Annotated in this window: 207 protein-coding genes, 5 tRNA genes, 1 other RNA gene, 1 pseudogene and 1 riboswitch (2 of these 215 only partly in view); of the genes and pseudogenes, 104 read left to right on the top strand and 110 right to left on the bottom strand. The window is 64.9% G+C overall.

All coding sequences use genetic code 11. The features are described 5' to 3' along the window. Positions 1-49 carry the 5' portion of an NAD(P)/FAD-dependent oxidoreductase gene (locus CHB73_RS06425; RefSeq protein ID WP_089273258.1) on the bottom strand. 1,616 nt of this gene lie to the left of the window's left edge, so only the first 49 of its 1,665 coding nucleotides appear in the window; the start codon lies at positions 47-49; its stop codon lies off the left edge, out of view. A gap of 188 nt (positions 50-237) precedes the next feature. Between CHB73_RS06425 and CHB73_RS06420 the strand changes: the two genes are divergently transcribed. Beyond that, entirely contained in the window at positions 238-873 is a 636-nt protein-coding gene (locus CHB73_RS06420; RefSeq protein ID WP_089273256.1) for a hypothetical protein, read from the top strand. Between the two features lie 37 nt (positions 874-910). On the opposite strand, the gene CHB73_RS06415 is transcribed toward CHB73_RS06420, so the two are convergent. From CHB73_RS06415 to CHB73_RS06405, 3 genes are all read right to left on the bottom strand, one after another. Continuing rightward, positions 911-1,834: a class I SAM-dependent methyltransferase gene (locus CHB73_RS06415; RefSeq protein WP_089273254.1), complete on the bottom strand. Its 924-nt coding sequence runs from the start codon at positions 1,832-1,834 to the stop codon at positions 911-913. Further along, on the bottom strand, positions 1,831-3,396 hold the full coding sequence (locus CHB73_RS06410; protein ID WP_089273252.1) for a sialidase family protein: 1,566 nt from the start codon (positions 3,394-3,396) through the stop codon (positions 1,831-1,833). The genes CHB73_RS06415 and CHB73_RS06410 overlap by 4 nt, the downstream gene beginning before the upstream one ends. Positions 3,397-3,539: 143 nt before the next feature. Then, positions 3,540-4,046, bottom strand: a complete 507-nt coding sequence (locus tag CHB73_RS06405) for a tetratricopeptide repeat protein (protein WP_143337325.1) — start codon at positions 4,044-4,046, stop codon at positions 3,540-3,542. A 172-nt stretch (positions 4,047-4,218) separates the two neighbouring features. On the opposite strand from CHB73_RS06405, the gene CHB73_RS06400 reads away from it, so the two are divergent. After that, positions 4,219-5,973, top strand: coding sequence for a hypothetical protein (locus CHB73_RS06400; RefSeq protein ID WP_143337324.1), 1,755 nt, complete (start codon positions 4,219-4,221; stop codon positions 5,971-5,973). 39 nt (positions 5,974-6,012) lie between these two features. Next, entirely contained in the window at positions 6,013-6,996 is a 984-nt protein-coding gene (locus CHB73_RS06395; protein ID WP_089273246.1) for an alpha/beta hydrolase, read from the top strand. A 74-nt stretch (positions 6,997-7,070) separates the two neighbouring features. Here CHB73_RS06395 and CHB73_RS06390 read toward each other — a convergent pair whose 3' ends face one another. Together CHB73_RS06390 and motA are read right to left on the bottom strand one after the other, a co-directional pair. Beyond that, the gene (locus CHB73_RS06390) at positions 7,071-7,844 is read right to left on the bottom strand and encodes an OmpA/MotB family protein (RefSeq protein ID WP_089273244.1); all 774 of its coding nucleotides are present in this window, start codon (positions 7,842-7,844) and stop codon (positions 7,071-7,073) included. Next, positions 7,831-8,688 carry a flagellar motor stator protein MotA gene (motA, locus tag CHB73_RS06385; protein ID WP_089273242.1) on the bottom strand — a complete coding sequence of 286 codons (858 nt, stop codon included), beginning with the start codon at positions 8,686-8,688 and terminating at the stop codon, positions 7,831-7,833. Before motA ends, CHB73_RS06390 begins: the two co-directional genes overlap by 14 nt. 274 nt (positions 8,689-8,962) lie before the next feature. Here motA and CHB73_RS06380 point away from each other — a divergent pair, with 274 nt between their 5' ends. From CHB73_RS06380 to CHB73_RS06370, 3 genes are all read left to right on the top strand, one after another. After that, the gene (locus CHB73_RS06380; RefSeq protein WP_143337323.1) at positions 8,963-10,360 is read left to right on the top strand and encodes a DUF4139 domain-containing protein; all 1,398 of its coding nucleotides are present in this window, start codon (positions 8,963-8,965) and stop codon (positions 10,358-10,360) included. 67 nt (positions 10,361-10,427) lie between these two features. Further along, positions 10,428-11,306: a DMT family transporter gene (locus tag CHB73_RS06375; protein WP_089273238.1), complete on the top strand. Its 879-nt coding sequence runs from the start codon at positions 10,428-10,430 to the stop codon at positions 11,304-11,306. 80 nt (positions 11,307-11,386) lie between these two features. Next, a complete protein-coding gene (locus tag CHB73_RS06370) occupies positions 11,387-11,743 on the top strand; it encodes a PilZ domain-containing protein (protein WP_089273236.1) in 357 nt (118 codons plus the stop codon). 121 nt (positions 11,744-11,864) lie between these two features. On the opposite strand, the gene CHB73_RS06365 is transcribed toward CHB73_RS06370, so the two are convergent. The 3 genes from CHB73_RS06365 to CHB73_RS06355 all read right to left on the bottom strand — a co-directional run bounded on the left by CHB73_RS06365 (position 11,865) and on the right by CHB73_RS06355 (position 20,258). Further along, positions 11,865-15,461 (bottom strand): PEP/pyruvate-binding domain-containing protein, encoded by a 3,597-nt coding sequence (locus CHB73_RS06365; protein ID WP_089273234.1) that lies wholly within the window; start codon positions 15,459-15,461, stop codon positions 11,865-11,867. A gap of 352 nt (positions 15,462-15,813) precedes the next feature. Further along, a complete protein-coding gene (locus tag CHB73_RS06360; RefSeq protein ID WP_089273232.1) occupies positions 15,814-19,518 on the bottom strand; it encodes a pyruvate carboxylase in 3,705 nt (1,234 codons plus the stop codon). Positions 19,519-19,577: 59 nt separating this feature from the next. Further along, complete coding sequence (locus CHB73_RS06355; RefSeq protein ID WP_179216927.1) at positions 19,578-20,258, bottom strand: biotin--[acetyl-CoA-carboxylase] ligase; 681 nt, start codon at positions 20,256-20,258, stop codon at positions 19,578-19,580. A gap of 254 nt (positions 20,259-20,512) precedes the next feature. On the opposite strand from CHB73_RS06355, the gene CHB73_RS06350 reads away from it, so the two are divergent. From CHB73_RS06350 to CHB73_RS06320, 7 genes are all read left to right on the top strand, one after another. Then, entirely contained in the window at positions 20,513-21,619 is a 1,107-nt protein-coding gene (locus tag CHB73_RS06350; RefSeq protein ID WP_089273228.1) for an HD domain-containing protein, read from the top strand. Between the two features lie 212 nt (positions 21,620-21,831). Further along, positions 21,832-22,608 carry a DUF4198 domain-containing protein gene (locus CHB73_RS06345; protein WP_089273226.1) on the top strand — a complete coding sequence of 259 codons (777 nt, stop codon included), beginning with the start codon at positions 21,832-21,834 and terminating at the stop codon, positions 22,606-22,608. 67 nt (positions 22,609-22,675) lie between these two features. After that, positions 22,676-23,317, top strand: a complete 642-nt coding sequence (gene cbiM, locus CHB73_RS06340) for a cobalt transporter CbiM (protein WP_089273224.1) — start codon at positions 22,676-22,678, stop codon at positions 23,315-23,317. Then, complete coding sequence (locus tag CHB73_RS06335) at positions 23,308-24,024, top strand: hypothetical protein (protein WP_089273222.1); 717 nt, start codon at positions 23,308-23,310, stop codon at positions 24,022-24,024. The genes cbiM and CHB73_RS06335 overlap by 10 nt, the downstream gene beginning before the upstream one ends. A gap of 10 nt (positions 24,025-24,034) precedes the next feature. Further along, positions 24,035-24,790, top strand: coding sequence for a cobalt ECF transporter T component CbiQ (cbiQ, locus tag CHB73_RS06330; protein ID WP_089273220.1), 756 nt, complete (start codon positions 24,035-24,037; stop codon positions 24,788-24,790). Next, entirely contained in the window at positions 24,783-25,502 is a 720-nt protein-coding gene (locus tag CHB73_RS06325; RefSeq protein WP_089273218.1) for an energy-coupling factor ABC transporter ATP-binding protein, read from the top strand. The genes cbiQ and CHB73_RS06325 overlap by 8 nt, the downstream gene beginning before the upstream one ends. A 91-nt stretch (positions 25,503-25,593) precedes the next feature. Continuing rightward, positions 25,594-26,511, top strand: a complete 918-nt coding sequence (locus tag CHB73_RS06320; RefSeq protein ID WP_089273216.1) for a DHH family phosphoesterase — start codon at positions 25,594-25,596, stop codon at positions 26,509-26,511. An 8-nt stretch (positions 26,512-26,519) separates the two neighbouring features. On the opposite strand, the gene CHB73_RS06315 is transcribed toward CHB73_RS06320, so the two are convergent. Continuing rightward, on the bottom strand, positions 26,520-27,437 hold the full coding sequence (locus CHB73_RS06315; RefSeq protein WP_143337322.1) for a hypothetical protein: 918 nt from the start codon (positions 27,435-27,437) through the stop codon (positions 26,520-26,522). A 45-nt stretch (positions 27,438-27,482) separates the two neighbouring features. On the opposite strand from CHB73_RS06315, the gene CHB73_RS06310 reads away from it, so the two are divergent. Then, positions 27,483-28,577 (top strand): glycosyltransferase, encoded by a 1,095-nt coding sequence (locus CHB73_RS06310; RefSeq protein ID WP_089273212.1) that lies wholly within the window; start codon positions 27,483-27,485, stop codon positions 28,575-28,577. Between the two features lie 108 nt (positions 28,578-28,685). Then, a tRNA-Pro gene (locus CHB73_RS06305) sits at positions 28,686-28,762 on the top strand. Between the two features lie 158 nt (positions 28,763-28,920). Here the strand turns inward: CHB73_RS06305 and CHB73_RS17330 are convergent. The 12 genes from CHB73_RS17330 to CHB73_RS06250 all read right to left on the bottom strand — a co-directional run bounded on the left by CHB73_RS17330 (position 28,921) and on the right by CHB73_RS06250 (position 41,688). After that, positions 28,921-29,229, bottom strand: a complete 309-nt coding sequence (locus tag CHB73_RS17330) for an HGGxSTG domain-containing protein (RefSeq protein WP_407656599.1) — start codon at positions 29,227-29,229, stop codon at positions 28,921-28,923. 113 nt (positions 29,230-29,342) lie between these two features. Continuing rightward, positions 29,343-29,858, bottom strand: coding sequence for a hypothetical protein (locus CHB73_RS06295; protein WP_089273210.1), 516 nt, complete (start codon positions 29,856-29,858; stop codon positions 29,343-29,345). Between the two features lie 11 nt (positions 29,859-29,869). Next, the gene (locus tag CHB73_RS06290) at positions 29,870-30,340 is read right to left on the bottom strand and encodes an ERCC4 domain-containing protein (RefSeq protein ID WP_089273208.1); all 471 of its coding nucleotides are present in this window, start codon (positions 30,338-30,340) and stop codon (positions 29,870-29,872) included. Further along, positions 30,337-30,516 carry a hypothetical protein gene (locus tag CHB73_RS06285; RefSeq protein ID WP_143337321.1) on the bottom strand — a complete coding sequence of 60 codons (180 nt, stop codon included), beginning with the start codon at positions 30,514-30,516 and terminating at the stop codon, positions 30,337-30,339. The genes CHB73_RS06290 and CHB73_RS06285 overlap by 4 nt, the downstream gene beginning before the upstream one ends. 221 nt (positions 30,517-30,737) lie before the next feature. Beyond that, positions 30,738-33,140: a DUF3987 domain-containing protein gene (locus tag CHB73_RS06280; RefSeq protein WP_089273204.1), complete on the bottom strand. Its 2,403-nt coding sequence runs from the start codon at positions 33,138-33,140 to the stop codon at positions 30,738-30,740. Next, positions 33,137-33,346, bottom strand: a complete 210-nt coding sequence (locus CHB73_RS06275) for a hypothetical protein (protein ID WP_089273202.1) — start codon at positions 33,344-33,346, stop codon at positions 33,137-33,139. Before CHB73_RS06275 ends, CHB73_RS06280 begins: the two co-directional genes overlap by 4 nt. Positions 33,347-33,350: 4 nt before the next feature. After that, positions 33,351-33,581 (bottom strand): hypothetical protein, encoded by a 231-nt coding sequence (locus CHB73_RS06270; protein WP_089273200.1) that lies wholly within the window; start codon positions 33,579-33,581, stop codon positions 33,351-33,353. Between the two features lie 160 nt (positions 33,582-33,741). Further along, entirely contained in the window at positions 33,742-35,037 is a 1,296-nt protein-coding gene (locus CHB73_RS16410) for a hypothetical protein (RefSeq protein ID WP_143337320.1), read from the bottom strand. A gap of 133 nt (positions 35,038-35,170) precedes the next feature. Then, complete coding sequence (locus CHB73_RS06265; RefSeq protein WP_089273198.1) at positions 35,171-36,388, bottom strand: tyrosine-type recombinase/integrase; 1,218 nt, start codon at positions 36,386-36,388, stop codon at positions 35,171-35,173. 321 nt (positions 36,389-36,709) lie between these two features. After that, positions 36,710-37,090: a response regulator gene (locus CHB73_RS06260; protein WP_089273196.1), complete on the bottom strand. Its 381-nt coding sequence runs from the start codon at positions 37,088-37,090 to the stop codon at positions 36,710-36,712. After that, positions 37,083-41,036, bottom strand: coding sequence for a PAS domain S-box protein (locus CHB73_RS06255; RefSeq protein ID WP_179216926.1), 3,954 nt, complete (start codon positions 41,034-41,036; stop codon positions 37,083-37,085). Before CHB73_RS06255 ends, CHB73_RS06260 begins: the two co-directional genes overlap by 8 nt. Before the next feature lie 199 nt (positions 41,037-41,235). Then, on the bottom strand, positions 41,236-41,688 hold the full coding sequence (locus CHB73_RS06250; protein ID WP_089273192.1) for a nucleoside deaminase: 453 nt from the start codon (positions 41,686-41,688) through the stop codon (positions 41,236-41,238). Positions 41,689-41,859: 171 nt separating this feature from the next. Between CHB73_RS06250 and CHB73_RS06245 the strand changes: the two genes are divergently transcribed. The 5 genes from CHB73_RS06245 to CHB73_RS06225 all read left to right on the top strand — a co-directional run bounded on the left by CHB73_RS06245 (position 41,860) and on the right by CHB73_RS06225 (position 46,898). Continuing rightward, positions 41,860-43,032, top strand: a complete 1,173-nt coding sequence (locus tag CHB73_RS06245) for an aminotransferase class I/II-fold pyridoxal phosphate-dependent enzyme (RefSeq protein WP_089273190.1) — start codon at positions 41,860-41,862, stop codon at positions 43,030-43,032. Positions 43,033-43,041: 9 nt separating this feature from the next. Further along, positions 43,042-44,337, top strand: coding sequence for a homoserine dehydrogenase (locus CHB73_RS06240; RefSeq protein ID WP_089273188.1), 1,296 nt, complete (start codon positions 43,042-43,044; stop codon positions 44,335-44,337). Positions 44,338-44,361: 24 nt separating this feature from the next. Beyond that, positions 44,362-45,561, top strand: coding sequence for a cofactor-independent phosphoglycerate mutase (locus tag CHB73_RS06235; RefSeq protein ID WP_089273186.1), 1,200 nt, complete (start codon positions 44,362-44,364; stop codon positions 45,559-45,561). 8 nt (positions 45,562-45,569) lie between these two features. Beyond that, positions 45,570-46,019 carry an acyl-CoA thioesterase gene (locus CHB73_RS06230; RefSeq protein ID WP_089273184.1) on the top strand — a complete coding sequence of 150 codons (450 nt, stop codon included), beginning with the start codon at positions 45,570-45,572 and terminating at the stop codon, positions 46,017-46,019. 81 nt (positions 46,020-46,100) lie between these two features. Beyond that, positions 46,101-46,898: an amidohydrolase family protein gene (locus tag CHB73_RS06225; RefSeq protein WP_089273182.1), complete on the top strand. Its 798-nt coding sequence runs from the start codon at positions 46,101-46,103 to the stop codon at positions 46,896-46,898. Between the two features lie 81 nt (positions 46,899-46,979). Here the strand turns inward: CHB73_RS06225 and CHB73_RS06220 are convergent, their stop codons facing one another. From CHB73_RS06220 to surE, 6 genes are all read right to left on the bottom strand, one after another. After that, entirely contained in the window at positions 46,980-48,179 is a 1,200-nt protein-coding gene (locus CHB73_RS06220; protein ID WP_089273180.1) for a phosphoglycerate kinase, read from the bottom strand. A 10-nt stretch (positions 48,180-48,189) separates the two neighbouring features. Beyond that, on the bottom strand, positions 48,190-49,203 hold the full coding sequence (gene gap / locus CHB73_RS06215) for a type I glyceraldehyde-3-phosphate dehydrogenase (protein WP_089273177.1): 1,014 nt from the start codon (positions 49,201-49,203) through the stop codon (positions 48,190-48,192). A gap of 12 nt (positions 49,204-49,215) precedes the next feature. Continuing rightward, the gene (locus tag CHB73_RS06210; protein ID WP_089273175.1) at positions 49,216-49,788 is read right to left on the bottom strand and encodes a GAF domain-containing protein; all 573 of its coding nucleotides are present in this window, start codon (positions 49,786-49,788) and stop codon (positions 49,216-49,218) included. Between the two features lie 162 nt (positions 49,789-49,950). After that, positions 49,951-50,934 (bottom strand): type I glyceraldehyde-3-phosphate dehydrogenase, encoded by a 984-nt coding sequence (gap, locus tag CHB73_RS06205; RefSeq protein WP_089273173.1) that lies wholly within the window; start codon positions 50,932-50,934, stop codon positions 49,951-49,953. A 32-nt stretch (positions 50,935-50,966) separates the two neighbouring features. Continuing rightward, positions 50,967-51,890, bottom strand: a complete 924-nt coding sequence (gene fba, locus CHB73_RS06200; RefSeq protein ID WP_089273422.1) for a class II fructose-1,6-bisphosphate aldolase — start codon at positions 51,888-51,890, stop codon at positions 50,967-50,969. Positions 51,891-51,974: 84 nt separating this feature from the next. After that, a complete protein-coding gene (surE, locus tag CHB73_RS06195) occupies positions 51,975-52,739 on the bottom strand; it encodes a 5'/3'-nucleotidase SurE (RefSeq protein WP_089273171.1) in 765 nt (254 codons plus the stop codon). 171 nt (positions 52,740-52,910) lie between these two features. Between surE and CHB73_RS06190 the strand changes: the two genes are divergently transcribed. The 7 genes from CHB73_RS06190 to CHB73_RS06160 all read left to right on the top strand — a co-directional run bounded on the left by CHB73_RS06190 (position 52,911) and on the right by CHB73_RS06160 (position 57,895). After that, positions 52,911-53,984: a 3'-5' exoribonuclease YhaM family protein gene (locus CHB73_RS06190; RefSeq protein WP_235641527.1), complete on the top strand. Its 1,074-nt coding sequence runs from the start codon at positions 52,911-52,913 to the stop codon at positions 53,982-53,984. Between the two features lie 3 nt (positions 53,985-53,987). After that, entirely contained in the window at positions 53,988-54,623 is a 636-nt protein-coding gene (tmk, locus tag CHB73_RS06185) for a dTMP kinase (RefSeq protein WP_089273167.1), read from the top strand. Beyond that, the gene (locus tag CHB73_RS06180) at positions 54,616-55,410 is read left to right on the top strand and encodes an amino acid ABC transporter permease (RefSeq protein WP_089273165.1); all 795 of its coding nucleotides are present in this window, start codon (positions 54,616-54,618) and stop codon (positions 55,408-55,410) included. Before tmk ends, CHB73_RS06180 begins: the two co-directional genes overlap by 8 nt. Positions 55,411-55,429: 19 nt before the next feature. Further along, positions 55,430-56,260, top strand: coding sequence for a transporter substrate-binding domain-containing protein (locus CHB73_RS06175; protein WP_089273163.1), 831 nt, complete (start codon positions 55,430-55,432; stop codon positions 56,258-56,260). Between the two features lie 6 nt (positions 56,261-56,266). Continuing rightward, on the top strand, positions 56,267-57,229 hold the full coding sequence (locus tag CHB73_RS06170; RefSeq protein ID WP_089273161.1) for an amino acid ABC transporter permease: 963 nt from the start codon (positions 56,267-56,269) through the stop codon (positions 57,227-57,229). A gap of 85 nt (positions 57,230-57,314) precedes the next feature. After that, complete coding sequence (locus CHB73_RS06165; protein ID WP_089273159.1) at positions 57,315-57,566, top strand: glutaredoxin family protein; 252 nt, start codon at positions 57,315-57,317, stop codon at positions 57,564-57,566. Then, positions 57,563-57,895 carry a ferredoxin-thioredoxin reductase catalytic domain-containing protein gene (locus CHB73_RS06160; protein ID WP_089273157.1) on the top strand — a complete coding sequence of 111 codons (333 nt, stop codon included), beginning with the start codon at positions 57,563-57,565 and terminating at the stop codon, positions 57,893-57,895. Before CHB73_RS06165 ends, CHB73_RS06160 begins: the two co-directional genes overlap by 4 nt. A gap of 141 nt (positions 57,896-58,036) precedes the next feature. Here CHB73_RS06160 and CHB73_RS06155 read toward each other — a convergent pair whose 3' ends face one another. The 3 genes from CHB73_RS06155 to trmFO form a co-directional block, all read right to left on the bottom strand. Then, positions 58,037-58,300 (bottom strand): RNA recognition motif domain-containing protein, encoded by a 264-nt coding sequence (locus tag CHB73_RS06155; protein WP_089273155.1) that lies wholly within the window; start codon positions 58,298-58,300, stop codon positions 58,037-58,039. Positions 58,301-58,727: 427 nt separating this feature from the next. Continuing rightward, the gene (locus CHB73_RS06150) at positions 58,728-58,997 is read right to left on the bottom strand and encodes an RNA recognition motif domain-containing protein (protein WP_089273153.1); all 270 of its coding nucleotides are present in this window, start codon (positions 58,995-58,997) and stop codon (positions 58,728-58,730) included. A 221-nt stretch (positions 58,998-59,218) separates the two neighbouring features. Continuing rightward, positions 59,219-60,586 (bottom strand): methylenetetrahydrofolate--tRNA-(uracil(54)-C(5))-methyltransferase (FADH(2)-oxidizing) TrmFO, encoded by a 1,368-nt coding sequence (gene trmFO, locus CHB73_RS06145; protein ID WP_089273151.1) that lies wholly within the window; start codon positions 60,584-60,586, stop codon positions 59,219-59,221. A 56-nt stretch (positions 60,587-60,642) separates the two neighbouring features. Between trmFO and CHB73_RS06140 the strand changes: the two genes are divergently transcribed. The 7 genes from CHB73_RS06140 (at position 60,643) to CHB73_RS06110 (ending at position 65,970) form a co-directional block, all read left to right on the top strand. Beyond that, positions 60,643-61,683, top strand: coding sequence for an ABC transporter ATP-binding protein (locus tag CHB73_RS06140; RefSeq protein WP_089273149.1), 1,041 nt, complete (start codon positions 60,643-60,645; stop codon positions 61,681-61,683). Continuing rightward, complete coding sequence (locus CHB73_RS06135; RefSeq protein ID WP_089273147.1) at positions 61,680-62,666, top strand: ABC transporter ATP-binding protein; 987 nt, start codon at positions 61,680-61,682, stop codon at positions 62,664-62,666. Before CHB73_RS06140 ends, CHB73_RS06135 begins: the two co-directional genes overlap by 4 nt. Before the next feature lie 9 nt (positions 62,667-62,675). Then, positions 62,676-63,281: an NAD(P)H-dependent oxidoreductase gene (locus tag CHB73_RS06130; RefSeq protein ID WP_089273145.1), complete on the top strand. Its 606-nt coding sequence runs from the start codon at positions 62,676-62,678 to the stop codon at positions 63,279-63,281. A 28-nt stretch (positions 63,282-63,309) separates the two neighbouring features. Then, on the top strand, positions 63,310-63,864 hold the full coding sequence (locus CHB73_RS06125; protein ID WP_089273143.1) for an HD domain-containing protein: 555 nt from the start codon (positions 63,310-63,312) through the stop codon (positions 63,862-63,864). A gap of 89 nt (positions 63,865-63,953) precedes the next feature. After that, entirely contained in the window at positions 63,954-64,472 is a 519-nt protein-coding gene (locus tag CHB73_RS06120; protein ID WP_089273141.1) for an SH3 domain-containing protein, read from the top strand. Between the two features lie 10 nt (positions 64,473-64,482). After that, on the top strand, positions 64,483-65,349 hold the full coding sequence (locus CHB73_RS06115) for a M48 family metalloprotease (RefSeq protein ID WP_089273139.1): 867 nt from the start codon (positions 64,483-64,485) through the stop codon (positions 65,347-65,349). Positions 65,350-65,529: 180 nt separating this feature from the next. Beyond that, complete coding sequence (locus CHB73_RS06110; RefSeq protein ID WP_089273137.1) at positions 65,530-65,970, top strand: hypothetical protein; 441 nt, start codon at positions 65,530-65,532, stop codon at positions 65,968-65,970. A gap of 80 nt (positions 65,971-66,050) precedes the next feature. Here the strand turns inward: CHB73_RS06110 and CHB73_RS06105 are convergent, their stop codons facing one another. The 9 genes from CHB73_RS06105 to ftsH are packed head-to-tail and all read right to left on the bottom strand — an operon-like array spanning position 66,051 to position 77,084. Continuing rightward, positions 66,051-67,259, bottom strand: a complete 1,209-nt coding sequence (locus CHB73_RS06105; protein ID WP_179216925.1) for a hypothetical protein — start codon at positions 67,257-67,259, stop codon at positions 66,051-66,053. Between the two features lie 2 nt (positions 67,260-67,261). Then, positions 67,262-67,777 carry an OmpH family outer membrane protein gene (locus CHB73_RS06100; protein WP_179216924.1) on the bottom strand — a complete coding sequence of 172 codons (516 nt, stop codon included), beginning with the start codon at positions 67,775-67,777 and terminating at the stop codon, positions 67,262-67,264. A 44-nt stretch (positions 67,778-67,821) separates the two neighbouring features. Next, the gene (gene priA / locus CHB73_RS06095; protein ID WP_179216923.1) at positions 67,822-70,185 is read right to left on the bottom strand and encodes a replication restart helicase PriA; all 2,364 of its coding nucleotides are present in this window, start codon (positions 70,183-70,185) and stop codon (positions 67,822-67,824) included. Positions 70,186-70,213: 28 nt separating this feature from the next. Then, positions 70,214-71,089, bottom strand: a complete 876-nt coding sequence (gene galU / locus CHB73_RS06090) for a UTP--glucose-1-phosphate uridylyltransferase GalU (RefSeq protein ID WP_089273130.1) — start codon at positions 71,087-71,089, stop codon at positions 70,214-70,216. Positions 71,090-71,117: 28 nt separating this feature from the next. Next, positions 71,118-72,473: a phosphoglucosamine mutase gene (gene glmM, locus CHB73_RS06085; RefSeq protein ID WP_089273128.1), complete on the bottom strand. Its 1,356-nt coding sequence runs from the start codon at positions 72,471-72,473 to the stop codon at positions 71,118-71,120. A 31-nt stretch (positions 72,474-72,504) separates the two neighbouring features. Beyond that, positions 72,505-73,413, bottom strand: coding sequence for a CdaR family protein (locus tag CHB73_RS06080; protein ID WP_089273126.1), 909 nt, complete (start codon positions 73,411-73,413; stop codon positions 72,505-72,507). Positions 73,414-73,415: 2 nt separating this feature from the next. Further along, the gene (gene cdaA, locus CHB73_RS06075; RefSeq protein WP_089273124.1) at positions 73,416-74,165 is read right to left on the bottom strand and encodes a diadenylate cyclase CdaA; all 750 of its coding nucleotides are present in this window, start codon (positions 74,163-74,165) and stop codon (positions 73,416-73,418) included. Positions 74,166-74,175: 10 nt separating this feature from the next. Beyond that, positions 74,176-75,048, bottom strand: a complete 873-nt coding sequence (folP, locus tag CHB73_RS06070) for a dihydropteroate synthase (protein WP_089273122.1) — start codon at positions 75,046-75,048, stop codon at positions 74,176-74,178. Further along, positions 75,045-77,084 (bottom strand): ATP-dependent zinc metalloprotease FtsH, encoded by a 2,040-nt coding sequence (gene ftsH / locus CHB73_RS06065; RefSeq protein WP_089273120.1) that lies wholly within the window; start codon positions 77,082-77,084, stop codon positions 75,045-75,047. The genes folP and ftsH overlap by 4 nt, the downstream gene beginning before the upstream one ends. Before the next feature lie 239 nt (positions 77,085-77,323). Between ftsH and CHB73_RS06060 the strand changes: the two genes are divergently transcribed. The 8 genes from CHB73_RS06060 to CHB73_RS06025 all read left to right on the top strand — a co-directional run bounded on the left by CHB73_RS06060 (position 77,324) and on the right by CHB73_RS06025 (position 82,579). Next, positions 77,324-77,417: transfer RNA gene (locus tag CHB73_RS06060), tRNA-Sec, on the top strand. Between the two features lie 79 nt (positions 77,418-77,496). Continuing rightward, positions 77,497-77,572 (top strand) — tRNA-Val (locus tag CHB73_RS06055). Positions 77,573-77,636: 64 nt separating this feature from the next. Continuing rightward, complete coding sequence (locus CHB73_RS06050; RefSeq protein WP_089273118.1) at positions 77,637-78,107, top strand: tRNA (cytidine(34)-2'-O)-methyltransferase; 471 nt, start codon at positions 77,637-77,639, stop codon at positions 78,105-78,107. A gap of 82 nt (positions 78,108-78,189) precedes the next feature. Then, a complete protein-coding gene (gene rfbB, locus CHB73_RS06045; protein ID WP_089273116.1) occupies positions 78,190-79,209 on the top strand; it encodes a dTDP-glucose 4,6-dehydratase in 1,020 nt (339 codons plus the stop codon). After that, positions 79,206-80,126 carry a dTDP-4-dehydrorhamnose reductase gene (rfbD, locus tag CHB73_RS06040; RefSeq protein ID WP_089273114.1) on the top strand — a complete coding sequence of 307 codons (921 nt, stop codon included), beginning with the start codon at positions 79,206-79,208 and terminating at the stop codon, positions 80,124-80,126. The genes rfbB and rfbD overlap by 4 nt, the downstream gene beginning before the upstream one ends. Positions 80,127-80,169: 43 nt before the next feature. Further along, a complete protein-coding gene (locus tag CHB73_RS06035) occupies positions 80,170-81,213 on the top strand; it encodes a glycosyltransferase family protein (RefSeq protein WP_089273112.1) in 1,044 nt (347 codons plus the stop codon). Between the two features lie 12 nt (positions 81,214-81,225). Next, positions 81,226-82,074 (top strand): TatD family hydrolase, encoded by an 849-nt coding sequence (locus CHB73_RS06030; protein ID WP_089273110.1) that lies wholly within the window; start codon positions 81,226-81,228, stop codon positions 82,072-82,074. A 19-nt stretch (positions 82,075-82,093) separates the two neighbouring features. Then, the gene (locus tag CHB73_RS06025) at positions 82,094-82,579 is read left to right on the top strand and encodes a PaaI family thioesterase (protein ID WP_089273108.1); all 486 of its coding nucleotides are present in this window, start codon (positions 82,094-82,096) and stop codon (positions 82,577-82,579) included. Here the strand turns inward: CHB73_RS06025 and CHB73_RS06020 are convergent. Both CHB73_RS06020 and CHB73_RS06015 read right to left on the bottom strand, forming a co-directional pair. Continuing rightward, positions 82,576-84,930, bottom strand: a complete 2,355-nt coding sequence (locus CHB73_RS06020; RefSeq protein WP_089273106.1) for a cyclic nucleotide-binding domain-containing protein — start codon at positions 84,928-84,930, stop codon at positions 82,576-82,578. The genes CHB73_RS06025 and CHB73_RS06020 overlap by 4 nt on opposite strands. 256 nt (positions 84,931-85,186) lie before the next feature. After that, complete coding sequence (locus tag CHB73_RS06015; RefSeq protein ID WP_089273104.1) at positions 85,187-86,926, bottom strand: CgeB family protein; 1,740 nt, start codon at positions 86,924-86,926, stop codon at positions 85,187-85,189. 218 nt (positions 86,927-87,144) lie between these two features. Here CHB73_RS06015 and CHB73_RS06010 point away from each other — a divergent pair, with 218 nt between their 5' ends. Further along, positions 87,145-87,996, top strand: a complete 852-nt coding sequence (locus CHB73_RS06010; protein WP_089273102.1) for a glycosyltransferase family 2 protein — start codon at positions 87,145-87,147, stop codon at positions 87,994-87,996. A 9-nt stretch (positions 87,997-88,005) separates the two neighbouring features. Here the strand turns inward: CHB73_RS06010 and CHB73_RS06005 are convergent, their stop codons facing one another. The 8 genes from CHB73_RS06005 to CHB73_RS05970 form a co-directional block, all read right to left on the bottom strand. After that, positions 88,006-88,581 (bottom strand): flavin reductase family protein, encoded by a 576-nt coding sequence (locus CHB73_RS06005; RefSeq protein ID WP_089273100.1) that lies wholly within the window; start codon positions 88,579-88,581, stop codon positions 88,006-88,008. A gap of 65 nt (positions 88,582-88,646) precedes the next feature. Further along, a complete protein-coding gene (locus tag CHB73_RS06000) occupies positions 88,647-89,084 on the bottom strand; it encodes a MarR family winged helix-turn-helix transcriptional regulator (RefSeq protein ID WP_089273098.1) in 438 nt (145 codons plus the stop codon). Between the two features lie 126 nt (positions 89,085-89,210). Next, entirely contained in the window at positions 89,211-90,914 is a 1,704-nt protein-coding gene (locus CHB73_RS05995; RefSeq protein ID WP_089273096.1) for a glutamine--tRNA ligase/YqeY domain fusion protein, read from the bottom strand. Positions 90,915-91,047: 133 nt separating this feature from the next. Beyond that, positions 91,048-91,485, bottom strand: coding sequence for a hypothetical protein (locus tag CHB73_RS05990; RefSeq protein WP_089273094.1), 438 nt, complete (start codon positions 91,483-91,485; stop codon positions 91,048-91,050). Between the two features lie 67 nt (positions 91,486-91,552). Next, positions 91,553-92,038 carry a hypothetical protein gene (locus CHB73_RS05985; protein WP_089273092.1) on the bottom strand — a complete coding sequence of 162 codons (486 nt, stop codon included), beginning with the start codon at positions 92,036-92,038 and terminating at the stop codon, positions 91,553-91,555. Positions 92,039-92,052: 14 nt separating this feature from the next. After that, entirely contained in the window at positions 92,053-92,361 is a 309-nt protein-coding gene (locus CHB73_RS05980; RefSeq protein WP_089273090.1) for a hypothetical protein, read from the bottom strand. 18 nt (positions 92,362-92,379) lie between these two features. Continuing rightward, positions 92,380-92,943 carry an RNA polymerase sigma factor gene (locus CHB73_RS05975; RefSeq protein ID WP_089273088.1) on the bottom strand — a complete coding sequence of 188 codons (564 nt, stop codon included), beginning with the start codon at positions 92,941-92,943 and terminating at the stop codon, positions 92,380-92,382. Positions 92,944-93,082: 139 nt separating this feature from the next. Beyond that, on the bottom strand, positions 93,083-93,970 hold the full coding sequence (locus CHB73_RS05970) for an EF-hand domain-containing protein (protein WP_179216922.1): 888 nt from the start codon (positions 93,968-93,970) through the stop codon (positions 93,083-93,085). 379 nt (positions 93,971-94,349) lie between these two features. On the opposite strand from CHB73_RS05970, the gene CHB73_RS05965 reads away from it, so the two are divergent. The 5 genes from CHB73_RS05965 (at position 94,350) to amrB (ending at position 103,147) form a co-directional block, all read left to right on the top strand. Then, the gene (locus tag CHB73_RS05965) at positions 94,350-95,753 is read left to right on the top strand and encodes an NAD(P)/FAD-dependent oxidoreductase (protein ID WP_089273084.1); all 1,404 of its coding nucleotides are present in this window, start codon (positions 94,350-94,352) and stop codon (positions 95,751-95,753) included. Between the two features lie 21 nt (positions 95,754-95,774). After that, complete coding sequence (locus CHB73_RS05960; protein WP_089273082.1) at positions 95,775-97,487, top strand: uracil-xanthine permease family protein; 1,713 nt, start codon at positions 95,775-95,777, stop codon at positions 97,485-97,487. Positions 97,488-97,694: 207 nt separating this feature from the next. Beyond that, complete coding sequence (locus tag CHB73_RS05955; RefSeq protein ID WP_089273080.1) at positions 97,695-98,711, top strand: sigma-54 interaction domain-containing protein; 1,017 nt, start codon at positions 97,695-97,697, stop codon at positions 98,709-98,711. A gap of 23 nt (positions 98,712-98,734) precedes the next feature. Next, positions 98,735-102,298 (top strand): tetratricopeptide repeat protein, encoded by a 3,564-nt coding sequence (locus CHB73_RS05950; protein ID WP_143337318.1) that lies wholly within the window; start codon positions 98,735-98,737, stop codon positions 102,296-102,298. Positions 102,299-102,319: 21 nt separating this feature from the next. Then, a complete protein-coding gene (gene amrB, locus CHB73_RS05945; protein ID WP_089273420.1) occupies positions 102,320-103,147 on the top strand; it encodes an AmmeMemoRadiSam system protein B in 828 nt (275 codons plus the stop codon). On the opposite strand, the gene CHB73_RS05940 is transcribed toward amrB, so the two are convergent. Continuing rightward, complete coding sequence (locus CHB73_RS05940; protein WP_089273076.1) at positions 103,148-104,449, bottom strand: phenylacetate--CoA ligase family protein; 1,302 nt, start codon at positions 104,447-104,449, stop codon at positions 103,148-103,150. 150 nt (positions 104,450-104,599) lie between these two features. On the opposite strand from CHB73_RS05940, the gene CHB73_RS05935 reads away from it, so the two are divergent. The 6 genes from CHB73_RS05935 (at position 104,600) to CHB73_RS05910 (ending at position 108,908) form a co-directional block, all read left to right on the top strand. Further along, positions 104,600-105,415 carry a prepilin peptidase gene (locus CHB73_RS05935; RefSeq protein WP_089273074.1) on the top strand — a complete coding sequence of 272 codons (816 nt, stop codon included), beginning with the start codon at positions 104,600-104,602 and terminating at the stop codon, positions 105,413-105,415. Positions 105,416-105,485: 70 nt separating this feature from the next. Further along, on the top strand, positions 105,486-106,013 hold the full coding sequence (locus tag CHB73_RS05930) for a FecR family protein (protein ID WP_089273072.1): 528 nt from the start codon (positions 105,486-105,488) through the stop codon (positions 106,011-106,013). Further along, on the top strand, positions 106,010-106,615 hold the full coding sequence (locus CHB73_RS05925; RefSeq protein ID WP_089273070.1) for an OmpA family protein: 606 nt from the start codon (positions 106,010-106,012) through the stop codon (positions 106,613-106,615). The genes CHB73_RS05930 and CHB73_RS05925 overlap by 4 nt, the downstream gene beginning before the upstream one ends. A 128-nt stretch (positions 106,616-106,743) precedes the next feature. Continuing rightward, a complete protein-coding gene (folD, locus tag CHB73_RS05920; protein ID WP_089273068.1) occupies positions 106,744-107,604 on the top strand; it encodes a bifunctional methylenetetrahydrofolate dehydrogenase/methenyltetrahydrofolate cyclohydrolase FolD in 861 nt (286 codons plus the stop codon). A gap of 88 nt (positions 107,605-107,692) precedes the next feature. Then, entirely contained in the window at positions 107,693-108,085 is a 393-nt protein-coding gene (locus CHB73_RS05915) for a cupin domain-containing protein (RefSeq protein WP_235641526.1), read from the top strand. Further along, a complete protein-coding gene (locus CHB73_RS05910; RefSeq protein ID WP_089273066.1) occupies positions 108,033-108,908 on the top strand; it encodes an AraC family transcriptional regulator in 876 nt (291 codons plus the stop codon). Before CHB73_RS05915 ends, CHB73_RS05910 begins: the two co-directional genes overlap by 53 nt. On the opposite strand, the gene CHB73_RS05905 is transcribed toward CHB73_RS05910, so the two are convergent. The 5 genes from CHB73_RS05905 to CHB73_RS05885 all read right to left on the bottom strand — a co-directional run bounded on the left by CHB73_RS05905 (position 108,903) and on the right by CHB73_RS05885 (position 115,825). Next, positions 108,903-109,496, bottom strand: a complete 594-nt coding sequence (locus tag CHB73_RS05905; RefSeq protein WP_089273064.1) for an O-methyltransferase — start codon at positions 109,494-109,496, stop codon at positions 108,903-108,905. The two genes, CHB73_RS05910 and CHB73_RS05905, sit on opposite strands and share 6 nt — an antisense overlap. Positions 109,497-109,559: 63 nt before the next feature. Next, positions 109,560-112,202: a PAS domain S-box protein gene (locus CHB73_RS05900; protein ID WP_179216920.1), complete on the bottom strand. Its 2,643-nt coding sequence runs from the start codon at positions 112,200-112,202 to the stop codon at positions 109,560-109,562. 143 nt (positions 112,203-112,345) lie between these two features. Continuing rightward, the gene (locus tag CHB73_RS05895) at positions 112,346-113,539 is read right to left on the bottom strand and encodes a type IV pilus twitching motility protein PilT (RefSeq protein ID WP_089273060.1); all 1,194 of its coding nucleotides are present in this window, start codon (positions 113,537-113,539) and stop codon (positions 112,346-112,348) included. 168 nt (positions 113,540-113,707) lie between these two features. Then, on the bottom strand, positions 113,708-114,136 hold the full coding sequence (locus tag CHB73_RS05890) for a universal stress protein (RefSeq protein ID WP_235641525.1): 429 nt from the start codon (positions 114,134-114,136) through the stop codon (positions 113,708-113,710). A gap of 165 nt (positions 114,137-114,301) precedes the next feature. Next, positions 114,302-115,825: an AlbA family DNA-binding domain-containing protein gene (locus CHB73_RS05885; protein ID WP_179216919.1), complete on the bottom strand. Its 1,524-nt coding sequence runs from the start codon at positions 115,823-115,825 to the stop codon at positions 114,302-114,304. Positions 115,826-116,079: 254 nt separating this feature from the next. On the opposite strand from CHB73_RS05885, the gene ssrA reads away from it, so the two are divergent. The 6 genes from ssrA (at position 116,080) to CHB73_RS05855 (ending at position 123,774) form a co-directional block, all read left to right on the top strand. Then, positions 116,080-116,433: a transfer-messenger RNA gene (gene ssrA / locus CHB73_RS05880) on the top strand. Between the two features lie 103 nt (positions 116,434-116,536). Then, on the top strand, positions 116,537-117,925 hold the full coding sequence (locus tag CHB73_RS05875) for a DUF6538 domain-containing protein (RefSeq protein WP_143337317.1): 1,389 nt from the start codon (positions 116,537-116,539) through the stop codon (positions 117,923-117,925). A gap of 132 nt (positions 117,926-118,057) precedes the next feature. After that, entirely contained in the window at positions 118,058-118,501 is a 444-nt protein-coding gene (locus tag CHB73_RS05870; protein ID WP_089273054.1) for a winged helix-turn-helix domain-containing protein, read from the top strand. Between the two features lie 459 nt (positions 118,502-118,960). After that, on the top strand, positions 118,961-122,047 hold the full coding sequence (gene fdnG, locus CHB73_RS05865; protein WP_089273052.1) for a formate dehydrogenase-N subunit alpha: 3,087 nt from the start codon (positions 118,961-118,963) through the stop codon (positions 122,045-122,047). 11 nt (positions 122,048-122,058) lie between these two features. Continuing rightward, positions 122,059-122,793, top strand: coding sequence for a 4Fe-4S dicluster domain-containing protein (locus tag CHB73_RS05860; RefSeq protein WP_089273050.1), 735 nt, complete (start codon positions 122,059-122,061; stop codon positions 122,791-122,793). Between the two features lie 111 nt (positions 122,794-122,904). Further along, entirely contained in the window at positions 122,905-123,774 is an 870-nt protein-coding gene (locus CHB73_RS05855; protein WP_179216918.1) for a formate dehydrogenase accessory protein FdhE, read from the top strand. Between the two features lie 47 nt (positions 123,775-123,821). Here the strand turns inward: CHB73_RS05855 and CHB73_RS17270 are convergent. The 4 genes and pseudogenes from CHB73_RS17270 to CHB73_RS05840 all read right to left on the bottom strand — a co-directional run. Then, positions 123,822-123,902: pseudogene (locus CHB73_RS17270) on the bottom strand (sulfurtransferase-like selenium metabolism protein YedF); the annotation flags it as partial. 396 nt (positions 123,903-124,298) lie between these two features. Next, positions 124,299-124,571, bottom strand: coding sequence for a hypothetical protein (locus CHB73_RS16735; RefSeq protein ID WP_089273046.1), 273 nt, complete (start codon positions 124,569-124,571; stop codon positions 124,299-124,301). A gap of 2 nt (positions 124,572-124,573) precedes the next feature. Beyond that, positions 124,574-125,821 (bottom strand): MFS transporter, encoded by a 1,248-nt coding sequence (locus tag CHB73_RS05845; RefSeq protein WP_089273044.1) that lies wholly within the window; start codon positions 125,819-125,821, stop codon positions 124,574-124,576. A 41-nt stretch (positions 125,822-125,862) separates the two neighbouring features. Continuing rightward, positions 125,863-125,924: riboswitch (Fluoride riboswitch) on the bottom strand. A gap of 436 nt (positions 125,925-126,360) precedes the next feature. After that, positions 126,361-127,962, bottom strand: coding sequence for a caspase family protein (locus CHB73_RS05840; protein WP_179216917.1), 1,602 nt, complete (start codon positions 127,960-127,962; stop codon positions 126,361-126,363). A gap of 301 nt (positions 127,963-128,263) precedes the next feature. Here CHB73_RS05840 and fdhD point away from each other — a divergent pair, with 301 nt between their 5' ends. After that, on the top strand, positions 128,264-129,052 hold the full coding sequence (fdhD, locus tag CHB73_RS05835; protein WP_089273040.1) for a formate dehydrogenase accessory sulfurtransferase FdhD: 789 nt from the start codon (positions 128,264-128,266) through the stop codon (positions 129,050-129,052). Positions 129,053-129,068: 16 nt separating this feature from the next. Here the strand turns inward: fdhD and CHB73_RS05830 are convergent, their stop codons facing one another. From CHB73_RS05830 to CHB73_RS05775, 12 genes are all read right to left on the bottom strand, one after another. Further along, on the bottom strand, positions 129,069-129,923 hold the full coding sequence (locus CHB73_RS05830) for an alpha/beta hydrolase (RefSeq protein ID WP_089273038.1): 855 nt from the start codon (positions 129,921-129,923) through the stop codon (positions 129,069-129,071). 60 nt (positions 129,924-129,983) lie between these two features. Further along, positions 129,984-130,637, bottom strand: coding sequence for a ribulose-phosphate 3-epimerase (rpe, locus tag CHB73_RS05825; protein ID WP_089273036.1), 654 nt, complete (start codon positions 130,635-130,637; stop codon positions 129,984-129,986). Positions 130,638-130,653: 16 nt separating this feature from the next. Continuing rightward, positions 130,654-131,112 carry a siroheme decarboxylase subunit alpha gene (gene ahbA / locus CHB73_RS05820; protein WP_089273034.1) on the bottom strand — a complete coding sequence of 153 codons (459 nt, stop codon included), beginning with the start codon at positions 131,110-131,112 and terminating at the stop codon, positions 130,654-130,656. Beyond that, positions 131,112-132,305 carry a heme b synthase gene (ahbD, locus tag CHB73_RS05815; RefSeq protein WP_089273032.1) on the bottom strand — a complete coding sequence of 398 codons (1,194 nt, stop codon included), beginning with the start codon at positions 132,303-132,305 and terminating at the stop codon, positions 131,112-131,114. Before ahbD ends, ahbA begins: the two co-directional genes overlap by 1 nt. Positions 132,306-132,311: 6 nt before the next feature. Next, positions 132,312-133,298: a porphobilinogen synthase gene (hemB, locus tag CHB73_RS05810; protein ID WP_089273030.1), complete on the bottom strand. Its 987-nt coding sequence runs from the start codon at positions 133,296-133,298 to the stop codon at positions 132,312-132,314. Positions 133,299-133,389: 91 nt separating this feature from the next. Further along, positions 133,390-134,574: a 12,18-didecarboxysiroheme deacetylase gene (ahbC, locus tag CHB73_RS05805; protein WP_089273028.1), complete on the bottom strand. Its 1,185-nt coding sequence runs from the start codon at positions 134,572-134,574 to the stop codon at positions 133,390-133,392. A gap of 136 nt (positions 134,575-134,710) precedes the next feature. Next, on the bottom strand, positions 134,711-135,856 hold the full coding sequence (locus CHB73_RS05800) for an OmpA family protein (protein WP_089273026.1): 1,146 nt from the start codon (positions 135,854-135,856) through the stop codon (positions 134,711-134,713). A 98-nt stretch (positions 135,857-135,954) separates the two neighbouring features. Then, positions 135,955-136,308 (bottom strand): hypothetical protein, encoded by a 354-nt coding sequence (locus CHB73_RS05795; RefSeq protein WP_089273024.1) that lies wholly within the window; start codon positions 136,306-136,308, stop codon positions 135,955-135,957. 4 nt (positions 136,309-136,312) lie between these two features. Further along, a complete protein-coding gene (locus CHB73_RS05790) occupies positions 136,313-137,431 on the bottom strand; it encodes a YIP1 family protein (protein ID WP_179216916.1) in 1,119 nt (372 codons plus the stop codon). A 119-nt stretch (positions 137,432-137,550) separates the two neighbouring features. Beyond that, a complete protein-coding gene (locus tag CHB73_RS05785) occupies positions 137,551-138,741 on the bottom strand; it encodes a glycosyltransferase family protein (RefSeq protein WP_089273022.1) in 1,191 nt (396 codons plus the stop codon). Then, positions 138,738-139,817 carry a glycosyltransferase family 4 protein gene (locus tag CHB73_RS05780; protein ID WP_089273020.1) on the bottom strand — a complete coding sequence of 360 codons (1,080 nt, stop codon included), beginning with the start codon at positions 139,815-139,817 and terminating at the stop codon, positions 138,738-138,740. Before CHB73_RS05780 ends, CHB73_RS05785 begins: the two co-directional genes overlap by 4 nt. After that, a complete protein-coding gene (locus tag CHB73_RS05775; RefSeq protein WP_179216915.1) occupies positions 139,814-142,381 on the bottom strand; it encodes a PEP/pyruvate-binding domain-containing protein in 2,568 nt (855 codons plus the stop codon). The genes CHB73_RS05780 and CHB73_RS05775 overlap by 4 nt, the downstream gene beginning before the upstream one ends. 295 nt (positions 142,382-142,676) lie before the next feature. Between CHB73_RS05775 and CHB73_RS05770 the strand changes: the two genes are divergently transcribed. Genes CHB73_RS05770 through lipA form a run of 7 tightly spaced genes read left to right on the top strand, consistent with a single transcriptional unit; the run spans position 142,677 to position 150,414 of the window. Further along, positions 142,677-144,338, top strand: a complete 1,662-nt coding sequence (locus CHB73_RS05770) for a sensor histidine kinase (protein WP_089273016.1) — start codon at positions 142,677-142,679, stop codon at positions 144,336-144,338. 29 nt (positions 144,339-144,367) lie between these two features. Further along, entirely contained in the window at positions 144,368-144,763 is a 396-nt protein-coding gene (locus CHB73_RS05765) for a response regulator (RefSeq protein WP_089273014.1), read from the top strand. Further along, positions 144,738-145,736 carry a sensor histidine kinase gene (locus tag CHB73_RS05760; protein ID WP_089273012.1) on the top strand — a complete coding sequence of 333 codons (999 nt, stop codon included), beginning with the start codon at positions 144,738-144,740 and terminating at the stop codon, positions 145,734-145,736. Before CHB73_RS05765 ends, CHB73_RS05760 begins: the two co-directional genes overlap by 26 nt. Further along, positions 145,733-147,316 carry an ASKHA domain-containing protein gene (locus CHB73_RS05755; RefSeq protein WP_089273010.1) on the top strand — a complete coding sequence of 528 codons (1,584 nt, stop codon included), beginning with the start codon at positions 145,733-145,735 and terminating at the stop codon, positions 147,314-147,316. The genes CHB73_RS05760 and CHB73_RS05755 overlap by 4 nt, the downstream gene beginning before the upstream one ends. Next, positions 147,306-148,862 (top strand): small ribosomal subunit Rsm22 family protein, encoded by a 1,557-nt coding sequence (locus CHB73_RS05750; RefSeq protein WP_089273008.1) that lies wholly within the window; start codon positions 147,306-147,308, stop codon positions 148,860-148,862. Before CHB73_RS05755 ends, CHB73_RS05750 begins: the two co-directional genes overlap by 11 nt. 3 nt (positions 148,863-148,865) lie before the next feature. Further along, a complete protein-coding gene (gene lipB / locus CHB73_RS05745; protein ID WP_089273006.1) occupies positions 148,866-149,543 on the top strand; it encodes a lipoyl(octanoyl) transferase LipB in 678 nt (225 codons plus the stop codon). Further along, on the top strand, positions 149,473-150,414 hold the full coding sequence (lipA, locus tag CHB73_RS05740) for a lipoyl synthase (protein WP_089273003.1): 942 nt from the start codon (positions 149,473-149,475) through the stop codon (positions 150,412-150,414). Before lipB ends, lipA begins: the two co-directional genes overlap by 71 nt. Here lipA and CHB73_RS05735 read toward each other — a convergent pair. The 9 genes from CHB73_RS05735 to CHB73_RS05695 are packed head-to-tail and all read right to left on the bottom strand — an operon-like array spanning position 150,374 to position 159,434. Continuing rightward, entirely contained in the window at positions 150,374-152,395 is a 2,022-nt protein-coding gene (locus CHB73_RS05735) for an acyltransferase family protein (protein ID WP_143337316.1), read from the bottom strand. The two genes, lipA and CHB73_RS05735, sit on opposite strands and share 41 nt — an antisense overlap. 10 nt (positions 152,396-152,405) lie before the next feature. Further along, a complete protein-coding gene (locus tag CHB73_RS05730; protein WP_089272999.1) occupies positions 152,406-153,152 on the bottom strand; it encodes a class I SAM-dependent methyltransferase in 747 nt (248 codons plus the stop codon). Then, positions 153,149-154,918, bottom strand: coding sequence for a single-stranded-DNA-specific exonuclease RecJ (gene recJ, locus CHB73_RS05725; RefSeq protein WP_089272997.1), 1,770 nt, complete (start codon positions 154,916-154,918; stop codon positions 153,149-153,151). Before recJ ends, CHB73_RS05730 begins: the two co-directional genes overlap by 4 nt. A gap of 4 nt (positions 154,919-154,922) precedes the next feature. Then, positions 154,923-155,699: an orotidine-5'-phosphate decarboxylase gene (gene pyrF, locus CHB73_RS05720; protein ID WP_089272995.1), complete on the bottom strand. Its 777-nt coding sequence runs from the start codon at positions 155,697-155,699 to the stop codon at positions 154,923-154,925. Then, positions 155,699-156,355: a guanylate kinase gene (gmk, locus tag CHB73_RS05715; RefSeq protein WP_089272993.1), complete on the bottom strand. Its 657-nt coding sequence runs from the start codon at positions 156,353-156,355 to the stop codon at positions 155,699-155,701. The genes pyrF and gmk overlap by 1 nt, the downstream gene beginning before the upstream one ends. Beyond that, positions 156,355-156,651 (bottom strand): DUF370 domain-containing protein, encoded by a 297-nt coding sequence (locus CHB73_RS05710; protein WP_089272991.1) that lies wholly within the window; start codon positions 156,649-156,651, stop codon positions 156,355-156,357. Before CHB73_RS05710 ends, gmk begins: the two co-directional genes overlap by 1 nt. Positions 156,652-156,655: 4 nt before the next feature. Continuing rightward, positions 156,656-157,537 carry a YicC/YloC family endoribonuclease gene (locus tag CHB73_RS05705; RefSeq protein ID WP_089272988.1) on the bottom strand — a complete coding sequence of 294 codons (882 nt, stop codon included), beginning with the start codon at positions 157,535-157,537 and terminating at the stop codon, positions 156,656-156,658. A gap of 2 nt (positions 157,538-157,539) precedes the next feature. Next, a complete protein-coding gene (locus CHB73_RS05700) occupies positions 157,540-158,109 on the bottom strand; it encodes a DUF4416 family protein (RefSeq protein WP_089272986.1) in 570 nt (189 codons plus the stop codon). Further along, positions 158,106-159,434 (bottom strand): MiaB/RimO family radical SAM methylthiotransferase, encoded by a 1,329-nt coding sequence (locus tag CHB73_RS05695; protein WP_235641524.1) that lies wholly within the window; start codon positions 159,432-159,434, stop codon positions 158,106-158,108. Before CHB73_RS05695 ends, CHB73_RS05700 begins: the two co-directional genes overlap by 4 nt. Before the next feature lie 68 nt (positions 159,435-159,502). On the opposite strand from CHB73_RS05695, the gene CHB73_RS05690 reads away from it, so the two are divergent. Beyond that, complete coding sequence (locus CHB73_RS05690; protein WP_089272982.1) at positions 159,503-160,024, top strand: tetratricopeptide repeat protein; 522 nt, start codon at positions 159,503-159,505, stop codon at positions 160,022-160,024. Here CHB73_RS05690 and CHB73_RS05685 read toward each other — a convergent pair. Next, positions 160,014-161,060: a tRNA-specific 2-thiouridylase gene (locus CHB73_RS05685; protein WP_179216914.1), complete on the bottom strand. Its 1,047-nt coding sequence runs from the start codon at positions 161,058-161,060 to the stop codon at positions 160,014-160,016. The genes CHB73_RS05690 and CHB73_RS05685 overlap by 11 nt on opposite strands. After that, entirely contained in the window at positions 161,057-161,554 is a 498-nt protein-coding gene (locus CHB73_RS05680) for a glycosyltransferase family protein (RefSeq protein ID WP_089272980.1), read from the bottom strand. The genes CHB73_RS05685 and CHB73_RS05680 overlap by 4 nt, the downstream gene beginning before the upstream one ends. A gap of 174 nt (positions 161,555-161,728) precedes the next feature. Here CHB73_RS05680 and CHB73_RS05675 point away from each other — a divergent pair, with 174 nt between their 5' ends. From CHB73_RS05675 to CHB73_RS05600, 16 genes are all read left to right on the top strand, one after another. Further along, positions 161,729-163,522, top strand: coding sequence for a dephospho-CoA kinase (locus CHB73_RS05675; RefSeq protein WP_179216913.1), 1,794 nt, complete (start codon positions 161,729-161,731; stop codon positions 163,520-163,522). Then, positions 163,519-164,247, top strand: coding sequence for a rhomboid family intramembrane serine protease (locus CHB73_RS05670; protein ID WP_089272976.1), 729 nt, complete (start codon positions 163,519-163,521; stop codon positions 164,245-164,247). Before CHB73_RS05675 ends, CHB73_RS05670 begins: the two co-directional genes overlap by 4 nt. A 117-nt stretch (positions 164,248-164,364) precedes the next feature. After that, positions 164,365-165,324, top strand: a complete 960-nt coding sequence (locus tag CHB73_RS05665; RefSeq protein WP_089272974.1) for a DnaJ C-terminal domain-containing protein — start codon at positions 164,365-164,367, stop codon at positions 165,322-165,324. Between the two features lie 34 nt (positions 165,325-165,358). After that, positions 165,359-165,676, top strand: a complete 318-nt coding sequence (locus CHB73_RS05660; RefSeq protein WP_089272972.1) for a chaperone modulator CbpM — start codon at positions 165,359-165,361, stop codon at positions 165,674-165,676. A 42-nt stretch (positions 165,677-165,718) separates the two neighbouring features. After that, positions 165,719-168,385 carry an ATP-dependent chaperone ClpB gene (clpB, locus tag CHB73_RS05655; protein WP_089272970.1) on the top strand — a complete coding sequence of 889 codons (2,667 nt, stop codon included), beginning with the start codon at positions 165,719-165,721 and terminating at the stop codon, positions 168,383-168,385. A 69-nt stretch (positions 168,386-168,454) separates the two neighbouring features. Next, positions 168,455-169,141 (top strand): SAM-dependent methyltransferase, encoded by a 687-nt coding sequence (locus CHB73_RS05650; RefSeq protein ID WP_089272968.1) that lies wholly within the window; start codon positions 168,455-168,457, stop codon positions 169,139-169,141. Between the two features lie 355 nt (positions 169,142-169,496). Next, complete coding sequence (locus CHB73_RS05645; protein ID WP_089272966.1) at positions 169,497-171,131, top strand: phytoene desaturase family protein; 1,635 nt, start codon at positions 169,497-169,499, stop codon at positions 171,129-171,131. A 166-nt stretch (positions 171,132-171,297) separates the two neighbouring features. Then, positions 171,298-172,320, top strand: a complete 1,023-nt coding sequence (locus CHB73_RS05640; RefSeq protein ID WP_089272964.1) for a GGDEF domain-containing protein — start codon at positions 171,298-171,300, stop codon at positions 172,318-172,320. 28 nt (positions 172,321-172,348) lie between these two features. After that, entirely contained in the window at positions 172,349-173,554 is a 1,206-nt protein-coding gene (locus CHB73_RS05635; protein WP_235641523.1) for an aminopeptidase, read from the top strand. Between the two features lie 45 nt (positions 173,555-173,599). Next, positions 173,600-174,070 carry a hypothetical protein gene (locus tag CHB73_RS05630; RefSeq protein ID WP_089272962.1) on the top strand — a complete coding sequence of 157 codons (471 nt, stop codon included), beginning with the start codon at positions 173,600-173,602 and terminating at the stop codon, positions 174,068-174,070. Between the two features lie 171 nt (positions 174,071-174,241). Continuing rightward, the gene (gene grpE, locus CHB73_RS05625) at positions 174,242-174,802 is read left to right on the top strand and encodes a nucleotide exchange factor GrpE (protein ID WP_089272959.1); all 561 of its coding nucleotides are present in this window, start codon (positions 174,242-174,244) and stop codon (positions 174,800-174,802) included. An 82-nt stretch (positions 174,803-174,884) separates the two neighbouring features. Beyond that, entirely contained in the window at positions 174,885-176,786 is a 1,902-nt protein-coding gene (dnaK, locus tag CHB73_RS05620) for a molecular chaperone DnaK (protein WP_089272956.1), read from the top strand. Between the two features lie 114 nt (positions 176,787-176,900). Further along, a complete protein-coding gene (locus CHB73_RS05615; RefSeq protein ID WP_179216912.1) occupies positions 176,901-178,970 on the top strand; it encodes a penicillin-binding protein activator in 2,070 nt (689 codons plus the stop codon). Between the two features lie 5 nt (positions 178,971-178,975). Beyond that, positions 178,976-179,260, top strand: coding sequence for an Asp-tRNA(Asn)/Glu-tRNA(Gln) amidotransferase subunit GatC (gatC, locus tag CHB73_RS05610; protein WP_089272952.1), 285 nt, complete (start codon positions 178,976-178,978; stop codon positions 179,258-179,260). 35 nt (positions 179,261-179,295) lie between these two features. After that, positions 179,296-180,759 carry an Asp-tRNA(Asn)/Glu-tRNA(Gln) amidotransferase subunit GatA gene (gatA, locus tag CHB73_RS05605; RefSeq protein WP_089272950.1) on the top strand — a complete coding sequence of 488 codons (1,464 nt, stop codon included), beginning with the start codon at positions 179,296-179,298 and terminating at the stop codon, positions 180,757-180,759. A gap of 15 nt (positions 180,760-180,774) precedes the next feature. Further along, entirely contained in the window at positions 180,775-181,164 is a 390-nt protein-coding gene (locus CHB73_RS05600; protein ID WP_089272948.1) for a tautomerase family protein, read from the top strand. A gap of 89 nt (positions 181,165-181,253) precedes the next feature. Here CHB73_RS05600 and CHB73_RS05595 read toward each other — a convergent pair whose 3' ends face one another. The 3 genes from CHB73_RS05595 to CHB73_RS05585 all read right to left on the bottom strand — a co-directional run bounded on the left by CHB73_RS05595 (position 181,254) and on the right by CHB73_RS05585 (position 182,984). Then, positions 181,254-181,499 (bottom strand): hypothetical protein, encoded by a 246-nt coding sequence (locus CHB73_RS05595; RefSeq protein WP_089272946.1) that lies wholly within the window; start codon positions 181,497-181,499, stop codon positions 181,254-181,256. Between the two features lie 177 nt (positions 181,500-181,676). Continuing rightward, positions 181,677-182,084, bottom strand: a complete 408-nt coding sequence (locus CHB73_RS05590; RefSeq protein WP_089272944.1) for a Fur family transcriptional regulator — start codon at positions 182,082-182,084, stop codon at positions 181,677-181,679. Between the two features lie 15 nt (positions 182,085-182,099). Further along, positions 182,100-182,984 (bottom strand): metal ABC transporter solute-binding protein, Zn/Mn family, encoded by an 885-nt coding sequence (locus CHB73_RS05585; protein WP_089272942.1) that lies wholly within the window; start codon positions 182,982-182,984, stop codon positions 182,100-182,102. Between the two features lie 106 nt (positions 182,985-183,090). Between CHB73_RS05585 and CHB73_RS05580 the strand changes: the two genes are divergently transcribed. Together CHB73_RS05580 and CHB73_RS05575 are read left to right on the top strand one after the other, a co-directional pair. Beyond that, positions 183,091-184,017 (top strand): permease, encoded by a 927-nt coding sequence (locus tag CHB73_RS05580; RefSeq protein WP_089272940.1) that lies wholly within the window; start codon positions 183,091-183,093, stop codon positions 184,015-184,017. Next, positions 184,014-184,880: a hypothetical protein gene (locus CHB73_RS05575; protein WP_089272938.1), complete on the top strand. Its 867-nt coding sequence runs from the start codon at positions 184,014-184,016 to the stop codon at positions 184,878-184,880. The genes CHB73_RS05580 and CHB73_RS05575 overlap by 4 nt, the downstream gene beginning before the upstream one ends. A gap of 67 nt (positions 184,881-184,947) precedes the next feature. Here CHB73_RS05575 and leuB read toward each other — a convergent pair whose 3' ends face one another. The 6 genes from leuB to CHB73_RS05545 all read right to left on the bottom strand — a co-directional run bounded on the left by leuB (position 184,948) and on the right by CHB73_RS05545 (position 191,184). After that, positions 184,948-186,030 (bottom strand): 3-isopropylmalate dehydrogenase, encoded by a 1,083-nt coding sequence (gene leuB / locus CHB73_RS05570; RefSeq protein ID WP_089272936.1) that lies wholly within the window; start codon positions 186,028-186,030, stop codon positions 184,948-184,950. A gap of 13 nt (positions 186,031-186,043) precedes the next feature. After that, a complete protein-coding gene (locus tag CHB73_RS05565) occupies positions 186,044-186,544 on the bottom strand; it encodes a 3-isopropylmalate dehydratase small subunit (protein ID WP_089272934.1) in 501 nt (166 codons plus the stop codon). A 27-nt stretch (positions 186,545-186,571) separates the two neighbouring features. Then, positions 186,572-187,831, bottom strand: coding sequence for a 3-isopropylmalate dehydratase large subunit (gene leuC, locus CHB73_RS05560; RefSeq protein ID WP_089272932.1), 1,260 nt, complete (start codon positions 187,829-187,831; stop codon positions 186,572-186,574). Beyond that, positions 187,816-189,369: a 2-isopropylmalate synthase gene (locus tag CHB73_RS05555; RefSeq protein WP_089272930.1), complete on the bottom strand. Its 1,554-nt coding sequence runs from the start codon at positions 189,367-189,369 to the stop codon at positions 187,816-187,818. Before CHB73_RS05555 ends, leuC begins: the two co-directional genes overlap by 16 nt. A 387-nt stretch (positions 189,370-189,756) precedes the next feature. Then, entirely contained in the window at positions 189,757-190,524 is a 768-nt protein-coding gene (pssA, locus tag CHB73_RS05550; RefSeq protein WP_089272928.1) for a CDP-diacylglycerol--serine O-phosphatidyltransferase, read from the bottom strand. 21 nt (positions 190,525-190,545) lie between these two features. After that, positions 190,546-191,184, bottom strand: coding sequence for a phosphatidylserine decarboxylase family protein (locus tag CHB73_RS05545; protein WP_089272926.1), 639 nt, complete (start codon positions 191,182-191,184; stop codon positions 190,546-190,548). Between the two features lie 165 nt (positions 191,185-191,349). On the opposite strand from CHB73_RS05545, the gene CHB73_RS05540 reads away from it, so the two are divergent. Beyond that, positions 191,350-191,865, top strand: a complete 516-nt coding sequence (locus CHB73_RS05540; RefSeq protein WP_089272924.1) for a nitroreductase family protein — start codon at positions 191,350-191,352, stop codon at positions 191,863-191,865. A 10-nt stretch (positions 191,866-191,875) separates the two neighbouring features. Here CHB73_RS05540 and nhaA read toward each other — a convergent pair whose 3' ends face one another. Together nhaA and CHB73_RS05530 are read right to left on the bottom strand one after the other, a co-directional pair. Further along, the gene (nhaA, locus tag CHB73_RS05535; RefSeq protein ID WP_218819349.1) at positions 191,876-193,210 is read right to left on the bottom strand and encodes a Na+/H+ antiporter NhaA; all 1,335 of its coding nucleotides are present in this window, start codon (positions 193,208-193,210) and stop codon (positions 191,876-191,878) included. Between the two features lie 58 nt (positions 193,211-193,268). Then, the gene (locus tag CHB73_RS05530) at positions 193,269-194,606 is read right to left on the bottom strand and encodes a UDP-glucose dehydrogenase family protein (protein ID WP_089272922.1); all 1,338 of its coding nucleotides are present in this window, start codon (positions 194,604-194,606) and stop codon (positions 193,269-193,271) included. A gap of 211 nt (positions 194,607-194,817) precedes the next feature. On the opposite strand from CHB73_RS05530, the gene CHB73_RS05525 reads away from it, so the two are divergent. The 10 genes from CHB73_RS05525 to CHB73_RS05480 all read left to right on the top strand — a co-directional run bounded on the left by CHB73_RS05525 (position 194,818) and on the right by CHB73_RS05480 (position 206,099). Further along, positions 194,818-195,543, top strand: coding sequence for a pyridoxine 5'-phosphate synthase (locus CHB73_RS05525; protein WP_089272920.1), 726 nt, complete (start codon positions 194,818-194,820; stop codon positions 195,541-195,543). Between the two features lie 10 nt (positions 195,544-195,553). Beyond that, the gene (gene acpS, locus CHB73_RS05520; protein ID WP_089272918.1) at positions 195,554-195,958 is read left to right on the top strand and encodes a holo-ACP synthase; all 405 of its coding nucleotides are present in this window, start codon (positions 195,554-195,556) and stop codon (positions 195,956-195,958) included. 16 nt (positions 195,959-195,974) lie between these two features. Further along, the gene (locus CHB73_RS05515) at positions 195,975-197,567 is read left to right on the top strand and encodes an NAD(P)H-hydrate dehydratase (RefSeq protein WP_089273405.1); all 1,593 of its coding nucleotides are present in this window, start codon (positions 195,975-195,977) and stop codon (positions 197,565-197,567) included. After that, positions 197,561-198,028, top strand: coding sequence for a CBS domain-containing protein (locus tag CHB73_RS05510; RefSeq protein WP_089272916.1), 468 nt, complete (start codon positions 197,561-197,563; stop codon positions 198,026-198,028). The genes CHB73_RS05515 and CHB73_RS05510 overlap by 7 nt, the downstream gene beginning before the upstream one ends. Then, positions 198,028-198,537, top strand: coding sequence for a tRNA (adenosine(37)-N6)-threonylcarbamoyltransferase complex ATPase subunit type 1 TsaE (gene tsaE, locus CHB73_RS05505; RefSeq protein WP_089272914.1), 510 nt, complete (start codon positions 198,028-198,030; stop codon positions 198,535-198,537). The genes CHB73_RS05510 and tsaE overlap by 1 nt, the downstream gene beginning before the upstream one ends. Then, positions 198,534-199,745, top strand: a complete 1,212-nt coding sequence (locus CHB73_RS05500) for an aspartate kinase (RefSeq protein ID WP_089272912.1) — start codon at positions 198,534-198,536, stop codon at positions 199,743-199,745. The genes tsaE and CHB73_RS05500 overlap by 4 nt, the downstream gene beginning before the upstream one ends. 22 nt (positions 199,746-199,767) lie before the next feature. After that, on the top strand, positions 199,768-201,408 hold the full coding sequence (gene cimA / locus CHB73_RS05495) for a citramalate synthase (RefSeq protein WP_089272910.1): 1,641 nt from the start codon (positions 199,768-199,770) through the stop codon (positions 201,406-201,408). Then, complete coding sequence (locus CHB73_RS05490) at positions 201,408-202,229, top strand: MBL fold metallo-hydrolase (RefSeq protein WP_089272908.1); 822 nt, start codon at positions 201,408-201,410, stop codon at positions 202,227-202,229. Before cimA ends, CHB73_RS05490 begins: the two co-directional genes overlap by 1 nt. Before the next feature lie 110 nt (positions 202,230-202,339). After that, positions 202,340-203,509, top strand: coding sequence for an alcohol dehydrogenase-like regulatory protein ErcA (gene ercA / locus CHB73_RS05485; RefSeq protein WP_089272906.1), 1,170 nt, complete (start codon positions 202,340-202,342; stop codon positions 203,507-203,509). Continuing rightward, positions 203,499-206,099, top strand: a complete 2,601-nt coding sequence (locus CHB73_RS05480; protein ID WP_089272904.1) for a sensor domain-containing protein — start codon at positions 203,499-203,501, stop codon at positions 206,097-206,099. The genes ercA and CHB73_RS05480 overlap by 11 nt, the downstream gene beginning before the upstream one ends. On the opposite strand, the gene CHB73_RS05475 is transcribed toward CHB73_RS05480, so the two are convergent. Then, on the bottom strand, positions 206,080-208,557 hold the full coding sequence (locus CHB73_RS05475) for a DNA internalization-related competence protein ComEC/Rec2 (protein ID WP_143337315.1): 2,478 nt from the start codon (positions 208,555-208,557) through the stop codon (positions 206,080-206,082). The two genes, CHB73_RS05480 and CHB73_RS05475, sit on opposite strands and share 20 nt — an antisense overlap. Positions 208,558-208,606: 49 nt before the next feature. Further along, the gene (murA, locus tag CHB73_RS05470; RefSeq protein ID WP_089272900.1) at positions 208,607-209,860 is read right to left on the bottom strand and encodes a UDP-N-acetylglucosamine 1-carboxyvinyltransferase; all 1,254 of its coding nucleotides are present in this window, start codon (positions 209,858-209,860) and stop codon (positions 208,607-208,609) included. 105 nt (positions 209,861-209,965) lie between these two features. On the opposite strand from murA, the gene CHB73_RS05465 reads away from it, so the two are divergent. Further along, a tRNA-His gene (locus CHB73_RS05465) sits at positions 209,966-210,041 on the top strand. A gap of 133 nt (positions 210,042-210,174) precedes the next feature. On the opposite strand, the gene selB is transcribed toward CHB73_RS05465, so the two are convergent. The 4 genes from selB to CHB73_RS05445 are packed head-to-tail and all read right to left on the bottom strand — an operon-like array spanning position 210,175 to position 216,270. Then, positions 210,175-212,100, bottom strand: a complete 1,926-nt coding sequence (gene selB / locus CHB73_RS05460; protein ID WP_089272898.1) for a selenocysteine-specific translation elongation factor — start codon at positions 212,098-212,100, stop codon at positions 210,175-210,177. Positions 212,101-212,111: 11 nt separating this feature from the next. Next, positions 212,112-213,506, bottom strand: coding sequence for an aminopeptidase (locus CHB73_RS05455; RefSeq protein ID WP_089272896.1), 1,395 nt, complete (start codon positions 213,504-213,506; stop codon positions 212,112-212,114). Positions 213,507-213,538: 32 nt separating this feature from the next. Next, positions 213,539-214,954 (bottom strand): L-seryl-tRNA(Sec) selenium transferase, encoded by a 1,416-nt coding sequence (gene selA / locus CHB73_RS05450; protein ID WP_089272894.1) that lies wholly within the window; start codon positions 214,952-214,954, stop codon positions 213,539-213,541. Next, complete coding sequence (locus tag CHB73_RS05445) at positions 214,951-216,270, bottom strand: bifunctional folylpolyglutamate synthase/dihydrofolate synthase (RefSeq protein WP_235641522.1); 1,320 nt, start codon at positions 216,268-216,270, stop codon at positions 214,951-214,953. Before CHB73_RS05445 ends, selA begins: the two co-directional genes overlap by 4 nt. A gap of 65 nt (positions 216,271-216,335) precedes the next feature. On the opposite strand from CHB73_RS05445, the gene CHB73_RS05440 reads away from it, so the two are divergent. Next, a tRNA-Arg gene (locus CHB73_RS05440) sits at positions 216,336-216,412 on the top strand. 312 nt (positions 216,413-216,724) lie between these two features. Here the strand turns inward: CHB73_RS05440 and CHB73_RS05435 are convergent. The 7 genes from CHB73_RS05435 to CHB73_RS05405 all read right to left on the bottom strand — a co-directional run bounded on the left by CHB73_RS05435 (position 216,725) and on the right by CHB73_RS05405 (position 221,071). Beyond that, complete coding sequence (locus CHB73_RS05435) at positions 216,725-217,429, bottom strand: hypothetical protein (RefSeq protein WP_143337314.1); 705 nt, start codon at positions 217,427-217,429, stop codon at positions 216,725-216,727. A 56-nt stretch (positions 217,430-217,485) separates the two neighbouring features. Beyond that, entirely contained in the window at positions 217,486-218,448 is a 963-nt protein-coding gene (locus CHB73_RS05430) for a peptidoglycan-binding protein (protein ID WP_089272890.1), read from the bottom strand. 31 nt (positions 218,449-218,479) lie between these two features. Further along, entirely contained in the window at positions 218,480-218,992 is a 513-nt protein-coding gene (locus CHB73_RS05425) for a DUF2589 domain-containing protein (RefSeq protein WP_179216911.1), read from the bottom strand. A gap of 67 nt (positions 218,993-219,059) precedes the next feature. Further along, entirely contained in the window at positions 219,060-219,485 is a 426-nt protein-coding gene (locus CHB73_RS05420; RefSeq protein ID WP_089272887.1) for a hypothetical protein, read from the bottom strand. Between the two features lie 22 nt (positions 219,486-219,507). Continuing rightward, on the bottom strand, positions 219,508-220,062 hold the full coding sequence (locus CHB73_RS05415; protein ID WP_089272885.1) for a hypothetical protein: 555 nt from the start codon (positions 220,060-220,062) through the stop codon (positions 219,508-219,510). 10 nt (positions 220,063-220,072) lie between these two features. Continuing rightward, positions 220,073-220,330 carry a hypothetical protein gene (locus tag CHB73_RS05410; protein WP_089272883.1) on the bottom strand — a complete coding sequence of 86 codons (258 nt, stop codon included), beginning with the start codon at positions 220,328-220,330 and terminating at the stop codon, positions 220,073-220,075. 96 nt (positions 220,331-220,426) lie between these two features. After that, on the bottom strand, positions 220,427-221,071 hold the full coding sequence (locus CHB73_RS05405; protein ID WP_089272881.1) for a DUF2589 domain-containing protein: 645 nt from the start codon (positions 221,069-221,071) through the stop codon (positions 220,427-220,429). A gap of 369 nt (positions 221,072-221,440) precedes the next feature. Here CHB73_RS05405 and CHB73_RS05400 point away from each other — a divergent pair, with 369 nt between their 5' ends. Genes CHB73_RS05400 through CHB73_RS05390 form a run of 3 tightly spaced genes read left to right on the top strand, consistent with a single transcriptional unit; the run spans position 221,441 to position 223,568 of the window. Next, a complete protein-coding gene (locus CHB73_RS05400; RefSeq protein WP_089272879.1) occupies positions 221,441-222,415 on the top strand; it encodes a chemotaxis protein in 975 nt (324 codons plus the stop codon). After that, a complete protein-coding gene (locus CHB73_RS05395; protein WP_179216910.1) occupies positions 222,408-222,791 on the top strand; it encodes an Hpt domain-containing protein in 384 nt (127 codons plus the stop codon). Before CHB73_RS05400 ends, CHB73_RS05395 begins: the two co-directional genes overlap by 8 nt. Before the next feature lie 3 nt (positions 222,792-222,794). Next, positions 222,795-223,568, top strand: a complete 774-nt coding sequence (locus tag CHB73_RS05390) for a lipid-binding SYLF domain-containing protein (protein ID WP_089272875.1) — start codon at positions 222,795-222,797, stop codon at positions 223,566-223,568. A 3-nt stretch (positions 223,569-223,571) separates the two neighbouring features. Here CHB73_RS05390 and CHB73_RS05385 read toward each other — a convergent pair whose 3' ends face one another. From CHB73_RS05385 to CHB73_RS05375, 3 genes are all read right to left on the bottom strand, one after another. Then, the gene (locus CHB73_RS05385) at positions 223,572-224,132 is read right to left on the bottom strand and encodes a DedA family protein (protein WP_089272873.1); all 561 of its coding nucleotides are present in this window, start codon (positions 224,130-224,132) and stop codon (positions 223,572-223,574) included. Positions 224,133-224,256: 124 nt separating this feature from the next. Further along, on the bottom strand, positions 224,257-224,526 hold the full coding sequence (locus CHB73_RS05380; RefSeq protein WP_089272871.1) for a twin-arginine translocase TatA/TatE family subunit: 270 nt from the start codon (positions 224,524-224,526) through the stop codon (positions 224,257-224,259). A gap of 270 nt (positions 224,527-224,796) precedes the next feature. Continuing rightward, positions 224,797-225,435: a TetR/AcrR family transcriptional regulator gene (locus CHB73_RS05375; protein WP_179216909.1), complete on the bottom strand. Its 639-nt coding sequence runs from the start codon at positions 225,433-225,435 to the stop codon at positions 224,797-224,799. Positions 225,436-225,568: 133 nt separating this feature from the next. On the opposite strand from CHB73_RS05375, the gene CHB73_RS05370 reads away from it, so the two are divergent. Beyond that, positions 225,569-226,374, top strand: partial view of a menaquinone biosynthesis decarboxylase gene (locus tag CHB73_RS05370; RefSeq protein WP_235641521.1) — the 5' portion only. The gene runs 670 nt beyond the window's last position; 806 of the gene's 1,476 nt are visible here — the first part of the coding sequence; the start codon lies at positions 225,569-225,571; its stop codon lies beyond the right edge, outside the window.

The raw sequence follows: 226,374 nt of genomic DNA, 5'->3' as shown, positions 1-226,374 counted from the left end.
GGGCCGGGCCATCAGGCAAGGGAAGGCGCAAATCAGTAAGGCGGAGCATGGTGATCCTTGAATATGCCGTGCGCGGGCTGAACAGGTTCCGGGGCGGCTCGACGCTCGTTTGACTCTGAAAACAAAACCTTTTAGGGAGTGCGGCGCAGCCTGTGACGGGTTTTGGTATACCGGCATCCGGCGCGTTTGTCCAAAGAACAGCGGCCCATATGGCCGATACCAGCAGGAGGAAATGCCATGAGTCCGGCAGCCCAGCATCACCTGGACACGCTGCTTGAACGCAGCGCGCGCCTTGCAAGGCAGGCCGAAGACATCATGGCCACATTGCGCGTACGGGAACTCTGGGGGCGGCTGGGCCACGTGGTTCTCGTGGGCTCGGCGCGCTATGGGCTGCTGAACACGCCGAACATCGACTTTGAAATCTATGTGGAGCAGCCCAACGCTGCCGCCGGTGCCGCCATCATGACCGAAATCGCCGCCGCCCCGGGAGTTACCGGTTTGGTCCACCACGACTTCCTGGACACTTCGGATCCGGGTCTGTACTGGCGGCTGGACTATCTGGCCCAGGACGGCGAACGCTGGGACTTCGACATCTGGCTGGTGCCCTTCTCCCATCCCTTCGCTGGGATGGCCGAAGCCTTTTCCCAGGCCATGGAGCAGACGCTGACGCCGGAAACGCGCGCAACGATTCTGCTCCTCAAGGCCGAGCTTGCGGCGCGTGCGGCCAACAGCGGAACGTCCAGACCGCGCGGCATCGACATCTGCAAGGCCGTGTTGCAAGGCTGCGTCCACAATGCCGAGGGCTTCGACGCCTGGCTGCGGCTCAACCCGCCGCCGGAGATGGAGACTTGGCGTCCAGGCTGCACGGGCTGACCGCAAAACCCCGAAAGACGAAAGCCCGCCAGCCGGGTCACCGCTCCCAGCGGGCGAACAGGGAACGCGGCAAAAACCGCGCCTGTGCGCCCGGCGCGGTATGCGGCACGGCCAGTTCGCCCACGCTGACGGTTCCCTGCATCCCCCGCAACACATCGTCCATGAGATTCCCAAGCATGAGGGCCGAGGCCTCTATGTTGTACATGGTGAGCAGCACAAGCCGCGCCCTGTCCGAAAGCAGTTCCCGGCAGTCGTGCAACAGCTCCCGGATCATGCCTTCCACCTTCCACACCTCTCGGTTCGGTCCCCTGCCAAAAGACGGTGGATCAAGCAGAATGGCCTCGTAGCGGTTGCCGCGGCGTTTTTCGCGCTGCACGAACTTCACCACGTCATCCAGCAAAAAACGCACAGGATCGTCGGCAAGCCCGCTAAGCTCCTGGTTGCGCTTGGCCCAGGCGATGGCCGGACGCGAGGCATCCACATGCGTGGTGGAGAATCCCCCGGCCTGCGCGGCAAGGCTGGCAGCCCCGGTGTAGCCGAAAAGGTTCAGCAGCCGGGGCCTGGGCGCGTCGCTCCCTGCGGTCTCCCGCAGTTCCCGTCCCAGCCGGGCCACAAGCCGCCAATGCGGAGCCTGTTCGGGGAACAGGCCGATATGCCGCGAGGTCTGACTGACACGGGCCTCCAGAGTGATGCCCAAGGCTGGTTCCTCGTTCCCTGTCGACAAATCAAGGCGCACGGACCAGGCATCGGGCAGTTTCTGCGAAACGGTGAGCCTGCCTTCCTCGTCCTGGGCGGCGTGGGCCTTGGCCCACTCCCGTTCAGGCAATGCGGGTCGCCACCAGGCTTTTGGCTCGTGGCGCACGATGCGGTACTTCCCGAAACGCTCCAGCTTGCGGCTGTCGCCGGAATCGATCAGTTCGTATTCCGGCCAGCCCGGAGTCAGAATGGAGATACTCGTCACAAATGCGCTCCGAAATCGTTTTCAAAAAAACGCGTGCCCAGGACATGGGCGCTGCGTCCCGGCACATAATCCGGCTCGCGGCTGCCGCCGTGATGGTGGACGCAAAAGAACTCACCGTCCGCACATTCCGCCCAGCCGGAATAGCCGAAATCGCCAAAGGAGGCGTCACGGTCATTCTTGAGCTCCAGCACGCGCCTATCGATCCAGGCATCGGGCAGGCCCTGCGCATGGTCCCAGCGCCAGCAATACTCGCGCCCGAGCGAGGGCTCGCGGATGTCGAGGCTGGCGGAGAGCCAGAACGCCTCGCAGCCGTTCTCCCCCTTGCGGGAGGCCGCGCCGAAGAGGATAGGCCGCGAGTCGCCGTCCAGCGGGTCAACGGGATACGCGCCGCAATCCTCGCCGTCAACAAAGAGGCGGCACGCGCCTGCCTCGTACACCATCCGCACCCTATGCGTCCGGCCAGGCTCCCAGGAAATGGCCCCCGCCCCTTCGGCGTCGGGCACGATGCAGTCTGGATACAGACGCCACCACACCCCCAGGCGGATGCCGCAGCCGTGCTCATCCGCATGACGCACCAACACTTCGGCCTCGAAATCGGCATGGGCGTCCTCGGCGTCGGTGATGGGCCGCAGCAGGAAGCGCACCGGTTCCTCAGGGCCTGCGGCGCTCTGCACAAGCAGGCCCTGGGGGGTGGAGGCCACGCTGCTCCTGGTCGGGTGCAGGCCATGCACGGCGAAGTCGGAGCAAAGCTCATCCACTCCGCCGATCCAGGCCTTGGCGCCGGGGTCCGGTCCCACATCGCGGTAGGTGACAAGCAGCCTGCCGGAACGGGTCCACCCCAAGGTGGGTCGGTGGCCCACCAGCGCAGTGGGCGCATGGGCACTCCAGGTGCGCCCGCCGTCCTCACTGATGGAGTAGTACATGGGCTCGCCAACGAAGGAATTTTCCCGCATAAGGGCCAGCAGCCTCGGCTCCCCCCCAAGGCCCGCTCCGGGCAGGGCGATGACCGAAGCCTCGCAGAGCACCAGGCAGGGCTCACGCGCAATCAGGGCTGAAGGCGTCCATTCGCAGCCGCCGTCTTGGGAAACGTAAGCCACCTGCTCGGTGGGCGCCTGGCGGATCTTGGGCCAGGGCTCCGTGCCACGGTGTCCATGGCCGACAGTAAACAGCCTGCCGCCGGGCAATTCGCGAACGCGGTCCAGCAATCCATGTTCCAGGCCCCGGGCCTGCTCCCTGCGCCAGCTTCGGCCATTGTCCTGGCTGACGAGGATGCTGGGGCCGGCATCGTCAATGATGCACAGAAGGCCGCGGGAAAGTTTGGAGATGCGCGGGCAGTGGGATTGCTCGTCCATGGGAGCCAGGGCTTCACTCCAGGTCCGCCCCTGGTCGACGCTGCGGCGAATGAGCATCTTGCGCCGCGTGCCCACATGCTGGTCAAATTCGTTGTAGACGCAGACAAGCGCCCCATCCTCCGCAAGGCACACATCGGGGAAGCAGAGGTATTCGCCCGCCCTGCGGTCGATGACCACATGGCGTTCCCATGCGGCGTCAAGGCTCGGCATCGGCTTCCTCCATGGCTTTGCGGCGGGCTGCACGGGGCGGTTTATCAGCTGCGCCCCACCTGGACTTCCCCAGGCCTGACTGATCGTCCACCCTGTCCGGTCTGGATCCACGACGGGCTGGCTCGGTCAGGAATGCGGCGGGCCTAGAACCCCGGCACCCTGACACTGGAATCGAGTTCCTGAGCCCGGCGGGCATCTGCCTTGGCCTGGCTCTCCTTGCCTGTGGCCTTGAGCGAAAACGCCCGATTGGCGTAGGCGGCTGCGAATTTGGAGTCCAGATTGATGGCTCGGGTGCTGTCCTCTATGGACTGCCTGTGCTGGCCAAGGGCCCTGTAGGCCATGCCGCGCAGGTAATAGTTGTCCGGATCGTCCGACCGGATCCTGATGGCCTCGTTCACATCGTCGATGGCGCGCTGGTGCCTGCCAAGGTGCATGTAGGCCACGGCGCGCTGCTTAAGGGTGGTGGCCTTGTCCGCCCCGGAAAGCCGACCGGTGTCGAGACAGCGGCTGAAAAGCTCCACTTGCGCCTGCGGGCTGCGGACGGCCATGGCTTCCTGGCATTCCCTGGGAAGTTTCTGCGCCTGCGCCCCGCCAGCGGCGCCCAAGACGACCATGCCCGAAAGCAGGAAAACGGCGATGTGTTCACGCATTGCGGCATCCTCCGTTGTTCGCATCGTTACCGGACATTGGGGCTGTAGCACCCTGCGGCGCGGCGCGGCAAGTCCCGATGCAGCGCTTGTCAGCCGCTGCACCGCAGGCTACAGAATGCAGGACAACGCCACAGCCTCCGGCGCTTGCGCCCCCCACCTCCTGGAGACGCCCATGCCATCCTCAACCAACCAGATTCTAATCGGATGTCCGCTGCGCTTATGGAGGCATTCTGGTCCGTTTGCGCGGCTTGTGGTCGTCATCTGCCTGCTCTTGACGGTCCATGCCTACCTGCCCACGCTGCGGGCAGACTTCGTGGCCCAGGACCAGTGGCGCGCCTTCCGCTACTCGACCCTGCCCGGCAGCGGCCCGGCACGCGCAGCCCAATGCATGGACTCCGTGGCCGGCTTTTACCTGTTCACCGGCCGGCCCCTGGTGTGGCTCGGCGAATGCGCCGAACACGCGGCCGTGGCGCGCATTGACGACTTCGCCCCCCTGCGGCCCCTGGCCCTGGCGCTGGTCCTGATCTCGGTGCTGGTGGTGGGGGCCGCCCTGTCCATGCTGCCTGGCGGCTTCCCCACAGGAGTTGCTGCGGCCGCGGCGCTGGCCACGGCGCCGGGCTTCAGCTTCATGTACATGCAGTCCTTGACGGCGGCCATGGTCCTCGTCTCCCTGGCCCTTGCGGCCGCGTCCCAAGCCAGCCTCTGCCGCGCCATGCCGGAGGCCAACGCCCCGGGCCAGCTGCGCCAGGTCCGCGTGGGCACGGCGCTTGCGCTGTTCTTGGCTAGCTGCCTCATGTACCCGGCCTGGGCCTTCTGCGTGCTGCCCCTGTGCTTTGCCGAATTCTGCTTGGTGCCAGCGCGCCCCCTGCGGCGGCGGCTGCTGCGCCTGGCCGTCCAGCTGGCCTTCTTCTTCATCGCCGCAATGCTCTACTACGTGCTTGGCACGCTCGCAGCCTGGGCCACCACCGCCGTGCTCGGGTCCATGCCCGCCGGGGAGGCCTATCAGCTGTCCATGCGGCTGGACGCCGCAACGCTGGCGCAGCGCGCGACCGACGCGGCGCGTCAGCTCGTCATGGCCCCTCCTCTGAGCTTCGACCTGCCCGCCGGGGCGCTGCCCGCATTCCTCATCCCGCCCGCGCTCATACTGGCCAGGACCACGCGCCGACAAACAGGCCTTGGCGCGCCGGGCACCGCCGCTCTGGGCGCTGGTACATGGCTGCTGGGCTGCATCCTGCTCCTTGGCTCGCTTTCCCCGTGGCTCTTCAGCCGCATGGAGCCGCTGTACACCCGCCACACCCTGGCGGCCGCGCTCTTCTTCTGCGTGGGGGCGGCCAGCCTGCCGGGCCTGCTGCTCCCCCCCCGGCTGGCCCATGCGGACAAGCTGGCCCCGCTCCTGACGCTTCTGGCCCTCACTTTGCCCGCGGCCCTGTCGCAGCACGCCCTCTCCCGTCTGGAGACCCAGGTGTCCGGCGCGGAAATCGCCTTTTTGCGCAAAGAACTGGGCCAATGGCTGGACGCCAAGGGCTGGGAGACCACGCGACGCGTGCTTGTGGTTCTGCCCAGCGCCCAGCGCCCCCGTGAGGCCGAGGCCTGGCTGGAGGGCTCGCCCAGGGCCGGGGAGAACGCCGTGCTCGCCAGTTCGCAGAACCCGGTGTCCATCCCCTGGATGCTGAAGGCGGTGCTGCGCGAACGCACGGATCATCCGCTGGGCGCGGATGTTCTGATGATTCCCTGCGACGACAGCGCCCTGTGCGCGGACATGGTGGCCACGCGCACGCGGCATGTGGCGCTCAGCATCGTCGGTCCCGACGCCCCCATGGCGCGTTGCCCCGTCTCCAATGCCTTCGTCATCGACTTCAGGCTGCTGACCCAGCGTCCAGGCACCCGCACTGGACAAGGGCAAGAGCTTGAGGATATGCACAAATAGTAAGTTGGCCCCCCGCCACCGGAGAGAAAGGAGCCTGGAATGTTCTTCATCACCAACAGGGCCTTTGTTGAGGGTAACGCCAGCGCCGAAATGCGCAAGGTCGCCTTCGAGCTCAACAACAACGAGGCCGGTCAATCCGTTTATTTCTGCTGGCGCGACGATGCCAAAAAAGCCTACGTGGAGCTTGGCAGCGACAACTTCATGAAGGCCATGCGCAAGGCCGCCACGCGCCAGGTGCTCTTCTACCTGCACGACTCCGCGCAGTTTCCCGAGGAGCAGGTGTTCCCCACGGCGGAGAAACTCCAGGCCCTGTTCGACGAGCAGGACAAAAACCTTGTGGACGTGGTCCCGGTCATCTGGCCCTGCGACAACGGCCAAAGTCCCATGCGCGATTTCCATGAGGACCAGATCGCGGCCGAGGCCAGCGGCGTGGCCTTCGCCCGGGCCCTCGAAAAATTCCTCGTCTGGCGGGAGTCCGTGAAAGGCGGCGAAGCCCCTTGTCTCAAACGCCTGAACGTGCTCGCACACTCCATGGGCAACCGGGTGTTGCGGCAAACCCTCTCCTGTTGGGCCAACTACCACCGCAAGGGCCAGGTTCCCCTCCTTTTCCGCAACGTGTTCATGCTTGCGGCCGACGTGTTCAACGAAAGCCTGGAGCCCACCCGCGATGGCCGCTACATTTGCCACAGCGCACGCAATGTCGTGGTCTACCATGCCGCGGACGACCGCATCCTTGGAGCTGGCAGCGTAGGACACCTCGGGGCCAATTCGGCGTCCAGGAGGCTGGGGCACACCGGGCCGGAACATCAGGCCATGACGCCCCAAAACGTCTACACTGTGGACTGCGACGACGTGAACAACAAGTACGACCGCCCCAATGGGCACACCTATTTCCTTGCGGACGAAAAGGGCGAGCCCGGAAAAGTGTTTCTGCACATGTACGATGCAGTGAAAAAAGGCCGCATTCAGGGGCACGACGAACGCCGCGGGCTCATCGTGGACCTGAACTTCCGTTCCTGCTGACCAATGCCGACGCACTGCCCCCAATGAAAAAGGCGCCTTACGGCGCCTTTTTTTCTCCCCCTGGCCGCAGTCGGCTACCAAGTCTGCACTTCCGGACTGTGGTAGTAGAACTCGACCCTGCGGTTTACCGCACGGCTGTCCTCGTCAATGATGGGAACCAGCGGACGGCTGTCGGCATACCCTGCCGCACGCAGGCGGGTAGCCGCGATGGCGCCATCGCCCTTGGCGAGGATGTAGCGCAGGGCGGCAGCCGCGCGCGCGGCGGAGAGCTCCCATTTGGACGGGTACAGGCCGCTGCCGTTCTCGGTGTCGTCGGTATGCCCGCGTATGACCAGATCCACCTTCTGGTTGAGGAGGATGTTGGTGACGCCGTCGAGAATTTTTGCGGCCTCTGGCTTGAGCACTGCGGAGTTCGGCGCGAACATGACGGAGTTGTTGACCTGCATGAGCACGCCGGCGTTGTCCGAGCTGATGCCGGAGTTGCTTTGCAGCTCCTGGTTCTGCGTCAAAAGCTCCTTCACCATCAGCGCCACCTCGTATTTGAGCTGGTCCTGCTGGGAGAGGTTCATCTCCGGAATGCCCATCTTGGCGTCCTTGGGGATGAAGGTGGTGGCCGAAACCGACTGCACGACGACGTTTTCCCCCTTGGCGTCCTTGAACACCAACGCGAGGGATTCCTTCTGTTGCGGCTTAAGCGAGGCGATAAGCCATAAAAGGAGAAAAAAGGCCATCATGGCAGTGACGAAGTCGGCGTAGGCGACCTTCCAGGAGCCGCCATGGTGGCCGCCGCCATGTCCATCCACCACCTTTTTGATGATGATGGTATTGCCGCCCTTATTTTTGGCCACCCTTCAACGCTCCTTCCAGTTCTTCAAAAGTCGGGCGGGCTGGGCCGGAAACGGCGCGCCGGGCCGCCTCCACCGCGAGCATGGGAGGAAAGCCGCTGGCGAAACCGACCAGCCCGGCCTTCACCACCTCCAGCATGGAGTGGGTCTCCTTCACCTGATACTCCAGGTTTTGCGCCATGGGCCCGGCAAAACCATAACATAAAAGGATGCCGAGAAAGGTACCCACCAGGGCCGCGCCAATGGAATGGCCAAGCACCTCGGGGGGCTCGTTGATCTTGCCCATGGTGAGCACGATGCCCAGCACCGCGGCCACGATGCCCAGACCGGGCAGGGAATCGGCCACCTTGTTGATGGCGGCAGGGGTGGTGGCCTCGTGCTTGTGCGATGCGGCAAGATCGATATCCATGACGGACTCGAACTGGTGCGGTTCGATGTTGCCCGCCAGCAACACCTTGAAGTTGTCGCAGATGAAGTCGCGGACTTCGTGATTTTTCAGGATGGCCGGATAACGGGTGAACACGGCGCTGCCATCGGGCTTGCTCACATGTTGCTCAATGGATACGATGCCATCGCGACGGGCCATGTTCATCAAGGTGTACAAAACGGAGAGGATGTCGAGATAGGTCTGCTTGCTGGCCTCTGAAGCGGTGAAAACCTTGAACGCCTTCTTGAGGGTGCCGAAGAGCACGCTCTTGGGCGAGGCGATCATGAAGGATCCGACCGCGGCGCCGCCAATGATGAGCACTTCGATGGGCTGGATGAGCACGGCAAGCGGTCCGCCTTCCAGGACAAAGCCCCCGACAACGCAGCCGAGCACAACGAAAACACCGATGATCGCGAACATAAAATGCACAACTCCTGGTGAATCAGACTGGGAGCCGGAACTGTTCCGCAAGCACTCCCCTGGTCTCGGGCACAGGCCCAGGCAGTATTATTGAATCAAGAACTACCTACTTGTAAAGAAAACATTTGTGACAAAACATTATTCTTTTTATATCAACAAATTAGAAAGTCAAATACAGGGTTGGATTACGCAGACACATGGCTCGACAAATGAGCGGAACCGGTAGAAAATTGCCCACACCTGTTGAAAACTCGTCTTTGCACAGGAGCCACCCATGAAACGATTGGTCACCGCGATGATCTTGCTCATGACGCCCTTGGTTCCGGCCCTTGCCCAGGCCGACAACGCCCTGCGCTTGGTGGTGCAGCAAAACGGACAAAGCTTGGTGAGTGAAGAACGCGAGCTGCCCCTGCCCAAAGGAAGGGGGCAGGTGGTGCTGCCGGACCTCCCTGAGACAATTGAGGCGCAGACCATGCAGGTGCGGTCCCAAAGCGCTCCCAACGCCCTCAAGGTGCTGGACTTGGCGCTGGACGCCGAACCCCTCACACAGGCGGCCCTGCTGCGCAGGCACGTGGGAAAGAGTGTGGACCTTGTGCTGCCCGATGGCAAGACCCGCGATGGCCGTACGCAAAAACAGGCCACAGTGCTCTCCGCCAAAGAGCCGCCCGTGTTCCTGGTGGACGGCCGTGTCTACGCCGGCCCTGTGGAGGCTGTCATTTATCCGGAATTGCCCACGGGGCTTTCCGCACGGCCCGGCCTTGTCATGAACGTCGAAAACACCGGAGCTGCCCGGCAAACCATAGAGCTCTGCTACCTCGCCCGCGAACTCTCCTGGACAATGGACTACATGCTGGTCATGGACGGCGACGGCGACCGCGCGCAGCTCTCTGGCTGGGTGACGCTGAACAACCGTTCCGGCCGCGACTTCAAGAACGCCAAGGTTGAACTCCTTGCCGGGGAAACCCGCGACAACTCCCGCCCCGTGCTTGCTCGCGCATACGCTTCCGCTGCCAAGCTCGATGGCGCCGAAGCTTACGACGACGCAGACGGAGGAGAAGTCTTTGAACATCACCTCTACCGCCTCAAAAGGCCTGTGACCCTGTTCAACCAGCAGTCTCGGCAAACCAAGCTTTTTGAATCCGCAAACATCCCCCTGACCCGCAAACTCATCGGCCGCGCCAGTGCCATGCCTTCGGGCCGCGAAACCGACCCGATCAAGCAGAAACTGGACGTGGTTCTCTCTTTTCGAAACACCGAGGCCCTCGGTTTGGGGCTCCCGTTGCCCTCGGGCACGTTACGGGCATTCCAGGAAGACGGCCGTGCGCGCCGCATGGTGGGAGAGACGCGCCTGGATCGCGTTGCCGTTGGCTCCATGGCGGAGCTCCGGCTGGGACGGGCCTTCGATCTCAACGTGGAGCGCATTGCCAACGCATATGAAAAAACTGGCAAGAACAGCTACCGGGGCGCCTGGGAACTGCGCATATTCAATGCCAAGAAGCATTCTCAGCGCATCGTGCTGCAGGAACAACTGCCAGGAAAGTGGAAAATCGAGAGCGCCAGTTCCAAATGGACAAAACCCTCGGCCGGTGTGGCCGAATTTGTCCTGGACGTTCCCCCCACCCGCGACGGCAAACCAGTGGTGGTGACATACGCATTCAGCACGGAGCTGTAACCATCCTTGCCCTCGGGAGATTCTTCGGGTAGCCACAAGCACGCGAAATCTCCGGAGGTGGCCGTAAATGGCATCACTTGCAGGCATGGTCTGCGCAGCGTCATCGGCAGCGTGCTTCGGGATGCTGGCCATTTTGGGCAAGCTGGCCTACGCTCGCGGTTTTGCCCCGGCGGAGATACTCCAATACCGCTTCGGGCTGGGCGCACTTTTGCTGCTGGTTTGGTTCGCGGCAACGAACCGTTCTGTGCTGCGCGCCAGGCCCAGAACCATCCTCAAAGCCGCGTTCCTCGGCGTGGTTCTGTACCCGGTGCAGAGCCTGTCCTTCATGACAGCGCTCAAGTACATCCCCGCCTCCACCACCTCGCTCATCCTGTATTTTTATCCTGTCGCAGTCACGCTGGCCTCGTCCCTGCTGTTCAAGACCCGGCTGGACAGCGTGGTGGCCATGTCCCTGCTGCTCCTGATCGCAGGGTGCGGCTTGGTCTTCTACGATGCCTTTCTCCGGGACATCAACGGCACGGGGCTGGCGCTGGCCACAGCCTCCATGCTCATCTTTTCGGCGTACCTCATCGTGCTCGAATGGCTGCTCAAAGGCGAAAATCCGCAAAGCATCTCCTTCTATTGCGTGCTCTTCGCCGCAGTGGTCTACACCATCTTAAGCCCCCCGATACGGTTCCCGGAACTGGACATGGAGTCAAAGCTCCTGACCTTGGCCTTGGGCATCGTGCCCACGGCGTTGGCCGTCACCTTGCTGTACCGGGCCGTGGAACTCATCGGCAGCGCCAGCGCCTCCATCTGCTCCACTCTTGAGCCCATCACCACCGTGCTGGCCTCCGCGCTACTGCTCGGCGAAGCAGTCGTCCCTGTGCAGCTGGCAGGCATGGCGCTCATCCTCGTCGGCATTGTGCTGCCCAACGCCCAAGCCCTGCGTCTGCGCCGACCTTGACGCGGCCAGGCATCACAGTCATATGTGATGGAAAGCGCATAAACGCACCCTCGCAGCCCCCGCTTGGCCGAAGGAGACGCATGGACGCCAACCGCCGCCGCCGCAGCCGCGTCGACACCAACATCTCCGCAGAACTCGTGTTGCCCTCCGGCGAGGGCATCCCCCTGCTGACGCACAACATCAGCCTCAAGGGCCTGCTTGCCATGGCCGATGCGCACGTCGAATCCGGCACGCTGGGAATTGTGCGCATCACCCTCAGTCCCGAGGCAATCATTGAAATCGACTGCCGCGTCATCCGCAGCGATGCGACGGGGGTGGCCATTGACTTCATAGGCATGGAGCCGGACAGCTTCCTGCATTTGCGCAATCTGGTGCGCTTCAACGCACCCGACGCCGACCAGATAGATGCCGAGCTCAAACACCCGGCCTTCGACTAGCCCCTCCCCTGCTACGCGCCCCACAAGCCACCCCCAAGCGGTTCACGACGTCCTGAACATAAAAAAAGCGGCGACCCGTTGTTTCGGGCCGCCGCAGTAACGGAATCGCGTCAGGTGCTGGCTACCACTTCATGGAACGCTTGACGGCAAGCGCCGCCTCCTGCTCCTCGTAGGTGGCGAAACCGGCGTGGTGCATTGCGTCTTCAACAGTGAAGGTCCAATCCCAACTGGAGTAGATCACCGGCTTGTGGAAAATGGCGCGGAAGCGCTCCATCTCCTGACGATAGAAGGCCTCCTTGGGATTCTCGATGTTGTCGCGCAGCTGTTCGCTGAAGCGGTCCAGCTCGCCCTCGTACCACTCCATCAGGTCCTCGGCGGTCTTGTACCGCTTGAGGATATGGCCATAGCCATTTTCCTCAAGCAGGATCTCCAGGCGGCTGAAGTGCTGTTCGCGCAGCCAGTCGCCCAGTTTGGAGACCGGAATGTTGAGCGCTTCCACTTCGGCCATCTGGATCTTGGTCTTGCGGTAGGTATCGGGAACCACGGAGGCGGAATCGATGCCGGCGATGGCGACCAGACCCCGCAGGATCTCGGAATTGGACACGCCCTGGCCGCAGAAGCCCACTTTCTTGCAGTACTTCTGCCCGGCGAAGATGGTCACCAGGATGGCCCAGACCACCGCAGGATCCTCCTCGTCGTAGATGTGCTGCAAGCGGGCATTGTCGCGGTCGGTGGCCAGCACCATCTGGGTCATGTCGTTGGAACCGATGGAGAATCCATCAACCTCCTTGATGAATTCCTTGCAGAGGATGGCGTTGGCCGGAATCTCGGACATGAGGATGACCTTCATGCCGTCCTTGCCGGACTCGATGTTGTGCACGCTCTTCAGGTAGCGCTTCATGCTGCGGGCTTCTTCCAGGGTGCGGACAAAGGGCAGCATGATCTGCAGGTTCTTGCCGCCGAAGATGCCGCGCGCCAGCTTGAAGGCCTCAAGCTCCCAGTCATGGATGTTGCGGGAGACGCCGCGGTAGCCGAGCATGGGGTTGTCCTCATGGGTCTCGAACAAAAGACCGCCGATGAGGTTCCGGTACTCGTTGGACTTGAAGTCCGTGGTGCGGTAGACGATGGTCTTGCCGTAGAAAGCCATGGCGAAGAGGGCCAAGCCCTGGGCCAGGGTCTGGATGTAGTGCTCCTTGCCGGTGCGGAAGCCGCGGGATTCAAGCAGCTTGCGGATGCGATCGGGCAGGGTGCGCACCTCGTCCATCTCGCTCTTGAGCCCCATTTTGAGAGCCACTTCCTCGCGCAGGGCGGCGATGCGGGAAAGCGCGTCGAGAACCTCGGGCTCGTCCTTCACGCGGGCGGCGATCTTCTCGATCTCGCGCTCGTGGTCCTCCTTGATCTTCTTGGCTTCGGCGTAATTCTCGGTGATGCCGTCCAGCACGTCGGTGTAACCCATGATGACGGCGATGTGTTTCTTGAGGGAGACCGAGGTTTTGAGGGTCTCCAAACGCTCGGTGGCGTAGCCGATGTGCTCGTCAAGCTTCTTGTCCAACTCGCGCAGGCGGCGATGGATGGCCAGCACCTCGTCGGTGCCCTTGGTGCCCTCGCGCTCGGACAGGGAAGCCAGCTCCTTTCCAAGCCCGGTAATGACCCCAACGTAGTCCCGCAGCTTGAGGCGCAGGTTGATAAGGCCCGTGGCGAGTTGCTCCTTCATGGCCTTGGAGAGCTGTGACTCCATCTCGCGCAGTTTGGCCTCCACCAGCGCGCCCAACACGCCCCGGTCGAACGCCTCCAGCGCCAGCGGATGCACGCTGATGTTGCCCAGCATGAACTCGGCGCGCAGCAGACCGACTTCGAAATCGGGCACGCGGCGCAAACGAGAGAGGAACAGCGACTGGCCGATGTCGGCCAGAATGAGGCCGACCTTGGTCTTGGTGGCGGGCAGTTCGGCCACGTTGATCTCGCCGCCAACGTCCACAAGGGGCAGGCGGCCACGGTACACGTGCCCGCGCGAGCCATCCACGGTGACCTCCTGGCCGTCCAGGGAGCGGATGACCTCAAGCCGCTGCAGACCGATGACCGCCGGAATGCCGAGTTCGCGGCTGGTGATGGCCGCGTGGCTGGTGTCGCCGCCCACATCGGCCAGAATGGCGCTGGCGATCCTCATGCCGGGGACCATGTCCGGATCGGTGCGCTCGGCGGCCAGGATGTCGCCCTTGTTGACCTTGTTCAACTCAAGGGCGCTGCGCAGGAACTTCACCGTGCCCGCGCCCGCGCCGCGGCTGGCGCCGTTGCCCTCAAGAATGAGTTCGGCATCGACCAAGGCCTTGGGGTCCACCTCCTTGCGGCGCATGAAGATGGTGTCCGGATGGATCTGGAAATCCTCGTTCCAGCGGGTCTCCGGCCGGGCCTGCACGAACCATAGGCGGTCGGCGGAATCGATGCAGAACTCGGTGTCCATGATCATGCCGCCGTACGCGCGGGAGATGTTGCGCACGCCGCGCGCCACATCCTCGGCCTGGGCGAGGGAAAGCGCCCAGCGGTACACCTCGTTTTCCTCGACCTCCACATCCTTGGTGCCGCCCATGTCCTCGTCATAGACGATCTTCTTGTCCTTGCAGCCCATGAAGCGCACCACGACCTCGGAATGGTCGTCGCGCTGGAAGACGTAGAACTTGTCCGGGGTGACCATGCCGCCCACGACCGCTTCGCCGAGGCCGTAGCTCGCGTCGATGGACACGAGGTCGTTGCGGTCGGTGCCGCGGCAGCCGGTGGAGGTGTCGGCGCTGAAGGCGGTGCCGGAGATCAGCGGGTTGATCATGCGCATGATGCACACCGAGAGCGAGGTGTTCTCGATGGCCCATTCCTTCTTGGCGGTCTCGGCGATCATGTCGTCGCCGGTCTCTTCGGCCTGGCGCACGGCGTCGAGAATGGCCTCGCGACGGTACGTCATGCTGCGCAGGTTGTAGGCGCTGGCGCAATCCCAGTGGTAGGCCTCCACACAGCGCTCGTCGCCCACAATGTTGAGATAGGTGTCCTGCAGGCCGGCAAAGGCCTTCTTGCGGCTGTCCTCACCGGCTGCGGAGGAGCGCACGGCCACGGGCTCGTTCTCCAGGCCGGCCTCTCCGCAAATGGCGAGGTAGGCGCCGCGCACGGCCTCCTTCACTTCGGCGGGGAGCTCCACGGACAAGATGGCCGCCTGCACCAGCACGGAACGCTTGCGCAACTGGTCAATGCCTTCCGGGCTGGTGGCGAAGCCTTCCACCACGTTGTTGACGAAGGTGCGCAGCTTGATGGGCGTGCCGGAGGTCTTGACGGACTCCGCGGCGATGCGCCGGGCGATCTTGCGGGTGAACTTGCGCAGAAACTCGGGATCGCGGTTGATCTCGTCGTCGGTCCAGTCAGTGGCGTTGTATTCCTTGTCCACTATGCTGCGCACAAGGGACGCGTTGACCTTGGTCTCGTCAAGCAGCTTGTGGAAGGCGATGGAGGAGATGGCTCGAAACTGCGGGGCGCGGATGCCCTCGACCTGGCTGATGATTGCGGTGTTGTAGTTCTTCCCGCCCACCAGCAGCTCCGCATCCGGGCCAATGGCCACGATGTCCGCGCCGGTGAGCACGATCAACCTGGGCAAGTCGGCCTTGTTTTCGGCTTTGGGCTTGGCTTCGGCGGCAACGCCGACGGACTTGGAAGTCTGATCCTTCTGGACTTTGGCCATGCTCTCCTCCTGGGCGCGCCGCCTGCGGTCGGCCCGTTGCGTCGATTCAGGGATCGTAAAAGGACACGACATGGCAATGCCCCCCTGGTCAGCGCCTGTGCGCCTGGAGAAGGAACACACCGTGTCAACAGCCGTCGTTGCGCAGATACCCCTTTTGCCTCGCCGAAGTCAATTGCATATGCAATAATCGCCAAGAAAAACCGCCAAGGCAGACGGGAGAAGGACTTTTCCACGATGCCGCCACCGGGCACAAGGGAAAAAAGTCCTATCCATTTCCCGCCTGCCTTGAAAAAAGGCACAGTCCGAGTCGTAATTGCATATACAACAACTACAACCAGGCGCTTTCAACAGGCTAAACCTTTTGCCCGCAGGACGGGCAAAAATGATAGTCCTCGCTGGCGATGGAGGCCTTGCAGGTGGGGCAGCACGCCTGCGCGGGACCAAGCTCCACAAGCAGCTCCCCTTCCTTGACAGGGACCATGACCTTGTCTTCCTGATAGTTGGCGTTTTTGAGCACGCGCTTGACCACGCCGGAGACTGGCGCAAGCACGCTCTTCTCCTGCTTCATGATGGAGATGTTGAAGATCTCCTCACCCTTTTTGACCGTGTCGCCCACGCGGACGTGCATGATCCACAAGTCGCCGTTGGATGGCGAACCAATGTGGTACACGTTCTTGGGGTCGGCCAGCTCCAGGCTGTCGCGGTCGCCTCCCAGGGCCTCGCGGACCTTGACGCGGTGGGTCATGGTTTCGGAATCCACAGAATAGCGCACGGTGATGCAGCCTTGCTCATCCGGTTCGGAGATGTCCGAGATGCGCATGACATGGGGCTTGCCGCAACGGCTCTGGAACAGCAGGGTCTCGCCCTTCTCCATACCTTCGAACCACACGTCAAGCGGCAGATTGTTGGCATCGCCGTAGGTTTCCACAAATTCAATGGTCTTGAGCGCATCGCCAGGGTGGTTCAGGTAGAGCACGACCTCCTCCGGCGTGGCCTTGCGGCCCAGGCGCGCGTCCAGTGTGGATTCTTCGGCCGCGAGGTCCATGTCCGGCAGGGTCTCAAGCGGGGAAGCCTCGGTGCGGCACTCGACTGCGGTCTTCCATTCGGCCCCGAAGGCGCTCTGGTAGACCCAATCAGGCGGGAAGCCCAGGGGCAGCTTGCCATACTTGCCCAGCAGCAGATTGCGGAAAGCGTCGTTGCTGTCGCGATAGAGATCAAGCCGGGCTTCGCGTTCGTGTTCGGTAAGCTCGGACTCGGGCGCAAGATTCACGATGTCGAGAATGTTCAGCAACCGGCGCACTTCGCGCTCGCCTCCACGCTTGTACGCTCCGGTGATGGCCAAGAAGCTGGTATTCCAGGTGATCTGCGACCCCGGAGTCACATCGTGGTAGCGGACGATCTTGCGGATGCCGGCCAGGAATTTGAGCATGTAGGGCAGCAAGTGGATGTAGCCCTGCTTCATGGCGCCTTCCTGGGAGGACGAGGTCGCCCCGCCCGGCATTCCGTGGCGGACCACATCGTGGTCGATACCCTGGAAGTACGGGGAGCAGTACTTGTCGTAGTAGGGCATGATCTGCTTGAGCGTGAAGTTTGTGGCCCGGATCATGTCCTTGTCGAGCAGGGTGCTCAGGCCCATCTCGTCCTCGATGTAGGCGGCGGTGGAGAGCACCTCGCCCTGGCCGTACCACCGCACGCTGGAGCCGATGGCCGTATCCACGATGTGCGCGCCCGCCTTGGCCGCCGCGCCCATGGTGGGCACGAAAAGCCCATCGGTGTAATGCCGATGGCTGTGGATGACCAGTTCGGGATACCGGGCGGTCAAAGCCTCGATGAGTTCGCGCATGAAGCGCGGCGGGCACACGCCGGCCATGTCCTTGAGGCCAAGGATGATGGATTGCGCGGCCTTCTTCTTGCCTACGCCCATGACGCTGGCGCACATGTTCAGAATGTCCTCGGTGACTTCAAGATAATGGGGCACATCGAAGCCCTTTGCCCAGGACAAGGACAGGGCGGGCTCGAAAATGTGCTTCTTGGAGCCCAGCACCACCTCGGCGAAGGGACGCATGTTCTCCACGTGGTTCAGGAAGTCGAAGCAGCGGATGACATCATAATGCTCGCAGATCATCTCTCCGGTCAGCCGCATGAGATTCTTGGGCTGCGGCTTGTAGCCCAACACGTTGGTGGAACGGATGAGGATCTGCTTCAGGGTGTTCGGAGCGAACTGGTTCCACTCCTTGGCCTCGCTGAACGGATAGGTCATGTTGGCCAGCATGGCCACGTGGAAGTGCGCGCCGCCGCCGTTCTCCAGGCTGAAGAAGCCGCAGCGGTCCAGATACGGGCCGATGATGCGGTCTTCGGCCAGACGGAAACGATTGCCGCTGTTCGACTGGGTGATGTCGCGCGTGGTGGTGTCGCAGAAATGGACGATGCCTTTGGAGCGGTCCTCGCGCAGGGCACCCAGGATGTCGTCGCGCTTCATGGCCCGCGTGATGCGGGGCTCGAAGGACGAATCCGCGGTGTCCGGGGCCTTGACCAGCTGAAAACGCCCCAGACGCTTGTCCGCGCGTCCGCGGTACTCGCCCAGCGAGACGTAGGGGTTGTAGCCCTTGGCGCTGACCTCGGCCACCAGGCGCGCAAGCCGGACCGGTTCCGGCTCCTGATCCGTGTAGGCCATCAACTCGTCCTTTTTCAGGCGGACGAAGTTGGTGTCGTATTCCCCGGAAACGAAGTCCGGGTGTTTCATCACCTCGCGGTGGAAGTTGATGGTGGTTTTGACGCCGCTGATCTTGTACTCGCGCAGGCAGCGGCGCATGAGCATCACGGTCTTGTCCCAGGAATTGCCGTAGGTGATCAAGAGCGCGGCGGCGGAATCGTAGCGTGAGGGAAAGCGGTAGCCCGCGCAGATGCAGGAGTCGATGCGCACGCCCTGCCCGCCTGGCGAAACATAGCTGGTGATGAGTCCAGCGTTAGGAGAGAAGTTGTCCTGCGGGTCCTCGCAGTTCACGCGGACCTGCATGGCGTGCAGGTAAGGCTTGGTGGTCTGCTCGTTGAAACGCAGCTTGGAGCCGAAGGAGATGGCGATCTGCTCCTCGACCAGGTCGATGCCGTAACGGCATTCGGTGATGCCGTGCTCCACCTGCAGCCGGGTGTTGACCTCGATGAGGTACGGCCTGCCGTCCTTGTCCACCAGGAACTCCACAGTGGCCAGGGAGTGGTAGCCAACGGCCTTGATGAGCTTCTCGGCATAGCCCTTGAGCTCGCGGCGCAGCTCCGGCGTAAACTTGGGCCAGGGCGAAGGCGTGATTTCCACGAGCTTCTGGTGATTGCGCTGCACAGTGCAGTCGCGCTCGTCAAAGACGAACACATTGCCGTACATGTCGGAGATGGCCTGAAATTCGATATGACGGACGGAAGTCAGCAGCTTCTCCACATACAGGCGCGGGTTGCCGAAGCTGGCCTTGGCCAGGGCCGAGGCCTTGGCGAAGGCGCTCTCAAGCTGCGAGTCCTCGTACACCTCATAAATGCCGCGACCGCCGCCGCCGCCCTCGGCCTTGAGCATGATGGGGAAGCCGATCTCCTTGGCGATGCGCCTCGCCTCGGGGATGCTCACGGCTTCCGGTGATCCGGGCACGACCGGAACGCCGATCTCCTCGGCCAGTTTGCGCACGGCCACCTTGTTGCCGAGCAAACGCATGGGGCCCTGGTTGGGCCCGATGAAGATGATGCCGGCCTCTTCGCATTTCTTGGGGAAAGAGTCGTCCTCGCTGCCGAAGCCCCAGCCGGGGTGAATGGCGACGATGCCACGATCCTTGGCCATTTTGATGATGCGATCGAGGTCGAGATAGGCGCGAGGATCTTCGCCCAGGAGCAACAGCTCGTGGGCGCCGGTAGTTGCGGGCGAGGTCTTGTCCACATCCGTGGCGGTCATCACGGCCACAGCCTGGAACATCTCGGTTATGGAGCGGCAGATGCGGCGTGCGGGAATGCCGCGATTGGCCACCAGAATGGGCTTGCCCTTGACTTCCTCAAGAACCTTCTCGAACGACTTCGGTCTCATGGCCTAAAAAGTCCCCCTTGCAGTTGCTGTACGCTTCGGGTCACACAGACCAGCCCCGCTTAAACCGGGGTCACATCGCCCGCCAGAAGCACGACCTCCTGCCCGGCGCGGTCCAAAACAAGGCCCCCTTCCTCAGAAATGCCCTTGACTATAGCCTCATACCGAACGCTTGCGCCTTCGCTGACGAGAACACGTCCCCCCAGCCAGGACATCCTGGTGCGGAAAATCGTCAAGAATTCTTTGGGTGAAAAAGCCTCAAGAAGCAACATGTATCCCGTTTCCACGCGGTTTACAAGGGCGCGCCACAGCTGCGTCGGGCCAACTCCCTCTTTGGACGGGTGATATTGTCCGGCGTCCATGGCACGGCCAGCACGCAGATCCTCCGGCGGCGGCGCCCAGGCCAAGTTGACCCCGACGCCGACAAGAATGCAGCCGGGTCGCTCTTCCACAAGCATTCCAGCCACCTTTTTGCCGTTGCACAAAATATCGTTCGGCCACTTGACCTGAGCCGACTCGCCAAGTTCGCTCAACGCCTCAGCGAAGAGGTGCCCAAAGACGAGCGGCCGCAGATCGCTCCACGGCTTCGGCGCGGGCGGGCAAACCAGGGTGGCCAGCAGATTGCCAGGGCGGGAAACCCACGAACGCCGAAGTTGTCCGCGTCCGGCCGCCTGCATCGGCGCAAGCACGCTGCCCCAGGGGCCAAGGGCGCCCCGCTCCACCAGCTCGCGCGCCACGTCCATGGTGCTTGTGCAGGGGCCGCACAGCAGCAGTGCATCCGCTGGGCAAGGGGCCTTGCGATGATTCTGCGGCGCGAGGGACGCCAGATCAGTCGCCCAAAGAGGATGCATCTTTTCAAGCTGTCGTGCGGAAACAGGCTCCGCCAATCCTGGCAATCCAGTATCGATGATACAGACCGAACGCGCCATGATGATCCTGAACGCCGGGACAGATCCGGCGGCTTTCCTTTCGGGAGGGAATCGACTACATAAGCCGGATGCGCATTCTGCTTGTCGGCGGGGCAGTCCGCAACGTGCTCATGGGCCTGCCCGCCAGGGACAGGGATTACCTTGTGCTGGACGCCTCTGTCGAGGACTTCCTGGCCGCCCATCCAACGGCCAAACCCGTGGGCAAAACCTTCCCCGTGTTCATTCTGGACCACGAGGAATACAGCTTCCTTCGTGGCGACAGTCTTGAACAGGACCTGCTCCTGCGCGACTTCACCATCAACGCCATGGCCCTTGACGAAGACGGTGGCCTCTACTGCCACCCATCGGCGCTCGAAGATCTTCACGCCCGGGTACTCCGTCCGGCCTCGGCGCGCTCCCTGCCTGAAGATCCCCTGCGGGCCGTGCGCGCCGCGCGTTTCTGCGCCCAGCTTCCGGGCTTTTCGCCCCACACGGAGCTGTTGCGGGACATGCGGGCCGTAGCGGACTCCGGTGCGCTAAAAAACCTGTTCCCCGAACGCTTGGCCCAGGAAGTCCAAAAGGCCATGGCCGGGGACCGTCCAGGGGAATTCCTGCGCGTGCTTGAGGCGGGCGGCTGCCTGTCGCCCTGGCTGGCGGAGCTGGAAGGCGCGACGGACATCCCGGCCGGACCGGCACAGCACCACGATGCAAGCGTGCTGGAGCATACGGCCCGTGTCATGGACCGGCTTGCGGGCGATGCGCTTGCCGCGTGGATGGGCCTGTGCCACGACCTGGGCAAGGCGGCCACTCCAAAGGAAATGCTCCCCCGGCACTTTGGTCATGATCTTCGCGGCGAGGCCATGGCGCAAGCCCTGGGCCAGCGCCTGCGCCTGCCCACGCGCTTCATCCGCGCCGGGGCCGATGCCGCGCGCTGGCACATGGTCATCGGCAACTATCCCGACCTCAAGCCAGCCACCCGCGTGGACCTGCTCATCCGGCTCACCAGTCGAGGCGTGCTGCGGGAGATGCTGCGCCTGGAACTTGCGGACAAGGGGCGCGACCACTCCGCCCTGGCCCTGCGGGAGCTTGAGGCCATCCAGTCGGCGCACCTCCCCCCCGAGGACTGCGGACTCGGCGAACTTTCGGCCCAAAAGCTCCGCGCCCTGCGCATCCAAGCGCTGCGAAGCAAGGGCTAGGCCTGCCCCTTCAACCGGGCGCTGGGTATTGCAAGCGAAAAGGCAACGCGTCTCGTGTTATTATTTCTCAAATCGTCCTTGCGTAAGGCTGCGGATACGGCTAATCGTTAGGGACAGTCGCACACTCTTCAGCAATCGGACGCAAAGCCGAAACGCCATTCGACCAATACGGTCGTTTGGCCTCACCAAAACGCAGCAGCCAGGAGGTTTTCATGAAACGCATCGCCTTGTGCCTCGCCCTTGTGCTTGGCATGGCACACTCCGCACAGGCCCACTTCGGGATGATCATCCCCTCGCAAGGGACTGTCGACGACAAGGCCAAAGCCAATGTGGCCATCACCCTCGCCTTCGCCCATCCCATGGAGTTGGAAGGCATGAATATGGTCCGCCCCCTCGAATTCGGCGTCGTAAACGCAGGTGAGGAGAAGTCCAGCCTGCTTCCGGCCCTCAAGGAGGTCAAGCTCCTGGGACACCAGGCCTGGCAGGCGAGCTATGCCGTCAAGAAGCCCGGCGTGTACACCTTCTATACTGTTCCCGCGCCCTACTGGGAGCCTGCGGAGGACAAGTTCATCCAGCACATCACCAAAGTCATCGTGCCCGCCTTCGGCGACGATGAGGGCTGGGATGAGCCTCTTGGCCTCAAGACCGAAATCGTGCCGCTCACCCGGCCTTTCGGCAACTACGCGGGGAACATCTTCACCGGGCGTGTGCTGCTGGACGGCAAACCCGCCGCCAACTGCGAGGTTGAGGTCGAATACTACAACAAGGACAAGAAGTACGCTGCGCCCAACGACTATGCCGTCACCCAGGTAGTGAAGACCAACGCCCAGGGCGAATTCAGCTTTGTCGCCCCGTGGGCGGGCTGGTGGGGCTTCGCCGCGCTGAACGACGCCAAGGAGACCATCAAACAGGACGGCAAAGACAAGACCATCGAACTTGGCGCAGTCTTGTGGGTCGAGTTCCTTGCACCCAAGACTGGAAAGAAGTAATTCAAGCCGCGCACATTCCACCGGGCGGGGTTCGCCCCGCCCGGAAATTCCAGCGCAAGGTCCGCCCATGCACATCTCCGAAGGGGTTTTATCCGTCCCCATCCTGATCTCCGGCGCGGCGCTCACGGCCGCTGGGGTGACCATCGGTCTGCGCAAGATGCGCAACGACACCCTCGTCACCGTGGCGATCCTCTCCGCCGCGTTCTTCGTGGGCTCCCTCGTCCACATTCCCATCGGCCCCAGCAGCGCGCACCTCATCCTCAATGGACTTCTCGGGGCGATTCTTGGTTGGGCGAGCTTCCCGGCCATCCTGGTGGGGCTGCTGCTCCAGGCCGTATTGTTCCAATACGGGGGGCTCACCGCACTCGGGGTCAACTGTTTCAACATGGCCGCTCCAGCCGTGGCCTGTGGCGTGTTCTGCGCCCCGCTTTTGCGGCGAAGCGGCCGCGCCCGCGCCATCGGGGCTTTTTTGTGCGGGTCGCTCTCGGTCCTGTTGTCCTCGCTGCTTACCGCAACGGCCTTGAGCCTCACCGACGAAGGATTCTTTCAGGCCGCCGTGACTCTTGTGGCGGCGCACATTCCGGTGATGCTTGTTGAAGGCGGGTTCACGGTGCTGGTAGTGGGCTATGTGGCCAAGGCCATGCCCGAAATTTTTCAGACCAGCACGCAGAAGAAACACACTCCCCGTCCGGAGGAGACATGCGCTTGACCGGCTTTTCACGCCTCGTTCTCCAGACCTCGACGGCGACCCTCGTTCTCTTGCTGCTCCACACCGGCGCGTTCGCGCACAAGGTCAGCGTGTTCGCCTATGTGGACGGCCCGAACATCGTCATCGACGCGTTCTACTCAAAGTCGAACAAGGTTGTTAACGGCAAAATCCGCATCTGCGATGCCGCAACGGGAGAAGAATTCCTGCACACCGCCACGGACGAAAAAGGGGCGCTCACGGTTCCGGTTCCGGCCAAGGCCATGGCCGATGCTGCAGACTTGCGCATCCGCCTTGACGCAGGCGAGGGACACCAGGCGGAAACCATCGTCAAAGCAGACGAATACGCTTCGCTTCGGCGCTCCCGTGCCTCCAAGCCCCAGACGGCCGCTGCCCCTGCCCCGGCTGCAACCGCGCCCAAAGGGGAGTCCAAGGCTTCCGCAGCATCGCCCCAGCAGCGGTCTGCAGATCCTCCCCCCACCGGACCGATGCCCTCAAGCCTGGACGAAGCCGCTCTGTCACGCATCGTCGAGCAGGCCGTGGACAAGGCCATGGAAGCGCGACTGGCCCCGATCAAGCGCTTGCTGCTTGAATCTGCGGAACACGGCCCTGGCCTGACGGAAGTCGTCGGCGGCATCGGCTACATCCTGGGCCTTTTCGGCGTTGCGGCCTTTGTGGCCTCGCGCCGGGGCGGACGCGCCGGGAAATGACGACGCCAGCATGATCGATGAACCCTTCGCCGAAGGCAGCAGCTTTCTGCACCGCGCCGATCCGCGCGCCAAGCTGGCGCTGGCGGTCGCCCTGGCCTGCACCCTGGCCGTATGCACCGGCTGGCGAGGGCCAGTGCTCGGACTCTGCGCCGGGATGGTCCTCGTCGTGTGGGCCAGGTTGCGCTGGCGGCCGTTCTGGCGCAGAATGCTTACCATCAACGGCTTCGTGGCCTTCCTCTGGGTCTTTCTTCCCTTCACCACTCCGGGCGAACCCTTGGCCCGTTTCGGCCCGCTGGACATAACGGCCCAAGGGATTGCCGCCAGCCTCCTCATCAGCCTCAAGACAAACGCCATCTCGCTCTGCTTCCTTTCCCTTGTCGCCACCTCGGACGCGGCGTCCCTGGGGCAGGCCATGCACAGGCTGCACGTGCCGGACAAGCTTGTTTTTCTCTTCCTCTTCACCTACCGCTTCATCCACGTCATCAACGACGAGCGCTTGCGCCTGTCAACGGCCGCGCGCCTGCGGGGCTTTCGCCCCCGAAGCGACGCCCACACCTACCGCACCTTGGCCTCGCTTTTGGCCATGGTGCTGGTGGGGGCCATGCGTCGGGCGGAAGTGACACGCCGAGCCATGCTGCTGCGCGGTTTTTCAGGCGTGTTCGCCACCATGCGGACCTTTCGCATGGGCAATAAGGAGCGCTGTTTCCTGGCGGGCGGCGCCGCGCTCACGGCGTTCATTGCATTTCTGGAGGTGCTCGGTGTTTGATGTTCCGCTTTTGGGCCTGCGCGGAATAGGCTTCGGGTATGCCGCAGGCGGCGCCAGCGTGCTGCAAGAGGTCGATTTTGCGCTATTGTCCGGCCAACGCGTCGGGCTCTTCGGCCCCAACGGATGCGGCAAGACCACGCTCCTCTCCATTTTGACCGGCCTTCTTCCCGCCGCAACGGGAGAAGTGCTCTACATGGGCCGCCCGATGCGCACCGAGGCGGACTTCATGGAACTGAGGCGCGGGGTGGGGCTTCTGCTGCAAAACGCGGATGACCAACTGCTCTTCCCCACCGTGCTGGACGATGTGGCCTTCGGCCCGCTCAACCTGGGCCTTTCGCCCGCCGAAGCCGCCAGCGAGGCCAATTGGGCCTTGGATTTCGTCGGGCTCTCCGGCTTCGGCGACAGGCTCACGCACAGACTCTCCGGGGGGGAGAAAAAGCTGGTGACGCTGGCTGGAGTTCTGGCCATGCGACCCAAGGCCCTGTTGCTGGACGAACCCACCAACAGCCTTGATCCGGCAACCCGGCTCCGCCTTGTGGACATTCTGGCGAACCTCGATGCGGCGGTGCTGACGGTATCCCACGACTGGGACTTCCTGAACCTCGTGTCGGACACGTTTTACACCATCGAGTCCAACCGTCTCGTCAGGGAGGGAGCGGCCAAGCTGCACTGGCACGCCCACGCACACCCGCACCCGGAACAGCCGCACTGATCCGCCTTCGTGTTGACAGCGCCTTTGCCCGCGCGCTATTTTAAATAATGCCGGTTATGCGCCGTTGACACCACAAGCCAAAGGACTTCCCATGCGCCTGGTGACCCGATCGGATTTCGATGGCCTGGTCTGTTCCGTGCTGCTCAAGGAGCTCGGGCTCATCGACGACTTTCTCTTCGCGCATCCCAAAGACCTGCAGGACGGGCTCATCTCGGTCACCGCAAACGACATTCTGGCCAACGTGCCCTACGTGCCTGGCTGCGGAATGTGGTTCGACCACCACACCAGCGAGCTGGCCCGCGTGGGCAAGGCCGTTCCGGTGAAGGGCGCCAGCCGCCCCCACAAGAGCTGTGCGCATGTCATCTGGGAGCATTTCGACGGCGACAACACGCTGTCCCGGCACCTGCACACCCTGCTTGAGGCCGTGGACAAGGTGGACAGCGCCACCCTCACCCCCCAGGAAATCGCCGCCCCCAAAGGCTGGATTCTGCTTGGCTTCATCATGGATCCCAGAACCGGTCTGGGCCGCTTCAAAAACTTCCGAGTCAGCAACTACCAGCTCATGCTCGACATGATCGAATACTGCCGCACGATGAAGGCCGAGGACATCCTCCGGATTCCTGATGTGGAGGAGCGCGTGCGGGTGTACGAGGAGCAATCGCGTCTGTTTCTGGAAATGCTCCGGCGCACGTCCACGCAACGGGAGAACCTCATCCTCACCGATCTGCGCGGGGAAGACATCATTTTCGCGGGCAACCGTTTTCTCGTCTACACCCTTTTCCTCCGGTGCAACATCAGTATGCAGATCATGTGGGGAGTGCGCAGGCAGAACGTGGTCATCACCGTCGGGCACAGCGTGCTCAAGCGCAATTGCAAGACAAATGTCGGCAGGCTCATGCTGGAGTACGGCGGGGGCGGCCACGACAAGGTCGGCACCTGCCAGATACCGTTGGAACGCGCCGAGCAGGTCATCGAGGAGCTCAGCGGACGCATCATCGCGGCGGGCTGACAACCGGCTTACAGCGCCGCAAGCACACGGCGTAGCTCATCCGAATGGGCGGAGTAATATTCGGCGGCGAACTTCCGAAGCCGGGGTGCGCATTCCTCAGGCTCAGGAAGCGTCGGCGCGCGCCAGACGTCAAGCGCGGCAAAGTCAACGGGTTCAAACTGCAAGCCCTTGTCCAGGCTCTCCGCCCCCAAAGCGTTGGTGATGGCCCCCTGGCCCGGCGCCTCCACGGTGCTTATGCCGCGCGCGTACAGCAAAGTGGCCGAAGGGGGCATGTCGGCATTCAGCTTCTCGACGCCTTGATTGAGACGCGCGGCCATCTGCTCGACCATGGCGTAATGAAGGCCCATGCGTTTGCGCCCCTTGTGCGCGGGATCGTCCTCGTATTCGCCCCGCATGTACACCTCGCACGCGTGGCGCACCTCGGCATAGGCCATAACCACCAGCTTGACGTAGCGGCCGGAAGACGACAAGGCCCACGGCAGCCGTTCGGGCCGCCATGGCGCCAAGCCTGGCCCCGGGCGCAGCCCGGAAAACTGCGGAGGAAGGCCGAGCGAGGCGAACAAGGCGGCCTCGCCCTCCGCCCCAAGCAGAAGCGAACGCAAGAAGAACACCCGCGAATGAACCTTCGCCGCGGCGGAGCGGAGTTCCTCGACCCGAAACATGAAGTCGTCCTTGAAATCTTCCAAAGCCTTGCGCGCACCGAAAAACGTGCCCGCCATCTCGGAGAGCACTTCGGATTCCAGGGCCACTGCAAGGGATTGGTATCGGTCCACGTACGCCTCTTTGTACTTTGCGTGCGCTGATTCCCTTTCGCTACGCCATTCGACGGCCGTGCGCAACGGTGTCATCCGGACCGGCAAAACCGGGTTCTTGCCCGGAGCGATGCAAAGCTGTAGGAAATCGCAGACCGGGCCAACCACCGACACGCAGCCATGCGGCAGCAGCCGCAGGCAACCAGAAGGATCCCCCCCATGCAGCCGCTGACAACCGTGTGCTTCTTCAATACCAACATGCCCTGGGGCGGCGGGGAGCACTGGCATCTTCAAAACGCACTTTTGGCGCGGGATGCGGGCCTTCGGGTCTGCGTGGTGGCGGGCAGTGGCAGCGAATTGGCCAGACGCGCGGCAGGACAGCCCGGCATCCAACTCTACACGCCGACCCTTGGCCCTCTAAGCTTTTTGAACCCCATCGCCATGGCCGGACTTGTGCGCTTCTTCCGGCGAGAACAGGTTGACGCGGTGCTCCTGTGCCTGCCCCGAGACGTGAAAGCCGGAGGGGTCGCCGCACGGCTGGCAGGCGTGCGGGACATCATCTACCGCCGGGGAATCGCCGTGCCCGTGCGCGACAGACTCCTGAACCGCTTGCTGTACCGCCATGTGCTCACCAAACTCATCGTCAATTCCGAGGAAACCAGACGCTGCGTCTTGCAGCACAACCCGACGCTCATTCCGGCCGCGCGCATCCACCTCATCCATAACGGATTCGACGTCGCGGAATTCGACGCACGTCACAGCACGCCACTCATCCCGCGCCGCCCCGGCGAACTGGTTATCGGGACGGCAGGGCGGCTGACCCCCCAAAAGGGCCAGCACCTGCTCCTTGAAGCGGCGGCGCTGCTGCAAGGCAAGGCCCCGCCATTCCGGGTGCTGGTGGCCGGATGCGGGGACTTGGAGCAGGAGCTCAAGTCGCAAGCCCGCGCGCTGGGGCTGGAAGACTGCGTCCAGTTCCTGGGTTTCGTAAAGGACATGAAGAGCTTCCATGCCAGCCTGGACATCTTTGCCCTGCCCTCGCTGTGGGAAGGATTCGGCTTCGTTCTGACCGAAGCCATGACCATGCGCCTGCCGGTTGCTGCGTTCTCGGTCAGCAGCGTGCCGGAAGTGGTGGAGCACGAAAAAACCGGACTGCTCTGCCCCCCTAATGCGCAGTCTCTGGCCGAAAACCTGCTGCGCCTGCTTCAGGACGAGAACTTGCGGAAACGTCTTGGTGAACACGGACGCGAACGGGTGCAGGAGCGCTTCGACCTGCACCACACCTTTGCAGCCTTGCTGGCGTGCCTGCGCTCGTAACCATGGGAATTTCCGCCAGTCGACCCAATTGTTGCAACTCGGCATTTTTTTTTGAGTCTTTTTGTTGACAAGCTTCCCCCTGCGGAGGTACAAGCCCTCCTCGCACGTCGGGATGTAGCGCAGCCTGGTAGCGCACCTGAATGGGGTTCAGGGGGCCGGAGGTTCAACTCCTCTCATCCCGACCAGAAATCCCAAGGGCTTACAGAGAAAATCTGTAAGCCCTTTTTCTTTGTCCTCAGAGTTTGTGCCACCTTTGTGCCACTTTCTAGAATGAAGGGGCAAAAGAAAAGCCGCCCTCCATTCCAGAGAGCGGCCCTCAATCGTTGTTTCAACTCTGGCCTGCTTACCCTACCAGCCTAGCCGCCTCTTTCATCTCTCGCAGCAAGGCCCGCAACTCTCGCCTGTGCGCTATCGCCTCTGCCGAATAGCGCCCATGCTTCCAGGCGTTGCGGTTGCCCTTGGGCGGGCCGGGAGATTTGCCGCCATGCAGCTTACAGCGCCCGTTCGGCATGGCTGGTTGCTGGCACGGCTTCCCCGTCCCCTTGCAGCGCGCCCCACATTTCCGCACCGTCCGCAGATCGAAGCGTGATTGATTCTCCGGCGGCCTCAATTGCACCTTGGTTTGAGGTTGTCCCGTAATTTCCTGTTCCATGCCCCCCTCCCCCGGTTGTCACGTTGCCGACAATGGCCTGGCCGCCCTGGTGGACGTGGACGTGCTCCACCGTAACCTTTTGCTGCCCCTTGCCCCGATACTTCGCCAGGGCCTCAATCTGGGCCGTGAAGGTGCGCAGAAAACGGTCCGCAAAAAGTGAGATTGAGCTTGCGGCCCTCAGGGGTCTGCCCACCTACGTGAGCCCGGCGCATACACTCCATTGCAGCGTTGTGGCATGTCACCATTTGGGCGGCTAGCATCCCTTCCAGGCCGTCACTAGGGGCTATGTCTGTCATTCTGGCAATGATATCGTTCCCGTGGTTCACCGGGTCGCTATACGTGGGCACGGCATTGCCTGCCTGATTAATCAGGCCCGTACCCGCCCCAAGGTCCACGGTGCCAGTTGCCGCCATCATGGCAGACACCTCAAAGCCAACAGGATAGTCTTGGCGGTTGACCAACTGCCGCACCCCGTCCCGTGTTTCTCCCTCCTCATACTTCAAGGGCTCAGGTGTTGCAGCCTTCCGCACCTTGTACGCCTCATATCGGGCCTGTTCCGCCGGGGTCATTTCCCGCATCTTCACCGGGGCCTTGTCCGTGGGCTTTTCTTTTGCCTTACGTTTCGCCATGTCAGTAGCTCCTATGCTGCCTGCGGCCCGTGGGCCTCAAGGATGCTTTTGTATCTGGTGGACGCCTCCCGCAGGTAATGCCGCAGGAAGTGATAGGTTGCGTACTCTGCCCCGGTCCGATTGCCGCACCAGAGAAACGGGCAGCCGTGGCGTACTTGGAAGGCCAGCACCGATTGAAGCGCCGCGTGGGGCTTCATGCGCGAACGGTAGCGGCCCTCTGCCATGTCCTGCATGGACGCTTCCACCACCACGGCGAAGCATTCCAGGCCAGCGGCGCGGGCAAGCTCACGCTCGAAACGCTCCCTGCCTTCGCCAATTAGGCAGCCTAGCAGATCGTCCAGGCTCTTGCGCTCCACCGCGCAGCGGTCCTCAAGCCCGGCAAGGGAGTAGTCGCCCGTGGTGAGCGTCCCGGCCTGCACCTCGCAGCCATAGCCGCCAAAGGTGAAGGCCAGTTGTTCGCGGCTGTCGCAGATGATCTTCATTGCAGCCGCCCCCCGATGTACCCGGCCAACTCCGCAAGGCCGTCTCTTGCCGCCTGTGCGGCTTCCTGGGGCATCGTGGCCGGACAGGTAAGGGTAAGTCCGCCCCCGGCATCTCTGGTGAGCGCAGCGCCGAAGTGGGAGACGATTGCCCAAAGGCAGGCGTACTTCCACGGCACGGACCGCACCACCAAAGGGAAGGCTTCCGGCTTCGGCCAGGGGAGGCCCCAAGGCCCCCCGGCTATGCTCAAGCCTGGGGTTGGATTCTTATGCTCAATATTCCCACAATCCTCAGAATTAGGCTTGAGGGGGTATTTTGAGGATATTGGGAATATTGAGCTTACAACTTCATCCCCACAAGTGCCTCCGCTGGCTCTGTTCTTCCACTTGGCGGCCAAGCTCATTGGGCACCCCCGAAGGCCAGGGGGTTGACGCTGTAGCCAGGTGAAGGGGAGCGGCCAGCCTTGCCCGGTTCACGCGCTGGCACCTGGGCCGGGAAGATGTACGCCCGTTCCTCCAAGATGGAGAGCCCAGCCTTGACCAACTCCATTTTGGAGTAGCGGCCCTTCACCGCCTGGAAGGCTTCCCGTGCCTGGAATGCGTCAACGTGTCGGTCCACAATCCAGGCCAGGATATGCTTTGCGCATTCAATGTCCGGGTCCGCCCCCATGAGGGCAAAAGCAGCCTTGGCGTGTTCCGTGAGGACCGCCGCGAGGCCAAGCGCCTGTTGCATGGTGCCCAGGCCGATAGGGTGCAGGTGCGGGGCGTCATGCTCCACAAGATGCAGAAGCCCAACAAGCCGGGCAGCGGCCCCGTGCAACTTGCCGCCCCAATCGGCAATCAGCTCAAGCTCTCCACCGGGGCGCAGTTCCGCTTCAACGTCACGATGGAAGTCCGCCCACTCCCGGTAGGCATCCGGCGCAATCTGCAAGAGGTAGGGCACGGGCTTGCCGTCAGAGCCCAGCGCCCACGGCAGGGCCAGAAGCCCGCGCACCTTGGCCGCGTATCGGGCTTGCACGGCCTGGGAAATGGGCTGGGGCTCCACCTCTCGGCTACCTACGCGGCTTTTGGGCAACAGGAACAGGAAGCGCCCCAAGAGGCCACGGCCCCGGAATCCCGGCTTGTCCGCCAGGCCCCGCACAATGTCCGGCTGAGGGGAAAGGCAGATGGTCAACGCTGGGTCATGGAGCACGATGTTTTGCCCGCTCCGGCGGTCAACGTGAACCGCTTCGCCGGACCAGAGTTTCAGCACGGCGTCCAGGTTCGGCACTCCCTTGGAATAGCGCCCAGCCAGAATGTCGAACAGACCGCCCTCGGCTTCGATGATGCCCGCCCGCTCTTGCTGGCGTTCCATGAATGCCGGGATTGCTTCCGGCGTCACGTCATCAATCAGCAGTCGGGGCGCGGCTGGCACTTCGGGCAACTCCGCTTCAAGCGCCCTGATTTCATCTATAAGGGCGCGGCGGTCCTCTGCCGTCTTGGCGTTGCCTGCTTTGGCCCGCTTGGCTTCAATGGCCTTTTCCAGCGTCTTGCGTTCGCTCAGGGTGTTTCGGATGCTCTCCCGCGCCTCTTCCTGGGCTTCTGTCTCCCAATCAATGAGCGGGCGCTTGCAGGCTTCCGCCGTGGCGCTCTTGCGTTCGCCAGGGGGCAATGCCGCCAGGGCATAAATGTTGACGGGCTCCGTGTAGTCCGGGCGCACCTGCACCTTGAACTTGCGCTGCCCAGCCACGGCCACACAGGACAAGGCATTGATAAGCACCAACTCAAAGGGCACTTGCAGGCCCTCGGCAACAGCTCCGCAGAACTCCCCCAAGATCGGGGGCAGCAAGGCAGGGTCAACGTCCGGCACATTCAGCGCATCGAAGCTCACAGGCTCTATGGGGGCCTCTGCCACGGCCACAGGCTTGGATGCTCCGGCCAGTTGAGCCCGCACCACGTCCAGGCCCTCGGCTTGGTGCAGATCGTTGAAGTCGGTACGCCCGGCAGGTTCCTTGAAACTCGGCACGGCCAGAAATGCCCCCACGTCCAGGGCCGCCGCAGTCGCCTTGCTCAAGCCGGGGTTGCCGGGCGTGGCGTGATCATCGTCTGCGCAAAGCACTAGTTCCCGGTCCGGGTACTTCTGGCGGGCATGAGTCGCCACAGCTTCAAGGTTCCCGGCGTTAAAGGCGCAGAGGACCGTTTGCTTCGTGGCTTCATGGATGCTCAAGCCCGTTGCCAATCCCTCGGCAATGTAGAGCGGTCCTGCGTTGCCCTTAATAGCGAAGTAGCCGCCCTTGGTGCATCCACCAGAGAGGAACAACTTGCCGCCGTCCGCCGCGATGGTTTGCAGGCTCATGGCCTTGCCGTCCGCAGGCGAAAGCACGGGCACAAGCAAGCGGCCATCCTCGCCCACCTTGAGGCCGTGGCAGGCACGTGCGCCTTTGCGCTCAAGATAGGGGTGCGCCGTGCAATCCTGGGCCTTGGCGAGCACGTACAGGGCCTTTTTGCGGGCCTCGGCATGGCGCGTGACAGTCTCGGCTTCACGGGCGCGGCGGTCCTCCTCGATACGCGCCTGGAGTGCTTGCCGCTCCGCAGGGCTCAATCTCCGCTCTTCCTTGGCGGTCCAGGTGTCCGCATCGCCTGTGCGGTAGTTCTGCCACCAGCCGGAGGCCGGGGCGTCCACATGGAGCACATAGGCCCCGTCTTTGGCGTTGGGCTTGCCGTCCACCGGGCAGCGGTGCAATGTCCCGTCCGCCATGATCTCGCCGGGGCGCAGGCCCGCCGCCTCGATGACGGCGCGGAAGGTGGAAATGGCATATGTCATTTGCCCACCTCTTCAAGCGCAATGGTGAGCCTGTCCGTCCAGCGGCTACAGGCCATGCCCATTTCAGAGGTGAAGGTGCGCAGCCAGCGCAGGGTCCACAGTTTGACGGCGAGGCCCGCCCGGTATAGAAGGGATTCAACGCAAACGAATCCTTTCAGCACCAGCACAGAGCCCCGCCCGCCAGCGGGGTTTTCTGTTTTCTGCATGGCGCTACCCTTCCGCCTCGGACTGTCCGCCACGTGAGCGCATCCACGCAATGAAATCGGCGCGGGTGTAGCCCACCTTGCGGCCCAAGGTAATGCGGCGCGGGCCTTTGCCCTCACAGTCAAGATTAGCAAGGCGTCCAGCGGAGATTAGCCCGCCTGTGAGCTTTGGAACTTCGGTACGGGAGAGAATCGGGGGCAGGGTCTTTTCAAGATCGGCGTAGGCGTCAACGTGCATCTTGCTCCTTCATAAGCCCTGTGGTCGCGCTCGCACGGACAATCCGCACTCGGCTTCACCTGTGGGCTTATGGGAACATTTTCAGCTAGACTGGCAGGCGTTGAGACAGCATTCTACAGGCGTCTTTCCATCATATTGCAGAAAAACAGGCGTTTCGCCGTCAGCTTATGACGATCTTATTACCTGCGGCAGTTTCCAAGAGACCATTTGTGTGACGCAGACAGGTAGAGTCGGCGGGAGTCAGTCCATCTTTTGACTTGCCAGCCATTAGCAAACGGCCCACCTCGGTTTTATTCTTTTTTAAAATCTTATGTAGCACGTACGCAATGATATGCTCATCGAAACCTCCTTCCTTGAGTGAATTGCGTACTGCCTGTGGCGTTTTTCCTGCAAATAGTGATTGAGGCACCATCACTTCGATCTTACCTTGTACATCTTCGGCTTCCCCGCCCCCCATCGGCGCAACCTGTTCGGGCTCTAGGCCGCTGGCGTTTGAGGCAACAGGCTTCAAGGACGCGTTATACTCTTCTGCTTCAATGGCCTCGACTTCCACCATGTCAACGCTGAGAGCAGAGAGAGTTTCAACCTCTGCAAGTCCAGAAGCCCACCCGCCAAGCGAAGCTACGGCACAATCAATCTCGATTTTTGCCGCGCCTATTGTTGAAGGGGCATACAGAACACGCGCCCCCGCTTCATGGGGCTCAAACAGATGCAGAGTGCCATGCTTGAGGAATCGCACAAGCCTTTCAGAGAGTGCGCCCATGCTTTCGCCAGATGCACCCGCCCACCTGGAAAGCAGTTCAAAGACAGAGATGGTTCGGGCTATCTGCTTTCGGTTCAGAAGAGGGTCCAGGTTCCCAAGCCAGTCTTGGCCCGGCGTAAGCGGCACATGGCGTATATCCAATGTTTTTCCCGTAGTTGTGCTTCCGAATCGAGCCTCCACAAATGCCACAGGGAAACGCATTGCTCCAATGAGCTTTTGATACAACCCTTGGACGCTCTCGCCTTCACCGTGAAATCCGAGCATTACAGGCTCCGAATACTCCCGGTGAAACGTGTCATAGCGCAACGGGAAAACTCCCCACGGTTCCTGTGGGCTCTCCTGTCCTGCTGGAAATTCATAGACTTTCGTATCCTTCATGAGAAGCTGTGTTTTGTTGCGGCGCACAATCTCATCAATCCCTGATGCTCCCCCCGGTGCATAGGTGCGAAATGGCTTCTCCCCGCGCCTTGTCTGCCTTACGGCATTGCTCAAGTCGATCAGGTCAACAACTTTTGCCGCTTGTTCCTCTGTCTGGTACTTTGGGCGGGCAACCAAAGAGTCCTGGTCAATGACTCGCTTACCAGTAACCGCGTCATATGCCGGGAGCCCGCCGAGAATGGCCTTCACGAGTTCGCCTATAGAAATGGAGTACTTTTCAAGAACAGCTTTACCGTCCATTGTCGCAGCATCCATGCTCAAGCCCCCTTCGCTTGCCCCTGGTAGAGTCCAGGGCCAGGCCGCCAGGGTAGCGGCTTTTCGGGGCGGGTAATTAGGCCGCCCCTAGGCCCTGGAAAATTTGCCTAGCCACACAGGCCGGGGTTCGTGGCTACTCCGCCCCCCGCAGATGCACCACCTTGGCAGACTCAACGGGCGTGGCATGTTGCTCAAGCACCCCGATTGCAGCCCGCAGACCTTCCGGCGAAAGATGCGAGTAGCGTTGCGTCATATCAAAGTCTGCATGGCCCATGAGTTCCTTGACGGCGTACAGGCTTGTCCCGGCTTCCACCAGCCAACTTGCAAAAGTATGGCGCAGCGTGTGGAAGCACACGCGCTGCCTAGGGTCATTCACGCCTTGGTTGAAAAGCTCATCCGCCACGTGCCGGAACACATGGGAAATGCGGTCCATAAGGACGCCGCCTCGGCCAGGGAACACAAGTTGCCCTGTGGCATCCGCCTTGCGCTTCTTCAACATGCGCAGGGTGCGGGCAGTCAGAAAGGCTACGCGGTTGGTCCGGGCCTTGGGGTCGCGGATAAGGATTTGCTTGCGCTCAAGGTCAACGTCCTGCCATGTGAGCCCAGCGATCTCTCCGAAGCGTAGGCCCATATCCAGGGCGCACAGGGCCATATCGTGAGAAGTCGGAGTGCGTTTCTTGAGTTCCGCCAACAGCAAGTGCGATTCCTCGGCAGACAGGTAGCGTTGGCGGCGGTTGTCTTTCTTGGGCAGCGTCACAAGCTTGGCCGGGCAAGGGCCGGATGCGAAGCCGTCTCGCACGGCCAGGGTCCAGATTTGGCCCACCACGGCCAGGGCATACTTGACGGAGGCAGCGGCCCTTCCCGCCTTGAGCATGGCGGACTTCACGCGCTCAACGTCAAAGGCGCTCAACTGCGCCAGCGGCTTGTCCTGCATGGCCGGAGCAATCCACAAGCGCCAAAGCCCCTGTTCCGTCACGCGGCTGCCCTTGGCCTTGTAATCCTGTGCGGGCCAGTAGCGTTCCTGCCAGAACTGACCCACGGTCATAGCGGTGCGCTCGGCTTCCAGTTTGGCAGCCTCTTTCGCCTGACGCTCGGCTTCATGCTTGGCCCGGCGCTCGGACAAGGTGCGCTCTCCCGCGCCTGTCCGCTTTGCTTCGCGTAGCTTTGAAAGCTCTATACGGGCCTTGTCCAAGGTAATGCCCTCGGATGCCCAGCCCAATGGCTCTTGCCTCTTCTGGCCGTCAACGGTGAAACGCAGCACGAAATACTTGTCTGGGGCAACGCCATGCTTCCGCGTGGGGTGCTCCCGGTAGCGGATGCCCTTTTCAACGCGGGTCCATTTCTCGGCCATTTCACTTCCCCCAGGAAGTTTGTGCCACTTTTGTGCCACTTTTTCAGGTGAAATTGAACGTTTTGCCGTGACCTCCTGTGAAGTACACTAGCTATCAGATCATTGCCTGTCAATACTTTATGTATGCTTGGTGATTTTGCGTGAAGGCTATCATAACTGAATGGGGTTCAGGGGGCCGGAGGTTCAACTCCTCTCATCCCGACCACTCGACGAGCCAAGGGGTCATCGGAAACGATGACCCCTTTTTCGTTGCGCCGCAAACGCGCCGCTGTATCCGGTTCACTGCCTACGCGCTTGCTCGGGCTGCTGCCGATGCAGTGGTCAGCTTCTGAGCAACTGGCGCATCCTGTCGGCCAGTTCGCTCGCGTTCACCGGCTTATAAAAGACGTCCGCCGGGACCAGACCGAGATCCAGCAGGCTTTGGGGAAGGTTGAAGTCCACAGAGCCCGTATGTACGAGAAAACGGCGGCACAGCCCACGCGCAGCGGCAAGCTCGATGAAACGCGCACCGTCAATGCCCGGCAACCGCATATCCACAACACAGACGTCCGCGCATCGCTCGGACAAGACCTCAAGGGCCTCTTCGCCAGAGGACGCCCCAACCAAATCAAACTCGTCGTATTCATCGAAAAATTCGATGAGCAACTCGCGCACGCGGTCTTCATCATCCAAAACCAACACACAGGGGCGCTCGTCAGCCATGCGCGCCTCCGTCCTGCTTGGCAGGCAATTCCAGAACAAAGCACGCCCCCTCGCCTGGAGCGGACTCCACCCACATGCGGCCGCCATGCCCCCTGGTTACGATGAAATACGACACGGACAGGCCCAGGCCCGTGCCCACCCCCGGCGGCTTGGTGGTGAAAAACGGTTCAAAGACCTTGTGCTGCACCTCAGCGCTCATGCCCGGACCATTGTCGGCCACCTCAATGCGTACCGCTCCCTCCACGGATCGCAAGCGGATGGTGATGCGCGGGTCGGGCGAACCTGCCGTCGCCATGGCTTGAGCCGAATTGCGCAACAGATTCAACAGGACTTGCTCAAGCTCGGTTTCCGTACACATGCAGGCGGGCACGTCCTTAGCCAGATCCAAGACAATCTCGATCCGCTTGAAGTCATAGGACTTCTTCAGGTCGTAATCGGACGAAGCCAGGAATACGGCCTGCTCCACAATGTTGTGCAGATCGCAGACGCCCCGCTTGGACTCGCTGCGGCGGCTGAAATTGAGCATGTTCCGGATAATCCCAGAAGCTCGCATGGCCGCAGCCTGAATATCCTGCAAAAACAAATCGAGCTTGCGGGCCTTCAGGTATTGCTGCAGCAAATCCATATCCAGCCCGATGGCCTGCGCCGCCTCGATATTCCGTTTCAATTCCGGATTGGTGCGCTGCATAAGGTTTTGCACGGCCTGGTGCACGATGCCCAACGGATTGTTGATTTCGTGTGCGATGCCTGCGGCGAGGCTGCCCACGGACATCATTTTTTCGGATTGGATCAGCAGTTCCTGCATACGGCGTTCGTCAGTAATGTCGTGAATAATGCTTATGTAGCAGGCCTGCCCCGCGATGGTGACGGTGCGGGACGAATTAAGCGCACGGCGCAAACTGCCGTCCTTGCGGCGCAACATGAACTCGAAATTCTTCACTTCGCCATCAGCGTCAAGATGAAGGTAGAACTCGGTGCGCTCCGCCAAATCGTCCCACAGGCCCAGCGAAGGCATGTCCCTGCCCACAGCCTCTTCGCGCCGGTATCCGGATATGACCTCGAAGGCGGCGTTGGTGTCGAGGAGGACCAAATCCGCTGTGCGCACGAAAAAAATGCACTCTGGAGCCATTTCAAAGATGAGGGAGAAACGCTCCTCGGCCATCTTGCGGTCGGTGATGTCCACGATGACGCCGATGAGGCCGCCTGGGGAGCCGTCGGTCTGCCGGAAACCGCTCACGGAATACAAGGTCTGGTGCAACGTGCCGTCCTGGAAGGGAATGGGCTTCTCCCTCCGTACAAGCCCGATGCTGGCGATGGTGGCCTCATCCTCGGCCTGGAAAGCCAAACGGTCCTCCAGGGGCAGATATTCCAGATCAAGCACGCGCTTGCCGATGAAATGCTCCCGCTGCACGCCGAAGGCCTGCTCGTAGGCACGGTTGCAGCCCACAAAGCGCGTATCCGGACCTTTGTAAAACACAGCATAGGGCAGCGTGTCCAAAAGCGCCTGCTGGAAACCAAGCTGATCGGCCAACCGACGCTCAAGACGCACACGTTCGGTTATGTCGCGAAACGTCCAGATACGCCCATAACGACTGCCGTCATCCCCTGAAACTGGACCGGAAAAGCGGTCCACAAGCCTCCCATCGGCCATTTCAATCTCATCTCGGACCACGGCTTCCGGGGTTGCGTGCAATTCGCCCACGCGGGCCAAGAACCCTTCAGGGTTCTTGGCCAACTTCGCCAAGCCAGTCAGAAGCGAGCCCCCGTCTGGATCATCCAAAATCCGTTGCGGCATGTGGAACATTTCCATGAAGCGGCTGTTGGTCAGCAGTCTGCGCCCCGCCTCGTCCAACACCAAAATGCCGTCGAGGCTCGCGTTGAGTTGGGCCTCCAGCAAGGCCGATTTTTCACGCAAGGCTCCCTCGGCTCGCTTGCGGTCGGTGATGTCCTCCACAACACCATCGATGAATGAGGGCACGCCCTCTGCGTCATGCTGCAGCGAGGCGTTGATGATGGCCGGGAAGGCCTCTCCGTTTCGCCGCCGGAGGCGCAGCTCCATGCGCAAGCCGTTAGGCGCTGCCGCAAGCACCGCAAGGAACGCTTCCCTCTCCTTGTGGTTGGCGTAAATTTCTGCCCGCACGTCCTTGCATTCGGCCAGCATTTCAGACTGGCTGGCGTAGCCATGGATCTTCGCCAGACGCAGATTCGCCTCCAAAAGCCTTCCGGAATACGTGGTGCGGAAGATACCCACGGGAGCATTATTGAAAATCGCCTTGAACTTGGCTTCGCTGGCCTTGAGCGCGGCCTCTGCGCGCCGTATGTCGGACACGTCGCGTCCTTCGACAATAAAGAAGCGCACATTGCCGTCATCGCCCAGCAGCGGGGAAAGGGAGAAGTCAATCAGGGCCACACGCCCGTGGCGGTCGTAATTGCTGACCTCGTGCCGAGCCACCCCGCCTGCGCGGGCCACATCCATGGCCCGGCGCAACATGTTTTCGGCCTCGGTGGCATCCGGCCAGAAACGAGCGGCCCAAAACGGCCGCCCGGCCACTTCTTCGAAGCTGACTCCCGTGAACGCCGTGGCGCTGCGGTTGAGCTGCACCACGGCCCCCTGGGCGTCCAAGAGAGCGCATAGCTGAAAAGTCTGATCGAAGGCGCCCTTGACCAGCGCCTCGCTGCGGCGAAGATCCTCCTGCACGCCCTTGAGCTTCTGGATGTCCATGTTCAGTCCGATGATGCGGCTGGGGCGGCCATCGGCGTCCCAGGCCACAGCGCGGCCCTTGCCCAACACCCAACGCCAGTCGCCGTCGCCACACCTCAAGCGGAATTCGGCTTCGTACAAGCCGTGCCCATCAGAGGCGCAATAGCCTTCAAAGGCCCTCACAGCCGCGTCGCAGTCCTCGGGATGCAGAAGGCTCTTCCAGCCTTCGAGGGAGGTTCCCAGCGTACCGGCCTTGCGGCCAAGCATGGAATACCACTGTTCGGAATAGTAATGCTCCCCTGTAAGCGGGTGGTACTCCCACACTCCGGACCCGGTCGCGTCAATGGCGAGGTTCAGGCGCTCCGTCTGTGTCGCAAGCTCCAGTTGGGCCGCATTCAGAACACGCATCTTTTCCTTCAAGCTTCGCTTGAGGAAAAAGCTCACACCAACCAAGCCTACAAGCAAAAGACCGACGAACAGCCCGCCCAGCCCCAACATCCGTACGGCTTCTCTGCTCAACGCGCCCCGGTCCGCTATGGGAATCCAGCGCTTGCGGGACGCCTCTACGGCCTCCGGCGGAACCCGGGCGAGGGCTTTTTCCAACGCGCTCAACAGCAACGGATATTTGCGACTGACGCAGATGCTCATGGGGAAGACGGCGTCGAGGTCGCCTGCCACGCGGAGGTTGGTCAGGGCGTCACGCTCGATGTAAAATGACGCCGTAGCCAGATTGTCCACAAAGGCGTCCACAACGCCGAAGGACACGTCGCGCAGCCCATCGGCCACGCTGCCCACCGCGATCACATCGAACTGCCCTGCGGAGTTGCGGCGCACATAGCTCTCGGTCATGTAGCCGGATACCACGGCCACCCGGCGGCCCTTGAGCCCCCGCCAATCAACCGGTCCGCCGCCAAATCCTTTTGCCGAGGTGATGATGGCCAGCGGCAACTTGATATAGGGCGCGGTGCAGGCGGCGTAGACATCGCGTTCAGGCGTGCTGGCCATGCCCGCGTTCAGGTGCACGCGGCCGCTTTCCAGATCTTTGAGAAAAGCGTTCCAGTCCTCAGTGGGCTTCTTTACAAAAGTGACGCCCAGAAGGGCTTCGATATGGGAAACGATATCCGCCCCCATGCCCGCAAAACGGCCTTTCTCGTCACGAAATTCGATGGGCGGGAAAGCCGCATCGTAGCAAAGCACTATGGAATTGCGGTTGTCGTCGAGCCACTGCCGCTCCTCAGGGCTCAAATCGAGTGCAGAGGATATCCCCTGCCCGGCCAAGGACAGGCCCGCCAGACTGGAAACGACGAGGGTCGCGAAGACGAGGACCGCAAATCCAGCTTTCCTCAACGGAGCCTCCAAAACGTTCGCGCGGGGGAGAGGAACATACGTATACTGCCCAAGGTCATGACGCCGGACAAGGGAAAAGACGGGAAGCGCGCCCCTTCTATTCCACGCCGATGTCCTCGTTCCAAACCTCCGGCCTGGCCTTGATGAACGATTCAAGCAGCTCACGGCACTCGGCGCTCTTCATGTCCACTACCTTGATTCCGTTGCGCCTGAGCCAGGCGATGCCCCCCTGGAACGTGGCGCTTTCGCCCACCACCACCGTCCCGATGCCGAACTGCCGGATGAGTCCGGAGCAATACCAGCAAGGAGCCAACGTGGTGACCATGACCGTGTCGCGATAGCTTCTCCTCCTGCCCGCGGCGCGAAAGGCCGCGGTTTCCGCGTGCAGGGACGGATCGCCGTCCTGCACCCGACGGTTGTGCCCGCGTCCCCACAGCTCGCCACCAGGGCCGAACAGCGCCGCTCCGATGGGCACGCCCCCTTCGGCTCGCCCCGCGCGCGCCTCTTCCAAAGCCACGGAGAGCATCCGTTCGCATTCGCGTCCGTCCATCGCAATCCTCCGACAGGTTCTGCTCCAGCTATAGCATCAGGTCCCAAAACAGGCAACATCATGGCCGAATTCCAGCATCATTGCTTTTGACAGACATGGCCTGTGGCATATATGCTTCTGGACTACAGAATAAAATCCTCCGGCAACTCATGGGGGAGCAAGGAGCGCATCATGGAGCAGTTTCCCAGAGTCCACAGACTACCGCCGTATGTGTTCGCCCAGGTCAACGAACTCAAAATGAAAATGCGCCACCAGGGCGCGGACATCGTCGATCTTGGCATGGGCAACCCCGACCTGCCCACCCCCCAGCACATCGTGGAGAAGCTGCTTGAGGCGGCGCAAAAGCCCGCCAACCACCGCTACAGCGCGTCCAAAGGCATCAAGGGCCTCAGGCTCGCCATCGCCAACTGGTATCTGCGCCGTTTCGGCGTGGAGCTTGACCACGACCAGGAAGTGGTGGTCACCATGGGCGCCAAGGAAGGCTTGGCCCATTTGGCGCTGGTCATGCTTTCCCCCGGCGACGTGGTGTTTGCTCCGGACCCCTCCTACCCCATCCACCCCTATGCGGCCATCATCGCAGGCGCCGACGTGCGCCGCATCCCCATGGGTAAGGGCCGTGATTTTCTTGAGGATCTCCAAATCGCCGTAAAGCAGACCTGGCCCAAGCCCAAGCTCCTTGTGGTCAACTATCCGCACAACCCCACCACAATTTGCGCGGATGTGCCCTATTTCCAGAAGATCGTGGACTTCGCCAAGGAAAACGGCATGTACGTCATAAACGACCTGGCGTACGCAGACTTCACCTTCGACGGCTACGTGGCTCCCAGCTTCATGCAGGCCAAAGGCGCCAAGGACGTTGCCGTCGAGTTCTTCTCGCTCACCAAAAGCTATTCCATGGCAGGCTGGCGCGTGGGCTTCTGCGTGGGCAACCGCGACATGGTCCAGGCCCTTACCCGCATCAAGAGTTACCTGGACTACGGCATCTTCCAGCCCATCCAAATCGCCGCGTGCACCGCGCTGAACGGCCCGCAGGAATGCGTGCGCGAGATCATGGACGTGCACCAGGACCGCCGCGACGCCCTCATCGAGGGATTGCACCGCGCCGGCTGGGAGGTGGAACCGCCCAAGGCCACCATGTTCGTATGGGCGGAAATTCCAGATGAATTCAAGCATCTCGGCAGTGTGGAATTCTCCAAGCTGCTCCTGCGCGAGGCGGAGGTGGCCGTGAGCCCAGGCCTTGGCTTCGGCAACTACGGCGACGACCATGTGCGCTTCGCCCTGGTGGAAAACCGCCACCGCATCAACCAGGCCACGAGAAACCTCAAGAAATTCTTCGGGAAATAGGACGACAGCATGGAAACACTGCGCCTCGGTCTCGCCGGGTTCGGCACGGTCGGCTCAGGGCTTGCCCAGATTCTGCACGAGAACCGCGAGATCATTCTCGCCCGCACGGGGCGCGACATCGCCATCACCACCGTGCTCGTGCGCGATCTGTCCAAGAAGCGCGCCGTTCAGACCGGCCCCGAGACGCGGTTCACCGCCAACGCCGACGATCTGCTCGGTCCTGATGTCGATGTCGTGGTCGAACTCATGGGCGGGGTGGACGCGGCCAGAAGCCTCATCACGCGCGCGCTGGACGCAGGCAAACACGTGGTGACGGCGAACAAGCACCTGCTGGCCCTGCACGGACCGGAGCTTTCGGCCCTGGCCGCGCGCAAAGGCCTCGGCCTCTTTTATGAGGCCAGCGTGGCCGGGGGCATCCCCATCGTGCAGACCCTGCGCGAGGGCCTGGGCGCCAACCGCATCGAGCGGCTCACAGGCATCCTGAACGGCACGGCCAACTACATCCTCTCCGAGATGACCACCAGCCACCTGGACTTCGCCACGGCCCTCAAGCAGGCGCAAGACCTGGGCTACGCGGAGGCAGATCCCACGCTGGACATCGAGGGCTTCGACACCGCGCACAAACTTGTCGTGCTCATCCGCCTGGCCTACGGGAGGGACTTTCCGCTCGCCAAGCTGCCCGTGCGCGGCATCACTCAGGTCACCGGTCAGGACATCGAGTTCGCCCGCGAGTTCGGCTACCGCATCAAGCTGCTGGCGCAAGCCCGTGAAGTGGACGGCCGCATCGAGGCCAAGGTGGAGCCCACGCTGGTCAAGCACACCTTCCTGCTGGCGCGCGTGGGCGGCAACTACAACGCCGTGCGCGTGGAGGGCAACGCCGTGGGCCCCATCATGCTCCACGGCCAGGGTGCGGGGTCGCTGCCCACGGGAAGCGCCGTCATGGCCGACATCATGGCCCTGTGCCGGGGCCTTGCCGCCCCCTGCGCCAGCTTCGACAACACCGGCTTTGGCAACAGGCCCCTCCCAGAGGCGGACATCCTGCCCGCAAGCGAAGGCGTGGCCATGCACTACTTCCGCTTCACCGTCTCCGACCGCCCCGGCGTGCTCGCCGCCATCGCCAAGACCATGGCCGAGCACGAGATATCCATCGCCCAGGCCGTGCAGAAGGGCGACCAGCAAGCCGCCGACGTGCCCATCGTGTTCCTTACGCACTGCGCGCGCGCCAGCGCCGTGGCCAAGACCATCCGCGCCATCGACGCCATGCCCTTCGCCCTCAGGCCCACGGTGCATTTCCCCATCCTGTAGCCACGCACAAGGCGGACACGACGCATGAAGCTTCTCTTCCTCATCGCCGACGGCATGGGCGGCTGGGCCGACGAACACCCCGGCGGCAAAACCTGCCTTGAGGCCGCGCACACGCCAGTCATGGACGAAATGGCCAGCACCGGCGTGGTGGGCGTCTGCCGCACTGTCCCCGAAGGAATGCCCCCCGGCTCCGACGTGGCCAACATGTCGCTTTTGGGCTTCGACCCGGCCAGACACCACACCGGACGCGGCCCCATTGAGGCCGCAGCACAGGGTATCGCCCTTGACCCTGATGATCTGGTGTGGCGCATGAACCTGGTGAACCTGACCGAGCTTTCGCCCTCCGGCACCATGCTCGACTACTCCTCCGGACACATCGCCACCGAGGTCTCCGCCCCGCTTGTGGAAGATCTTCAGGCCCATCTGGGCGACGAGACCTTCCGCTTCATCCCCGGCGTACAGTATCGGCACCTGCTGGTGCACAAGGGCGGCGCGAGCGAACCCGAGGCGTCCCTGCACATCAACCCGCCCCACGACATCACGGACAAGCCCATCCGCGCCGACATGCGCGAGTTTTCCCGCTGCCCGCGCATGTGGGATCTGCTTTTCTTGGCCGAGGAGCGCCTGCGGGAGACCGCCGGTCACACCAAAGCGCGCTCCATATGGCCCTGGGGCCAGGGACGGCCGCTTCTCCTGCCGGGATTCGCCCAAAGCTACGCCCTCAAGGGCGCGGTGATCTCCGCCGTGGACCTGGTGCGTGGCCTTGGCCGCGCGGCGGGCATGGAGGTCGTCCAGGTTCCTGGCGCCACCGGCCTCATCGACACCAACTACGAGGGCAAGGTGGAGGCGGCGCTTGCATTCCTGGAGCATGGCGACTTCGCCTTCGTGCATCTGGAAGGCCCGGATGAATGCGGCCACGCGGGCGACGCCGCCCAGAAGGCCGAGGCCATCTCTCGCTTTGACGCGCGGGTGGTGGCTCCCTTAAGACGGGCGCTGGCCGACCAGGACGTGGCTTTCCTCGTCACCTGCGACCACTTCACGCCCATCGTCGAAAAAACCCACACCCCGGACCCGGTCCCTTTCCTGCTGTGGCGCAAGAACGGCGAGCCCAACGGGCTGTCCGCCTTTTCCGAGGTTCAGGCGCGCGGGACCGGACTCGTCATCGAAAGCGGGCACGAACTGCTACCCTGGATCCTGCGCCAGTTGCGCGCGGAGAAAGCCTAGGAGCCGCCATGGATTTTCCCAAGGTCTTCCCTGCCTTCGACTGTTGGTACGGGCACCGCGTGTCCTACGGCGAGACCGACGCCATGGGCGTGCTGTACTATGGGGAATACCTGCACATTTTCGAACGTGCCCGCGGCCAGTTCCTGCGCGAACGCGGCATGAGCTACAACGTGGTGGAGGAGCGCGGCATCATCCTGCCCGTGCGCGAGGCCTGGTGCAGGTACCGCGTCCCCGCCCGCTACGACGACCTCTTGTGGGTGCATAGCGGCGTGGCGCAATGGGGCCGCGCCAGCATCACCATCGTCTACGAGTGCCGCACCGAAGACAAGTCCACCCTCACGGCCCAGGGCTACACCGTGCACCCCACCGTGAACCGGGAAGGCAAGCCCGTACCCGTGCCCGACTGGTTCAAGGAACTGTGCGAGAGCAGGCCCACCCCCTCCTCCCTGCAAGCGTAAGCACTCGCACGCCTTGTTTTTCTTGCCCCCCCTTGGTGCCGGGCGTATGTGAACACCGCCACCCAAGCAGGAGTTCTTGCCGTGTTCACAGACGCCCATACCCACGTTTTCCATCCTAAAATCGCTGAAAAGGCCATCAACCAGCTGCACAGCCATTACGGCATCCACCCACAGGGCACAGGCGTGCTTGACGACCTGCTTGCCCGCGCCGACCGCGCTGGCATCGACCATGTTGTGGTGCACACCGCCGCCACCGACCCCGCGCAGGTGATCCCGGCCAACAACTGGGCCATGGACATGGAGCGCCAGTCGGAGCGCGTCACGGCCTTCGGCACCCTGCACCCCGATTACGCCGAACCGGAAAAGGAGCTCGCGCGGCTGCGCGCGGCGGGCATTACCGGCCTCAAGTTCCACCCGGACTTTCAGGGATTTTTCCTTAATGACCCCAAGTTCTATGCGCTCATGGAAATGATCGGCAGCGAATGGACCCTCATGGTCCACGTGGGCGACACCCTGCCACCGGACAAGAACCCTTCCTGTCCGCGCAAAATGGCCGCCCTGCGTCGCGCCTTTCCTGGCCCGCGCCTCATCGCCGCCCACCTTGGCGGATTCAGCCACTGGAAATACAGCGTGGAGCACTTGGCCGGGATGGATGTCTTTTTCGACACGTCGAGTTCGCTGTCCTTCATCGACGACGACACCTTGCGTGAACTCATCGCCAGGCATCCGGCCGACCACCTGCTCTTCGGCAGCGACTATCCCCTTTTCGACCCGGCCGACGAGATCGCCCTGGTGGAGCGCCGCATCGCGCCGCTGGGCGTCAAGGCCCGGACCATCCTGGAGGCCGGGACAGCCCTGTTCCCAGCGCGCAAACCCTGACCGCCCCGCATCGTCCCATGCAAAAGCCCCTGCCAGGCAATCCCGGCAGGGGCTTTTGTTCTGCGATTCGCGTTCGATGCGTCAGCGCGCGGCCGCGTCTTCCAGGGCCTTGAAGCCGGGAAGCTGCTTGCCCTCCAGGAATTCCAGGAAGGAACCGCCACCGGTGGAGATGAAGCTGAACTTCTCGCCCAGGTGCGCGGCGTGGACCACGGCGTCGGTGTCGCCGCCGCCCACGATGGACAGCGCGCCCGAGTCGACTATGGCCTTGGCCACGCCAATGGACCCGCCCGCAAAGGCCGGATTCTCGAAGGCGCCCATGGGGCCGTTCCACACGATGGTGCCCGCCCCCTTCATGATGTCGGCGAACGCGAGCACGCTCTTGGGGCCGATATCCAGGGCCATGAGCCCGGCGGGCACGGGGCCGGTATGCGAGCCCACCTCGGCTGCGCCGTCCTTGAAGCTTTTGGCCAGCACGAAATCCACGGGCAGATGGATGTGGGTGCGCATGTCCGCAGCGGTGTTGAGGATGGTCTTGGCCTCTTCGACGAGATCGCGCTCCACCAACGAGTCGCCCATGTCGATGCCCTGGGCGAGCCGGAAGGTGTTGGCCATGGCTCCGCCGATGATCAGGTGGTCCACCTTGCCCAGCAGATTCTTCAAGATGCCGAGCTTGCTGGAGACCTTGCTGCCTCCGGACACGGCGATGAACGGCCGCCTGGGGCTGGAGAGCGCACCGTTCAGGTATTGCCACTCCTTTTCCATAAGGAAGCCCGCACAAGCCTTGGGAGCGGCAAGCGGGGCCTCGGTCACCGAGGCGTTGGGCCGATGCGACACGCCAAAGGCGTCGCTCACGTAGAGGTCGAGCCCGGCCACCAGCTCCCTGGCGAAGGCCATGCGCTCGGCGGCGTCCTTGCTGGTTTCGGCCTTGTGGAAGCGCAGGTTCTCCAGCATCAGCACCTCGCCGGGCCGCAACGCCTCCACCTTGGCGCGCACCTCCGCACCGATGCAATCTCCAGCCAGCGGCACGCTGACCCCCAGGAGCCCGGCAAGATGCGCGGCCACGGGCGCCAGGCCGAACTCCGGCTTCACCTCGCCCTTGGGCTGGCCCAGGTGGCAGCAGATGACCGCCGCCCCGCCCTTTTCCAAAATGTGCCGCAGGGTGGGCAGGCTTTCGCGGATGCGCGTGTCGTCGGTGACGCGCGTGCCATCCAGCGGCACGTTGTAGTCCACGCGGATGAGCGCCTTTTTTCCTGTAACGTCGATGTCCTTGAGGTACAACATGATCGTAATCCTAGAGGCCCTTGTCGGCCATGAGCTTGATGAGGTCCGCCACGCGGCAGGAGTAGCCCCATTCGTTGTCGTACCAGGTGACGATCTTTGCCAGCCCGGAGCCGGAAACAACGGTGTACTCGGCGTCGACAATGCTTGAGCGGGAATCGCCGCGGAAGTCCGTGGAGACCAGCGGCCGTTCGGAGAAGCCGAGAATGCCTTTGAGCGGGCCTTCGCTGGCCGCCTTGATGGTGGCGCGCAAGGTCGCGGTATCCGTGGGCTTGGCCAGGGTGCACGCAAAATCCACAATGGATACAGTGGGCGTGGGAACACGAAGGCTGTAGCCGTCCACCTTGCCCTTGAGCTCCGGAATGACCAGGGCCACGGCCTTGGCCGCGCCGGTGGACGTAGGAACGATGTTCAGCGCGGCCGCGCGGGCGCGCCTAAGGTCGCGGTGGGGCAGGTCCAGGATGCGCTGGTCGTTGGTGTAGCTGTGAATGGTGCACATGAGGCCGTTGACCACGCCGAAGGCCTCGTGCACGACCTTGACCGCCGGAGCCAGGCAGTTGGTGGTGCAACTGGCGTTGGAAACGATATGGTGCTTTTCGGGGTCGTACAGGTGCTCATTGACGCCAAGGACCACGGTGATGTCCTCTTCCTTGGCCGGGGCGCTGATGATGACCTTTTTGGCCCCGGCGTCGCGGTGCGCCTGGGCCTTGGGCCCAGTGGTGAAGAGGCCTGTGGACTCGATGACCACGTCCACGCCCAGCTCGCCCCAGGGCAGGTTTCGGGGATCACGCTCCGCGTGGCAGGCGATTTCCCAGTCCCCGTATTTGATGTTTCCGCCCTCGGTGACGGCCACAGCGTGGGGCGAGCGGCCATAGGTGGAGTCGAACTCCAACAGGTGGGCGCTGGTGCCCACATCGTAGAGGTCGTTCAGGGCCACCACGGTGGCCACGTCCTTGTGGTTGTCATACAGGGCCTTCAGAACCTGCCTGCCGATGCGGCCAAAGCCGTTGATCCCGACGCGCAACATGGTGTCGACCTCCTAGTCTTCAAAGATGCGGTGCTCGTAGGAGGCCAGCATCTCGTAGTCGGTTTTGAGGGCCTGGTGCAGGCGGGCGTTTTCAATGGCCATGGCGGAGAGGTCGGCAACGGCTTGCAAAAACTCCATGGAGGCCTCGTCGAAGCTGCGCTCGGTGGTCGTGTAGATGCGCATGACGCCGATGGCCTTGCCGTCAACCATCAGCGGCGCCACCAGAACGGTGACGATGCCTTCCTTCTTGGCGGCCTCGCCGTACTGGAAGCGAGGGTCGCTCTGCGCGTTGGGAATAAGGATGGTCTTGCCGGAAATGACCTCGCGGTCCACCTCGCTGTGCGCCAGCTCCACGGAGCCCTTGCGGAAGTAGTCCTTGGACAGGCCGAAGGCGGCGCTGGGCAGCAGCCGCGTACGAGAGCGGTCCAACAGGCGCAGGGTGCAGCCCTTGGCGCGCACGGCCTTGGTGGTCTGCTCGGTGACGGCGGCCAGCACGTTGGCGCTCTCAAGGCTGGAGTTCACCACGCGGGCAACATCGGCCAGGGTGCGGAAATATCTTTCAAAACGATCAGGAGTTTTCGTCATGACAACCTCCTAGGTTATCGGGATGCTTACCTTCAGGCGTTCTGAAAGTCATCAAAAATATGCACCAGCACATGAAATACGCTCTTCCCGTGACACTGTCGGCAACTCTGGCAAAAAAAGAGGGGGCCAAAGCCCCCCCTGGTGATCGAAGTCGCCGTACATCTAGCCCAGCTGGGCCACCTTGCGGATGAGGCGCACCAACTGGTTGGTGAAGCCGGCCTCGTTGTCGTACCACACGATGAGCTTCACCTGGGTGCCGTCCATGACGGTGGTGAGGCCGGCGTCGAGCACGCCGCCGAACGTGCTGCCCACGAAATCAGAGCTCACGAGCGGCTCCTCGCAGTAGCCGAAGCTTTCATTGGCCGCGGCCTTCATCACGGCGTTGACCTCTTCCTTGCTGGTGGCGCGGTCAAGCTCGCAGGTCAGGTCCACTATGGACACGTCCGGAGTGGGCACGCGGATGGCGAAGCCGTCGAGCCTGCCCTTGAGGGCGGGGATGACCAGCGACAGGGCGCGGGCCGCGCCCGTGGTGGTGGGCACCATGTTCAGGGCTGCGGCGCGGGCGCGGCGAATGTCCTTGTGGGAGCCGTCGTGCAGGCGCTGGTCCATGGTATAGGAATGTATGGTGGTCATGAGCCCGTGCTTGATGCCAAAAGCATCGTTCAGCGCCTTAGCGGCCGGGGCCAGACAATTGGTGGTGCAGGAGGCGCTGGAAATGATCTTGTGCTCAGGCTTCAGGTCGGCATCGTTCACGCCCACCACGATGGAACAGTCCATCTCCTTGCCGGGAGCGGAAAGCACCACCCGCTTGGCCCCGCAGGACAAATGCGTGGTACACCCGGCCCGGTCATTGAGCTTGCCGGTGGACTCCACAACGATGTCGCAGCCCATGTCCTTCCAGCTCCACTCGCCGGTGGCGAAGCGGGTCACAAGCACTTGCCTGCCGTCAAGGAGGAAGCCTTGCTCGTTGCCCTCGACACGGGGGAAGACCCCATGCACCGAGTCGTATTTCAGCAAATGCGCCAGGTCCCTGTTCGTGGCCCGTGCGTTGATGGCCGCAAGCTCAAGGTCAGGCTGGTCGGCCAGAAGCCTGGTCAGGTAGCGGCCAATGCGCCCAAACCCGTTGATGCCGATTCTCGTCGCCATGTTCTCCAACTCCTTCGCGGGGATTCTTGCACCTAGGCCTTGCCGGAGCAGCCCAGGACGTTCTTGATCTTGCGCTGAACCATTTCCTTGACCGCCGTACGGGCCGGGGTAAGGTACTGGCGGGGGTCAAAATCCGCAGGATTCTCGGCCATGTGCTTGCGGATGGTGGCGGTCATGGCCAGGCGGATGTCGGTGTCGATGTTGATCTTGCACACGGCCTTGCTGGCGGCACGGCGCAGCAGATCTTCGGGCACGCCGCGCGCGCCGGGCACATGCCCGCCGTATGTGTTGCACATCTCCACGAATTCCTGCGGCACGCTGGAGGCCCCGTGCAGCACGATGGGCACTCCGGGCAGAAGCTGGGCGACCTTGTCCAGACGGTCGAAATCGAGTTTGGGCTCGCCCTTGAACTTGTAGGCCCCGTGGCTGGTGCCGATGGCGATGGCCAGCGAATCGCAACCGGTGCGGGTCACGAAGTCCTTGGCCTGGTCCGGGTCGGTGTAGATGTGCTCGTCGCTCTTGACATCCTCCTCCACGCCGGCCAGGCGGCCAAGCTCGGCCTCGACCCACACGCCGCGCGCGTGGGCGTACTCCACCACGCGCTTGGTCTGCTCGATGTTCTCCTCATAGGGCAAGTGCGAACCATCGTACATGACGGAAGTAAAGCCGCCGTCAATGACGTCCTTGCAGAGCTCGAAATTCGGGCCATGGTCCAGGTGCAGCACCACGGGGAGGTCCGTGTCCTGGAGGGCGGCCTCCATGAGCTTGATGATGTAGTTCTGTCCGGCGTACTTGCGCGCCCCGGCGGACACCTGCAGGATGAGCGGCGCGTTCTCCGCCTTGCCCGCCTCCATGATGCCCTGGACGATCTCCATGTTGTTGACGTTGAACGCGCCGATGGCATAGCCCCCGGCGTAGGCTTTAGCGAACATGTCCTTGGGTGATACGAGGGGCATGGAATCCTCCTTGGCGGTCATGAAATGGGGCCCTGCGGCTCCTGACTCAAACCGAATATGTCATGTCACGCAACAGGGGGCCTGTCAACACGGTGTGCCGGAAAGCATGGGTTCCAGCACTCCAAGCATCTCGTGGTCGGTGAAGTCGAACTTGAGTGGGGTGAGGGTGGCCCACCCCTCTGTGAGCAGCCTGCGGTCGCGCCCCTGGCTGATGCGGTCGGCCTTGAGCTCCCCGCACATCCAGTAGTAGGGCCGCCCGCGCGGATCAAGCCGCTCCTCGAACCAGTCCTCGTAAGCCACGCGGGTATGCGGGCACAGCCTGAGGCCCAGCATCTCCTCCACCGGACGGACGGGAAAGTTCAAATTCAGCACGCACTTTTCCGGCAGGCGGTCCAGGGGCAGGCGCGGCAGCAGCGCAACGGCGTAGGCTGCCTGGCTTGAAAGATCGCGGGGGTTGAAGTCATCCATGGACACGGCCATGGCCGCGCAGCCCATGAGCGCACCCTCCGTTGCGGCGGAAACCGTGCCGGAATACAGGATGTCCACGCCCACGTTGGCCCCGGCGTTGATGCCGGAGATGACCATGTCCGGCTTTTCCTTCACCAACGTGGAAAGGGCCAGTTTCACGCAGTCGGCCGGGGTGCCGGTGACGCCCAGGCCGAAAAAGCCCTCGTCGCGGAACTCTTTCACCCGCAGAGGAGCGGCCAGAGTGATGGCGTGTCCCACTGCGGACTGTTCCGTCACCGGGGCCACCACGTGAACCTCGTGCCCGGCGGCAACCAAGGCCGCGTGCATGGCGCGCAGGCCCACGGCCTGGATGCCGTCGTCGTTGGTAAGCAGGATGCGCATGGCACACTCCAGCCCGAACGCGCGCCTTATGGCGGCCCTAGGCTTGCTTCTGGAACGGTTTGACAAGGCGCGTCGCTTGAGGGCAAATACTGGGTCACAAGGGACGCCCTGCCCGCCGCACGGCGCGGTACAGGCGCAGTACCCCAACATGAGGGAGTTGGCAAGGCCGTGATGACGAAAGCCGTGTACATACGGGATATTAGCCCAGGGCAAACCATACAGGATTCCTTTCTTTTGGCCGAGGCCCGCACGGGCCAGTCGCGCAATGGGCCGTACTGGAGCCTTGTGCTGCAGGACTTGAGCGGACAGATGGAGGCCAAGGTCTGGAGTCCGCTCTCCCAGGCGCACCCGGATCTGGCCGCCGGACAAATCGTTCTGGTGCGCGCCCAGGCCGCCACCTATCGCGACAAGTGCCAGCTCACCATCGACCAGATCGAGCTAGTCGACGCTTCGCAGGTCCAGCTTTCAGACTATCTTCCGCCAAGCCCGGTGGACCCCGCGGCCTTGCTGGCGGAAATTGAGGAGCTGTGCCGCCGTGAACTTCCCCACAAGCCGTGGCGCGCGCTCATGAAGAAGATCTTCACCGATCCCGAAGTGCGGGATCGGCTCCTGCCCGCCACAGGAGCCAAGGCCGTGCACCACGCCTACGCCGGGGGGCTGCTCGAACACACCCTGGCCGTGGCCCGCACCTGCATGGCGCTCAGCGACCTCTACCCCGCCCTGGACCGTCAAATCCTGCTGGTGGCGGCCCTGCTGCACGACCTGGGCAAAGCCTGGGAGCTCACCAGCGGGCTGGCCTGCGAATACACCGACGAAGGCCGCCTGCTGGGGCACATCCAGCTCGGACTCTCCAAGCTGGAGCCCTTTCTGGCCAAGGCCAAGGACCTGGACCAGGGGCTCATCCTGCACCTGAAACACCTCATCATCAGCCACCACGGCGAATACGAGTTCGGCGCTCCCAAGCGTCCCAAGACGCCGGAGGCCTTCATCCTGCACTTCGCCGACAACATCGACGCCAAGATGAACACCATGGCCGGGGCCTACGCCGAGCTTGAGGGCGCCAACCAGTCCTGGACGCCGTTCCAACGCTATCTGGACCGCTATTTGTACCGCGCTCCGCACACCCCGGAACCGGAGCCCTTCGGCCGACTAGAGGGCCGTAAGGACAACCGGCCGGAGGCACGGAAATCCGACACGGAAAAGGTCGACGACCGCTTCCTGCTGCTGCCCCTGGGGTCGGACTAGCCCATGTTCATCACCTTCGAAGGCATCGAGGGCACGGGCAAGTCCACGCAGATCACCTTGCTCAAGGCGCATTTGGAAACGCTGGGCCGAAGCGTTCTTGTCACCTGCGAACCTGGCGGCAGCCGCATCGGGCGGGAGCTCCGGCGCGTGCTGCTCTCCCTGGAGAACAGCGACCTCTGCGCCAGGGCTGAGCTCTTTCTGTATCTGGCCGACCGCGCCCAGCATGTGGCGCAGGTGGTGCGCCCGGCCTTGCAAGCGGGCCAGGTGGTGCTCTGCGACCGTTTCGCCGATTCCACAGTGGCCTACCAGGCCTTTGGCCGCGGACTGGACGCCGATCTGCTGCACTCGCTCAATGAGTTGGCCGTGGCCGGAACCTGGCCGGATCTCACCATCCTGCTGGACATTGACCCGCGCACGGGTTTGGAGCGCGCCATGGCCCGCAACGCAGCCGAAGGCAAAACCGTGGCCGAAGGACGTTTCGAGGCCGAGAGCCTGGCCTTCCACCAGCGCGTACGTGAAGGCTACGCAGCCTGGGCCGCGCGCTTCCCGCAGCGCATACGGCTTGTGGAGGCCAAAGGAACCCCGGAAGACATCGCCCTGCACATTCGGGAACTGGTGGAGGCGCGTCTGAATGTCTGACCCCGCCCCCGCAGCAGGACCGCCCTGGGCAGCCGTCAAGGACTGGCTCGGCTTCCTGCTTGCGGCGGCGGCGGCGCTGTGGCTTCTCGCACGCGGCGCGGAAAGCCTCGGCTACAACTGGCAATGGTATCGCGTCCCACCCTTTCTCATCACTCCGGCGGGCTCGCCCGGGCCTCTGCTCCAGGGGCTCGCCGTCACCGTCACACTGGCAGTGTTCTCAGCCCTGGGCGCCCTGGGCCTGGGCGCACTCGCCGCCACGCTGGCGCTGTCCGGATCCCTGGCCGGACGCTGGCTCTCCAGGGCCTACGTGGAGGCCATCCGCAACACGCCGCTCATCATCCAGCTGATTTTCCTCTACTTCGTCATCGGCCCGGTGCTGGGCCTTGACGCCCTGGCCTGCGCGGTGTTGGGCCTCGCGCTTTTTGAGGGGGCCTATGTGGCGGAAATCCTCCGCGCGGGCGTCCAAGCCATCGAGCATGGCCAGTGGGATGCCGCCCGCAGCCTGGGCATGACGTGCGCACAAGCCTACCGCCTCGTCATTCTGCCCCAGGCCGTGCGCCGCGTGCTGCCCCCGCTGGCCAGCCAAGGCGTTTCCCTCGTCAAGGACAGCTCCCTGGCCAGCGTCATCGCCATAGCGGAGCTCACCCTGCGTGGCGGGGAAATTGTGGCCGAGACCTTCCTCAGTTTCGAAATTTGGTTTACGGTTGCGGCGCTGTACTGGATCGTCACCACCGGCTTCTCCGCCCTGGCCTCCGGGCTGGAGCGCAGGCTGGCGCATCCCACCTGATCGCCCAAGGAGGTTGCACATGCTCGCCAACCGGCTGAACGCACTGCTTCTGGTCCTGCTGCTCATGACCGCCCCCGGCTGCTCCAAGACGGAACAAACCGCCGACGCCATCCCCGCCAAAGACGGAACGGTGGAGCAGATCCTCAAGCGCGGAGTGCTGCGCGTGGGCTTCTCCACCTTCGTGCCATGGGCCATGCAGGACAAGCAGGGCGAATTCATCGGCTTCGAGATAGACGTTGCGCGCCGCCTGGCCAAGGACATGGGCGTCCAGGTCCAGTTCGAGCCCACCCAATGGTCGGGCATCATTCCGGCGCTCTTGTCCAGCAAGTTCGACATCATCATCGGGGGCATGGGCATACAGCCCCAGCGAGGCCTCAAGGTGAACTTCACCATTCCCTACGAGTATTCCGGCATGTCCCTTGTTGCGGACAAGGCCAAGGCTGGCGGTCACAAGACCCTGGCCGACTTCGACCGGCCCGACGTGGTTCTCGCCATCCGGCAGGGCACCACGGCCGTGGATGCCGCGAAGAAGCACATGCCCAAGGCCCAGGTGCGGCTCTTCGAGCAGGAGGCGCAAACCATTCAGGAAGTGCTGAGCGGCCGCGCGCACGCCGTGGTGGCCTCGGACCCCTTCCCGGCTTTCCAGGCTCTCAAGTACCCGGACAAACTCGTTTTACCTCTCGCCGAGCCCTTTACAAAAGAACCCATCGCCTTTGCCGTGCGCAAGGGCGACCCGGACTTCGTGAACTTCCTGGACGGCTGGATTCGCATGGTCAACGACGAGGGCTGGCTGGCGGAGCGGCATCGCTACTGGTTCCGCACAGACCAATGGAAGTCACGGGTGGAGTAGCGGCCCGTGGCCGGCCCACGCACCAGTCCGCCCAGGAGCGGCAGGCGAACGGCCAGCGCCTGGCTGCTTGATCTGGCCGTGCTGGCTTGCGTGGGGGGCGCAATCTACTGGCTGGCCCAGGGCGCGGCGGACCGCCTGCACTATCGCTGGAACTGGGCGGCCTTGCCGCAGTTCCTCGTCTACGCCGACACGGCCACGGGCGAGTTGCGCGCCGGGCGGCTCCTTTCCGGCCTTCTGGCCACCATCCGCTTAAGCGTGCTCTCCGGCGGGCTGGCCCTTGTCCTCGGCACCCTGGCCGGGCTCATGCGGGTAAGCCCCCGGCTGTTCTGGCGGCTGTGCGGCGGGGCCTACGTGCTGTCCATCCGCAACACGCCACCGCTGGTGCTCATCTTCCTGTTCACCTACTTCCTGTCCGGGCAGCTCATCGCCGCCACCGGGCTGGACAGCGCCATTGCATCGCTGCCGCCCGCCCTGCTTCCCGTGGCGGAATTCCTCTGCGGCCCGGCCAGACAGATCCCAAGCTTTCTCACAGCGGTAATCACCCTGGGCGTCATCGAGGGGGCCTATGTGGCGGAAATCGTGCGCGCCGGGGTGCAAAGCGTGGAAAGCGGGCAATGGGACGCAGCAAAGGCCCTGGGCTTCCCGCGCTGGCGCACGCTGGCGCATGTCATCCTGCCCCAGGCTTTTCGCCGCATGGTGCCGCCGCTCACCGGGCAGTTCGTGTCCACGGTCAAGGACTCCGCCATCGTGTCCGTCATCTCCATACCAGAGCTCACCTTTCAGGCCCAGGAGCTGGTGAACGCCACCTCCCTCGCCTTTGAGGTCTGGACGCTGGTGTTTCTGCTGTATCTGGCGCTCGGGCTGCCCTGCTCCCTTGTGGCGCGGCGGCTGGAGGCGCGGCTCGCGCGCTCGGACCGCGGCGGCGGACAGCGCCAGGGCGCGGCATCGGCCTGTACTGCCGGGCTTTGACAGGCTGGCGCATTTTGCGCATAGTACAGGCACCATTCAATGGCCCCGCGCGCGTGCATACGGGCCGCAACCACAAGGAGCGCCCATGGCCCCGCAAGTGAAAGTCTACGCGCTGTCCACCTGCATCCATTGCAAAAAGGCCAAAGAATACCTGGACCAGTGCGGCGTGAAATATGACTGCGTGCATGTGGACCTGCTCACCGGACAGGAGCGCAAGGACATGGTGGAAGAGGTCAAGAAGGTCAATCCTTCCGTCTCGTTCCCCACCATCATCATCAACGGACAGACCATCGTGGGCTTCAGCCAGGACAAGATCGACGAGGCGCTCAAGGGATGAACGCGGAGCAACTCTACGCGCAGTTGAAGAAGTTGCAGGAGCCCAAAGGCTATTTCTTCAACCCGGACATGAGCATGACCATGCCGCTTATGGAAAGCCTGCTGGTGAACAAGGACCGGCTGGGCTACATGGCTTGCCCCTGCCGTTTGGCAAACGGCACCCTCGAGGCCGACCGGGATATCGTATGCCCCTGCGAGTACCGCGAGGCGGACGTGGCTGAATTCGGCGCGTGCTTCTGCGGGCTGTATGTCAGCAAAGGCTGGATCGAGGGGACGATTGAAAAGGTCGTGGTGCCTGAGAGAAGGCCGGTGGAGAAGATAGTGTGGTAGCAACCACAATCGGGGCAACCACAGCTTGCTGAATGGAAACGCTCACACTCACTTCTCGCCACAACAAAATCACTCTCCAACGAAAAAAAGGCCCCGGCCTGCTTGCGCAGACCGGGGCTAATCATATCGTCGAAATCGGGCCTAGTAGCGGGGGCGCTGCTCGCGCTCCTGGGCCTCGTTCACCTTCAGCGAACGGCCGCCCACTTCCCGACCGTTCAGAGACTGCACAGCCTCACGAGCGGCCATGTCGTCCATCTCCACGAAGCCGAAGCCGCGGAAGCGGCCGGTCTCGCGGTCCATGATGAACTTCACGGAATTGACTTCGCCAAACTGGGCGAACAGGTTGCGGATCTCGTCCTCGGAGGTGCTGAAGGAAATGTTACCGACGTAGATGGACTTGGACATGCGATGAAACTCCTGAATAAACTGCTAGACATTGTCACCCAGTACGCTTGAGCAAAAAGCTTCCGCACACGGCGGCGGATGCAAAAACCCTAGGCTCCGGCATCAGGCATGTAAAGCAAAATTATCCAGAATACCCAATATACTTTTGCTTCAAGTCGTCCATCCACACCTCTGGCCACTCCATCGCCCTGACATTATGGCGCAATATGGTCTATGCATGGCGCGGCTGTTTCTTCCAGGACGAGATTATTTTTCACTACCCCCCCACCCCGATCATATTCAAGGACGCCTCCACCCCACTGACAGCGCCAGTTCGACACCGCAGCCCATATTGCTGCCGTCCGTACAGACACGGCGAGACATGAAAAAGATCAGCCCCGCCCTGCTGATGCGGGACGGGGCTGACCGAAAGGTGCTTGGGTATGGTCTAGTAGCGACGGGGAGGACGGGTCTCGCGGGCCTGAGCCTCGTTGACCTTCAGGGCACGGCCGCCAACGTCCTTGCCATTCAGGGCCTGGATGGCCTCCAAGGCATCGGCGTCGTTCATCTCCACGAAGCCGAAGCCACGGAAGCGGCCGGTCTCGCGGTCATTGATGAACTTCACGGACAGGACTTCGCCGTACTGACCAAACACATTGCGCAGCTCGTCTTCGGAGGTGCTGAAGGCGATGTTGCCGACATAGATAGACTTGGACATAAACGTAAGCTCCTGAAATTCTGTAAAAATTGTCGCCCATCACGCTTGAGCAAATAGCCTCCGGCCCATGTCCAGATAGGTCTGCCTACATGCACCCAGGCAAAATGTAAAGCAATTCCACTGAAAAACCACAAAGAAACGCAAATTTTCTCACTGCGCAGTTCAAACGTCGTTTTCCCCCTGCGAAGCGTCACACCACCACGCCAGCCGGGGGAACGGCATCACGCCCGGCCGTGCTCCGCCAGCCAGGCGGCGAAGCTTTCCCGCGCGCGCTGGCCATAGAGTTCCTTGCGGATCTTCTTTCCTGCGCGGCGACCCAGTTCCGGCATGAGGCCGAAGTGCGCGTTGGAAGGCTGAAAACGTTTGGGCGGCGTTGCGCGCAGGTGGTTCAAAAGCGCGCCAAGGGCGCTGGTGACCGGCGGCGACGCAGGCCAAGCCCCGCGCTTCAGTTTTTCACCCAGGGCGATGCCTACCCATAGCCCGCAGGCGGCGGACTCCAGGTATCCCTCCACCCCGGTGATCTGCCCGGCCAAGTGCACGCCCGGCCGCGACTTGAGGGCGAGTTCGGCATCGAGCACGGCGGGCGCATCGACGTAGGTGTTGCGGTGGATGCTGCCCAAGCGCAAAAACTCGGCATTCTCCAGGCCGGGGATCAGGCGGAACACGCGGCTCTGCTCCGGATACTTGAGCTTTGTCTGAAAACCCACGAGGTTGAAAGCGGTCTTGTCCGCGTTCTCCGCGCGCAACTGAACCACGGCGAAGGCTTCCTCACCGGTGCGCGGGTTGGGCAGGCCAACGGGCTTGAGCGGCCCGAAGCAGAGGGTGAGGCGTCCTCGCTCGGCCATTTCTTCAACGGGCAAGCAGCCCTCGAAGTGGATATGCTCCTCGAAGCCGTGGGGCGCGACCTTTTCCGCCGCGAGCAGGGCGGCAAGGAAGGCGTCGTACTGCTCCTCGGTCATGGGGCAGTTGAGGTAGTCGTCCTCCTCTGGCCGATAGCGGCTGCCCCAGAAGGCGATGTCCAGATTGACACTCTCGCGGCTCACGATGGGTGCTATGGCATCGTAGAAATACAGGCGCTGCCCGCCTTCGGCATCGGTTTCGCGGGCCAGGCTCCGGGCCAAGGCATCGCTGGTCAGCGGCCCGGCCGCCAGCACAACGGCGTCGAATCCGACAAGTTCCGGGGCGTCCAGGCTTTGCACCTCGGCGCGCACAAGCTCGATGCCGGGTTCGGCCTCGATGGCGCTGGTGACGAAGCGGGCAAAGGCGTCCCGGTCCACGGCCAGCGCCTTGCCCGCCGGAATGCGCGTGGCGTCCGCGGCCCGCATGACCAGGCTGTCCAGCTCGCGCATCTCAAGTTTCAGACAGCCGATGGCCGTGGTGAGTTCGTCGGAGCGCAAGGAATTGGAGCACACCAGCTCGGCCAGATCGCCGCCGGTATGAGCCGGAGTGTTCTTGTCCGGCCGCATCTCGAACAGGCGCACAAAAACGCCTGCCCGGGCCAGAGCCAGCGCGCACTCGCACCCGGCCAATCCGCCGCCAATGACGGCGACCCTCTTTTCCCCAGTCCGCGAATCGTTGTTATCCGGCATGATTTCCGCTATCCTCGCAAAAGTTTGTCCAGGCACCCCAACCCACGGCGCGGCGCATGAACCAGCAGTCCGGCGACACATCCTCCGTCCCCCTCCTCGATATCCGGGGGCTGACCACGGCCTTCGCCCGCCAGTCGGGCGGCAGTGGGGCCGCAGCCGTCGCCAGGGCGGTTGATACCGTGAGCCTGACCGTTCGGCAAGGCGAAACCCTGGCCGTGGTGGGCGAGAGCGGCTGCGGCAAGACCGTGCTGGCCCTCTCGGTGCTGGGGCTCATCCCCGATCCGCCGGGCCGCGTCATCGGAGGCGAGGCGCTCTTTCACGGCCAAGACCTGCTGGCCATGGACGAGGCCCAGTTGCAAGGCGTGCGCGGCGAGCACATGGCCATGATCTTTCAGGAGCCCATGACCTCGCTCAATCCGGTGTTCCGCGTGGGCGAGCAGGTGGCCGAGGGCTACCGTCTGCACAAACGCGCCACCCGCGCCGAGGCCCACGAACGCGCCGTGGAGATGCTCGGCCTGGTGGGCATTCCCAATCCGCGAGAGCGCGCAAACAGCTATCCACACGAGCTTTCCGGCGGAATGCGCCAGCGGGTGATGATCGCCATGGCCCTCGTCAACGACCCGGAACTGCTTTTCGCCGACGAACCCACAACGGCGCTTGATGTCACCATCCAGGCGCAGATCCTCGACCTCATGCGCCGCCTGCAGGCCGAGAAAGGCTCCGGCGTCATGCTCATCACCCACGATCTGGGCGTGGTTGCGGAAACAGCGCACCGCGTGGCCGTGATGTACGCCGGACAGGTGGTGGAGGAAGCCCCGGCGGCCGACCTCTTCGCACATCCGGCGCACCCGTATACCCAGGGGCTCATGGCCTCCGTGCCGCGCCTTGGCGTACGGCGCACGCTGGCCCCCATTCCCGGCATGGTGCCAGGCATCTTCGACCTGCCCGCAGGCTGCCGCTTTCGCCCGCGCTGCGCCCACGCCCATGCGCGCTGCCAGGAAATCCCGCCGCTCTTCCCCACCGGGACGGGAAGCGCCGCCCGTTGCTGGCTCTGCGAGTCCTCCGGCGCAGCAGCCGGTGCCCGAGGCCCGGCATGAGCGCCCTGCTGGAGCTTTTCGAGGTCTCGCGGACCTATGTCGCCAGCCGGGGCCTGCTTGGCCTGCATCACGGCCAGGTGCGCGCAGTGGACGGAGTGAGCCTGGCCGTGCGCCAAGGAGAAAGCCTGGGCTTGGTGGGCGAAAGCGGGTGCGGCAAGTCCACCCTGGCCCGCTGCGCCATGGGTCTGGAGCCGCTTTCAGGCGGCCGCGTCGCATTCCAGGACCGCGACATCCGCGCCTGGCCGGAAAAGGATCTGCGCAGACAAATGCAAATGATCTTCCAGGATCCGTATTCGTCCCTGAATCCGCGTATGCGCATCGGCGCCATTGTGGCCGAACCGCTGGACATCCACAACATCGGGAACAAAGCGGAGCGGAAGTCACGGGTGCTGGAACTGCTGCGCCTCGTGGGCCTGCCGGATTCCATGGCCGGGCGCTACCCGCATCAGCTCTCCGGCGGACAGCGGCAACGCGTGGCCGTGGCGCGCGCACTGGCGCTGAACCCGGCCCTGGTGGTCTGCGACGAACCCGTGAGCGCCCTGGACGTGTCCATCCAGGCCCAGGTGCTGCTCCTGCTCCAGGACCTGCGCGAAAAGTTGGGCCTCACTTACCTGTTCATCTCCCACGATCTGGCCGTGGTGGGCCAGGTGTGCGACCGCATCGCCGTCATGTACCTGGGCCGCGTGGTGGAGGCCGCCCCGGCCCTGGCCCTGATCAATGGGCCCAGGCACCCGTACACGGCCGCCCTGCTCTCCGCCGTGCCCGTGCCCGACCCCGGCCGCAGGCCCGAACGGCAGCATCTCGCGGGCGAACCGCCCAGTCCGCTCGACCCGCCGACAGGCTGCCCGTTCCACCCTCGCTGTCCCAAGGCCATGAAACGCTGCGCCAAAGAATTCCCCCCGGCCTTCGACACCGCAGACCCCGCACAGCCCGGCGACGGCCCGCGTTTCGCCCACTGCTGGCTGCACGCGCCACAAACCTGAAGGAAGCCTATGATCGTCTCCATCATCCTCGGCCACCCTGACCCGCAAAGCTTCAACCACGCCATCGCCGCCATCGCCCAGCGGACGCTGCTCGATATGGGCTGCGAGGCGCGGCTGCACGACCTCTGCGCCGAAGGCTTCGACCCCGTGCTGCCTGCGACGGAGACAGCCCGCGACGCCGTTCTTTCCCCGCTGGTGGAGCAGCATTGTCGCGAGATCCGCGAGGCGGACGGGCTCATCATCGTGCATCCCAATTGGTGGGGTATGCCCCCGGCCGTCATGAAGGGCTGGATAGACCGGGTGCTGCGGCCGGGAGTGGCCTACGCCTTCCTTCCAGGCGATGGAGGCGAGGGCGTGCCCGTGGGCCTGCTCAAGCCCATGCGCGCCATGGTGTTCAACACCTCCAACACGCCCACCCAGCGCGAGCAGGATGTGTTCGGCGACCCGCTGGAACGCCTCTGGCGCGACTGCGTGCTCTGCTTTTGCGGTGTGCGGGCGGTTACGCGACGCATGTTCAGCGTCATCTGCACCAGCACCCCGGAACAGCGCGCCGCTTGGCTTTCCGAAGTATCAGAAAACGTGCGCCGGGAGTTTTCTCCCACGGCCGCAGCCTGACACACAGCCACACAAGGAGGCTTTCCCCATGCTTTCCCGCGACGATGCGTTCACCCTGCTTGCCACGCATGTGCCGGACCCGGCCCTGCGCGCCCACTGCCTGGAATCCGAGGCCGTACTGCGCGCCCTGGCTATGCGTCTGGGCCAGGATGCCGAGCTTTGGGGCATCACCGGCCTGCTGCACGACCTGGACTACGCCACCACCAAGGACGCCCCGGCGCGTCATGGGCTCGATTCCGCCGAACTGCTGGCCGGACTGCTGTCCGAGGACGCCCTTGCGGCAATCCGCGCCCACAACGCCGAGCACACGGGCTTCGCGCCCGCCACGCCCCTGGACTTCGCCCTGCGCTGCGGCGAGACCGTCACCGGACTCATCCACACCAACGCCCTTGTGCGCCCCGCGCGCATGGAGGGCATGGACGCCAAAAGCCTCAAGAAAAAGATGAAGGACAAGGCCTTCGCAGCCAGCGTCAACCGCGAGACCATTGGCGAGTGCCAGAAGCTGGGTCTGGAGCAGGCGGAGTTCTTCACCCTGGCCATCGCGGCCGTGGCAGGGGTGGCCAAGGACGTGGGACTGGCCTGACCGGCCCGACGCAGACGGCCTTGCCTTCGCCCGGCGGATGTCGCACTATGCGCAGCATGGCATGAACCCGAAACACTGGGGGGCACAGCATGAACAAAGGAACACCTCTGCTGGCGGCATTGGGCGGAGCGCTGCTCCTGGCGGCGCCCGCGCTGGCCCAGGACAGGCTCTTCGTGGCCTCCGAAGGGGCCAAGCTCAAGGCGGACAAAAGCGCCTCCTCGGATACCGTGGCCGAACTACCCGTGGGCACGCCCCTCACGGTCCAAGGCCAGGAGGACAGCTGGTACAAGGTCTCCACCGGCGGCCACAGCGGCTGGATCTACCGTGGCAAGGTTGCTGCCAGCCCACCGGAAGCATCCAAGCAGGGCGGCGACAACCTTTTCGGCTCCGCCGGAGCCAGCACCATCATGGTCAGCGAGGCCGACAGCGCGCGCAGTATGCGCGGGCTGAACGCCAGCGAACAGCAGGCCGCCAAGGAGGCCGGACGCGCGCCCAGGCCCTTGTCCGACTACCAGCACGCTCTGGATGCCGTGCTGGCCCAGAAGGTGGACAAGAAGGAGTTGGAAAGCTTTCTCAAGGCCGGGCGCATCGGCGAATACGCCAAGTAGGGAGGGGGACATGAACAGACGCGCATTCATCCTGGGACTTGCCGCCACGGCGCTGCCTGCGGCCCTGCCCGGCTCGGCCATGGCCGGCTTCCTCGACTCCATAATGGACCCTGCCTCCAAGGAGAGCAAACTCCTTTCCGGCGCAGTGAGCGTGCTTTCCAGCACACAGCAGATGGACTACAAGAACGAGCGGCTCATCGGCGAACGCCTGGCCGTGGAGGGCTTGCGCCGCTACGGAATGCCCGTGCAGAACAAGGGCCTTCAGCACTACGTCAACCTCGTTGGCATGGCCGTCGCCGTCAACTCGCCCCGCCCCAACATCCCCTACCGCTTCGTGGTGGTGGACAGCGAGGTCCAGAACGCCTTCGCCTGCCCCGGCGGCATCATCTTCGTCACCCAGGCGCTAGTGGGGACCATGACCACAGAAGCCCAGTTGGCGGGCATACTTGCACACGAGGTGGGCCATGTGTCCCTGCGGCACGCCTTGAAAAGCATCCAACGGGCCCAGTTCTTCAGCGGGGTCGGAAAAATCACCGCGGCGACCATGAAGGGCGACAAGGGCGCACAGTTCGAAAACATGATCAACGACCTGCAGAACGTGCTCTTCGACAAGGGCCTGGATCAGAACATGGAATACGAGGCGGACGCCAGCGCCATGCAGACCGCCTACCGCACGGGCTACACCCCTGCAGGCATAACCGAGACCCTGCAGGCGCTCCAGAAGCTGGAGGCCAAGTCCACGAAAAAGGGCTCCTGGTTCTCCACCCACCCGCCCCTGCCCTCGCGCATCGCCAAGAACCAGGCGGCAATGCGCCAGTACCCGGACGCCGCCACCCTGGCCGTCCTGCCGGACAGGTTCGCGGCGCAGACGAAATAGCCTCACGACCCGCACGCCCAAAAGAGGCGCCCGCCACCACAGGCGGACGCCTCTTCCGCATTTCGCCGTCCGAACCAATCCCTAAAGTCCTTGTGGGCCCTCGCCGATAAGAGGGGCGTCAACGCCGGTACGCCAACACGCCGGAACGCTAAACTCTGGAACGACACAAGGAAGTGCGTCATGTCCAAGAAGCTTCTGCACGCCACGGGATTCGGACGAATCCATCAGCTCATCCTCGAAAACAGGCAGGAAGAGGCCCGAGCCCTGCTCAAGGCCCTCCAACACGAATACATCGCGCTGGTCGAGGAGAACGACGCCTTGAAGGACCAGATCATAGAGGTGGCGCAGGTGCTGGACATGGCCGAATGCATGGAGTTCGACGGACAGAAGTACTGGCTGACGGACGACCTGCGCAACAAGGGGCCGTACTGCCAGCTGTGCTACGACCGCGATGGGCTGCTCATGCGCCTGCAAAAGCAGCAGCGCCACTGGAAATGCCATTGCTGCGGCAACATCTTTGTGGACGCCAAGGCCGTCAAGGAGACGGTCGCCCGCAGGGGCCTCGCGACCCATGTTTCGACAGCAGCGCCCCGCCCGCCCATTCCCCTGTTCGGCAAATAGGCCGCGAATTTCCCCGCACGCCAGAGGGGCCGGAAGTCTGACCAGCTTCCGGCCCCTTGCCGTTTCCAACAGTGCGCAGCCTATTTGCGCGGCGCGCCCAACACCACGTCCCGCCACCAGAACTCCCGCAAACGCCCATTGGCGTGAAAGCGGGCGCTGGCGTACGAAAGCCCCTTGGGATCCATGCCGTTCAAAAACAGTTCAAGCTCCAGGTTCTCGTCTCCGCGGCGCTCGGCCCGCCAGACAGCCTGGGCGATGCTTCGCAACGTTTCGACAGAAGGCGGCCTGACCATGTCCAGGCGGACACGCAAAACGGTCACCGGGGATTTGCGGCGCTCGCTCGCACGGCCCAGAACAGTATAGGCCACCTGGGCCTCATCGTCGGCCTTGCTCCGGGCCGAAGACGCCTCGCCTGGCGCGTCCGGGGGCGGTCCGGCGTAGGCGGATTCGAGAACCAGATACTTGTCGCGGCTGAAGCCCCAGGCCCGACCAGGATCCAGCTTCTTCTCGGCCGGGTCGAACACGGCGAACCAGCCGTCCTCCCAGAGCCCGACCCGGACACGCTGGCCTGGGTGCAGCAGCCTGCGGAACTCGGACTCCGCGCTGCGCTCGGCGCGCACGGCGAGGTTGCGGTCCGGGACGCGTACTTCACCGAAATCTTTTGCTTTCGTTGCCGAGTCAAGCTTTGCTGGCTGCAGTTTTGACGATACGGCCGTGGCAGGTTGCGGCGCGACGGACTCGGCCTTTGCGGACACGGCCTCGACAACCGAAGTGGCTGGCCGACCGTTCGCAGGCGTCCTGGCCTGCTCGGCCTTTACCGGCTGAAGCTTGGCGGGGGAAGCGGCGCGGGTTTCTGCGGGCTCAGCCGCGCCCGGCTTCGCCTGAGGCATCCCTGCCTGGGCGCCTGCGGCCGCCTTGGGCTGATGGGCCGCCGCGTCCTTGGCCAATCCCGGCAAGGGCGAGGGCAGAGGCAAATCAAGCGCGGCGTTGGCCTTGAGCACATCAAGCCGCACATACCCCCAGGCCTTGGGCTCCTGGCGGTCCTGCGCCCCAAGTCCGAAAACCGCGACCCACCCGGCGGACAGGGACCCCACTCGCACCCGCTGGCCGGCCTTGAGCAGCCGCGCACGAGGCGACGAATCGGAGGGAGATTCGTGCAGCGGCACGCCGCCGGTCACAAGATAGGTGCTTCCACCGCCCGGTTCTGCTGCCTGGGGCAACGAGGCCACGCTCAACAAAAGGAGCAGACACAAGCAGCCCGAGCGGAAAACGCGCAGCAGTCCGCGCACGGTCATTTGCTCCTTGCGTCCAGTTCGCGCGCCACGCGCTCGGTAAGGTCCGCAGTGGACGTGTCCACGTAGCCCACGGCGGAGGGATCGGTGATGATGATGGCGTAGCCGCCCTTTTTGCCGATTTCTTCCAGCACGGCATCGGCGCGGCGCATGACGTACTGCAGCAGCTTGGCCTCCTCGGCCTTGATGTCCCGGGCATTCTCCTGCAGCAGCAACTCGTGCTGTCGGCTCTTGCGGTGATAGGCCTCGTCGCGCCGGACCCGCTCTGCGGCGGAAAGCGCAACAGCCTCGGCCTCCTTGCGCAATGCGGCCACCTGGGCCGCACTCTCGCTGGCGCGGCGCTTCTTCTCCGCCACATAGCGGGCGAGGTCGGCCTTTGCTGTCTGCCCCAACCGGGTTCCGTTCACCACGCGCTGCGGGTCCACGAAACCGATCTTCTGCTGCGCCCAGGCGGTCCTTGGGGCAAGCGCTACAAGAATCAGGAACAGCAGGGGAAGCAATGCGCAATACTTCATGGCAGTGAGATACATGGGGCAGGACCGCTTGTCGAGGCTGGCGCTCACAGCATGTTCACTGGGTCCTGATCCAGCTCCAGCCGGAACCCCTCCGGAGCGTTGCCGACCTGAGCCGCCGCTGCGAACAGGGAACGGATGGGCTGCCAGCCCCCGCATTTGAGCAGGCAGTTGAACCGTCTGCGCCCCCTGAGCTGCGTCAGCGGAGCCGGAGCGGGGCCGAGCACGTCCACCCCGAGGGGCCGGGCCAGATCCCGCAGGGTCTTGGCGAAGGCAGACATGATTTCCTGGCTGTGGGGCGCATCGGCAGGGCAGGATAGACGCAAAAGCGCCAGCCGAGAAAACGGCGGATACCGAAACCGCTTCCGCTGGGCGATCTCCCGTTCGTAGAAGCCGACATAATCGGCAGTGAGCACGAACCGCCAGAACGGATGCGCCGGGTTGCGCGTCTGGATGAGCACATGGCCAGGCTTGTCGCCCCTGCCCGCCCGGCCGGAAACCTGCACCAACAGCTGGAAGGTGCGTTCGGCGGCGCGGTAGTCCGGCAGGTTGAGACCCATGTCCGCGTTGGCGACGACCACCAGCGTGACTCCGGGAAAGTGGTGCCCCTTGGACAGCATCTGGGTCCCCACCAGCACCTGCGCCTCGCCTGCGGAAAAGCGGCGCAGAATCTCGTCCAGCCGTTCCTGCCTCCGTGCGCTGTCGCGGTCCATGCGCAACACGCGCACGTCATGTCCCAAAGTCCGGTGGAGGTATTCCTCAAGACGCTCGGTGCCGTCGCCCATGGGGACAAACACTGTCCCGCCGCACTTGGAGCAGGGCATGGGGTACGGATGGGTGAACCCGCAATAGTGACACACCAGGCGCTCGCGCAACTTGTGGTAGGTGAGGCCGACCTGGCAGTCCGGACACTTGGGCACCTCTTCGCAAACCGTGCAGTACATCACCGGTGCGTAGCCCCTGCGGTTCAGCATGACGATGACCTGTTCGCCCCCGGCCAGGGCCCCGCGCACGGCGTTCAGGGTCTCCGGGGCAAAGGGCTCGTCGGCCTTGAGACCGGAGATGTCGGCAAGGCGCACCTCCGGCATGGGCCGACAGCCGACCCGCCGGGCCATGCTCTCGCAGGGCAGCTGCCCACACTGCGCGGCGTGGAAGGTTTTCACATCCGGAGTGGCGCTGCCCAGCACTAGAAGCGCGCCGGAGCGGCGTGTGCGGGTGAAGGCCAGTTCCTTGGCGTGGTAGGGCAGACGCTCCTCCTGCTTGTAGGACTCGTCGTGTTCCTCATCAAGCACCACAAGCCCCAGATCGCGCAGGGGCAAAAACAGCGAGGAACGAGTCCCCACCACAAGCACCGGCCCCCTTGCCGCCGCAACGCGGGAAAACGTCTCCTCGCGCCGCGCGGGCGTTTGGTACCCGTGGGAGAAATAGGCCTCTGCGTCCGGCAGGGCCGCGCGCGCCTGCCGCCACAATTGGCTGGCGAGGGCCACCTCCGGCGCCAGCAGAAGCGCACTGCGGCCACGTTCCAGGCAGCGCCGCGCAAGCTCCAGAAACACATGGGTCTTGCCGCTGCCTGTGACGCCATGCACCAGCGACATGTGCGCCTCACCGCTTTCAAGCGCGGGCAAAAGCCGCTCCAAAGCCGCGCGCTGCTCCTCGGTGGCGACGAGTCCCTGGGCCGGGACGCAGTCCGGCGGGTCTGGCGTCACAAGCGGGGCATCGTCGTCGCCGGAAAGTTGGGGGTCAGGATCGCCCAGGCGCACCAGCCCGGCCTGGGCAAGACGCTTGAGGGCCTGCTGGCCGGAATCACCAAAGGCGGCCTTGAGCACGCCCAGACTCATGGGGCCGGACTCGAAGAGCCGCTCCAGCAGGCGGAGCTGGTTCACCGCGTTGGGCCGAACTGGCCAAGGAGGATCGGCGCACAGACAGGCGTAGACTTCCTCGGCTTGGCGTTTCTGACTCAGGCGTACGCGCATCCGCCCCTGGGCCCAAACTTCGGCCAGGGCGGACAGGCGCTCCGGTGGCATGGCCGCAAGGGCCTTGGTGGACAGACTGCGGGCGAAATCCCTGTGCTCGACATCGAAGCGCAATTGCGCGGTGCGCAGTCCCTTGGGCAGCACAAGCTCCAGCACCCGGCCGGGATGGGCCATGTGACGCGAAGCGAGATCCCGCACAAGCTCAAGGGTCACAGGGTCGAGGACGGGCGTGCGTTCCAGAGGCCACAGCAGAGCTTTGAGCTCCACGCCCTCCGGAGCGGCCTCGGACGGCTGTTCCAGTAGGCCGACGCGAAATCCCCGGCCGAGGGGAACCAGCACGCGCAAGCCCGGTACAGGGTCCGAAAGCCAGTCCGGCCACAGGTAGGAAAGCGTGGCATAGGGCGGGCTGGCCAGCCAGACCTGCCAGATGCGGCTCACAACGTCTCCAGCAAAGGCCCGATGGGCCTTATTTGCCCTTGCAGGGCACAAGTTCCTGGATGCGGCGCACGAGGTCGTCGTGCAGGTCCTCATCGTGCAGGGCGAAATAGATGTTGGCGGTAAGGTACTCCACCCAGTCCCCGGCGTCGAAACGCTGGCCGCGCAGCTTCACCGCCAGCAGTCGATTCTTTGCTGCAAGGCCCTGCAAGGCGTCGGTAAGCTGCAACTCGCCCCCCACGCCGGGCTCCAGCTTCTCCAGATAGTCGAAGATGTCCGGGGTGAGCACATAGCGGCCCACGATGGCCAGGCGGGACGGCGCCGCGCCCACGGCGGGTTTCTCCACCAGGCTACGCACGCGGTACACGCCTGGCCGAAACTCCTCGCCTTCGATGATGCCGTAGCGGTCCACCTTGCTTTCGGGCACCTCGATGACGCCGACCACGGCCATGTTCTCGCTCTTGGCCACGTCAAGCAGTTGCTTGATGCCGGGCACCATGCCGAACATGAGGTCGTCGCCCACCATGACGGCAAAAGGTTCGTTCTTGCAGACCTCGCGCGCGCAGAGAACGGCGTGCCCCAGGCCCAGCTGGATCTTCTGGCGCACGGAGATGATGTCCACCATGTTGGCCACATCGCGTATCTCGGCCAACTGCCCGGCCTTGCCCTTGCGCTCCAGCAGGTTCTCAAGGGTCAGGTTGTGGTCGAAGTGGTCTTCGATGATGGTCTTGTTCTGACTGGTGATGAGCACCACGGTATCGATGCCCGAGGCCTGCGCCTCCTCCACCACGTACTGCACCACAGGCTTCTTGAAGATGGGCAGCATCTCCTTGGGGATGTTCTTGGTTGCGGGAAGCGAGCGGGTTCCCCAGCCAGCGACCGGAATGACGACCTTTCGAACATCCATGGGCTCCCTCCTGTCCACGCGGCGATACTCAGGAACGCAGGCAGCGTTCAAGCAGCATGGCGATATCGTTGGCGTAGGTCTCCACGCGGGTCTTGTCCTCGCCCTCCACCATGACGCGGGCCTTGGGCTCCGTGCCGGAATAGCGCAAAAGCACTCTGCCCCGTCCGCATAGGTCGGCCTCAACGCAGGCGATGGCCCGGCCCACCTCTGGCAAGTCGGCGAAGGGAACCTTCTTCTGCACCCGCACATTGACCATGACCTGGGGGAAGGGCTCCAGCAAATGTGCCAAAAGCGAAAGCGGCAGGTTCTTCTTGCACATGATGCGCAGCAGCTGCAGCGCGGCCAAGGTGCCATCGCCGGTGGTGGAATACTCCATGAAGATGAGGTGGCCGGACTGCTCTCCGCCCAGGGTGGCGCCCTCGCGCCGCATGGCCTCCACCACGTAGCGGTCGCCAACGGGGGTGCGCAAAAGCCTGCCGCCCCGCTCGCGCATGAACATTTCAAGGGCCATGTTGCTCATGACCGTTGCCACCAGCGTGCCCCCGGCCAGGGTGCCCTGCTCCAGCATGTCCTGGGCGCACAAGGCCATGATCTGATCGCCGTCGAGCACGCGGCCCTGTTCATCCACCACGATGAGCCTGTCGGCGTCCCCATCAAGCGCCAGGCCGATGTCGGCTCCTACCTCCCGCACCTTGGCGGCAAGCTGGTCCGGGTACAGGGAGCCGCAGCCATCATTGATGTTCACGCCATTTGGCGAAACGCCCATGGTCACGACCTCCGCGCCCAATTCCTCGAAAACCTGCGGCGCGCCGCCGTATGCCGCGCCATGCGCGCAGTCCAGCACGATCTTCATGCCGGAAAGCGTCATCTCGCGCGGGAAGGTGTGCTGCAAATACACGATGTAGCGGCCCCAGGAATCCACGATGCGCTTGGCGCGGCCAACGCGCTCCGGCGCGGGGAAATCCCAGGCGGGATCCTCGGCCAGCACAAGCGCGGCGATCTCGCTCTCCACCTCGTCGGGCAGCTTGAACCCTTCGTGGTCGAAGAACTTTATGCCGTTGTCGTGGAACGGATTGTGCGAAGCGGAGATGACCACGCCCAGGTCCGCGCGCAGGTTGCGCGTGAGGAAGCTGATGGCGGGTGTGGGCATGGGACCCACCAGGAAAACGTCCATGCCCACAGCACAAAAGCCGCTGGTCAGCGCGGTCTCGAACACGTAGCCGGACAGGCGCGTGTCCTTGCCGATGATGACCTTGTGGCGACGCTTGCCGTTTCTGAACTTCTGCCCAGCGGCCAAGCCCAGGCGCAGGGCGATCTCCGGGGTCATGGGATACTGGTTGACGCGGCCGCGCAGACCGTCTGTGCCGAAAAGCTTCTCTCGCATGAAGGGAAAATGCTCCTTGCGCCCTGGGCGCCTACTTGCGGATGGTCACGTCAATGGTGTCCGACTGCCGGGAAAGCACGCGCAGGCCCTCCGGGGTCTTCAACTCATAGCGCACGGGATGCCGCCCCGGCTTGAGGCCGTCCGGCAGCACCACCTGTGCGAAAAGATCCTCTATCTCGCGTCCCATTTCAGCCTCGCGCAGCATTGCCACCGGGGCCTCCACCTGCACACGGACGTGTTTCTGCGCACTTTGGGCCTTCACCTCGCCCGAAGTCTCGAGCCGCACGGGAACCCGCACCCAGGCGGTCTTCACTTCCGGGCCAAAGCGCAAGGTCACCTTGACCTGGCCGGGGTTGGCCTCGACGCCTTCGGCCAGCTTGATGGGCACATCCTCCGACCATTGGGAGGGCGGGTCGTCGAAATCCATGTTCAAGGCCATGCGCACCTGGGTCATCTGCTTCACCTGTCGTTCGGCCCCGCGCACCTCAACGGTCTCCGGCTGCACGGCTATCTCCACAAGGCGGTAGTCGTGCGGAAGGTTTCCGCGCCATTCCGCGATGACGGGGACTTCCTTCTTGGCGATGCGGTCCACGGTGAGAATAAGCCGCGAGGGCTTGACCTCCACCACCTCGTAGGCCATGGAAAGCGGAATGCGTTCGCGGTCGATGTCCACAAGGTTCTCGCCCACCTTGAGGCGGGAAACATCCAGCGAATAGGTCCACTTGCGACGATCAAGAGAGCGCACCAGCCCTTTTGGCCCGCGCACCCGCACCTCGATCTTGCTCACCAGCCCCTTGCGGATGGTAAGCCCTTCGGGCGCGTTGCTCATCTCCACGCTCATGTCCACCCAGGCTTCGACCTTTTCACGCCCGGTAAGCAGGTACCAGGTGAGGATGGCTAAAGCCAGGGCGATGGCGATGTCCTTCCAGTTCTTCAGCACGGCTATCGCTCCAAGGCGTTCTTGATGACCCGGCGCAGGCGCTGGTCGGTGAGGGAGGTGGTGAGCCGTCCGCTCAGGGCCACGGACACCGTGCCGCGCTCCTCGGAAACGACGATGGCCAGGGAGTCGGACTCCTCGCTGATGCCCAGCGCCGCGCGGTGGCGCGTGCCGAAAAGGCTCTGGGCCTTGAGCTTGGAGGACAGGGGCAGGATGCAGCCTGCGGCGGCGATGCGCCCTCTGCGGATGATCACCGCGCCATCGTGCAGGGGGGTGCCCACCTGAAAGATTGTGGACAAGAGCGATGCGGTGATGATGGCATCCAGCGGCACGCCGCGTTCGGCCACATCGCCCAGGGGCTCGTAGCGCTCAATGACGATGAGCGCGCCCACCTTGGCCTTGGCCAAGCTCATCACCGCCTGGGCCAGCTCGTCCACAATGGCGTCGGAGAGCTGCGCCTTCTTCCAGAACCGACCGGCCCCCATCTGGGCCAGGGCGCGGCGCAGGTCGCCTTGGAACAGGATGATGACGATGAGCACGATCGAGCCGAGGAAATTGGTCAAAAGCCAGTTGAGGGAGTAAAGTCCGAGTTCGTTGGAGAGCCAGTAGACCAGCAGCACCAGCACCAGCCCGTAGATCACCGCCACGGCGCGCGTGCCGCGCACCAAATGGATGATGTAGGCGTAGATGCCTGTCACCAGAAGGATGTCCAAGGCCTCGCGCCAGGCCACATTGAACCCGATGAGATACTCCATGCGCCTCGCCTTATGCCGTCATCGCCATTGCCACACGGGCCGCCTGCAATGCTGGAGCCACCTCATGCACACGGTGCACAAGAACCCCGCGCGCCACCAGAAGCGCCGTGGCCACAGCCGTAGCCTGCAGCCGTTCCTGTGGCCCCAGGCCCAGCAGTGTGCCCCAGAGCGACTTGTTCGACAAGCCCATATATAGGGGGCGGCCAAATTTCCCGAACCGTTCAATAGATTGCAGCACCGCAAGATTATGCTCCAGCACCTTGCCGAACCCGATGCCGGGGTCAAGCACAATGCGGTCCTCAGGCAATCCGGCCCGGACAAGGACAGCCAGGCGCTCATCAAAAAACGCGCAGATGTCGTCCACCACGTCGCCATAACGAGGATCATTCTGCATGGTGCGCGGTTCGCCCTGGCTGTGCATGAGCACATACCCCGGCTTCAGCTGCGCAACAACGTCAAGCAGGGCCGGGTCGAAGCGGCAGGCGGACACGTCGTTGACGATCAGCGCCCCTGCCTCAAGAGCGGCTGCGGCCACGCCTGCCTTGTACGTGTCCACGGCGACGACCGGAAACGTTCCGGCAAGGCCATCCACCTGGCGGCCAGAGATGGCGGCCAGTTCGCGCACCACGGGGACCACGCGTTGCAGTTCCCCTTCAAGGGGAACCTCGGCCGCGCCGGGACGGGTGCTTTCACCGCCCACATCCAGAATGTGCGCGCCGTCGCCCGCCAGCCTGACGCCCTGCGAAACAGCGGCGGCGGGAGCAAGATGCCGCCCGCCGTCGTAGAAGGAATCCGGCGTGGCATTGATGATGCCCGCCAGCAGAAAGGGGGCAGGGCCAAGCACCCTGCCCCCCGCTATGGTCCATTGCGCTCCGCCGATCACTCTTCGTCCCGCTCCGGCTTGTAGGGCTTGCGCACTGGGGCTGCGGGAGCTTCCTCAAGCGTGAACTCGGCGTCCGGTTCCTTGGCGCCGGGCTGGGCTGTCGCCCCCCCTGCGGGAGTGCCGGCAGCGGGCTCGCCAGATGCGCCTCCCGGAGGCGGGGTATCGCCGAACTTGCGGCTCATTTCCTCATACGCCCTTGCGGCGCTGCGAGCGCCCCCCTCTTCGACGACCGGGGGCAGCGGTTCCCCCTTCATGATCAGGTCGATGTCGTCGCCGCTGATGGTCTCGCGCTCAAGCAGGGCCTCGGCGATCTTGTGCAGGGCGTCCATGTTCTCGGTTAAGAGCCTCCTGGCGCGCTGGTAGCCCTCGTCCACAAAGCGGCGAATCTCGGCGTCGATAAGCCGGGCCGTCTCGTCGGAGTAGTCCTTGTGCTGCATGAAGTCGCGGCCCAGGAACACCTGCTGCCCGTCGTCGCCGTAGCTCATGGGGCCGAACTTGTCGCTCATGCCCCACTGGCAGACCATGTTGCGGGCCATCTTGGTGGCGCGCTGGATGTCGTTGCTGGCCCCGGTGGTGAGCTGGTTCAACACCAGTTCCTCAGCCACGCGGCCGCCGAAGAACATGGCCAGCGTGTTCTCAAGGTAAGTGCGCGAGTAGTTGTGGCGGTCGTCCACGGGCAACTGCTGGGTAAGGCCCAGGGCCATGCCGCGGGGGATGATGGTCACCTTGTGCACAGGGTCGGTGCCGGGGATGAGCTTGGCAACCAGCGCGTGTCCGGCCTCGTGGTAGGCGGTGGTCTTCTTTTCCTCATCGGAAAGGATGATGCTGCGGCGTTCCTTGCCCATGAGCACCTTGTCCTTGGCTTCCTCGAAGTCGCTCATGTTCACGCGGTCCTTGCCGAGCTTGGCGGCGTGGAGCGCGGCCTCGTTGACGAGGTTCTCCAGGTCCGCGCCGGAAAAACCCGGAGTGCCGCGCGCCAGCACCTCAAGGTCCACTTCCTCGGCCAGCGGACTTTTCCTGGTGTGCACGGCCAGAATGCGCTTGCGGCCGCGCACATCGGGGGTGGGCACCACGACCTGACGGTCGAAGCGGCCGGGCCGAAGCAGCGCCGGGTCCAGCACGTCCGGACGGTTGGTGGCGGCGATGAGGATGACGCCGTCGTTGGACTCGAAGCCGTCCATTTCCACAAGCAGCTGGTTCAGGGTCTGCTCGCGCTCGTCGTGGCCGCCGCCCATGCCGGTGCCGCGCTGCCTGCCAACGGCGTCGATCTCGTCGATGAAGATGAGGCAAGGCGCGTTCTTCTTGCCCTGCACAAAAAGGTCGCGCACGCGAGCCGCGCCCACGCCCACGAACATCTCCACAAAGTCCGAGCCGGAGATGGAGAAGAAGGGCACGCCAGCCTCGCCAGCAACGGCGCGGGCGAGAAGCGTCTTGCCCGTGCCCGGAGGGCCGACAAGCAGCACGCCCTTGGGAATGCGGCCGCCAAGCCGCGTGAACTTCTTGGGTTCACGCAGAAAATCGACGATCTCGGAGAGTTCCTCCTTGGCCTCGTCCACGCCGGCGACATCCTGGAAGGTGACCTTCTGGGTGTCCTCGCTGATGAGCCGGGCCTTGGAACGGCCGAAACTCATGGCGCCCTTGCCTCCGGCCCCGCCGCCCTGCATCTGGCGCATGAAGAAGATCCATACGCCGATCAAGAGCAGCATGGGGAACCAGGACACCAAAAGCGTCATGTACCAGGGGGAATCTTCGGGCGGCTCGGCTGCGACCTGGATCTTGCTGGCCACCAACGAGGGCACGAGGTTGGGGTCATCCGGGGCGTAGGTGACGAATTTCTTGTCCCCAGCCATGACGCCGGTGATCTTCTGGCCCTGGATCTTGACCGAGACGATCTCGCCATCCTTCACGCGCGTCACAAAGTCGCTGTAGGACAACTTCTGCTGCGGCGCGGCAGGCTGGCTGAAAAGATTGAACAGGACGACCATGACCAGGGAAATGGTCGCCCATATGAGCAGGTTCTTGGTGAAGCTATTCAAGAGGTGGACCTCCGGTGGCGGACTCGCGCATGTGGGTCGGTGTCGGCCCGGAAACCGTTGCGGTCTGTCCGCCACCGGTCCATGGGCCTGCCAATGGACTGCAAGATAAGCCATACGTGCGAAAATGCAAGGGGCCAACAACCGCCCCTCCCCGCCGGTTCATCTGGAAAAAGGCCCACCCCGCCCTTGCGCGGCACTGGCAAAGCGGGTATGGATGCCATCCCGGCTGTGGGAGACGCGGAAGCGTATCGTCACCGGTGTGGCGCCCAGACTTCAAATCTGGTGTGACGTCGAGAGGCGTCAGGTAGGTTCGACTCCTATACGCTTCCGCCATCCGCTCATTTTTTTTCAAGGCCCCACAAAAAAATGCTTGCCAAGCGACTGGGGCTTGCCGTAAAGAGTCCTTCCCAACGGGCGATTAACTCAGCGGTTAGAGTGCCACCTTCACACGGTGGAAGTCCCGAGTTCAAATCCCGGATCGCCCACCATCGAGAAATCGGCCCCGCCACGTCGGGGCCTTTTTCGTTTCCGCAACAACCACAGGACCTCCCCATGCGCATCGTGCTCTTCCAGCCGGAGATTCCGCCCAACACCGGCAACATCGCCCGGCTGTGCGCGGCCACCCGAACCCCGCTGCACCTCATCGAACCCCTTGGCTTCACAATCGACGACAAGCACCTCAAGCGCGCGGGACTGGACTACTGGAAGAACGTCACCCTCTCGGTCCATCCGCACTGGGCCGCCTTCGAGGCCGCCCTGGCCTGCTCGGGCGAGTGCTCACGCATCGTGCTCACCAGCGCACGCGGCGGCGTTGCGCACCACCAATTCCACTTCGAGCCAGGCGATGCAATAGTGCTTGGCCCGGAGACGCGCGGCCTGCCGGAAAACGTTTTCGACCTCTGCCCCTTGCGCGTGCGCATCCCCACCTTCGACACCGTGCGGAGCCTGAACCTTTCCACCGCCGCCGGAATTCTGCTCTACGAGGCCTTGCGACAGACCGGCGGCCTTGCCCCCATGGCTTGAACCGGAGCCGCCGGCCGCCCTTGCGCCCATGACGGTCAGCGGGTACTACTGCCTCGAACGCCAATCGCACCAAGGAGCCACCATGCGCCTGCTCGTCACCGGCGGCTGCGGATTCATCGGAGCCAATTTCCTCTATGCCATGCGCCAGCGCCACCCGGACTGGCTGCTGGTGAACCTGGACAAGCTGACCTACGCGGGCAACCCCGGCAGCCTGCGCGCCCTGGAGAACGAGGCGGGCGACCGCTACGTCTTCGCCCACGGCGACATCTGCGACCGAAAGTGTGTCACCGCGATCCTGAACGACCACAAGATCAATGCGGTGGTGAACTTCGCGGCCGAAAGCCACGTGGACCGCTCCATCGACGACCCGTCCCCCTTTGTGGTGACGAACGTGCTGGGTGCGCAGAACATCCTGGACTGCGCCCGACGCGCCAAGGTCGGCCGCGTAGTGCATGTGTCCACCGACGAGGTGTACGGCAGCCTCGGCCCCACGGGCCAGTTCCACGAATCGACCCCCCTTGCGCCCAACAGTCCCTATTCGGCCTCCAAGGCCGGGGCGGACCTGCTCGCCCGCGCCTGCCACGAGACCTATGGACAGGACATTGTGGTCACCCGCTGCTCCAACAACTACGGGCCGTTCCAGTTTCCGGAAAAGCTCATCCCCCTCATGTACGCCAAGGCGACCAAGGGTGAGTCCCTGCCCGTGTACGGCGACGGCCAGAACGTGCGCGACTGGATCTTTGTGGATGACCACTGCCGGGGCGTTGAGCTTGCACTTTTGAAGGGCCGCGCGGGGGCTGTGTACAACTTCGGCGGCGCATCTGAGATGAAGAACATCGATGTCGTGCGCACCATCTTGCGGCTCACCGGGCAGGACGAGAACCTCATCCGCTTCGTGGCGGACAGGCCCGGACACGACAAGCGCTACGCCATGAACTTCGACCTTGCGGCCAAGGAACTCGGCTTCGCCCCCTCGGTCAGCTTCGCCCAGGGCATGGAGCGCACCATCGCCTGGTATCAGGCCAACTCCGTGTGGCTGGACGAAGTGCAGAGCGGGGCCTACCTCACGTTCATGGACCGCTGGTACAAGGAGCGCACATGAGCCTGCCGCGCATCGCCATTGTCTTCGGCGGCAAAAACGGCCTGTTGGGACGTGCGCTGGTCGCAGCCCTCACGGCGGCTGGCGTGGAGACCATCCCCGTGGCCGCCAGCGATGTCGACTACTTCGACGCCGACGCCCTGGACGAATTCCTGGACCGTTACGACACCGTCGAGGACGGCCAGGAAGACGACGACGGCTCCGGCCTCTGCCTGGTGAACGCCGTGGCCTACACGCAAGTGGACCAGGCCGAGGACCAGGCTGAAGAGGCGTACAGACTGAACGCAGCCTTCCCGGCCCTGCTTGGCGTCCTGGCCGAGGAACGCGGCCACCGGCTGCTGCACTTCTCCACGGATTTCGTTTTTGACGGGGCAAAGGGCGCGCCCTACCTGCCCAACGACGCCACGAATCCGCTTTCGGTTTACGGAGCGTCCAAGCTGGCCGGGGAAGAGGCCCTCCTCGCCCTGGACATTGCAGGACTGCTCATCCTGCGCACGGCATGGCTCTTCGGGCCTGGAAAAAACAACTTCGTCAAGCGGATGCTGGAGCTTGGCTCGCAGCGTGGGGAGTTATCCGTGGTGGACGACCAGTTCGGTTCGCCCAGCTACACCCCGGACCTTGCCGCCCTCAGCGTGGCGCTGGTGCGGGCCGGGGCGGCGGGCGTGCTGCACGCGGCGAACTCCGGCCGGGCCAGTTGGCACGAACTGGCCTCCGCCGCCGTGACGCTTGCCGAACGGCCCTGCGTGGTGAAGCCCATCCCCACCAGCGGCTACCCCACCAAGGCCAAGCGCCCTCCCTGCTCCGTGCTGGACCTTTCGGATACGGTCCGGCTGGCGGGCTATTCCCCACGGCCCTGGCAAGAGGCCCTGGCCGAATACGTCCCCCTGGCCCTGGCGGAACTGGCCGCCCAGGCGGGCTGATCCCGGCTTGCCAAAGCCCGGCGATTGTGCTTTGCCAGTGCCCATGCGGAGCTACTTCTTCCTTCCGCCAGTGCGCCAAGCCGCAGGGGGCGTCACTGTCATCCGGCGCATGGCCGCCTTCCTCGCCGCCGCAGGGCGCGAGGCCTTTCTTGTCCCGCGCGAACTGCCCGACCAGGGTCCGGGCTGGGCTCCCTCGGAGGCCTGGGTGGACGCGCCAGTGGTTCCCTGGGAGTCGCTGGATCTGACCAGCAACGACCTCTGGATCGTGCCCGAAGGCTGGGTCAACGCGCTGGCGCCGGGCCTCAGCTCCGGGGCGCGCTGCCTGGTGTATGTGCAGAACTGGGCCTATCTGCTCTCCGCCCTGCCCGAGGGCGTGACCTGGCGCAAACTGCCCGCGGAATTTCTGGCCGTGTCCGACCCGGTGGCGCAATTCGTGGCCGCCACAACGGGACGGGACGCCCCGGTGCTGCGGCCCGGCATCGACCTCTCGCTCTTCCGCGCGCCTGCGGCCAAGCCCGAGCCGACCGACGGCGTGCGCATCGCCTGGATGCCTCGCAAAAACAAGGCCCTTGGAAGGCAGATCCAGGAGACCTTCCACAGTCTGGACGAAGCCCTCGCCGCACGCTGCCAATGGATCGAGATCGCGGGGCTTCCGGCCACCGGCGTGGCCCAGACACTAGGGTCCGCGCACATATTCCTGGCCACGGGTTTTCCCGAGGGCTGCCCCCTGCCGCCGCTTGAAGCCATGGCCTGCGGCTGCCTGCCGGTGGGGTACATGGGCTTTGGCGGGGCCGACTACATGCGCCAGGCCCTGCCCCCGCACAACGATCCCGCGCCCTTCGCCCCCTGGTGGCCGCTTCGTCACGTTCCCTGGAGCGGCAACGGGTTGTGGAGCGCCGACGCCGACATCCTTGGCGCGGCCCTGCACCTTGCGCACGCGGCGCGATGGTTCCTTTCCGCCACCACGGCAGATGCCGAACACCTGAGCGCAACCCTGGCCAATTGCCACGCCACCGCAACCGCCTATTCCCTTGAGTCCCAGCGCCAGAACGTGCTGGAGCTCTGGACCCGGCTCGAAACGGCCTGAGACAGCCCCGACATGTCAAAAAAACACAAGCATCCCCGGCAAGAGCCGGAAACCCTGGCCTTGCCGCTGGTCGGCGCGGACTCCCACGCGCATCTGGACCTGCCCGAATTCGACGCCGACCGCGACGAAATCCTGGACCGCGCGCGGGCCTGCGGCGTTGCCTGCATAGGCAACGTATTCCTCGGCCCAGACGCATACTTGCGCAACCGCCTGCTCTTCGAGGCCCGGCCCGAGGTGTTCTTCATCCTGGGCATCCACCCCGGAAACGCCGACACCTGCACCCCGGCGGCCCTTGCGGCCATGCGCAACGCCTTCGCCACGGACCCGCGCCTGAAGGCCGTGGGCGAGATCGGCCTGGACTACTACTGGGACAACCACCCGCGCGAGATGCAGCAACACGCCTTCCGCGCACAACTGGACCTCGCGCTGGACCTCGGCCTGCCGCCCGTCATCCACTGCCGCGACAAGGCCGACAGCCAAGACGCCTTCGAGGACAGCCTGCGCATTCTGGATGAGGCGGGATGCTCTGGACGTCCGCTCCTGTGGCACTGCTTCGGCGGCGACGCCGCCCAGGCCGAGCGGTTGCTCAAGCGGGGTTGGCATCTCAGCGTCCCCGGGCCGGTAAGCTACGCCCGCAACGACGCCCTGCGCGAAGCGGTGGCCGCCATTCCCCTGGAGCGCCTGCTCATAGAAACCGACTGCCCGTACCTTGCTGCAGAGCCGTGGCGCGGCAAACGCAACCATCCGGCGCTGGTCGGCTTCACCGCGGCCTGCATCGCCGGACTGAAGGGCGTAAGCGTTGCGGACATCTGGCGCGCCACCGGCGAGAATGCAAGACATTTCTTCAATCTCAAGCGATAGTTGTGAACACGGAGGACGCATGACCGCCCCGAACATCACCGATGCCGAACGCGCCGATCGTTTCGCCCGCCTCAAGCGCTTCTTCAACAGCCGCGACAGGCTCTGCGCCTGCCTGGGCGTCCGGGTGACGGCCATCGGCCTGGGCTGGGCGGAAACCGCCATGACCGTCGAGGAACTGCACTTGAACGGGGCCGACGTGGCCCAGGGCGGGGCCATCTTCACCCTCGCCGATCTGGCCTTCGGGGCTGCCGCGAATTCCCACGGAACCTTGGCGCTCGGCGTCAACACCTCGATCGCCTACACCAAATCCGCCCCACTGGGAGCAACGCTCGTCGCGCAGGCGCGGGAGACCGCCGTGGCCGGACCGCTGGCGACATATGTAGTGGAAGTGAAAAACGGCGAGGGCGAGACCATCGCCACCTTCCAGGGAACGGCCTACCGCAAGCGCGAACACCTGGACCTTTCGGCCTGGGGCGAGGACAAACAGGCTCCGCCGCGCCGCTAAAGCTGGGCAGCGCGGTTCTTGGCGTTCTCCTCGGCCACCCGCTCCGCCAGCAGTCCCACCACGAAGCGGTTCACCGCAGCGGCAAGCTGCGGCACCTTGCGCTGGACCAAGGCGAAACGCTCCGCGGAAAGCCTGAACGCCACGCAGGGTTCGGAAGCGATGACCGAGGCCGAACGGGGGGCGTTGGTATACAGTCCCATCTCCCCGAACACGGTGCCCGGCCCCATCTTCTTCAGGCGCAGAAGCCGACCGCCCGGCAAGGCGAGCTCGACGCGCACCCTTCCTGACTCCAGGAAGTACATGCAGTCCGAAGCATCGCCCTGGCGAATCATCACGGCATTTCGTGGAGCCTCCACCCGTTCCAGGCACTTGAGCAACAGCGGCACCAGGTCCGGCTCTGGAAACCCGGCCAGGAGCAGCCCTTCCAGGCTCTCCGTATGCCGCTCCAAAAGCCCGGCCTCGGAAAGCAGCGCATCCTCACAAAACTCCATGGCGTAATCCAGGTTGAGCGCCACCCGGCACACGCCAGCCTGGTCGTCCATGTGGTACCCAAGTCCTTCCAGGTGCTGCTCCAATTCCAAGGGCACGCTGGTGAAGTAGATGTGCATCCCCTGCGCCGCGGCCAAGGATTCCAGCCTTCGAAAACCGATGGCGGCCGAGGACCCCAGACCGGTCACCGCGCCGAAATCAAGGAGCACGAAGCGCAGCGGCTGTGTCCGCAAGCTGTTCTGCACCATGCGCAGCACGCCGTAGAGCGTCCCAAGGAACAGGTACCCGTGCAGTCGCAGCACGAGAATGCGTCCGCCCTGCTCGCGCAGCACGCGCTTTTCCATCGGCGAACGGTCCACATTGCTGTGGAACACATCTCCCGACTGGGCCAAGCGCACGCCTCCGCCGGAGACAGCGCGGGACAGGCTCAGCATTGCGCCAAGGCCCAAGGTGACGAACACCCCAAGCACGGGGCCGAACAGGGCCACCAACAAGCAGGACGCCCAGGCTGCGCGAAGATCCTCCTTGCGTGAAAGCGGGTTGCGGGCATCGCCCAACAGCCAGGAGACCGGCATGGCCAGCGCCGTGGCCAGCAGCGCACCCAACGGAATGAACAGCGGGACATGGCGCAGCAGCGGCCCGCCATACATCCAGGCCGCAAAACAGGTCAGCGCCGCCGCCAGCCCCGCAAGCGGTCCGTTGGCGCCCAGCAAACGCAGGCTCAGGCTGCCGGAAAGGGACAGGGAGCAAGGCAAGCCGCCGGTCGCCCCAGACAGTATGGTCGCCGCGCCAAGGGTGCGCATCTGCGCATCAGGCTGCGCGTCGCAGGCCGAAACGGATTCCAGGATGGGCGTGCGGACAAGGGACGGAAGGATGACGACGGCAGCCACGGCTGCGAAATAATCCGTCCGAGAAACCAGCGCAGTCCAGTCCACGGACTGGAACAAGCCGGGTTCCAAAAGCCTTAAGGCGGAATCAAGGTCGAGCATGGCGGGCAGGGACCTCTGGGAGGCCGCCAGGGCCGCTGCTGGCGCGGTCCAGTCCGGGACCAAGCCGGAATGCAGGGCCAGCAGGTTCCAGAGCCCTAAGGCAAATACGGCGAGCAGGAGCGGCCACAAGAGGCTCCGAGTGGCGAGCCTGATGGCGAAAAGCGCCAGTCCGAACCCCACTGTCGGCCCCCAGGCGGAAACGGTGCGCCCCAGCCCCGGAAGGAATTCGTCCAGCGGCAAGGCGTGCAACGCTGCCAACGCGGGGTCGGTTGCGGCCAGGACCGGAACCCAGGCCTTGACCAGCAGCAGACCGAACCCTGCGATCATACCGCCCAGCACCTCTCCGGGCAAAAATCGCACACGGTCAGCGAACCGCAGACGCGAAAGCAGCCCCCCCAGCGCACCGGAAACAAATGCGGCGGCAGGCAGGGCGGCAAAACATGTGGCGGCCAAAACTGCGGGGGGAACCCGGCCCGAAAGATCGGACGACACGGCGGCCAAAAGGAGAAAGACGCACAGCGTGGCAGAGGGATCCGGCCCGGCGAGAGCCACGGGAAAGCGTCCGCGCAGGGCAAGAAGCAAGGAGCCGAACACGGCCGGGGCAAGGGTCAACGCAAGGGCATGACCGACGAAAAGCCCGCCCGGCCCAGGAGACAGCGTGAGCATCGCCAACGCGAGGCAGGAGAGCAGCAGATGCCCCCCGCCGACGACGCCAGCCAGCAGATTCACACCAGGATTCCTCAAAAACATGCGCCTGGCATCCGAAACATCGGCCATGCTGGCGGACGGTTCGGACTCAATGGCCACAGGTTCTGCCAGAGCAGGAGCGGGCTCTGCGATCGACTCCTCGGCGACCAGATCGTCGAGCTTCACATCATCGACGCCAGGCTCGGCAACAGGCAAAGCGCCGACAACGCCGGGCGTTTTGCACTTGGGACAGCGGGCCTTGCGGCCGCCAAACCTCGCTGGGAGCGGCTGGACATGCCCGCAAGAGGCGCACGTGAACACGACTCCCGCAGGGGGGGCCGCCTGACCGGTATGGTTGGACTGCTCGTCGGACACCGCGCCCTCCGCGCTTGATGGACGGCGCAAACCGCCGGTTCAACTATGGCAGACTCCCGCAGAATTCTCAAGACCGCGGGGCAAAACGCTCCGCACGATGCTCGCCGAAGGACGCGCGCATGATCTCCAGCAGCCGCGACAGGCGGTGCTCATAGGTGTGCTCCGCCAGTATGCGCGCGTGCGCAGCCTGCACCACCCTGCGGCGCAAATCCTCATCGGCAAGGCAACGCGAGGCGACCTCGGGCAACTCCTCCGGCGAGTCGTACGCCACGCTCTCCCGTCCGGGCTCGAACAAACGGTCCAGCTGCTCCCGCCTGTCCGTCAGCACAAAGCCGCCGCAGGCCGGGATGTCGAACACCCGCTGGTTCACCGCGCCCTTCATCTGTCTGCTCGTGCAGTTCAGATTCACCTGGCTCATGGGGTAGAAGCGCGGCAGATCGTCGTAGTAGTCCAACCGGGGCATGACACGCGCGGACGTTCCCGCCCCCAGGGCCGCGCGCCAGCCATCGGCGTCCCCGGCAACCAGGGGGGCCAAGGGCTCCACCGCGCGCACGCAGGCTTGGCGATACTGCCGGGTGGCCTCCCAGGTGAGCAGCGCCTCGCAGGACAGGCGCAGGGCGAGGTCGACCTCGGACTGCAGCCGCTTGGCGATGTGCGGATGCGCGAGGGAGAGGTATGCCTCCACCCCGCGTTCCTGGGCGGCGCCGTATCCGGCGGCGATATCGCGGTATGCCGCGCACAGCTCGGGAACGCACGCGCAGGCGGCGAGGCTCTCGGCGACGGCGCGCGTCATGGAATCTCCCACGAAGGAGATTCGGGAACGCCAGCTCTCTGGGCCTTGGGGAAGTCCGGGGCGAAAACGGTGAACATCGGTGGCCAGCGGCAAATAATGCACATGGGCATATCCGGCATCGCGCAGCGCGGCGACATTGTCCTCGTCCCAGGTGAACAACGCAGTGCCCGGCCGCGCCAAGCCCGCATAGCGGGAGAGAATGAGCAGCGGATTATCCACAAACCAGGAGGCCAGCGGCAGTCCGAGGCGTTCCAGCAGTTCGGCCAACCGCCCCTCGCGGTCCAGCCCAAAATGGTTCACCGTAAGAAGCAGGTCGGGCTTGAACTCCAGGATCCGGCGCAACAAGCCCTCGACAAAAGCCGTGCTGCCCCGGTCCTCCATGGGCACAGGCAACGGGGACCAGGCGACGCCCATGCGCGTCAGAGCGTCCTTTATCTCCCTGTTCAGGAAATAGGGCCGGTCAAGAAACAGCACGCGCGGCGTCGTGGATTGAAATTTCGGGTATGCGGCGCGGTCCCAGAAATTCGCCTTGGCGCTGGCGGCAAGGGTGTCGAATAGCGCGCCGTAGAGTTCAGGAGAAATCCTCCGCGCGCCCGGCGCGGCCAAAGGCGCAAAAGGCATCCCCCCCCACTCGGCCTGCCAGCGGGTCAGGGCGTCGAGCACAGCGCGCGCATCGCCCGCATCAAGCCACAGCAACCCGGCCGATCCGCCAAAACGTCGACGCAAGCCAGTGAGTTCCCACGCGGCCGCTTCGCGGTCCACAACCGCAACCGGACCGCCGCGCGCAAGCAGCGCCTCCAGGCAAGGCCCCAGACTCGGCCCAAGAAGCACGGGCAGCGATCGTTGCGGGACACCGGCGGCCAAAGCCGACTCGCGCACGCGGCCACCGCGCCCCCAAAGCCGCCAGGCCTTGCCGTCTGCCGTCAGCAGCAAATCGTCGATGGCGTCGCCATCCATGACGGCTTCAGCCCGGCTCACCGCCTGGGCGACCAGCGGCGTGGCGTCTTGATCCATCCCAACCCCTCCCGAAATCCGGACCGGCGCGGCCGGCTTGCCGTGCACCAACGCACTGGCGTATGCAAGGACTATGACAGGAAAAGCCGACGCCAACCAGTCCCAACGCGCGGCCCGGCCTAAAGTTTCCCATGCTGTAAGCCGATGAAGCACGCGATAGAGCTTGAATTTGGCACACGGACCGTGCCCGACCGCCAACCCATGGAAGGGAGCGCGCAATGACCGCCAACGAACGCATTCGGCTGCTCATCCACCATCGCTTGAGCGCACGCGCCGCCCTCATGCGCACCCTGGCTTCGCTCGCAGCACAAGACATAGGCCCTGGCCGAATCGATGTGGTTCTGGCCAGCGCCGTCCCCCACGCGCCGAGTGCGCAGGATCCCGAGTTCCTCTGCAACGCCCTCGGTCTGAACAGCATACGGGTGCTCAACGCCACGGGAATGACGCCTGGCATGGCCATGAACGCGGCCGCCCGCGATGCCGACCAGGGCGTCTTGGCCCTTGTGCCGGAAGGCGCGCTGCTCAGTCCGAAGTTCCTGGGCAGCTGCCTTGCGGCCCTTGAACAGGATCACGCTCAGGCGGCCTATGCAGCGCATACGGCAGGAAGCCCCTGCGGTTCCCCTCTGGTCCGTCTGCGCCCGTTCCATCCGGAGCAGCTGTCCCGCACAAACCCCGTCGGCCCGGCCGCGCTGGTGCGCCGTGAAGCGTGGGAACGCCTGGGAGGCCTGCGCTCCGGACTGCGCCTGGCCCAGTGGGACTTTTGGCTGCGACTGGTCCTTTCCGGCGGCGGCATCGCCCATGTGCAGAGATTGCAGGCCTTCTGCCCGCCATCGCGCAGAATGCCCGCCGACCTGGACGGCCATTCCAAGGCCCTGCTGGTGGCGGAGACTCCCGGAGCTTTCGGGCCGGACGTGTGCCGCTGGGCTCTCGCCCTGCTCCGCGGCGACCCCTGGGCGTCTCCCTTCCGCCCGGGAATCATTCCCACGTCCAGCGAAGTCCGGGCCATGTTCACCGAAACAGCAAGGCAAGCGCCCTCTCCCTGGAACGCTTTGGGGCTATGCGGCGCCTAGCTGTGCAGCCTACGCGGGCCGTCCCTTGAGCGTTTTGCCGACGCTCCAGCATTCCGCCACCTCGTCTCCGAGGCCCCAGTACGTAACGCTGGAGAAATCAAAGAGCAGCGGACGCACACGGGCGATGTCGATCTTTCCATCCTGGCGCAGCACGTCCTCGTCTACGTGGGTCGCGACGATCTCGCCGACAAACACCTCATGCTTTCCGAAGTCAAGCACGCGGTCCAGACGACACTCCATGCACACAGGGCAACGCCTGATCAGGGGAGCATGTGCAAGTTCTCCACGAAACAGCTCGAACAAGCTGGATTTGTCGGTGTTTTTCCCGCTCACAAGCCCCACATAATCCGTCTCCCTCACCATGTCCTCGCTGGGAATGCACACGCTGAACTCACGATGCTTGTGGATGCCCTGGCCGGAATAGTGCGCAGTGTTGATGCCAAACGACAGATACTGCGGCTGCCCATGGTTCATGATGCCCACATGGGCCACGGCCAGGAAATTCGCCCGGCCGTCCACCACGGTTCCGATTATGGTGGTCAAGGAGGGGTACAGGGCGTTGACGGGCCCAAGGTTCCGCTTCATGTTCGCTCCTTCTTTGTGTGTACAAACAAAAATAACAATTTTTCGCAGCGGCCCGCCTGGGACGCCTATGCCTCTGCCCTGCCCTCCAACTTGCGACAGGCCTCGTCAAGCTCTCGCGCCAAACGGTCTGATTCCGGGCCAAGCACGTCAAGATAGGCGGCGTGCAGCCGTTTCCAGGCCTGCTCCACGCCCTTGAGCAGGGCCAAGCCCGCCGGAGTCGCCGCAAGCCGCGCCGCGCGGCCCTCTGCCGTGCGCGACAGCAGCCCTTTGAGCACCAGCGCGTCCACGAAACGCGTTACCGTTGACGGAGCCAGCGCCAGCCGCTCCGCAAGTTCGCCGGGACCTATGCCAGGTTCCTCCGCCGCAAGCATGAGTACGAAGGCGTGCGAAGGCGAAAGCCCCGTCGGACGAAAGGCCTCCTCCGCCAGGCGCGTCATGGCGCGGCCCAGGGAGTTGGCTGTGAAATACAGACAATGGTGCACCATTTCATGGGACTTCTTCATTCACTCTTCCCTAGCTCACGCCTTTGACTTGTATGCACAACTAACAAGATGAAGCTTCGCCGTCAAGAAATAAAAAAGGCCGCCCCGGATCATCCGAAACGGCCCCAAAGGACAATGGTCAGCGGACTATCTTCCGCCCTGCCGCTTCTCGATCTTGCCCCAGGTGTCCTTGAGGGTGGCGGCGCGATTGAACACTGGCGCACCAGGCTTCGAGTCCTTCTCGTCGGCGCAGAAGTAGCCCAGGCGCTCGAACTGGCAGCGCCAACCGGGTTCAACTGCCGAAAGCGAGGGCTCCAGCTTGGCCCGCACCACTTCCAGCGAATCGGGGTTGACACAGGCGGTAAAGTCCTCCTCCGCGCCGGGGTTGGCCTTGGTGAACAGCAGATCGTACAGCCGCACCTCCGCGTCCACGGCGTGGGCCGCGCTCACCCAGTGCAGGGTGCCCTTGACCTTGCGGCCGTCCGGCGTTCCGCCGCCGCGGCTCTCGGGATCGTAGGTGCAGCGCAGTTCCACGATGTTTCCGGCCTCGTCCTTCACCACCTCGCGGCAGGTGATGTAATAGGCATAGCGCAGGCGCACCTCCTTGCCAGGGGACAGCCTGTGGAAGCCCTTGGGTGGATCCTCGCGAAAGTCGTCCTGCTCGATATACACGACCCTGGAAAACGGCACGGCGCGCGACCCCATGTCCTTTTCCGGGTGCCAGGGGAAGTCGAACTCATCCGTCTGCCCCTCCGGGTAGTTCTCAATGACGACCTTGAGCGGCCGGAGCACCGCCATGACGCGGGGCGCTCGCTCGTTCAGGTCCTCGCGCAGGCAGTGCTCCAGCAGGCTGTACTCCACCATGTTGTCGCACCTGGCCACGCCGATGCGCTCGCAGAAGTCGCGCAGGGCTTCGGGTGTGAACCCGCGCCTGCGGATGCCGGAAAGGGTCGGCATACGGGGATCGTCCCAACCCGTGGTGATCCCCTCCTTCACGAGGTGGATGAGCTTGCGCTTGGAAAGCACGGTGTACGTGAGGTTCAGGCGCGCAAATTCGATCTGCTGCGGGTGGAACACGCCCAGCGCGTCCAAAATCCAATCATAGAGGGGGCGGTTGTTCTCGAACTCCAGGGTGCAGATGGAGTGCGTGACGCCCTCGATGGAGTCCGACAGGCAGTGGGCGAAATCGTACATGGGGTAGATGCGCCACGCGTCGCCGGTGCGATGATGATGCACATGCTTGATGCGGTAGAGGGCGGGATCGCGCAGGACGACATTGGGGGAAGCCATGTCGATCTTGGCGCGCAAAACGCGGGAGCCGTCCGGGAACTCGCCCGCGCGCATACGGGCGAAGAGGTCCAGATTCTCCTCCACGCCGCGCTCGCGCCAGGGGCTGTTCGTGCCGGGCTCCTTGAGAGTGCCGCGAGACTGGCGGATCTCCTCGGCGCTCTGGTCATCCACATAGGCCTTGCCCCTCTTTATGAGCTCCACGGCATACCCGTAGAGCCGCTCGAAATAGTCAGAGGCGTAGTACAGCCGGTCTTCCCAGTCGAACCCCAGCCATTTCACATCGCGCATGATGCTTTCGACGTACTCCACTTCCTCCTTGGCCGGATTCGTGTCGTCGAAGCGCAGGTTCGTCACACCGCCGAACTCCCTGGACAGGCCGAAATTGAGGCAGATGCTTTTGGCGTGGCCGATGTGCAGGTAGCCGTTGGGCTCGGGCGGAAAACGGGTCATGACGCGGCCGCCGTTCTTGCCGGAGGAAACGTCCTCGGCCACGCGGGCGCGTATGAAGTTCACCGGGGCGGCAGGACAGGCCTCGCCGGAAGCATTCTCTGACGTCGTCATGCGGGGTATCCTTTCTCTGAGGATTCAGCGTTCGGGGCCGGGAGAAGCCGGGCTGCCCGACTCCCCCGAACCTGGAAACATAGGCCAAAGCGCCCCGCTGGTCAAACGCAGAAAGAAGAACCGCGGCGCTCGGCTATACCGGCGCCAGCGCGTGCGACATCTCGACCGCACGGGCGCAATCGGAAAGGATGCGGGCAAGGCAGCCGGGAACGATGAGGTTCGGCGAAGCCAGTGTGGAGAGGTCATGGCGCGAGGCCAGCACGGATGTTTCGGGTGTCAGCGCCCAAACCTGGGTGGGATGGTAGTAGCTCACCCCCTGTGCGCTGCGCTTCTTGGGGTTGTTCACCCAGTTGGGGTGGCCGCGCTTCTCCTCGCGAAAGATGGGCAGGCGTCCCGGGCTGGCGCCGGAGTTCACCGGAAGCCAGCATATGCGCCGGGGGCCAAGCTCCAGGCAGGCGCAATAGTGCGAGCGAATGGACGGGCTGCCGGTGGCGCACGCAACAACATCGAAGAGGTTGGCGTCAAGCATCACCACCCTGCCGGGGAAAATCTCCCCGAACGAAGTCAACACGAATCCTCCCGGACCCGCGCGTGGCGGGTCCGTTCCGTTGCAGGCACGGCCATGTTCGTCCTCCTGTCTACTGGTGCGGCTGCATTTCCTTCGTTGCCGGAAAGCCACGGGGATCCCCCTCCGGGGGAGGGCCGGGCGGAGGTGAAAATCCTGGAGGCGGCGGGCCTCCGGGTCGCGGCCCTTGACGGGCCAGCTTCTCCATGCGGACGCGGAACTCGTCGAACTTCACGCGCTGGTCCGCATCCAACTCATTGGCGATGCGCTCGTCAGCCTCCTTGCGCACGGCGTCCATCTGCTCGCGAACCGAAGCGTGGATGCGGTCGCCCTTGAGCACGGACTCCCGCAAGATAGGCAAAATGCGTTCCTTCTGTTCAGGGCGCAATCCCACTTCCCTGTCGATAACGTCGAGAAAATGCTCCTCCAAACGCTGGCGCGTATGTTCAAGGAGCTCCGGCAGATTCCGGACCATGTAGACGCGCATGGCGTAGGCTCCCGCCATCGCGCCGGTGAGAAAAATGACGGCCACCAGGAGCCAGGCCTTCCAGGACTTCATATGCCGCGCTCCGTCTAAGGCATCAGCCCGGCCAGGCTGAGGGCGCTGGAGCCGCCATGCAGGGACAGGGACACAAGGGCCTGGTTGAACACACGCTCCATTATCTGGGCATACCCGAAGGTCGCGGTCGCGGCGATCGCTCCCACCGGCGCAAAACGCCGGGCCGCCAATCCAAAGAGGTCCCCAAACGCGAGACGGCGCGACGGAAGGTTGCGCACAGCACGCATGACCCCTGCCGTGAAATCATCCGCGACCACGCCCCGGCGGGCGCGTCCGGCGCGCATGAGCGCCTGCTCCAGTCTGTCGAGTCTGCCATCGTCCATGATCGCACCCCCTGCGGTTCAGTCGAGCATACGTCCCAGCACATCGCGCAGCTTCCGCCGCGCCCTGTGCGAGCGCACCTTGACCTTGGAAAGACTCCATCCCATCAACTCCGCCACATCGTTCAAGGCCTGTCCATCCATATGGGTCATCACGAGCACCTGCCTGTCGTCCGGCGTAAGCTGCGCGAGCGCCCAGTCAAGAATGACCCCGGCCTCGTTTCGCTCGGCGTGCGCATCCACGTCCTCGGCGGCGGAGTCGGGAATGCTTTCAATCCACTCGCGCGCCCCTGTGCCCAACGCGCTGAAGGGCGTCTCACGGCTCCTGGCACGACCGCGCCAAAAATCCGCGCACCGGCGCAACGCTATGCGCGTCAGCCAATGCACGAAAGGGCTCTCGCCCTTGTACGTGGCAAGACGCTCAAAGGCGCGCACAAACGTGTCGTGAGCAACCTCTGCGGCGCGGTCCGGCGGCACATGCCTGGCGGCGATGCCCATGATCTGCGCGGAATGCGCATCGACAAGCAACGCGTAGGCGTTCACATCGCCATCAAGCACCCGGCGCACAATTTCGGCGTCGTTCATTCCTTCATCTCTGCGGCGTTACCCGCACGCCAACCGCCCCACACCATTTTGCATGTAGCCCCTTGTCGCCGCCCCTGTCAAAAGTGGGGGGCCGGTTGACCAGACCGACCCCCGGGAGGGCCACGATCGGCCGAGACGCTTACGCGTCCAGGGAAACCGACCGGGAATCCGCACCGCCGGAGAAAAGCCCGGCGATGAGGTTGTCAACGCTCTGATACGCACTGCTGGCCTTCTGCCGCAGCAGGAATTCCTGCAGCGTGGCCGTGGTGGTGCTGGAGTCTCCGCTCCCGCTCACCCCCGTTCCCGTGCTGAACATGCTCTGCATCATGGCGTCCATCGCGGTGCTGTCCATACTCGAAGCCGCGCCGCTCACGCCCTGCTCGCCAGCAGGCGGCGGGGGCGGCATGACCCCACCATTTTCGGCCATCATGGTCTCGCGCTCCGCGGCAAGCCCCGTGGCCAGCTCTGCCTGGCTCAGCACACCGTCGCCGTCGGTGTCCAACTCGGCGATCTGCTCGGAGGTGGCTCCGAGTTCCTCGGCGCTGAGCACGCCGTCGCCATCGGTGTCCTTCATGTTCAGAATGGTCGCGGCCATTTCCGTGTCCATCTGCTCAAGGAACTCGGACAGCGAAGAGCCCGCGTTGCTCGCCGTCTCCGAAGAGTCGGCCGCGCTCACCGCCATCGTGCCTTCGGAACCATCGGACCCGGAATCGCCGAACAGACCCGAGATCAGCTGATCAATGCTCGGAGCCTCTTCCTCGCCCTGCGCCCCGGAGAGCGTGCTCTGCAGCATTCCAAGCTGGCTGCTCTGCTGCATCTGCGAGTCCATCTGCGCCTGCATCTTCTCTCGCTTGGCCTTGAGCGCCGCGGCAAGCTCCGCGCTGCTTAAGACCCCGTCGCCGTCGGTATCGAATTCGGCAACATCGGAATCGCTCACCCCAAGCTCCGAGGCGGAAAGCGAGCCGCTGGAATCCGAATCCTTCGCGCTCACCATGTCGGTGGCGAGCCGTGTGTCCATCTCGTCCATGGAAAAGATCGAACTTGTCCCGCTTGTCGAGGAGTTGATCTGCATACAACATCTCCAAATCAGCCCCCCGCACGCCAATGACAGGGGGCGCAAAACACCAGAACGCATTGCCTGAAACGGTTACGCGTCGTGGCGCGGCCCTTGGCCGCGATCAAAGTCTTGTCATCGGCGTCCTCTCTTCGTCTCCCCTCCCCAAGGGCGACGAAGGAGTCCTTCATGGCACTATGACGCGAGCTCTTGCGGGACGGTTACAGGAAAATGCACGACGGAAATACCTGCTCCCAAGCCCTTGCGGTTGCGCCCAGCCCGGTGCTACATCCAACAGGCTCCAGACGCGCGCGCACGCGCTGCGCAAATCATGGCACCATGAGGACAAAACATGACCCCAGGCAAAAACGCACGCACGGACTTCGATGTCATCATCGTGGGCGGAGGTCCGGCCGGACTCTTCGCCGCGGCATGGCTGGGCGAGAACACCAGCCTTTCCGTGCTGGTGTTGGAAAAAGGCAAGCAGGCAAACCGGCGCGATTGCCCCGTGGGACGCACGGGCTGCATCCACTGCAAGCCCTGCAACATCCTGTCGGGAATCGGCGGGGCCGGGCTTTTCTCCGATGGCAAGCTGAACTTCATCCACAAGCTGGGCAAGACCGACCTCACCCAGTTCATGGCGGAATCCGAAGCCAGGGCCCTCATCGACGAAACCGAAGCCATGTTCAACCGCTTCGGCATGGACGGACCTGTGTACCCGACGGACATGGAGCAGGCGAGAAAGGTCCGCGCCCAGGCCCGCAAATGCGGCATCGACCTCTTGATCATCCGCCAAAAGCACCTGGGCAGCGACAACCTGCCCCGGCTCATCAGCGACATGACCGAACACGTCAAAGCCAAGGGCGTCACCTTCCACACTTCCGAGGAAGTCAAGAAGGTCGTCGCCGACAACGGCGCGGTGCGCGGGGTGGTGACCAACAAGGGTGAATACTCTGCACGCGCCGTCATCCTTGCGCCAGGGCGCGTGGGCGCGGAGTGGGTGGGCGGCCAGGCGCGCGAGCTCGGCCTTTCGCTTTCCCAGCGCGGCATCGAGGTAGGCGTGCGCGTTGAGGTTCCCCGCGAGGTCATGCAGGACCTTTGCGAGGTCATTTATGACCCCACCTTCTTCATCCGCACCAGCAAGTACGATGACCAGACCCGCACCTTCTGCACCAACGACGGCGGCTTCGTGGCCCTGGAGAACTACCAGGATTTCGTCTGCGTCAACGGCCACGCCTACATGGACAAGAAAAGCGCCAACACCAACTTCGCCTTCCTCTCCAAGGTGGTGCTGAACGACCCCGTCACCAACAACCAGGCCTACGGCGAGCACATCGGCCGTCTGGCCTCGCTCATCGGCGACGGCAAGCCCATCCTCCAACGCTTCGGCGACCTCAAGCGCGGACGACGCAGCACCTGGCAGCGCATCAAGAACAGCTCCATCGAGCCGACCTTGAAGAACGTCGTCTGTGGCGACATCGCCATGGCCCTGCCCGAACGCATCTTGACCAACATCGTCGAGGGACTGGAAAAACTGGGGCAGGTGGTGCCCGGCGTGGCCAACGACGAAACCCTGCTCTACGCCCCGGAAATCAAGTTCTTCGCCACCCAGATAGAAACCACCTCCAACCTGGAAACCGCCGTGGCCGGCCTCTTCGTCGCGGGCGACGGCCCCGGCGTGGCCGGCAACATCGTCTCCGCTGCGGCCACGGGGCTGATTCCGAGCAAGGAGATCGCCCGGCGGTTTTCACGCTAACCGCCCGGCCAAGGGCAGATCATGCTGCGCGACTCGCTGAAATACGACGCGGACCAGGCCCCGCCGCCGCATCTGGCCATCAGCCTGGCCTTCATGCATGTGCTGCTCGTGTTCGACGCCGTCATCTTCATCCCCAACGTGCTGGGCAAGACCGTAGGGGTGGAGCCCAGAACGCTGGCCTTCATCACCTTCGCCACCATCCTCACCTCGGCCCTGTTCACCTTCCTGCAGAGCCGGACCCGCCTGGGGATCGGCTCGGGATTTTTGCTGTTCACGGGTTCGTACAGCGCCTTCCTGCTTTGCTCCGTGGACGCGGTGAAGATGGGCGGTCTGCCGCTCTTGGCCAGCATGTCGCTGCTGACGGTGCCGGTGGTGTTCCTGTACACTTACTTCATCCGCCACTTCCGGCACATCATCACCCCTGCGGTAGGCGGGGTGGTGGTGCTGCTCATCGCCATGTCCATGGTGCCCATCGGCCTGGGGCTGTGGGCCGGAGACCTGGAGCCGGGCGCCGCGCCCTCCCTGGCCCGCGTGGGCACCGGGGCGGCCACGGTGCTCTGCCTCACCCTGCTCATGCTCTTCGGGCGGCCTTCCATCCGGCTCTGGAGCCCGCTTCTCGCCATGGCCGCTGGCTACGCCACGGCCCTGTTCACCGGAGGGCTGGACTTCAAGCACTCCCGCGACGCCGCCTGGTTCGGCCTGCCGGACTTTTCGGCCTGGCCGGGCGTGGCCACAAGCCTGGACACCTCGCACCTGCCCCTGTTTTTGGCCTTCGGCATGGGTATGCTGGCCAGCGTCATCGAGAGCACGGGCAACATCATGCTGGTGCAGCAAATCTCCACCCGCGACTTCCGCCGCGTGTCTTACGACCAGGTGCAAAGCGGCCTTTACTGCGACGGCCTCTCCAAGGTCATGGCCGGCCTCTTCGGCACCGCCGTGCCCAGCATCTACTGCGACAACCTGCCGCTCATCGAAATGACCGGCGTGGCCTCGCGGCGCATCGGAGCCATTGGCGCGGGCATCCTGCTCGTGCTGGCCTTCATGCCCAAGGTCGGCGGCGTCATCCTGGACATGCCCGGCCCGGTCATCGGCGGATTCCTGGTGGTTATCGCCGCCTTGCTGTTCCATGCGGGCTTCGGCCTGGTGGCCATGACCAAGCTGAGCAACCAGCACGGGCTCATCCTGGGTCTGTCGCTGGTGGTGGGGCTGGTGGCCGGGGGCAAGTCGTTCTTTCCCGGGGTGGTTCCGACAAGCTTGAGCCCACTGCTGCAAAACAGCGTGGCCGTGGGCGGGTTCACGGCCTTTGTGCTGAGCACCCTGGCCTACCTTTCGCCCAAGCGCGGGGTCTCCGGGGTGTTCCGGCCTGATCCGGCCGAGATTCCCCGCATGCACAAGCTGCTCCGCTCCGGGCGCGACCGGCTGAAGCTCTCCCAGGAGCGGCTGGACGCCCTGTCGCTGTGCTGCGAGGAGGTGTTCTGCCACATGACCCAGGCCCACTCCTCCGCCGACAACAGCCTGTCCCTGCGCGTGGCCCTGACAGAAGACGGCTGCTTCACGGAGATGGTCTGCGGCCACAAAATGGACGACATCAACAACTTCGCCCTCCCGGAGTCCCTGCTCCAGGCCAGCCAGGACGAACTGGGCAACCTGGGGCTTGTGCTCTTTGCCCGCTATGCCCGCAGCGTGAAGCACCTGGAAATCTCCGGCTACTCCTACATCTCCTTCGTGCTCTAGGCCCGCGCCCCAAAAGGCCAAGCCCTAAATTTTTTCTAGAAAACCATTGACTTCGTGTCATTTCCTTGACAGTGAGGGAGACACGGTTTGTGGACGCCATGGCTCCAGGCCAGCGTTCCGGCCGGTTTTCCAGCTCCGGCCCCTTCAGCCGCCGGGCCCATCCAGGCCCGATCCGGGCCGTCCGCCAGGCCCATCCAGGGAGGACCAATGGCGCTGAACATCGACGGCATCATCGGCAACAGCCCCGCCCTGCGCGAGGTGTACAAGGTTCTGGAGAAGGTGGCCCCCACCGACAGCACCGTATTGGTGACTGGCGAATCGGGCACAGGCAAGGAACTGCTTGTGCGGGCGCTGCACAAGAACAGCAAGCGCGCGGACAAACCCTTCGTGCCCATCAACTGCGGCGCAATCCCCAAGGAACTGCTGGAAAGCGAACTCTTCGGCCACGAGAAGGGCGCGTTCACGCACGCCATCCGTTCCCGGCCGGGCCGCTTCGAACTGGCCGATGGCGGCACCATCTTCCTTGACGAAATCGGCGAAATGGACTTGAGCCTGCAAGTCAAGATCCTTCGCGCGCTGCAGGAAAAGGAAATCGAAAGGGTGGGCGGCACGGGGACGAAAAAGGTGGACGTCCGCGTTGTCGCGGCCACCAACCGCGACCTGGAAGGCGAAGTCGCGGCCGGGCGCTTCCGCGAAGACCTGTTCTACCGCCTGAACGTCATCCCCATGCACCTGCCCCCCCTGCGCGAACGCGGGGAGGACATCATGGCGCTCGCCGAGCATTTCCTGAAAGGTTTTTGCCAGGACAAGGACCGCAAGCAGCTCTCCTTGGGCGCGCAGGCGCGGGCCATGCTCATCGGCTACGACTGGCCCGGCAACGTGCGCGAGCTTGAAAATTTCATGGAGCGGCTGTCCATTCTCTGCGAAGGCCCGCACGTGATGCCCGAAGACCTTCCGGAAAAAATCCAGCGCGCCGCAGGTGTGGAGCCAACGCCCGTGGCCGCGGCCGAGAGCCCGCAACAGGGCTTCCGCTGGCCGGAGCTCAAAGACATGCGGGACAAGGGCCAGGGGCTCAAGGAATTCCTGGACGAAATCGAGGAGCGGCTTTTGCAAGAAGCCCTGGCCGAGGCCTCTGGCGTCAAAAACCAGGCCGCGGAGCTTTTGGGCATCAAGCGCACCACGCTCATCGAGAAACTGAAGAAGCGCAACCTCCTGGACAGCTGAGGTTGCAGGGGATCGGCCTGCCCGTGTCCTTGAAACAATTCACCGCGACCCTGGGCCTGATGGCGCTCCTCGCCGCGACGGACGCCGCGCGGCCTGCTTTTGTGCGCGCCGCAACCGATGCCGACACCCTCACCCTCTCCTCCGCAGGGGGGACGCTGCCCAAGTACACCGTGCGGCGCACCGGCCCACAGGAGCTCACCGTCACCTTTGCGCCCAAGCCGGGAGAAACCGCTCCGGACGCTCCAGGCGTAGGCGGGACCAAGCTTGTGTCGGGCGTCAGCCAAATTCCCGGCGGCTTCAAGATCCAGCTCAAGACCAGCGCCTTCGGCTACGTGAACTACCCGGTCAAAGGCAAGCCGCAGCTGCAAATCCAGATTTTTCCCGATGCCGTGGGCGCCACCTGGGGGCAAAGCGCGAAGGCCGCAGCCCCGGTCAAGACGGACCTGGCGCAAGCCGAAAAAAGCAAGGCCGACAAGGCCAAGGCCGAGCAGGCAAAACACGCCAGGGACGCCGAGGCCAAAGCGGCAAAGGCCAAGGTCGACCAGGCGGAAAAGGCCGAGCAGGCCCGCCGCGCGGCCGAGGCCAAGGCCCAGTCCGAAGCAGAGGCCCACAGGAAACAGGAGGCCAAGGCCGCTGCGCAGCCCCCCACGCAGGCAGCACCGACGCAATCGGCTGCCCCTGCACATCCTCCCGTGGCCAAAGATGCAGCGCCACAACCGTCTCCTCCGGCCCCACAAGCGCTCAACCGTCCGGCCCCACCGGCCGCGGGCACCGATGGCAAGCCGTTTTTTTCCGTGCCCTATTCCATGCGAATGCCGGTCAACAAGACCGTGCTCGGCAACAGTGCGGCCAACATCGCCACCCTGCCCCAGGTGGAAGGCTCCCCACCTGCTGCGCCAGAGCAAAAACAGCCGTTCCCGCAACCTGCGCAGCCGCAGAAAACCCAGCAAGGCGGCCGGGTACCCCCCGGCGTTGTGGAACGCCCGCTCCTGCAGGAGCAGACCACAGCAATGCCCGCTTCCCGACCGGCCGAGGGCTCGGCCCCGCCAGTGGTTTCGCTTTCCCCGCCGCCGCCACCAGCGCCCCAGGCCAAGCCTGCGGATCTAACCCCGGCCAAGGGGCAGAACGGGCTGCGCTTCCGCGCCGAACACAAAGGCCCTGGCGACTCGCGACCGGCCGAACTGCTTTCCGCCGCGGATCCTTCTCGTCCTGCGGCGCTGGCCCCGGCGCAGGGGCTGCCGCAAGGCCAGCCAGCCCAAGCCCATTCGCAACCTGGCAAGCAGTGGGAGCTGCGCCAGCCGGTGCAGAAGGTGCTCGCGCCCAGCGGCTCCACCGGCGCGACCCTGCCGCAGGTCGGGACAACGCCGCCATCGGAACTCCACGCCGAAAACGCTACCGGTCCGCAGCCCGAGACGCACACGGCCAACGCCACGGCAGCCTCTGCGGCCAACGCCACGACTCCCGCGCCGTCGTCTCCGCCTCCTGGAGCCCATAACGGCCACAACGCCACCGCTCCGGCGGACGCACAGCACAACGCATCGGCCCCGGCTGGCGGAGACGCCCACGCAGCCCCGGCCAAGGGCGGCAAGGACAAGGAGCAGCAAGGTCCGCTCACCGAGCAACAACTCAAGGACGGCCTGCTCCAGGCACAGTCCGACATGATGGGCGGCAAATGGCAGGAGTCCGTGAAGGCGCTGGAGGCGCTCCTGCGCGAGCCCCTCATGAAGGGCGAGCTGCGGGAAGAAACCCTGTACGCCCTGGCCGACGCCACCATGCAGGCCTACAAGGACAATCTCGCCGCGAATTATGACCGCATCGCCGCCGCGCAGCAGGCGGCCATGAACGCCAACCAGAAGTCCAACCGCGTGCCGCGGGCCCTCATCAACCTGGGCCTGCTGAACCTCAAGGTGAACAACCTGCCCGAGGCCAAGGCCTACTTCAACATCATCCGCAAGAAATACCCACAGGACCAGAACGCCGCCATCGTTCCCTTTTCCCTCGGCGAATACTACCGTGAAAAGGGCGACCTCAAGAAGGCCGCGGAACATTACCAGGACCTCATCCAGCAGTATCCCGACGCGCGCATGGCCAAGGAGACCGCCTACATTCTGGCGCAGGTGCTGCGCAAGCTGGGGCAGTTCGAAAAGGCCTTCCAGATCGTGGACTACCTGGACAAGCGCTGGCCGCTCTTCTACATGGAAAACCCTGCGTTCCTCAAACTAGCTGCCGAGGTTGAGGAAAAAGTCGGCAAGCTCGACCTGGCCAAGGACCACTACTGGACCTTCTACAACCTGAACCCGGAAAACGAATACGCCGATGTCATCCTGGTGCGCATCGGGGACGTCTACCTTCGCCAGAACAAACGCGACCCGGCCAAAGAGGTCTACCAGAAGGCCCTGCACGACTTCCCGGACCGCGAGGGCGGTCTGGTGGCGCGGATGCGCCTGGCCGAGGAAGGCATCTACGACGACCCCACCATGGGCGAGATGGTGTCCGTGTTCGGTCGCACAGGCGCCCCCCGGCCGGACGAGACCTACACCTACATCATCACCCGCCACCCGCAGAGCCCGCTGGCGCCTCTGGCGCAGATCAAGCTCGGCATGTGGCAGTTCCACAACAAGTCGTACCTTGACTCCCTGAACACAGCAGCCACGTTTCTGCAAAAGTATCCCAAAAGCAACCTTGTGGTGAAGGCCGAGGAGTTGGGCTTCCAGTCCTTCCTCCACGCCCTGCCCGCACTGGTGCAGGAAGGCAACTACGCCCGCGTGATGCAGCTTTACGACAACGCGCCCTTCGTGAAGGAGAACCAGGGACTGGTGGGCGACGAGGCGCAGATGGCCATAGCCGTCAGCGCCTGGAAACGCGGCCAGCCCGACCGCGCCTTGAAGCTGGCAGGCCGCTTCCTGGGAAAGAAGCAGGTGCCCAAGTACTCGGAAATGGCGCTGGATCTGGCCATGAACATTTTCATGGAACGCAAGGAATGGAAGCGCATCTCTGACCTTGCCGCACGGGCCGGCAAGGCCTGGAAGCTCTCGCCCCGGCAGAAGGCCCAATTCGAAAACGCCCGGGCCATGGCCCTGGAGAATCAGGGCGAGATCGAGAAAAGCCTGCCGCTCTGGACGCGCATCGCCGGGGATCCGGCCACGGACCCCGCCACCCGCGCCCACGCCACCTACGTGCTGGCCAAGGACGCCGCCCGCAAGCAGGACATGCACCGACTCTTCGCCCTTTCCCAAGAGGCCCTGACCCAGCTGCTGGCCGCAGGGGGCGACAAGGACAAGGTCAAGGACTGTCTGCTCATGGCCATAACGGCCACGGAGCGCTCCGGTCGGTTCGGGGAGACGGTCAAATGGGCCAGGGAATTCGACCGCATCATCCCGCCCAGCGATCCGGATTGGGCACCGGTGCGCCTGCGCTTGGCGGAAGTGTACCGCAGGGGCAACATGCTGGACGAATGGAAGGCGCTGTTGACCGACATCGCCAAGAAGAAACCCGGCACGGTATACGCGCGCATGGCCACCCAGGCGTTGGAGAACAGCGCACTGGACCAGCGCCTGCAGAATTATCTGGTGAAGCCGCCCATGTAGCCGAAGGAGGGCCCTATGCCCATGCCCCACGCACGCAGCCACGACCGCCAGCCCGTTGTGGCAGGACAGTTCTACCCCGCCGGAGCCGATGCCCTGATGCGCGAGGTGCGGGGCTACCTGGCCCAGGCCAAGCCCAAAGGGCAGGCCCCCACCATCCTGGCCATGGCCCCGCACGCCGGGTACTGCTACTCCGGCGCGGTGGCCGGGGCCACCCTCGGCCAGGCCAATCTGGCGCGCACCGTGCTGCTGCTCGGCCCCAACCATACCGGCCTGGGCAAACCCTTCGCCATCTGGCCGGACGGCCGCTGGACTTTTCCAGGCGGCGCGCTTGCGGTGGATGCGCCACTTGCTGCGCACCTGTGCGAGAAAGAGCCGCGCCTGATCCCGGACACCCTGGCCCACCAGCGCGAGCACTCCCTGGAAGTCCTGCTGCCCTTTCTGGCAGCTCTGGATCCAGAAACCAGCATTGTCCCGCTGTGCGTGTCAAACCCATCCCTGGACACGCTCATGGCCGTGGGCGCGGCCATAGGCCAAGCGTTGCGCCAATGGCAGGCCCCGGTGAGCATCGTGGTCAGCTCGGACATGAGCCACTACGTGCCGCATCAGGTGGCGCAAGCCCAGGACGCCGAGGCCTTGGAACCCGCTCTGCGTCTCGACGCCACCGCCTTCTACGAGACGGTGCGCGGCCGGGGCATCAGCATGTGCGGGGTGCTCCCCATGACGGTAGGCATCTGCGCGGCGCGCGAACTGGGGGCCACGCGGGCCGAAGTGGCCGCCTACGCCACCTCCGGCCAAGTGAACGGTGACGCCGACCGGGTGGTGGGCTACGCCGGGCTCCTTGCCGACTAGCTAGTCCTTGTCGCGCGTATCGATGACGCGCTTGGTCTTGGCGAAACTGCGCGGCAGGGCTCCAGGCTCCAGCACCTCGACACGGCTGCGGACCAGTATCTGGCTGCGTATGTCATCGGCAACCGCCGCGGCGAGGCCCGCATCCCGGTCGGCGTCGGCCGCGGCTCCGGGCCGCTTCTCCACACGCACCACCATGTGGTCCAGCCCGTCCACGCGGGAGAGCTCAATCTGGTACTCGCTGTTGAGCTCGGCGTGCTTTTCCAGCACGCTGGCCACCTGGCCGGGGTAGATGTTCACCCCGCGGAAGATGATCATGTCGTCGCTGCGGCCCTGGATGCGCTCGTGCCGAGGCATGGCGCAGCCGCAAGGACACGCGCCGGGAATGAGGCGCGTCATGTCGCGGGTGCGGTAGCGGATGAGCGGACTGGCCTCCTTCCTGAGGCTGGTGATGACCATCTCGCCCAACTCGCCGGGGGCCACGGGCAAAAGCGTCTCCGGATCAACAACCTCCAGGATGTACATGTCGGCCCAATAATGGATGCCCTGGTGCGCCTCGCACTCGATGCCGGCGCCCGGGCCGTAGATCTCGGTCATGCCGGAGATGTCGAAACTGTGCTCCAGGCCCAGGGCCTCCTCGAAACGCTGCCGCATTTTCTTCGTGTGGGCTTCGGCCCCGAAGATGGAGCGTTTGAGCTTGAGCCGACCACGCAGGTTCTGCTTCTCCACTTCCTCGCCCAGCAGGAGCGCCATGCTTGCCGTGCTGCACAGACAGGTGCTGCCCAAGTCGGTGAGCATCTGCAGCTGGATGTCCAGCATCCCCGGCCCCACGGGCAGGGCCATGGCCCCGAAGCGCTCGCAGCCGAGCTGAAAACCGGCCCCGGCGGTCCACAGGCCGTAGCCCACGCAGATCTGCACGCGGTCAAGGGTGGTGAGCCCGGCCATTTCGTAGCAGCGGGCGAACATATTGGCCCAGTCGTCGATGTCCTTCCGGGTATAGGAGAGGATTTTGCGCTTGCCCGTGGTTCCGCTGGAGCCATGGATGCGCACCACCTGCTCCTCCGGCACGGAGAGAAGCGGAAGGGGATACCCGGCCTGGAGATCGTAGGCCGTGGTGAAGGGCAGCCGGGTGATGTCCGACAGGCTCTTGATGTCGCCTGGGGCCACGCCCTTCTCGTCCAGGCGGGCACGGTAGAAGGGATTGCCCGCATAGGCGTGGGCCACGGTCCACTTGAGTCCTTCAAGCTGGATGTGCGCCAGTTCGTCTGCGGAAAGCGTGGGAATGAAGCGGGCGGTCTCAGGCATGGCTCCCCCTCGAATACACTGGATTGGCGGGCTTGTGGACAGGGCGGAAATGCGCTAGCGCCTTCACTGGCGCTCGGGTCCACAGGCCCGGCGCATCATGCAGCAGAACGCGCCGTTCGGCAAGAGCGCGCCCGACGCGAAAGGAGCACCATGACCGCAGTTTCCGCGCTGCCCAACGCCCTTGCCCTGCCGCTGGCGGCGCTCTTGGGCCTCGCCCTGGGCAGCTTCGCCGCCTGCGCGGGACACAGGCTTGCGCGCGGCGGCAGCGTGCTCTCCCCTGCGCGCTCCCACTGCCCGGCTTGCGGCCATACTCTTTCCTGGCGCGAGAACCTGCCGTTGCTGGGCTGGCTGCTCCTGGGCGGGAAATGCCGTTCCTGCAAAACGCCCATCCCGGCCCGGTATCCCCTCGCCGAGTTGGCGAGCGCCCTGTTCGCCCTTGCCGCGGCCGCCGTGTTCGGCACCACGCCGCACCTTGCGGCGGCGCTCCTGTTCGGCACGCTCTTCCTCGTGCTCTCCCTCATCGACCTGGAGATCCGTCTGCTGCCCGACCGGCTCACCCTGCCCGGCGCGGCGGTTGCGCTGGCCTGTTCCGCCCTGCTGCCGCCCCTGTGGACGCTGGGCATCGGATGGGAGCGGGCGTTCCTGGGCGCCCTGCTCGGCGGGGGCGGTCTCTGGGGCGTTTCGGAACTCTACCGCCGACTGCGCGGGGTGGACGGCCTTGGCCTGGGCGACGCCAAGCTCATGCTGCTGATTGGCGCGCTCCTTGGCCCAGCCGCCGTGGGCATCACCCTCTTCGCCGGGGCGCTGCTGGCCCTTCCTGGCGGAATCGCCGCCATGCGAACCTCCAATGGCCGGGGGATGCAGACCAGCCTCCCCTTTGGCCCCTTCCTGTGCGCCGGGGCCGCAGGATATCTGCTGGCAGGGCCATGGCTGCTGCACTGGTGGCTGGGACTGCCCCTGCCCTAGTCCATTCCGTCCGCGAAGCTGTTGACGAAATTTTTGACCCGGCATAGCATAGACAAAAGGAGTACTCTCCATGTCACCGCATCCACCAAGCCGATACGCCACAAAAGCGGTGCTGTCCGCCCTGGCCCTGTTCTGTCTGTGTTCCCTTTCCTCGAACTCCGTCCTTGCGGCCGATGCTCCTGCCGGAAGCGTCAAGTCCGTTGCGGGCGAGGCGCTGGTCACGCGCGCCGGGGCCGCCGCCCCCCTCAAAATCGGGGACCGGGTCTATGAAAGGGATGTGCTCACCACGGGCAAGGGCGCCACTCTGGGGCTTGTGCTGCGCGACAACTCCACCCTGTCGCTCGGCCCAGGCAGCCGCCTGGTGGTGGAACGCTTCCTTTTCGAACCGGAGAAGGGGGCGCTGGCCCAGGTGCTCAAGCTCTCACGCGGATCCATGGCCGCGGTGAGCGGAGAAATCGTGAAGCTCAACCCGGAGGTGGCCAAGATCGAAACGCCGGTCTATTCCGTCGGCATACGCGGCACGCACGTTCTGCTGAACGTCGAACCCGGCCTGGAGACCGCCGAGGACAAGGCCCAGGTGACGGGGGCAGCCAAATGAACGCGCGCAAGCTGCTGCTCTTGGCCGTGCTTGTGGCGCTGCCGCTGCTGGCGGCGTGCGGCAAGCCGCGCAACGTGGTGCTGCTCCTGCCTGATCCCGATGGCCACGTGGGCCAGGTGAGCATAACCAACACGGCTGGCGCGACCCGGCTGACCCAGGCGGGGACAGCCGTGCGCGTGGCCGATGCCCAATCCGCTCCATCCGCGCCGGAAACGCTTTCCGAGGCCGAAACCGAAGCCCTTTTCGGTCCGGCCCGCCGGGCTTTGCCGGAAAAGCCGGTGCGCTTCGTCCTGTATTTCGATAGCGAGACCACCCGGCTCACCAGGGAGTCCCAGGCCCTGCTGCCGCAGGTACTGGCGACCGCCAAGGACCGGGACTCCCGCGACATCGCCGTTGTGGGCCACGCCAGCGCCGCCGGAGACGAAAACTACAATATCGACATCTCGCGCAGGCGTGCGGAATCCGTGCGCAAACTGCTGATCAAGGCAGGGCTGCCGTCGGAGGGCATCGAAGTGGCGTCGCACGGTTCGGCCAATCCTCTCGTGGTAAGCGCCAACCCGCACGAACCAAGAAACCGCCGGGTGGAAGTCACCGTCCGCTGACGCACGCTCCCCGCGTTCCAAACCAACGCATCCACGGCCCGCGCCCTCGACAAGCGCGGGCCTTTTCCGTAGATTGCCCCTTCCGCAACACACACGCACCGCATGGCAACCCCTTTCAGGAGGTCCAGATGATCCTGCTCGACGGCAAAGCCACCGCCCAGTCCATCCGCACAGAACTCAAGGCCGAAGTGGCCGGGCTGACGCCCAGGCATGGTCGCGCGCCAGGGCTGGCCGTCATCCTTGTGGGCGAGGATCCGGCCTCCCAGGTGTATGTGCGCAACAAGGAACGCGCCTGCGCCGAGGTGGGCATCGCCTCCTTCCCGCACAGGCTCCCGGACGACACCACGCAGCAGGACCTGGAGGCCCTCATCGCCAGGCTCAACGCCGACGAGGCCGTGGACGGCATCCTGCTCCAGCTTCCCGTGCCCAAGGGCCTGGACAGCCGCCGCTGCCTGGAGCGCATCCGTCCGGACAAGGACGTGGACGGCTTCCACCCGGAGAACATGGGCCGACTGGCCCAGGGGCTGCCCGGCTTCGCACCCTGCACCCCGGCCGGGGTCATGGAGCTGCTGCGGCGCTACGGGCTCTCCCCGCGCGGCAAGCGCGCCGTGGTGGTGGGCCGCAGCAACATCGTGGGCCGTCCGTTGTCCATCATGCTTTCCCAGCCTGGCGAGTACGGCGACGCCACCGTGACCCTGTGCCACTCCCGCACGCCCGACTTGGCCGAGCAGTGCAGGCAGGCCGACTTCCTCTTCGCCGCCATAGGCAGGCCCAAGTTCATCACCTGCGACATGGTCAAGCCCGGCGCCGTGGTGGTGGACGTGGGCATCAACCGCGTGGACGACTGCCTCATGGGCGACTGCGACTTCGAGTGCATCTGCTCCAGCGCCGGGGCCATGACTCCGGTGCCCGGCGGCATCGGCCCCATGACCATCGCCATGCTGATGCAAAACGCCGTGCTGGCGTACAAGGCCCATGTGGGCGCGTAGGCGCCGCTGCAAGAACGTCCAAGACCGCAAGCGCAGCCTTTGGCAAAAGGAGGGACAAACGTCCCCCATTCAACCAAAGGAGTCTGCGATGCCCAACGATCTTTCCCTTCTGCCCGGGACCATGCGTCTGGCCGCACCGGGCCGCGAAAAGGATCTTGCCGCCCTGCCTTGGAACCCGCACGCGAGCTTTCCTGGCGTTGCCCTCAAGCACCTGCTCACCGCTGCGGATACGGACGGAGCCATGAGTGCGCACCTGGTACGGGTGGAGGCTGGCTGCGTCCTTGAGGAACACACGCACCCCGCCAACATGGAACTGCACGAGGTTGTGGCCGGGGCGGGAACCTGCCTATTGGCGGGCGACAGCGTACGCTACGAGCCCGGCGTCTGCGGGCTGATGCCAGCGGGCGTGCGCCATGCAGTGAGGGCCGATGCCGGACACGACCTCTACATCCTCGCCAAATTCGTGCCGCCCCTGCTCTAGCGGCGGACGAACTCCGCGCGCCGGGCGGCCAAGGCTGGTCTGCCCGGCGCATTTGCCTGGGGTGTGTCTGGTCATGGCCGACCGGCACCCGCCAGAGCAGCCGCGCCATGCCCACGATTCCCTCACCGTGGGCCTCGTCACCAACGGAACGCGCAGCATCAGCACGGCGGAGGGCCATACGCAAGTCGCTCTAGGCGAGGTGTTCTCCCTGCCGCAAGGTCTGGCCCATTCTTGCACGGCGTGCGGCCCCTGCGCCTACCTCGCCTTCAGCTTCACGGAGGCCTCGCTGCCGTTGGGCTTCCCCACCCGCCTTCCCCTGCGCATTGCGGACGCTGGCCTGGCCGCCTGCCTTGCGGAGCTGGCGGCGTGCTGCGAACGCGCCGCTGGCGCGCTGGAAATCCAATCCATGCTGGCGGAAGTGCTGGAACGCCTGGCCGACCACGGCGTCGAAACGCCATGCGCCACAAGACCGGATCGGGAAGAAATGACGCGCGCGGTGGCAACAGCGCGAGAAATCATCGAGAAAGAGGACGGCCAGGGTGTGGGACTGGAAGAACTGGCACAGAGCTGCGGCGTGGACGCCTATGCCCTGCACCGGGCCTTCACGCGTCTGGTCGGCCTGCCTCCGCACGCCTTTCAGACCCATGCGCGTTTGCGGCGCGCCAAGCGCCAGTTGCGCGAAGGAATGGCCCCGGCGGAAGCGGCCATCGAAGCGGGATTCTGCGACCAGAGCCACCTGAACCGGCACTTTGCGCGGGTGGTTGGCCTTACCCCGGCGCAGTATGCCAGGGCTTACGCGCGGCGGAAATGCCCCCCCCTATGACACCTTGCGGCAGATGAGCAGCCCTGCTCCAAGAGGCAAGGTCACCGCATCCACGCGCGGGTCCACCTCCACATCCAGGAGAAACTGCGGAAAGCGCTCCGCCCCGCTCACGGCCTCGCCCACAATGACGAGCCCGCCACGGGGCAGGGCCGCCAGGGCCGTTTCAAAGGCCTCCCGCGCGCACTCCGGCCCGGCGTCGATGAAGCAGAAGGACAATCCGGACAGGGAGTCCAGGCCGGCCACGCCGTCCTCCTGCCGCAGCTCCACCACGTCGAACACCCCCGCGGTGTCCAGGCAGTGCCGGGCAAGCTCGACCTTTGCCGGGTCCGGCTCGAAGGTGACCAGTTTGCGGCCTGTGGCGCGGCAGGCCAGGGCCAGCCACAGGGCGGAATAGCCAGCGCCCGTGCCCAGTTCTGCCGCATCGCCCGGCGGACAATTGGCCAGCAGCAAGGCCAGCAGCTTGCCCGCTTCCGGCTCCACCTGCGGCAAAAGCCGCTGGGGCTCCACGCCCTGCGCCTTGCGCCAGGCTTCCAGGGCCTTCATGTGTCCCTGGGTGACCTCGACGGACTGGGGAATATCTCTGAACATGCGGCGGACCTCCGGGTTGTCCGGGGGGTGTACCCAAAATCGCGCCGCAGGTGAAGGGAAAAGTCAGCCGCGCACGGGCAGCGAGGACAGTATCGAGGCAAGTTCGCCCTCTTGAACTGGTTTGCTCAAATACCCGTCCATGCCGGCCGCCAGAAAACGCTCGCGGTCCCCGGCCATGGCATACGCAGTCAGCGCAATGACCGGGGTCCAAGGCTTGGTGCCAGTGTTCTGAATGGCACGAATGCGCTGGGTCGCCTCCACGCCGTCCAACTCTGGCATCTGGATGTCCATGAGCACACAGTCGAAATTCCCCTCGGCAAAGGCCCGCACCGCCTCCAGGCCGTTTTCGGCGGTCACGGCCATGTGCCCCATGCGGGTGAGCATGGTGCGGATGGCCAGGCGTCCCACCTCCTCGTCCTCAACCAGCAACAGTCGCAACGGCCCCGCAACAGCTTTGGATGCTGTCCGCGCCTCAGGCGATGTCGACGCGAATTCTTCTGGGAGCTCCAGCACAAGCCGCAGATGGATGCTCGTCCCCCGACCGACCTCGGTGTCCACAACGATCTCGCCGCCCATGAGATCGGCCAGACGTTTGACTATGGCCAAACCAAGCCCCGCGCCCTCGTACTTGCGCGCAAAACTTGCATCAGACTGGGTGAAGCGCCGGAACACATGGTCCACCTGCCCGTCCGGTATGCCGATGCCCGTGTCGCAGACGCTGAGATAGAGCATCACCGACCGGGGCTCGCGGGGATGGGGGGCGCTCCAGGCCTCCACCCGGACCTCGCCGCTCGGGGTGAACTTCACCGCGTTGCCCACGAGATTGAACAGTATCTGGCGAATCCTCGCCTCGTCGCCCAGAAGAACCTCCGGCGTGCCGGGCCAAACCCGAAAGGACAGCCCAAGCCCCTTGGGCGCACAGGCCAGGCGGAAGATGTTCTCCACGGTCTCGAACACCACATCCAGGCGCAAGGGGGCGAGGTGCAGCGCAAGCCTTCCAGCCTCCATGCTCGAAAAGTCCAGGATGTCGTTCAGCAGCCCAAGCAGCCTGCGCCCGGCGCCAAGGGCCATGTCGACATACTCCTGGCGATCCTCGCTCGCGGGGTCGCCCTGCAGCAGTTGGAGCATCCCCAGCATACCGTTCAACGGGGTTCGTATCTCATGGCTCATGTTGGCCAAGAACTCGCCCTTGGCGCGGTTCGAGGCCTCGGCCACGTCACGGGCGTCTGCCAGGGCCAGCTCCATGCGCTTGCGATCGGTTATGTCCGTGTTGCATACCCGGCGTCCAAGAGGCTCGCCGTCCTCCCGGACGATGCTGACGCATTTGTGGTTCACCCAGATGGTCTCGCCAGACCTGGTGATGATGCGCAGGTCCATGGTGCACAACTCCCTGCCGGGATATGCGTGGTCCTCAAGGTGGCAATGATAACGAGCCTTGTCGTCCGGGTGGATGATGCGGAAAACGAGATCGCTGTCAGACATGAACTCGGCCGCGGTATAGCCGCATACGCGTTCGCAGGAGGGAGAGGCCCAGATCATGCGGCCATCGACGCCGCGCCAGTACTCCCAGTCATACGTGAAGTCCGCCACCGTGCGGAAGGTCAGCTCGCTGCGCCGCAGGGCTTCTTCGGCGCGCAAACGCTCGCTGATATCGCTGAAGGTGGCGACGAAGCCGTCTCCGGTGGCGATTGCAGTGACAAGGTACTCGCGCGGCTTCCGGTCGCGCCCGGCCAACAGGTACATGCGCGGAGCGGCCACTCCCGCTGGGGCGCTCCCGCGCATGTCGTCCAGCAAGGCCTGGCTGGCCTCCTGGCGGCGCTCCTCGTCCGGACAAACGAAGCCCCACCATTGTTCCAGGGTGGGGATGTCCTCCAGGGAACAGCCGAACGCCAGTACAAAGCGCTGGTTCACATTGAGCACACGCCCCTGGGCATCCACGGAACAGAGCGGGATCGGCGCGCGATCGAACAATTCTCGATAACGGCGCTCGCTTGCGTACAGGGCGACTTCGGAGAGCCGACGCTGGGTCACGTCCTGAAAGACCACGCCGAACACTTCGTCCCGCATGGGGAAGGCGGAAACACGGAAATGCTTATCTAAACCGGGAACATGGGTATCGAAAGAGACTGGCCGCCCTCGCTGGAGCATGGCGACGAAGGCGTGAAGATTCGGCGGCTCGGCCAGACCGAACGCCTCCACCACCCGCCGCCCCAGAACCTCCGTCCGCTTCACCCCAAGAATCCGTTCATAGGCGGGGTTCACGTCCAGAATGCGATAATCAACTGGCGTGCCGGAGGCATCGCGCACCAGCTCCAGCACGCACAGGCCCTCGTTCATGGACTCGAACAGGATCCTATAGCTCGACTCGCTCTCGGCCAACACCCGTCGCGCCCGCAGATGCCGCTCGCTCAAGACGCTGACGAGCAGGCCGGTGAAAATGAGCGCCAGCCATTGGAGCAGGTCGTGCCCGGCCACGATGGCGAGACTGCCTTCCGGGGGGATGGCCTGCAGGTTGATGCCCAACGCGCAAAGCGCCGTGGCCAGCACGCCGGGCCAAAGGCCGCCGAGCAGCGCGACCACGCCGATGGGCGCCATGAACAGGATGAGCAGGGGCCGCTCGCCGAAATCGACGGAAAGAGCGGAACGAAGGCCAAGCGTGAGCAGGGGCGCGCAAACAGCCAAGGCGTATACAGCCCAGATCGGCATTCTGCCGTGCCAAAGCCCCCCGGCCATCTCCCCCCCCGCATGGCCCCGCTTCGAGCCGGGGCCAAATCCAGTTCTCGTTCGTCTCTACAGAAACAGACGACTTCTGGCAACGGGCTGGGAAAAAATGGCTGCTCGAAGCCAGGTCACGATGAGCGGCGTTCCAGTTCCGAAATGTAGTCGTCGATGTCCCCGCCGTCGAACACGGTCTGCGGCTCGTCCGGCTCCTGGCGCCGCGATGGCTGAGGCGCTGCGCCAGGACAGGGGCGATAATCGTAGTCGAACAAGCGCGAGGAATGCTCGCGCGGGGCGTTGCCGGGGGCGGTGGCGTGGAGCACCTGCGGCTGCCGGAAGTCCGTGCGCGCGGCGAGGTAGTCGTCGCGGTAGGCGGCGAAGGTGAACATGCCCTTCGCCTTGCACGTCTCCAGCGTGCTGTCCAACTGGGAAAGCTTGTTCTCGCGGATGAGGGTCGCGATGGCCCTGGTGTTGCGCAGGATGGACAGCAGCGGCACCGAATGCTTGAGCCGCGGCATGTACAGCAGTTGCTGGTTCACAATGCCCGCCAGACTTTGCGCCAACTGAAGGCGGATATGCTCCCCGGCGAGGGTGCTCAGGCTGCACATGCGGTTCACCGCTTCCTCGTGGGTGCCGGCGTGCATGGTGGCGATGACCAGATGCCCGGACTCGGCGGCGTCCAGGGAAAGCTGTATGGTTTCCGGGGCGCGCATCTCGCCCACCACGATGACGTCCGGAGCCTGGCGCAGCACGTCGAGCAGCCCCTGCTGATAGGAATGGAAATGCTTGCCCAGCTCACGCTGCTCGATGAAGGCCATGCGCGAGGTGAACAGGTACTCGATAGGGTCCTCCAGGGTCATGACGTGACACGCCCTGGTGTTGTTGATCTCGTTGATGAGCGCGGCGATGGTGGTGGTCTTGCCGCTGCCCGTGCTGCCGCAAATGAGCAGCAATCCCGAACGAGCGGCGCAAAAATCCTTGAGGGAAGGGTGCAGGTTCAGGCTGTCCAGGTCGGGAATCACGGACGGCAGGAAGCGTATGGCCAGGCTCACCCCCCTGTGGGAGCTGAAGGCGTTGATGCGCAGGCGCTTATCCTCGACCGAAAGGGCGAGGTCCGTGGACCAGTGTTCCTTGAGCTGACGTTTTTGCCTCTGGTTGAGAATGCGATCCACCAGAGCATCCACATACTGGTGCGACAGCACATGCTGTTTCTGAAAGAAAACCTCGCCGTCGCGTCGGCACACAAGCGGATGGCCGCCAGTGATATGCAGGTCCGAATAGCCTTTTTCATAACAGGCGGTGATGATCTTGGTGAACGTTTCCATGGGGGACGTCCTGGGCGGTTGCAGCCGCAAGTGGTGTCGGCCGTGGGGGCCGGTGCGGGCAATACGTACACCTGCGCAATGCGTCTGCCAAGCCCCTGGAAGCGAGAAAAAAAGCCCGGTCAAAAACCGGGCTCAACTCAACGCAGTGGATGATTTAAAAGAAAGAAATCAGCGTATCAGAAGAACGGGGCAATGGGACGATGACAGCACGCGGTGGGCGTCGCTGCCCATGAGCATCCCCTGCAGATCGGAGAGCCCGCGCGACCCCATGACGATGAGGTCATAATCACCGCTTTGGGCCTCGCGGACTATGCAGTCGCCCGGACGCCCCTCCTTGATGAACAGGGCCGGTTCGATGCCCGCCTCGCGCAGGCGCTTGGCGTAGGGAGCCAGCAGTTTTCTCGCCTCTCGCTCCATCTCCCGCAGCAGTTCTTCACGGGGCTCGCCGCCAATAAGCATGGGGATGCGCCCCAGGCAGTGCAGCAGGGCGACGTGAGTCTCCTGGCAGCGGGCCACGGCGATGGCGTGCTGCAGCGCCCGGCGGGAATGTTCTGAGCTGTCGACGGGAACAAGAATCTTCCTGTACATCACATCCATTTGGCCTCCTGGCGCCGAGCCCGGCGCAGCGTGAAAATGCCCTACGCGCGACAAGGAGTCAACAACGGAACGGTTCGCAGAAAACCCTGGCGGTTGCGGCCAGGTCCCATGCGCCTCGCCGTTTCTCCCGCCGCGATGCCCTGCAATGCCCCCAGCCAACGGCTTCTACTTGCGCAGCAAGGCGACAACCTGGCTCAGGCTGAGTTCGTTTGTGGCCGGTCCAACGCGCACGAAATAGTGCTCGTCCTCCCCGCTCTTGACGATGACCGGCGTTTCGGCCTTGCGGCACGTGACGGCCAGCACGACCCGATCCTCAACGTTCACGGCCTGTGCCGAAACAAAGCGTGCGTGCTCTGCGCCGATATGCTGGTTGAACAGATTCACAAAATGTAGCAGCAGGCGGTCGCGGCTGGGAAACCCGTCGGCCTCGGTGCCGAGCACCGCTCCGGTGTCCTCCACGCCCACCAGCAGCACCCCGCCCTTGGAATTCAAAAAGGCGGCGATGGTCTTGAGACAGGCCAGCTCAATGCGCTTGTCGGCCTTGCCGGAGTACAGGTTCACGCGCAGGGTGGATTTGAATTCCACGTCCTCGCGCTCCCCGGCGCGGATGACAGCCAGGACATCGGCCTCGGCAAGCGGCCGGTCCAGGCCAACGGTAAGCAGGCCCGCGCGCATACGCCGCCGCACCAGAGCAAGGGCAAGCAGCGCGAACACGCCGATGACGACGCTCACGCCCGACAGCGCCCAAAGCAGGTCCGGCCCCCAGCCGAGGGAGCCCTGGGCCTTGCCGCGCGGCACGGCGTAGCCCACGAAGGATGTACGGTCGATGAGGGCCAGCTTGTCGAACACTCCGCGCCAGCTCTTGCCTTCCCACGCAAACTCCACCACTTCCAGATAATCGCGCCCGGAAGCGGCGAAGGCTTCGGCCGCGGCCCCTGCAACGCCTTGCAGAAGCCCGTCCCGCGGTGCGGTGAACCCGCCCGGTCCAAGGGCGCCCACAAGCGTGTCGCCGTATCCGAAAATAATGACCCCGGACTCCTCGCCGCTTGTGGTCCGCAGCGGATCGTCCAGCCCGGACAGGTCCACCCCGAAGGTGGCGACAACGGGGCGTCCATTGTCATCGGGCAGGCGCAGACTGGCGAACACGCGTTTGGCCTGCCCCCCAGCGGGCCCCGGCGACCAGAGAAGGTCGCCATCGCCCTTGTGCACCGACCCCAAGCCTTGTGGAACTGCGAGGGCGTCTGGACCGTCCGGGACATCGGGCCGGGTGGGCGGACGCAAGGCAAGCCGGGAGGCGATCTCCACGGCAAAGGGAACGGTCTCCTGCGGCAACGACACCACACGCCCGCCATCGCGCCGCAGGTGCAGCAGGGTCTCGCTCCCGCGCGTCACCAGCACGGAATCGATGAAGCGCAGGCGCGACACCACGGGCCGGTACAGACGGTCCAGGCCTCGCGTGGTGAGGGGCTCGCCCTCCGCAGCAGCCACATGACGCGAAAGAAACACGGTCTCGGCCATGGAACTGGAAATAAGCGCCAGTCTGGCCTCAAGGCCATCAAGGGTCAGCAAAAGCCCGCTGCGCTCCGCGTTGCGCCCAAGCTCACGCGCGCACAACCCAAGGGCCACGGCCAGCAGCAGGGTCCCCAGTGCGATGGTCCATTGCACCAGGCGGTATCGTCCCGGCGTCATTAAGAGCGCTGGCGAAATTCTCATGCGGGGAAATCCTCCGGAACGCTAGAGGGACACAGGCCCCCAAACCACCCGCCGCACTCTCCGGGCGCAGCGGACCAAGCCTAGCCGAGGTCGAACGCGCGCGCAACCTAAACGCCTCAACGGCTGCTTGACATGCCCAACCGCAGCGGGCAATGTGCCTTTCCTGCCGTAGGGGCCTTGCCACTGCCCAACGCGGTATTATCTGTCCAGACAAGACATGTTCTTTGAAAGGGGGCGCACCGGTTTCGACGGGGACAGTCGATGCCGTGGCTGCAGGTCGAGGCGCCGCTGGCCTCGTAAAAAGCGGCAAGCACTCAAGTGCCAACGACTACGATTACGCTCTGGCTGCCTAATACCCAGCCACGATCCTTCTGACCGACGTCCGATACGTCTTAAGGATCGACAAAACCCATCGGGACGGCGTGCAGATGGCGTCCGCCGTATGCACGCGGCACAAGGCGGACATGTCGTTTCATGCCTGGGCAGGGGCTAGTGAAACGACGAGAATCATACCTGCCCTAAACCTGTAGACGCCACGCGCAAAGCGTTCTCGGACGAGGGTTCGATTCCCTCCGCCTCCACCAAGTCCCTCGCAAGATACTGACTTCTCAAGGACTCCTTGGCATTACTGGTCTTGCAGGCTTCCAACTGCTCCACAAAGCTGCTACACAGCGGAGCATGAAGGATATGCCAAAATGCCAAGGAGTCTTCCGCCGGAAGGCATCCACCCAGTTCCACTACCGTCGCCGCATCCCACTCGATCTTGTTGACCACTACGATGGCCGCAAGGAGCTGTCTTACAGCCTGGGAACCGCCGACTACAAGACAGCCTGCGCCAAGGCCCGCCTTGAGGCCGTCCGGCTTGACCAGGAATTCGAGGAACGCCGCGCCAAGGCGCAGGCGACGGCCCGCCCAAAGGTCAAAGCCCAGCCGCGTTCAAGCATTACTGAGCTTGAGATGGATCGCTTGGTCCTCCTGCTGGAACACAGCATGCTCAGGGCCGACGATGAGATGCGCCAGAACGGTCTTGATGACTTCATGTTCGACAGGATGGACCAAGAGCACGAAGAACGCCTTGCCCTTTTTCGCCGCGCCCTGGCGCGTGGTGACATCAGCGTAGCTGCTGAAGTCGTCGAAGATTGGCTTTGGGGCCATGGTTTTGACTTGGATCGAAACAGCGAGGCCTTCAAGACCCTGGGCTACCGCTTTCTGAAAACCATCGTCTCGGCCACCGACCGACAGGCCAAGCGCCATCTTGGCGACGTGGTGGACACACCGCCTCTGCCAGCCCCCTTTGGCGCTCTCTCAGAACGCCCTACCATCCCACCTCTTGCCCAATGGACCACTTCGCCGATCCAGGCCACCATCTCCTTGGGCAAGGCCGTGGACCTTTACACCCAGGAAAAGCGGGAGTCCGGGGAGTGGCAGAACGGCACAGAGTACAAGGAGGGCGCGAAGGTCCGCCTGTTCGCGGAGATCATGGGGCTGGACCGCGACCTCGCCAGCCTGACCATCGAGGACATGCGCGACCTGAAGGCTGCCCTACTCCGCTTCCCCGCCAACAGGAGCAAGCTCGCCCCTTACCGGGACATGACCATGGAGGAGGTGCTGAAGGCCGAGGTGCCGGAAGCACAGCGCCTCCAGCCGACCACCTTGAAGAACTACTTCAACAAGATCGGGGCGTTCCTCAAGTGGGCCAAGAAGCACCGCTACCACAACGACCCGACCATCGCCTCGGACATCCTCACCATCAAGACCACGAAACAGGACCACGAGCATCGCAGCCCCCTCACCCCCGAGGACATCCGGCTGTACTTCTCGCCGGAGACCTTCGTTTGTTTGATGTCAAGAGGTGGAGGGTACGTCCTACGAAGCCGCCAGGGGACGACGGAGCCGACCATCCGCACCCCAAGCCCAGCCCATCCGCGCCAGACCCGACGCCCCGCACGGGGGGAGAATCGGGATCGGACCAAGTACGATGCGGCGCTCAAATTTTTGCGTCAAAAACTCGGGGGAGGGCCAGCGTCCGATCCCGCCCAGGTGTCATCCTTGTTCACTGCCCCAGAGCTGTGCTAAGCAGCCGTAACCGCCGTTGGACTGTCCACGGCGCACACCACCGGAGGCAAACATGACCCAGTTCATCACCACAATGCCGAAGGCCCCCGCCGTATTTGCGGGCTGGCCAAAGGCGGGGAGGGCGCGCTCCCTATGACCACCCGCGCACTCCCGTCCGGTCCGGACGGGTCCACCACAGGCCCTGAGAAGTCGCCCCTGCACCCCACCGGTTTTCCCAGCCCCACCATTCGCCTGCACCTCTGGCTTGAGAGCCAAGGCGAAGTCTTCTTCGGCATAGGCCGCGCCCAGCTCCTCTTCTGCATCAAACAGCACGGCTCCCTGCGCCAGGCAGCCAAGGCTCTCGGCATGGGGTATCGCGCCGCCTGGGGCAAGCTCCAGCGAACAGAGCAGGCCCTTGGCCTCAAGCTCGTGGAGAGCCGTGGGCAGCGCCGCGATGGTGTGCGCCTGACACCTGAAGGTGAGGAGTTGGCCGACACCTTCCAAGTCTGGTTCGAGGCGGTGGAGCGCTGCGCTGAAGCCTCCGCCAACTCCCTGTTCCCATTCAAAGTGGCCCGGTTCTCCAACCCGACCACTTGAACGAACCGCAGCCCGCCTTCTGATCCCGACCACCCTGGCCGGGCGCTTTCTTGCGTCCGGACCTCCTCACACCGGATATGTGCCAATGTCGGCATATATGCCAAATAATTGCCATTTTGTGTCAACACTTGAACGGTTGGCATTTGCTTGTGCTCTAGCACGTATTGGTGAATGACACTAAAGTATCCGTGGAGGAGACCATGAACACACCGTCCAACGCCCACAGCTCCACACCCGGCAGGCCTTGCCGTCCGTGCTTATCCGCACGACCACAGCGCTTGCCGCTGGCCATTGGTCGCGCACCCGCCGCGCACCCGAGGACCACGGCATGAGCCGTGACCACTCGGGCGCAGGTCGCGCCCGCAGCACCTCGAACTCCCGCAGGCCTTGGCCTGCTGCTCCGGTTTTGCCGGGAGACGCGGGGGGGCTGAGACTTTCACCCAAACCCCAGGAGGCATCATGACGCTCACACGCCGAGGGTTCATCAAACTCTCCGCAACCGCCGCCCTCACCACCGCGTTCAGCGGCATTGGCTTTGCGGCCAAACCGGCAAAGGGCAAGCCCGCTGCAGGCACCCCAAAAGTCGATCGAATCGCCCAGCTCAAGCCCGAATGGAGCAAGCAGACCACGACAATCTGCTGCTACTGCGCTGTCGGCTGCGGCCTCATCGTCAACACCGCCCTTGAGGGCACCAAGCGCGCCATCAACATCGAAGGCGACCCGGACCATCCCATCAACGAGGGTGCGCTGTGCCCCAAGGGCGGCAGCATCTACCAGCTGACCGAAGGCACGCCTGGCCAGCCGAATCCGCGCCTGCAAAAGGTCATGTACCGCAAGCCCTACGGCACCAAGTGGGAGGAAAAATCCTGGGACTGGGCGCTGGAGCGCATCGCCAAGAACATCAAGCGCGACCGCGACGCAACCTTTGCTCTGAAAAACGCCAAGGGCCAGACCGTCAACCGCTGCGAAGGGCTGGCCTCGGTCGGCTCCGCAGCCTTTGACAGCGAGGAGTGCTGGGCCTACCAGGCCTTCCTGCGCTCCCTCGGCCTGACTTTCATCGAGCATCAGGCACGTATCTGCCACAGCGCCTCGGTAGCGGCCTTGGCCGAAACATTTGGCCGTGGGGCCATGACCAACCATTGGATCGACATCAAGAACAGCGATTGCATCCTGATCATGGGCAGCAACGCGGCCGAGACCCATCCCATCTCCTTCAAGTGGATCACCCGCGCCCAGGAGAAGGGAGCCACCGTCATCCACGTGGACCCGCGCTTCACCCGCACCAGCTCAAAGGCGGACATTTACGCCCCTCTGCGCTCCGGCACGGACATCGCCTTCCTGGGCGGCATGATCAACTACATCCTTGAGAACGACTTGATCTTTAAGGAGTACGTGGTCAACTACACCAACGCATCCTTCGTCGTGGGCAAGGCCTTCGACTTCAAGGACGGCATGTTCAGCGGCTTCGACGAGGCCACCGGCAAGTACGACAAGAGCAAATGGGCCTTTGAGCTGGACGCCAGCGGCGCGCCCAAGCGCGACAACACCCTGGCCAACCCGCGCTGCGTGTACCAGTTGATGAAGAAGCACTACAGCCGCTACACCATCAAGAACGTGACCAGCATCACCGGCACCCCGGAAGACAAGCTGCTCGCGGTCTACAAGGCCTACTCGGCCACGGGCAAGCCGGACAAGGCGGGCACGGAGCTGTACGCCATGGGCTGGACCCAGCACACAGTGGGCGTGCAGAACATCCGCACCATGAGCATCATACAGTCTCTGCTGGGCAATATGGGCGTGGCTGGCGGCGGCGTGAACGCGCTGCGCGGCGAAGGCAACGTTCAGGGGTCCACGGACCAGGCCCTCTTGTACCACATCATCCCCGGCTACATGCCTACCCCAAGTACAGCCCAGCCCACGCTGGACGACTACCTGAAGCTGATCAAGCCCGTGTCCAAAGATCCCAAAAGCATGAACTGGAAAAAGAACTACGGCAAGTACGCCGTGAGCCTGCTCAAGAGTTTCTACAAAGACGCCGAACCCGCCACGGCCTACAACTGGATGCCCAAGCTCGACGCCGGACAGAACGCCTCCTGGCTGGTGCTCTTCGATGAGATGTTCAAGGGCAAGTTCAAGGGCTTCTTCGCCTGGGGCATGAACCCTGCCGTCTCTGGCGCGGACTCCAACAAGACCCGCCAGGCCCTGGCCAAGCTCGACTGGATGGTCAACGTCAACATCTTCGACAACGAGACCGGCAGCTTCTGGCACGGTCCGGGCATGGACCCGGCCAAGGTCAAGACCGAGGTCTTCATGCTGCCCTGCGCAGTGTCCACCGAGAAGGAAGGCTCCATCACCAACTCGGGCCGCTGGATGCAGTGGCGCTACCAAGGCCCCAAGCCCTTGGGCGACGCCCGTCCCGATGGCGAGATCATCTACGAGTTGGCCCAGAAAGTGCGCGAGCTGTACAAAAAGGAAGGCGGCGCGTTCCCCGAGCCTGTGCTGAACATGAACTGGGAAGACATGGGCAACGGGCACGAGTTCGATGTCCACAAGACCGCCAAGCTCATCAACGGTTACTATCTGAAGGACGTTGAGGAGAAGCAGCCCGACGGCTCGGTGAAGGTCTACAAGAAGGGCAGCCAGGTGCAGAGCTTCCTGTTCCTCAAGGACGACGGCAGCACCGCCTGCGGCAACTGGATATACTCCGGCTCCTACGTCGGCCCGGACCCCAAGGACAACCGCGCGGCCAAGCGCTCCAAGGAGCAGACCCCGGCCCAGGCCAACGTCGGCCTGTATCCCAACTGGTCGTGGTCCTGGCCGGTCAATCGCCGCATCATCTACAACCGCGCCAGCGTTGACCAGACCGGCAAGCCCTACAATCCGCAAAAGGCCGTGCTGGCCTGGAACGCGGATGGCAAAAAATGGGACATCGACGTGGTGGACGGCGGCGGTGCGCCGGGCACCGTGCACCCGTTCATCATGCAGCAGCATGGCATGGCCGCGCTCTTCGGCCCCGGCCTGAACGACGGTCCCTTCCCCGAACATTACGAGCCCATGAACTGCCCCGTGACTTCGCACCCGTTCTCCAAGGTGCTGAACAACCCTGCGGCACTCCAGTTCAAGGGAGACAAGTACGCCGTGTGCGACCCGCGCTATCCCTTCGTGTGCAGCACGATCCGCGTGGCGGAGCACTGGCAGACCGGCCTCATGACCCGTTGGCAGCCTTGGTTGCTCGAGGCTCAGCCGCAGATGTTCTGTGAGATGAGCGAGGAACTGGCCGAGCTGCGCGGCATCAAGAACGGCGAGAAGGTCATTCTGGAGAACGGACGCGGCAGCAACTGGGCCATCGCCATCGTGACCAAGCGTTTGAAGCCGATGACAATCCAGGGGGACACGGTGCATCAGGTGTGCATCCCCTGGCACTTTGGCTGGCGCTTCCCCAAAGACGGCGGCGATGCCGCCAACCTGCTGACCTCTGCCGTGGGCGACGCCAACACCAGCATACCCGAATCGAAGGCCTTCATGGTCAACGTGCGGAAAGCCTAAGGAGGCATGTCATGAGTGGTAAGAGCTTCCTCGTCGATCTCACAAAATGCACAGCCTGCCGCGGCTGCCAGATCGCCTGCAAGCAATGGAAAAAACTGCCTGGCGAAAAAACAAAGAACACCGGCAGCTATCAGAATCCGCCGGACTTCGCCTTCAACACCCTGCGCGTGGTGCGCTTCAGCGAAAAGGAAGTGGACGGCCAGATGAAGTGGTTCTTCACGCCGGACCAGTGCCGCCACTGCCTGGAGGCCCCGTGCAAATCCGGCGCGGAATTGCCGGACTCCATCGTCATTGACGAGGCCACCGGCGCGGTCGTCTACACCGACAAGACCGCAAAGGAGAGCTTCGACGCGATTCAGGGCAGTTGCCCCTACAACGTGCCGAGGATGGACAAGAAGAGCAAGGTCATCGCCAAATGCGACATGTGCATCGACCGCGTGAAGGCGGGCAAGCTGCCTGCCTGCGTTCAGGCCTGCCCCACGGGAACTATGAACTTCGGCGACCGCGACGACATGCTGAAGCTGGCCGAAAAGCGTCTTGCCGAGGCCAAGAAGAAGCATCCCAAGGCCCAGCTGGTGGACGCCGACAGCGTTCGCGTCATCTTCCTCACGGCGGATGAACCGAACCTGTACGCCAAAAACCTGATGGCCGACGCGTCGAATGCACCCGCGCGTGCCCCGCGCGAGTACACCCGGCAGGAGCTCTTCGCCGGACTGATGAAGCCGGTTCGGAACATCCTGGGGTAGACCAGACGTAAATCACAGCATCCACCTCCACAGGCAGCCGCTGGCACGGACGTTCCGTGTCGGCGGCTGCCGCCCAACATGCCGCCCGCGTGCAAAGCAAAGGATTCGCAAATGCCAGCCGACCCCCAGGCCGTACCGCCCATTGACAATGATGCCGTGGCGGCGGCGTTGTCCACTATCCGCGCCCAGCAGATCATTCCGGCCGAACTCATCACCCTGGTCGAAGGTGTGATTCTGCTGTCGGAGAGCGCCCGGAAGCAGGCCAAAGTAACGCTGCCAGCGCGGGAGGCCATGGCTTCCGACGAAGAGCTGTTTGCCGGACGCCCGCTGTTGCCGAGCCGGGACTTTCCCTGCGACATGAATCAGGCGCTGGAGCTGTTCCCCCGCCTGCTCGCCCTTATGGCCGACAGTGGCGGAGAGGCCGCCCTGGCGGCGAGGGCGCTTCAAGATGCCGTGGATGCCGGGGAGATTAGCCCTTCCGTGGCCTTGAACGCACGCCTTCATGAAGCGGTTCCCAGGCCGCCAAGGGCGTTGGACTTCGTCACCACCTCGGCCCTTGCTCCGAGTCTCGCGCTCGCGGCGGAGCAATTGGCCAAGCTGGTCCCGGAGAACATGCCCTACGAGCATGGACACTGCCCGCTTTGCGGCAGCCAGCCCCTCATCTCCTTTCTGCGCGGCGCAGAAGGCCAACGCCACGCGGTATGCTCCTTGTGCGCGCATGAGTACCGCATTCGCCGCATCGCCTGTGCCTATTGCGATGAGGCTGACCAGGATAAGCTCAAGCTGTTCCGCGTGCAGGATTATCCGGGCGTACGGGTCGATGTGTGCGACACCTGCAAGGCGTATATCAAGACGCTTGATTACCGCGAGCAGGACGGGAACCCCATTCCATCTTTGGACGACCTGGCGACGGTCGCGCTGGACATCATGGCCCAGCAGCAGGGGTACAGCCGACCCGTGCTCTACGCCTGGGGTTTTTGATGGCCTGACAGTCGAGAAAGAGAGCACGCATTAGCGCTACCTCCATATCAGACCTGGATCACCTTCCCCGCCAGGCCCAGGCTCGTCACCACGTCGAGCATGTTGGTGGTCTCGCCCACGCGCTTCTCCTTTCTGGTTTAAGGGCCGGTTCTGCCGAAGTGTTCCCTGTTCGGCTTCACCGCCAGCTCAGTGTCCTGCACTGCTCGCCTTTGCAGCCTTGGGGCTTGGAGCCGGGACCTTCGCCGTGGCATCTCATGGCGTTGGTGAACGAGGCCAGCCCGAACCATCGCAAGAACAGGGCGTCCGACCTGTACTCCCTGGCCTGGGGTGCGGCTACTTCGCCGGGCGCTCCTTGAACGCCTTCGTCCTCGTGGCATCGCCACGGTTTTCGGTGAGGCTGCTGTGCTGCCTGGCTGCCTCCAAGCCTGAAGCGCCATGTCAGGCCTCAGGCTGGAGATCAGAGGGCCGTAATCCACGGAGTGCAAGTTTTTCCCTTTTCGGTGTGATCACGCGCAGGATCAGATTCAGCGCATCATATGGCAGGCGACCCGCGAGGCCGTTGTGGGCAGCAGGAGCTTCACGCCCGACCTCGCATGGACCTGTTCCCAAATGTCCAGAACCACGTCCCGCAGCGCAGCGACCTCTTCAAGGCTGCACCGCACCTGGCAGCGGCCTGTATCCAGGGCCTGGACGTCGAATCCCGGCAGGAGCTGAGCGACCCGCAAGGCGCTGGCATCGCGCTCCGGGTCAACGGACAGAGCGAATTCTAGGACAAGGGCATGCGTCGGTTCCGGCATGGTCATCCCTCCCTGCCCGCCTTCCCGGCCTTGGCGATGCGCGGGGCCAGGATCAGGCCTGCCACCACGGCGGCCAGGGCCACAGTTCCGCCCAAACGGAACGGCGCGGACGGGCTGACATGGTCCCACAAGAGGCCAGCCACCACGCTGCTTGCCAGGGCGGTGAAGCCCAGGCTCATGTGGAACATGCCCAGCGCAGTTCCCTTGCGCAGCACCGGCACATGGCCGCTGATGAGCGCCTTGCCCACGCCTTCCGTCAGACCCATGGACAGCCCGTACAGCGGGAACAGCCACCAGATGCTGCCCCCATCCGAGACGGAAAAGCCGAAGTACACGGCGGCGTACAGCACCCACCCGCTGATGAGCATGCGCCAACGTCCCATGCGGTCGCTCAAGATGCCCAGCGGATAGGCGGACAGGGCGTAGGTGAGGTTGAAGAGCAGGTAGCCCACTATGACCTGCGTGTCGTCCCAGCCGAGGTTCCTGGCCCGCAACAGGAGCAGCGTGTCGCTGGAGTTGGCGAAGGCGAAGAGCATGAGCAGGCCCAGGGTGAGCCAGTAGGCAGACGAGAACCCAAGCGTGCCTACCGATTTGGCCTGGGCCGTAGCCTCCACGCTGGGCTGTGTGGCCTGCTCCGGCCCAGAATCCACTGTGGAGCAGCCATCGCCAGGATCGTCCGCCCAGCGCAGCTCTCGCAGCCGGAATGAGAGCCAGATGGCGGCCAACCCCGGCAAGCCCGCGATGAGGAAGATGAGCCGGTACTCGCCCGGCAGGAGCTTGAGCAGGAGAAGGGCCACCAGGACGCCCACGATGGCCCCGCCGGTGTCCATCATGCGGTGGAAGCCGAAGGCCCGCCCCGCAATCTTGCAGTCCACGGCGTCCGCGATCATGGCGTCGCGGGCCGTTGTGCGCAGGCCCTTGCCCAGTCGGTCCAGGGCGCGGGAGAGGAACACCATGGGCCACGCATAGGCCAGGGCCATGAGGGGCTTGGACAGGGCCGCCAGCCCGTACCCGGCCCGGATGTAGGGGACGCGCTTGCCCGCCTTGTCGCTGTGCCAACCCGAGAGGCCCTTCATGACGCTGACGATGGCCTCGGCCACGCCCTCGATGAGGCCGAGGACGGCCACAGGCGCGCCCAGGGCCGACACCAGGAACAGCGGGACCACAGGGTAGACCATCTCGGAGGCGAAGTCGGTGAAGAAGCTGATCCAGCCCAGGTTGCGGACCGGCTTGGGAAGCTGTTGTGGCATGGCGTGCCTCCTGCTGTTGCGCGTGGTTCTCCCACGTGGTTCGTACAGCAGGAGTCATCAGCGGCATTCGCGGTTCAAGGGGGACTCCATCCCCTGCGCCCTGTGGGCAAGATCACACTGGCTAAAAACAGGGTGGCTGTCCACAGAAGGACAGCACGAAGCTGGCATTGACCCTCTGCTCGGTTTCAGTCAAAAGACATACGAGGAATCGAACCGTGGTCCATAGAGGGGAACCGCATCCAGGCCTTCCGCTGAAGGCTTTGAGACTGCGGACAGGCCAGCCAACCTGCCCCACAGGGCTGCTACACACGGAGCCTGCTGGAGGCCATTGCGAGCAAGTAATTCCAAGCGCTTAGACAGTCAGCGGGCGTTTCCCTCCGCCTCCACCAAGTCCCTCATTCCGACATGCTGCACAGCCCCCTTCCCGGCGAGGGGGCTTTTGCTTTCTTGGCCCGTCACGTCTGGGAGGCTCCTGGTCGGTCTCTACTCCGCCACGACCAGGCTCATATGCCGCCCAGGGATGATTTCAACAGAATATTCTAACGCACTCCGGCGACCCGCACCATGCGGCCGGGAATGCGTCGCCCAGGCTCACGCGCGCCTTTCTCCGCACATTCGCAAAACAACGGAATCCCATCTTTTCCTGCCACACGCAGGTAACCGACGCACTCCACCACGCGCTCTGCCGGAACGCCGCCAAACCGCTTGCCGATAAAACGCAAGACATCCTCAGCCCGCTGGACCCGGACTTCCTCGCTCAGGCGCACATGCAGATTGCCGTCCTGCATGGCCAGACCCGTCAACCGCATGTCCGAGGCGGGAGATGCGCCTCCGGCCTTCACATCGCCATAGAGGGTATCACCTCCGGGACGAAGCACCAGCAATGGCAAGGAAAGGCCGTCCTCGGTCTCCAGCCGCCACGTCCCGGCCAGCCGGGCAAGTATGGCGGCGCGGTCCTCCACCACAGGCCGTGAATCCGATACGGCGGACGGCGAAACAGCAATTCCGGATTTCCCAGGCCGGGAGGCTACCGCCGCAAGAGGCGGGCTATCCGGAACAGCGCCATGCGCCGTGCTTGCGGAAAGCGCGCCCTTCTCCACCTTGGCCCGCGCCTCGGTCAACGCTTGGCGTTCCTGCTCCAACTTGCGGCGTTCGGCTTCCAGAATGGCGAGTTGCTCACGCAGACGCGCCTCCTGCGGGGCCTGAGCCTGCTTGAGCCGCTGTGCGGCCTCCGCGTCCAGTTGCTGCCTGCGGCGCAAAAGCTCCGCCTTCTCCTGCTCAACCTTGCGCTTTTCGGCCTCAAGCCCGGCGATGTACTCCTTGAGCCTGGCGTCCTGCGCCTGGCGTTGCCGCTCCGCCTGGGCCGCGGCAAGCTGACTTGCCGCCACGGCCGCCTGTCCCTGGGGCTGCCCACCTGCAAGGTAAAAGTACCCCGCCAATGACGAGGACTCCCAGGGCACCTGCTTCTTCCCCGTTTCCCCCATGACGCCGATGCGCACGCGCTTGAACACTTCCTCGATCGGCACTCCGGGCGTGTTGAGATTCTTGAGCAGGTGCTTGGTGTACAGGCCGTTTCTGCCGCCCCCGTCCGAGGCCACCGAGTTCGGAGCCGTGGCGTAGGCCACAAGCGACCCCGTGGGCGCGTCCATGCGGGCCAAGCCCTGGTCCGCCGACCGGAAGCTGCTGGCGAAGGGATTGTTGCGGCAGGCGTCCAGGATGACGATGTTCAGTTCGTTGCCCGCGTCCTCCATCTTGCCCAGCACGCGTCCCGCGTCCACGCACTCGTAACGCGCATCGGATTCGCTGGCCAGGCGCGCCCCGATGGGCACGAGATAGTTGGCGCCATTCACCTGGATGCCGTGGCCGGCATAATAGAATATGCCGACCCCGCCCCCTTTGAGCTTGACGCCGAAGTCTCGGATGGCCTCCTCCATGTTCCGTTGGCCAACGTCCGTTCTGAGCAACACGTCAAAGCCCAGGCGTTCCAACGCGGCGGCCATGTCGCGGGCATCGTTGACGGGATTTTTGAGGGGCTTGCGGTCATAGGCGGAGTTGCCGATGACCAGGGCATGGCGGCCCTCGGCCGCATGTGCGGGCGCACTGAGCAAAAACATGGCGCAAAGCGCAAAAATAAGTCGCATCACTGGACGCATCCGGTCCCCCTTGTCACGATTCGCATCGGCAAAGCCCATGCATCCAGCTATAAATCAGCGCAACGGGCATGGCAATGGCGCGCATTTCCGGCGTGTTGCAGCTGGCAGTTCCACCGGCGAGGCGTCCCGCCGCCCTCACCTGCGAAGCAATGATCGGACCACTCACATGCCTGCAAAAAAAGAATGTGCGCAGCAGCCGCCCCCCCTGGCGCGGCTGTCCGTTTGCATGTACCAATCTGCATGGCCCACCAGGCTGAAACGCCCCCACTTTCCTCAGGCAGGACCGACCATGACCGACGGACTCATGTACGAAATTACGGAATGCAGGGCCAGCGGAGACAGGCGCATGACCATTGAGGCCATCCGCGAGGTGCCCCTCACCATCTATCTGAACGACCGCGAAGTCGTGACGCTTTTGTGTACAGGGAAATACCCGCGACATCTGGCGGTGGGGTTCCTCAAAAGCGATGCGCTCATTTCCGATCCCTCTCAATTGCTTGCTGTGGACGTTCAGGACGAGGGAGCGCGCATCACGGCCAGGGTGTCCGTACGCCACGACCCGTGGGCAGACGGCCGCACCATCCAGCGCTCCATCACCAGCGGCTGCGGCAAGGGAACCAACTTCGACCGCAACGTGGCCACCATCTCCAGGCGAAGGGTCACCTCGGACCTCAAGGTGACTCCGGCGCAGATCCTGGCCCTTGCAACGGAGCTCAAGCGGCGCAGCACCCTGTACGCCCGCACGCGCGGCTGCCACAATTCGTCGTTGTGCATGGCCGAACGCATGTTGCTCTTCCGCGAGGACATCGGGCGGCACAACGCCATCGACATGATCGTTGGCGAATGCTTTTTGGAGGGGATTCCCACGGCGGACAAGATGATCGTCTCCACAGGACGGGTGGCTTCGGAAATTCTGCTCAAGACCGTGCGCATTGGGACGCCGCTCCTGGCGTCCACCGCCGTGGCCACCAGTTTTTCGGTGGAGTTGGCGCGCTCCATCGGCATAACGCTCATCGGCAACATCAAGGAAGACAGCTTCTGGATCTACAGCGACCCCGCCCATATCATCCAGTCGTGACAGCCACGGATTGCGGCTAGGGACACGCCGGAGCGCAAACCATGTCGCGCAGCCACTCGGCGGTCAGGCGCGAGGCTTTTTTCGGCACACCGGCATGGTCGGCCTCCACCTCCTCATACCGGCTCATGCGGTGCGCAGGAGCCTTGGAGAAAGCATAGGCACGGCCCAGGTGGCGCAGGGGATCCCCCAATCCCACCACCCACAACAACGGCAGCGGACTTTTCAAGGCGGCGCAGGAACGCGGCATCACCGCCGCGCCATCGGGGTCGTTGAAGCTTAGATACACTTCCGCGGTAGTGGAAAGGTCGTAGTCCTTGTCCTGGGCGATGTCCGTAAAGAGCGAACGGGCCGTGCGGCCGTTGGTGCTCAACAAATTCCGTGCCTTGCGCACATCGGGCAAGAACACTTCGCGGTGTCGCTCCGGATCGTGCGACGGAGCCAGGGCCACGAGGCCGCACACCCCGCCGCGGCTGGCCGCATAGCCCAGGGCGGCGTTGGCTCCCAGGCCATGGCCGACCAGGGCCACTTGGGTGGCCCCGCCAAGGCGCAGTTCCTCCACCGCCAAGCCGATCTCCAGCAGCGCCTGCTGATAGGTGGCGTCAAAGCCACGACGTCTGGACCAGGGCATCTCCGGAACCAGCACGCTGAACCCGGTGTTGCGCAACTGCCGTTCCAGCTCATCCAGCTGCTTTTCCGGGTGTTCGTTCTTGTCGTGCAGGAGCACCACCCCCAGGCGCTCCTGACAAAACGCCCCATGCGGCGCGGCCGCCACGGCCAGGCCGACAAAAACGAGACAGGCGAAGAAGCGTGCGAGAGGTCGCAGCATGGGGGCTCCGGTGCGTTCCACGTGCCGGAAGAATTCCGACAACATGATAACACCATAGCCACAGCCAATATTTTTGGCAACCAAAAGCAAGGGATGTGAGCAGGTTCAGCCGCCGCAGCGCTCCATGAACTGGCGCAGCCGCCGGTCGTAGGGCGGGTGCCCGAAGAAGGCCGAACCGGACACCAGCACATCGGCTCCGGCGGCGACAAGCTCCGCGCAGTTGTCCAGGGTCACGCCGCCATCCACCTGGATGAGCGTGGAGGCTCCGGCCTGGATGATCATATTCTTGAGTTCGCGCACCTTGTCCAGGCAAAAGGGAATGAACGCCTGTCCGCCGAAGCCCGGGTTCACGCTCATGACAAGGACCATGTGCAGCTGCGGCAACAGGTAGCGCACGGCCTCAAGGGGCGTGGCCGGGTTGAGGGCCACGGCGGGCTTGCACCCGGCCTGCGCGATGGCCGCGCAGGTGCGCTCAAGGTGGTTGGTGGCCTCGACATGCACGCAGATGAGGTCCGCACCGGCCTTGGCGAAGTCATCGACATAGCGGCCGGGCTCGTCGATCATGAGGTGGCAGTCGAAGAACAGGTCGCTGGTCTTGCGCATGGCGGCGATGACCGGCGGACCATAGGTGATGTTGGGCACGAACGAGCCATCCATGACATCCAGGTGCGCCCACTGGACCCCGGCGGCCTTGAGCGCGGCCAGTTCGTCGGCCAGGCGGGCGAAGTCTGCGGAAAGCAGCGAGGGCGAAAGAATCATGGCGTCTCCTTGGCGTCTATTCGGCGGCCTCGCCCATGGCGAAGTCCACCTTGATCTTGAAAAGCTTGCTGGCGGGCAGGTTCATGATCGCCACCCCGGTCTTGTCCGTTATATCGGCCAGGGTATCCTCCACGGCCTCGCTGGAAGGGGCGATGAGGGCGAACCAGACGTTGAACCGGTGATCGCGCAAATAATTGTGCGTCACGCCGGGGTGGCGGTTCACTTCGGCCACGAAGGCGTCAAGCTTGTCCTGGGGCACCTCGGCCCCGCAGAGGGTGCTTTTCCAGCCCAGCTGGCGCGAGCCGAAATTGGCCCCCATGCGGCGGATCACCCCCTCCCCTTTCAGCCTGCGCACCCGGGCGAGAACCTCGGCCTCGGTGAGGCCGACGGCTTCGCCCACCACGGCGTAGGGCCTTGGGTCCAGGGGGAAGTTCGACTGGATGATGTCCAGGATCTCCTTGTCGTAGGCGTCCATCAGCCCTCCTGGCCCTTCTTGGCCAGCCTCGCAGGGGTGTAGGAACACAGCGGTTCCTCGCGCAGATAGCCGCCGCGCATGGTGGCCGCGCGCGCGCGGCAGCCGCCGCAGACCTTCTCGTACTCGCACACGCCGCACTTGCCCTCATACATCTTGGGGTTGCGCAGGTTCAGGAATTCCGGGCTGGAGCGCCATATCTCCGGAAAGGGCGTCTTGCGCACGTCGCCGCAGGGCAGATCCAGATAGCCGCAGGGCTGCACGATGCCCGAGTGCGAGATGAAGCAGAACCCCACCCCGCCCAGGCACCCGCGCGAAACCGCGTCCAGCCCGAAGGTCTCGAAATTGACCGGAACGCCCTCCGCCTTGGCCCGCTGCCGCAAAATGCGGTGGTAATGCGGCGCGCAGGTAGCCTTGAGCTGCATGTTCGTGGTCTTGCGGAAGTCGTAGAACCAGTTGAGCACTTCCTCGTATTCGGCGGCGTTGATGACCTGCGCGCCAAGTTCCGCCGCGCGGCCCGTGGGCACGAGCAGGAAGATATGCCAGGCCGAGGCCCCGAGCCGCTCCGCCAGATGAAAGATATCCTTGAACTGGTGCAGATTGTCCTTGGTCACGGTGGTGTTGATCTGGAATTCCAGGCCAACGGCCTTCAGATGCTCGATGCCCTTCATGGAGGACGCGAAGGCGCCTTTGACGCCACGGAACTCGTCGTGCCCGGCGGCGTCCGGGGCATCGATGGAGATGGAACAGCGCTCGATGCCGAGTTTCTTGATTTTTGCGGCATTCTCCGCCGTGAGCAACGTGCCGTTGGGCGCCATGACGCACCGGAGGCCCTTGCTCTTGGCGTAGGGGATGAGCTCGAAGATGTCGTGCCGCATGAAGGGCTCGCCACCGGTGAAAATGATGATGGGGCTGCCTGCGTCAGGGAAGGTGTCGATGAGGGCCTTGGCCTCCGCGGTGGACAACTCGCCCTCGTAGGGCTCGGGGTGGGCCTCGGCGCGGCAGTGCTTGCAGGCCAAATTGCAGGAGCGGGTCACCTCCCAGGCGATGAGGCGCAAGGGAGGGGTTCCGTCCACGGCGGGGCCTATGGGCTGCTCGCCGGGATGCTTGCCCACGCTGCCGGGGTGCCCTGTGGGATGACCGGGGCGCATGGAGGAAGGGTGGCCGCCGGGATGTCCGTTCATCTGCTCGCTCATGAAACCCTACCTGTTCAGCCAGCGCAGAACGTCTTCCGCGTGGTAGGTGATGATGATGTCTGTCCCGGCGCGCTTGAAGGAAGTCATGATCTCCATGACCATGCGCTCCTCGTCCACCCAGCCGTTCTGCGCCGCGGCCTTGACCATGCTGTACTCGCCGGACACGTTGTACGCGGCGATGGGCGCCTCGAAACTGTCGCGCAACTGGCGGATGACGTCGAGATACGGCAAGCCGGGTTTGACCATGAGGATGTCCGCCCCCTCGTCCAGGTCGGCGGCGGCCTCGCGCAGGGCCTCGCGGCTGTTGGCCGGATCCATCTGATGGGTCTTGCGGTCGCCGAACGTGGGCGTGCTCTCCGCCGCCTCGCGGAAAGGCCCGTAGAAGGCCGAGGCGTACTTCACCGCGTAGCTCATGATGGGCGCGGAGACGAAGCCGCCATCGTCCAGGGCCTCGCGGATGGCGAGAACCCGGCCGTCCATCATGTCGCTGGGGGCCACCATGTCGGCCCCGGCGCGCACGTGGGAGAGCGCGCTCTTGGCCAAAAGCTCCAGGGTGGGGTCGTTCAGGATCTCGCCGCCCTTCTGGACGATGCCGCAATGCCCGTGGGACGTGTACTCGCACAGGCAGACGTCGGTGATGACCACAAGCTCGGGGAAACGGTCCTTCAAACGGCGCACGGCCTCCTGCACGATGCCCTCGTCGGCGTAGGCCTGTGAGCCAAGCTCGTCCTTCACCTTGGGGATGCCGAAGAGCAGGACGCTGTTCAATCCGTTCGCGACAGCGCCCGCAACCTGCTGCTCCAACTGGTCCAGGGAGAGCTGGAACTGGCCCGGCATGGAGCCGATGGGCTTGCGGAAGCCGGGATCGTCGGTCTCGGCCACAAAATAGGGCATCACCAGGTCCGCGGGGCGGATCTCGTTCTCGCGCACCAGCGTGCGCACGCCGGGGCTCATGCGGAGCCTGCGGCCGCGGTGGAAGTCGGATTCGAGCATGGCGGAAGTCTCCTGATAAGACGGCGGCGGGAGTCCGGGCCGGTAAGAAGACTGCGGAGGCCCCCGGCGCCGGAGGCCTCCGCTAGGGTGGCTAGTCTTTCCTGATTTCGTCGTCGGTGAGGTAGCAGGCCGGATCCTGGGCCCACACGTCCCCGTAGTAGGCCTCGGCCCTGGCGCGGAAATTGCCGCCGCAGATGTTCAGGAAACGGCATTCGGCGCAGCGGCCCTTCACGTATGGCTTCTTGTCCTTCAGCTTAGCCAGCAGTTCTATGTTCGGGTCGTCCCAAATTTCGCTGAAGGGGCGCTCCAGGACGTTGCCGAACACGTGCTGCCGCCAGAACTGGTCGGCATGGACCTTGCCGTCCCAGGAAATGCAGCCGATGCCGCGGCCGGTGCTGTTGCCCTCGTTCATCTGCAAAAGCTCCATGACCTCGGCCGCGCGCTTGGGGTCCTCCTTGAGCAGACGGTAGTAGACCAGGGGGCCGTCGGCGTGGTTGTCCACGGTCAGCACCTCCTTGGGGCGTCCCTCGTCAAAGAGCTTGCGCGTTTCATCCATGATGAGGTTCACGACGGCCCGGGTCTCGGCGTGGTCCAGGTCCTCCTTGATGAGTTCCGAACCGCGACCGGAGTAGACCAAGTGGTAGAAGCAGATGCGTGGCACATCAAGTTCGCGAACAATCTCGAAGACCTTGGGCACTTCGACCTGATTGCGCTTGTTGATGGTGAAGCGCAGGCCCACCTTGAGCCCTTCGGCCATGCAGTTTTCCACGCCCTGCAACGCCTTTTTGAAGGCGCCGGGAACGGCGCGGAACTTGTCGTGGATCTCCTCGCCGCCATCGATGGAGATGCCCACGTAGGACAGGCCGACCTGCTTGAGCTCGCGCGCCTTCTCCTTGGTGATGAGCGTGCCGTTGGTGCTGATGACCGCGCGCATCCCCTTGCTGGTCGCGTAGCTGGCAAGCTCGACCAGATCCTTGCGCACCAGGGGTTCGCCGCCGGAAAACAGCATGACCGGGGCCCCGTAGGCGGCCAGATCGTCGATGATGACCTTGGCCTGGTCCGTCGAGATGTCGTCGGTCCCTTCCGGGTTCACGGCTTGGGCGTAGCAATGCACGCATTTCAGGTTGCAGCGCTTGGTCATGTTCCAAACGACGACGGGTTTTTTGTCCGCCGAAAATTGCAGCAGGTGCGACGGCAGTTTTCCGGACTGCCGATTGTAGCGCAGGGCGTCGGAAGCCTCGACGGCTCCGCAATAGAGCTTCGATATGCCGATCATGTGAACCTCGTTCGTGAAAACGTTTGGTGTCGCGAAGGGCGATTGCTACCACAATCGAGCCCGCGCGCAAAGCCGAAAAAAGGGCGGCCTGCGCCGCCCTTGATAGGAATCCTTGCCGGAAAGGTAAAGAAGAAATCTAGCCATCCCCGTCCAGACGGACCTCAACCCTTCGATTCCTCTGCCTGTTTTGTGGCGTTGTATTGGGCACAAGGGGCTTGCTTTTCCCAAAGCCGACCGTGCGCATGACCGCTTGGTCTACGCCGCCCTTTTGCGCCAAATACGCTTTCACGGATGCGGCACGGCGCTCGCTGAGCTTCTGGTTGTACTCCTCGGTGCCCACGATGTCGCAATGCCCGGAGATGACGACCTTGCGCCCGCGCAGGGCCTTGGACTTGAGCGCCGTGGCCAACTCATTCAGCAAACCGTACGATTCCGGGCGGATGCGCGCGGAGTCGAAATCGAACTCGATTTTGAGGCGCAAACCATCCGTACCGCCGCCGGAAATGCCGTCGCCCATGGCCGCCGAACTGCCGCCACCGGAACCTCCGCCGCCACCGGAACCTCCGCCGCTGCCGGAGCCTGCGCCGCTGCCGAGTATAGCGCGCGTCATGGCCTGGGAGGTGACCACGAAGCCGAGATCCTCGTCCGTGGGCGGGGCCCACGACTTGAGCGGTACGGCCATGTCCTGGGCGATGGAAGCGAGGGCCTCAGCCAGGGGCGAATCCGAAAGCCTGGTCTCGATGGTGAACAGAATCCAGTCCTGGGTGCGCTTGGCGTTCACGCGCGCGCTCTGGTCCATGGAGAACAGCAGCGCCCCGCCCTTGGTCTCGTAGATGCGAATTTGCAGGGTGATGGCGCTGGAATCCACCGAGCCGCCGGTGATGAGGTAGGGCACGATGCCCACGACCACGAGATCGGCCCCGGCGGCACGGGCCACGTTGATGGCCTGCTCGGGTCCACGGTACACTAGCTGCGAATCGTAGGCCAGGGTGGGAAACACCTCCAGCCCGGTCCAGGTCTGATGGACGATGCGCGCCATTTCGCGCCCCACCAAAAGGTGGTTGTCCATTTTCTGGGCGATCCAGAAGGGATACATGAGCACACGCGGCGAATCCGTCAATCGTGCCTTGGGCCGCACGTTGACGGCCAGACGCGACTTCTCAACCGGTGCGTCGCGGTAGACCTTGGTCTGCTGCGTGACGCCCGGCTCCACGTGGGCGCAGGCCGCAAGGGCAAGCGCGGCCAGCGCGGCCAGGCAAAAAGCGCGGACGATCTGCTTCATGGCGGCTCCAGATACTGACAATGTTTGCGGCCGAGCGCGCCGGATTCCCGACGCTCGCACCGGCCCCGCCAGACAGAAAGCAAGATGCGTACCGAAGCTTATTGCAGGGTCCGGGTGGGCACGGGCACCTGGCCCATGACGCGCAGCAACTGCTCACGCGAGCGCACAAGGCCTTTGCGCAACTGCTGGCGCTGGCCAGGATCCAAACGGCGGAACTCAGGCGTGGCGGCTATGGCCGTCAGGCGGTCCATCTCCTCAAGCACTGCGCGTATGCGCGCTTGCAGCTTGCGCTCCGGCGGACACACGCGGCAGGCGGCCTCGGCCAGGGTGCGCACCTCGACGGCAAGGCGCAGAAGCCCGCCGGGGTTCTGCTCACGCATGGCCCTGCGCGCCGTGCACAGCGCGCGCCACGTGCGCACCAGCCAATGCAGCACCCGGCGCTCGCCGCCCATGGCCTCACCCCGCCTGAACCAGGCCCTGCATCAGGCCGACGAGCGCGGCCAGCAGCAGCAGGATGGGCACGAACACGGCGAACATGGAGGCGGCCATGCTGGTGCGGTGGACAACCTTGAGGCCGAGGATCGTGAGGACGATGCTCCAGATGCCGCCCACCAGCGGCCCCAAGACGGGGAAGATGCCCAAAGCCAGAGGCGCCGCGGAATAGCACAGCACGCGGAAGGTGGCCTCGGCCCCGGCGCCGCCGGAACGCAGCAGGCGCAGCAACAAATGGACCACGCCGGTCATGAGCATGAGCCGCAGCACCAGCAACAGCGGGTAGACGACGAGGAGCAGCACGGGCGCGGCTCCCGATGCTCCAAGCCCCATTTGCATAAGCTCTGGGCTGCCAATATACTGGGCCGTGGCTCCGATGCCCGCCAAGCTCCAGACATACTGGCAGGCCACCATGAACTCGGCCAGCAGCACGTGAAAGATGAGCGGTTTGGCCATGCCGTCGGCCACGGGCATGGCGCGGAAGAACTCTCCGGGCTTGGTCAGCAATGTCCGTATGGTTGCCCACAGGCCGGAAAAAAAGCCATGGCGGGGGAGATCCTCGAAGGGCACGGGCGAACCCGTTGATTTTGGCGCTCCGGGTTCGGGCCAAGACTGGCCGCCTGCGCCGCTTGGACCAAAGGACGGGCTGGACGGAGCTTCCGATGCCGGGCCAGGGGCCGGGCCGGATGAAGGGCCAAAGCTTCCGGTGGTGTCGACGCCGCCCTCCCGTTTCGGCGAAGCCGGGAATTCCGGCCCTGGCGTCGCCTGGGCCTGGTCATCCTGGTCCGGCCGAAGCGCATCGGCTCCGGGGGCATCCAAAGATTTGCCCGGACGGCTGTCCTGCAACCGCTTCCAGGCTGCGGCAGCGGCTGCGCGCTGGGCGGCCATGGGGTCGGCGGGAGCATCGACAGGCGTCCCCAGGCCCTGCTCTCCCTGCCTCGCGGCGGCAGCTTGGCCAGCGTGCGGGGCGCCGGGCGCGCCCGCCTCCGGCTCCAGATCATCCACCACACGAAAGCGAAACTTGTGCGCGCACTTGGGGCAGGTGGCCATCTGGGCGCGCGGGGGTATCTTGCTCTCGTCCACTTCCCGTGCAAACCCGCACAAGGGGCAAAGAATCCGCATCCGTGGTCCTTCCGGTGTTGACGTTGCTGTAGAAAAAACAGTCTAGACGCTTCGCGCAAGGGAAGCAAGCTTCGGCGCACTCACGCCATCGCGTCTGGAAGCAAGAGCCCCCTGGGCAGCATCGTCCGATGCGACGTCAGCAGCGAACGGGGCACGCTCGGATACTCCGCGCTCAGCGTATGGCGCACGCTTCCCGCAGCGGCCTCGTCGAATCCCTCCAGCTTGCGGCGAATTTCCGCCTCCCCCTTGCGCAGGCGGCTCAAGTGCTCAATCTCCAGGTCCAGCGACACGGCCTGACGCCCGGCAAGCCCGGTAAGCCGCTCATGCACCGAGCCGACGTAAGACAGGCCAGGCGCGCGGCGGAACAAGCGCAGCTGCACGTCCGGCCAAAGGCCATACCCAGCAAGGGCGCGGCCCGGGGTCGGGTAGACCGTCACGCGGGGCAGATGCCAAGCGCAAATGTCTGGGTAGGCACACAAAAGCGGCAAAGCCGCCCAATCAATATCCGACAGCCGCTCGTCAGCATCCAGGCTGAACACCCAGTCTCCCGTGCAGGCGGCAAGCATGGCGTTGCGCTGGGCCGCGAAGTCGCGGGCCAAGGGCCGGGCCGTCTGCCAAACGGGAAACGCGCGCGGGAGATTCATGGAAGGCAGGTGCTCCGCATCCCAGACCAGAACCAGCTCATGCAGCCAGGGCGGCAACTGGGCGAAAAAGCACTGGAGTTCCGGCTCGGCTGGCGAAACGATTGCGGCCACCGAAAGACGCGGCGCAGGGACTTGCGGCGGCGGCCCCAAAAGCCGTGACCGGCAGAGCAGGGTCTCCAGCGTCCGCAGCCGGACCTTGCGGGCCGGGTCCAGTTCAGGATTGGGCAGCACAAAAAGGTCATCGAGCCGGATTGCGGCACGGTCGAACAAAAACAGCAGCGCCCAGGGGGAGGCGTCCAGGGCGAGCCGCGCCCCGCCTTCGCGCCGCCACCAGCCAAGCCGACCTGCCCGGGACAGGCTTCTGGCCAATTCCACGTCCTGTTCGCACACCACCAGCGCCCCGTGGGGCAGCGATGAGGCCAGGGCTTTGGCCACGAAGCCCGACCCCAGTCCAAGCAACGCCATGTGCTTCCTGCCCGAACGGGCAAAAGCCGCCAGGCAACGGGCGATGATGCGCTCCATGGCGTCCGGCGCGCCCTGATCGGGCGGAACGGCCTCCGCAGCATCCTTAAACCCGAAGGAGAGCACCTCGGCCGCATACTCGAAAAGCGGATCGTCCACGCTCATGCTCCCTCCCTCTTGCGCGCCAGTAACTCCTCGTACAGGTCGCCAAGCCTGCCCGCGATGTCCTGAGCGCGGTACAGCCGCCGGGCTTTATCCCGCCCGGCGAGACCCATGGCGCGCGCCTCGGCGGAATTCTCAAGCAGACGTCGCACGCAGGCCGCGTACTCCTCGGCGGTTTCCGCCACAAGTCCGGTGACACCGTGCTCCACAAGCTCCACCTGCGCGTTGTCGCGCTCCTCGCGGCTTGGATGCGTCACCACGGGCAGGCCGCAGGCCATGGCTTCGGCGATGACCAGTCCGAAGCTCTCACCCGCGTCGTTGGCGTGGGCCAGCACGGCAAGTCCTCCATAGAATCCGGCGAGCTCGGCGTCCGTGGACAGCGGCGGCAGAAACTCCACATGGGGCGAAAGACCGTGCGCACGCACAAAGGACATGGCCTCGGGGACGCCGCCCACCACACGGTAGCGGAACCCCGGCGTTGCGCGCGCCAGGATGGGCAGAATCTCAAGGGCCAGACGCGACCACTTGCCGGGATCGGCCCGGGAAATGCGGCCGACGACCGGCTCGGAAGGCTGCGGTCCATCGGGCAGGGCGGCGGCGAAAAAATCCGTGTCCACTGGGTTGTAGAGCACCCCGTAGCGGGGCCAGGAAACAGCAACGCCCGTATGCCTGGCGTAGCGCTCGGCGCAGAAATGCGAAACGAACAGGTGCGTGTCGATGACGCTCCCCGAAGGCGAGGGGTCGTGTCGGCCGAAAACATTGGTCTCCACCACCAGGACAGGGTTCCTGGCTGCGTAGTCCCGCACTGGGCGGAGGAACTCCGGTTCCGGCCAGCCCGCCCGGTGCAGATGCACCACCTGCGGGCGAAAGACGGACAATGCACGGCCAAGATCCATGCCCACGAAGGTGGCGCTGCCGCCCTGGCGGATCTGCGCGGCGCGGGGGCCGTCCTCCGGGCTGTGGACGGCGGTTTCGAAGCGGTCCCTGTCCAAATGCGCAAGAAACGACTGGGCGACCTTCTCCGTGCCGCCAAGCCCCAGGGACTTGAGCACATGGAGCACCCGCACCCGTCCGCTCATGCCTTGCCCCCGGCTTTTGCCCAGCCCTGGCACGCCTGCGGAAGGGGAAAGGGAACCGCCAATATGGCCGTGATGTCGGACAGCAACTTGTCGCGCATGGCATCGGCCGCTCCCCTGTCGGCCATGGCCATGTCCAACTGTCTCGTGTGCACCAGCAGGTAGCCAAGGATGCGCAGCCTGTCGAGGATGAAGCCATGGTCGCGGCTCTCCGCCTTGGCGAAAAGGTTGTCGCCGCGCACCTTGGCGTGAAAGCCGTGCCGCTCCAGCACATCGGCGATAAGCTCGGCGCGCAGCACCCGGCGGCCCGCGTCCGCCGCGCCGCCGCTGAACTTGAATCCGGCGTAGGAATCAAAGTCGCCATCGGTGAGCATGGATTCAATGGTCGTGAAATGGAAACCGAAACGCGAGCTCAGGCAGGCGTAGCGGCTGGAGATCATGAACACGTTGCGGTCGCTGAATCCCCCCGGTCCGCCTTCGGCCAGCTCGGGGTTCATGGTGGCTTCAAGGAAGACGTTCATCATGCCGCGCGCGCTTGCCGGCGGGGGCCCGGCCCAAGGCACCGCGCAAATGCCCGCCCAGATGGCCAGCATGGGCGCGCTGGAGATGTCGGCAAGGTGGACGAACCGTTCCGGCACCGGGCCGGTGAAACCGTCGTCCAGGTTGACCACCCACCACTGCATGGGCACTTCGCACGCCAGCTGCTTGCTGGCCTGGCTGGCCAGACCGCTGCGCGCGCCGAAGTCGAACATGTCGCGCACGCTCATCTCGTGGGCATAGCGGGTGATGTCGTGGTAGGTGGAGCAGTTTTCCGGCCGGAACTCCGGCGACTCAGGATCCGTAAGGTTCAAGGGCAGCACAAGCCGTGAAACCTCGCGCAGGCATTCAAACACGGGGCTGCCCGCCATGACCGTCGCCCGCGGCGCCTGCTTGGACAACAACGCATCCACGCGGCCCGCATAGATGCGTCGCCCCAACGCGTCCACCGTCACCTCGACGCCCTCGGACAGCGCATCCGCCGCGCCAGGAACATCAAAAAGCGCAGGCACCCCGAACTCGCGCGCGACATTGGCCAGATGCCCGGTGATGCCCCCCTGCTCCGCCACAAGAGCTGCGGCGCGCGGCAACAACGCCGCCCAGCGCGGCAAGGCCATGGGAACCACAAGCACGGCCCCGTCGGGAAAGCGCAGGGCGTCGATCTCTTTTCTCGCCACGAATACCGGCCCGGCCCCGGCTCCGGCGCAGGCGGCCGCTCCACCGGCGAGAAGCTCCGTGGCGCCAGGAACGGCGCGTCCCGTTGGAATGCCGGTCGCGTCCGGGGCGGCCAAGGCAAGCGGACGGCACTGCAACAACTGCACGCGCCCGGCCGGGTCCACAGCCCACTCGATGTCCTGCGGCCCCCCGTAGGCGCGCTCCAATCCATCAGCAAAGCGAGCCAGCTCCAGGGCTTGCGCATCGGTGAGCGAAGGCTCCGCCGCCAATTCGGCAGGCAGGACCTCGCGCCGAAGGCCCTCGCCTTGGTCCGGCACGGTCCGCTCGGCCTTGGTCTTGATCTCGCGCTCGCGCAGGGCGAAACCGTCCCCGGACACGCGCTCGACCACGAACAGATCGGTTGGCGTGGTGCCGTCCACCACGGCGGTGGGCAGCCCCCATACGGAGTTGATGACCACGGCAGGATCGCGGGGGGCCAGCGGGTTGCGCGAATACATGACCCCTCCTGCGCGGGCGTCCACCAGCTCCATGCAGCCCACGCACATGGCCACATCCTCGTCGCGGATGCCCCGGTTCAGCCGGTAGGTGATGGCGTGCAGAGTGTGCTTGCTGGCGACGATCTCCTTGTAGGCGTCGAGCAGGCCTTCTTCGGGCACATTCAGGATGCTCTTGAATTGCCCGGCAAAGGTCGTTCCGGCCGCATCCTCGCCCAGGGCGCTGCTGCGCAGCGAAACCCTCACCGTTGCGCCGCCCAGTTCCTCGCGCAGGCAGGCATAGGCCCCGCGAATGGCGTCGGCCAGGGGTGGCGGCACCTGGGCGGCCATTATGCTCTGGCGGATTTCCGAGGAAACGCGAAACCGCGCGGCCACAGCCTCGGCATCGCCCGGTGCGGCGTCTTCGGGCAGGGATTGCAGACGGGCGTTGATTTCGGCCTGCAGGTCGCCTGCGGCCATGAAGGCCTCGTACCCTGCGGCCGTGACCACGAACCCCGCGGGAACCGGCAGGCCAAGGGAGGTGCGCATGTCGGCGAGATTGGCCATCTTGCCGCCCACAAGGTCGGCGGCATGGCGGTCGATGCGGGACACATCAAGGACCAGGGGCGCGGCTTGCCGCCCGGCCTTGCGGGAAAGGATGGCGTCAATCTCGGCTTGAATGGACGCGAGTCGGTCGAAAAGCGGCTCGTAGCGGCCGGGCTCCAACTCGGTGAGGGACCGCACGAGCTTGAACACGTTGACGCCAACGGCGGTAGTGTTTGCCCGAATGAAGCTCATGCCGAATATGCGCGATCCTCCGAGCGCCTCCTCAAGATCGCTCATGATCTCAAGCGCCTTGTTGTTGGCCGACAGAAGGCGCATGAAGGCCTGTGAACGGGCGGCGAACAGGGTTCGCAGCTCCTCCTCGCCAGGGGGGGGAGCGCACGCGTCACCGCAAAGGGTCCGCAGAATCCGGCGAAAGAATCCGGGTCGGTCGGCCATGGTTCAGCAATCGCAGATTTGTCTTATCAAGACAAGGGCTCGCGCGCCATGCTTTGGCGTTTCCCCCTTGCATATCGCGCACCCAGAGGGTAATCATGCACCCTGGAAGCGGGTTTCGACGGGCCGTGCGGACGCGACCGCCAGCCCACGCACAGCGCAAAGCGGGGTGGAAGGCATGATCGAAGGTTCGGGCTACACGAAACTGCGCATCAAGATGGTCCTGACCACACTGGGGTTCTCGCTCATTCCGCTGCTCATCCTGGGCTACGCCATCTTCCGCCAGTTCGAATCCGCGCACATTGGCAAGGTGGTGCAACACTTAAGCCACCTTACCGAAAACAAGCGCCGCACCATCGACCTGTTCCTGAACGAGCGCCTCTCGCAGCTCATGGCCATCGCCTATACGCACAAGCTGCAATACTTTCTGGAAGAAGGCACGCTTGAGCGGGTGTTCACCCTCATGCAGGCGCGCAGCAAGTACTACATCGACCTGGGCGTCATCGACCAGGACGGCGACCATGTGGTCTACACAGGCCCGTACCGGGCCATACGCACCGCCAATTACAAGGACGAGGACTGGTTCAACCAGGTCTCGGCCAAAGGCTTCTACATCAGCGACGTGTTTCTGGGCCGCCGCAATTATCCGCACTTCATCATCGCCGTCAGCCGCCGCGAGGGCGACCGCACCTGGATTCTGCGCGCCACCATCGACTCGGACATCTTCGACTCGCTTGTGCAGAGCGACCAACTGGGCACCAACGGCGACGCCTTTTTGCTCAATGCCGACAATGTGCTCCAGTCAAAGCCTCGCTTTGGCCCAAAGCTGCTGCAACGCGTAGACTTCGGATCCTTCCCCAAGTTTTCCGGCGTGCGCACGGAGTCCATCAACGTGGACGGCAAGCCGTTTCTCGTCGGCTTGGCCTGGCTTGAAAACAAGAACTGGCTGCTCGCCATTCGCGACGACCCCTCAGAGGAGCTGATGCCGCTGGCGCGTACGCGCTCCATGGTCTGGCTGCTGCTGGCCGGGGGCTTCTTGCTCATCGCCGGAGGCACCATCCTCACCAGCAACACCATCCTGGGGCAGTTGATGCAAGCGGAACGGGAAAAGGCCGCGCTGAACGCCAGCCTCACCCAGTCGAGCAAGCTCGCGTCCCTCGGCAAAATGGCCGCCGGCGTGGCCCACGAAATCAACAACCCCTTGGCCATCATCAAGGAAGAAGCGGGGTGGATGCGCGACCTGCTGGCCGAGGAGGACATCAAGGCCAGTCCGAATTTCAAGGAATACGAAGGGGCGCTCGCCAAAATCGAACAGCACGTCACCCGCGCCAAGGATGTGACCCATCGACTTTTGGGCTTCGCCCGGCGCATGGACCCCATCCACGAGGATGTGAACATCAACGAGGTCATCAACCAGACCATAACCTTCCTGCAGAACGAGGCGCGGTACCGCGGCATCGAGATCCACACCGGCTTCCAAAAGAACCTGCCGTTCGTGGCCAGCGACTCGTCCCAACTCCAGCAAGTGTTCTTGAACATCATCGACAACGCCATCGACGCCATCGGCAAGGACGGGCATATCCACATCCGCACAATGGCCGTGCACGATCCCGAAGAGGTCATCATCACCATCAAGGACTCCGGCCCCGGCATCCCCAAGGAAAAGCTCGACAAGATATTCGACCCCTTCTTCACCACCAAAAAGGTGGGCGAGGGCACGGGCCTTGGGCTCACCATCAGTTTCAGCATCGTCCAGAAGCTGGGCGGACGCATCACGGTGGAAAGCGAGGAAGGCCACGGGGCCACCTTCATCATCGGTCTGCCGCTGAACAAAGACTAGCCTTTGCGCAAAGGCTTCAAGGAGCGCGAATGGACATGAACATCCTGCTTGTGGACGACGAGGCCGACTTCGTCGAAACCATGACAAAACGCTTCCGCATCCGCAAAATTCCGGTGGCCACGGCCGGGAGTGGTGCGGAGGCCTTGCGCCTTGTTGACGAGCAGGATTTCGACGTGGTGATTCTGGACGTGCGGATGCCCGGCATGGACGGGCTTGAAGTGCTGCGGCAGATACGCGCCAAGCGCCCCATGACCGAAGTCATCATGCTTACCGGGCACGCCTCGCTTGACGCCGGGATGCAGGGCATGAGCCTTGGCGCGTACGACTACGTGCTCAAGCCCGCGGATTTCGACGATCTGCTGGACAAGGTGCGCCGGGCGGCCGAGCGCAAGGCCCTCAATGTCAGCGCGCAGGCCAGGGGATAACCCTCCGGGCGGCGTGCGCGCCCTGCTCGCCAGGGCCACGGGCACGCGCGTGGGCGGGGAGCGCCGCGCGGTGCTTTGGCTACACTTTCTGCTGCCCCCAGCCCTGGGCGCCCTGGTCGTTGCGGCGGCCTTCGCAAGTCTGCCGCTGGCCGCGCTTTTGGCCATGGCCGCCCTGGTCATGGCCGCAATCCACGCCCGAACGCTGATGGAGCGCCTTACCCAGGCCGAAGAGGCCAAAACCTCCCTCAACGCCCAACTCATCCAGTCGCAAAAGCTGGCCGCCGTGGGCGAACTCTCGGCGGGCATCGCGCACGAAATCAACAACCCCATCGCCATTATCGCCCAGGAAACCGAATGGGCCGGGCACCTGGTGGGCGAGGTCGAGAAAAACAGCTCCGCCGACTTCACCGAAATCAAGGACTCGCTGCGGGAGATCCGCGCGCAGGTGGACCGCTGCAAGAACATCACCCACAAGCTGCTGGACTTCGCGCGCAAGCGCGAGCCCATTTTGCAGGAGGTGGATGTGGCGCGGCTCATCGACGACATGGCCAGGCTGGTGGACAAGGAAGCCGCGTACAAAAACGTCTCGCTCGCGCGCAATATGCAGCAGGACCTGCCGATGCTGCGCACGGACTCGCCGCTGTTGCGCCAGGTGGTGCTGAACCTCATGACCAACGCCCTGCAGGCCGTTGATCGCGGCGGCGTCATCGAGGTGGCGGCCGAGGCCGACCAGAACGAGATCCGCATACGCGTTTCGGACAACGGGCCAGGCATTGCGCCGGAAAACATGGACAAGATATTCAACCCCTTCTTCACCACCAAGCCGCCGGGCCAGGGCACGGGCCTGGGCCTCTCCCTGTGCCACAACCTGGTCAGCGGCATGGGGGGGCGCATCCGCGTGGACAGCCAGCCGGGCAAGGGGGCGGCCTTTACCGTACATCTGCCGCGCATTCCCACCAGAGGCCGCAAATGATCCGCATCGCCACCAGCGACGGCAGAGTCCTTGAACGTGTGCCTGACCCGCAGCTCACCCTTGCCCAGGCCATCTTTCTGGCCGGGCTTTGGGATGGGGTGCCCCTGTGCGCGGGCCTGGGCAAGTGCGGCCTGTGCCGCGTGCGCTTCGTCCAGTCCGCCCCGCCGCCACGCGACGAAGAACTGCGCAGGCTCGGGGCCGAAGCTCTGGCCCAGGGCTGGCGGCTCTCCTGCCTGCATCCGGCGCAGGCCTGCGACATCGAGCTTCCAGAGCCAAAACGCTCCGGCCAGGCGCGCCAGCAGTCCGGTTCGGCCGGGACCGCGCACGCGCGCGACGCAGCCGCCCTCGCCGTGGACCTGGGCACCACCAGCATCCACTGGACCGCGCTTTCCGGCCACGAGGCCATTGCCTCCGGCCAGGAGCTGAACCCACAGATGGGCCTGGGCAGCGAGGTCATGTCACGCCTGGGCTTCGCGGCGCGGCCCGGCGGAGCGGACATCCTGCGCGGCCTTGTGCTGGACCGTCTGCGCCAGCTCGTCGCGGCGGCCGAACACAAGGCGAAAGCACCCGTGTCGCGGCTGTGCGTGGCGGGCAACAGCGCCATGACCTGTCTGCTGCTCGGCCTGCCCCTTGAGGGGCTTTCACGCGCTCCCTACCATCTTGAGTATACCGGGGGCGACGAGCGCGAGCTTGCGTCAGACCTGCCGCCCGCGCGCATCCCGCCCCTGCTCGCGCCCTTCGTGGGCGCGGACATCAGCGCCGGACTGGCCGCCGTGAGCCTGGAAACGACGAACCCGGAGTCCGGGTCGCCACGCTTTCCCTTCCTCCTGGCCGACCTCGGCACCAATGGCGAGTTCGTGCTGGCCCTCTCCCCGGACGAGTATCTGCTGGCCAGCGTGCCCATGGGCCCGGCCCTGGAAGGCGTGGGCCTGCGCCACGGCCGCACCGCCGCTCCGGGCGCTGTGCGCGCCTTCGCCCTGACCCCGGCTGGCCTGCGGCCCGAATACGTGGAGCGCCCGCCACAGCCCGGCGAGGACGGCGGCATCACGGGCGTGGGCTACCTGTCGCTTGCGGCCGCGCTGCTGCGCGCCGGGGCGCTGGACGAGTCCGGCCGCTTCGTGGTACCCGCCACGCCTCTTGGCCGTAAAATCGCCGGGAACACATCCGAACAGGGCGGCGAGACCGTTCTCGACCTTGGCGGCGGCCTTGGCCTGCCCGCCTCGGACGTGGAAGAGCTGGTGAAGGTCAAGGCGGCCTTCAATCTGGCGCTCTCGCGCCTGCTGGCGGAGTCCGGCCTGCGCGCCGGGGCGCTTACGGCGGTCTTTCTCGCCGGGGCCATGGGCGAGCATGTGGACGCCCGCGACCTGGCCGCCCTGGGCTTTTTGCCCGAGGCGCTCGCCGGGCGGCTGGTGCGCGCGGGCAACACCTCGCTCGCCGGGGCGCGGCTGCTGCTCAACTCCCCCCAGGCCTGGGACTGGGTGCGCGCCCTGCCCGGAAAGTGCCGCGCGCTGGATCTGGCCTCGGACTCCGGCTTCGGCTCCCTGTACGTTGAAAGGATGGTGCTGCGACATGTTCCCTGAGCAACTCTTCCCGCGTCCCGGCGGCGACTTCCTCGCCCTGCTGGCCGCCCTGCCCCGGCACCTGGACGCGGCCATGCCCATGCGCAAACAGCACCGCCGCGAACTGCCCGGCGACATCCGGCGCCTGTCGCACCTGCTCACCGATGAGCGCGGCGACCTCCGTCGCGACTATCTCTCCGACCCGGCAGCGCTCTCGGCCTACATGCGCTATTTCCTGCCCTGGAACATCTACCGCCTGGGCGTGCTCTTCAACGGCCTGGCCCTTGATCCCGGCGGCGATGCGCCGGAAGCCGGGGCCACGGTCATCGATCTTGGCACGGGCCCGCTCACCGCGCCCCTGGCCCTGTGGATGAGCCGCCCGCATCTGCGCAAACGCCAACTGACTTTCGTATGCGTGGACCGCGCGCCCAAGCCCATGCGCCTGGGGCTCGACGCGCTTTCCAGCCTGGCGGAAGGGCACGGCGGCCTGGCCCCCTGGAAGGTCACCCTGGTCAAAGGCCCGCTGGACGCCCGCCTGCGCGAAAAGGCCGACCTCCTCATCATGGCCAACGCGTTGAACGAGGTGCTGCACAGAGGCGAGGACCAGGACCTGCCAGAGAACGCCGATGCGCTTGCCCAGCACCTGCGCTCCATGCTCACCCCCACGGGCGCGCTGTGCGTGGTTGAGCCCGGCGTGCGGCCCTCGGCGCACCTCATCGCCGCGCTTCGGCGCGGATTGCTGCACCATGGCCTGAAGCCGCTGGCCCCGTGCCCGCATACCGGTCCCTGCCCCATGAGCGGGCGCGGCTACACGGCCTGGTGCCACTTCAACTTCGAAGCCGAGGCGGCCCCGGCCTGGCTCAAGAAGCTCTCCGACGAGGCGCGGCTGCCCAAGGACAACGTCAGCCTCTCCTTCCTACAGTTCTCGGCCAAGGGCAGAAAGCTCGACGCGGCAGAGGGAAAAAGCCTTGTGCGCGCAGTGTCCGGGCCTTTCGAGCTGCCCGCGCCCGAGGGCGTGGACGCCCCGCGCCGCTTCGGACAGTATGCCTGCTCCGAGCGCGGCCTCACCCTGCTGAGCCTGCCCAGGAAACATCTTGTGCCACAGCCCGGCGCGCTGCTGGAAGCCGCTTGGCCCGAGGAACCCGCGACCGACGCCAAGAGCGGGGCGCTGGTGTTGCCCATGAGCGGCGATGCGTCGCCGCGGCCATCGGGACAACGCCCGATGGGCCAAGCCCAACCATCGCCCAAGCCCACGCCCAAAGCCGGGGCTAAGGCCGGTCCCAAGGCCGCGCCCAGGTCCGCAAACGGCCCACGCCGCCCGACAGCGCCCGGCAAAACGCCCCAAGGCAAGGCCCCTGCCCGGCAAAAGGGCCAGGCGCTTACCGTGGAATCCATGCTGGCCGAAGGCTTGGCCGACGAACTGGCCCAGGATCTGGGCGCAGCCGCAACGCCCGCGCCGCGCCCGTCCAAACGCCTGCCCAGCCAGCGCCCTGCAAAGCCAACAGGCAAGCCTGCGGGCAAGCCCGGCCCCAAGGGCGCAGCAGGCAAACGCAAGGGGAAAGCCTAGGCCATGCGCATCGTGGACCTGGGGCTCATCCCCTACCGCGAGGCCGAGGCCCAGCAACTGCGCACCCTGGCCGAGGTCCAGGGAGGCGGCGAGGAAACGCTGTACCTGCTGGAGCACCCCAAGGTCATCACCCTGGGGCGGCAGGGCGGCGGCGAAAACCTGCACGTGGGCGAGGCGCATCTGCGCGCCCAGGGCATAGAGCTGGCCCAGACCCTGCGCGGCGGCAACATCACCTGCCACTTTCCCGGCCAGCTGGTGGCCTACCCCATCTTCCGCGTGGAGAAACGGCCCGGCGGCATCCGGCAGTTCTTTTTCGACATGGAAGAGGCCGTTATCCGCACCTGCGCGGCCTTCGGCCTTGATGTCGCCCGACGCACAGGCTTCCCCGGCGTGTGGACCGGGCCGGACGCAAGCGCACGCAAAATCTGCTCCATGGGCATCGGCGTCAAGCGCTTCGTCACCTACCACGGGCTGGCGCTCAACGTCGGGCACGATGTCAGCCTCTTCGACCTCATCACGCTCTGCGGCATCGGCGGGGCAAAGGCCACCTCCATGAGCGCCGAGGCCGGACGGCCGCTTGAATCCCCCATTGCAATCAAGGAAGTGAAGGATGTCCTCGCCAGAGAATTCCGCGCCCGCTTTGCGCATTCCACCCTGGCTGCGGGTGAAGCTGCCCAGTAGCCGCGACTACGGCAACACCGGCGCGCTGTTGCGCGACCTGGACCTGAACACCGTGTGCCAGAGCGCGCGCTGCCCCAACAAGTGGGAGTGCTTCTCGCGCAGCGTGGCCACGTTCCTGGTGCTTGGCCGCGAGTGCACGCGCAACTGCGCCTTCTGCAACATCAGCCCCGGCCGACAACTTCCGCCGGATCCGGACGAGCCCCGGCGCGTGGCCGAGGGCGCGGCGCGCCTTGGCCTCAAGCACGTGGTCATCACCTCCGTCACGCGCGACGACCTGCCCGACGGCGGCGCGGAGCACTTCGCCCTGTGCATCCGCCTGGTGAAGGGACGCATGCCCGACTGCACCGTGGAGGTGCTCATCCCGGACTTCCAGGGCGACGCGGCGGCGCTGGAGACCGTGCTGGCCGCGCGGCCGGACGTGCTGAACCACAACGTGGAGACCGTGCCGCGCCTGTATGCGTCGGTCCGCCCGCAGGCGAACTATGCGCAGAGCCTGGACGTGCTGCGGCGCACGGCAGCCTATAAAGGGGAAGACAGCCGGGGCATACCGGCCAAGAGCGGGCTGATGGTGGGACTGGGGGAAACGGACGAGGAGCTTCGCGCGGTCATCCGCGACCTGCGCGACGCGGGCTGCACGATGATAACGGTGGGGCAGTACATGCGGCCCTCGCGCCTGCACCCGCCCGTGCAGCGCTACATGCCGCCGGAGGACTTCGACGCGCTGGCCGAGTACGGCCGCTCAATGGGCGTGCCCAAAATGTTCTGCGCGCCGCTGGTGCGCAGCAGCTACCACGCGGCGGAGCTGGTGGGGGGGAACAAAAATGTGGACCTTATTCAAACAGCGGATCCAAATAGCGCACATGCTCACTAGAGGCTCGCGGAGAAATATGATCATAATCCCTATACATTAGCACACCATCCTCTGATACGACTGGACAGAACACACCGTTGCATAGCGTCTTCATTGGGTCGATAATTGTTGCCCCAGCCTTGCCCGCGATGGAAATGATCCTTGAACGTATGGGCTCCGTCCGTTCTATGGCAATAGTCCGAGCAAGTGGATTCGGGATATTGAGACTGTACCCCATCCAGGACCTCTTAAAAAAAGTAAATGGATCGAACTCTACGCCAAACGGATTATCAAGGATGAAAACAACCTCTTTTCCGTTGCGCTGAGCAGACTTTGCGGCAGAAAGAATCCTTTCGTCCAACTGCGCCATGTCATCTGCAGGCATTTGTTTCATGAAAGGGACATTTCTGTTTGGCCCCAAGCCCGCCCCCCGGGCAGCATAGTCCACCTTATCGCTCCCATATCTATATGCCCAAAAATATGAAAACACGATCCTATGGATTGATTTATCCGCCAGAAACTTGGCAGGAACAGGCTCGCCTATCGGCAAATCTATGTAGGCCGCAGAATATGGTTTAAGACTCTTATTACGCACACGTTCCCGTGCCCCTTGCATGGCGTGCCAATAGTGGGTTGCATGGGAATCACCAACAAAAAGTACAGTTCCTGCAAAATCACCATCGGAACGCAATACGAAAGCGCCTTGAACGAAAGAAAAGGCTTCTGGTTTCTTTATCTTGCCGATGACAAGTTGCTCAGCAACTTTTTCAGCCAAGACGGCATCGTGGCTAAAAAACATTTCCTTATTGCTAAAAAAAATAGCACATGATATAAAAAAAACAAACAGCATTGAAGCAATAAGAAATTGTGTACTTTTTATTTTATTAATTTTGAATCGTAAAGGATATTCGACAAGATAATAAATCACAACCGCGCAGACGATAGAAACAGAGACTAAAAGAAGAGCCTGCTGCGACGTCAGGTCTCCGTGATTAATTATATGTTGAAAAGAAAGCAGAGGCCAGTGAATAAGATACAATGGATAACTGAATACCCCAATTCTTACCAGAACCTTATTGGAAAGCATTACTCTATTGACCAAAGGGGTAGGACCTGCGGCAATAATAAGCACAGTACCAATCACAGGCAGCAAAGTTAGCCATCCAGGAAACGCAGACTGAGGGGTAATCAGGAATAGTGAATAGCCGATTAGCGTCAAGCCAGTGACCGAAAGCCAAGGTAAGCACAACCGCCCCCAATTTATAAAACGAGATCGCAATATGTGGACGAAAGAATAAAAAATAAACCCTGAATTTGTTTGGCAGGATTTGTTCTTTATGAGCGCGAGCGCAGCTCCTGCACCAAGCTCCCAAAATCTAGAAAATGGTGAAAAAAATACTGTAGCTTTGTCAGCCTGAATAGCAATTAGATTGTATCCAAGAGAGAATACAACCAATACAAAAGAAGCAAAAAATAAGCTTACCCTATTCTTCCAAAAAAACCACAAAAATAATGGCCAAAGAAGATAAAACTGTTCTTCAATCCCAAGAGACCAAAGATGCAGCAACGGCTTAACTGTCGCTCCAGTGTCGAAATATCCTGACTCTGACCAAAAAACATAGTTTGATAAAAAGAATGAGCTGAACAATGCGTGCTTGCCCAGTTGCTTGAGCTCGACAGGCAAAAGCACCAGCCAACCTATAATCACGACACAGACAAGCGTCACGACCAAAGACGGAAAAATGCGCCGGATTCGTTTTCCGTAAAACGAAAAAAAACTAAATGAACCGTGTTGCAACTCCTCAGCAATCTTGGACGATATCAAATACCCTGAAATCACAAAAAAAATATCGACTCCAACAAAACCGGCAGGCACCATCGTCGGGTATGCATGAAACCCGATGACAAGGAGCACTGCCAGCGCTCTTAGCCCATCAATGTCTGCACGGTAGTCCGAGCCTTTGGCGTGAGCCAACATAAGCCTCTGACCAGGGTGTCGCACCTTTGCTCCCCTACCCCGCCACCAGCCGGGTCATGCCGCGTTCCACCTCGCGGTGGCGGATGTTGAGCCCGCAATCCTCAAGCTCGGCCGCCAGCCAGTCCGAGCCGATGCGCAGCTTGCGGTAGCAGCCCTTGGCGAAGCGCCACGCCTCGCCCTCCCGCGTGTACACGATGTCGTGCGCAAGGTACGCATCCTCGCTTTCCTGCTCGATGAAGCAGTGCGCCACGCGCTCAAGGTCGGCCTTCACAGGGATGAAGCGGTCCAGCCCCTGCGGCAGCGCGCTCATGTCGCGCCAGCCGATGACCACGGTCGCGCCGGGCTCCAGCATGGACTTCACGTCGCGCAGCAACTGCCGCACGGCGTCCTTGCTTGGCAGATGGGTCAGAGTGTCGCCCATGCACACGGCCAGGCACCACGGCCCGGGCGCAAGGTCGCGCAGGTGCGCGATGTCGCCCACCACGCCGCGCACGTGCAGGTCCATGGTCTGCCGGGCCATCACGTCCAGCAGCTTGCGGCTGGTGTCCAACCCGGTGACGTGGAAACCGAGCCGCGCCAGCGCCACGGCCTGGTAGCCGGGGCCGCAGCCCAGGTCCAGCGCGCGCGCACAGCCGCCGGGCGCAATGCCCAGGCGCGAGAACAGCGCCTGCTGCTCCTCGGCCTTCACGTCGAACGGCCCCATCATCCAGGGATACACGTCATCCAGAATGGCCTCGTAATGCTCCTGCGCGGAGCCCACGCCCATGCGTTCGTCCATCATTCGTCCCAGTCCTTTACTTGCAGTTCGATTTTGGGAATGCCGTCAAAACGGTCGATGCGCGGGGTGAAGGCAAAGCGCATAAGCTTGCCCAGCACCTCGCGCGGAAGATCATTGGCCTTGCGCCAAGCCTTGGCGGGCAGCACCGCGCCGGGCCGCCCTGCGTCCGCCCCCACCTGCTCGGCCAGATTGAGCTTCACGTGGTCCTTACCGAACACGCGGTAGTCCTTCACCAGCACCGGCGGCGAGACGAACAGCGGCTCCGGGTTGCCCATGCCGAATGGTTGCAACATCTCCAATTCCTTGAGCAAAGTGAAGGAGATATCGCCGAAGGACAGCTCGCGGTCCAGCTTGAGCGAGGGCTTAAGGGGCGTGGGACCGAGGGCGGCTTCCACGGCCAGGTGGAAGCCTTCGCGCAGGGCGTCGAGGTTTTCAAGGCGCATGGAGAGCCCGGCCGCCTGCCTGTGCCCGCCAAAACCCAGGAACAGGCGTTCCAGGCCGGAGAGGCCTTCGTGCAGGTCGAATTCGGCCACACTGCGGCCGGAGCCCTTCCAGTGGCCGCCGCCGGGTTCGTCGGGCGCGTCCTCGCGGCAGAGCATGAGCACGGGCTTATAATGCCGCTCAACAACGCGCGAGGCCACGATGCCGATGACGCCGGGGTGCCAGTGCTCGGCCGCGAGCACAAGGCCCAGCCGCTCCTTCTGCTCCTCGGCCTGGGCCAGGGCCTCTTCAAGGATGGCCTGCTCCTCGCTGCGGCGCTGGGCGTTCAGGCCGTCGAGCTTGGAGGCCAGCGGATTGGCCGTGTCCATGTCCGGTGCCAGCAGCATGGAGAGGGCGGTTTGCGGGTCGTCCATGCGCCCGGCGGCGTTGATGCGCGGGGCGAGGCCGAAGCCGATCTGCCCGGCGCCCAGGTCGGCCAGCTTGTCGTAGCCGCTGTAGACCTTGAGAGAAGCGATGCCGGGCCGCCGGGCCTCCTTGATGAGCAGCAGCCCATTTTTGACCAGGATGCGGTTGGGGCCGGTCAAATCCACCACGTCGGCCACGGTGCCCAGGGCCACCAAGTCCAGGAACTGGCGCATGTCCACAGGCTGGCCGGGCAAAAGCCGGTTCAGGGCGGCCATGAGCATGAAGGCCACGCCCACGCCCGCCAGGTTGCACAGGCCGGTGCAGGCGTCTGCGCAGGCCCCGCCGCACAGGCGCGGATTGCAAATGCCATGGGCCTTGGGCAGTTCGTCCGGGGGCAGGTGGTGGTCGCTCACCACAACGGTCATGCCCAGCTCGCGCGCGCGGGCCACCTCGGCCACGGCGCTTATGCCGCAGTCCACGGTGAGCAGCAGGCGCACGCCTTGTCCGGCCAAGCGCTCCACGCCGTCCAGGTTCAAACCGTAGCCGTCATTCACGCGGTTGGGCAGGTAGTGGCCGATCTGCTGCGCGGCCACCTCCGGCCCCAGCCGCTTGGCGAAGAAGTCCTTCACCAGAGCCGTGGCGGTGATGCCGTCCACGTCATAGTCGCCCCAGACGCAGAAGCGCGCGCCGGCCATGAGTTCGCGGGCCAGGACCTCCGCGGATTCCGAAAGGCCGGGGATTGCGGCGGGCTGGGGCAGGTGCCGCAGGCCGGGGGAAAGAAAGCGGTCCATGTCCTGGGCGGACTCGTACCCGCGCCGCCACAGCAGCTCGGCGATGACACGGGTGATGCCCAGGTCCTGGGCCATGGCGTCGATGGTGTCCGGCACCTTCGCGCCGGAAAGCAGTTTCCAGTTGCAGGGCATGGCGTCAGCGCCCGGCCGATGCGGCTGCCCGGGCCATGCGCTCCAGGATGCCGCGCGCGGCGGCCGCTGGCCCGCCCTTGTCCCTCGGCGCGCGGGTAATGGGCCGTCCCACCACCAAAAAGTCCGCTCCGGCGGCAACGGCGGCTTCCGGAGTCATGACGCGGCGCTGGTCGTCGCCCGGCACCGCGTCGTCGGGGTCTGGCACGCGGATGCCCGGCGTGAGGCACACGAAATCCGGCCCGCAGGCTTGCTTGACGCGCGCGGCCTCCTGGCCGGAGCACACCACCCCGTCCAGCCCGGCCTCGCGGCTTTGGCGCGCAAGCTCCAGCGCCACTTCCGAGGCAGGACGGCCGCGCAGGATCGGATTGTCCACATCCTGCATACTGGTGAGCACGGTGACGGCCAGAAGCAGCGGCCTCGCGCCAACGCCGCCCAGTTCGGCAAAGGCCTCGTCCCGCGCCGCGGCGGCGATTCCTGCCATGTCCAGACCGCCAGCGGCATGAATGTTCAGCATGTCCGCCCCGCTCTTGACGGCCGAACGCACGGCTCCGCGCACGGTGTTGGGGATGTCCAGAAATTTGAGGTCGAGAAAGACCTTGAAGCCCATGCGCTTCAGCTCGCGCAGCACAGACGGCCCCTCGGCCACGAAAAGCTCCAGCCCCACCTTCATCCACAGGCCGGGCTGGCCCGGTGCCGCCAGGGACGAAAGGGCGCGGGCCATGTCCAGGGCCTCGGCCCCGGTCTGAAAGTCCAGGGCAACCACGAGTTCGGGCCTGGGCATCAGCCGCGCCCCCACTGGGCCAGCAGGCCGGGCAAAAGCCCCGGACGGCAGACGGCCCGCGCGCGCCCGGCCACGTAGATGGCCCGCAGTTCGTCGGCCGCCTCTTCAAGGTCATCGTTGACCACATGGTAGTCGAAGTGTCCGGCCGCCTCCAACTCGCCCAAAGCGTTGGTCAGACGCTTGGCGATGACCTCCTCCGACTCTGTGCCGCGACCGCGCAGGCGCTGCTCCAACACCTCCCGCGAGGGCGGCAGGATGAACACGTACAGGGCCTGCGTGAACACCTGCTTGAGCTGCAGCGCGCCTTGCACGTCGATGTCGAAGAGCACGTCCTGCCCCTTGGCGAGCATGTCCTCCACCGGTCCCTTGGGCGTGCCGTAGAAGTTGCCGTGCACCTCGGCCCATTCGGCGAAGAACCCGGCGTCGCGCCGGGAAATGAAAGTCTCGCGCGAGAGGAAGTGGTAGTGCACGCCGTTCTCTTCGCCTTGGCGCGGAGCGCGCGTGGTGCAGGAAATGGAGTAGGCGAAGGCCGGGAACTCGGCCCGCAGCCGGGCCACCAACGTGCTCTTGCCCGCGCCGGAGGGGGCGGAGAGCACCAGGCACAGGCCCTTGCGGCCGCCGTGCAGGTTGTCGAGCGGGGCGTCGGTTGGACGCATCATTCCTCCTCGCGCTTGCTTGCGCTTTCTTCAGCCAGGAAGCGCTGGCCGATGGTCTCGGCCTGGATGGCCGAAAGGATCACGTGGTTCGAGTCGGTGACCACGATGGCGCGGGTCTTGCGGCCCTGGGTGGCGTCGATGAGCCGCCCCTCCTGGCGCGCGTCCTCGCGCAGGCGGCGCATGGGCGCGCTGGCCGGGTCCACGATGGCGATGATGCGCCCGGCCACCACGAAGTTGCCGAAGCCCAGGCTCACCAGCCGCTGGCGCGCCGCGCTCTTGCGTTCGCTTCTGTCCATATGCCTACTCGATGTTCTGCACCTGTTCGCGACATTTTTCCAGTTCGACCTTGAAATCCACGGTAAGGCGGCTCACTTCCACGTCCTGGGCCTTGTTGCCGCAGGTGTTGATCTCGCGGAAGGCCTCCTGGATGAGAAAATCAAGGCGCTTGCCCGCCTCGCCCTTGGCAGCCACGGCCTCGTCCAGGCGGTCCAGGTGCGCGGCCAGCCGGGTCAGCTCCTCGGAAACGTCCAGGCGGTCGGCCAGAACCGCCACCTCCTGGGCCAGGCGGTCCTCGGCGAAGCTCATGCCCGCCTGGGCCACCAGGGCGTTCAGGCGCTCGGCCGTGGCGGCCTGCTTGTCCTTCAGCACCACGGGCACACGCAGGGTCACGGCGGCGGCCAGCTCGCGCAGCCGGGCGAAACGGGCGGACAGATCGCGGGCAAGCTCCGCGCCCTCCACGCGGCGCGAGGCGTTCCAGTCGTCCAGCGTCTTCTGGAAGCCCAGCTCCAGGCTCTTGGCCAAACGCGGGTCCGGCTCGGCGGCGTCGTCGCGCCAAAGGTGCGGGGCGGAAAGCAGGCGGTTCATGTCCGGCGCGAAGGCCACGCCCTGTTCCTTGGCCAGCGCGCGCAGCTGATCCAGCATGGCCCCGGCCTGCGCGGCGTTCAGGCTCACGCCCAGAAGCGCGGCGCTGCGGGTATCCACGGAAAGGTTCACGTCCACACGCCCGCGCGAGGCGTTCTTGCGCAATATCTTGTCAAAGCGGGGCTCCAGGCCGCGCAGCACCGAGGGCATACGCCACTTCACATCCAGGAAGCGGTTGTTTACGCTGCGGATTTCCCAAACGTGGCTGAAATCCTCTTCGTTGGTCTCCACGCGGCCGAAGCCGGTCATGCTCATGGGCATGGTCATTCTCCTTGGCCGGGCCGGGTCTCTCCAGCCTCGACTGCTGTTTTGTACAGAGTGCGCAACGCCGTCAAGCGCCGTTTCATGTCTTCCGTGGCGTAGTCCGGGAAGGTCCAAGGCAGGGTCACCCAGCCCTCCCGCTTGTTGTAAATCAGGGTGAGGTCGGCCCAGACCCCGCCGCCCTGGTACACCCGGTGCGTAAAATTCTTGCCCGAGGCCAGCACCAGCCGTTCCAAGGTCAGGATGCCGGGGTCCACGTTCACCGTGCGCGTCCCGTCAGCGCGCAGGCGGGCCTGCTCCATGGCCACGGCGGCCAGCTTCATGGCCTTGAGGCCATCCAGCGGCGCAAGCCGGACAAAGCCCAGAAGCCGCCGCAGCAGCGGACGCCCCAGTTCGTCGCCGTAATAGTCCGTGTGGTCGAAGGGCATGAGGCCGGAACGGTAGTCCACCGGGCCGAAGCGCTCCGCAAGCTCGGCGTGCAGGGACGGCCAGCCGCCTCCGTCCCACCAGGCGGCCTCGGCCAGAAGCGAGACAAGCGCCTTGCCGGGCCGGGGCTCGCGCAGCACGCTCACGGCGCAACCTCCGCAAGGCCGACCACACGGCCATCCTCCACTCCTTGCGGCCGCAGGGCCACAAGCCCGCCTGCGCGCAGATTCCCGCCCTGCACCGCGCACGGCGCGTAGAACTCGCACACGCCGTGTCCGTTTTGCGTGTTCTCCACCAGTACGGTAAGCTTCTGCAGCATCGCCAGTTCCTTCAAGAAGCTACGTTTCTTGCCCTCGGCCAGGCCGCGCAGCCGGGCGGCTCGCGCCGTGCGCTCGGCCTTGGGCAGCGGGTCCGGCAGCCGGGCGGCGGCCGTTCCCGGCCGGGGTGAAAAGGGAAACACATGGGCATAGGTCAGCGGCAGCTCGCGGCAGAAGGCCAGCGTGGTCTCAAACTGCTCCGCGCTTTCGCCGGGGAACCCGGTGAGCAGGTCCGCGCCAAGTCCCAGCCTGGGCCAATGGGTCGCCAACTGCCGCAGGAAGTCCAGCACCTGGGCGGGGCGGTAGTGGCCGCGCCCCATGCGCCGGAGCACGCCCTCGTCGCCGCTTTGCAGCGAGATGTGCAGATGCGGGGCGACAAGACACGAGGTACCAAGCACGTCCAGGGCACGGGAATCAAGCTGGCCCGGCTCCATGGAGCTCAACCGCAACCGTGCGCGGCCAGCCCACTCGGGCGCAAGTTCGGCCTCGATGCGCGCAAGCAGCGCCCAGAAGTCGTGCGGTTCCGGCAGATCGGCCCCGTACTGGCGCAGGTTTACGCCGGAGACCACCAGTTCGCGATAGCCAGCGGAAAGCAGCGTGCGCATCTCGGCCACGGTCGCGGACGGGTCGCGACTGACGGAAGCCCCCCGCGTAAGCGGCACAATGCAGTAGGTGCAGTGGTGCGAGCAGCCGTCCTGCACCTTGACCACGGCCCGCGCGCGGCGGAACGCGCCGATCTCGAAGGGGGGAAAGCGCGGGGGAGCCGACAGGGCCGACGGTTCCGGCAACGGCGCAAAAGGTCCGGCCAGCAGCTCGCCCTTGCGCGACTGCGGCACCACGGCGTCCACCTCGGGCATTGCGGCAAGCTCTTCCGCAAGCACCTGGGCCGCGCAGCCGGTGACGACGATGCGCGCTGCCGGGCTCTGCTGGCGCAGGCGGCGCACTGCGGAGCGCAGATCGCTCACCGCGCGGGCGGTGACGGCACAGGAATTCACCAAAAGCACCCCGGCGCAGGCCGGGTCGTTTGTCTCGACCATGCCCCTGGCCCGCCAGGCCTCGCTGATGGACTCGGATTCGTACTGGTTGATCTTGCAGCCCAGGGTGGCGACGAAAAAGCTCTGGGCGTCCGGCGTGTTCGGCATGTGTGGCGTCATTTTTTCCTGGATTATCCAACGCGTCTGGGCGACAATGGAGCAACGCTGTCCACCATCAGGAGGCTCCAATGCGCACCCCGTTCCTGACTCTGCTGGCCCTGGCCGCGCTGTGCGCGCCCCTGCTCACCGGTTGCTCCCCGTCCGTGCGCGGCAGCATGGCCCTGTCCAGCGGAGACTATGACCGGGCGCTGGGCCTCTACGGCGAGGCGCTGGCCAGCGACCCGGACTCCATCTACCTGCGCCAGCGCATCGGGCTGACGCATTTCGCCAAAAAGGACTACGCCAACGCCGAGACCAGCTTCCGGGAGATCCTTTCGCTTCGGCCCGGCGAGCCCAACGCAGCCTTCTACCTGGGCCTGTCCCGCATTGGCAAGGGTGAACGAGGTCCAGCCCTTGAGGAATTGCAGGGCTTCTCCTGGCCGGACAAATACTACCAGCAAAAATTCGTGCGCGAGGAGGCCGAGCGTCTGTTGCGCCACCCGGACATGCCCGCGGCCGAGACCATCTCCTGTCTCAAGGACGCCCTTGAGGAAGGACGCAAGAAGCAGGAGGAGTCGGAGCGCGAGATGACCTGGGGCCTCAGGCGATGATCGCCCCGGCCAGCACCACGCCGTCAGCATCGTAAAGCGCGGCCACCTGCCCCGGCGCGGGGCGGATGTGCGGCTCCACAAAGCGCACGCGCAGCGCCCCGCCGGAAAGTTCCGCCCGCGCGGGCCGGGCGGACTCGCGATACCGGGTCTGCACCAGCGGCTCATCCGGCCACAGGGCCGGGTCCACCAGCACATTGGCCTCGGCCGCCTCGAAGCCCCCCCCCAGGAGCGCCTCGCGCGGGGCAACGACGAGAATGTTGCGCGCCATGTCCTTGTCCAACACGTAGAGCGGCTCGCGCCAGGAGAGCCCAAGGCCGCGCCGCTGGCCGATGGTGCTGCGCCACAGGCCCTGATGCCGTCCCACAAGCGTGCCGTCAGGCAGGCGGGCCTCGCCAGGGCCGGGCAGGGCTTCGCCACGAGCGGCGAGAAAGGCCCGGTAGTCGTCGCCGGGCACGAAGCAGATCTCCTGGCTCTCCTCCGGCAGCGGGGGGACCACCCCGCGAGCGGCAAGCCCGGCCCGCGCGGCCGACTTGGTCCGCGCGGCAAGGGGGAAGCGCGCCAGCATAAGCCGCTCACGCGGCACAAGGGACAGGAAATAGCTCTGGTCCTTTACCGGATCCGCCCCGCGAGAGAGCGCCCAGCCATACGCAGGATGCGCCCCTGCCGCGGCGAAGTGCCCCGTAGCGAGGGCCCCGGCGCCCAAGGCCAGGGCCCGGTCCAGCAGCAGGCCGAACTTCATGGCCGCGTTGCAGCGCGCGCAGGGGTTGGGCGTGCGGCCGCAGAGATACTCCGCTGCAAAGGGGGCCGCCACCAACGACTCGAACTCCCGGCGCAGGTCGACGACGTGCAGGGGCACGCCAAGCCCGGCGCAGGCCACTGCGAGCTCAGCCTCGGAGCGCTCGTCGGGAGCGGGCAGAAAGCGCCCATGCAGGGCCAACACCTCGCGCCCGGCGTCTCGCAGGGCAAGAAGCGCGGCCAGGCTGTCCCCGCCGCCGCTCACGGCTACGGCCAGCGCGCCCTTCTCCGCCTCTGTCACGCTTTCGCCCCCCAGTCGCCCTGCTCGGCCACGCGCACATGCTTGATGAAGGCATAAACCGCCCCGTGCACCGCGTTGGCGAACCCGGCGCGGCCATCCAGCACGCCCGACTTGAGCACGCAGATGTTGAGGAAGCGCGCCAGCCCGCGCAGGGTCATGAAGCCCGCCGCCTTTCCGAGCGCGGCAATGGCCGCGCGGATGGAGGCGTTAAGCGCATCCGTGAGGCATTCGTCCTGGTCCAGGCTCACCGCCCAATCCCCCTTAGGCGCCATGGCGCGGAGATGCTCCAGAGCGAAGCGGAACTGCGGGTCCGGCCCCTCCCACTTGCGGAAGAACACCATCGCCCCGGCCGCGCGGGCGATGTCCACCGTGGCGTCGGTGCTTACGGAATCCACCACGTCGAGCGTGTCGCAGAAGTCCAGCGCAGCCAGGCAGCGTTCAAGCAGACGCTCGCCGTTGTAGGTCAGAATCAGTCCGGCAGTGCGGGGAGCCATTGGCCCTCTGTGGGTGCTGCGGGTTGCGAAGGTGCGCGTCTTGTACGACGGGCCTCCCCGCCGGTCAAGGCGCGGAGCCCCCGCGGGGACTCCAGAGGGGGGGCCGGAGCCATGGCGTTTGTGCTTTTCGCGCGTGCAGGCTATGAAACATATATGAGACGCGACGCGAACGACATGGAACACGCAAAGGGAAACAAGGCGGCAAGCCATGCCACCGGGACGCTGGAACGCAAGGCCGTGCCCGCAGAGGCCGGGATGCGCCTGGACCAGTACTGGGCCCGGGAAATGGCCGAACGCGGCGCATCGCGCGAGCGCGTGAAGGAATGGCTCCAAGCGGGGCTTGCGCGGGTGGACGGCGTTGTGGTGAAAAAACCCGGCTACAGGCTGGAGGGCTTCGAACGCGTGTCCCTGGACGCCCCGGACTTCTCCACCGAGATCACGCCCGCGCCGGAGCCTGGGGAACTGACCGTGCTCCACCGCGACGAGACCCTGGCCGTAGTGGTCAAGCCCGCCGGACTGACCACGCACCCCGCGCCCACCCAGCCAGCCGGTACGCTGGTCAACCGCCTGCTGCACCACTTTCCGGAGCTTGCGCCGGAGGTTTCCGCAATGCACGGCGAACGGCCGGGCATCGTACACCGGCTGGACAAGGACACCAGCGGGCTCATGCTGGTGGCCCTCACCGAGGCGGCGCGGCTCGCGCTCTCGCAGGCCTTTGCCGACCGCCGCGTGCACAAGACCTACCTGGCCCTGGTCCACGGCAGGCCCAAAGGCGACGAGGCCGGGCCGCTCGGCGAAGACGCGGGCTTCATCGACCTGCCCATGGGACGGCACCCGACCCTGCGCACCAAGATGACCGTGCTGCGCAAGGGCGGACGCGAGGCCCGCACCGGCTGGCGCAGACTGTGGACCGACCGGCTCGGCCGGGCCAGCCTGCTGGCCGTGGACCTGCACACCGGCCGCACCCACCAGATCCGCGTGCACTTGGCGCATCTGGGACACCCCCTTTTGGGCGATCCCGTGTACGGCCCTTCGCAGCACGCCCGCTGGCTGGCGGAAAAGGGACCGCTGGCGCAACTGGCCACGCGGCAGATGCTGCACGCCTTCCGCCTGGCCTTCGAGCATCCGGGCAGGGCCGAAGAGCTCGTCTTCCGCCAGGATCCGCCGGAGGACTTCATGGCCCTTTTGCGCGCACTGGGAACCGACTGCCAGCGCGTGGTCCTTACCGGAGCGCCCCTTTGCGGCAAGTCCGCACTGCTGGCCGCCCTTGAGGCCATGCCCGAAGGCCCGCCTACATTCAGCGCCGACGCCTGCGTGGCGCGCCTGTACGCCCCCGGCGGCGACGGTGCGGCGCTCCTGTCCCGCAGCCTGGGGCGCGGCGTGCTTGGGGCCGATGGCGGCGTGGACAAGGCCGGGCTGCTTTCCCTGTTGCGCAAGACCCCCGGCCTCCGGCGCGAGGTGGAGGACATCGTCCATCCGCTGGTGCGCCACGCCCTGGACCGGTTCTGGGCCGCCAACGCCCATGCCCCCCTGGCCGTGGCCGAAATTCCGCTCTACTTCGAGGCTGGATGGCAGGGCCGCAAAGGGGGCGAAGCCCGCCGCATGGCCGATGTGGTGGTGGGCGTGCGCTGCCCGGACGACTTGCGCCGCGGGCCGTTGCGCGAGGGCCGGGCCCTGCCTTCGGAGACGCTGGACGCCCTTGACTCCTGGCAATGGCCACAGGAACGCAAGCTCGCCGCCTGCGACATGGTGGTCGAAAACGCCGGAACGCTGGCCGCCCTTGAGGCCCAGGCGGGACCGCTGCTCAAACGCCTGGCCGCCCTGCGCGGGGAGCGCGAAGCGGCCTTTGCCGCGCGCATGGCCGCCCTGCTGGACCAAACGGCCGAGAAAGGCGCGGACGTGCCCTGCCCCGGCCTGCCCGCCACGCAGGCGGACGACGAAGACTGGTGGGACGAGGCGGACGGATGATCCCCCTGCGCGACGACATTCCGCGCGTGCACAAACCCGTGGCCGTTGTGCTCGTCATTGCGGCCAACGTGCTGGCGCATGTGCTGGTGAGCAGCCAGGATCCCTACCTGCGCGAGGCCCTCTACCGGCTCTTCGGCGTGGTGCCCGCGCGCTACGCCTTCCCCGACTGGGCCGCCTTCGCCGGATTCCCAGCCATGGGCGCCCTGCCCTTCTTCACGTACATGTTCCTGCACTCGGGCTGGTGGCACCTTGTCCTGAACATGTGGATGCTCTGGATCTTCGCCGACAACATCGAGGATGTCATGGGTCCGGTGCGCTTCCTGGCCTTCTACCTCCTCTGCGGCCTGGCCGCGCTGGCCCTGCACATGCTCTTCAACCTCGCGGGGCACGCCCCCATCATCGGGGCCAGCGGAGCCGTGGCCGGGGTCATGGGCGGTTACGTCACCCTGTACCCGCGCGGCAAGGTGGTCACCCTCATCCCCATCATCATCATCCCCTACATCGTGGACCTTCCCGCCTGGCTGTTCCTGGGCGTCTGGTTCGCTTCCCAGGTGGTCTCCGGCCTGGTGGACCACCTGGCCCTCGAGGCCGGAGGCATCGCCTGGTGGGCGCACGTGGGCGGCTTCATGGCCGGAATGCTCCTGGTGCGCCTGTTCATGAAGCCCGAACGCTGCTACCATTGCGAATACAAGGGCTTCGGCAAGGGCTTCACCTTCTCCGAATAGCCCGGTTCGGCCCAAGACGACACGCCTGTGGAAAACTCCCTTGACAGGGCGCAACCACACACTATTTTCCACGATGGAGCGAGACCGCGGCAACCGCCGCCAAGGAGTTGCGTGCCCATGAGCGTGGAATACAAGGACTACTACAAGATCCTCGGCGTGGACCGGAAGGCCAGCCAGGAAGAAATATCCAAGGCCTTCAAGAAACTGGCCCGCAAACACCATCCGGACTTGAACCCTGGCGACAAAACGGCCGAGGCCAAGTTCAAGGAGGCGGGAGAGGCCTATGAGGTGCTCAAAGACCCGGAAAAACGCAAACTCTACGACCAGCTTGGCCCGAACTGGCAGCAGGGGCAGAACTTCCAGCCGCCTCCGGGCTTCGAAAACACGCGCTTCCGGTACTCCGGGGGCGGGGCTGGCGGTCCCGGAGATTTCAGCGACTTCTTCGAGACGCTTTTCGGCGGCGGAGGCGGGGCGCGGGGCGGCTTCTCCGGCTTCGGAGGCGGTTTTCAGCAACGGCCGCGCAGGGGCCAGGACGTGGAAGTCTCCTACGAAATCGGCCTGGAGCAAGCCTATGCGGGCGGACCGCAGTCCGTGAACCTGCAGGAGCACGTGCCCGGCGCGGACGGCTATCCCGTCATGCAGACGCGCACCCTGAAGGTCAACATCCCGCCCGGCGTCAAGGACGGGCAAAAGATCCGCCTGGCCGGACAAGGCAGCCCCGGAGGGCCCGGCGGCGAGCCCGGCGACCTGTACCTGCGCATCAGGCTGCGCGAACACCCGCACTTCAAGGTCAAGGACGACAACATCGTCTACGACCTGCCGCTGGCCCCCTGGGAGGCGGCGCTGGGAACCACGGTGCGCGTGCCCACCCTGGACGGCGCGGTGGAAATGAAGATTCCGCCGGGCGTGGGCTCCGGGGCGCGGCTGCGGGTGCGCGGCAAGGGCCTGGGCGCCGCTGGCAAACGCGGCGACCAGCTCGTGCGCGTCATGATCCAAAGCCCCAAGAGCGTAAGCGACGAGGCGAAGCGGCTCTGGGAGCAGCTGGCCAAGGTTTCGGACTTTTCCCCGCGCGGATGACCGGGCGCGATTGAATTCCTGAAGGAGTGACGCCATGACCGAGCTCAAGATCAACACCCCCGGCCAGCCGCCCAGCCGCTCGGAGCTCATCGCCTGGAGCCGCTTCGTGGAGCTGGCCTGCGTGGAGCCCGGCACCGTGGCCGAGCTCATGGAAATGGGCTGGCTCGACCCCGTGTGCACGGGAGCGAATCAATACCTCTTCCGCCCGCACGACGTGTACCGCATCCAGAAGCTCATGCGTCTATGCCGCGACCTGGAGATTCCCCACGCCGCGGGAAGCATCATCGTGGACCTGCTGGAGCGCGTGGAGCGCATGGAGCAGGAGCTCAACGAACTCAAGAGGTTGCTCTAAACAGCGGGTCCAAGCGCCCCGCGAACAATGGGAGGTCATGCAATGGATCCCAACAAACTGACGCAAAAATCCCAGGCCGCCCTTGCCGAGGCCCAGAACCTCGCCATAGCCAGAGGCCACCAGCAAGTGGACACCGCGCATCTGCTCTGCGCGCTGGCGATGCAGGACGGCGGCCTGACCCCGCAGATCCTGACCAAGTGCGGCCTGGACGCCAAGGCATACGCCCAGGCGGCCGAGGCCGAGCTCTCCCGCCTGCCGTCCGTGTCCGGACCGGGCGCGCAGCCCGGCCAGGTGCACATCACCCAGGCGGCGGGGGCGGTTCTTGTGCGCGCGGAGGAAACCGCCAAGCGGATGCAGGACGAATTCGTGAGCGTGGAGCACCTGTTCCTGGCCCTGCTGGACGAGCCGCCCTCCTCCGCCCCCGGCCGGGTGAACCGCCAGTTCGGCCTCACGCGCGACAAGTTCCTCGCCGCCCTCACCGAGGTGCGCGGCAACCAGCGCGTCACCTCCGACAACCCAGAGGCCACCTACGATTCCCTGAAAAAGTACGGGCGCGACCTGGTGGAGGAGGCCAGAAGCGGCAAGCTCGACCCGGTCATCGGCCGCGACCAGGAAATACGCCGAGTGATCCGCATCCTCTCGCGCCGCACCAAGAACAACCCCGTGCTCATCGGCGAGGCGGGCGTGGGCAAGACGGCCATCGCCGAGGGCCTGGCCCAGCGCATCGTGAAGCAGGATGTGCCCGAAGGCCTGAAGGAAAAGACCATCTTCGCACTCGACATGGGCGCGCTCATCGCGGGGGCGAAATACCGCGGCGAGTTCGAGGAGCGCCTCAAGGCCGTCTTGAAGGACGTGCAGAAATCCGAGGGCCGCATCGTGCTCTTCATCGACGAGCTGCACACCATTGTGGGCGCGGGCAAGGCCGAGGGCGCCATGGACGCGGGCAACCTGCTGAAGCCCCTTCTGGCGCGCGGCGAGTTGCACTGCATCGGCGCCACCACCACCGACGAGTACCGCAAGTACATCGAGAAGGATCCGGCTCTGGAGCGCCGCTTCCAGCCCGTCATGGTGGACGAGCCCTCCCTTGAGGACACCATCTCCATCCTGCGCGGCCTGAAGGAGCGCTTCGAGGTCCATCATGGCGTGCGCATCAGCGACTCCGCCATCGTGGAGGCTGCCACCCTGTCCAGCCGGTACATCAGCGACAGGCAATTGCCGGACAAGGCCATCGACCTCATCGACGAGGCCGCGGCCATGATCCGCACGGACATCGACAGCCTGCCCACGGAGTTGGACGAGACCAACCGCCGCGTGCTCCAGTTGGAGATCGAACGCGAGGCCCTGAAGCGCGAAACCGATGCAGCCAGCCGCGAGCGCCTGGAGAAGCTCGAAGAGGAACTGGCGGAGCTGAAGGAAAAACAGGCCGGATTCATGGCCCAGTGGGAACGCGAGAAGAGCGCCATCGAGGCCGTGCGCCGCGTCAAGGCCGACATCGAGCAGACCCGGCTCGAAATCGAGGAGGCCGAGCGGGCCCTGGACTACAACCGCGCGGCCGAGCTGCGCTACGGCAGGCTGAACGCCCTGGAGCGCCAGCTCTCCGAGAGCGGCGACACCGTGGACGAAGGCCCGCGGCTGGTGAAGGAGGAGGTGGGGCCGGACGACATTGCGGCCATCATCTCCCGCTGGACGGGCATTCCCGTCACCCGCCTGCTGGAGGGCGAGCGCGAGAAGCTCTTGCGCCTGCCGGAGCTGCTGCACCAACGCGTGGTGGGCCAGGACCAGGCCGTGCAGGCCGTTGCCGACGCCGTGCTGCGGGCCCGGGCCGGCCTCAAGGATCCGAAACGCCCCATCGGCAGCTTCCTGTTCCTGGGGCCCACAGGCGTGGGCAAGACCGAGCTGTGCAAGACCCTGGCCGAGGCGCTCTTCGACACCGAGGAGAACATGGTGCGCCTGGACATGAGCGAGTATATGGAGAAGCACTCCGTGGCGCGACTCATCGGCGCGCCTCCGGGCTACGTGGGCTACGACGAGGGCGGCCAGCTCACCGAGGCCGTACGCCGCAAGCCCTACGCCGTGGTGCTCTTCGACGAGGTGGAGAAGGCGCATCCGGACGTGTTCAACGCGCTGTTGCAGATTCTGGACGACGGCAGGCTGACCGACAGCCACGGCCGCACCGTGGACTTCAAGAACACCATCCTCATCATGACCTCGAACATCGGCTCGCAGGCCATGCTGGCGGGCATCCAACCCGACGGCGCCTTCGCCCCCGGCGTGGAGGAGCAGGTGCTGGAAAGCCTGCGCGGCCACTTCAGGCCCGAGTTCCTGAACCGCGTGGACGAGACCGTGCTCTTCAAGCCCCTGGCCCAGGAACAGCTCATGGCCATCATCGAGCTCTTGGCGGGCTCTTTGCGCGCGCGCCTGGAGGAACGCAAGATGGGCCTGTCCATCACCGACGAGGCCAAGCGCTTCATCGCCGCAGCGGCCTACGACCCCGTGTTCGGCGCGCGGCCCCTTCGCCGTTACCTGCAGACCCACCTGGAGACGCGCCTGGCGCGGGAGATCATCTCCGGCCGCGTGGGCGAGGGCGACGAGGTGGTGGTGGACCTGCTGGACGGCAAGCTGGCCTTCGGCCGCAAGGACGAGGACGGCGGGGTGGAGTTCGACGCCGAGGTGACGGAAACCGCCGAAGGTGGCCGGAAGATTCAATAAAGGCGCAGCCCGGGCGGGCATGGCTTGAGAAGGTCGTGCCCGCCCGCGCGACAAGGCGCGGGAGGCTTGATGGGGTTTTCGCTCGGCCAGGTGGTTCCCTGGGGCCGCACGTACGCGGAATATGCCCGCATGTTCGCTCTTGCCCCGTCCGACATGGCCGGAGACATCCTCGGCTGCGGCGACGGCCCGGCCAGCTTCAACGCCGAGGCCACAGCCAAAGGCCACCGGGTCACCTCCTGCGACCCCCTTTATCGCTACGCCAAAGACGATATCGCCCGTCGCATCGACGAGACTGCGGATGTCGTGCTGGATGAACTGCGCAAGAACGCCTCCGCCTACCGCTGGAACGAGTTCGCCACGCCGGAGGACGTGGGACGGGCGCGCCTGTCCGCCATGGCGCGTTTCCTTCAGGACTACGACACAGGCAAAGCCCACGGGCGCTACGTCGATGCCGCCCTGCCCGCCCTGCCCTGGCCGGACGGCCGCTTCAGCCTGGCGCTGGGCTCGCATTTCCTTTTCCTCTATTCCGACCACCTGGACACGGATTTCCACGTGCGCGCCATGCTGGAGCTGTGCCGCGTTGCGCGCGAGGTGCGCGTCTTTCCGCTGACAAAACTGGACGGAAGCCCAAGTCCGCACGCGCCAGCCGTGTTGGACGCCCTGCGTCTGCGTGGCCATGAGGCCGAGGTGGTCCCCGTGCCCTATGACTTCCAAATCGGCGCGGAAGCCATGCTGCGCATCCACTGCGCGGCGTAATACGCGAACCTGGACACGATGCACCAAGCACCGGTCCGCGCCTTCTTGCGGCGGGTGCGCCTGAGGCCTGTCCGCGCCCAGCAGGAGGCGTATTTGCCAGGGTGTCTCCCCGCCGCCGTCACCTCTCCGCTGCTTCTCGTTTGAGCCTTGCACAGATTCCACGCCCTGCGTTCCCAAAGAGGCGGACCGGGCCGCACCGCGTTGTCGCGGTCGGATGACGTGAACCTGCCAAGGAGAGGTCCGGAACTCTTTTTCACGCTATTTCTGGCGCATGGGCGCAGTTCTTTGACAACGGCGCGCTTTCAACGTAATCCTTCTGCGTACTCCTTCCTCAACTCCCGCCAGGAGGCGCGCCATGTCCATCACCCGCCGCAAGTTCCTGGAGATCATGACCTTCCTGGCCGGTTCGGCCGTCATCGGCTGGGCACCCTCCCAGGCGTTGGCAAAGGCCGCGGGCAAGGCCCGCAAACCAGGCGAGTACGACGCCGTCGTCATCGGCGCGGGGCTGGGCGGCCTGGGCTGCGCCGCCCTCATGGCCAGAAACGGCTTGAAGCCCCTGGTCATCGAGCAGCACGACATCCCCGGCGGCTACGCCACCAGCTTCCAGCGCGACGACGACGCGGGCAACACCTTCACCTGCGAGGTGTCCCTGCACTCCACAGTGGCCAAGTCCCCCTCGGCCAGAAAGCTGCTCACCGACATGGGCGTCTTCGACCGCCTCCAGCTGGTGGACCACAAACAGGCCTGGAGCCGCGTGGACTCGCAGGGCGTCATCGACCTGCCGAACGCGGGCCTGCCCGGCTTCGAGGCCGAGCTTGTCCGGCGCTGCCCGGCGGAAAAGGACGCCATCGGCCGCTTCATGGCTTTCTGGCGGCAGTTCCTGCGCGAACTCGACGCCCTGGAAACCGACGGCGTGCCCGCAAACAGCACCCTGCCCAAGACCTACCCCACCCTGTGGGGCGTGGCGGGCAGCACCCTGGGCCAGGTCATCGACCGCTTCGCGGCCAGCCCCGCCCTCAAGGGCCTCATCGGCATGACCTGGGGCTACTACGGTCTGCCGCCTTCAAAGCTCGCGGCCTTCTATTACCTGGAACCCATGGCCGACTACCTGACCAACGGAGGCCAGTATCTGCGCGGCACCTCGCAATCCTTGAGCGATGCCCTGGCCGACGTGGTCAAAGCGGGCGGGGGCCAGGTGCTCCTGGGCGAGCAGGTTAGCGCCGTCATGGTGGAGAACGGCCGTGCGGCCGGAGTGCGCACGGCCTCTGGCAAGGTATTCTCCGCGCGCGCCGTGGTGAGCAACGCCTCCGCCCCGACCACCTTCGCCATGCTGCCCGGCGGCGCGCTCCCGGCGAACTACCTGAAGCGCGTGTCCGGCTTCTCTCCCAGCCTCGGCAGCGTCATCGTGTGGCTGGGCCTCAAGGGCGATGTGACGAGGCTCCAGCCCAGAGCCGAGTTCTCCATCGACATGCAGGACGACCCGGAGATCGGCTATGCGGCCGCCTTGAACGGCGACTGGGGCAAGGTGGGGCTCGGCTGCATGATCTACGACCATCTGGTGCCGGGCTTCTCCCCCAAGGGCATGAGCACCATGGCCATCATGTGCCTGTCGGGCTACGAGCCCTGGAAGCGCTTCGAAAAGGACTACGAGGCGGACAAGAAGCATGAATACAACCAGGCCAAGGACGCCATAGCGGACATGATGGTCAAGGCAGTGGAGTCGACCATGGCGCCCGGCCTGTCCAGGATGATCGCCATGCGCGAGGTGTCGACGCCGCTCACCAACCGGCGTTTCACAGGCAACCCGGCAGGCGCCATCTACGGCTACGACCAGACCGTGGGCAACTCCTTCCTTACCCGGCTGGGCAACCGCACCCCGGTAAAGGGGCTGTACCTCTCCAGCGCCTGGGCCAACCCCGGCGGCGGCTTCGGCGGCGCGCTGGCCTCGGCCAAGCTCACCTTCAAGGCGCTGGCGGAGGATCTGGGCTAGGCGATGCGTTGCGGCTGGACACGACGAGTTTGGCGGGCTCTCATTCTCATGCGGCACGACAGTCCCTGGCATCAGTCGGTAATCGTCTGATGCCCTCACGGAAACCGTACATAATGCAGCCCTGCCGCAAGGCCTGCTCCTGGCGCAGACACCACTGGATACACGCTTGACCAACGCGACTCGGCATCAACTCATCCGCTCGCTTTTCGACGAATACATCGCCCTGTACGCCGGTCGCGATGACCGCTTGACGGCGAAGTTCAGCGATTGCTTCAACGGCTTCACCGGCGGCGGCGATTTTCTGGTCAAGGATCGCGCCTCCTGGGTGGACATCACCCGGCAGGATTTTGCCCAAGTGCGGCAGCAGCTGCGCATCGAACTGCTCGACATCTCGATGCAGGATCTCGCCGAGGACATCGTCACGGTTACGGGCTTCTTCCACATCCACTTGCCCATCAAGGACCATATCCTCTCCCAGGAGACGGCCCGGCTCCTGCTCCTCTTCAGGCAGGAGCAAGGCGAATGGAAAATCGTGAACAGCACAATCTCCATCCCCTACCATCTGGTGGAGGACGGGGAGGTGTATCCCCTGAAGAACCTGCGGGAGCGAAACCTTGAGCTTGAGGCCATCATAGAGGAGCGCACCCGCGCTCTGGCGGAGGCCAACGCCAAGCTTAAACGCTTGAGCAACACCGACGGGCTGACGGGCATCGCCAACCGCCGCAGCTTCGACAGCACGCTGGCGCAGGAATGGAACCGAGGACAACGCACGGGGTCGATGCTGTCGGTCATCATGCTGGACGTGGACCACTTCAAGCACTACAATGACCACTACGGCCATCAGGCTGGCGATGAATGCCTCAAGGCGCTGGGCAAGACCCTGACACGGGCCGAACGGCGCGCAGGCAGACTGGTGGCCCGCTACGGCGGCGAGGAATTCGTCCTGTTGCTTCCGGGAGCCGACGATGTGGAAGCCCTGGAGACCGCCCGACGCATCCAGCTGGCCGTGTGGGCCATGGAGCTGCCCCACGCGCAGAGCGACACGGGCATCGTCACCGTGAGCCTTGGGGTGGCCAGCACCGTCCCCTCGCGCCAGAGCTGCCCCGAGGAGCTGCTGCGCCAGGCCGACCAGGCGCTGTACCTGGCCAAGCGGATGGGGCGCAACCAGATTCAGACCTACGCGGGGTGAACGGGTGGACAGCCCAAGGAAGGACTGCGTGCCGCTATATTCCCCCGACCACCTCGCCGCCTACGCCGAAGTCCTGGTCTGGGCCATGCGCCAAAGCCGCGCCGTGCCCTTCAGGAACGGCGAGCTGGTGCTCCTGCGTTTCGACCTTGAGGCCGCGCCACTGGCCGAGGCCATTTACGCCGCCCTCATGGACGCGCACCTGCACCCCCTGCCCCAGGCCCTGCCCTCAAGCGCCATGCAGGCGCAGCACTTCGGCAACTCCAGCTACGGCCAGCTCACCTTCGCCCAGCCCGGCCTGGACGAACTGCACAAGGCCACGGCCGGGGTCATCACCATCCTTGCGCCCGACGACTTGGGGGCACTAGCCGGGGTGGACCCGCGCAGCATCGCCCAGGGCGACAAAAGCGAACAGCAGGCCATGGCCCTGCTGGACCGCCGCCGCCGCGCCGGACTTCTGGGCTCCACCGTCTGCCTGTTCCCCACCCGCGCCCTGGCGCTGGCCAGCGGCATGGAGCTTTCCGAATACGCCGAACGCCTGGCCCGCGCCTGCCTGCTGTTCACACCGGACCCGCTCGCCCAATGGAAGCGCGTGAAGCAGGAACTCTCCGAAATCGGCAAATGGCTCGATTCGCTACAGATCGAGCGTCTGCGCGTGGAGAGCGCCAGCACGGACCTCACCCTCTCGCCGGGCGTCAAGCGGCGCTTCGTGGGGTTCACCGGCCGCAACGTGCCCGGCTTCGAACTCTATCTCGCGCCGGACTGGCGCACGGTGGAGGGCGTGTACTGCGCCGACCAGCCATCCATCCGCTGGGGCAGGCTGGTGTCGGGGGTCAGGCTCGAGTTCCACGGAGGCGTGGCCGTTTCCGTGCAGGCCGAGCGCGGCGAAACCTTCCTTTCCGGCCGCCTGGCCTCGGATGGCGGAGCCAGGCGCGTGGGCGAGTTCTCGCTCACCGACCGGCGCATCTCGCGGGTGGAGCGCTTCATGGCCCACACCCTGCTGGACGAAAACCTCGGCGGAGAGCACGGCAACTGCCACATCGCCCTTGGCGGGGCCAGCGCGGCCAGCTTCTCCGGCCCGCCGCAAGAGCTTTCGGCCGAACGCCAGGAAGAGCTGGGCTTCAACGCCTCGGCCCTGCACTGGGACCTGGTGAACACCGAGCAAAAACGCGTCACCGCCAAGCTTTCCGGCGGCGGAACGCGCGCAATCTACGAGGACGGCCACTTCCTGCTCTGAAGGCAAATGGCCGCGCACCACCCCCACAAGCAAAGGAGCCCCATCATGACCTTCGCCCGCGGCATACGCCGACTGATCCCGGCCGTTCTGGCCCTGACGCTCCTTGTGCCGACAGCGGCCCAGGCCGGAGGCCGCGGCGCGTCCATGAACACCGGCGGCAAATCCGCCGCAGAGCTCTCCGCATCCGGCGCGCGCACCCTTTCCAAAACCGAGGTGCTGGACTTCATCGCCGAGCGCAAGGGACACCTCGTAGGAAGCTTCGGCTTCCTGCGCGACAGTCTGCACCTCTACGATGACGGCACCGTCAAGGGCGAGTCGGCAAACGCCATGCACGGGGCAATGGCCGGCCGCGGCAGTTGGAGCGTGGACGAGGACGGCACGCTCCATCTCTCGGTCACTTGGCGCTACGGCGACAAGCTCGACGCCACAGGTCGGCTGATGGACTTCGGCGGTATGCTCTACCAAGTGGACACCGCCAATCCGGAACGGACCTCCGTGTACCAGTTGAAGAAGTAGCCGCTCTTTTTGCCTTCCGCGCGGCACAAACCCGCACCGGCCAGTGTTGACATGGCCGGAAGTATGCTTACTGATTCAAATGACCTCGACGCCGGGCGCGCTTCACCGAGAGCTGCCCGGCGTCGCCTGTGTCGGACAGAACGCCCGCGAGGGCCAGCAAGGACGGAGACCATGTCGAAGAACAGGACACCTGACGACGAGCCCCAGGAAGCAGCCGAGGCCCAGGCCCCCAAGATCGACCTCTCGGAAGAGGAGCTTGTGGCCCTGTGCAAGGCCCACGTGTGCGCAAAATGCGCCGTGATGGCCGAGGCCGAGGACGTGAAGCTGCGCGCCCTGGCCGACAATGAAAACTTCAAGCGCCGCATCCAGCGCGAGACCGACGAGGTGCGCCGCTACGCCACGGAAAGCGTGCTGGCCGATCTCCTGCCCGTGCTGGACAATCTGGCCCTGGCAATCGAGCACGCCGGGAGCGACCCCGCGTGCAAGAATCTGGTGATGGGCGTGGAGATGACCCGCAAAATTTTCCTCGACACCCTCAAAAAGCACGGGCTCGAATGCGTTGGCGCCTGCGGCGAAGCCTTCGATCCGGGAGTGCACGAGGCCATCGGCACCGTGTGCCAGCCGGACAAGGAGGAAGGCTGCGTGGCCCAGGTGGCCCAGGCGGGCTACGTGCTCAAGGGGCGCGTCATCCGCCCGGCCAAGGTGCTGGTGAACAAGGGCCAGGAAGCGTAGGCCCACGGCCTTTACAACGGCGAAAGCGGTCTTACATCACAACGCAACGACAAACATCATTCCTCACCCGGAGGTTCAGTTTATGGGCAAGATCATCGGCATCGACCTGGGCACCACCAACTCCTGCGTGTACGTCATGGAGGGCAAGGACCCCAAATGCATCACCAGCCCCGAGGGCGGCCGCACCACCCCGTCCATCGTGGCCTTCACCGACAAGGAACGGCTGATCGGCGAGATCGCCAAGCGCCAGAGCGTGACCAACCCGGACAAGACCATCTACGCCATCAAACGCCTCATGGGCCGCCAGTACGACGCGCCCGAGGTCAAAAAATGGCGTGAGCACTGCCCCTACAAGATCGTGCCCGGCAAGAACAACGACGCCTGGGTCGAAATTGCGGGCAAGAAGTACAGCCCGCCCGAGGTCTCCGCCTTCATCCTGCAGAAGCTGAAAAAGGACGCCGAGACCTATCTGGGCGAGACCGTCACCGAGGCCGTCATCACTGTTCCGGCCTACTTCAACGACTCTCAGCGCCAGGCCACCAAGGACGCCGGCAAGATCGCCGGGCTTGAGGTCAAGCGCATCATCAACGAGCCCACGGCGGCCAGCCTCGCCTACGGCATGGACCGCAAGAAGAACGAGAAAATCGCCGTGTTCGACCTGGGCGGCGGCACCTTCGACATCTCCATCCTCGAGGTCGGCGACAACGTGGTCGAGGTGCGCGCCACCAACGGCGACACCTTCCTCGGCGGCGAGGACTTCGACCAGCGCATCATCCAGTACCTTGTGGAAGAGTTCAAGCGCGACAACGGCATCGACCTGTCCAAGGACCGCATGGCCCTGCAGCGCCTGAAGGAGGCCTCCGAAAAGGCCAAGCAGGAACTCTCCTCCACCATGGAGACCGAGATCAACCTGCCCTTCATCACGGCAGACCAGAACGGCCCCAAGCACCTCATGGTCAAGCTCTCCCGCGCCAAGCTGGAGCAGTTGGTCATGGAACTGGTGGAGCGCACCATCGGGCCCTGCAAGAAGGCGCTTTCCGACGCCGGGCTCTCCGCGCGCGACATCGACGAAGTGGTGCTGGTGGGCGGCATGACCAGAATGCCGCTGGTGCAGCAGAAGGTGGGCGAGTTCTTCGGCAAGGAGCCCAACCGCACCGTGAACCCGGACGAGGTCGTGAGCATGGGCGCGGCCATTCAGGGCGGCATTCTGGCCGGCGATGTGAAGGACGTGCTGCTGCTCGACGTGACCCCGCTCTCCCTCGGCATCGAGACCATGGGCGGCGTGTTCACCAAGCTCATTGAGCGCAACACCACCATTCCCACCCGCAAAAGCCAGATCTTCACCACCGCGGCAGACTCCCAGCCCTCGGTGTCCATCCATGTGCTGCAGGGCGAGCGCCCCATGGCGGGCGACAACATGACCTTGGGCCGCTTCGAGCTCACGGGCATCCTGCCCGCACCGCGCGGCGTGCCGCAAATCGAGGTCACCTTCGACATCGACGCCAACGGCATCGTCAACGTTTCGGCCAAGGACACCGGCACCGGCAAGGAGCAGTCCATCCGCATCACCGCCTCAAGCGGCCTGTCCGAGACCGACATCGACCGCATGGTCAAGGACGCCGAGGCCCACGCCGAGGAGGACAAGAAGAAGCAGGCCCTCATCGAGGCGCGCAACCAGGCCGACAGCCTCGTCTACAGCACCGAGAAAAGCCTGAAGGACATTGGCGACAAGGTGGACCCGGTGCTCAAGGGCGACCTGGAAACCAAGATCGAGGCCGTCAAAAAGGCGCTTGAGACCGAGGACGCCGACACCATCAAGGCCGCGGCCGACGAACTGGCCCAGAGCAGCCACAAGCTGGCCGAGCAGCTCTACGCCCAGAAGCAGGCCGAACCCGGACCGGGCGCGGAGGCATCCGGCGCCGCCGGTGGCGCCAAACCCGCGGACGACAACGTGGTGGACGCGGACTACACCGAGGTCAAATAAGGGCTTACGCGTCCTGTCTTGCCTTACTGGGCAAGAGGGCTTACCATGTCCCGGTTCGCGGCGCCCCCGCGAACCGGGATTTTCATTTGCCGGAAAGGCAGCCGGAGGCGACCCATGAGCACCCCCACCACCTTGCGCCCCTCGGGCGGCCGCCGTTTCGCCACGGGCGCTGCGGCGCTGCTGCTGGCCTGCCTGCTGGCCGCACTGGGCTGCTCCAGCCTTCCCATGCCCAGAGCCTCCGAGCCCCCCCGCGAAACTCTGAGCGAACAGCCGACGGCCGAACTTGCCGCAGAAGCGGAAGAGTTCTGGAAGGCAGGCAGCTACCCCCTGGCCGAGCTTTTGTACTCCCGTCTGCTGGAACGCGCCGACCTGGAGCCCAAGGACCACGCCCAGGCGCTGGACCGGCTGGCAGAAAGCGCCTTCCGCGCGCGGCACTTCCACCAGGCCAAGGAGGCGTTGGACTTCCGGGCCAGCAAGGACCACGCGGTGCTGGGCACATGGCCCTGGCACGAGCTCTACATCCGCACCCTGGCGGCCCTGCACCGCCCGGACCTCATGGAGACGCATCAAGCCTGGCTCATGGCCCACACGGAGCTGCCTTTCGAAGTGCGCGCCAGAGCCATGATCCTGTTCTCCGAATATCTCGCCCGCACGGGCGACGGCGTCCGGGCCTTGGGAATTCTGGCCCAACTGCACAGGCAGGCGACGGAGGACGCGCAGCGGCTGTCCCTTGAACGCCTGTATGCGGCCGCCCTGCCCGAGCTGCCGGAAGAGCAGCTTTCCGTGCTGGCGCGCACCGCCGCATCTTCCCCTGCCGGATTCCCGCAAGCCCTGGTCCTGCGCGAATCGGCCCGGCGCGGAGCGCGTTCCGGTCTTCGCCCCGCTTCGCTGGCCATGGCGGCCCCGCTTGCGTCCCCGGCCCCCCTGCTGGCCCAGGCCGACTCCAGCACCCGGAGCGACCAGCCGGGCGTTGCGCCCGCAGTCGGCGCTTCCCCCGTGCGCATGGCCCTGGCCCTTCCCCTCACCGGACGCTTTGCTAGCACTGGGCAAAAAGTGCTGCGCGGGGTCGGCGCGGCGCAAAAGCATCTGGCCACACAGGGGCGCGCGGTTGAAATCACGGTCATCAACACCGAAGCGCCAGATTGGGTGGAGCGGCTCGCGGCCCTGCCCAAGGATGTGGCCGCGGTGGGCGGACCGCTGTTGAACATGGACGCACTGAAGGCGCTGAGCGCATCGGGGGCTCTGGCCCGACGCGCCGTGTTCGCCTTCCAGCCGGATCTGGGGTCCATTCGTGAAGGCGACCAGGCCTGGCGCTTCTACCCAAGCTTCCAGGACCAGGCTCGCGCCCTGCTCACGCTGACCTCCGAGTCCATGGGAATCCGCTCGGTGGCCATACTGGCGCCACGAAACCGCTACGGTCAGCGCATGGCCGAAGTGTTCCAGGCCGAGGCCAAGGCCAAAGGGGTGCGCATCGCCGCCAGCGAGACCTACCCGCCCGAGGAACACCCGCGCTGGCTGCACAGCGTCAGCCACCTGCTCAAGGTGCCGGACGGTTTCCATGGCAACAAGAACACCCCTCTGCCCATGCCGGACTTCGGCGCGGTGTTCATGCCCGAGGACTGGGGGCAAGCCGAGCTGCTCGCGTCCAACTTCCATTTTTTCGAAGGCCAGCACCTGCTCTTCCTGGGCACGGACCTGTGGAGCGTAGGTCTGGACAACGCGCATGAGGTGGACGACACCTATTTCCAGCATGCGGCCTGCCCCGGCGCATGGTGGCCAGAGACCACGGGCGGTCGGGCGCTCCAGGCCGTCATGGACGGGCAGCACATGGGCCAGGCGGACTTCTGGACCGCGCTGGGCTACGATTTTGTCCGCCTCGCCGCACGGCTGGGCTTGGGCGCGGACTGGACCCCGGCCATGGTCAACGCGCGGCTCTTCGCGCTCGCCAACCAGGAATGCAGCATGGCCCCCATCGTCTGGGACGAACAAGGCCACGCACGCCAAAGCCTGTATCTCTTCACCCCGCGCAAGGAAGGCAAGGCCCTTGTGGACCCGCAGTCCATGCGCGAGGACATCCAAAAATCCAAGACCCGCCGCGAAAAGCGCCTGAACATGGCCCGCGACATCCAAAAGGGCAAAAGGGCGGCCAGCTCCGGCAGCCTTACCCCGGACGTGAAGGAGTAGCCCAGATGAGCATCACCCCCGAAGAGGTGGCCAAGGTGGCCAAGCTGTCCCGCCTTGCGCTCGGCCAGGACAAAACCGCCCAGTACGCCGCCCAGCTCGACGACATCCTGGCGTACATGGACAAGCTCGCCGAGTTGGACACGGCAGGCGTGGAGCCCATGTACACCCCGGTGGACCACGTCAGCGTGCTGCGCGACGACGTGGCCAGCAAGGACCTCCCCCGCGAGGACATCCTCAAAAACGCCCCGGAGACCGACGGCGCGTTCTTCATCGTGCCGCGCATCGTCTAGCGGCGGCAAGACACCAGCAAATGGACCCGAACACAATGCCCGAACTCACGCACATGACCCTCTCCGAGGTACGCAAGGCCCTCGCGGACACGACCGTCAGCGCCACCCAAGTCACGGAGGCCGCGCTCGCGCGCATCGAGGCCACCGAACCCAAGGTGCGCGCCCTCATTTCCGTGCAGGCCGAAGAAGCCCGCGCCCTGGCCAAAAGCATGGACGAAAGCGGACCTGATCCGAGCAAGCCTCTGTGGGGCGTGCCGCTTGTGGTCAAGGACGTGCTGGCCACCAGGGACGCGCCCACCACCTGCGGCTCAAAAATTTTGGAGAACTTCCGCCCGGCGTACGACGCCACGGCTGTGACGCGCCTTAAGGACGCCGGGGCCGTGCTTCTGGGCAAGGCCAACATGGACGAGTTCGCCATGGGCTCCACCACGGAAAACTCGGCCTTCTTCGCCACCAAAAATCCCTGGGACACGAATCGGGTTCCAGGCGGCTCCAGCGGCGGCTCCGCCGCCACAGTGGCGGCGGGCCAGTGCTACGGCGCGCTGGGCACCGATACCGGCGGTTCCATCCGCCTGCCCGCCAGCTTCTGTGGCATCGTGGGCCTCAAGCCCACCTATGGCCGGGTGTCGCGCTTCGGCATGGTGGCCTACGGCTCGTCCCTGGACCAGATCGGCCCCATGGCCCGCAGCGTGGAGGACGCGGCGCGCCTGCTGCAGGTCATCGCCGGGCACGACCCCAAGGACTCCACCAGCGTGGACAGGCCCGTGCCCGACTACCTCTCCGCACTGGGCGGCAACGGCAGCCTCAAGGGGCTGACCATCGGTCTGCCCGCCGAATACTGGGACAAGGGCCTTGCGCCAGAGGTGGCCGAGGCCTGCGGCGCATCCCTGAAAGTCGCCCAGGAGCTTGGCGCCAAGACCGTTCCCGTGAACCTGCGGCTCTCGCAGTACGCCATAGCGACCTACTACGTCATCGCCATGGCCGAGGCCAGCTCCAACCTGGCGCGCTTCGACGGCGTGCGCTACGGCCGCCGCTGCGAGAATCCTGCGGACCTCATGGACATGTACGTAAGGAGTCGCACCGAAGGCTTTGGCGACGAGGTGCAGCGCCGCATCATCCTGGGCACCTATGTGCTCTCCTCCGGCTACTACGACGCCTACTACCGCAAAGCCGCCCAGGTGCGCCGCCTCATCCGCCGGGATTTCGAGGCCGCGCTTTCCCAGTGCGACCTGCTGGCCGGCCCTGTGTGCCCGACCACGGCCTTCAAGGTGGGCGAAATGACCTCCGACCCCTTGCAGATGTACCTGATGGACATCTTCACCATCAGCACCAACCTGGCCGGGCTGCCGGGGATGAGCCTGCCCGTCGGCCTTGGACGCGACACGGGAATGCCGGTGGGCCTGCAGCTCACGGGCCGTGCCTTCGATGAGGCGCCAATGCTTGCGGCCGCGCACGCTCTGGAAGCGGGGCTTCCCGCAGCGGCAATGCCCGCGCTGTAAACAGGAACCGCAGTCATGCCCGTCACCCTCGTCAGCGTTCTCAAGGGCCGCACAAGCGCCGAGAAGCACGCCCTCATGGAGGCCGTGCAGGGGGCCATCGCCGCCACCCTGGCCCTGCCCGCCCACGACCGCAACCTGCGTCTGGCGGAACACGGCCCGGACGAATGGCTGCTGCCGGAAGGCAGGTCGGAACGCTACGTGCTTGTGGAAATCGCGCTCTTCGAGGGCCGGACGCCGGAGACCAAGGGAGCGCTGTATGCGGCCATCGTCGCCGCGCTGGGAGCCCTTGGCGTGGACAAGGGCGACGTGTTCATCCGGATCGTCGAACAACCAAGGGAGAACTTCGGCATCCGGGGCGGCCAGCGAGCGGACCTGGTGCAGCTCGGCTATCAGGTCGTTGTGTAGCCGCTGGATGACCGAAACGAAAGGGGGCCGCCATCGCACGACAAAGCGCGTGCGGTGGCGGCCCCTTCGACATGGCGCGCTTGCGCCTGCTAGTTGGCCTGCTCCGGCGCAGTCTGAAGGACCTTGGCCTCCACAAGGCGCTTGGCCATGTGGTCGAAGGCGGTCATCATCTGCAAGAAGGCCTCGGGCCGCATCACAAGACGCTCACGGGTCTCGAGCATGGGCTCGCCCTTTTCGTCCACCTGGTCAGCGGAAAGGGCGCCCAGATCAATACGCACCATGCCCGCTCCAAATCCGATCCGCGTCACTCCGTCAATGAATCTCTCGTTGTCCATCTGCCCTCCGGCGATCCTGTGTGTTCACTCATGGCTTTGTCCCGCGCGGCAGGATGACGCACACCGGCCAGCCGCCACGCACAGGCCCTTTCCTATGGCACATAGTTCCAGGCGGGGCAACAACCCACAGGCTCCTTTGCGCCGACAAAACCGCCCCGGAGCCACTGAAACCGGGGCTCAGTTCGGTTGGCAGTCGCCACACACGCCAAGTAAGCGGATATCCACGGAATCGACACGCATGGGCAGCCGCGCAAGCAACGCCTCCAGCCCCTCGGCAAGGTACCGGGAATCAATGCACCGGGTTTGCCCGCAAACCGAGCAGGTGAAGTGCGCGTGCCCCGCGGGCCCGGTGCGCAGGCAATAACGGAAGGCCCGCTCGCCGGCGTTGTGACGTGTGGCCAGTTCATGCTCCACCAGAAGATCCAGAATGCGGTAGAGGGTGACACGGTTCAGCCCCGCGCCAAGCCCGGCCAACAATTCCTGGGGAGTCACCGGCCGCCCCGCCTCGGCCATGGCCTGTACCACCAGCAGCCGCTTGTCCGTTGCGGCAAGGCCTGCGCGCGACAGCAGTTCCTGAGCGTCCATCGTCCTTCCCAAGCGCTACTTCAAGGCCTGCCGAAACCTCTTGGCCACGGCAAGCAGATTCGCTCCCCAATCCTCGGCCAGGGGATCGGCCGTCACAAGCCGCGCGCCCACCGCCGTGGCGATGGCACCGGCCGTGCGCTGGCTCATCTGCGGCTGCACGAAGATGACCGATGCGCCCTTGGCCTTGGCCTGGGTCACAATGGCGGCCAAACGCTTGGGCGTCGGCTCCTTGCCCTCGAACTCAATGGCGATCTGGGTCAAGCCATAGTCACGGGCGAAGTAGCCCCAGGCGGGATGAAACACCAGAAAGCCGCGCTGGCTCGCCGGAACTTCTGCGAACAGCGCCTTGAGCTGGCCGTCAAGCTCGTCTATCTCCTTCTGGAACGCGGCAAGATTGGCCGCATACGCCTTGGCGTTGGACGGATCGGCCTTGGAGAACGCCTGGGCGATGGCTGCGGCCATGTGGCGCACCTCGGCAGGAGAAACCCACACATGCGGGTCCAACTCGTCATGGTGATGATGCCCGGCCTCGGCCTCGTGCCCATGATGCCCATGTCCCTCCGGCATGGGCAGCTTCTTCAACCCCGCGTCGATTTTCGTCACCAGCATCTTGGGATTCGCCGACCGAAGCCGGGACTCCCAGGCCGCTTCGAACTCCAATCCGGTGGACAGATACACGGCCGAAGCGGACAGGGCGCGCATCTGCGAAGGCTTGGGCTCATAGGTATGCGCATCCGCTCCCGGCGGCACAAGCAGGGTGACGGACACCAGATCGCCGCCGACCTTCTTGGCGAAGTGCGCCACCGGGGCCACGCCCACGGCCACCCCCAGACTCGCGGCAAGGGCAGGCGCCGCGGAAACCATCGTCAACACAGCCAGCATGGCCAACATCTTTCTCATTGCGGTCGCTCCATGTTTCGGCTACACCCCAAGCGGTGCAACTCAGTTGCACAGCAAATGCAACAAAGTTGCACCCCTGTCAACCCATAAGGCCCAACAGGTTTCCATGGATCAGAGCGCTTTCGCCGTGTTTGCTGCCATCGTCAGTTCCATCGTCATCGAAGCCGCACCGTTTCTGCTGCTTGGCTCGCTTTTGTCCTCCATCATCGCCGTATATGTGGGGGACAAGGCCCTCTCCCGTCTGGCGCGCAAGCGCCTGCCCGTGCAGATTGCGCTGGGGCTGTTCGCCGGGCTGCTGCTGCCCACCTGCGAATGCGGCGTGGTTCCGGTGACGCGTCGGCTCATCCGCAAAGGGGTTCCAGCGGGCGCGGCCTTCCCCTTCATGCTGGCGGCCCCGGTGGTGAATCCGGTGTCCATGGCCTCCACCTGGGTGGCGTTCCAGGGCAGTTGGGAGATGGTGGCCTGGCGCGTGGCCCTGGTGCTGGTTCCGGCGGCCATGCTGGGCTGGGCGCTTGGCGCGGCCGGAGCAGAGTCCCCCCTGCGGCCAGCCCTGGACATGGCCCACGACGCAGGCTGCGGGTGCTGCCATGCCCACGCGGACCAGCAGGCCCGGCCTTCCATCGGGCAGGGTCTGCTGGACGTTCTGCGCGGCACGGGGCGCGAATTCCTGGACATGGGCATGTTCCTGATCCTGGGCGCATGCGCGGCCGGACTGTTCAAGGTCTTTCTGCCGCAGGAGCTGCTGGCGGCCGTGTCCGGCAGCGTGTGGACGGCCGTGCCCGCCATGATGCTCGCCGCCGTGCTCATGAGCGTGTGTTCCGAGGCCGACGCCTTCGTGGCCGCCAGCTTGTCCATGTTCCCCCCTGCGGCGCTGCTGGCGTTCCTGGCCATCGGCCCCATGCTGGACTTGAAACTCATTCCGGCCTTCCTGGCCGTGTTCCGCCGCAAGATCGCCCTTGTGCTCATTCTTGCCCCTGCGACGGCGGTGTACCTCCTCGCCATGGGCCTTGGCCTTTCCGGAGCACTGCCATGAGCCAGGCATCAAAACTGGCGCTATTCCGCTCCGCCTTCCGGCAAAGCCTTCAGGACCGCGTGGACGGCCTGTGCCTGCTGTGCATGGGCGGGTTCATCGCGGCGCTCTCGCGCTCAAGCCTGTACTGGTACTTCCTGAACCCGCGCTTCAGCGGGCTTACTTTTGGAGCGGGGGCGCTGCTGTGCCTGTGCGGATTGGCGCTTGTGCTGCGGCCCACGCCCGGCCCCTCCACCCCGGCGCGGCTGTGGCGGCAAGCCGTGCTGCTGGCCTTCCTGTCCCTCGGCGCCATGGCCTGGGAGCAGGCCGCGAGGGAACCCTTTGGCTCAGGCGATTCTGGCGAAGCCCCGGCGACACTCTCCGCGCCCATGCCCGCACCCGAGGAGGAGGCCCCTGCCGACCCCAGCCCCGTGCTTGACGGCGAGCGCTACACGCGCCTGAACCTTGCGGAATTGTACATCATGCTGGACAAGGGCCGCAAAGACTACCCGCCGCGCTTCGCCCTGCGCGCGCAGGTGCTGCGCTCGTCTGGCCTGGACGCCCATGGGCATGTGCTGTTGCGGCGTGTGGCCGTGGTGTGCTGCCTTGCCGACAGCCTGGACTTGCGCTTCCTGGTGCGCGGAGCCGACGGCGAGTCACTGGACGGCCTGCGCGACGGCGACTGGGTGGAGGTGTTCGGCAGCCTGGAACCGCTCCACGGCGCGGACAAGCACCTTGCGGACAAGGCCCCCAAAGGCGGCGATGGTCCAGGGCTGGCCATCACCAATCCGGGTTTCCGCATCCTGGCCCGCCGCGTGGACCTCGTCTCCACGCCGCCCTTCCCCTACGTCTTCGAGTTCCGCGAAAAGCCGCCCTTCGCCTGGTAGGCGCGGACGCAAAAAAGGGGGCCGGTCTCCCGGTCCCCCTCCATGCACCCGATGCGGTCTGGAAAGGCTACAGGTTGGCCAGCACGGCGTCGCCCATGGCCTGGCAGCCCACCAGCTTGCATCCGTCTTCGCGGATGTCGCCGGTGCGATAGCCTTGCTGGAGCGTCTTGCGCACGGCCTGCTCGATGGCGTCGGCCTGGGGCCCCATGTCGCCGGTCTTCTCCGTGGAGCTATAGCGCAGCAGCATGGCCACGGACAGGATGGTGGCCAGCGGGTTGGCCTTGTCCTGCCCGGCGATGTCCGGGGCGGACCCGTGGATGGGCTCGAACAGGCCTGGGTTCTTCTCGCCCAGCGAGGCCGAGGGCAACATGCCGATGGACCCGGTGATGACGGAAGCCTCGTCCGACAGAATGTCGCCGAAAAGGTTCTCGGTGACGATGACGTCGAACTGCGAGGGGTCGCGCACCAGCTGCATGGCCGCATTGTCCACGTACATATGGGAAAGCTCCACGTCCGGGTAGTCGCGGGCGACTTCCAGCACCACTTCCCGCCACAGGCGCGAAACGTCCAGCACGTTGGCCTTGTCCACGCTGCACAGCCTCTTGCTGCGTTTCATGGCGGCCTCGAAGCCCACCTTGGCGATGCGGCGGATCTCGTGCTCGGCGTAGATCATGTTGTTGAAGCCCACGCGTTCGCCATCACGCACTTCCACCCCCTTGGGCGTGCCGAAGTAGGCCCCGCCGGTGAGCTCGCGCACCACCAGGAGGTCGATGCCCTTGGCCACGATGTCCGGCCGCAGGTAGCAGGCGTGCTTGAGCTCCTGGAACAGGCTGGCTGGCCTGAGATTGGCGAAAAGCCCCAGAGCCTTGCGGATGCCGAGCAACCCGCGCTCGGGCCGGATCGCAGGGTCGAGGGTGTCCCACTTGGGGCCGCCCACAGCGCCCAGCAGCACGGCATCGGCCGCCAGGGCGAGCGCGACCGTCTGTTCGGGCAGGGGGGAACCTGTGGCGTCGATGGCCGCGCCGCCCATGAGCGCTTCCTCGATTTCGAAACGGGTGCCGAATTTCTCGGTGACCTTGTCCAGCACGCGCAAGGCCTGGGCGACAATTTCCTTGCCGATGCCGTCGCCGGGGATGACGCAGATTTTCATTGTTTCCAATCCTCTATTGCCTTTCAGCCAGGCGTTTCTTGACATAGGGAACCAGGCCGCCCGCGTCGAGCAGCTCCTGCATGGAGGCGGGCACCTTGGCGCAGACCACGGTCTCGCCGGTGCTCAGGTTCTTGATGCGCCCGGCCTCGGTGTCCACTTCCAGCTGGTCGCCGTCCTTGAGCTTGGCGATGTCGTCGCCCACCTCAAGCAGCACCAGCCCCATGTTGAAACCGTTGCGGTAGAAAATGCGGGCGAAGCTCTTGGCCACCACCACGGGAATGCCCGCGCCAAGAATGGCGATGGGCGCGTGCTCGCGGGAGGAGCCGCAGCCGAAGTTCTCATCGGCCACCATGATGTCGTTCTTCTTGACCCGTTTGACCCAGCCGGGCTCCAGGCCCTCCATGCAGTTGGACCCCAGCACGGCTGCGTCTGTGGTGACCAGGAAGCGGGCCGGGATGATGGCGTCGGTGTCGATGTGCGCGCCGACCTTGTGCGCATTGCCAGTAACGAGCATGTCTTTGGTCTCCTTATGCCTGGCGGCTTACAGCTTGGCGGGGTTGATGATCTCGCCGGCCACGGCGCTGGCTGCGGCCACGGCCGGCCCGGCGAGGTACACTTCGCTCTCCAGGCTGCCCATGCGGCCGCGGAAGTTGCGGTTGGTGGTGGCGATGCAGCGTTCGCCCCCGGCCAGGATGCCCATGTGCCCACCCAGGCAGGGCCCGCAGGTGGGCGGCCCCACAACGGCCCCGGCGTCCATGAAGATGTCGAAGAGCCCCTCGGCCATGGCCTGCCGCCAGATCTTGGGCGTCGCGGGCAGCACGATGAGCCGCACGCCCTTGCGCGCCTTGCGGCCCTTGAGCACGCTGGCCGCCTCGCGCAGGTCCTCGATGCGGCCGTTGGTGCAGGAACCGATGACCACCTGGTCCACGGCGAGCCCCTTGATCTCGTCCACGCCGCGCACGTTGTCGGGCAGGTGCGGGCAGGCCACCTGCGGGGGCATTCCCGTGACGGACAGGGTCAGATCCTGCTCGTAGGACGCGCCCGCATCGGCCTTGAGGGGCTTGTCGCCCGTGCGACCGGCCACAGCGCAGTAGGCCAGGGTCTTGTGGTCGGCCGGAAAGAGCCCGGCCTTGCCGCCGGCCTCAATGGCCATGTTGGCCATGGTCATGCGGCCCTCGATGGACAAGGCGTCGATGACCGGCCCGCAGAACTCCAGCGCGCGATAGAGCGCGCCGGACACGCCGATGCTGCCGATGAGGCGCAGGATCAGATCCTTTGCGCCCACAAAGGGCGAAAGCTCGCCCTCGAAGGCCACGCGGATGGTGGGAGGAACCTTGAACCAGGTCTCGCCCAGCGCCATGGCCCCGGCGATGTCCGTGGAGCCCATGCCCGTGGCGAAGGCCCCCAGGCCGCCGTAGGTGCAGGTATGGGAATCCGCGCCCACCACGATGTCGCCAGGGCCGACCAGGCCCAGCTCCGGCAGGAGCGCGTGCTCCACGCCCACGTCGCCGCCTTCGTAATAGTGGGTGATGCCCATCTTGCGGGCGAAGTCGCGCACCACCTTCACCTGCTCGGCGGAGTCGATGTCCTTGTTGGGCGTAAAGTGGTCGCACACAAGCGCGACCTTGTCCTTGTCAAAGACCTGGGCCGCGCCCATGGCTTTGAAACTCTTGATGGCCAGCGGCGCGGTGATGTCGTTGGCCAGGACCAGCGACACGCGGCAGTTGACGATCTGCCCGGCGCGGGTGATCTCCTCGTCGGTGTGCGCCTGCAGGATCTTTTCGGCTACAGTGTGGGACATTCCTCTTTCTCCTCTCTCATTTTCTCCAAACGGTTGAGCGCATTCAAGAAAGCCATAGCGCTGGCCACGAGGATGTCCTCGTTGGTGCCGCGGCCCACGGACTTCTTTTCCCCGTGGGCGATACGCACGGTCACGGTGGCCTGGGCGTCGGTTCCGCCGGTTACGGCGTTGATCTGGAAACGGTCCAGTGCGGGCTGGTAGCCCACCATCTGGCCGATGCAGGTGAACAGGGCGTCCACCGGGCCTTCGCCGAAGGAGGAATTGCGTCGTTCCTCCACCACGGCCTCGCCGTCCAGCACCTCAAGCACCATGGCCGCGTGCGGCGGCACCCCGTGCGTGCCGGAGAACACGCTCATGTCCTTCAGGCGGTACTTGTCACGGCGGCGGTACACCTTCTCCAGCACCAGCGCCTCAACATCCTCGTCAAACACGCGCTCCTTCTTGTCGGCCAACTCCTTCACGGCGGCGAAGACCACGGCAAGCTGCTGCTCGTCCAGGGGGTAGCCCAGTTCCGCAAGCTTGGCCTTGATAGCGTGACTGCCGGAATGCTTGCCGATGACCATGTCCGTGCCCTTGCGGCCCACGGATTCGGGCGTCATGATCTCGTAGGTGAGCGGGTTCTTCAACACACCGTCCTGGTGGATGCCGGACTCGTGGGCAAAGGCGTTGGGTCCGACGATGGCCTTGTAAGGCGGAATGGGCTGGCCGATGATCTGCGCGAGCCTGCGGCAGCTGGGGTACAACTGCTCGGTCTTCACGCCGGACTCCACCTTGTAGAGCTCATGCCGGGTGCGCAGGGCCATGACGAGTTCCTCAAGGGAGGCGTTGCCCGCGCGCTCGCCAATGCCGCACAGGGTCACCTCGGCCTGTCGCGCCCCGGCACGGATGGCCGACAGACTGTTGGCCACGGCAAGGCCCAGGTCGTTGTGGCAGTGCACGCTGAACACGGCGTCCTTGGCGTTGGGCACGGTCTTGAGGAGATAGGCGATGAGTTCGCCGAACTCGAAGGGCTGGGCATAGCCCACGGTGTCGGGGATGTTGACGGTTGTGGCCCCGGCGCGGATGACAACCTCGCAAACTTTGGCCAAGAACTCCCAGTCGGAGCGGGAAGCGTCCTCGGCGCTGAACTCCACGTTGGGCGTCAGGCTGGCGGCGTGCCGCACGGCCGCCTCCGCCATGGCGAGCACCTCTTCGCGCGATTTGCGCAACTTGTGCACCATGTGGATCTCGCTGGTGGCCAGAAAGGTGTGGATGCGCGGGTGCGCCGCGCCCTTGATGGCTTCCCAGCCGCGGTCGATGTCTTTTTCCAGCGCCCGGCACAGGGCGGCCACCTGCACATGCTGCACCGCCCCGGCAATGGCCCGCACGGCCTCGTAATCGCCCTGGCTGGCGGCGGGAAAGCCCGCCTCGATGATGTCCACGCCGAGCGCCTCCAACTGGCGCGCCAGGCTGACCTTTTCCTCAAGGTTCATGGTGGCGCCGGGCGACTGCTCGCCATCGCGCAGGGTGGTGTCGAAAATGTACACGCGATCAGACATAAATCCTCCTCGCTTGAAGGTGAAAGCCTATCCGCTTCACGGTCCGGACGCAAGATTGACAAATCGGGCAAAAACGAAAAGCGGGCATATGCCCGCGCGAAAAACGTCCCAGGGGGAATCACCCTTGGCCGAAGACTTCAATGAATGGGAAAAAGAGACAGAAAGCCCGGCCTACGAGTGGTCCCGCTGGGACAACCGTAGGATAAGCGCGGCGGCGCCAAGGGCGAAGAGGGCGCTGGTGGCGCCAATGCTGTGGACATGGACGGTGCGGCTATTCATCTTGTGTTCTCGTGTGCGCATCCGCGGTGGCACCCGCTTGCCGCGCACAAGCACCATGCCATGCGCGGGTGCGTTTTGTCCAGTCCCTGGTTGGGGCAAGAAGCAGGGTTAGCCCTGTTTCTGCTCCTTGGCGGCCAGCATCTTGGAGCCGCGCGGCGAAAGGATGAACAGGGTGTAGATGGGGCCGCTCAGGATGTAGCCGAGGAAAAACACGAAGCCGAGCATCTTGGGCTGCGAGGCCACCATGACGAAGAGCAGGATCACCGTCACCATGGAGCTGAAGGGATGCGCCTTGATGAAGCCGTACTCCTTGAACGAGGCGTAGCGCATGGTGCTGACCATGAGGAAGGACAGGATGTAGACGAGCACAAGGCTGGCAGTTGGCAGCACGGTGCCGAGCCAGGCCTCGGGCAGGTGCGGGGCAAAAAGCACCAGTGTGGCCAGGGTGCTGGCCTGCGCGGGAATCGGCAGGCCGATGAAGAACTTCTTGCTGGTGACGGCGGACTGCACGTTGAAGCGGGCGAGGCGAAGCGCTCCGCAAGCCACAAGGAGAAAGGAGGCCATGAGCCCAAGGGTGCCGAACCCGGAGAGCTGCCACTGGTACATCATAAGGCCGGGCACCGCGCCGAAGGCGACCAGATCGGCAAGGGAGTCGAACTGCACGCCGAACTCGCTGGTGGTGTTGGTGAGCCGCGCCACCTTGCCGTCCAGGCCGTCGAAGAGGCACGAGCCCAAAATGCACAGGGCCGTGTGCTCGAAGCGGCCCTCCATGACCAGGACCATGCCCAGAAAGCCCAGGAACAGGCTTGCAGCAGTGAAAAGATTGGGCAGTATGTACACGCCCTTGTGGCGGGGCAACGCCTTTTCCTTGGCCATACGAACTCCCGGGCGGCGGCCCTACTTGCGGACAGCGATGGCCGTCTCGCCCGCGCGGACGGTTTCGCCCACATAGACCTTCACGGCATAGCCGTCAGGCAGATAGAGGTCAACACGGGACCCGAACTTGATGAGACCGAACCGCTCGCCCCGGCGCAGGATGTCGCCGTGCTCGGTCCAGCAGACGATGCGCCGGGCGATGAGCCCCGCGATCTGCACGATGGTGAAGCGGTCGGCCCCGCGGCCCATGACAAGAATGTTGCGCTCGTTGTCGGTGCTGGCCTTGTCCAGGCTGGCGTTAAAAAACTTGCCCGGAATGTAGCGGATGGCCTCTACGCTGCCCTCCACCGGGGCGCGGTTCACATGAACGTCGAAGATGTTCATGAAGATGCAGACCACCTGCCGCACCTGGCCGGAAATCGGGTCCGGAGCGAAATCCACCTTGACCACGCGGCCGTCCGCCGGGGAAACAACCGCGTCCAGATCCTCGGGCGCAACACGCTCGGGATCGCGAAAGAAATTCACCACGAAACACGTGACAACAAGCAGGACCAAGGCGAAAAGCCACCAGCCCATGGCGGCGAATACCAGGGTGGCGAAGGCGAAAAGGCCGATGGCCGGCAGGCCTTCGAGGCTGAGTCCTATGGACGGTTTGCGCATCTGCTGCTCCTGAAAGGGTAAAACAACCGGCTTGGCCGGACAAGATGCCACTACCTGCCATTGCCGCGCAGGTCAACTGCCCGGCCTTTGCCTTCTGCCGCGCGAAGGCGTAGGGGTGCCGAAGGTGGTTTGCCTCACGCCGCCACACAGCACGAGGAGGTCCTCATGGACGTCATGGACGCCATTCTCACCCGCCGCAGCATCCGCAAGTACGCCGAGGGGCCGGTCACCGACGAGCAACTGCGCACGCTGCTCTCCGCCGCCATGGCCGCGCCCAGCGCAGGCAACCAGCAGCCCTGGCAGTTCGTCGTGGTGCGCCAGCCCGCCCTGTTGGCGGAAGTGTCCCGCATTCACCCGCATGTGCACATGGCCGCCAAGGCCCCGGCGGGGATCCTCGTCTGCGGCGACACGCGGGTGGAAAAATACCCTGGCTACTGGGTCATAGACTGCGCCGCAGCCGTGCAGAACCTGCTGCTGGCCGCGCACGGCCTTGGCCTGGGCGCCGTGTGGACGGGCATCCATCCAGTGCAGGAACGGGTCGAGGCCTTCGCCAAGCTCTTCGGCGCACCGGCGGGGGTTGTGCCACATTCCTTCATCCCCATCGGGCGGCCAGCCGAAGAACGGCGGAGCGAGGACCGCTTCCGGCCGGAGCGCATACACCAGGAGCGCTTCCCGGCCTGAAGAGGCGCAATCAGGACCGCCTGGGCGCCGGGGTCAGCAGGCGCAGCACGGCCCAGCCCGCAAGGGCCGAAACCAGCGAGGCCGTCAGAATGCCGAGCTTGGCGCTGTCCTTCACCGCCGGGTCGCTGAAGGCCAGTTCGGTGATGAAGATGCTCATGGTGAACCCGATGCCCGCAAGGCACCCGGCCCCGAGCAGATGCCGCCAGCCCACCCCGGCCAGCCTGGGGGCGATGCCGCTTGCGGTGAGCCCCAAAGCCGTTAGGGTGACCCCGAGCGGCTTGCCCAGCACCAGCCCGAACATGATGCCCAGGTTCACCGGCCGGGCGATGGCCGCCGCCATGTCCGCAGGCAGCAACACGCCCGCGTTCACAAGGGCGAATACGGGCATGATGGCGAAAGCCACCCAGGGGTGCAGCATGGCGTCCAGGCGCTGCAACGGCGTCTCGGCATCGCGGCAGGCCTCGCGCAGGGTCAACAACAACTGGGGCTGGCGTTTGCTCTCCAGCATACAGCGCATCCCCTCCTTGCAGACCCCCTCAAATTCATTCAGGATATTCCTGCTTCTCACCAGAAAGTCCTGCGCCCCTGCACGCGGCCGGGCCGGGATGGTCATGGCCGCCAGCACCCCGGCCACGGTGGCGTGCACGCCGGAGGACAAAAAGAAGGCCCAGGCGGCGATGCCCAGCAGCAGAAAGGGCAACGGCTTGCGGATGCCCGAGGCGTTCGCTGCGGCCATGAGCGCCAGAAATCCCACCCCCGCGCCAAGAGCGGCCAGGGAAAGCTGCGAGGTGTAGAACAGCGCAATGATCAGCACCGCGCCCATGTCGTCGGCAATGGCCACGGCGGTAAGAAAGACCTTGAGGCTGACGGGGGCGCGCTCGCCCAGAAGGGAGAGGATGCCCAGGGCGAAGGCGATGTCCGTGGCGATGGGGATGCCCCAGCCCGCCATGTGCGGTCCGCCCTGGTTGAAAAAGACGTAAAACGCGGCGGGTGCGGCCATGCCCCCGGCCGCGGCCAGGATGGGCAATATGGCCTTGCGCGCGGTGGACAGCTCGCCCACCAGCAGTTCGCGCTTGATCTCAAGGCCCACCACGAAGAAGAACACGGCCATGAGGCCGTCGTTGACCCAGTGCGCCAGGGAAAGGTCCAGGACATGCCCGTCCAGGCCCACGCGCAGGTGCAATTCGCGAAAGCGCTCGTAGGAATCGCCCCAGGCCGAGTTGGCCCAGAACATGGCTGCGGCCGTGCAGGCCAGCAGCACCAGTCCGCCCGCCGCGGACATGGCGAAGAAGCGGTTGAAAGGCGTGAGAATGATCTCGATGGGGGGCGTTTTCCGTGCGCGCATGGGTCCTCCCGATGGCGGAGGATTCCCCCGCCCGTTTGGGCCTGGACGCCGCCGCCCGTCAGCGTCCGATGCCGTAATGTTTGAGTCCGAAGCGGGCCAGCAGTTCCGGCTGGTACAGGTTGCGGCCGTCGAAGACCACCTTGTGGGCCAGCTTCCTGGCCATGCCCGCAAAGTCCGGGTTGCGGAACTGGTTCCAGTCCGTCACCACGGCCAGGGCGTCTGCACCGTCCAAGGCCTGGTACTGCTCTGCCACCAGCTCCACCAGCGGGTCGGCGGCAAGCTCGGCCTGGGCGCGTTCCCGAGCCACGGGATCAAAGGCCCGCACGCGCATCCCCCTGGCGGTAAGCTCCCTGATGATGGCCAGGGCCGGAGCCTCGCGGATGTCGTCGGTGTTGGCCTTGAAGGCCAGGCCCCACAAGGCCAGGGTTTTGCCCGCCACGCCGCCCAACGGCTCGAAATGGCGCAACACCTTATGGGCCAGCACCAGCTTCTGCCGGGCGTTCACCTGGTCCACGGCGTCTATGAGCCCGGCCTCGTACCCGGCCTGGCGGGCGGTGCCCAAAAAGGCCTTCACGTCCTTGGGGAAGCAGGAGCCGCCATAGCCGACACCAGGATAGATGAAGTCATAGCCTATGCGGTGGTCGCTGCCAATCCCAAGGCGCACTTCGGAGACATCGGCCCCCACGCGCTCGCAGATGTTGGCGACCTCGTTGATGAAGCTGATCTTGGTGGCCAACATGCAATTGGCTGCGTACTTGGTCATCTCCGCGCTTTTGACGCCCATGATGATGAGCTTCTCGCGGCTGCGGGCGAAGGGGGCGTACAGCGCCTTGAGCATCTCCGCGCTGCGCGGGTTCTCGGTGCCCACGATGACGCGGTCGGGCTTCATGAAGTCCTTCACCGCATCGCCTTCCTTCAAGAACTCCGGGTTGGACACCACGTCCACGTCCACATCCATGCCGCGGGCGGACAATTCGCGGTCAAGGATCGCGCGGACGCGGTCCGCCGTGCCCACGGGCACCGTGGACTTGTTCACCACGATGAGCGGGCGCGAAACCGTTCGTCCGATCTCCGCGGCCACGGCGTCCACGTAACAAAGGTCGCAGGTGCCGTCCGCGCCTTCCGGCGTGCCCACGCAGACAAAGGCGAACTCGGCCCCGTCGCCGTCAAAGGACAACCCCTCGGCCAGGCTGTCGGTGAAGGTCAGGCGGCCTTCCGCCGTATTGCGGCGCACCAGGTCCTCAAGGCCAGGCTCGAAAATATGGATGCGCCCGGCGCGCAAGGTCTCCACCACTTTGGGATTGGCATCCACGCAGCGCACGTGGTTGCCCATCTCCGAGAGGCAGGCGGCAGTGACCAGGCCGACGTATCCGGTTCCGACGATGCAGACGTTCATGAGCTGGCTCCTGGGATGAGATTGGCGAGCGGACGGGCGCTTCCGGCCGCATTGGGGTACATTCCCCGTGTGCGGATGTCAACGCGGCGCCTGCGGAGGGGCCGCCCCGCCCTGCGGACCGCGCCGAGAGGAGGGAGCGTGCGGCGCTGTTGCCTTCGCTACGGGGAAAGCGTACATAAAAACAAACGCATCCCCACACCGGAGGACCCCCATGCCCCTTCTTTGCGTCAACGTGGACCATGTCGCCACCCTGCGCCAGGCCCGGCTGGGCCGCGAGCCGGACCCCGTACTGGCCGCCCACGAGGCCGAGCTTGGCGGGGCGACGGGCATCATCGTGCACCTGCGCGAGGACCGCCGCCACATTCAGGACCGCGACGTGGAGCTTCTGCGCCGCACGGTGAACACGCGGCTCAACCTGGAGATGGCCGCCACCCGCGAAATGCAGCAGATCGCGCTGACCATAGGCCCCAACACCGTGTGCCTGGTGCCGGAAAAGCGCCAGGAGCTCACCACCGAGGGAGGGCTCAACTGCGTGGGCCGCGAGGGCGAGTTCTCGTCCTTTCTCGCCCCGCTGCTGGAGCGCGACATCACAGCCAGTCTGTTCATCGACGCCGACCCCGCGCAGATCGAAGCGGCCAGCCAGACGGGCGCGCAGTTCGTGGAGCTGCACACCGGCCACTACGCCAACGCCCGCACGCCAGAGGCCCGCCAGGCCGAATTCCGTAAAATCGTCGATGGCGTGCGCCGCGCCCAGTCCCTTGGCCTCAAGGTGAACCTGGGCCACGGGCTGGGCTACGTGAACGTGCTGCCCTTCGCCAAGGTGCCGGGAATCGTGGAATACTCCATCGGGCACAGCATCATGGCCCGCGCGGTCTACACGGGCCTGCGCAGGGCCACCCGCGACATGGTGGACATCCTGCGCGGGTTCGTGGACTAGGGCGCCGCCAATGATTCTGGGCCTGGGACTCGATGTGGCCGAGGTGGAGCGCATCCGCAACAGTCTGGCGCGCTTCGGAGCGCGCTTCGTGGGCCGGGTGCTCACCGCGGCCGAGGCCGAGGCCATGCCCAAGTCCAACGCGGAATATTATGTCGCCGCGCGCTTCGCCGCCAAGGAGGCCTGCGCCAAGGCGTTGGGAACCGGCTTCTCCCGAGGCGTCACCCTGCACAGCATCGGGGTGGCCGCCCTTCCCTCCGGCGCGCCCAGGCTTGTGCTCACCGGCCGCGCACGGGAGCTGGCCCTTGAGATGGGCGTGCGCGCGGCCCACGTTTCGCTCACGCACGAGCGAGGAATCGCCGCAGCCGTGGTGATTCTGGAAGGCCCGGACACGACCAGTGGACAGCCGGAGATCTGACCCGATGGGAGGCTTCATGTTCGAACCACTGCCCACGCCAGCGGAAATGGCCGCCTGGGACCAGGCCGCCATCACGGACTTCGGCCTCAAGGCCGAACTGCTCATGGAGAACGCCGGAGCCCGCGCCCTGGACGCCCTGGAGCAGGCCGTCGGACCGCTGGAGGGCGCGCGCGTGCTGCTGATGGCGGGCGGGGGCAACAACGGCGGCGACGCTTTCGTGCTGGCACGCAGGCTGCTGGACGCCGGGGCCGAACCGCTGGTGCTGCACACAAAGCCCAGAAGCGGCCATTCCCCCGAAGCCCGCTACCACATGGATCTGGCCCGCCGGGTCGGCGCGGAACTGCGCAGGCTGCCTCTGGACCGCGCCGCACGCGTGCTTGAAACCCTGCCCCGCCCGGACATCGTGGTGGACGGCTTGATCGGCGCCGGGCTCAAGGGACCGCTCTCAAGCGAGTACGCGGCGCTCATCGAGGCCATGAACCGCCTTGGGGAAAACGCCTTCGTGCTGGCCCTGGACATTCCTTCCGGCCTGTGCGGCACCTCCGGCCTTCCCAAGCCCGTGGCCGTCCGGGCCGACCTCACCGTCACCTTCCACGCGGCCAAGCTGGGCTGCGCCCTGCCCCACGCCGCACCCCATGTGGGAACGCTGGACGTGCGGAGCATCGGCATTCCCCGCGCGGCCACTGCCGCGACATCGCCACGCCAAATGCTCATGACCGACGCGCTGCTGGATCTTTTGAAGATTCCCGCGGCGGATCTGCACAAGGGTAAGGCCGGGCACGTGCTGGTCATCGGCGGGGGCGAGGGGCTCACCGGGGCGGCGCAGCTCTGCGGCCTCGGGGCCCTGCGCGCCGGGGCCGGGCTGGTCACCCTGGCCTGTCCGCGCGGCGTGCTGGCCGAAGCCAAGGCCGCCATGCCGGACCTCATGGCCCTGCCCCTGGGGCAGTCCGGCCAGGCCCGTTTCATGCCCGATTGCCTGGAGGAGTTGCTGCCGCACTTGAGCCGCTTCGGAGCCGTGGTCATCGGCCCCGGCCTTGGGCGCGATGCAGGCTCCGGCGAATTTCTCGCCGCCTTCGCCACCGCCTTCGCCCGGCACTTCAGCCAGGAGATGGGCAAGGCCTGGGCGCCGCCCTGCGTTTACGACGCCGATGCCCTGTTCCACTTGGCCCAGTCGCCGGGGCTCATGGCCGAGCTGCCCGCAAACGCCGTGCTGACGCCGCACCCCGGCGAGATGGCGCGCATTCTGGGCATGGGCATGGGCGAACTGCAGGCCGACAGGCCAAGCGCGGCCCGACGCTTCTGCCAAACGCACCCGCAGGTGCTGGCCTTGAAGGGCGCCGGAACCCTGGTGGCCCAGAACGGCGTGCTGCGCCTGTGTCCCATCGCCGCGCCCAACCTGGCGGTGGGCGGCTCCGGCGACGTGCTGGCCGGCGTCATGGCCGCCTGCCTGGCGCGCGGCATCGAGCCGCTCTCCGCCGCCTGCCTGGCCGTGCACTGGCACGCCCTGTGCGGTCGCCGCCTGGAAGAGGATTTCCCCCTCCGGGGCAACCTGCCCACGGAGATCGCCCATACCCTGCCACTTGTCCTCAAGGAGCGCACATCATGCTGAAGGCCATCGACATCATGACCCCGGACCCGGTGACCCTTTCGCCCGAAACCGACATCAGAAGCGCTGTGGCCCTGCTCATCGAGAAGAAGATCAACGGCGCGCCCGTTGTGGACGCCAAGGGCAAACTCGTGGGCGTGCTTTGCCAAAGCGACCTTGTGGCCCAGCACAAGCAGGTCACCATGCCCTCGCTGTTTTCCATGCTCGACGGCTTCATCGCCCTGTCCAGCCGCGAGGACTTCGAGCGGGAGATACGCAAAATTGCCGCAAGCACCGTGGCCGACGCCATGACCCCGCACGCCAAGTCCGTGTCTCCGCACACGCCCATCGACGAGATCGCCACGGTCATGGTGAACGAAAAGCTCTACACCCTGCCGGTAGTGGACGGCGGCAAACTTGTGGGCGTGGTGGGCAAGGAGGACATCCTGCGCACCCTGCTGGAACATCACGACGCCAAGGCCTGATGACGCGGCTTTTCCTTCCCGACGCGCAGGCAACCCTGGCCCTGGGCGCGGCGCTGGGGGTCGCCCTGGCCGCCGCGCGCGGGGAGGGCGGAGGCTCCATGCCGCTGCTGCTTTCCGGCCCGCTCGGCTCGGGCAAGACCACCCTGGTGCGGGGGCTGGTCTCCACCCTTCCTGGCGCACACGCCGCCGAGGTCTCCAGCCCCAGCTTCAACATCGTAAACCTGTACCCCACCACCCCGCCCGTGGCGCACTTCGACCTGTACCGCGTGGCCGGGGCCGCGCCGGACGAATTCTTCGACGCGCTGGACGCGAAGGATGTTCTGGTGGTGGCCGAGTGGGCCGAGAACCTGCCCCCTGGCGAACGTCCGGACGAGGCGCTGCTCCTCGCCTGGACCCCTGTTCCCTCTGGACGGGCGCTCGAAATCAGGGCATGGGGAAAGGCGGCCGAGGCCCTGCTGGACGCCCTGGCCCCTAAGCTCAACCAATGGCGGAAGGAATCCTCACAATGAAGAACATCGTGGTGCAGAAATTCGGCGGCACCTCCGTGCGCAACCTGGAGTGCATGAGGCAGGTGCTGAACAATGTTCGCCGCCCCTTGGCAAACGGCGACAAGGTCATCGTGGTGCTTTCGGCCATGGCCGGAGAAACCAACCGGCTCATCGCCCTGGCCAGGCAGTGGTCCGACCACCCGGACCCGGCGGAGATGGACAGCCTTGTCTCCACCGGAGAGCAGATCTCCGTGGCCCTTTTTTCGATGATGGCCAAGGACGAGGGCATCAAATGCCGCAGCGTGCTCGGCTTCCAGATTCCCATTGAAACGGACAATTCCTACGGCAAGGCCCGCATCGAGGACATCGACTCCGAAAAGCTGCTCAAGATGCTGGAGATTGACGACGTGCTGGTGGTCGCGGGCTTTCAGGGCGTGGACGCCATTGGCCGCATCACCACCCTGGGGCGCGGCGGCTCCGACACCTCTGCCGTGGCCGTGGCCGCAGCCCTCAAGGCCGAGATGTGCGAAATCTACACCGATGTGCCCGGCGTGTTCACCACCGACCCCAACATCTGCGCCGAGGCCAGGAAGATCGACCGCATCTCCTATGACGAGATGCTGGAAATGGCCAGCATGGGTGCCAAGGTGCTCCAGATCCGTTCCGTGGAATTCGCAAAAAAATACAACGTTGCCGTTCATGTGCGCTCGACCTTCAGCGACGAGCCCGGCACCATGGTCACCCAGGAGGATACAGTCATGGAAGCAGTGCAGGTCTCCGGCGTCGCCTACGACAAGGACCAGGCGCAAGTCACGCTGGTGGGCGTCATCGACGAGCCCGGCGTCTGCGCCTCCATCTTCACGCCCATCGCGGAGAACAAGATCCTGGTGGACATGATCGTGCAGAACCCCAGCAAGGACGGCCGCACGGACATCACCTTCACCGTCACCCGCGCCGACCTCGACGCCACCCTGAAGCTCATCGAGGGGCTGAAGGGCGAGATCGGCTACCAGGCCCTGCTCTCGGACAAGAACGTCAGCAAGGTCTCGGTCATCGGCGTTGGAATGCGCAACCACTCCGGCGTGGCGGCCAAGGCCTTCCGCGCCATGCGCGACGAGAACATCAACATTCTCATGATCTCCACCTCGGAGATCAAGCTCTCCTGCCTCATCGAGGACAAGTACACCGAACTTGCGGTGCGCACCCTGCACCAGACCTTTGTGGGCTAAGAACAAAAGGACAGGAATCATCATGCGCCAGGCCAGCATCTACGACACCACCCTCCGGGACGGCACGCAAGCGGAAGAAATGCACCTCACCACAGAGGACAAGATCCGCATCGCCTGCAAGCTGGACGAGCTCGGTGTGCACTACATCGAGGGCGGCTGGCCCGGCTCCAACCCGACGGACAAGGCGTTCTTCAAGGAAATTCAGAACTACGCCCTGAAGAACGCCTGCGTCGCGGCCTTTGGCAGCACCCACAACGCCAAGACAACGGCCGAGAACGACCCCAACCTCAAGGCCGTCATTGAGGCCCAGGTGGCGGCGGCCAGCATCTTCGGCAAGACCTGGGACTTCCACGCCACCCACGCCCTCAAGGTGAGCCTGCAGCGGAACATCGAGCTCATCTCCGGCAGCCTGGCCTTTTTGCGCCCGCACCTGAAGGAGCTCTTCTTCGACGCCGAGCACTTCTTCGACGGCTTCAAGGCCAACCCGGACTACGCCATCGCCTGCCTGAAGGCCGCGCGCGACGCCGGGGCCGACGTGCTGGTTTTGTGCGACACCAACGGCGGCGCATTGCCTGCGGAGGTGGCCGAGATCATCGCCAAGGTGCAGGCGACGCTTCCAGGGGCCGCCTTGGGCATCCACGCCCACAACGACGCCGAGCTGGCCGTGGCCAACAGCCTGGAGGCCGTACGCCTGGGTGCGGCGCAGGTGCAGGGCACCATGAACGGCTATGGCGAGCGCTGCGGGAACGCCAATCTCTGCTCCATCATCCCAAGCCTGGAACTCAAGATGGGCGTGCGCACCATCGGTCCGGAAAACCTCAAAAAGCTTGCCGGGATATCCCACTACGTGGCCGAGACAGCCAACCAGCGCCCCTTCCCGCGCCAGCCCTATGTGGGCGGTTCGGCCTTCGCCCACAAAGGGGGCGTGCACGTCAGCGCCGTGGTCAAGAACCCCCAAACCTACGAACACATCGACCCGGCCCAGGTGGGCAACGTGAGCCGAGTGCTGCTCTCGGATCTGGCCGGACGCAGCAACATCCTGTTCAAGGCGCGCCAGTACGGCTACGACCTGGAAAAGGACGACCCGGCGGTGCTGGACCTGCTGGCCGAGCTGAAGCGCCGCGAAAGCATGGGCTACGACTATTCCGTGGCCGAGGCGAGCTACGAGATCCTCTTCTTCCGCATGATGGGCTGGAGCAAGCGCTACTTCCAGATGCTGAACTACCGCGTGCTCGACGCCGTGAACGACGAGAAGGAGCCCTTCAGCGAGGCCACGGTGATGCTGCAGGTGCGCGGTGAGGTGGCCCACACGGCGGCCACGGGCCACGGCCCGGTGAACGCCCTGGACGTGGCCCTCAGGCGCGCGCTGGAGCCCTCCTACCCCACCCTGGCGCAGATGCGCCTGCTCGACTTCAAGGTGCGCGTCATGTCCATGGCGGACAAGAACGGCGGGGGCACGGCCTCCTATGTCCGGGTGCTCATCGAATCCGGCGACCGGCAAAACCGCTGGAGCACCGTCGGCGTGTCGCACAACATCATCGAGGCCAGCTGGCAGGCGCTTGTGGACTCCATCAACTACAAGCTTTTCAAAGACGACCCGCAAAAGTGGCCCAGACCGGGCGGCAAGCACGACGCCACCGCTCCAGGGGAGGTCCGGCGCTGATGCCCACGCAATTTGAAATAGCCATCCTGTGCGACAACGAATCCTGCGCCCCCGAGTTCGGCAGCGAGTGGGGGCTTTCCATGGCCCTCACCCTCGCCGATGGGGCGCTGTGGCTGTGGGACACGGGCAAAACCGGCCTGTTCCTCAAAAACGCTGTGGCGATGGGCATCGATGTGGCGCGCGCCCAGGGTCTGGCCCTGAGCCACGGGCACTACGACCACACCGGAGGGATTTCCGCGCTTCTTGCGGAAGGATTCACCGGCACCATCCACGCCCACCCCACCTGCGCCAGTGACCGCTGGTCCGCTGACCCCAAGGGGCCGCGCCACATCGGGCCGCCAACCCCGCTGCCGACGTTTGTCCCGGCTGGCCCCATCACCAAACTCGCGCCCGGCCTGACCATGATCACCGACATCCCCCGCGAGCAGGGCCGTTTCCAGGCTGTGCAGGGCTTCTCCTACGACCGCGACGGCCGCCAGCCCGACAACGTCCCCGACGACGCCTTCCTTGTGCTCGACACGGCGCAAGGCCCGGTGGCCGTGCTGGGCTGCTGCCACAGCGGACTGGCTAATTCCCTGGACTGCGCGCGCGACCGCCTGGGCATCGCATCCTTCCATGCCGTCCTGGGGGGATTGCATCTCTACAAAGCCGACACGAACGCGCTGGAGGAAACCGCCGATGCGCTCCATCGGCATGGCGTCTGTCTGCTTGTGGCCGGGCACTGCACCGGTGCGGACCGCTTCCAGGACTTGCGAGGTCTTTTGCGCGGCTGCAAAACAGAGTACATGGCCGCTGGTCGGCGCTATACCTTCCGAGCTTAGCCGACCGACATTCTTCCCCCACCCCTCTTCCATTCTTCAAACTTCTGCGGTACGTAGACCATAGAAGTTTATCGCGTCATACACGACGCCAGTCGATGGAGGAGGAATACATGACCACCACGTCACTGCTTGATCTGCGCAAGTTCCTCGCTCCGGAATCCGTGTTCGGAGGAGGCGCGGCCACCCTTGCCGGGCGCTACGTACAGAATCTCGGCGCGCGTCGCGCGCTGCTCGTCACCGACCCCGGCGTGCTGGCCCTTTCCTGGTTCCCAGGCATAATGCAAAGCATCTGCGATGCGGGTGTTGAAGCGGTGCTCTTCTCCGACATCCACCCCAATCCGCGAGACCACGAGGTCATGCTCGGCGCCGAGCGCTACCGCGAAAACGCCTGCGACGCCATTGTGGCCGTTGGCGGCGGCAGCCCGATGGATTGCGCCAAGGGCATCGGCATCGTGGTGACCAACGACCGCAACGTGCTGGATTTTGAAGGCGTGGACAACGTGGCGCATCCCGGCCCTCCGCTCATCTGCATTCCCACCACGGCGGGCAGCTCGGCCGACGTGTCCCAGTTCGCCATCATCAACGACACCTCGCGCAAGGTCAAAATCGCCATTGTCAGCAAGGCCATGGTGCCCGATGTGGCCCTCATCGACCCGCTTTTGACCTTGACCATGCCGCCGGGACTCACCGCGAACACCGGCGTGGACGCCCTCACCCACGCCATCGAGGCGTACGTCTCCAACGCCCACGGCCCAACCACGGACCTCTTCGCGCTGGACGCCATCAGGCGCATCTCCCAGTGCCTGCCCCAGGCCATAGACTGTCCGGAAGACGCCGAAGCCCGCGCGGGCATGATGCTCGGCAGCATGTACGCCGGCCTGGCATTCTCCAACGCCATCCTTGGAGCGGTGCACGCCATGGCCCACAGTTTGGGCGGGCTCATGGACCTGCCGCACGGCCAGTGCAACGCCCTGCTCCTGGACCACGTCATCGCCTACAATTTCGATGCCGCGCCGGACCGCTATGCGGACATAGCCAGGGCCATGGGCGCCGAACTGGCGCCAACGGCAAACCATGAGGAAAAACGCGACGCGGTGCTGTCCCGGGTGCGCGCCCTCAAACACGCCGTTGGGGTCACCGGCGGCCTGGGGTCCCTCGGCGTCACCGAGGCGGACATCGACGGACTGGTGAACTTCGCCCTGCACGACCCGTGCATGGTGACCAACCCCAAGGCCCCCACGGCGGGGGACATCCGAGCCGTGTACCAGAATGCCCTCTGATCCGAAAAACGCACCGGACTCGCTGCGCGACAGGCTCATCGGGCTTGGCGAGCGCTCCATGGCCAAGAGCTATTATCCGGAACTGCGGCGCAGGCTGGACGAACTGGAGCGCTTCCGTTCCGTTGTGGACCACGCCAACGACGCCATATTCATGTTCCTCACCGCCGACTGGAGCGTGGCCGATGTGAATGAAACCGCGCTCCTGATGCTCGGCCTGTCCAGGGCCGAGGCCATAGGCGCGCACATCTCGCGCTTTTTCCCTCAGGAAATCGCCGCCCGCTACGCCGGGGCGCTGCAAGCCACCGGCGATCTGCACTTCCGCAACGGGCATATCGTCACCTCCCTTTCCGGCGCCGAGGGCCACAGCGTGCCCGTGGAAATCACGGTGACCCTGCACAGCTTCGCGGGCACGGGCTACGCCGTGCTCATCGCCCGAGACGTCACCGTGCGGCAGATGATCGAGGCCGAACTGGACAAAAGCCGCCAGCTCTTCGCCTCCTTCATGGAAAACTCTCCGGCCATGGCCTTCATAAAAAATCTGTCCGGCCGCTATGTCTTCTGCAATCCCGCCTTCGGGGAATGCCTGGGACTGCCCCCGCAGAAGATCATCGGTCGGCTCGACACGGACATCTGGCCCGAGGACGTGGCCGCAATGCTGCGCGAGTACGACGCCTACGTCCAACGGGAGGGCAAGCCCCTCATGGTGCAGGAGCAGGTGCGCCTGCGCTCCGGCGGCCCAACGCGTCATTTGCAGGTCTCCAAGTTTCCGCTCATGCAAAACCGCACCATCACAGGCGTGGCGGCAATCGCCGTGGACATCACCCGCCAGGTGCAAACCGAGCAGGCCTTGCAGCAAAGCGAGGACCGTCACCGCATCGTGGCGGAGTACACGCATGGCATGGAATGCTGGATCGGCCCCGCGGGCGAAATGCTCTACGTAAGCCCCTCCTGCGAACGCATCACCGGCTATCAGCGCGAGCACTTCCTGCACAATCCTCGCGGGCTGGAGGACCTGGTGCACCAGGCCGACCTGGACGCCTGGCGGCGATTCCACGCCCACGGGAAGGACGACGAGTCGCTCGATTACCGCATCCGCCACCGCAACGGTTCACTGCGCTGGGTCAACGAGGTCAAGCGCGATGTCATGGGCTCCGGCGGGGGCTCCATGGGCACGCGCATCAGCCTGCGCGACATAACCGACCGCAAGGAAATGGAGATACAGCTCCGGCACTTGGCCCTGCACGATCCGCTTACCGGCCTGGCCAACCGCACCCTCTGCCTGGACCGCATCCGGCAAGCCATGGAGCGCAGCCGAAGGCGCACGGCCCACTCCTTCTCACTCATCTTTCTCGACCTGGACCGCTTCAAGATATTGAACGACAGCCTGGGCCACACTTTCGGCGACCAGGTCCTGGTGACGGTGGCCGACATGCTGCGCAAGAGCATCCGCTCCTTCGACACGGTGTCGCGCTTCGGGGGCGACGAATTCGTCATCCTGCTTGAAGAACTCGCTTCCCCGCGCGAGGCCATCCAGGCCGTGCAGCGCATCAGAAACGCCCTGCGCCAACCCTTCTCCCTGGGCGGCCACGAAATCCAGCTCACCGCAAGCCTCGGCATAACCCTGGGCGGACAGGGGGCGGAAACCCCGGAAGACCTGCTCCGCAATGCCAACGTAGCCATGCACCAAGCCAAAAAAGCCGGGCGCAACCGCTTCAAGGCCTTTACCCAGGCCATGCTGGAACGCGCCAGCCGATTGCTGGTGCTGGAAACCGACCTGCGCGGAGCGATCAGCAGAGGCGAATTCTTCCTGGTCTACCAGCCCATCGTGCGACTGGACAACGCCGCCGCCCTGCACGGATTCGAGGCCCTCATCCGCTGGCGGCACCCTCAGAACGGGCTCATCTCTCCTGGCGAGTTCATCCCCGTGGCCGAGGAGTCCGGCCTCATCGTGGACATCGGGCTCATGGTCCTGCGCGAGGCCTGCCAGACGCTTATGAGCTGGCGCGCGGACTCGCCCTATGCCCGCGAACTGGTCATGAGCGTGAACCTCTCCCCGCGGCAATTCTCCGACCCAACCCTTGTGGAGGACGTAAAGACGGTGCTCGCGGAAACCGGTCTGCCTCCGCAGGCCCTCAAGCTGGAAATCACCGAGACCGCAATCATGGACAACGCAACAAGCGCCGTGGACAAGCTGCGCAGGCTCAAAAGCCTGGGCATGGCCCTGTCCATCGACGACTTCGGCACCGGTTACTCCTCCATGAGCAGCCTGCAGCAATTCCCGCTGGACACCCTCAAAATCGACCTGTCCTTCGTGCAGCGCATGGAAACCGGCCCGGAGGGCCTGGAGATCGTCAAGGCGATCATCAGCCTGGCGCACTCCCTCCAACTGCAGGTCATCGCCGAAGGGGTGGAACGCGAAGTCCAGCGCGATCTGCTGCGCGGCCTGGCTTGCGAGTACGCCCAGGGCTACCTGTACGCGCGCCCCCTGCCCACCCAGGAGGCATGGGAATACATGCGGCGCAGCCTGAACCGCCCCACGAGCGGAAACGACGGAAACAACGGAAACGGCCTCAAGGCCGGGCGGAAGTAAGGCCGAACTCCCGGCCCGGCCCCGCCCAGGCCAGACGCAGCATTCCGCGCCACGGCGTCGCCGCGAGGGGAATTCCCCGCCCGGCCAGTTCGGCCGCAACGTCCGCGTTGGGAAAGCGGTACTGGTTCAAAAAGCCGCAGCTCGCCAGCGCCAGGTCCGGCGCAACGGCTTCGTACAACATTCCGGACAGGCTCGACTTGGACCCATGGTGCGGCAGCAGCAGCACGGCGGCGCGCGCATCCACCCCGGCGTCCAGCATGGCCTCGATGCCGTCGCGCTGGATGTCGCCCGGCAAGAGCGCCAGCCCCTGCCCGCGCCAGACAAGACGCAACACAACCGATTCGTCGTTGGCGTTGCGCCCTGCGTATCCGTCCGCCGGGTGCAGAACCTCAAGCACGACACCTTCCCCCAAATCCAAACGCTCCCCGGCGGTAAGAACGCGCGGGGCCAGCCGCCCGGCGTTCACGCCCTCGGCAAGGGCCTGGTCCAGTGCAAGGCCCAGCCGTCCCTCCGGCCAGCGGCCATTGGTGTAGAACGCCCCAACGCGAAAATGGCGCAGAATCCAGGCCAAACCCTGGGCATGGTCCGCGTCCGGATGCGTCATGACCACGGCGTCGAGTCTGGGCGGCCTGCCCCAGGCAAGCGCCGGAGCGACAACGGACCGGCCGATGTCAAAGGTCGGGCTCATGGCCCCGCCGCCGTCCACGAGCACTCGCCTGCCGCCAGGGGCCTCCACCACAACGGCCTGGGACTGCCCAACATCCAGCACGGACAGCCGCACCGCATCGCGCATCTCGTCTTGGGCCAGCAAGGCGTGGGGCCAGACGACAAGAAGCAGTCCGCACAGGGCCAGCGCGGCCGGGGGCGTCGGTCTGTCCGGCCGAAGGCTGGCCGACGCCGCTGCAAGGAGAGCCGACGCGCCGAGCAGCTCGGGCCACAGGGGCCGCAGCACGGCCCAGGTGGGAAACCAGCCCCGCGCGGCCAGCAGATGCAGGCAATCGAGCATCCAGCCCTGGACCAGCGCGGCGAAGGACAAGACGGCGGCGGACGCGGTCTCCGCTCCTGGCGCAACCGCCAACGCAAGCCCGGCCATGCCCGGCAGTTGCACCAGCATACCCTGGACAGGCACCCAGGCCAGGTTGAGCAGGAAATTTGGCGGATAGGTTCCGAAGCACCAGAGGGAGATCGGCAAAAGGGCGAGGTTGGCGGAAAGCGTCAAGGCCAAGGCCTGCCAAACCCGCCGCGCCAGGCGCAAAGCGCGCCCCCGCGCCTGGGGAACCAGGGCGTCGAGCCAGGGATACAGGAAGGCCAGCCCGGCGACCGCCGCCACGGACATCTGCAAGCCCAGGTCGTACACGGCCAGCGGATCCCACACCAGCATGAGCGCCACGGCCAGGAACAGCCCGTCCACCAGGGGGCGACCCCGGTCCAGCAGCAGCAGGATTCCCCACGATCCGTACATGAGCGCCGCACGCACCAGCGAGGGGCTGCCCTGGCCAAGCCACACATAGGCTGCCACCAGCGGCAGCGAGAGCAGCACCGCGAGCTTCTGGCGGGGAATACGCACGTACACGCCCGGCCGGACCATCCCGGCAAGCCAAGCCAACCCCAGGCCCAGCAGGGCCACATAGACCACGTTGAGCCCGGAAAGCGCCAGCGTGTGCGAAAGCCCGGCCGCCCGCATATCCTCCGTGGCCTCCAGCCCGATGCGCGACCGGTCGCCCAGAAGCAGCCCCAGGAGCACCGCGCCGCCCGGAGTCTCCGGCAGAAGCGCGAGCAACCGCCCGCGCAAGGACTCGCGCAGATCCCACAACGCATGGGCCGGGCGTTCGCCCCAGACCGCCTCGATGTCCGGCCCGCGCGTATAGGCGCGCAGGAACACGCCACGCAACCGCTCGCGCCACTCGAAATCCGCGCCGCCAAAGTTGGCGAAGCCGTGCACGGGCCGCACACGCAGCACGACCTCCACGCTCTGCCCAGGCGCAGGGCGCGCTCCGGGCTCGTCCCAGTCCCAGGCGATGCGCCCGGGAAGCATCAGCCATTGCGACTCTGGCGCGGCAGCGGACACGGCGGCAGCGTCTCCGCCGCGTCTCCGCTCAGGCAACAATTCGGCCCTGGCGTCCTTGAGCAGGATTTCCAGACGACCGAAGGGCTTGTCCGTCACCTCGGCCACGCGGGCGAAAACCCGCGCCGTGGAGCGGGTCTCGCCCAGCGCCGCTGGCAGGGATGGGGCTTGCGGCAGCCGGAAGCTGGCGTATTGCTGGCCAACGAACAGGCAGGCCCCGGCCAGGGCCAGGGAAGCCAGTGCGGAGGCAAAGGCCGGTCTGCGAAACAGGACCAGCCCCAGCCACACAAGCCCGGCCGAGGCCAACGCCGCCTGCGGATGCCGCAGGGACCAGACCCCGGCTGCGAAACACAGCAGGTACGCCTGCCAGGCCAGCAGTCCGTGCCGGGCCATGCCCGCGCTGTCCCGGTCCGCGCCCACAGGCTTCCGCCCGGTTCCGGCCCTATTCCTTCTCGCGCCGGATGCGCGCGCCCACGGCGGACAGCTTCTCTTCCATGCGCTCGTAGCCGCGATCCAGGTGGTAGATGCGCGCCACCTCGGTGACGCCCTGGGCGGCCAGGCCCGCCAGCACCAGGGAGGCGCTGGCGCGCAGGTCGCTGGCCATCACCGGCGCGCCCACCAGCCTGTCCACGCCGCGCACCATGGCCGTGCGGTCCTTGAGCGTGATGCGCGCGCCCATGCGGGCCAGTTCGGAAACGTGCATGAAGCGGTTCTCGAAGATCTTCTCCTGGATGGAGCCCGAGCCCTCGGCCACGCACATGAGGGCCATGAGCTGGGCCTGCATGTCCGTGGGGAAGCCGGGATGCGGCTGGGTGGTCACGTCCACGCCCAGCAGCGGGCCGTTGCGGCGCACCAGCACGCTGCCGTCGGTCTGCGCCTCCACGGAGACGTTCATCTCGCGCAGCTTGGTGATCAGCGCGTCCAGGTCGTCCACAGGGCAGTCCAGAAGCCGCAGCTCGCCGTCCGTGATGGCCCCTGCCACCAGGTAGGTGCCGGCCTCGATGCGGTCGGGCATGACCCGGTACTCGCAGCCCTTCAGCTCGCGCACGCCCTCAACCTCGATGACGCTGCTGCCCGCGCCGCGAATGCGCGCGCCCATGGCGTTCAGGAAGTTGGCCAGGTCCACCACCTCGGGCTCGCGGGCGCAGTTTTCCAGGATGGTGCAGCCCTTGGCCACGCTGGCGGCCATGAGCAGGTTCTCGGTGCCGCCCACGGTGGGGAAGTCGAACATGATGCGCGCGCCGATGAGGGAGCCGCAGATGCCCGTGATGTAGCCGGAGTCGAGCATGAAGCGCGCGCCCATGCGCTCCAGGGCCTTCAGGTGCAGGTCCACGGGCCGCGCGCCGATGGCGCAGCCGCCGGGCAGGGCCACCTTGGCCTCGCCCAGAAGGCCCAGAAGCGGCCCCAGGCAAAGCACGCTGGCGCGCATGGTCTTCACCAGGTCGTAGGGCGCCTCGGCCTTGAGACCCTTGACCTCGGCGGTCACGGTATCGCCCTCGAAGGTCGTTTCGCAGCCCAGGATGTTCAAGAGCTTGAGCGTGGTGTTGATGTCGCGCAGGCGCGGCACGTTGGTGAGCCGCACCGGCCCCTTGGCCAGCAGGCAGGCCGTAAGGATGGGCAGGGCCGCGTTCTTTGAGCCGCTGACCGTGATGGTCCCCTTCAGGGGCACGCCGCCTTCGATGATGAGCTTGTCCATGGATGTTCCTTTGTGCTGGGACGGAATCGCGCTCCCGCCCCGGAATAATCGGATTTTGTTCTTGACCGCCGCGCGGGCCTCGTATAAAGAATTCTTCCTCTTGTGGTGAATGTAGCTCAGTTGGCAGAGCACCAGGTTGTGGCCCTGGGGGCCGAGGGTTCAAGCCCCTTCATTCACCCCACTTGAGAAGCACGAGGCTCCGCGTTCCGCGCGGGGCCTTTTTCTTTGCCCGGCACGGCGCCCGGCTTCCCTGCCGCACGCGCCAGGGCGGCACTGTGCGCAAGTCTCCCCCGTTTTGCAACAACAATAATCATCTATGATTCCTGCTTCTTGCGCCAACGGCGGTTGTCGCCAACGCGCACGGTCCACTTCTCCTTGTCCAGGTACTCCAGGATGGGGATGGCGTATTTGCGCGAAAGCTGCGACACCTCGCGAAAATCCTGGGGCGTCATTTCCTCATGGCTGGCGAAGAAGTCCCGCGTGCGGCCGATGACCGCGTCCAGCGCCTCGCGGGCGTAGTACATCTCCTCCTTGATCTTCACCAGCCGCCCCTCGTCCTGCAGCACCTTGAACACGGCCGCGGCCTCCTTGAAGCTCACGCCAAGAGGCTCCAGCACGTCCTTGAGGTTCGGCGGGGTCTCGCCCCCGCCCACGTAGGCGGCCAAGATCTTCTCCCGCAGGGCGGAGGCGTCGGAGGCCAGGGACACCCGATGTTCCGGCAGACGCAGCAGTTCGGCCTCCGCGGCGATGGCCCCCTTGCGCAGCAAGCCTTCCAGCACGAAGTGGAACAACCTGGGCGCGAGCCTGCGCCCCCAGGTGGACGCGAGCCCGCCCCGCGCAACGCCAGGCTTCATGGGCTCGCGGGCGTGGAAATCCGCCAGGTGCGCCAAAAGGGAGTCCGAGAGCTGCCGCACCACCTGGCCGGACACGAACAGCCGGGCCTCGCGGTCGATGAGAAAGGCCTCCTGGCGGCCGCCCATGAGCTGGAGCGCCTTGTCCAGCGCCTTGGATTCCAGGCTGGTGGCCACCAGCAACTGGGCGAAGGTAAGCCCCCCGTTCCCGGCCAGGGCCAGCTGCCCCAGCACGATGCCCTCAGGCTCCGCTTCCCCCAGGCCGCGCAGGGTCTCCACAGAGGAGGAAAAGCGCTTCACCCGGTGCGGCAACGGATTCAGGAGCCTGCCGCCCGCGATGGTGCGCAAGGGAGAGAAAGAGCGGGCCACCACGCGGTCGCCGAACACCCCGGCCAGGGGCTCGGAAAAGCGGATGCGGCACACAGCCGTCTGCCCCGGCTCCAGGGCCTCGCCTTCCAGCAGGTACACGCGGGCCATGACCTCGCGCGCGCCGTGGTGGAAGTGGACCTCCTTCCTGTGTTTGATGGAGCGTGGCGAACTTTTGAGGCAGGTAAGCTCCACGTCCCAGAAGGGGCTGGGGAAAAGCGAGCCGGGCCGGGCCAGCACGTCCCCGCGCGAAAGCTGCTCCACCTCCAGGCCAGCGAGATTGACGGCGGTGCGGCTTCCAGCGGGGACTTCCTCCACCTGCGCGCCATGGGATTGCAGGGTGCGCACCTTGGTGGACAGCCCGCCGGGGTACACGGTGATGTCCTCGCCCACCTTGACCTTTCCGGAGACCAGCGTGCCGGTGACCACGGTGCCGTACCCCTTCATGGTGAACACGCGGTCCACGGGCAGGCGGAGCAGGTCGCTGCGGCGGTGCGGCTGGAAGCCCTCGGCCAGTTTGGCCAGCTCGGCCCGGAGTTCCTCCAGCCCGGCCCCGGTGTGGGCGGAAACAGGCACGATGGGCGCGCCCTCCAGGAAGCTGCCCTTGAGGTACTCGGCCACCTCCTCCTTGACCATGTCCAGCCAATCGGGCTCCACCATGTCGGTCTTGGTGAGGGCCACCACGCCGGCGCCGATGCCAAGCAGCGAGCATATTTCGAGATGCTCGCGGGTTTGCGGCATCACCCCCTCGTCCGCCGCAATGACCAGGAGCACGAAGTCGATGCCGGCCGCGCCAGCCACCATGTTCTTGACGAAGCGTTCGTGGCCCGGCACATCCACCACGCCCAGGCGTGCGGGGCCGGTTTTCGTGGCGGGCAGGTCCATGAAGGCGAAGCCAAGCTCGATGGTGATGCCGCGCTTCTTCTCCTCGGCCAGGCGGTCGCAGTCGATGCCCGTGAGCGCCTTGACCAGCGTGGTCTTGCCGTGGTCGATGTGTCCGGCTGTGCCCATGATGACCGGCATAGGTCGGCCTCCTAACTCTTGTAGAACGCGCGGCAGGCCTGGACCGTGGCGTAAAGGTCGGCCTTGCCCAGCACCTCGAAGGGGCTGTGCATGGAGAGCACGGCCGGTCCCATGTCGATGACGTCCATGCCGTACTTGGCCAGGAACTTGGCCACGGTGCCGCCGCCGCCCAGGTCCACCTTGCCCAGCTCGGCCATTTGCCAGGGCACGCCCGCCTGGTCCAGAATGCGGCGCAGGAAGGCCACGAACTCCGGGTGCGCGTCGTTGGCCCCCACCTTGCCGCGGTGTCCGGTGAACTTGTTGAAGCAGGGGCCAAGGCCCATGTAGGCCGCATTCAGCTTCTCGAACACGTCCAGGTGGTCCGGGTCCACGGCGGCGTTCACGTCCGCGCTGATGGCCATGCCGCGCTCGAACACGCGGGAGAGCCTGGCCTTGGGCTCCCAGACCTCCACAAGCTCCTCCAGGGCGTACTCGAAGAAGCGCGACTGCGCGCCGGTCGCCCCTTCGGAGCCGATCTCCTCCTTGTCCCAGAAAAGCGCCAGCTGGGTGTGCTCCGGGGTCTTTTCGGCCAGCAGGGCCTCGAAGGCGGCAAACACACAGGAGCGGTCGTCGTGCCCGTAACCGCCCACCATGGACGCGTCGAGCCCCACGCTGCGCGCGCGCCCGGCGGGCACAAGCTGCAGCTCCGCGCTGAACAGGTCGGCCTCGGCAATGCCGTAGCGGGCGTGCAGAAGCTCCAGCACGCGGCCCTTCACGCGGTCCTTGTCCCTGGCCTTCTTCTCCTCGCCACGGCCAGACGGTTCGTGGCCCACCACGGCGTTCAGCTTCTCGGCGTCAAAGGCGTCGGCCACCTTCTGCTCCACCTGCTTCTGCGCCAGGTGGGGAAGCAAGTCGGTTATGGTCAGCACCGGATCGGCCGGATCCTCGCCCACGGTCACCTGCACCACAGCGCCGTCCTTCTTGACCACAACGCCGTGCAGCGCCAGCTCGCGCGCCAGCCACTGGTACTTGCGGATGCCGCCATAGTAGTGGGTCTTCATGAGGCCCAGGCCGGAGTCCTCGTACAGGGGGTGCTGCTTCAGGTCGATGCGCGGGGTGTCCGCGTGGGCCCCGATGAGCCGAAAGCCCTCGGACAGGGGCTTCCTGCCGCGCCGGGCCAGCAGCAGGGTCTTGCCGCGCTGGGCGCGGGCGTAGGCCTTGACCTTGGGGCCGAGTTCCTCGCGAAAGCCCGCGGCCTTTGCCCTGGTCAGCAGGTGCTCCACGGTCTCGCGCTCGGTCTTGCAACGGGAAATGAAGTCGATGTAGCCTTGGGCGCAGGCCTCCACGGCCTTTTTTTCGGCAGTGCCGGAATACACGTCCCAGCAGTTCTTCTGACTATGCTCAAGCTCTGGCGTCTTCTTGCTCACGTGATGCTCCGATATGGTTCATTGGGGGTGGCTCATGCCCGGCCCAGCGCCTGGCGCAGGGCGGCGAGCACAAGGGGATGTTCGGAAGAATCCAGGGTGCGCGGGTCCAGGCAGAAGGCGTCGTCCTCCACGCGGCCGACCAGCGGCGGATCGGTGGCGAGCAAAGCCTCGCGCAGGGCATCCACGGTCATGTCCAGCGGCTTCAGGCAGACAAGCGCCGTGGGCAGGTCGGCCTCCGGGAAAGCCCCACCGCCCACGCGGGACGCGCCCGCGCGCACGGCGATGTCCAAAGAGTCGGCAAGACTCCTGCGCAGCAGTCCGGCCAGGCGCGAGGCCTGAGCGCGCAGCGGGACGAGCGGACGGGTCATCATGGCCAGTGTGGGCACGCGCTTGCGCGCCTGCTCCGGGTCCAGGTACAGGCGCAGGGTGGCCTCCAACGCGGCCAAGGTCAGCTTGTCGATGCGCAGGGCGCGGTTCAGCTGGTTCTTCTTGATGCGCTCGACGATCTCCCTGCGGCCAACGATGATGCCCGCCTGCGGGCCGCCCAGGACCTTGTCGCCGGAAAAGGTGACCACGTCCGCGCCCTGGGCGATGGCCTCGGCCGCCGTGGGCTCGCCAGGCAGGCCGTGACCGTCGAAGCGCAGCAGGCTGCCGCTGCCCAGATCCTCGATGACGGGCAGGCCGTGGCGCTCGGCCAGGGCGGCCAGCTCCGGGAGCGGCGTCTCCTTCACGAAACCGGTCATGCGGTAATTGCTGGTATGGACCTTCATGAGGGCGGCGGTGTCCGGCCCGATGGCGGCTTCGTAGTCGCGCAAATGCGTGCGGTTGGTTGCGCCCACCTCGCGCAGGATGGCCCCGCTCCTGGCCATGACCTCCGGGATGCGGAAGCTCCCGCCGATCTCCACCAGCTGCCCGCGCGAGACCACCACTTCCCGGCCCTTGCACAGGGTGTCCAGCACGATGAGCACGGCCGCGGCGTTGTTGTTCACCACAAGGGCGGCCTCGGCTCCAGTGAGGCGGCAGAGCAGCTCCTCCACATGGGAATAGCGGCTGCCGCGCAGGCCGGTGGCGAGGTCGAACTCCAGATTCGAATAGTGGGCGGCGGCCGAGGCCACGGCTTCCACGGCCTCGCGCGCCAGAAGAGAGCGGCCCATGTTGGTGTGCACCACCACGCCCGTGGCGTTCAGCACCCGTCGGAAGCGCGGACGCAGCCCCTGGCGCACGTAGGCGGCCATGCGCGGAGCCAGCGTGGCGAGGTCCAGCTGTCCGGCCTCGGTGACGGCCCCGGCGCGGATCTCCTCGCGCAGCAAGTCCAGAAAGCCGTTCACCAGGTCCTTCACCAGCGGGCGCGGCGCGGCGCTGAAGACCTCGGCCCCGGCGGAATCAGCCGCGCAAAGGGCCGAAAGCGCCTGGTCCACGGGGGGGATGTGACGGAAAAGCGTGCTCACTGACGGAACCTCCCGAGGTCGCTTACGGCTTGGCGGCGTTCCAGCAGCCAAGGGTGCTGTGTATAAAACTCCCCCAGCAAATACAAGGAACCGCAGACCAGCACCGGGCCGTTGGCGTCCTGTAACCGTTTGAGCGCCCAGTGCACGTCCGGCGCGGAGCCGCTGCCCAGCTGCACCGCCAGCTCTCCCGGCCCCAGTGCGCGCGGGCAGGAGGGAATGCCCACGGCATAGGCCGGGGCCTCCCCGGCGATGGCGCGCACAAGCGGCAGCATCCGGTCCAGCGGCTTGTCGCGCAGGCAGCCCACCACAACGGCGACCGGGCGGATGCCCTCGTCCTCCAATGAGCGCTTCAGGGCGGCGAGGCCGTGGGCGTTGTGGCCGCCGTCCAGAATGAGCAGGGACGGCAAGCCGGGAGCATCGGCGACAATCTGCATCCGGCCGGGAATAAAGGCGCGCCTGAGGGCCTCGCGGCAGGCATCGGCGCTCACCGGCAGGCGCATGCGGGCCGCGAGCACATGGAACGCGGCAAGGGCCGTGCGGGCGTTCTGCTCCTGGTGCGCGCCAGCAAGGGCCAGCCAAGCCTCGTCGATGTGGCGCACGGTGCGGACGTAGCGCGCATGGCCGCCCGGCTCCACCCGTCCGGAACGCCGCGAATAGCGCAGCACCTCCGTGGCGGGCACAAGCTCCGCGCCCACGGCGGCGGCGCGGGCCTCCAGCACGGCCCAGGCCGCAGGCTCCTGCGGAGCGCTGACCGCCACTGCGTCCGGCCGCATGGCTCCGGCCTTGTCCTCTGCGATCTTCTCCAGGGTGTCACCCAGCACGTTCATGTGGTCCATGGCGATGGGGGTGAACACGGTGAGCGCGGGATTAAGGACATTGGTGGCGTCGAACCGGCCGCCAAGGCCCGCCTCCATCACCGCCACACCGCAGCCGGCCTCCTGGAAAGCCAGCAGGGCAACAGCCGTGAGCACCTCAAAATAGGTGAGGCCAAGACCCTCTGCGAGTTCGAACGCGCGCGCGCCAAGCCTGGCCCAGGTCTCCTCGGACAGCATGGCCCCGTCCACCAGAACGCGCTCGCGCACGGAGACAAAATGCGGGCTGAGGAACAGGCCCACGCGCAGCCCGTGGGTGGAAAGCAGTTCCGCCAGCACCGTGGAAGTGGAGCCCTTGCCGTTGGTGCCCACCACATGCAGCACCGGAAAGCCAGGCTGCCCCGCGCGCTTCACAAAAGCGGCCATGCGGTCCAGGGACAGATCCATATGGAACACGCCAAGCTCGTCCAGCCTGGCCAGGAAGTCTTCATAGGTGTGCGTCACGGCGGCCTTGTCCGCGCGGCCCCTTGACCGCGCCGCGTTGCTTGTTTAGTGAAGGAAACCCGTGCGCGCCAGTAGCTCAGGTGGATAGAGCAACGGCCTTCTAAGCCGTCGGCCGGGGGTTCGAATCCTCCCTGGCGCGCCACAGAATCCCCATGCGTTGCGTAGACTCTGCCCAAATCCTCTCTTTCATCAATCGGCCCTGTCCAGCGCCCCTGCCGCCCAAGCTTCCGGCCGTGCATTCCGTGGCCTGATTCCGAAAAAATCGGCGGCAGCCCGCCGTGTTTCCCGCCAGGCAGGCCAACATCTGTAGCCCAAAGCGGGCGCGGAGCCAAGCGGCAAGCGCCGCGCCCCTTCCTGGCACAGGCTCGGGACGGACGCAAAAAGCCCCGGATTGCTCCGGGGCCATGTGTGCTCGCTCCTTAGGGCCAGAGGCAGGACGCCGCAGGGACAGGCGTCACCCCCCGACCACCATGCCCGCGATGCGCGCCCTGGCGGCCTTGCGCGCTTCTTCCGTGGTCTGGTCCAGCCCAAGAAAGCGCGCAATGGCGTCCAGATGCTCATTGGTGTCTCGTAACCGCACTTCCCTCGGCGGCTGGACCAGCCAGTCGAACTCGTCCAGGTTCTGGCCGTTCTGCACCACGGAGTAGCCCCAGATGGCCCCCTGGTTGAAGATCCGCCCATCGGCACCGGAGAGTTCCACCACGTAGTTGGCGAACTTGGTGGAGGTCTGGCCGGTAAACACGCCATTGGCGAACGCGCCGCTTATCTCGCGCGGGGTGTCGATGAGCCAGCATTCCCCCGTTCCAAGGGAGCGCATGTGCTGCCCCTGGTAGGGCGCGGAGTGCGCGCCGATGAGGGTGGCGTCATTGCCATAGAGGCATTTGGCCATGGTGACCGTCTCCTGGCCCAGGGCCTGCTTGTCCACGTTCCAGGCGTGGGGCTGGGTGTGCTGGAAAATTTGTGTCTGGGGGAAGATCAGCTGCAGCAGGCCGAGCGTGTCCTTGTGCTCGCCCTGCCTGCGGAAGCGAATCTTGAAGTCGGCCCCGTACTGCAGGGCCACCCCCTGCTCGAAGCGGTTTTCCGGCGCGGCCGCGAAGGGATGCACCTCCATGTCCAGCTTGTTCACCACATAGGTCTGCATAGGCTTATAATTCGGCATGGGAGGCTCCTTGGTTCAAGGGTGTGGGGACAATGGCCGGGCAGAGGCGGGGCCGCCTAGGCCACGCGACGGAGGCCCAGTCCGAACTGGCCCTCCAGGTCGTAGGCAATGCCGTGGACCGTGCCCCGGCCTTCGGCGATGCACAGCTTGCGCGTGCGCACATCCTCCACAAAGCGCGGATTGGCCGCCTCGGCGCGGCGGTTGGCCACGATGCGCATCCGCTCCACCTCGGCCTCCTCCGGGGGCAGGTTTGCGGACAGCGCGGCGAATCCGGACTGGATGAGTTTGGCCGTGGCGTCGGCAATGCTGCCGTTCTGCACGCAGATGTCGAACATGAGCGCCCTGCCCCGCTCGGACCACAAGCCGTACGCCGAACACAGGCGCACCGCGCGATCGAAATAGGCGGCCGCGCCGTCGCGCTCGATTGCCTGGAACTCCGGCGTGAGGCCAAGGGAATGGAACAGGGTGCGCCAGGGCTCGGCGACGTTTTTGCCGCCGGGCGCCTGTATGGACGCGGCAAAGCGCATGGAGGCGTCGCGGCCGCCCAGCACGGCTTGCCGCAGTTCGTCCAGCCGATTGCCAAAGACCTTCTCCGCAACGTCCGGGTGTTCGTCCAGAAGCCGTTTCAAGAGCGGTTGCAGGGAGCCTTGGCCGAAATTCCACTGCAAGGCCCCAAAGCTCATGCCCTGGCCATCGAAATTGCCCGTCACCGCGGCGAAGCACTCCGGGGCCAAATGTCCGGTCTCGAAGGAGCCGGTAAGGGCCAGGCTGCGCGTGGCCACATCGCCGGAAACCAGCGGCGCGCCAGCCTCCTGGCCGGGGAAAAGCAGCGCCCAGGTCTGCGGCCCGACCGCGCCGTCAACGGCGAGCCCCTGGCTCTGCTGAAAACGCCGCACCGCCGCCTCGGTCTGCGCGCCGTACACCCCGTCCGGACTCGCGGAAAAAAGCCCCAGCTCGGCCAGCCGCTGCTGGATGCGCGTCACCTCGACCCCATTTGAACCGTTCCGAAACACCGCCATGTCATCCTCCCGCGCGGCCCGTCGTACCGCGTCAATCGGCCTTGAAGGTCTTGAACACGCCCTGGGTCTGCGCAAGGTGGTTGATGAGCCGACCCGCACCGTCGGTGGTCTCCGCGCTTTCCACGCGCAGCACCACATGGATGCTCCCGGCCTTGCCCTGCCTGCTTCCGGCCATGTCCACGAAGATGTCCTTGCGCGGGGCCTCGGGCGCATCCTTTGCCGACTCCTTTCCCTTTTGCGGCTCCTCGGCCGGCGCCTCCAACAGCTGCCCCAAGTCCGCGTCAAAGGTGATTTCGACATCCTTGATTTTAAGCATATTGGCGGAAACCAGCGGCAGCAGGGGGGCGCGGTAATAGTCCTCCGAGCCGGGCTCGGCCTGGGGCTGTATGGACGGCAGCCGCACCACGAGGCTCTTGGGCCGCATCTGATCATCGAAGTAGCTGCGCAGATTGGATATCTGATGCCGCTCGATGTTGTCCTGGGCCTCAATGACCGCTCCCGCCAAGGCCTCGATCAGATCATTCAGGCGTATGTTGCTGGCCATGGGCACTCCCGGGGTTCAAGGTGTCGGGTCGCAGACCGCCGCTGTTCCCAACGGTCCACGGGTGGGCTTACTTCCGGGCGGCACGGCGCCGCAATTGCCCTTGCTCAACGCTCTTGCCGCCTGTGTCCTTGATCTCGTAGTCCAGTGCGCTTGATCCGGCGTGACGCAGCACAAGCTTGCAGTTGAGAAAATCATCGCAGCGGCCGCCCGTGGACGTGGCCAAGGCGTATTTCCGCGAACCGTCGGGATTGTCGATGGCGTCCTCAAGGCCGAGGATGCAACTGCGCGGATTGCCGTAGCGCAGGCTCGACGACGCCTCGCCCAGGGTCAAGGTGATGGCCGAGGTCTGCCCCGAGGCGGTCTCCCCGGTCCACACGCCGTTCATGTCATCCGGCGGGTTGCCCCCGGCCAGGGCCGTTGCGGCCAGGGCAAAGGCCAGCATGGCGGCAAGCGCCGCCTTGGTGAACCACTGGGCATAGTTCGATGCGTTCATGTTCAGCCTCCTGTTGTGTTCATCATGCACACAAACGTTCCACCCGCCGCGACTGCTCCTCGTTCAGCACAAAGCCTTCCAGAGGGCGGCCCGGCAGCAGCATCTCCAGCATCCGGGCAACGACGGTCCGCAACGGCCCCAGCGGCTTGTGCGCCGTGGCCCGCGGCACGGGCAGGTTTTGCAGCAGCATCCCGTCGATGCGCACCTCGCCCTGCGCCCGGTCCCCGCACTCCAGGACAATGCGCATCCGCCGCGTTCGGCCTGGCGCTGCGCCGCCAGGCACGATGCGCACCACTGTCCTGCGCCGCGCGCGGAACAGCCCAACGCGCGCCAGTTCGCAGTCAAAGTCCAGCGACACCCCTGCGACCCGCAGGCGCGCGGAGGGCCGCAAACTGTCCAATGGAATCTCAACAGCTTCGACGGCGTCCTGGCAGCCGCCTGCGCGGGGCAGCATGAAAGTCAGGCTCCGCCCAGGCACGTTGCGGCGCGCGGCGCTCGCCGAATCGACCCGCGCCCCGGCTTCGTCCAACGCCGCCTGAAGCGACCGCAGCAGATCGTCCAAAAGCTCTTCCGCCATGCTCGCCTCCTCAGGAATCCAGCCAGATGGGCTTGCGGGGGAAGCCCACATGGTAGACCATCCACTGGAGCACCACCTGGTGTTCCCCCGACTGCAGGACCGTGAAGCTTTTCTCGATGCCCAGGATATGGCCTCTGGGGGTGTCGTTCAGACAACGGTTGAGCAGGGCGTTTGCCGCCTCAAGCTGTTCCGGGCTGCACATGTGCGCGGGGTTGTCGCTGCCGACCGTGACACGCTTGACAAACCGTATTTCCGATAGATCGACCATGGCGCTCCGCCGGTGCGGACCCGGGAACGTCTGCGGACGCCCCGGGTCCACGGTATAGGCTGTTGGCGCGAAACGGGCCGGGGTCCGGCCGCCGCATTAGTTCAAAGCGGGAACGTCCTTGGCCGCGCCGATGGCCCTGGGCGCGCACGCCGTCTGGAGGATGTCCATGACGCGGGCCAGACCCTCGGGCATCCCCTTGTCCTCGGCGTGGACCAGCACATGGTACTTGGCGGAATTGTCAGAACTGCGCGTGTTCTCCTTGTGGCTGGCCACGGAACCGTGCACCTTGGCCGTGGCCTTGAAGCAGCCCCAGCCGATGGACATCTCGGCGTCCAGCGAGGCTGCCGTGTCCTGGGATTCCTTGGAGGCGAAGGACGACTTCACCTCCATGTCGAAGGTGACATCCACTGTGGTGATGCTCAGGTTGGGAACCTTGACGATGGCCAGAAGCGGAACGCAAATCTCCACTTCCTCTTCCTTGGTGGAGCCGGGATCGCCCGGCTTCATTGTGGGATTGTCCACCGGACGCTTGAAGCGGAAGGTGGCCGTGCGGGTGCCGCCGCTGTAGGGATCCTTGGAGTCCTTTTCCGGGGGCAGAAAACCAATGACCTTGATGAAGTCCGCCGTGGCCTGCGCCAGCTTGATCTGGGCTTCGCAAGCCGCGTTGAGCGGGCCGCCGATGAGATCGCCCATTGGGAGACCCTTGAACTGGTCCGACATGTTCACAAGCTCGTTCGCCATTTGCATATCCTCCATGTCTCAAGTTTCGGGACGCGATTCGTGCCCCCTCGACGCCAGCCCGGCGCAAGGCTTCCCCCGCCCGGACCGCGACACATCCATGGCGGCGGAGAGTACATACACCGCTATACCCGAATTACGATATAGGCAAGCATTTTCCGAAATATATTTCCCTGTTTTATAAAACAGTAGACACGGGGCGCCATGGAATAACGAAACTCTCGTCCACCCCAGTAGAAAAGCGGGAAAATCGCCCGCACCCGCATACGGGCAACGCATTTGAGCGGAACCGGAAAGCTTTACAGCCAAGCCTCGCGGGAGTAAGCATTCTGCAGTATGCACCCCCATCACGCCAACACGGGAGCTTGCGCCATGGACGCCATGGACACCGGGATTCTGCTCGAAACCGGCACCAACGAACTTGAAATCCTCGAATTTCACATCGACTCGGACCGCGGTTCCCAGGACGAGCCCGAGCGGCACTCCTTCGGCGTCAACGTGGCCAAGGTCATGGAGGTCATCGAGAGCCCGCGCCTGGAGGTCCAACCCGGCGCGTCGCATCCCAGCTTCCGGGGGCTCATCCCCCTGCGCAGCCACATCCTTCCGGTCATCGATCTCGCCGTCTGGCTCGGCATCAACAAGTCTCCGGCACCCAGGGACAACGTCATTGTCACGGAGTTCAGCAAGTCCGTCACGGGCTTCGTGGTCTCGGGCGTCACGGGCATCCACCGCGTGGGCTGGCCAGAGGTCATTCCTCCGGACGGCTACCTGCCCAAGACCGGCATCCAGGCCATAATCGGACTTGTGGAACGCGACGGGCACTTCATACAACTGCTGGACCTGGAGACCATCATCGCCGACCTCTCGCCCGACGAACTGGATTTCTCCGCCCCGCCCAAGGTGCTTGCCCCGCGCGAGATCAAGGCTGTTGTGGCCGACGATTCCGCCACCATCCGCCTCATGATCCAAAAGACCCTGGAGCGTTCCGGCATTGCGCCCACTGTCGTGGGCAACGGACAGGAGGCCCTGGGCATTCTGCGCGAGTTGGCCGCGCGCGCCCAGGCCGAGGCGCGCCCGGTCTCCGACTTCATCGATGTGCTCATCTCGGACATCGAGATGCCGCTCATGGACGGCTTCAGCCTGACCAAGCACCTGAAACTCGATCCCAGACTCAAGGACGTGCCCGTGATCCTCTATTCCTCCATCATCACCGACGAGCTGCGCCACAAGGGCGAAAGCGTTGGCGCGACCATGCAGATCGCCAAGCCGGATCTGGAGCGTCTGCCGGAGATCGCCGTGGAGCTTGCGGCCGCAAGCGATGCGAAACGGAGCGCCGCGAATGTTTGACCATGACCCAGAGGTGCTGGCCGCCTTCGCAGAGGAGAGCGGCGCACGCATCAATGAACTGGAACGCGGCCTGCTGGCCCTGGAGAACGACCCCCGGACAGCGGACCCCGAACTCCTCAACGCCGTGTTCCGCGATGCGCATTCCGTGAAAGCCGGGGCCAACCTGCTGGGACTGCGCAATGTGGAATCCGCCGCCCACCGCCTGGAAAACGTGCTCGACCTGCTGCGTTCCGGTCGCTTGGCCACCGCCCCGGACGTGTGCCAGACCCTGCTGGATGGCGTGGATCTGTTGCGGGAGATCCTGGAATCTCCCGCACAACAGCGGAATCTGGAACAGGACAAGCGCCTGGCCGCGCTGGCCAGGCTGGCGGACTAGGCCATGCGGACGCTGGCGCTGGCGTCCCTGCTCGGGCTGTGCGCCCTGCCCGTCATCGGCGCATGTGCGGGATCGGCCAGTCACCGCGCGGCCGCACCTGTCCAGACGCAACAGGAAGCCAGAAGGCGTTCGCCCGAAGCCGCGCTTGTGGAGCAGTCCGCGCACGCCCTGCGCGAAATCCGAATCGCCACGGCCGAGCGCGTGCTGGATGACGCCTTGCCCCTGGCCCGCGCGGTCGTGATCCTGCCCGGCGTATACCAGGCAGGCCTCATGTATTCCATCCACGCCGGAAACGGGGTGCTTGTGGCCCGCAGGCCGGACGGCGGCTGGGGCGCACCGGTGTTCGTAAGCGTCGCCGGAGCTGGCTACGGCTGGCAGGCCGGGCTGGAACGCTCGCGCGTGGTGCTTGTCATCACCGAGGAGGAAATGGTGGAACGGCTGCTTTCCGGCGCGTCGCTCGACCTCGGCGCTTCGGCGAAGTACGATGTGCTCGGCGTGCGGGAGGAAACGGGCGTTGGCAGGCTGACAACGGAACAGCCGGTCATGACCTTCGCCGATGGCGTCGGGATCATGGCCGGAGTGGCCTTTCGCGGCGGCGCGCTCAGCCTGGACCGAGGCCGCACCCGCACGTACCACGCCAACCCCGATCAGGAAGCGGAAGCAACGGCCCGAACCGCGAACGCGCCAGGGCTGGAGGTATTCGAACTCTGGGCGGCGCTGGGCGTCATCCCGGAACTTCCCGGCGAAGGAAACCGCTTCCGCAGGGCTAAGCCATAGCCCCTAGCAAATGGTCTTGCGCTTGCGGTTGCGCAACGTCTTGACGCCCCACACCGCGACGAGAACACACAACAGCCCTCCGGCGACCCACCACTTGGCCTCCTGAAGAAACCGCTCCAGCACGTCGCCCAGATAATAGCCGCCAACGCCGAAGGAGACGGCCCAGATGACCGCGCCGATGCCGTTCAGGCAGAAGAAACGCAAGGGCGGAATGTTGGAAATGCCAACGGCGAATGGCGTCACGTTGCGGAAGCCGTAGAAGAAGCGAAACGACACCAGCACCAGCACCTGATGTTTCTCCAACAGGCGATGCACCTTCTCGATCCGGCATTCCCACTTCTTGAGCCGCTTTTCAAGAAAGCGCTTGTTGTAGCGGCCGATATAAAAGGCGGTCTGGTCTCCGGCGAAGCTGCCGAGAAAGGCCGTGAGAATGGCCAGGGGCAAGGACAAATGTCCGTTGTAGGCTGCAAATCCGGCAATGATGAGGATCGTCTCGCCCTCAAGAAAGGTTCCGATGAACAGGGCGAGATAGCCGTAGGTGGACAGAAACGACGTCAGATCCATCCGTGCGGCCTCCGACGGAACGCGGCAGGACCGCAAGCCAGTTCACCGGGCACGCGCGTCAAATTGGCACGCTGTCCCAAGGCACGGCCCGCAACAGTGTTCAGGCGGGACATGACGGCGGCCACTAGGCGCTCTTCTGCTCCTGCTTCGGAGCCTCCGCCTGGGCGGAGGTCTGGGCAGGCTGCACAGGCTGCTGGGCGGCGGGTTCCGGCTGGGCCGACTGCTTCGGGGCCGCGACCTTCACCTCGTCCTGCGCAGACAAGGCCGACTTGAACTCGCGGATGGTCTTGCCCATGTTCGCGCCGATCTGCGGCAGCTTGCTCGGGCCAAACACCAACAAGGCGATGACCAGGATCAACAACAAATGCTGGGGCTGCAAAAGTTCGCCAAGCATGTTTTCCTCCAAGGGGAATGACTGGGTGTATACTAGCCCAGCCCCAAGAATTTGTAAAACACCAACTGCGGCGGTTCGGGAAGCGCGGCTCCGTCCCGCCTCGGGTCGCACGCAACGCATCTTGTTCATTTATGGTGGGGCGTATGGGCCGGAAGTCAAGAGCGTGTGGCGCAAGGACACCCTCCTCAAGCCTCCGCCAGGCCCCCTGTCGTCGCAGACGAGGGCTTGGCGAAGGGAGGGGCGAAGGGCGGCAACGAAAGATGGAGGGGGCTAGCCGTGCTCGGCCATGCGGGCGATGCCCGCCAGGGAGAAGCGGTGGATGAAATCCGCAACGTACTCGACGCCGAGTTTGTCCAGGCTGATGTCCGGGTACATCTGGCGGATGAATTGCTTGGCGTTCTCGAACAGAATGCAGTGGCCCACCACCCCGGCGGCGCAAAGGTGCACGGTGCGGGCATCGGCCGTGGGCATCATCTCGCGCAGTATGCCCAGCAGCACCTCGTGGTGCGGGGTGATGAAACGCTCGGTGACGATGCCGAAGTCCGGCGAAGGCTCGATGAACTCGCCGCTCAACAACTGGCCGAGCTTCTCGTTCACAGGGTCTCCATCGCCCATGACCCGGTACAGCAGCGAGCGGATGTAGGCCTTGAGGCGGTCTTCTGCCGGAGCGTCCTGCCCAAGGCCCATGAGCACGGGGAACTGGTCCTGCGCCTTCTCAAGAAAGTCCATGAGCACGGCCATGAACAGCTTTTCCTTGCTGCCGAAATGGTAGTTCACCGCTGCCACGTTGGCCCCAGCCTGCGCGCATATGTCGCGCACGGTGCTCTCCTTCACCCCGCGCCGGGCGAAATGTTCCCGGGCTGCGGCGAGGAGCCTCGCCTTGGTTCCAGAATCGGGCTGTACGGTCATGGCTGCCTCCCGGCAAAATTGAACGCACGGCTCTCTCACCATCGCGTGCGTTAAACAATGTTTAAATTCTTGTTTTCCACTTGTCAAGCCCAGGTCACTGGCTCCCTTGTCAGGCGCGCCGCCCCTTGGTAGTGTGCGACAAACGCAAACCTGCGAGGACTCCATGCCCTACAAGGATTTACAGGACTTTCTCAAACATCTGGAACGCGAAGGGGAGCTTAAACGCATCGGCGCGGAGCTGGACCCGAAGCTCGAAATCGCCGAGGTCACGGACCGGGTGAGCAAGAAGTTCGGCCCGGCCCTGCTCTTTGAAAAGGCCAAGGGCGCGCGCTTCCCGGTGCTCACCAACATGTACGGCTCGTACAAGCGCATGAACATGGCGCTGGATTCCGACAACCTGGACGAGCTGGGCGAACGCATCCATCAGTACCTGGAGATCGAGCGGCCCGACGGCATCATCAAGAAGCTGCAGATGATCCCCAAGATCTCCAAGCTCGCCAACATCTTTCCCGACCACGTGAAGCGCGGCTGCTGCCAGGACGTGGTGTTGACGGGCGAGCAGGTGGACCTCGGCATCATGCCGGTCCTGACCACCTGGCCGGGCGACGCCGGGCCGTTCATCACCCTGCCCGTGGTCTTCACCAAGAATCCGGAGACAGGCGTACGCAATGCGGGCATGTACCGTATGCAAGTGTACGACAAGAACACCACCGGGATGCACTGGCACCGGCACAAAGGCGGGGCGTACCACTACCATCTGGCCGAAAAGCTCGGCAAGCGGCTGGAAGTGGCCGTGGCCATCGGCCCTGACCCGGCCGTGACCTACGCGGCCACCGCGCCCATCCCGGACGAAATCGACGAAATGCTCTTTGCGGGCTTTTTGCGCAACCAGCCGGTGGAACTGGTCAAATGCAAGACAGTGGACCTTGAAGTGCCCGC

Source organism: Humidesulfovibrio mexicanus (assembly GCF_900188225.1).
GTDB lineage: Bacteria > Desulfobacterota > Desulfovibrionia > Desulfovibrionales > Desulfovibrionaceae > Humidesulfovibrio > Humidesulfovibrio mexicanus.
This window is presented reverse-complemented; position numbering and strand designations above follow the sequence as displayed.

What these genes read in the sequence shown, in the direction of transcription:
- CHB73_RS06420 (WP_089273256.1), top strand. Translation starts at nt 238, where the DNA reads ATGAGTCCGGCAGCCCAGCATCACCTGGACACGCTGCTTGAACGCAGC.
- CHB73_RS06410 (WP_089273252.1), bottom strand. Translation starts at nt 3,396, where the DNA reads ATGCCGAGCCTTGACGCCGCATGGGAACGCCATGTGGTCATCGACCGC.
- CHB73_RS06405 (WP_143337325.1), bottom strand. Translation starts at nt 4,046, where the DNA reads ATGCGTGAACACATCGCCGTTTTCCTGCTTTCGGGCATGGTCGTCTTG.
- CHB73_RS06400 (WP_143337324.1), top strand. Translation starts at nt 4,219, where the DNA reads ATGCCATCCTCAACCAACCAGATTCTAATCGGATGTCCGCTGCGCTTA.
- CHB73_RS06395 (WP_089273246.1), top strand. Translation starts at nt 6,013, where the DNA reads ATGTTCTTCATCACCAACAGGGCCTTTGTTGAGGGTAACGCCAGCGCC.
- motA (WP_089273242.1), bottom strand. Translation starts at nt 8,688, where the DNA reads ATGTTCGCGATCATCGGTGTTTTCGTTGTGCTCGGCTGCGTTGTCGGG.
- CHB73_RS06380 (WP_143337323.1), top strand. Translation starts at nt 8,963, where the DNA reads ATGAAACGATTGGTCACCGCGATGATCTTGCTCATGACGCCCTTGGTT.
- CHB73_RS06375 (WP_089273238.1), top strand. Translation starts at nt 10,428, where the DNA reads ATGGCATCACTTGCAGGCATGGTCTGCGCAGCGTCATCGGCAGCGTGC.
- CHB73_RS06370 (WP_089273236.1), top strand. Translation starts at nt 11,387, where the DNA reads ATGGACGCCAACCGCCGCCGCCGCAGCCGCGTCGACACCAACATCTCC.
- CHB73_RS06365 (WP_089273234.1), bottom strand. Translation starts at nt 15,461, where the DNA reads ATGGCCAAAGTCCAGAAGGATCAGACTTCCAAGTCCGTCGGCGTTGCC.
- CHB73_RS06360 (WP_089273232.1), bottom strand. Translation starts at nt 19,518, where the DNA reads ATGAGACCGAAGTCGTTCGAGAAGGTTCTTGAGGAAGTCAAGGGCAAG.
- CHB73_RS06355 (WP_179216927.1), bottom strand. Translation starts at nt 20,258, where the DNA reads ATGGACGTGGCGCGCGAGCTGGTGGAGCGGGGCGCCCTTGGCCCCTGG.
- CHB73_RS06350 (WP_089273228.1), top strand. Translation starts at nt 20,513, where the DNA reads ATGCGCATTCTGCTTGTCGGCGGGGCAGTCCGCAACGTGCTCATGGGC.
- CHB73_RS06345 (WP_089273226.1), top strand. Translation starts at nt 21,832, where the DNA reads ATGAAACGCATCGCCTTGTGCCTCGCCCTTGTGCTTGGCATGGCACAC.
- cbiM (WP_089273224.1), top strand. Translation starts at nt 22,676, where the DNA reads ATGCACATCTCCGAAGGGGTTTTATCCGTCCCCATCCTGATCTCCGGC.
- CHB73_RS06335 (WP_089273222.1), top strand. Translation starts at nt 23,308, where the DNA reads ATGCGCTTGACCGGCTTTTCACGCCTCGTTCTCCAGACCTCGACGGCG.
- cbiQ (WP_089273220.1), top strand. Translation starts at nt 24,035, where the DNA reads ATGATCGATGAACCCTTCGCCGAAGGCAGCAGCTTTCTGCACCGCGCC.
- CHB73_RS06320 (WP_089273216.1), top strand. Translation starts at nt 25,594, where the DNA reads ATGCGCCTGGTGACCCGATCGGATTTCGATGGCCTGGTCTGTTCCGTG.
- CHB73_RS06310 (WP_089273212.1), top strand. Translation starts at nt 27,483, where the DNA reads ATGCAGCCGCTGACAACCGTGTGCTTCTTCAATACCAACATGCCCTGG.
- CHB73_RS17330 (WP_407656599.1), bottom strand. Translation starts at nt 29,229, where the DNA reads ATGGAACAGGAAATTACGGGACAACCTCAAACCAAGGTGCAATTGAGG.
- CHB73_RS06295 (WP_089273210.1), bottom strand. Translation starts at nt 29,858, where the DNA reads ATGGCGAAACGTAAGGCAAAAGAAAAGCCCACGGACAAGGCCCCGGTG.
- CHB73_RS06290 (WP_089273208.1), bottom strand. Translation starts at nt 30,340, where the DNA reads ATGAAGATCATCTGCGACAGCCGCGAACAACTGGCCTTCACCTTTGGC.
- CHB73_RS06280 (WP_089273204.1), bottom strand. Translation starts at nt 33,140, where the DNA reads ATGACATATGCCATTTCCACCTTCCGCGCCGTCATCGAGGCGGCGGGC.
- CHB73_RS06275 (WP_089273202.1), bottom strand. Translation starts at nt 33,346, where the DNA reads ATGCAGAAAACAGAAAACCCCGCTGGCGGGCGGGGCTCTGTGCTGGTG.
- CHB73_RS06270 (WP_089273200.1), bottom strand. Translation starts at nt 33,581, where the DNA reads ATGCACGTTGACGCCTACGCCGATCTTGAAAAGACCCTGCCCCCGATT.
- CHB73_RS16410 (WP_143337320.1), bottom strand. Translation starts at nt 35,037, where the DNA reads ATGGATGCTGCGACAATGGACGGTAAAGCTGTTCTTGAAAAGTACTCC.
- CHB73_RS06265 (WP_089273198.1), bottom strand. Translation starts at nt 36,388, where the DNA reads ATGGCCGAGAAATGGACCCGCGTTGAAAAGGGCATCCGCTACCGGGAG.
- CHB73_RS06260 (WP_089273196.1), bottom strand. Translation starts at nt 37,090, where the DNA reads ATGGCTGACGAGCGCCCCTGTGTGTTGGTTTTGGATGATGAAGACCGC.
- CHB73_RS06250 (WP_089273192.1), bottom strand. Translation starts at nt 41,688, where the DNA reads ATGGACGGACGCGAATGCGAACGGATGCTCTCCGTGGCTTTGGAAGAG.
- CHB73_RS06245 (WP_089273190.1), top strand. Translation starts at nt 41,860, where the DNA reads ATGGAGCAGTTTCCCAGAGTCCACAGACTACCGCCGTATGTGTTCGCC.
- CHB73_RS06240 (WP_089273188.1), top strand. Translation starts at nt 43,042, where the DNA reads ATGGAAACACTGCGCCTCGGTCTCGCCGGGTTCGGCACGGTCGGCTCA.
- CHB73_RS06235 (WP_089273186.1), top strand. Translation starts at nt 44,362, where the DNA reads ATGAAGCTTCTCTTCCTCATCGCCGACGGCATGGGCGGCTGGGCCGAC.
- CHB73_RS06230 (WP_089273184.1), top strand. Translation starts at nt 45,570, where the DNA reads ATGGATTTTCCCAAGGTCTTCCCTGCCTTCGACTGTTGGTACGGGCAC.
- CHB73_RS06220 (WP_089273180.1), bottom strand. Translation starts at nt 48,179, where the DNA reads ATGTTGTACCTCAAGGACATCGACGTTACAGGAAAAAAGGCGCTCATC.
- gap (WP_089273177.1), bottom strand. Translation starts at nt 49,203, where the DNA reads ATGTTGCGCGTCGGGATCAACGGCTTTGGCCGCATCGGCAGGCAGGTT.
- CHB73_RS06210 (WP_089273175.1), bottom strand. Translation starts at nt 49,788, where the DNA reads ATGACGAAAACTCCTGATCGTTTTGAAAGATATTTCCGCACCCTGGCC.
- gap (WP_089273173.1), bottom strand. Translation starts at nt 50,934, where the DNA reads ATGGCGACGAGAATCGGCATCAACGGGTTTGGGCGCATTGGCCGCTAC.
- fba (WP_089273422.1), bottom strand. Translation starts at nt 51,890, where the DNA reads ATGCCCCTCGTATCACCCAAGGACATGTTCGCTAAAGCCTACGCCGGG.
- surE (WP_089273171.1), bottom strand. Translation starts at nt 52,739, where the DNA reads ATGCGCATCCTGCTTACCAACGACGACGGCATCCAGGCCGTGGGCCTG.
- CHB73_RS06190 (WP_235641527.1), top strand. Translation starts at nt 52,911, where the DNA reads ATGACGAAAGCCGTGTACATACGGGATATTAGCCCAGGGCAAACCATA.
- tmk (WP_089273167.1), top strand. Translation starts at nt 53,988, where the DNA reads ATGTTCATCACCTTCGAAGGCATCGAGGGCACGGGCAAGTCCACGCAG.
- CHB73_RS06180 (WP_089273165.1), top strand. Translation starts at nt 54,616, where the DNA reads ATGTCTGACCCCGCCCCCGCAGCAGGACCGCCCTGGGCAGCCGTCAAG.
- CHB73_RS06175 (WP_089273163.1), top strand. Translation starts at nt 55,430, where the DNA reads ATGCTCGCCAACCGGCTGAACGCACTGCTTCTGGTCCTGCTGCTCATG.
- CHB73_RS06165 (WP_089273159.1), top strand. Translation starts at nt 57,315, where the DNA reads ATGGCCCCGCAAGTGAAAGTCTACGCGCTGTCCACCTGCATCCATTGC.
- CHB73_RS06160 (WP_089273157.1), top strand. Translation starts at nt 57,563, where the DNA reads ATGAACGCGGAGCAACTCTACGCGCAGTTGAAGAAGTTGCAGGAGCCC.
- CHB73_RS06155 (WP_089273155.1), bottom strand. Translation starts at nt 58,300, where the DNA reads ATGTCCAAGTCCATCTACGTCGGTAACATTTCCTTCAGCACCTCCGAG.
- CHB73_RS06150 (WP_089273153.1), bottom strand. Translation starts at nt 58,997, where the DNA reads ATGTCCAAGTCTATCTATGTCGGCAACATCGCCTTCAGCACCTCCGAA.
- trmFO (WP_089273151.1), bottom strand. Translation starts at nt 60,586, where the DNA reads ATGCCGGATAACAACGATTCGCGGACTGGGGAAAAGAGGGTCGCCGTC.
- CHB73_RS06140 (WP_089273149.1), top strand. Translation starts at nt 60,643, where the DNA reads ATGAACCAGCAGTCCGGCGACACATCCTCCGTCCCCCTCCTCGATATC.
- CHB73_RS06135 (WP_089273147.1), top strand. Translation starts at nt 61,680, where the DNA reads ATGAGCGCCCTGCTGGAGCTTTTCGAGGTCTCGCGGACCTATGTCGCC.
- CHB73_RS06130 (WP_089273145.1), top strand. Translation starts at nt 62,676, where the DNA reads ATGATCGTCTCCATCATCCTCGGCCACCCTGACCCGCAAAGCTTCAAC.
- CHB73_RS06125 (WP_089273143.1), top strand. Translation starts at nt 63,310, where the DNA reads ATGCTTTCCCGCGACGATGCGTTCACCCTGCTTGCCACGCATGTGCCG.
- CHB73_RS06120 (WP_089273141.1), top strand. Translation starts at nt 63,954, where the DNA reads ATGAACAAAGGAACACCTCTGCTGGCGGCATTGGGCGGAGCGCTGCTC.
- CHB73_RS06115 (WP_089273139.1), top strand. Translation starts at nt 64,483, where the DNA reads ATGAACAGACGCGCATTCATCCTGGGACTTGCCGCCACGGCGCTGCCT.
- CHB73_RS06110 (WP_089273137.1), top strand. Translation starts at nt 65,530, where the DNA reads ATGTCCAAGAAGCTTCTGCACGCCACGGGATTCGGACGAATCCATCAG.
- CHB73_RS06100 (WP_179216924.1), bottom strand. Translation starts at nt 67,777, where the DNA reads ATGAAGTATTGCGCATTGCTTCCCCTGCTGTTCCTGATTCTTGTAGCG.
- galU (WP_089273130.1), bottom strand. Translation starts at nt 71,089, where the DNA reads ATGGATGTTCGAAAGGTCGTCATTCCGGTCGCTGGCTGGGGAACCCGC.
- glmM (WP_089273128.1), bottom strand. Translation starts at nt 72,473, where the DNA reads ATGCGAGAGAAGCTTTTCGGCACAGACGGTCTGCGCGGCCGCGTCAAC.
- cdaA (WP_089273124.1), bottom strand. Translation starts at nt 74,165, where the DNA reads ATGGAGTATCTCATCGGGTTCAATGTGGCCTGGCGCGAGGCCTTGGAC.
- CHB73_RS06050 (WP_089273118.1), top strand. Translation starts at nt 77,637, where the DNA reads ATGCGCATCGTGCTCTTCCAGCCGGAGATTCCGCCCAACACCGGCAAC.
- rfbB (WP_089273116.1), top strand. Translation starts at nt 78,190, where the DNA reads ATGCGCCTGCTCGTCACCGGCGGCTGCGGATTCATCGGAGCCAATTTC.
- rfbD (WP_089273114.1), top strand. Translation starts at nt 79,206, where the DNA reads ATGAGCCTGCCGCGCATCGCCATTGTCTTCGGCGGCAAAAACGGCCTG.
- CHB73_RS06035 (WP_089273112.1), top strand. Translation starts at nt 80,170, where the DNA reads ATGCGGAGCTACTTCTTCCTTCCGCCAGTGCGCCAAGCCGCAGGGGGC.
- CHB73_RS06030 (WP_089273110.1), top strand. Translation starts at nt 81,226, where the DNA reads ATGTCAAAAAAACACAAGCATCCCCGGCAAGAGCCGGAAACCCTGGCC.
- CHB73_RS06025 (WP_089273108.1), top strand. Translation starts at nt 82,094, where the DNA reads ATGACCGCCCCGAACATCACCGATGCCGAACGCGCCGATCGTTTCGCC.
- CHB73_RS06015 (WP_089273104.1), bottom strand. Translation starts at nt 86,926, where the DNA reads ATGGATCAAGACGCCACGCCGCTGGTCGCCCAGGCGGTGAGCCGGGCT.
- CHB73_RS06010 (WP_089273102.1), top strand. Translation starts at nt 87,145, where the DNA reads ATGACCGCCAACGAACGCATTCGGCTGCTCATCCACCATCGCTTGAGC.
- CHB73_RS06005 (WP_089273100.1), bottom strand. Translation starts at nt 88,581, where the DNA reads ATGAAGCGGAACCTTGGGCCCGTCAACGCCCTGTACCCCTCCTTGACC.
- CHB73_RS06000 (WP_089273098.1), bottom strand. Translation starts at nt 89,084, where the DNA reads ATGAAGAAGTCCCATGAAATGGTGCACCATTGTCTGTATTTCACAGCC.
- CHB73_RS05995 (WP_089273096.1), bottom strand. Translation starts at nt 90,914, where the DNA reads ATGACGACGTCAGAGAATGCTTCCGGCGAGGCCTGTCCTGCCGCCCCG.
- CHB73_RS05985 (WP_089273092.1), bottom strand. Translation starts at nt 92,038, where the DNA reads ATGAAGTCCTGGAAGGCCTGGCTCCTGGTGGCCGTCATTTTTCTCACC.
- CHB73_RS05980 (WP_089273090.1), bottom strand. Translation starts at nt 92,361, where the DNA reads ATGGACGATGGCAGACTCGACAGACTGGAGCAGGCGCTCATGCGCGCC.
- CHB73_RS05975 (WP_089273088.1), bottom strand. Translation starts at nt 92,943, where the DNA reads ATGAACGACGCCGAAATTGTGCGCCGGGTGCTTGATGGCGATGTGAAC.
- CHB73_RS05970 (WP_179216922.1), bottom strand. Translation starts at nt 93,970, where the DNA reads ATGGACGAGATGGACACACGGCTCGCCACCGACATGGTGAGCGCGAAG.
- CHB73_RS05965 (WP_089273084.1), top strand. Translation starts at nt 94,350, where the DNA reads ATGACCCCAGGCAAAAACGCACGCACGGACTTCGATGTCATCATCGTG.
- CHB73_RS05960 (WP_089273082.1), top strand. Translation starts at nt 95,775, where the DNA reads ATGCTGCGCGACTCGCTGAAATACGACGCGGACCAGGCCCCGCCGCCG.
- CHB73_RS05955 (WP_089273080.1), top strand. Translation starts at nt 97,695, where the DNA reads ATGGCGCTGAACATCGACGGCATCATCGGCAACAGCCCCGCCCTGCGC.
- amrB (WP_089273420.1), top strand. Translation starts at nt 102,320, where the DNA reads ATGCCCCACGCACGCAGCCACGACCGCCAGCCCGTTGTGGCAGGACAG.
- CHB73_RS05940 (WP_089273076.1), bottom strand. Translation starts at nt 104,449, where the DNA reads ATGCCTGAGACCGCCCGCTTCATTCCCACGCTTTCCGCAGACGAACTG.
- CHB73_RS05935 (WP_089273074.1), top strand. Translation starts at nt 104,600, where the DNA reads ATGACCGCAGTTTCCGCGCTGCCCAACGCCCTTGCCCTGCCGCTGGCG.
- CHB73_RS05930 (WP_089273072.1), top strand. Translation starts at nt 105,486, where the DNA reads ATGTCACCGCATCCACCAAGCCGATACGCCACAAAAGCGGTGCTGTCC.
- CHB73_RS05925 (WP_089273070.1), top strand. Translation starts at nt 106,010, where the DNA reads ATGAACGCGCGCAAGCTGCTGCTCTTGGCCGTGCTTGTGGCGCTGCCG.
- folD (WP_089273068.1), top strand. Translation starts at nt 106,744, where the DNA reads ATGATCCTGCTCGACGGCAAAGCCACCGCCCAGTCCATCCGCACAGAA.
- CHB73_RS05915 (WP_235641526.1), top strand. Translation starts at nt 107,693, where the DNA reads ATGCCCAACGATCTTTCCCTTCTGCCCGGGACCATGCGTCTGGCCGCA.
- CHB73_RS05910 (WP_089273066.1), top strand. Translation starts at nt 108,033, where the DNA reads ATGCCGGACACGACCTCTACATCCTCGCCAAATTCGTGCCGCCCCTGC.
- CHB73_RS05905 (WP_089273064.1), bottom strand. Translation starts at nt 109,496, where the DNA reads ATGTTCAGAGATATTCCCCAGTCCGTCGAGGTCACCCAGGGACACATG.
- CHB73_RS05900 (WP_179216920.1), bottom strand. Translation starts at nt 112,202, where the DNA reads ATGCCGATCTGGGCTGTATACGCCTTGGCTGTTTGCGCGCCCCTGCTC.
- CHB73_RS05895 (WP_089273060.1), bottom strand. Translation starts at nt 113,539, where the DNA reads ATGGAAACGTTCACCAAGATCATCACCGCCTGTTATGAAAAAGGCTAT.
- CHB73_RS05890 (WP_235641525.1), bottom strand. Translation starts at nt 114,136, where the DNA reads ATGGATGTGATGTACAGGAAGATTCTTGTTCCCGTCGACAGCTCAGAA.
- CHB73_RS05885 (WP_179216919.1), bottom strand. Translation starts at nt 115,825, where the DNA reads ATGACGCCGGGACGATACCGCCTGGTGCAATGGACCATCGCACTGGGG.
- CHB73_RS05875 (WP_143337317.1), top strand. Translation starts at nt 116,537, where the DNA reads ATGCCAAAATGCCAAGGAGTCTTCCGCCGGAAGGCATCCACCCAGTTC.
- CHB73_RS05870 (WP_089273054.1), top strand. Translation starts at nt 118,058, where the DNA reads ATGACCACCCGCGCACTCCCGTCCGGTCCGGACGGGTCCACCACAGGC.
- fdnG (WP_089273052.1), top strand. Translation starts at nt 118,961, where the DNA reads ATGACGCTCACACGCCGAGGGTTCATCAAACTCTCCGCAACCGCCGCC.
- CHB73_RS05860 (WP_089273050.1), top strand. Translation starts at nt 122,059, where the DNA reads ATGAGTGGTAAGAGCTTCCTCGTCGATCTCACAAAATGCACAGCCTGC.
- CHB73_RS05855 (WP_179216918.1), top strand. Translation starts at nt 122,905, where the DNA reads ATGCCAGCCGACCCCCAGGCCGTACCGCCCATTGACAATGATGCCGTG.
- CHB73_RS16735 (WP_089273046.1), bottom strand. Translation starts at nt 124,571, where the DNA reads ATGCCGGAACCGACGCATGCCCTTGTCCTAGAATTCGCTCTGTCCGTT.
- CHB73_RS05845 (WP_089273044.1), bottom strand. Translation starts at nt 125,821, where the DNA reads ATGCCACAACAGCTTCCCAAGCCGGTCCGCAACCTGGGCTGGATCAGC.
- CHB73_RS05840 (WP_179216917.1), bottom strand. Translation starts at nt 127,962, where the DNA reads ATGCGACTTATTTTTGCGCTTTGCGCCATGTTTTTGCTCAGTGCGCCC.
- fdhD (WP_089273040.1), top strand. Translation starts at nt 128,264, where the DNA reads ATGACCGACGGACTCATGTACGAAATTACGGAATGCAGGGCCAGCGGA.
- CHB73_RS05830 (WP_089273038.1), bottom strand. Translation starts at nt 129,923, where the DNA reads ATGTTGTCGGAATTCTTCCGGCACGTGGAACGCACCGGAGCCCCCATG.
- rpe (WP_089273036.1), bottom strand. Translation starts at nt 130,637, where the DNA reads ATGATTCTTTCGCCCTCGCTGCTTTCCGCAGACTTCGCCCGCCTGGCC.
- ahbA (WP_089273034.1), bottom strand. Translation starts at nt 131,112, where the DNA reads ATGGACGCCTACGACAAGGAGATCCTGGACATCATCCAGTCGAACTTC.
- ahbD (WP_089273032.1), bottom strand. Translation starts at nt 132,305, where the DNA reads ATGAGCGAGCAGATGAACGGACATCCCGGCGGCCACCCTTCCTCCATG.
- hemB (WP_089273030.1), bottom strand. Translation starts at nt 133,298, where the DNA reads ATGCTCGAATCCGACTTCCACCGCGGCCGCAGGCTCCGCATGAGCCCC.
- ahbC (WP_089273028.1), bottom strand. Translation starts at nt 134,574, where the DNA reads ATGATCGGCATATCGAAGCTCTATTGCGGAGCCGTCGAGGCTTCCGAC.
- CHB73_RS05800 (WP_089273026.1), bottom strand. Translation starts at nt 135,856, where the DNA reads ATGAAGCAGATCGTCCGCGCTTTTTGCCTGGCCGCGCTGGCCGCGCTT.
- CHB73_RS05795 (WP_089273024.1), bottom strand. Translation starts at nt 136,308, where the DNA reads ATGGGCGGCGAGCGCCGGGTGCTGCATTGGCTGGTGCGCACGTGGCGC.
- CHB73_RS05785 (WP_089273022.1), bottom strand. Translation starts at nt 138,741, where the DNA reads ATGAGCGTGGACGATCCGCTTTTCGAGTATGCGGCCGAGGTGCTCTCC.
- CHB73_RS05780 (WP_089273020.1), bottom strand. Translation starts at nt 139,817, where the DNA reads ATGAGCGGACGGGTGCGGGTGCTCCATGTGCTCAAGTCCCTGGGGCTT.
- CHB73_RS05775 (WP_179216915.1), bottom strand. Translation starts at nt 142,381, where the DNA reads ATGCGCCTTCTGTCGGCCAACAACAAGGCGCTTGAGATCATGAGCGAT.
- CHB73_RS05770 (WP_089273016.1), top strand. Translation starts at nt 142,677, where the DNA reads ATGATCGAAGGTTCGGGCTACACGAAACTGCGCATCAAGATGGTCCTG.
- CHB73_RS05765 (WP_089273014.1), top strand. Translation starts at nt 144,368, where the DNA reads ATGGACATGAACATCCTGCTTGTGGACGACGAGGCCGACTTCGTCGAA.
- CHB73_RS05760 (WP_089273012.1), top strand. Translation starts at nt 144,738, where the DNA reads ATGTCAGCGCGCAGGCCAGGGGATAACCCTCCGGGCGGCGTGCGCGCC.
- CHB73_RS05755 (WP_089273010.1), top strand. Translation starts at nt 145,733, where the DNA reads ATGATCCGCATCGCCACCAGCGACGGCAGAGTCCTTGAACGTGTGCCT.
- CHB73_RS05750 (WP_089273008.1), top strand. Translation starts at nt 147,306, where the DNA reads ATGTTCCCTGAGCAACTCTTCCCGCGTCCCGGCGGCGACTTCCTCGCC.
- lipB (WP_089273006.1), top strand. Translation starts at nt 148,866, where the DNA reads ATGCGCATCGTGGACCTGGGGCTCATCCCCTACCGCGAGGCCGAGGCC.
- lipA (WP_089273003.1), top strand. Translation starts at nt 149,473, where the DNA reads ATGTCCTCGCCAGAGAATTCCGCGCCCGCTTTGCGCATTCCACCCTGG.
- CHB73_RS05730 (WP_089272999.1), bottom strand. Translation starts at nt 153,152, where the DNA reads ATGATGGACGAACGCATGGGCGTGGGCTCCGCGCAGGAGCATTACGAG.
- recJ (WP_089272997.1), bottom strand. Translation starts at nt 154,918, where the DNA reads ATGCCCTGCAACTGGAAACTGCTTTCCGGCGCGAAGGTGCCGGACACC.
- pyrF (WP_089272995.1), bottom strand. Translation starts at nt 155,699, where the DNA reads ATGCCCAGGCCCGAACTCGTGGTTGCCCTGGACTTTCAGACCGGGGCC.
- gmk (WP_089272993.1), bottom strand. Translation starts at nt 156,355, where the DNA reads ATGCGTCCAACCGACGCCCCGCTCGACAACCTGCACGGCGGCCGCAAG.
- CHB73_RS05710 (WP_089272991.1), bottom strand. Translation starts at nt 156,651, where the DNA reads ATGGACAGAAGCGAACGCAAGAGCGCGGCGCGCCAGCGGCTGGTGAGC.
- CHB73_RS05705 (WP_089272988.1), bottom strand. Translation starts at nt 157,537, where the DNA reads ATGCCCATGAGCATGACCGGCTTCGGCCGCGTGGAGACCAACGAAGAG.
- CHB73_RS05695 (WP_235641524.1), bottom strand. Translation starts at nt 159,434, where the DNA reads ATGACGCCACACATGCCGAACACGCCGGACGCCCAGAGCTTTTTCGTC.
- CHB73_RS05690 (WP_089272982.1), top strand. Translation starts at nt 159,503, where the DNA reads ATGCGCACCCCGTTCCTGACTCTGCTGGCCCTGGCCGCGCTGTGCGCG.
- CHB73_RS05680 (WP_089272980.1), bottom strand. Translation starts at nt 161,554, where the DNA reads ATGGCTCCCCGCACTGCCGGACTGATTCTGACCTACAACGGCGAGCGT.
- CHB73_RS05675 (WP_179216913.1), top strand. Translation starts at nt 161,729, where the DNA reads ATGGAACACGCAAAGGGAAACAAGGCGGCAAGCCATGCCACCGGGACG.
- CHB73_RS05670 (WP_089272976.1), top strand. Translation starts at nt 163,519, where the DNA reads ATGATCCCCCTGCGCGACGACATTCCGCGCGTGCACAAACCCGTGGCC.
- CHB73_RS05665 (WP_089272974.1), top strand. Translation starts at nt 164,365, where the DNA reads ATGAGCGTGGAATACAAGGACTACTACAAGATCCTCGGCGTGGACCGG.
- CHB73_RS05660 (WP_089272972.1), top strand. Translation starts at nt 165,359, where the DNA reads ATGACCGAGCTCAAGATCAACACCCCCGGCCAGCCGCCCAGCCGCTCG.
- clpB (WP_089272970.1), top strand. Translation starts at nt 165,719, where the DNA reads ATGGATCCCAACAAACTGACGCAAAAATCCCAGGCCGCCCTTGCCGAG.
- CHB73_RS05650 (WP_089272968.1), top strand. Translation starts at nt 168,455, where the DNA reads ATGGGGTTTTCGCTCGGCCAGGTGGTTCCCTGGGGCCGCACGTACGCG.
- CHB73_RS05645 (WP_089272966.1), top strand. Translation starts at nt 169,497, where the DNA reads ATGTCCATCACCCGCCGCAAGTTCCTGGAGATCATGACCTTCCTGGCC.
- CHB73_RS05630 (WP_089272962.1), top strand. Translation starts at nt 173,600, where the DNA reads ATGACCTTCGCCCGCGGCATACGCCGACTGATCCCGGCCGTTCTGGCC.
- grpE (WP_089272959.1), top strand. Translation starts at nt 174,242, where the DNA reads ATGTCGAAGAACAGGACACCTGACGACGAGCCCCAGGAAGCAGCCGAG.
- dnaK (WP_089272956.1), top strand. Translation starts at nt 174,885, where the DNA reads ATGGGCAAGATCATCGGCATCGACCTGGGCACCACCAACTCCTGCGTG.
- CHB73_RS05615 (WP_179216912.1), top strand. Translation starts at nt 176,901, where the DNA reads ATGAGCACCCCCACCACCTTGCGCCCCTCGGGCGGCCGCCGTTTCGCC.
- gatC (WP_089272952.1), top strand. Translation starts at nt 178,976, where the DNA reads ATGAGCATCACCCCCGAAGAGGTGGCCAAGGTGGCCAAGCTGTCCCGC.
- gatA (WP_089272950.1), top strand. Translation starts at nt 179,296, where the DNA reads ATGCCCGAACTCACGCACATGACCCTCTCCGAGGTACGCAAGGCCCTC.
- CHB73_RS05600 (WP_089272948.1), top strand. Translation starts at nt 180,775, where the DNA reads ATGCCCGTCACCCTCGTCAGCGTTCTCAAGGGCCGCACAAGCGCCGAG.
- CHB73_RS05595 (WP_089272946.1), bottom strand. Translation starts at nt 181,499, where the DNA reads ATGGACAACGAGAGATTCATTGACGGAGTGACGCGGATCGGATTTGGA.
- CHB73_RS05590 (WP_089272944.1), bottom strand. Translation starts at nt 182,084, where the DNA reads ATGGACGCTCAGGAACTGCTGTCGCGCGCAGGCCTTGCCGCAACGGAC.
- CHB73_RS05585 (WP_089272942.1), bottom strand. Translation starts at nt 182,984, where the DNA reads ATGAGAAAGATGTTGGCCATGCTGGCTGTGTTGACGATGGTTTCCGCG.
- CHB73_RS05580 (WP_089272940.1), top strand. Translation starts at nt 183,091, where the DNA reads ATGGATCAGAGCGCTTTCGCCGTGTTTGCTGCCATCGTCAGTTCCATC.
- CHB73_RS05575 (WP_089272938.1), top strand. Translation starts at nt 184,014, where the DNA reads ATGAGCCAGGCATCAAAACTGGCGCTATTCCGCTCCGCCTTCCGGCAA.
- leuB (WP_089272936.1), bottom strand. Translation starts at nt 186,030, where the DNA reads ATGAAAATCTGCGTCATCCCCGGCGACGGCATCGGCAAGGAAATTGTC.
- CHB73_RS05565 (WP_089272934.1), bottom strand. Translation starts at nt 186,544, where the DNA reads ATGCTCGTTACTGGCAATGCGCACAAGGTCGGCGCGCACATCGACACC.
- leuC (WP_089272932.1), bottom strand. Translation starts at nt 187,831, where the DNA reads ATGTCCCACACTGTAGCCGAAAAGATCCTGCAGGCGCACACCGACGAG.
- CHB73_RS05555 (WP_089272930.1), bottom strand. Translation starts at nt 189,369, where the DNA reads ATGTCTGATCGCGTGTACATTTTCGACACCACCCTGCGCGATGGCGAG.
- pssA (WP_089272928.1), bottom strand. Translation starts at nt 190,524, where the DNA reads ATGGCCAAGGAAAAGGCGTTGCCCCGCCACAAGGGCGTGTACATACTG.
- CHB73_RS05545 (WP_089272926.1), bottom strand. Translation starts at nt 191,184, where the DNA reads ATGCGCAAACCGTCCATAGGACTCAGCCTCGAAGGCCTGCCGGCCATC.
- CHB73_RS05540 (WP_089272924.1), top strand. Translation starts at nt 191,350, where the DNA reads ATGGACGTCATGGACGCCATTCTCACCCGCCGCAGCATCCGCAAGTAC.
- nhaA (WP_218819349.1), bottom strand. Translation starts at nt 193,210, where the DNA reads ATGCGCGCACGGAAAACGCCCCCCATCGAGATCATTCTCACGCCTTTC.
- CHB73_RS05530 (WP_089272922.1), bottom strand. Translation starts at nt 194,606, where the DNA reads ATGAACGTCTGCATCGTCGGAACCGGATACGTCGGCCTGGTCACTGCC.
- CHB73_RS05525 (WP_089272920.1), top strand. Translation starts at nt 194,818, where the DNA reads ATGCCCCTTCTTTGCGTCAACGTGGACCATGTCGCCACCCTGCGCCAG.
- acpS (WP_089272918.1), top strand. Translation starts at nt 195,554, where the DNA reads ATGATTCTGGGCCTGGGACTCGATGTGGCCGAGGTGGAGCGCATCCGC.
- CHB73_RS05515 (WP_089273405.1), top strand. Translation starts at nt 195,975, where the DNA reads ATGTTCGAACCACTGCCCACGCCAGCGGAAATGGCCGCCTGGGACCAG.
- CHB73_RS05510 (WP_089272916.1), top strand. Translation starts at nt 197,561, where the DNA reads ATGCTGAAGGCCATCGACATCATGACCCCGGACCCGGTGACCCTTTCG.
- tsaE (WP_089272914.1), top strand. Translation starts at nt 198,028, where the DNA reads ATGACGCGGCTTTTCCTTCCCGACGCGCAGGCAACCCTGGCCCTGGGC.
- CHB73_RS05500 (WP_089272912.1), top strand. Translation starts at nt 198,534, where the DNA reads ATGAAGAACATCGTGGTGCAGAAATTCGGCGGCACCTCCGTGCGCAAC.
- cimA (WP_089272910.1), top strand. Translation starts at nt 199,768, where the DNA reads ATGCGCCAGGCCAGCATCTACGACACCACCCTCCGGGACGGCACGCAA.
- CHB73_RS05490 (WP_089272908.1), top strand. Translation starts at nt 201,408, where the DNA reads ATGCCCACGCAATTTGAAATAGCCATCCTGTGCGACAACGAATCCTGC.
- ercA (WP_089272906.1), top strand. Translation starts at nt 202,340, where the DNA reads ATGACCACCACGTCACTGCTTGATCTGCGCAAGTTCCTCGCTCCGGAA.
- CHB73_RS05480 (WP_089272904.1), top strand. Translation starts at nt 203,499, where the DNA reads ATGCCCTCTGATCCGAAAAACGCACCGGACTCGCTGCGCGACAGGCTC.
- CHB73_RS05475 (WP_143337315.1), bottom strand. Translation starts at nt 208,557, where the DNA reads ATGGCCCGGCACGGACTGCTGGCCTGGCAGGCGTACCTGCTGTGTTTC.
- murA (WP_089272900.1), bottom strand. Translation starts at nt 209,860, where the DNA reads ATGGACAAGCTCATCATCGAAGGCGGCGTGCCCCTGAAGGGGACCATC.
- selB (WP_089272898.1), bottom strand. Translation starts at nt 212,100, where the DNA reads ATGCCGGTCATCATGGGCACAGCCGGACACATCGACCACGGCAAGACC.
- CHB73_RS05435 (WP_143337314.1), bottom strand. Translation starts at nt 217,429, where the DNA reads ATGCCGAATTATAAGCCTATGCAGACCTATGTGGTGAACAAGCTGGAC.
- CHB73_RS05430 (WP_089272890.1), bottom strand. Translation starts at nt 218,448, where the DNA reads ATGGCGGTGTTTCGGAACGGTTCAAATGGGGTCGAGGTGACGCGCATC.
- CHB73_RS05425 (WP_179216911.1), bottom strand. Translation starts at nt 218,992, where the DNA reads ATGGCCAGCAACATACGCCTGAATGATCTGATCGAGGCCTTGGCGGGA.
- CHB73_RS05420 (WP_089272887.1), bottom strand. Translation starts at nt 219,485, where the DNA reads ATGAACGCATCGAACTATGCCCAGTGGTTCACCAAGGCGGCGCTTGCC.
- CHB73_RS05415 (WP_089272885.1), bottom strand. Translation starts at nt 220,062, where the DNA reads ATGGCGGAAGAGCTTTTGGACGATCTGCTGCGGTCGCTTCAGGCGGCG.
- CHB73_RS05410 (WP_089272883.1), bottom strand. Translation starts at nt 220,330, where the DNA reads ATGGTCGATCTATCGGAAATACGGTTTGTCAAGCGTGTCACGGTCGGC.
- CHB73_RS05405 (WP_089272881.1), bottom strand. Translation starts at nt 221,071, where the DNA reads ATGGCGAACGAGCTTGTGAACATGTCGGACCAGTTCAAGGGTCTCCCA.
- CHB73_RS05400 (WP_089272879.1), top strand. Translation starts at nt 221,441, where the DNA reads ATGGACGCCATGGACACCGGGATTCTGCTCGAAACCGGCACCAACGAA.
- CHB73_RS05395 (WP_179216910.1), top strand. Translation starts at nt 222,408, where the DNA reads ATGTTTGACCATGACCCAGAGGTGCTGGCCGCCTTCGCAGAGGAGAGC.
- CHB73_RS05390 (WP_089272875.1), top strand. Translation starts at nt 222,795, where the DNA reads ATGCGGACGCTGGCGCTGGCGTCCCTGCTCGGGCTGTGCGCCCTGCCC.
- CHB73_RS05385 (WP_089272873.1), bottom strand. Translation starts at nt 224,132, where the DNA reads ATGGATCTGACGTCGTTTCTGTCCACCTACGGCTATCTCGCCCTGTTC.
- CHB73_RS05380 (WP_089272871.1), bottom strand. Translation starts at nt 224,526, where the DNA reads ATGCTTGGCGAACTTTTGCAGCCCCAGCATTTGTTGTTGATCCTGGTC.
- CHB73_RS05375 (WP_179216909.1), bottom strand. Translation starts at nt 225,435, where the DNA reads ATGACCGTACAGCCCGATTCTGGAACCAAGGCGAGGCTCCTCGCCGCA.